This is a genomic window from Leeuwenhoekiella sp. CH_XMU1409-2 (assembly GCF_037029365.1).
Lineage (GTDB): Bacteria > Bacteroidota > Bacteroidia > Flavobacteriales > Flavobacteriaceae > Leeuwenhoekiella > Leeuwenhoekiella blandensis.
Window position 1 is genome coordinate 1 of the sequence record NZ_JAYMEI010000007.1, and the last position, 230,686, is coordinate 230,686.

Genomic DNA, 230,686 nt, shown 5'->3' on the forward strand with positions numbered 1-230,686 from the left:
AGTGCGTTTCTTCTCAGCTCCTTCTGAGTCTTTCATAAATAAGTCGAATTTGTGTCAACTTATTTCAGGACGGGACACTCAAAGAATACTAAAAGCCACCCATTTGGGTGGCTTTTTTTGTTGGCACCGCCAAAGGGTCAAATACTTTGAGGCAAGCCTCGAAATTAAACGTTCGTTTCCAAACCAGGGGCTTGCCTTGAGGTGGTTTACTTCAAATAGGGAGAAGTCTTTTGGCTCAATTGATTAAATATGTTTGTAGGCTTTTTCCTTTCGTTTTATGCTATTTAAAATTTAATAAACGCTTTTTATCGATTAAAATGTGTTTTTAATCTTGTTTATTCTTACTTTTGTTAAAATAGTCTAAAATTTGAAGGCAGCCCATACATACGTTTTTCGTTTTAGTATAGTTTGTTTTTTCTCCATGATATCGCCTGTTCTGTTTGCGCAAACGGCAAGGGTAGGAATCGGTACAAGTAATCCTCAAGCTACACTTCACGTTGTAGGTGATTTGGTTTTTGAACCAGATGCTACCATAGTGCCTACACGTCTGGTAGGTGTAAGTGTTGCGGGTGATTTAACACATTTACAGCTTTCTGCAGACTTGAATATTGTTGATGGCGAACTTCAGGTTATCGAAGACAGTACAGATGATAATATTTTATTTGTAGGTGAAGTTGATCAGAGCGCTGATGCTGCAACCACGGTGATCTATAATAATTATGATATAGGTATCGATTCTTATAATAATGAAAATGCTGTATTACGCATTACAGGCGAATCTAACGGTTACAATATGACGGGATTTGCCAACGGTTATGACGGGCGTATATTTTACCTCTACAATGCACAGGGTAACAATGTGACTTTCTTCAATCTTAATGCAAACAGCAGTCCCGAGAATCAAATAATTACAGGTTCTGGTTCTAATGAAGGTATTAACGGGGAAGGTGTAGCCGAGTTTATTTATGATGGTGTTCAGGAAAAATGGATTTTAGTCAACATTCGAAGCTAGGAAAATGCGATACTTTTTGAACTTACTTCTTTTTTTGAGTACGCTGGGTTCTTATGCGCAGGTAGGAATTGGTACGACCAATCCTCAGGAAACTTTGCACGTGGTGGGTTCTGTACGCGTCGAAAGCAGTCCTTCAATTACAGCGCCTTTGGGACTTATAGGAGCCGATGATGAGGGAACTTTAACTACGATCAACATTCAGAATACGCTAACGCTCACAAACGGAAAAGTAAATGTGCAAGGCAATGTTCTTTATGGTATTGGCAGTCAGGATCTGGGTGGCATTACTTACGATGGTAATTTTATTCATGATTTAGAATTAGGCCTGGGGCCGGGCGAACCTAATGAGGGGATGTCTGTCGTTAAGGTTTATAATTTACCGGCTAATGGCAAGCTTACAGGAATACAAGATGGAGTAGACGGTTTGCACTTGTTTTTTTATAATGTAGATACGGGTAACATTCAATTTATGGATGAATCAGACACGGATTCTGCAGGATCTCAAGCCGAGAACCGCATCAAAGTACTCGCAGGTTCAGAAACGATTTCAGGTAAAGGATGTGTAGAACTGCTATATGATGGTACTGCGCAACGCTGGTTATTCCTTTCAATACACGATTAACTCAAGGCCTTATATGATAAGAAAACTACTCGTATTATTTTTACTTTTTCAAGCCACAGGCTTTGCTCAGATTGGTATCAATACCAATACTCCAGATGCAACACTTGATGTAAATGGTACAGTGCGTGTTGAAAATTTAATTGACGCATCGGGTGTAGCGGTTTCCCTTACCGGAATTTCATCAGCAAATAGATTGAGTAGGACAACTACCGGAGCCGGACTTATCGTTAACGAAAACACTCTCGAGTTAGCACCGGTAACGCGTAATATTGGTGAACTAGATCTAAGTCCTTTAATAGCTGTTGAAGGAACAACATTAAATAATGTCAGTGCTTTGCTTGGTGTAGGAGAATCTAATGAGGCAAGCACCTTCATTCGTGTATATGGCTACTCCAGTACCATAAATTTGACAGGAATCTCTGGAGGCTTCCACGGAAGACGAATCACATTGTATTTTTCAGAAGAACAAAACTTAAGACTTAAGGAAGAGGATGGGGCAGCAGCACCCGAAAATCGTTTTGTAACCCTAGCAACTTCTCAAATTACAGTAAGCGGAACGGGCTTTGTTGAGTTGGTCTACGACGCAACAGCTGGGGTAGATGGCCTAGGCAGGTGGCTTGTTCTTAAGTTTAGACCCTAAGGTTTCAATTTGAGAGGCTTTTAACATTATCTTTTTCAAGGAGCCCTTGAATAAATGTTAAGTTTGTGAGAATAAATTTCACAAACACTATGTTGACTCCATTTCAAGAATTATCAGATACATCAAGACTTTGGATCTACCAAAGCGACCGCAAATTTACCGAAGAGGAACTTCCTAAACTTGAGCAATATCTAAGTGCATTTCTAGAGAAATGGACCGCTCACGGAGCTGCACTCAATGCGGGATTTGAAATAAAATATGACCGCTTCATCATCATTGCTCTTGACCAAACCCAAAGCGCAGCCAGTGGTTGCTCGATAGATACGCAGGTACGTTTTATTCAGGATCTTGAAAAAGAATTTGAGGTTTCGCTTCTAGACAAAATGAATGTAACCTACATCCAAAACGACCGTCTGCATTTTAAACCGCTTACCGATTTTAAAAAGATGGCAAAAGATGGTGCTGTAGGGAAAAAGACGATCGTTTTTAATAACCTCGTGAATACCAAAGAAGAATATTTAGAACATTGGGAAGTGCCTGCAATAGAAAGCTGGCACAGTCGTTTCTTTAAATAAAAGAACATATGCTTAAAGAACGTTTTGTACTGGTAGTCGTTCTACTGCTCACATTTACAGGTTTTGCACAAACCAGAAATCCGTTAATTGCTAAAGAATTGACCGAGCAACAAGCTTGGGTCGACAGCATTTATGATGGGATGACGCTCAAGGAAAAAATTGGTCAGCTTTTTATGGTTGATGTTTTTTCGAGGGATCCCAAATCGGTAACCGATGCGGTAAAGCCACTGATCGAGAAACATCACATAGGTGGACTTATTTTTTCTAAAGGTGGTCCCGTGCGCCAGGCAAGACTTACAAACGAGTATCAAGCTTTGAGTAAAGTGCCTTTAATGGTAGCGATGGATGCCGAGTGGGGACTTGCTATGCGTTTAGATTCAACCTATGCGTTCCCGTGGAATATGACGCTAGGAGCGATAAGCGATAATAAGCTTGTAGAACAGGTAGGTAAGCAAATCGGTTTACATAATAAACGCCTCGGGGTGCATATCAATTTTGCCCCGGATGTCGACATCAATGTAAATCCAGAGAATCCTATTATCGGCAATCGTTCCTTTGGCGAAGATCGGGATAATGTAACCGATAAAAGTGTAGCCTTCATTCGTGGTATGCAAGGTGCAGGAGTTTTAGGAAGTGCAAAGCATTTTCCGGGACACGGCGATACCAATCAGGATTCGCATAAAACCCTTCCTACGATTCCATTTTCGCGTAAGCGTTTAGATTCCATAGAAATGTATCCGTACAAGAAAGTGATCGATGCGGGTATTGCAAGTATTATGGTGGCACATCTTAACGTGCCGGCGCTAGACAATCGACCGGGATATCCAACCTCCTTGTCTAAAAAGGTAGTAACCGATATTCTCAAAGACAGTTTAGGTTATCAAGGACTTATTTTTACTGATGCGCTCAATATGAAAGGAGCTTCAAATTACGATGCTCCCGGGGAGATCGATTTGGCGGCTTTTAACGCCGGGAATGATATTTTGCTGATGAGCGAAAATGTGCCTAAAGCGATTGCCAAAATTGAAGAAGCTTATAATAAAGGCGAAATTACCGAAAAGCGCTTATCCCGATCGGTGAAGAAAATACTCTTTGCCAAATTCAAAGCCGGACTTAATAATTATAAGCCTATTGAGCTACAAAATCTTTATGAGGATCTCAACAAGCCTGAAGATGAGGTGGTGTACCGCAAAGCGATGGCGAGCGCGCTCACCGTATTAAAGAATGATCAGGCAATTTTACCTGTAAAGAATATTGAAGATAAAAAGATCGCCTATATCGAACTGGGCGATGACAGCGGGACGCCGTTTTATAATGCGCTTAAAAAATATGCTGAGATCACAAAAATTGAAGCGGCTTCGGCTTCAGAATATAGTACAAAGCTAGAGGCGTTTAATTATGTGATAATTGGTTTTCACAGGTCGAATGACAACCCCTGGAAGTCCTACAAGTTTACCTCCCGTGAAATTGAAATTATAGAAACGATAGCAGCAGCCAAACCAACGGTGCTGGATGTTTTTGTACGACCATATGCGCTTTTTGATCTGGAAAATACCAGCAACCTTGAAGGGGTTGTGATGTCTTATCAAAACAGCAGCATTGCGCAGGAGTTGAGTGCACAGCTTATTTTTGGAGCGATTGAGGCTAAAGGTAAACTGCCGGTTTCGGTGGGTGAAGAGTTTAAGATCAATACCAGCTACGAGATAGGAACCTTGCGTCGTTTGAAATATGGGATTCCTGAGGAGGAAGGAATGGATTCTGAACAATTGAAAGGTATTGATAACCTGATGAAAGAAGGTCTTACCGATGTGATGTTTCCCGGCGGTCAGGTGTTGGTTGCACGTCACGGGAGGGTGATCTACGAGAAGGCTTTTGGCTATCATACCTATACCAAAAAGCAACCGGTACAACTGGATGATGTTTATGATCTGGCTTCGATGACCAAAATTTTGGCAACCTTGCCCATGCTGATGAAACGTTATGATGAGGGTAAATTCAAATTGGATGATAAGCTGGGAACTCTGCTTCCTGTGCTACAAGGTTCAAACAAACAAAACATCACGGTTAAAGAAGTATTGTCGCACTACGGTAGACTCAAACCTTGGATTCCTTTTTATACGGCAACTTTTGATGACTCCGGAAAGCTTTCAAAAAAATATTATCGTACGCGACCCGAAGAGAATTTCAGTCTTAAGGTAGCAGAAGATCTGTATTTGCGTAACGATTATCCCGATTCTATCGTGAAAATTATTGCCGACTCAGACCTGCTCAGCAGAAGGGTTTATAAATACAGTGACCTTTCTTATTTCTTATTCAAAGAGTATTTGGAGAATACCGGAGGAAAAGATTTAGATCATTTAACGCAGGAAAATTATTATCAATCCCTTGGGGCACATACCATGGGATATAAACCGCTCAGTCGCTTTGCAAAAAGCAAGATCGTTCCCAGTGAGAATGACACCTACTGGCGTATGCAACAAGTACACGGTTATGTGCACGACATGGGTGCAGCTATGGAGGATAACATTGGTGGACACGCCGGTCTTTTTAGTAATGCCAATGACGTGGCAAAAATGATGCAGATGTATCTTCAAAACGGCTACTACGGTGGGAAGCGCTATTTCTCAAAAGAAACGATGAACGCGTTCAATACCTGTTATTATTGTAAAGACGATGTGCGCAGAGGTGTTGGCTTTGATAAACCTCAATTAGGAACAGTAGGACCTACCTGTGGTTGTGTGAGTATGGAAAGTTTTGGGCATTCAGGATTTACAGGAACTTTGACCTGGGCAGATCCTGAGTCGGGTATTATTTATGTGTTTCTATCCAACCGCACGTTCCCTACAGCCGATAACAGAAAATTGATTTCTTCAGATTTGCGCACACGTATTCAGGAAGTGATTGAGAATGCGGTGATTCCTTAATGTTGTCATCCATCGCTAATATTGCGCACTTTTTCTGGTACGTAGTGCACGAATAAATTGGTATTTTTACATCATGAAAATAGCTATTGTTTGTTATCCTACCTTTGGCGGAAGTGGCGTTGTTGCAACCGAACTGGGGATCGCGCTTTCTAAACGCGGCCACGAGGTGCATTTTATTACCTACAAGCAGCCGGTACGCCTCGATTTATTAAATGAAAAGATTTTCTTTCACGAGGTAAATGTGCCGGAGTATCCTTTATTTCATTTTCAACCCTACGAGTTAGCACTTTCAAGCAAACTGGTAACCATTATCAAAGCCTACCATATAGACGTGTTACACGTGCATTATGCGATTCCGCACGCGTACGCGGGATATATGGCAAAGAAAATGCTTCAGCAAGAGGGAATCACCATCCCGATGGTAACTACACTTCACGGGACAGATATTACCTTAGTAGGAAATCACCCGTTTTACAAACCCGCGGTAACCTTCAGTATAAACAAAAGTGATGTGGTGACTTCGGTTTCTCAAAGCCTGAAAGAAGACACAAACCGACTTTTCGACATCAAACGCAAGATCAAAGTAATCCCCAATTTTATTGATCTGAGTACGGTAAAAGATACCTTTACCGATTGTCAACGCGGTTTGATGGCACACGAAGATGAACGTATTGTTACACACATCAGTAACATGCGCGAGGTAAAATGCATTCCCGATGTGATTAAGACCTTTTATCACATTCAGAAGGAAATTCCATCTAAACTGATTATGGTAGGAGAAGGTCCTGAACGCGCTCCTGCCGAAGCTTTAGCCGAAGAATTGGGCATCGCTTCTAAGGTGATCTTTTTAGGAAATAGCAATGAGATCGATAAAGTATTGTGCTTTTCAGATCTGTTTTTACTTCCTTCTAAAGCTGAAAGTTTTGGCCTTGCAGCATTAGAAGCAATGTCGCACGGCGTTCCTGTGATTTCCTCTAATGCCGGTGGATTATCAGAAGTGAATACCCACGGAGTTTCCGGTTTCTTAAGCGAGGTAGGCGCAGTAGAAGAAATGGCTAAGAATGCACTCGTAATCTTGAAGTCAGATGCAGAATTGGCACAGTTCAAAAAACAGGCAAGAACACAAGCACAACATTTTGCGATCGAAAATATCGTACCGATGTATGAAGAAGTTTATGAAAAAGCAATTAGGAAAAATGAACCTAAAAAAGCTTCACTTTCTTAAAGATAAAGCCGTAGTTGTAAACAACGGCAATAAAAAAATCCCGCTTGTAAAAGCGGGATTTTTTATGCTGTTCATTCAGTTCTTAAAACTGGTAACGAATTCCCAATGCGATATCAAAATCTAGGTCGTCATTATCGTAATAGTTATTTCCGTCTCCAAAACCAATTTCCGGTCTAAAGTCTAAAGAAAGAACTAAGGGAATATCAAAGTCATACTCGATACCTATATCACCTGCTGCAAACACAAAGGTATCATCGTCATAATCGTTGCGATCATAATCGTAAGATGCAAGACCACCACCTACACCGGCATACCAGTTAAAACCACCGTCAATATTCCATACCCATTGGTACAAGCCGGCAAGTTTAAAACCGTCATAGTTATTTCCGTCTCTGATACCTAAATCAAGCTCTAATCTGTTGTTGCTTCCTAGGGCTCTTTGGTAAGAGATTTCAGCTCCAAAACCGTCGCTATCTCCTAAACGAAGACCTAACGCGTTAGGGGCTATATCTTGAGCTTGTGAGCTAAAAGAAAATCCGGCGATGCAGACAAATGCTATAAGTAATTTTTTCATAATTATAATTTTTAAAATTTTTGTTTCACAAATGTAATCCTAGTTAAGCTTAGTGTTTACAGGGGTTGCGCCAATCTTTTGTTAAGCTTGTCTAAGGTTTTGTTAACTTCAAAACACTTAATAGTTGTACCTTTAGCTTATGATTACACAGCTCACAGAACCCTTATCTGAACTCAGAGATTCTCTTGACGGAGATCTATTTTTTGATGATTTGCACAAAACCTTGTATGCTACAGATGCTTCGGTTTATCGTCAAATTCCTGTTGCGGTTGCGTTTCCGAAGTGTGAGAAAGATATTCAGCAGCTTATTCTTTTTGCTGAAAAAAATAAGATAGGGATCATTCCGCGAACTGCAGGAACTTCCCTGGCAGGACAATGTGTAGGAGACGGTCTTGTGGTAGATGTGTCTAAATATTTTACTGAAGTCATTGCGCTGGATGTGCACAACAAAACGGTGACTGTACAACCGGGTGTGATACGTGATGAGTTGAATCGCTTTCTTGAACCGCATGGCTTATTTTTTGCACCAAATACGTCAACCTCAAACCGCTGTATGATTGGCGGAATGGTGGGGAATAATTCATCGGGAACTACTTCTATTCAATTTGGCGTAACACGTGATAAGGTGGTAGAAGTAAAAACCATATTAAGCGACGCAAGCAGCGTTACTTTTAGTTCGATTTCAGCTGAAGAGTTTAAACAAAAGTGCAAACTGAACACCCTTGAAGGAAAAGTATACAGCAGCATTTATGAACAATTGAAGGATGAACAGGTGCAGGAGGAGATTCGGTCTAGATTTCCCAAACCGGAAATCCATCGCAGAAATACGGGATATGCGCTAGACGCCTTGCTTGATAATTCAGTTTTCGATAACAAAAGTGAGCAACCGTTCAATATGTGTAAGCTGCTTGCAGGAAGTGAAGGAACGCTCGCGTTTAGCACAGAAATAACGCTACAATTAGATGTACTACCTCCAAAGCACGGAGTGATGGTTGCAGCGCACTTTGAAAGTATTACATCTTGTTTAGAAGCGGTAGTCCCAGCGATGCAACATAAGCTGTATGCTTGTGAAATGATGGATAAAGTAATTCTTGATTGTACGCTTAATAATCGGGAGCAGCAAAAAAATCGCTTTTTTATTGAAGGCGACCCTGCAGCGATTTTAATGTTGGAAGTGCGTGCAAATACGTTGGACGATGCACGCAAACAAGCTTTAGCGTTAATCGCGACTATTGAAAATTCTGGGTTGAGCTATGCTTATCCTACCCTTGAAGGTTCACAGATCAATCAGGCTTTAGAACTGCGTAAAGCAGGCTTGGGCTTATTAGGAAACATTGTGGGCGATCGCAAGGCGGTAGCCTGTATTGAGGATACTGCCGTAGCGTTAGAAGATCTTGCGCCCTACATCAACGAATTTAGCGCATTGATGGCAGACTTTAAACAGGATGCGGTGTATTATGCGCACGCAGGGGCCGGAGAGTTGCATTTGCGACCTATTCTGGATTTAAAGAAAGCAGATGATGTGGTGCTTTTCAGAAAGATCACAACGGCGGTAGCAAACCTGGTCAAAAAATATCAGGGTTCGATGAGTGGTGAACACGGCGACGGACTCGTACGTGGCGAGTTTGTAGAGATGATGATAGGTAGTGCCAACTATGAGCGTTTAAAACGTATTAAAAGCAGCTTTGATCCTCATAATGTCTTCAATCCCGGGAAGCTGGTGAATGCCAACCCGATGGACGAAAACCTGCGCTATACTCCAGATCGTGAAGAACCGCAAATTGATACCTTACTCAATTTTGACGATAGCCAAGGAATTTTACGCGCTGCAGAACAATGCAACGGTACAGGCGATTGCAGAAAGTTACCGGCTGCCGGTGGTACGATGTGTCCCAGCTATCGCGCTACTCGCGATGAGAAAGATTCCACGCGTGGAAGAGCAAATGCATTGCGAGAATTCTTAACCAAATCAGAACGTAAGAACAGTTTTAATCATAAAGAATTAAAAGAAGTTTTTGACCTCTGCCTAAGCTGTAAAGCTTGTGCCAGCGAATGCCCAAGTAATGTGGATGTTGCTGCTTTAAAAGCTGAATTTGAATATCAATATAAAAAGGAAAACGGGAGCTCCCTACGCACACGTGCGTTTGCATTTAATGCCTATTTAAACAAAGTAGGAGCGGTGCTTCCGGGGATTACAAATCGTTTGTACAAAGCTAAACTGAGTGGGAGGTTTATCAGGAAAACCCTCGAAGTTGCTCCTGAACGAAGCCTTCCGCCGCTTTCCAAACGTACCTTAAGAAAGCGTTTTAAAAAGCTGAAAGCCTTCAATCCACAAAACCCGATCAAGACGGTCTATTTATTTGCCGATGAGTTTACCAATTATCTCGATGCACAAATTGGTGAGGATGCCGTGATCTTGTTGCAGCGACTCAACTATGAAGTGCGTATAGTTGCGCACGCCGAGAGTGGACGTTCTTTTATTTCCAAAGGTTTTTTAAAAGAAGCACGTAAGACTGCACAGAAAAACATCAACACGTTTAAAGATCTTATTGATGAGAAGCACCCTTTAATCGGAATTGAACCTTCAGCGATTTTAGGCTTTAGGGATGAATATTTGCGTCTGGCAAAAGACGTTGAGGAGGCAAAAGCTTTAGCTAAAAACACCTTTACTATTGAAGAATTTTTGAGTGCTGAAATCAAAGCAGAACGCATTAAAGCGACTTCATTTACCACCGAAGCCAAGAAGCTGAAGATTCACGGGCATTGCCATCAAAAGTCCTTAAGCGGAATAGAGCATACCTTTAGTATTTTGAACCTTCCGGTGAATTATACGCCTACGATCATTCCGTCTGGGTGTTGTGGGATGGCTGGCTCTTTTGGGTATGAAAAGGAACATTATGCGTTGAGTATGCAAATAGGAGAGCAAACGCTGTTTCCTGCGGTACGCAAAGCTTCAGAAGATACACTCATCGCCGCGCCGGGTACGAGTTGTAGGCATCAAATAAAAGACGGGACACAGCGCCAAGCACAGCATCCCGTTACTATTTTAAAAAATGCTTTGGTTTAGATCTTCAGTAAAACTGTAAAGGTGATTCCTTCCTCTGGTAAGTTTTGGAAACCTTCATTTAGGTTTTCCTGTGCAACAGCGTAGGGATAGAAGCTTACAGGTTCTACACAAACCATATTAGTCACTTCGGTCCACAGCATAAAATTGCCAAAACCTTCAGATTTAAGCGTGATCGAATTTTCGTCGTTGAGCGTAATTTCAGAACAATCAGGAACCTGAAAGGCTCGGCTTCCTACCGCCATAATTTCAGCTAGACTAATTTCTTTTTTAGCATGGGTTACCGTTGGTTTTTCGGTACGCAATTTAAAGGCAGGATGATACCCTAGCATAAACGGCATTTCCGGTTCTCCACTAATGATGAATTCAATTTTTAGTCCATCTTCACTGAGACTGAATTGCTTTTTAAACACAAAATCATACGGCCAGCTCAGCCATTCTTCAGTAGATTTTTTAGGGTATTTCGAATTTTTGATCTTGGTTCCCGCAGTATACTGCTTTTCAAAAACCGCTGTAGTTGCTGTTGAAGAAGTAAGCGCGTAATCAAGTTCGCGCAACAACCCGTGTTGATCCAAGATCGCTTCTCCTTTAGGCGTTTTTACTTTAAAACCGGCTTCATCTGTGGGGCCGATTATAGGAAACATCTCATCGTCAGATTTTCCCCAGCCGGGACTTCCCACTTGATGAATATACTCATAGTCGTCTTTCTTAAAACTTGAAAGTTGACCTTTATCAATGCTAACGTTGAGGTTTTTTAGTTGTAGTTGTGTCATTTTAGTTCAGCTTTTCTAAGGCGTTATAATAATCGAGATGTAAATCTTCGTGTAAGGCTTCAATCTTTTTATGAATGTATTCCAGTTGCCGTAAATACAAATTACGCAGCGTATTGTTATTGCGAATTGCAGGGCGTACGGCTTGCATTTTTTCGCAGAAATAAAGCAAAAGTTGTACTTCGGTCTCTTTATTGCCGGAATAGCGGATGTACTTTTTGGTCTCGCGCAAAATCTTTCTGATCGACTTTTTCATCCAGTAGTAATTGCGCGTGTTGAGCGCTTCAAACTGCTCATCGATGTTTTCTTTGATCAGTGTAACATAACCCGGTTCATAATCTGACTCAAAAAGCAAATACGTGAGCAGTTCTTTGTTCTCTTTTTTGAATTTGGAGAGCCTCAAACAAATGTTGAGAAGTTCGTCTTCATCTTTGTGTTTGAGTTCTTTTTTTAACTGCGTGACCGTAGCTGCTTTCATAACTGCAATTTAACCAAAATGCTGTTAAAGCCCGTTAATACTTGGGTTTTAAACGCTAAAATATCTTTAAAGAACTAGGAATAGGCGCGGTTGATGCCTAATTTTAATTCAAACCAAAAAAAGAAAACTACATATGAAATTTTCAAGAAAAGCATCAGCAAACTGGAAAGGGCAAATCAAAGCAGGAATGGGAACCATTTCTACTGAAAGTAAAGTTCTGGACGCATCAAAATATGGTTTTGCAACCCGTTTTGAAGACGGAAAAGGAACCAATCCTGAAGAATTGATCGGAGCGGCACACGCAGGTTGCTTCACGATGCAATTGACCGCATTTTTAGGCGAAGAAGGTTACACTGCCGAAGATTTAAAAACGGACGCTAACGTAACTTTTGAGGAAGGTGCGATCACCAAAATCGATTTGACCTTAGTAGGTAAAGTGCCGGAATTTGATGCAGAAACCTTTAAAAAGATCGCAACCAAAGCAAAAGAAAATTGCCCGGTTTCAAAATTATTAAATGCCGAAATCAGTCTCGATGCAACTTTAGAAGAATAAAAAATCTTCAATATAAATTTAAAACCTCCCCGACGGGAGGTTTTTTTATGCGCAAGAAGCAAAAGTGTAAAGTGTATCTTTGACGAACAAAACAAGAAGAAGTGTCTCCACTAGTACTTTATATTTTACCGGCAGTTGTAGCCTTTTTAACCAGTTTTATGGTTGGGAGATTGCTATGTACACAAAAGCTAGCGGCGCACTTTATTGACAATATTAGTGGGAAAAAACTACATCAAAACGCCGTACCTGCCTCTGGGGGTATAGCCTTGGTTTTGGGTGTTGTGATTCCTGTTTTGATCTTTGATCGGGAGTTGATTTATGCTACGTACTTCTACTTTTTGATAGGAGCAGCAGGACTGTTTTTGTTGGGTTTATACGATGATTTAAAGCCTTTGGGATGGTTGCTTAAGCTCGTACTTCAGATCGCCATAATTACTGCAGTTGTGGTTTTAGGAGACCTTCGGTTAGAATCGGTTTTGTTGGAACATAGTTTTATCCGGCTGCCGTATGTTTTGAGTGTTATACTAAGTGTAGTGCTGATCACTTTTTTGACGAATGCCTTCAATTTTATTGATGGTGTAGATGGTTTGGCGACGGCAGTAGCACTCGTATTTATTTTGGGGTTGTTGTATTTTCAAACGCCATTTTCCGGAGTTTTCTTAATGTGTATGGCTGCTGCTTTATTTGGTTTCCGGCAATTGAATCGCGAGCCGGCAGCGTTGTTTATGGGAGATAGTGGCTCATTATTCATAGGTTTTTCTTGTGCTTGCTTGGCGATTTTCTTTTTAGAAGCAGATCTGAGCATCAACAATGCACAATTAGACTCATTTCAGCAACGTTTACCAATTTTGCTTGCGCTTTTTTGGTTTCCTATTGCAGATACGATTCGCGTGTTACTATTGCGACTAAGCCGCAAACAAGCGCTTTTCAAAAGAGATAAACTGCACAGTTATTCTTCGCTCATTCGTTTGGGGTATGGGCATTCTAGAATTGTGACTATTGTGGTGGTTTTGACTTTGTTGAATGTATTCGGGGCCTGGTATTTAGAACCTCTATTAGGAGTGTTGTTATTTTTTGTAGTACAGGTTGCATTTAGTGTAGCACTACATTTTTATCTCAATAGTTTGATCAAGAAGTTCACCAACTCAAAAGAAAACAGCAATGGATGAGTCCAAAAAAATAGCGCTTGCGTTGCCATCCATTGATGCGGATGCTACAGATTACCTTACTCAGGTTGTCAATGAAAATTGGGTGACTTCCGGTGGACCGACAGTAACAAAATTTGAAAAGAAACTCCGTGAATTTTTGCAAACGGATCGGGAAGTAGTGGCATTAAATTCAGGGACTGCAGCCTTACACCTTGCCTTAAAGTTAGCCGGCGTGCAACGCGATGATTTTGTACTGTGCCAGACGATGAGTTTTGTAGCTTCTTCAAATCCGATAGCCTATTTAGGAGCGATCCCTGTGTTTATCGATAGTGAAAAGAACACTTATAATCTAGCTCCTGAAAAAGTAAAAGAGGCTATTGAATGGTGCCTGAAGCAAAACAAAAAGCCGGCGGCTCTGGTCGCGGTTCATTCTTTTGGGATTCCCTGTCAAATGGAAGAAATAGTCAAGCTTTGTAAAGATAATGAGATTCCATTGATCGAAGATGCAGCCGAAGCTTTAGGAAGTAGATATAAAGAGCAACCTTGCGGACTTTTTGGCGATTACGGAATTTTATCCTTTAACGGAAATAAGATCATCACGACCGGTGGCGGTGGTGCACTGATTTGTAAAGATGCTCAAAAGGCTGAGGAGGCCAGGCATTTGTCGCGTCAGGCGAAAAGTGCTACAACAGGATTTGAACACGATGCCGTAGGCTTTAATTATGCGATGCCGGGATTGAATGCAGCGCTTGGTTTGAGTCAGTTGCAAACGCTAAAAGAACGCATTCAAAAGAAGCGGGAGCTTCATCAGTTTTATCAGGAGTGCTTTGCCGAAATAGAAGAAGTTGAAGTGCTGAGCGTTCAAAATGAGAAATATTATGCGAATTATTGGCTGACTGTTATTCGATTTACAGGAAGTAATTCAACAAAAAATCCGCAACAATTTCAGGCTTTTTTAACCGAAAAAGGGATTGAATCCCGTTTTCCGTGGAAGCCCTTGCATCTTCAAGAGATCTACAGTGAACAACATTATTTTGGAGCGCAACAAGCGGAAACCTTATGGAAGACCGGATTGTGTCTGCCATCCGGATGTGGTTTGACAAAAGAAGATCTTAACCGAATTCAACAGGCAATAAATGCGTATTTTTCGGCTTAATTATGGAGATTTCTGAGCTTAAAAACCAAACCATTCTCATAACCGGTGCCGCGGGAAGTATCGGTCGCGAATTGGTTTTAGGCCTGGCGCAATACCAACCCAAGCGACTAATTCTGGTAGATATCTCAGAATTGGGAATGCATAGCTTGCTTCAGGAAATGGCGATCCATTTTCCGCAAGTGAAGTTGAACTACTATTTAGAAAGTATTTGTGATACTGCATTTATTTCGGCTTTATTTCAGAAACAGCACATAGATATCGTCTTTCACGCAGCGGCCTACAAACACGTTTCTTTGATGGAGGAAAATGTGTGTGCAGCAGTTAAAACAAACATCAAAGGCGCCAAATTACTTATTGACACTTCTTGTAAACACAACATCGCGCGTTTCCTGTTTATTTCAACAGACAAGGCGGTCGAGCCCATAAGTGTGATGGGAAAGACTAAAAGGGTTGTCGAAGAATATTTGCTTTTCAAACAGACGGAAACTACCACAACACAGCTTAGTATTTTGCGTTTGTGTAATGTATATGATTCTTCGGGATCCGTGGTTCCTGTGTTTAAAGCGCGTATACAACAACAACTTCCACTAGAAATAAAGGGTAAAGAAGTGCGACGCGCTTTCATTCAGAAGGCCTTGATCCTGGAGCTTGTTTTAAAGCTACTGAAGTTTGAAGATTCCGCAGGTCTTTATATTCCCGGTCAGACAAACCTGTTGACGGTGGAGCGTATTGCTGAAAAACTCTTGAAAGAATATGCCGATACGTCTATTGAAAATTATCCAATAACCTATTTGACACTTCCGGAATATGAAAAGCAAGAAGAACTTTTGTATTCTAGCAGAGAGCAAATCGATGCTTCTTCGGAAGACGTACTAGCAAAAGTATTCACTCCTAAACCAAAATTGAATTTGGAGCGTCTAAAGCATTGCATTCTGGCTGCCGAAGCTTTTGACGGTAAAAAAGCACAGCAGTTTTTAGACGAACTTACAGCTTATGTTTAACTGAACGTAGCTGTTGTATTGCTTATGATTCGGTCGAGGTCTTGCTCGTATTTTCCTGCGAACTTCACTTTTTTCAAATTCTCAACGTGACGCATATGATGCGTGTCTGTGCCAATAAAATCATACATGCCTTCGCTGAGTAATTTCAAAGCGATTTTAGCGATTCCAGGTCCGTAGTAACCGCTTATAGACAGGGCATTCAACTGAAATTTACAGATGTTTTTCAGTTCGTTATAGGTGTCATATTTCGCGTGATAAAACGCATAGCGCTCAGGATGTGCCAAGACAGGGATATAGCCCGAATTACCCACTTTAAAAAGGATCTCTCTAAGATTAACCGGTGGCTGCAAATATGACATTTCAACCAAAACATAATTGTCTTTTAGCGGTAGGATCTGCTTGCTCTCTAAGAGATCTACGAGGCCGGAATCCATCATATATTCTGAAGAAGATCTGATACTGATGTCTTCGTGGCCTTTATCCTTCAAAAAAGTTTTCAGTGTAGTTTCAGCATCTAAAATAGTCTCAGGCGTGTTGGGGTAATAATCACTCATCGTATGCGGGGTGCAAATGAGGTTGGTGATACCTATTTCCTTAAACTGCTTCAATAGCTGAAGGGAATCCTCTGGAGTTTTGGCTCCGTCGTCAATTCCCGGAAGAATATGATTATGGATGTCTGTGAATTCGCCCAGCTTAGATGCTAAGAGTTTTTTCGAACTGAAAATAGAGAACATGTTGGTGAAATTTTGGCAAAAGTAAACATTTATAGGTGGAGATAACGCACGTAGAATCTGGATTAATCTGATTTTATCAACATTGAAGAACGGCGTTTTGATACTCCAAAAAACTTATTGAAAATATAAGGAGCGCTATTCATTTTTGACGTTGTAGAAGCGTTAAAAGATTGCTCCTAATTGAGTATCTTGCCCGGTGATGCGATATACTATACCGTTATATATTCTGTTTTTCTTGTGCCAAAATTTTATAAGTGCTGCGCAAGAATTACCTCCTGTACTCAATTTTACTCCAGAGCAGTACAATGCAGAAAATCAAAATTGGGATATTGCTCAAGGAGAGCAAGCCTTTATTTATGTAGCCAATAATTCTGGATTATTGGAGTATGACGGGGCAAAATGGAATTTATACCCGACGTCTAATAAAACTATTATGCGCTCGGTTGCAGCGCAAAACGGACGCATTTATACCGGTGCGTATATGGAGTTTGGCTATTGGGAACGTGGTAACGACGGTTTGCTCGACTATACTTCGCTAAGCGAGAATGTGACAATTCCGCTTATAGAAGATGAGCAATTTTGGAATATCATCTTGGTAGATAATTTGATTCTTTTTCAGTCTTTAGATCGCATATACAGCTATAATACAGATACCAAGCAATTTCAGATCATCGAATCGACCTCGTCGATTGTGAGGTCTTTTCTGGTGGGGAAATCGGTTTATTTTCAACAAGAAGGCCTGGGGTTGTACCAACTTCAGAATGGCAAGCCGGTTTTGGTTTCTGAGGATGCTGCCTTTTCAGAATATTTGCTGGTGGCGCTGTTTAGTAGAGAAAACAGCTTAATGGCAGTCACTCAAAAACACGGTATTTTTCAATTGAATCCAAACGGGGAAACTTCGTCTTGGCAATACCGTGCGCGTGAAACGATCGCTAATGAAACGGTATATTCAGCCATTCAATTATCAGATCAAACCTTGCTTTTAGGTACTATTTCCAACGGTCTGTACCACCTTGACGCATCAGGAAGTATAAAGTATCAAATCGATCAGGTTTCCGGGCTGTCTAACAATACCGTGTTGAGTCTTTGGGAAGATCAGGAAGCGCACGTGTGGCTCGGTCTTGATAATGGGATCAGCGTAGTCAATACCAATTCTGCATTTAAGGTGTACACCGATTACGACGGAAGTTTGGGAGCCGTTTATGCCGCCAAGAAGCATAACGGGTTTTTGTATTTAGGAACCAACCAAGGTCTTTTTTATAGAAAAGAGGAAGATGCGACCGATGCCTATCAACTCATTCCAGATACGAAGGGGCAGGTGTGGAGTTTACAAGTTATAGGAGATGTTCTTTTTTGTGGTCATCATGAAGGAACTTTCCGCGTAGAGGAGGATCGGGTAATTCCTGAGGCAAAAATCGCCGGGACATGGAATTTGCAACAGCTTTCTCCAGATTTGATTATTCAGGGAAATTACAGCGGACTTTATATTCTAGAACGAACGGAAACAGGATGGCATTTGCGTAATAAACTTGAAGGTTTTGATATTTCAAGCAGGTATTTCGCTTTTAGCGACCCACAGCAGCTTTATGTGAGTCACGAGTATAAGGGTGTTTTTAAACTGAATATTGATAAAGATTTTCAGCGAATAACCGAATCTACATTGTTAGAGCAAATTCCAAAAGGAGCCAAGTCGAGCATATTTGAATATAATAATGAAGTGCTTTATGCCTACGAAGAGGGAATTTTTAGACTGAATAATACAACACAAGTATTTGAAAAGGACAGTATACTTTCTAAGACATTTCTAGAATCGGGAGGATATTCCTCGGGCAAGCTCACCTACGATGCGAGTAATAATAGGCTTTGGGCCTTTAACGCACAGGAGGTGCTTTATTTTGAACCCGGAATCTTGGCAGATCAATTGAAGGTGCGCAGGATCGCATTGCCTTCAAAAACCAGAAAGGATATTCCCGGTTTTGAAAATATCACCTATTTGGGAGCAAACACTTATTTGTTTGGGAATGCGACAGGATATATTCTGTTTGACTTAGATAAGTTTAACGAGGAGACCTATACCATTAGGCTGAGAACCATCAAAAACGGAAAGCCGGAAGGTCGACTCCAAGCCATCGATCAAACCGCTACTCAACCTTTTCATTACCGGAAGAATAGTTTTGTGTTTGATTTTAGCGTGCCGGAATATGAGAAGTTTAGAGCAGTCGTATACCAGTATCGCTTAAAAGGGCTTTATGAGGAATGGACCAATTGGTCTTCTTCTGCCACAGCATTCTTTGAGAACTTACCTTCGGGCACTTATACCTTTGAAGCTCGTGCGCGCATAGGAGATCAATTATCAGAAAATACAATTCAGTATCATTTTACGGTGGCGCGTCCTTGGTATCTATCAGTTGTCGCGATCACGATCTATGGATTGGTGCTTGTTTTGATCTTTATAGGAATTCAGGTGTTCAACCGTAAATTCTATCGAAAGCAAAAAGAACGTCTTATAGAGATCAATCAGCGTAAACTGGAGTTGGCTAATTATGAGAATGAACGCCGAATTATGAAGTTGGAGAATGAGAAGTTACAACAAGATGTAGAAAGCAAGAACAGAGAACTTGCCGCTTCAACGATGAGCATTGTCAAAAAAAATGAATTGCTCAATGCGATCAAGAAGGAATTGGATTCTGATGCGCAAGAGAACGAATTGAAATCGGTGATCAAGATTATCGATAAGAACCTTAATCCTAAAAAAGATTGGGAGTTTTTTAAAGAAGCCTTCAATAATGCAGACAAAGATTTTTTAAAGAAAATCAAAGAGCTGCATCCTAAACTTACGCCCAACGATTTAAAACTATGTGCGTATCTAAGACTCAATTTATCCTCAAAGGAAATTGCACCACTTTTGAATATTTCGGTGAGGAGTGTAGAAATAAAAAGATATCGTTTGCGCAAAAAAATGGAATTAGAGCACGAAGACAGTCTTGTTGAGTATATTCTAGCGGTGTAGTACACCTCATCAATTCTTAAAATCACCTATACATTACCTATACGAAAACGATAGTAATTTAGTTTATAGGTAATTACAGCCTTTACAACATAAAGTTTAACATTCTTCTGAAAGCCTTATAACGAAAGCGTTTGCGATAGAATACATCTGTTATTTCGATTAAAACAGCTTTTGTATATTTTTTGTTGAGGTTGTTTTCTCGAATACGATGTAGTTAAGAGGTAGTTTTGAATTCCAAAACACAATTTATGAAATCAATACTATCCTTGATCTTATTCGGGTTGCTCACCTCGGGGCTCTTCAGCCAGACCGGTACCGATGTGCGCGTTACAGGTACTGTGACAGATATGTCAGGAATGCCATTACCGGGAGTTAATGTAATTGTAAAAGGAACTTCAACGGGTACAAGTACCGATTTTGATGGACTGTTCAGTTTAGATGTTCCGTCTTCGAGTACCTTGGTGTTTTCCTTTTTAGGCTTTCAAACTCAGGAAATAGCCGTGAATGGAGCTGCAGATCTCAATGTACAATTGGTCGAAGATACCAGTACACTAGATGAAGTGGTCGTAGTAGGTTACGGAACACAAAAGAAGAAAGAAATTACCGGTGCGGTAAGTGTTGTAGGTTCTGAAACTATTGAGGAGCAAAACCCTGTGCGGGTAGAACAAGCCTTACAAGGTCGTGTGGCCGGGGTTAATATCAGCTCCAATTCGGGATCGCCGGGTAGTGCTTCTACGATCTCCATTCGTGGTATTTCTACTAATGGTGACAACCGCCCTTTAATTTTGGTTGATGGTGCGGTGATCGAAGATTTGAGTGTGATCAACCCTAACGACATAGAGAGCATCAATGTTTTAAAGGATGCAACTGCCGGTATTTACGGGGTGCGTGCTGCTAACGGTGTGATCTTGATCACAACAAAAGGAGGTCGCAAAAACAGTGATCTGCGTGTGGATGTAGATACCTATGTAGGTTTGCAGGAAACTACGCGTAAACTTCCGGTGCTTAATGCAACCGAATATGGTGTGATTATCAATGAGGCCTACGCAGCAGGAAATCAGGCTCCTCCATTTCCTAATCTTGCAGTTCTTGGGCAGGGAACCAACTGGCAAGATGAGGTCTTTAGACAAGCTTTACTTTCAGATATAAACGCTACCGTTTATGGCGGTAGTGAAAAATCGGCCTATTCTGTTGGTGCAGGCTATTTAGATCAGGATGGTATCGTAGGCGGTGGAGCGGTAAACTTCAATCGCTTTACAGGAAGAGGAAGCTATGATCTGGATATTTTAGAGAATTTGAAATTTTCTTCAACAGCGATCTACACGCATTCTAATAGAAAAACCCTTTCTGAAAATGCTTTGGGTTCTGTATTGTTCAATGCGGTTAATATGGCGCCTACGTTCAGTGTGCGTGATGCCAATGGTGATTTTACGATCGCAAACGGATTGGGGAACGAGGTGATCAACCCTATTGCACAAATCGCGAATACTTTCAATACTAATGAGGTAGATAAGATCACGGGAACAGTAGGACTTTCTTATAATTTCTGGGATCATTTTACGGCAGAATCACGCTATCAGTTTAATTATTCTGAAGTACGTGGGCGTAGTTATTTACCGGCAGGATTGAATTTTGGAGATGGAAAAGTCTTCAACAACCTGGGCGTAAATCAATATTTTGTAAACGACAGTTTCTTTAGAGATTATACATTTGATAACTTTTTAACCTATCAAAATACGTTTGCAGACGATCACAACCTTACCGTTTTATTGGGGATGTCTGCATTCAAGACCAGCGGTGAATTTTACAATTTCACAGGACGAGACGTGCCGGGAACTACTTTTGCCGAAGCTACACTTGACGGCGCAGGCGAGGTTATCGATGCACGTGACATCAGCGGTCCTGCTGAGTTTGACCAGCGTTTACTTTCTTATTTTACGCGTGTTCAGTATAACTACAAGGAGCGTTATTTGCTTTCAGCAGTGTTACGCCGCGATGGTTCTTCAAATTTTGGACCGGAGAATAAATTCGGTTATTTCCCTTCGGCTTCTATCGGTTGGGTAGCCAGTGATGAGCCGTTCTTCGGTTCTAGTGATTTGCTGAACTTTTTAAAACTTAGAGCGAGTTATGGTATTCTAGGTAATGACCGTATTGGAGCTTTCGGATATGTTTCTACGCTTAATGCAGAAGGAACTTATGTGTTTGACAACGAACTCGTAAACGGGGTTGCAGCCGGTCAACTTTCTAATCCTGAAATTAAATGGGAGCGTCAGAAGACTTTTGATGTTGGTTTTGATGCACGCTTATTCAATAATCGCATCGATCTTACGATGGATTATTTCAAACGTCGTACCGATGATTTATTGCTAGTACCTCAGGTTTCGGGAATTTTAGGCGTTTATGCGCCGGGTGCGGGAGCACCTATCGTAAATGCCGGAAGTGTTGAGAACCAAGGTTTAGAATTTTCGGTTTCTTACGATCAGCCTATTGGTGACGATGCCGGATTCAATTTGAGCTACAACTTCACCACGCTTCAAAATGAAGTACTTGAAGTAGGGAATGAAAGCGGATTTATTCCGGGTGGAAGTTTTGGTTTTGGTCAGGAGCCGCCTGCACGTATGCAAGCCGGTTTCCCAATCGGGTATTTCTACGGCTTACAAACCAACGGAATTTTTCAATCTCAGGCAGAAGTTGATGCACACGCAACACAAACCGATGCTACCTTGGGAGATTTACGCTACGTAGATCAAAACGGTGACGGAGTCATTAATGGCGATGATCGTGTGAATATTGGAGATCCTATCCCAGACGTTACAATGGGGCTTAATTTAGGATTCAACTATAAGAATTTTGATTTTACAGCTTACGCATTTGCTTCCATAGGCAATGACATTGTGCGCTCGTATGATCGTAATCAAAACCTGACCAATAAGACCAATTATGTCTTAGACCGTTGGACGGGACCGGGATCTACAAACAGCTATCCACGCGTAACCGTTGGGCCAAATTCTAACCTGTTGTTCTCGGACTTTTACGTAGAAGACGGTTCGTATGTAAGATTACAAAACGTGCAGTTAGGCTATAGTTTAGGAAATGAAGTCTTAGATCAATTAGGCATCAGAAAACTACGTTTTTACTTGGCGGTAACCAATGCGTTTACGCTAACAGAGTATAAAGGATATGATCCTTCAGCTTCTTCGGGAGCGCCTATTGGTGGCGGAATCGACCAAGGATTCTACCCGGTGCCACGTACGTATACTGCAGGAATGAACTTCAAATTTTAAAAGAAGAGCGATGAAAAAATATAATATACAACTTACTTTTTTAAGCCTCTTAGCCGCAGTGCTCATGGTGGCTTGCGGGGACGATTTTGTAGAAGTAGACCCCATCAATGAGAATTCAGAAGATTTTTTCAATTCTGAAGAAGACTATCAGGATGCCTTAGTCGGCGCTTACGATCTGTTACAAGCAACCTATTTGAATGTAATGGTCGGTGAGATCGCTTCAGACAATACCCTTGCCGGTGGCGAGAGCGCTACCGATACGCCGGGAATTCAGGAAATTGACAATATGACCCACACGCCGGTCAATCAGCAACTGCGTGACATTTGGGGATGGATGTTTGCCGGAGTGAATCGTGCAAATTACATTCTGGAGTTTCAGGATAAAATCGATTTTTCAGGAAAAGATCAAATCATAGCGCAAGCCCGTTTTTTACGTGCGTACTATTATTTTGAATTGGTAAAGTGGTTTGGTGACGTGCCGCTAGCGGTAGATCAACGTCTATTATTTGGAGATCAGTTTAATGTAGATCGAACTCCAAGAACAGAAGTGTATGCGCAAATTGAGCAAGACCTCATTTTTGCTGCAGAAACGCTTCCGGCAACACAGGCTGAAGAAGGACGTATCACTAGTGGCGCTGCACGCGCATTGCTAGGAAAAGCCTATTTGTATCAGGATAAATTTACCGAAGCAGCAAGTGCTTTAGATCAGGTGATCGCCGGTCCTTACGACTTGGTAGACGATTATTCCACCATTTTTGAATTAGAAGGTGAGAATAATATTGAGTCGGTTTTTGAAGTGCAATACACCGATAAAGAAGGAGCAGGTTTTGGTTGCTTGCAGTGTAGTGAAGGAAATGTAGCGGTTGGTTTCAACGGAATACGTAATTACAGCGGACCTTTATTTGACTCTGGTTTCAGCTTTAATGTTCCTGTACAGGAAGCTTATGATGCCTTTGAACCGGGAGATAGTCGTCGCGATATCGCTATTTTGAATATCGAAGAATTCGCCGCTGCAAACGGCGCTACGTACAATGAAGGTTACGAGCATACCGGCTTTTATAACCGAAAATACATCGCGCGTAAAGGAGATGCCAATTTGGGAGATGCAAATCTTACCAATCCTAACAATTATCGTTCTATTCGCTTTGCAGATGTCTTGCTTATGGCGGCAGAGGCACACAACCGTAAGGCAAATCCTAACGATGCCTTGGCAAGAGAATACTTAAACCGTGTGCGTCGTCGTGCTTTTGGCGATACCGATCACGACATCGCTGCCAGCGGTGCAACCCTTACCGATTTCATTTACGACGAAAGAAGACTAGAACTCGTAGGAGAAGGACATCGGTTCTTCGACTTGGTACGTACAGGCAGAGCAGCACAAAACATTCCGGGCTTTACACCCAATAAAAACGAATTATTCCCAATCCCTACAATTGAAATTCAGCTGGCTGGAAATCGCTGGGAACAAAATCAAGGATACACTAATTAATACACTAGGATACGATGAAAATTTTAAGATTACTAATAGCATTTTTGGCAGTAGCTCAGGTCTTCACCGCTTGTGAAGATGATGTAGTCACAAATTATGCCTTACAAGAAATATCTGCACCTACCGGTGTAGCGGCAAACTTTGCGATCACTCAGGACGATACCGGGATGGTAACCATTACCCCTGTAGGAGAGGGCGCTTCAACCTTTACCATAGATTTTGGTGTTGAAGGAGAAGCACCGCAAACCATAAATGCCGGAGAAAGTGTAACCTATACTTATACAGAAGGGGAGTATCTCGTGCGTATTACAGCAACAGGAGCTACAGGCTTGACCAGTGAGTTTAATCAGATGATCAATGTGTCGTTTACGGCACCAGAAAATCTGGATTTTGAAACTACCGTAAGTGGTCTTACTGCTGTGGTAACACCAACCGCCGACAATGCGATGATGTATGATGTGTATTTTGGTGCGAGTGAAGATGAAGAACCGGTAAGTATAATGGCAGAAAGTTCGGCTGAATTTACCTATGAAGAACCTGGTGATTATGTGGTACGCGTTGTTGCTAAAGGTGCAAGTGTAAACACGATCGAATTATCAAAAACGGTAACCATCACAGGTGCTGTAGATCCTATGGCGTTGCCGATCACCTTTGATGATCCTACGGTAAATTATGCATTCGTAACCTTTAACGGCGCTTCTTATGAAGTGGTAACCAATCCAGATCTTTCTGGAGCGAACACGACCGAATCTAACGTAGGAGCGATTACAAATTCTGGTGCACAGTATGAAGGTGGAGCATTCACCTTGGGTACTCCGGTTGATTTTAGCGGAGCTAATAAAACCATCACCATGAAATTCTGGTCTGATGTTGAAATACCTGTATTATTGAAATTTGAAGGTGGCGTTAACGGAGAGCGTCAAAACGAGATCACCAAAACCCATACGGGTTCAGGATGGGAAACGCTAAGCTTTGATTTTGCTACCGAGGCTGTAAAAAGTTATATCGACGGAAGCCAAGGTGTGGGTGAACCATTTGTACCTACGGGTCAATATGCAACGATGGTGATTTTTGTTGATGGTCCGGGTACCACTGCAGGAACCTTCTATATCGATGATATTGAACAAATCGGTGGTGCGACAGAGCCTATGATGGCTGCGCCAACTCCAGATGCTGCTGAAGCAGATGTACTTTCGATCTTCAGTGATTCGTATACAGATCCGGCTTCAGTGAACTATTTCCCGAATTGGGGGCAATCAACAACCTATGAGCAAGTAGATCTAGATGGAAACGCTGCAATTAAATATGGAAACGCTAACTATCAAGGGATCGATCTTGGCGGTGAGTACGATGCTTCCGGATACGAATTTGTGCATATCGATGTTTGGTCTGCAGATTATGCGAGCATTCCGTTTTTCATCATTGATACTTCAGGAGAGCGTCCGGTAAATTTAGAGGTTACCGCAGGAGAGTGGACAAGTATCGATATTCCGCTTTCGGCATTTATCGATCAGGGAATTTCGGTAACTAATGTATTCCAATTCAAGTTTGATGTACAGCCAGATACCGGAGGAACCTTCTATATCGACAACCTGTATTTCTATAACGAAGCGGCTGCGGCGCCAGAAAGCCCACAAGCGGCAGCACCGGCACCAACCTTTGACGCAGCAAATGTGATCTCATTATTCAGTGATGCGTATACCGATGAGGCGATGGCAACCTGGAGAACAGATTGGTCTGATGCAACACTTGAAGATATCGCAGTAGCAGGAAATGCGGTAAAGAAATATTCAGCATTAAACTTTGTAGGAGCAGAGCCGGTTAATCAAATTGATGCAAGTGCTATGACGCACTTCAGCACCGATATCTGGACAGGAGATGCGACACAAATCCGTATCAAATTGGTTGATTTTGGAGCTAACGGAACCTATCAAGGAGGAGATGACAGCGAGCACGAGATCGTATTGAATTTCGATAACGGTGACTTCACGCGCAATACGTGGGTGACTTTAGATATTCCATTGGCAGATTTCACCGGACTAACCGCGCAATCTAATATTGCTCAGTTGATCTATTCCGGAGGTCCTGCAGGAGCAACAACGGTTTATGTAGACAACGTATACTTCCATAACTAGGAATTAAATAGTAAGATATCATGAAAACGATAATTCAAATAACATCCTATTGCTTACTGCTGTTTTTAGCAGTAGGCTGTCAGGATGATGACAATACCCTTGAGCAAATCTTGGTACCTCAAAATCTTGAGGTCACTATGGATGTGACAGACGACGGCTCAGGAAACGTAACCTTTACCGCAACGGCAGATAATGCGGTGACCTACAGGTTTGCTTTTCCTGATGGAACCACAGCGGTGGCACCTAGTGGCGTGTACACCAAACGCTTTACAAGAACCGGACTCAACACCTACCAAGTGACGGTAATGGCTTACGGTCAGGGTGGAGTGAACAGTTCAAGGTTGGTAGAAGTTACCGTAGAAAGTGATTTCTCAGATCCTGAAGCGATCGAGTTGTTAACCGGTGGCGGAAGCAAAACCTGGTACTGGGCAGCAAGTGAGCCTAACCATTTGGGTGTTGGTCCTAATAACGACGACCCTACGCAAAACTATTTTTGGGCGTATTTTTCGTTTACAGAGCCTTTTGCGTTAGCAGATATTCCTGCTGCGACATGTGCCTATGATGACGAGTTTATCTTCAGTACCACGACTGGTGAAGATTTGACCTATGAATATGATAATAACGGTGCAAGTTTCTTTAACAGAACCTACGCAAGCGTGGTTAACGGGGAATCACCAGATGATAGCTGCTATGAGTTTGACACGACTGGCGAGCGCGCGGTGAGTTTAGCACCATCAGAGTCTGTAGTTGCCGCAGAGCGTAAGCGCGGTACCACGATGACCATAAGCAATGAAGGTTTTATCGGTTATTATATTGGTACTAATGAATATGAAATTCTATCCCTAACCGAAAACCGCATGCTGCTTAGAGCAGTACAGGGTAACGATCAAGGTTTGGCGTGGTATATCATTTTAACTGCTGAAAAGCCGGTACAGGGTAGCGGACCGCAAGCGGAAGAAGATGACTTTCCAAACCTGGTTTGGTCAGACGAATTTGACACCGACGGTGCTCCCGATCCTGCCAACTGGACCTATGATTTAGGTAACGGCCAGGTAGGCTGGGGAAATAATGAATTGCAATATTATACAGACCGAAGCGAAAATGTAGTGGTTGAAGATGGCGTGTTAAAAATAACTGCGCAACGCGAAAGCTATATGGGATTCGACTTCACTTCGGCACGTTTAAAGTCAGAAGGTTTACAGGAATTTACTTTTGGTCGTTATGAGATCAGAGCCAAATTACCCGAAGGTGTTGGTACCTGGCCTGCGATCTGGATGTTGGGAGCAGATTATCAAACCAATGCGTGGCCGGGAGCCGGAGAGATCGATATTATGGAGCACGTGGGACGCAATCAAAATGAGATTTTATCTACGCTGCATTTCCCCGGGAATTCTGGAGCTAATGGTATTTCTGAGATGACTACCGTTGAAACGGCAAGCAGTGAATTCCACGTGTATGCGGCAGAATGGACCGAGACGCAAATTCGTTTTTATGTAGATGATGCGTTGTATCACATTTTTGAAAACGACGATACCAAGCCTTTTGATAAGGACTTCTTTATGATCTTGAACGTAGCTATGGGTGGAAACCTTGGTGGAGACGTAGATCCTGCTTTTTCTGAGAGCGCTATGGAAGTAGATTATGTACGCGTTTACCAGCGCGATTAATTTGAAACAAAAAACGATGAAACAGTTCAAAATTGTATTGATAACAGTTTTTGCACCGTTATTTGCGTCACAAGCCCAAACCAATGGAATCAACGATTTGGATCCTGTGGTAGAGCACAAAATTGATTCGATTTTAGAATTGATGACGGTAAAGGAAAAGGTTGGGCAAATGGTGCAATACAACGGAAGCTTTGATGTAACCGGTGCGCCTTCAGATATCGATTCAAAAACGAAACTTGAAAAACTCAAGAATGGCGAAGTAGGTTCTATGTTGAATGTACTCACTGCCGAAGCTACTCGTGAAGCGCAGCAGGTCGTGATGGAAAATTCAAGACTGAAGATTCCGTTGCTTTTTGGCTATGACGTGATTCACGGCTATAAAACCATGTTTCCGGTGCCTTTAGGAGAAAGCGCAAGCTGGGATCTGGAAGCGATGGAATTAAGTGCGAGTATCGCGGCTAAAGAAACAGCCGCCGCAGGAGTACACTGGACCTTCGCACCGATGATCGATGTGTCTCGTGATGCACGCTGGGGTCGTATTATGGAAGGTGCCGGTGAAGATCCTTATCTCAATGCGGTGATCGGTGTGGCACGCATTAAAGGTTTTCAGGGCAGCGATTTGACAGATATTAATACCATCGCGGCTTGTGCAAAACACTTTGCTGGTTATGGCTTTGCCGAAGCCGGTAGAGATTATAACACCGTGAACGTTGGAACTTCTGAGTTGCAAAACGCCATTTTAATGCCATTTAAAGCTGCTGCCGAAGCCGGTGTAGCGACCTTTATGAATTCGTTCAACGAGATCGACGGCGTGCCTGCAACGGCATCGACCTACTTACAGCGTGATATTTTAAAAGGCGCTTGGGACTATAAAGGTTTTATGGTTTCAGACTGGGGTTCTATAGCTGAGTTGATTCCGCATGGCTATGCTGAAGATAAAATGCAGGCGGGCGAATTGGCCGTAATCGCCGGTAGCGATATGGATATGGAAGGCCGTGTGTATGAAGAAGCGCTGGAGCCTTTAGTGAATGATAATACAATTGATGAAGCCCTTTTAGATGATGCGGTACGACGCATTTTAAGAGTGAAATTTCAGTTGGGGCTTTTTGAAGATCCTTATAAATACAGCGACACACAACGCGAACAAGAAGTATTGCTCGCAAAAGCGCACCTTGAAGCGGCCCGTGATATCGCACGCAAATCAATCGTATTGCTTAAGAATGAAAATTCGGTTTTACCATTAAGTAAAGCACTAGAAAGCATTGCTGTGATCGGTCCGTTGGCAGATGATAAAGATTCCCCATTAGGGAACTGGCGCGCACAAGCCGATAAGAATTCGGCGGTTTCCGTTTTAGAGGGAATAAAAAATATGGTGGGCGATGCGGTTCAAATCAATTATGCTAAAGGTGCTGATTTAGGAATGGGAGAACGCAGTTTTCTGATGCCATTAGAAATCAATGAAACCGATACTTCCGGCTTTGCTGAAGCGATTGAAGCTGCCAAGAAGTCTGAAGTGGTTGTTATGGTTTTAGGTGAAGATGCTTTTCAAAGCGGGGAAGGCCGCAGTCAAACCGGGATTCAATTGCGAGGTGTTCAGCAGGAATTACTCGATGAGGTGGTCAAAGTAAATACTAACGTGGTTTTGGTATTGATGAATGGCCGTCCCTTAGACATTAGTAAACCAAACGAACAAGTTCCGGCGATCGTAGAAACTTGGTTTTTAGGTTCGCAAGCGGGTAATGCGATTGCAGATGTACTTTTTGGAGCCTATAATCCGTCAGGGAAATTACCGGTTTCTTTTCCACGAAATGTAGGTCAAGAACCTTTATACTATAATCAAAAAAATACAGGAAGACCTGCGAGCGATATGGTGACCTATTCAGGCTATCAAGACAGTTCGCGTGAAGCCCTATTTCCTTTCGGTTTCGGGTTGAGCTATACGACTTTTGAATATGGAGCGATCAGCTTAAGCGCAAGCGAATTTTCAGGGGATGAAAATTTAGAGGTAGCCATTGAATTGACCAACACAGGAACTGTTGCCGGTAAAGAAACAGTACAGCTGTATCTTAGAGATTTGGTTGCTAGCCGTACACGCCCGGTCAAAGAATTACGAGACTTTAAGCAGGTAAGCTTAAAGCCCGGAGAAACCAAAAAAGTGACTTTTGAAATTTCAGCAAAAACTTTAGAGTTCTATACTGCTAATAATACCTGGGAAGCGGAGTCGGGAAGCTTCAAAGTGATGTTGGGAAGCAATTCAAGAGATCTAAAAGAAGCAAGCTTTCAATATAAAAAGTAATGAAAAGAGTTCTAATAGTTATAGCACTAATCAGTTTCGGAGTTCACGCACAAGAACGCAAATTGGTATGGTCTGATGAGTTTAACGGCGATGTCCTGGACCTCACCTCGTGGAATTTTGAACTCGGTGACGGTTGCCCTGATCTTTGTGGTTGGGGAAATAATGAGCGGCAGGTGTATACCAAAGAGAATCATCGTCTGGAAGATGGCAAGTTGATCATTACTGCAAAAAAGGAAGGAGATCGTTACACTTCAACCCGCATTACCACACAAGGCAAACACGAGTTTCAGTATGGAAGAATGGAAGCCCGCGCAAAAGTGGCGTTAGGACAGGGAATCTGGCCTGCATTCTGGATGCTGGGAAGCGATATTAAAGAAGTTGGTTGGCCGGCTTGCGGCGAGATCGATATTCTGGAATACGTGGGCAGAGAAGAAGATATGGTGTATACCACTTTACACGTACCTGCGGGGCACGGCGATACTGCCTTCAGTAAAAAAACGAAGTTTGAAGCTATTGAAGAAGGATACCACGTATATGCAGCAGAATGGTCTCCTGAGCAAATTGAGTTTTTTGTAGATGATCAATCGGTTTTTGTGTTCAGTCCCGAAGATAAAACCAAAGCGGTTTGGCCTTTTGATCAACCGTTCTACTTCATTATTAATCTGGCTATCGGAGGGAACTTCGGCGGTCCCGAAGTTGATGATAGCATCTTTCCGCAAGAATACGCCATAGATTATGTACGGGTCTATGAGCTTGAAGAGTAGTTTAATTTTCATATACATTGTTGTTTGTTTTAAGGTCTTGTGTGATGCGCAAGGCCTTTTTTTATGCAACTTTCTAAGATGATTGAAATACCGAGTATATTTGCAGCTTATGAGTACACTTACTGCGATCACCATACGGCCCGAATTGTTGGAGAATCAGGATTATATTCTTCAACAAGCCTTGGCTAAAGCCAAAATCAAACCGGCAGCGGTTAAGGATTGGGGCATACGCAAGCGCTCTATAGACGCACGGAATAAACCCGTAAAATTGCAATTGCAGATTGAAATCTGGCAGCAGGACGAACAGCGCAAACCTTTAAATCGTTTTGAGCCCAAAGAAGTAAGTTCTGCTCCAAAGATTGCGATTATTGGCGCCGGTCCTGCCGGATTGTATGCAGCTTTACGCGCCATTGAAGCCGGCTTAAAACCCATCGTTTTTGAACGCGGTAAAGATGTGCGCGAACGCCGAAGAGATCTGGCAAAGATCAATAAGGAGCAGCTTGTAAATCCGGAGTCGAATTATTGTTTTGGTGAAGGAGGTGCAGGAACCTATTCTGACGGAAAATTATATACCCGTTCAAAAAAGCGTGGTAATGTGCTTAAAGGATTAGAATGGCTGGTGCATTTTGGAGCGGACGAAGATATTTTGGTAGATGCACACCCGCACATTGGGACTAATAAATTGCCAAAAGTGATTTCCGCGATGCGGGAAGCGATCATCGCTGCCGGTGGAGAAGTGCATTTTAATGCAAAACTCACAGATTTGCGTATTGAAAATAAGGTCTTAAAAGGCATCGAGATCAATAAACAACAGCGATATGCTTTTGATGAGGTGGTCTTGGCTACCGGGCACTCGGCACGGGATATTTTCTATTTATTGCATGAGAAAGGAGTGAAGATCGAAGCCAAACCTTTTGCACTTGGTGTACGCGCAGAACATCAGCAGGAAGTGATCAATTACATTCAATATCACGGAGAAACAGACAATCCCTATTTGCCGCCAGCGGCTTACAGCCTGGTGGAGCAGGTAGACGGGATGGGCGTGTATTCGTTCTGTATGTGCCCGGGTGGGATCATCGCTCCTTGTGCTACCCAACAGGAAGAAGTGGTCACAAACGGCTGGAGTCCTAGTAAACGCAATAATCCGTACGCCAATTCGGGAATTGTGGTTAGCGTTGAGCCTAAAGATTTACCCAATTATACTCCAGACGATCCTTTTGTCAGCTTGAATTTTCAGAAGGAAGTAGAACGTGCCTGCTGGATTGCGGGCGGAAAAACACAGCAAGTGCCGGCACAGCGTATGACCGATTTTGTAAACGGAAGAATAAGCAATGATTTCCCGAAAACGTCCTATCAACCGGGAATCGTGAGTGCCGATTTGAATAAAGTGCTACCAAAATTGATAGCAAACCGACTTAAGAAAGCATTTGTGCTGTTTAATAAGAAAATGCCGGGATACCTTTCCAAAGATGCGGTATTGCACGCGCCCGAAAGTCGCACTTCTTCTCCGGTATCTATTCCCAGAAACCCGGAAACTTTAGAACATATTGAAGTTCAAGGATTGTATCCGTGTGGAGAAGGAGCAGGATATGCCGGCGGAATTATGTCTGCTGCCATCGACGGTATTAACTGTGTAGATGCGATCGCCAAGAAATACCAGTTGGTATAAAATGACAAAGCCCTGCATTAGGCAGAGCTTTGTATGTTTTAAAAGCTGAAAAACAGACTTGATTATTCAGCTTCTGGAGTAGCAACAGCAGCGCTGTCAACTACAACTTCAGCAGGAGCTTCAACAGGAGCCTCTTCTAATACAGGAGCTTCAGGAGTTACTTCCTCCATAGAAGTTTCTTGCATAGCCTCATCAGTAGTTGCTTCTGCAGACTCTCTACAAGAAGAAACAGTGATGAATAAACTCAGTGCGAAACCAGCTAAAATATTGCGTTTCATAGAATGTGATTTATTGCGTTAAAAATGCGAGCGAATGTACTTTAAATTCCAATTCGTGCAACAAAAGCAATACTATTTTTTTGAACTTTTAAAAAACTGAAATTCAATATCTTAATTGTTTTTTGTCAGCGCAATAACACCCTTTAGGCATAAACTTTAGCCAATGACGAGATTTTGGACGCCAGATATTCATCACGCTGAGAAAATTCGACCCATTCCGGATGGATTTTTCTAAACTCGATCAAGGTGTAATTGCGTACGATCTGCTCTAAAAGGATACGCCTAGATTTTTTGAGCGTGGCCAGATTGATTTCTAAACATTGGGAACTGTTAGAAAAACTGATTTGCGTGCGTACAAGAGGATTCCAATAGGTTTTGATAAGTAATACCTCTTCCTGAGAATTGTGAATGTGGGAGAAAAGTTCTTGGATTTGTTGAGCTTCTTCTTCGGTTAGGTTCTGAAGCAGTTGGTTTTGAAAAAACGAACTTTTAAGTACTTGTGTGGTCCTTCTAACGGCGCTATCCACTAGAGGGTTTTTTCCTTGATAGATTAAATTCATAATGGGCAGGTTTGAATTTAGATTTAAAAAATAATTCTTTCATTAGGGTGGAGCTATGGTTGGATTGTTCTAAAAGTACTAAAAACTATAGGTTAATTAACTGTTAATCAATGTTTTTAGTGTATTTTCAACATTTCCTCTTTTAAATCTTTATAATTGATTTATACTCTTAAAGAATTGTAAATCTTTCAATAACAAGCGCGCAGGAAAGGACAGGATGAACAGTCTGGATCAAAACCATAACTTACTTTTCTAATCCAAATGTATAGATGAAAAGAATAAGATTGCTGCTAATGTTCTTGCTTACGCTCCATATAGTAGCGTGTAAACAAAAAAAATCTAGGGAGCAAGCGTTCGCATTAACACGAGACACACTTCAGGTAGAAGCTCCTTTTGGTGCCTACACAATTCAATCTCCAAACTTCGAGAATGCTCCTCGTTTGCTGATTACCGATTTTGGAGCAGACCCTAACAATAAAAAGAAAAATACCGAAGCTATTGCGGCTGCTATTGATAGCGCACATGCAATTGCTGGAGGTACAGTAGTAATTCCTAAAGGAGAGTGGCTCACGGGTAAAATCCATTTTAAAAGCAATGTAAACCTGCATTTAGAAGAAGGAGCGACGTTGCTGTTTTCAGAAGATCCTCAGGATTACCTTCCGGCAGTTTTGAGCACTTGGGAAGGGATGGAATGTTATAATTATTCACCGCTTATCTACGCCTATGAATGTGAAAATATAGCGATAACCGGAAAGGGTAAATTGAAAGCCAAAATGGATACTTGGGAGGTTTGGTTCGCCAGACCCTCAGGACATATGCAAAATCTGAAACGGCTTTATGAGATGGCTTCAAAAGACATTCCGGTAGAAGAGCGACAGATGGTAAACGATTCTGCAAACTTTAGACCTCAGTTTATTCAGTTCAATCGATCTAAACATATTTTGCTTGAGGGGATCGCTATTGAAAATAGTCCGTTTTGGGTAATCCATCCGTATTTATCTTCTGATGTTATTATTAGAGAGGTAAATGTGTTTGCGCACGGTCATAATAATGATGGCGTAGACCCCGAAATGAGTCAGAATGTGTTGATCGAGAATTGTGTTTTTGATCAGGGAGATGATGCTATTGCAGTAAAAGCAGGACGTAATCAAGATGCCTGGCGTTTAAATACACCAGTTAAAAATATCGTAATCCGGGATTGCTCCGTAAAGAACGGACATCAGCTGTTGGCGATCGGGAGCGAACTTTCTGGCGGAGTAGAAAATGTGTATATGGGCAATTGTGAGGTAGCGCCTAATGCAAAGCTCAACCATTTACTATTTATAAAGACCAATGAACGCCGCGGGGGCTATGTAAAGAATATTTATATGGAAGATATCAAAGCGGGAAGAATTGATAAGGGCATCTTAGGGATTGAGACCGATGTGCTCTATCAATGGCGGGATTTGGTACCCACGTATGAGCGCAGGTTAACGCAGATAGAACAGGTGAATATGACCAACATCAAAGCGGCGAATGTCGATTTTGTTTCCCGTATTTTAGGAGAAGAAGAGGCACCGGTTCAAAACATAAGCTTGCGTAAGGTCACTGCCGACACGATTAGAACGGAATCAGAAATACATCAGCATGTAAATGGATTTACAAATACACAGTAAAAGAAAGGTCCTAAAGTAGTCCAACTTCAAAAAGCTCCTGTAACCTGCAGGAGCTTTTTTTGTGTTTTTAAGAGGTTAGCGAATTAATAAAATTGAAGATGGAATATTTTCAAACTGATAATAAAAAGGATTCAAATTATCGATTTAGCAGTAGGCTTGAAAAATTGATAATACCGCTTATAGATTCTGTTAAAATTTTAAGTTTTTAAGCTTTTTTTAAGACATTGAGAAAATAATATCGATTAGTTTAGGGCTTGTCTCTCGTTAGCTTTCCAGAAGTTTTCACCTTTTACAGCACTGTTGTTTTAGCAGAATTTTAAGGTTTGATGGTGCTTGCTGCGTTGAGGGATGTAGTTCATTAATCAAAAACATAAACCGTTTTATGAAAAGAAGAAATTTTGTGCAATTAGCAGGATTGGGAGCGGGAGCCTTAATGTTGCCTACTTCCATGATGGGCACCAATATCGCTGCCGAAGCGCTTTTAGAGCCCGGTCTTGACATTGCAACCAAGAAATCACTGGCCGATGTGGCTTTAAATACGGCACGTTCTCTCGGGGCTTCCTATGCAGATGCGCGTATAGGACGTTACCTCAATCAATATGTATTCACGCGCGAGGATAAAGTACAAAACGTGGTGAATACCGAATCTTTCGGGATCGGTGTGCGTGTGATCGCTAACGGAACCTGGGGATTTGCATCAACCAATGATGTAACCGATGCCGGAATCAAAAAAGCCACGCAGCAGGCGGTTGCTATTGCCAAAGCAAATTCAAAAATTCAAACAGAGCCGGTGACGCTTGCTCCTGTAGAAGCTCACGGCGAAGTAAGCTGGAAGACGCCTATCGTCAAAGACTTTAGAGAAGTTCCGGTTTCTGAAAAGGTAGAACTGCTGCTCGACGCAAATTCAGCGGCGATGAATGCAGGAGCCAACTTTGTGAATTCGGCCTTGTTTATGGTAAATGAGCAAAAGTATTTCGCATCGACAGACGGTTCTTATATCGATCAGGATATTCACCGCATCTGGCCCACCTTTGGCGTTACAGCCATAGACCGTGAAGCCGGGAAATTCAAGTCTCGTGATGCACTCAGTGCGCCGATGGGAATGGGATATGAATATATGGATGGACTGGAAAGCGAAAAGCTGAAGAGTCCTGCCGGATTCAACCTGTATCGCAACAGCTATGATATCATTGAAGATGCGACAACAGCAGCAAAGCAAGCCAAAGAAATGCTTACTGCGGAATCTGTAATGCCTGGTAAATATGATTTGGTTTTAGAACCCAATCACTTAGGCTTGACGATTCACGAGTCGGTAGGGCACCCGCTGGAGCTTGACCGTGTATTGGGTTACGAGGCCAATTATGCAGGAACCAGTTTTGCTACCTTAGATAAATGGAAATCAGGAGACTTTAAATACGGTAGTGATATCGTAAATATCGTTGCCGATAAAACACAAACGCATTCTCTTGGCGCCGTAGGTTATGACGATGAAGGCGTGAAGACCAAGAAATGGGATTTGATCCGTAATGGAACGCTGGTAAATTATGAAGCGATTCGCGATCAGGTAAGCATTCTAGGACAGAATGAATCCCACGGATGTTGTTATGCACAAAGCTGGAATGATGTTCAGTTTCAGCGTATGCCTAACGTTTCACTTGAGCCGGGCAAAGAGCCGTATTCAGTAGAAGAAATGATCAAAGACGTAGAAAAAGGAATCTATATCGCAGGACGCGGTAGTTATTCTATAGACCAGCAGCGCTATAACTTCCAGTTTGGCGGTACGGTATTCTACGAGATAAAAGACGGAAAGATTGTAGGCATGTTGAATGACGTGGCTTATCAATCAAACACGCAGGAATTCTGGAATTCATGTGCAAAGATCTGTGACGAGAAGGATTACCGATTATTCGGGTCGTTCTTTGACGGAAAAGGACAACCTTCACAGGTAAGTGCCGTTTCTCACGGTAGTTCAACGGCGCGTTTCAATGGTGCTAATGTCATCAACACGGGCAGATCGGTCTAACTCTTTTATCTAACAACTAATACAAAGTACAATGGCAATATATACAGAACAAGAAGCACGTGAGATCTTAGAGAAGGCGATGAGCTTTTCTAAGGCTGATGCGTGCGTAATGAATCTTGGCGGAAGCGAGAGCGGCAACATTCGCTATGCGCGTAATACCGTTTCTACCGCCGGCCACCAGTCTAATCAAAGCTTGGCTGTGGTTTCTAGTTTCGGAAAGAAATCAGGAACGGCAACCATAGACGAATTTGACGATGAGTCTCTGGAAAAAGTAGTGCGTCGCTCAGAAGAATTGGCACAGCTTTCACCGGAGAACCCCGAATATATGGAACCTCTAGGGCCACAAACCTATGACAAATCGATTACCTATGTAGAAGCTACGGCAAACGTAACTCCAGAATATCGTGCAGAGGTGGCTGCAAACAGCATTAAACCTGCCGCTGAGCAGGATGTAACGGCTGCCGGGTTTTTAGACGATGGCGCTGGCTTTAGCGCGATGCTCAATTCAAACGGACTGTTCGCTTACAACAAATCGACCAATGTTGATTTTACGGTGACGATGCGTACCAATGATGGTACCGGATCGGGTTGGGTGACGCGAGATTATAACGATATTACCAAGTTTGATGCAGAAGAAGCATCGGCGATCGCAATAGATAAAGCGGTGATGTCGCGCGAGGCGAGAGCGATCGAGCCGGGGCGATATACCGTGATCTTAGAACCTGCTGCAGCAAGTGATCTTTTAGGTAGATTCCGTGGCGCGTTCAACGCACGTACTGCTGATGAAGGCCGAAGCTTTATGTCTAAAGAAGGTGGAGGAACAAAATTGGGAGAGAAAATTGTTGACGAGCGCGTGAACATTTGGTCAGATCCATTGCATCCTGACGTACCTGCTTCTACCTGGAGCGGCGATGGTTTACCACGCAAAAAAACACAATGGATAGAAAACGGAGTCGTAAAAAATCTTGCTTACGATCGCTATTGGGCATCACAGCAAGGTGTTGAGCCGGTACCTTTTGCTGCTAATATGATTATGGAAGGTGGCGATACCTCTTTTGACGAAATGATCAAAAGCACAAAACGCGGAATCTTAGTGACGCGTTTTTGGTATATTCGCTCGGTTGACCCGCAAACCCTCTTGTTTACAGGACTAACCCGCGACGGAACTTTTTATATTGAAAACGGACAGATCAAATATCCGGTGAAGAATTTCCGATTTAACGAGAGTCCGATCATTATGCTCAACAACCTTGAGGCCTTGGGCAAACAGGTACGCGTTAATGGAAATCTCCTTCCGTATATGAAGGTCAGAGACTTTACGTTTACCAGTCTTTCAGACGCGGTTTAAACAAAAAAGCAACTAGAAACTGGTTACTTCTTAAGTAGCCAGTTTTTCTTTTCCTTTAAAAAAGATTGAAGTTTGGCTTTCGCCAAAAATGAAAATAGCAAACCCCTTAAACTCCCATTGAATACCGAATTTTTCTTCACACGATTGCAGTACGAGTCGGGCGACTGGGATGTAGACCAGCGTATGCCTTCCAATTTGCTCAACTCGCTTGTGGAATACACTACGCTTAAGATCAGTACCACCGAAAATATCATCTCGCTAAGTAGCGATGCGATTTTTGAATGTCCGTTTTGTTATATCTCGGGACATAAACTGGTGCAGTTTACACCCAAAGAACGCGAGAATTTTGAGAATTATGTGCGCAACGGTGGTTTTGTATTTGCAGACGATTGCAATCACGATATCGACGGACTCTTTGCAAAATCTTTTGAGCGACAAATGGAAGAGATTTTTGGCCCTGACGAACTCAAAAAAATCCCGAACGATCACGAACTCTATTCTTCCTTCTTTGAATTTGAAGACGGTCCGCCGGCAACCTCTCAGGAGCTCAACGGCTGGGGAGATGACTTGGTGCACGAGTACTTAAAAGCTATTGAGATCAATGGCCGCATCGGGGTGTTGTACAGCAATAAGGACTACGGTTGCGAGTGGGATTATGACTTTAGGAACAAGCGATTTTATAGAATAGACAATACACGATTTGGGGTGAACATTGTGATGTATGCCCTGACCTCATAACTTAAACGTATGGATAACAACTTGGTAAAAATCGAGCAGGAGGTAATGAGCCTTACGGCGAAAATCAAACAGCTCAAACAAGAAATAGGTAAGATCATCATCGGTCAGGAAGAAACGGTCGAGCAGTTGCTGATCACTTTTCTTGCTGGAGGTCACGCCTTGCTGGAAGGGGTTCCCGGGCTGGCAAAAACCTTGATGATACGCACATTGGCACAAGCCATAGATCTGAAATTTAAACGCATTCAGTTTACGCCAGATCTGATGCCCAGCGACATCATAGGAACCGAAATTCTCGAAGAAGATCAAACTACCGGAAAGAAATTCTTTGAGTTCAACAAAGGACCTATTTTCTCAAACATCATCCTTGCCGATGAGATCAACCGTACGCCGCCCAAAACACAGGCGGCCTTGCTCGAGGCCATGCAGGAATTTGAGGTGACTTATTCCGGGAAGACATACGCACTGGATAAACCCTTCTTTATTCTCGCAACGCAAAACCCTATCGAACAATCGGGAACTTTCCCTTTACCGGAAGCACAACAAGACCGTTTCTTGCTCTACATCCGCATCGGTTATCCAACCGAAGCAGAGGAAACCACGATTTTAAAAGCCACAACGAGTTCTAAAAAAGCAAAAGTAGAGTCGGTGCTTAGCGGCGAAGAGATCATACGCTTACAGCAACTTGTACGCGAAGTTCCCATCAGTGACGAACTGATAAGCAAAGTGAGCAAGATCATCAGAGCAACCCGCCCTGAAACGACGAGTGACGAATACGTCAAACAATGGGTGAGTTGGGGTGCAGGTCCACGTGCCGGTCAGGCAATGATCTTAACCGCAAAAGCCAGAGCGCTTTCGCAAGGCCGGCTATCGGTGACTCCGGAGGATTTGAAGTTTGTGGCTTTCCCGGTGTTGCGCCATCGCGTGATCGTTAATTTTAAGGCAGAGGCTGCAAACATTACGACAGATACCGTGACTCAAAAACTATTGGAAACCATTTTATAAATCGGGATGCAAACCAACTATCAAGAACTCCTCAAACCGGAAATCTTACACGAAGTGTCAGGGCTCAGCCTGATCGCTCGGGTGGTTGTTGATGGCTATTTGCAAGGTTTAAATCGCAGTAAAAGTTTGGGTAGCGGGATGGAATTTAGTCAGTACCGCGGCTATGAACCGGGAGATGATCTGCGCTTGCTCGACTGGAAAATGCTGGCACGCTCCGGGAGGTATTATATCAAGCAATCGGAGATCGAATCTCAGGTTTCGGTGAAGTTCATTCTCGACGCAAGTAACTCAATGGCACACCAAGAAGGCGAGCTAACCAAAATGGATTATGCACGGGTTCTAATTGCCAGTCTTTCGTACCTCGCGCATCAACAAGGGGATGAGGTGGGGCTTTTTGCGTTAAGCGAAAACCACTTGACCACCATTTACCCCAAAGCCAGCGTACAGCATTTCAACCGCTTACTCCAGGAATTACTCACGGTAGAAACCACCGGAACCTGGCCGATGAGTGCCATAAGTAATGAGCGCTTACACGAGCGTGGTCGTAAGGAACTTATCTTTTTTATTACTGATATGTATGAGCATAGCGACGAACTTTCAGCATTCATAAAAGCGTTGAAAACGTCGCGGAATGAAGTAGCGGTGTTACAAGTTATGGGGAAAGAAGAGATGAATTTTGATTATAAAGGCACAGTGACTTTTGAAGATCTGGAGACCGGGAGCAAATTGAAAGTTTCAGCAAAGGAGGCCAAGAAGCACTATCTGGAAACCTTGCACAATAAATTCAAACAAACGGAAGAACTGTTGCTCAATCAGGGCATCAGCCATCAGGTATTTACGATGGGCGAACCGCTGGGAGAAACCCTGAATCTGTTCCTCAAAAAACGCATAAATCTCGTTTAATATGTTTTTTGCCAATCCGATGTACTTATGGGCATTACTGGGACTCACCGTTCCTGTAGCCATTCATCTATGGAGCAAAGACGAGGGCAGAACCATCAAAATAGGGAGCATTGCCAACCTCAAAGAATCTGAAAACGCGCAAACGAGAACCCTGCAGCTCAATGAATGGCTGTTGCTGCTGTTGCGAATGCTGGCGATCGCTTTGTTAGTGTTTATTTTGGCCGAACCTTTCGCTAAAACGAAAAGCAAAAATCAGGATTTGGTATATCTGGTTGAACCGGAATTATTAAAGATTGACACGTTCAAAAGTTCCATAGACAGTCTGGCGGAAAGCAAAATGGTAAAGTTACTTCAAGAAGATTTTCCGGAATATAATGCAGCCGATTCGGTGAAAACCGCTGCGACCAACTATTGGCAACTGGTACAGGATTTTGAGAAATTAAAAGCCGATAGTCTGGTAGTGTATTCGCAAACGCTTCTCAGCAGATTCAAAGGAAAACGCCCGGAAATTACCGAAAATGTAAATTGGGTAACCATTGATTCCGCTCAAACCACAGCAGGGGTTGTAGCCTTGACCCAATTACAAGATTCGATAGAAGTGCTTGAGGTAAAAAGCACGAAGCAACAGCTACGCTTTAAAAAGTCTGTTCGTGAAGCTGCAGCTGTACAAAACCTGGACACGGATCTCGAGATTCAAGCGGTAGACAGGCTTCAGGTTTACGCATTCGCGGAAGACAGCCTGCAAACCGACCTCAAATTCCTAAAAACCGGTTTTGAAGCTTTATCTACGTATTTAAATCGTCCAATCGCGATCACCGATAGTGCTCCGAATGAAATACCGCAGGAAGGAATTTTGATTTGGCTCAGCCCAAGCGACACGCCTGAGTTTTCAGGGACCCTACTCGATTATCAGCCGGATGCGTTCGCTTCTGATTTGATTGTAAAAAACAGCGCCCATTTTTCAATGACCCAAAACCTTACCCGAAAAAATGTAGTCGAACAACATCTTGCAGAACACTTGCTGCCATTGTTAAACCTACATCCCGAACTGGATGAAATGGTTCAAAAATACGACCGGCGCGTGCTGGCCGATGCATTTGCAACACCCTTGCGTACAGCAAAAGAGCAGGAACTAAATCAAGCTTCAAGCATCCCGCTGACGCACTGGTTTTGGCTAGCCTTGCTCATCACCCTGATTGTTGAACGTTTGTTATCCCGAATTCGAAAACAATGAGCAATACAGGAAAACATAGCGTCCTAAAATTCAAACAGCGTTGGCAAACCCAACTATGGTTGTTGGTGCTTTTATTGGCGTTGCTTCCGGCGGTGTTGTTGTTTATTTTGACCAAAGGCATCGTGGTGAGTATTGTGCTATTTATGGTCTTAGTACTCATCGGATTTTTGCTTTACAAACCTTTGGCGCTGGGGATTTCAAAAGTGCTTGCATATATCGATGCACGCATTCAGTATTCGGAATACAGCGCAGGACTGGTATTTCAACCTGCAGAAGAATTGAGCAGTTTAGGTCAGATTCAGCGGTACCGTACCGAGCAGAAATTGACAAACGAACTCAAAGCCTTAAAACCGCCTATCGATTTTAAAAGATTCGGTTTATTGCTTTTTGGAGTTCTGGTTGCTACTTTGATTTTGAGTTTTGTTTTAAATACAAATGACAGTCTTTTTGAGGAGGAAGCAATCCAACCGGAAAATGAAATGCTCATCCGCGCAGTAGATTCCGCGGAAGCGAAAAGAATTCCGCCTAAAATCATCAAACAAGCGGTCACTGTGCGTTATCCAGGATATACCGGCATTGCTGCACGCACAAGCGAGAAAATGGATATCAAAGCGCTTGAAGGTTCGCAAATCACTTGGATCTTGACGTTTGACCAGCCCGTCGATTCTGTTTTTATGGAAAGCCAATCGGCGCAGTATGCGATGAAAACCAACGCCAAAACCTATCAAAGAACCCAGCAATTAACAACCTCCGGGTTTTACAGTTTCCGCTTTGTCGATACCTTGGGTAATGCTTACGTTTCCGATTTGCACAGCATCGAGACATTGGTTGACGCGCCGCCACAGGTAGATATCTTGAATCTCGATCAGTTCACTTCCTTTGAGCCAGGAGACGAAAAAAACATTGCTTTTGACACTCAGATCATTGACGATTACGGTATTGGTGCTGCTTATATTGTGGCGACGGTGAGCCGCGGTTCGGGAGAATCGGTGAAGTTTCGGGAGGAGCAGATACCTTTTAATTCCGCTATCGCGAAAGGAAGCAAACAGCATTCGCTTTCGCAAAAGCTAAATCTGGATCAGCTCAAAATGGAGCCGGGTGACGAACTATATTTCTACGTGCACGCGCAGGATTTGAAAATACCAAAGCCCAATGTAGCGCGTAGCGAAACCTATTTTGCGGTGATCAAAGACACGACCGAATATGAGTATGTCGAAGCCGGAGGAATGGGCGTCGATCTGCTTCCGGATTATTTTAGAAGTCAGCGCCAACTCATCATCGATACCAAAAAACTGCTTAAAGACAAACCGAATTTAAGTGCCAAGGAATTCAATTCGACCAGCAACGAACTCGCTTTTGACCAGAAAAGTTTGCGTCTAAAATATGGCGAATTTATGGGCGATGAAGCCGAAGGTGGTCTTGCTGCACAAACCGAAGATCCCGGTGTGCTGAGCGAGGAAGAAGGTGACCCGCTTGCAGAATATTCGCATCGGCACGACAGTTCCAATGAGCATAATCTGGTGGACGAGGAGCACGAGCACGAAGGCGAAGAAACAGAGGAGGAAGATCCGCTGGAAAAATACGTACACAACCATAGCGATCCTGAAGAGTCGACGTTGTTTGCAAAATCCTTAAAGCAGAAGTTGCGCGCGGCGCTCAACATAATGTGGGATGCAGAATTGCACCTGAGAATGTTTGAGCCCGAAAAATCCCTGCTGTATCAAAATGAGGCACTTGAACTCATTCAGGAAATCAAGAACAGTTCACGTATTTATGTGCATCGCATTGGTTTTGATCCGCCGCCCATCAAGGAAGATAAACGTCTGACCGGCGAGCTGAAAGAAGTTGCAAGCACCACAAAACAGGAGGATATGGAGCAAGCCGCCCGTTTTGAAGCGATTCAAAAAGCCATTTCAAGAATAGAAGAATTGATTGCGCTTCAAGTGAAATTAACTCCGGAAGATCAGCAATTGTTTAAAGAAGCAGGTAACCAACTCGCAAGCTTAGCCATTGAGCAACCCGGGAATTATCTGGAATCCCTACAGCAACTCAATTGGATCTCGCAAAACCTGGATACCGATATCAAAACCTTCAAGGAATTACAAAATGGATTGCTCAAAGCCTTACCCGCCGAAGAAGTAAAACCCATAACCCAAAATGCCAAATTTTCTAAACTGGATGCCGTGCTGGTAAAAAATCTGGATGCCGATGAGTGAGTTTACCTTTGTACATAGCGCCTATTGGATTCCAGGATTGATTGCTGCGGTAATACTATTGGCTGTTTTTGTAGTGAAAGAATGGCCGCGGAAAAGCGGGAATTTATTGTTGCGTCTGGTAGCAGGATTTGTAGCCGTTTTGGCATTGCTGGCCATTGCTTTAAAACCGGCACGCTTGACCTCAGTGGATGGAAAGCAAGGGGTTTTGCTGACTACAGGATATCAGGAAGTACAACTGGATAGTTTGCGGGAAACAAATCCGGAGTTAAAAGAGTTGGTGTATCAAGACTATATTGATCGCGACGAATTGGATTCGATTTCACAACTTTTTATTCTGGGAAGTGGGGTCAAACCTTATGATTTGTGGCAGTTAGAAGGAAGAACTGTAAAGCTTCTAGAAACGGAATCACTTGATGGAATCGATAAACTCAGCTATTCAAAAAAACTTGCAGAAGTAGAAGAACTAAACATTACGGCCCATTACTCAAAACCAAAACGCGGAAATCAAATCGTATTGCAAGCCCCGGGAAATTTAGGGTTAGATTCGATTAAATTTACGTCTAAAGCAGATACGGTTTTTTCGCTTCAAGCGACAGTAAAAGCCCCGGGAGATTTTGTGTATACTGTAGCGGAGAAGGATTCGCTGGGAACTCTGGTGAACAATCAACCTTTACCAGTACACATAAGCCCGGAAAAGCAATTGAACGTTGTGATGCTTTCGGCATTTCCGTCTTTTGAGTTCAAGTACTTAAAGAATTATCTGGCAGAGTTGAACCATCAGGTTTTGGTGCGCAGTCAGTTGACGCAAGGCCGGTTCAAGTATGAATATTTCAATCAAGAGCGGAAGTCTTTTAATGCGTTGGCTACTTCCGGTTTGAAGGATTTAGATTTACTAATTCTCGATGCGGGAGCCTGGCAATCCCTTTCCCGAAACGAACAAAACAGTATCAAAGAAGCAGTAACGCAGGAAGGACTGGGCGTGTTTGTGATGCCTAGTGAAGACCTGTTTAATGGCAGTCAGCCCTTGATCGATTTTAAGTTCACCCGAACCGCACAGACGGAAGTTGAGCTACAAGACGGCACAGCAGTTTCAACCTTTGGCTACTATTTAAATACTGTAACCAATTTTAATGCGACGCTAAAGTCGGGAAATCAAATTTTGGCCGGACAACGATTCTTAGGATTTGGAAGCGTAAGCACCACCGTATTGTCGAATACCTATGCCTTGCAATTAAAAGGAAATCAGGAGCGGTATAACAGGTTATGGAGTGCACTATTAACCTCGGTACTCAAACCGGAAAGCGATGTGGTCTTCTGGGAAGAACGGGGAGGAATAGGTACACCTAACGAACCCTACACCATAAAATTTCGCACTGCGGTTTCTGAATTCACCCTAACTGATACCGACGGGAATTCCATTCCTGCTGCACAACATCCCAACATCCCAGAGTTGTGGTCTGCTACTTTTTATCCGGAAGAAACAGGTTGGTTTACCCTAAGCTTTACCACAGGAGAAACGGTTTCAGAACACGCGTATTATGTGTTTGCAGAAGAAGATTGGCAAACCATAAAAACCAGCGCACGGGCAAAAGCCAATAGGGATTTTTTCAACAACGCAGATACCGACCTAAAGGAGCTTTTAGTAAAACGCCCAATCAATCCGTTATACTTCTTTGTGATGTTTGTTTTAGCGATGGGCTATTTATGGCTGGAGCCCAAGCTGGGAAGCTAAACCCTACTATTATTTCTTAAAATTTCACCTACTGTGGACCAAATTTTAGAAAGCCTTAGCATATGATGCTAAAGTACTTTTAATCTTTTGCAGATAACCTGCAATGCATTGTACATTAGAAGTATAAAGAAAAACAAATGAAGACTTTAGTAAGCATAATAGGAATAATAACCATGGGATTTAGCGTAGCGATGAACGCTCCAGAAGACTCAAGCCCAAATATAAAAGATACACAAGAACTTATTTTTGACGGATATGAAGGAGAATATTATTTCTTTTCAGATGCATCACATCAAGCCGTGGTTCTTGAAAGTGATTCTGAGCTAACGAAGAATCTAAAAAATAATGATGCGGTAGGGGAGCAATTTGAGGTGGCTTACGAACCCAAAACGCAAACAGAGACATCTTCAAGTCAAGGAACCATAGCGGCTATTAAAAAAATTAAATAAACTATTTTGATTCCCCCCCCAACTAGAAAGTCCGGAATACTATTCCGGACTTTTTTATGGATGACTTCCAACGAGAGCGTGTCCCGTAGCAGTTTACAATGTACTATTTAGGAGGAAATGCTTATTTGATTTCGGTGATGAAATCTTCTTTAGGGGTTCGCACTTTTTTCATATTCACTAACCAATCATTATCAGCATCGCGATAGCCCAATGTAAGCAACAAGGTACTTTTATACCCAGAACCTTCTAAGGCTAATAATTTATCTACTTCTTCAGGAACAAAACCTTCCATAGGCGTTGCATCAACTTTTTGTTCTGCAGCAGCAGCAATGGCCATAGCAAAAGAGATATAACTTTGTTTAGCAGCGTGATCGGCTTGCCAGGCTTTGCCTAATGGTTCGTACAAACTCATAATGTTTTGCTTGTAATCATCCATAGTTTCGTGCGGTAAGCCGCGCTGATCCATCGTATAATTAAATACAGCGCTCACACGCTCATTGGTATACCCATCCCACGCAGCAAAAACCAATAAATGCGAGCAATCGGTAACCTGGCTTTGATTCCAGGCCACATTCTTAATTTTTTCAAGTAATTCCTTATTGGAGATCACAAATACTTTATACGGCTGTAATCCCGAAGAAGAAGGTGCCAGGCGGGCAGCTTCTAAAATATAATCCAGTTTTTCCTGAGGTACTTCAGCACCATTCATACTTTTGGCTGCGTAGCGCCATTTTAGATCATCTAATAAACTCATATGCTAATATAATTTTTAAGCAAAATTAGCCAAGCATGGTTACATAAAGTAACTTTGTAACAAAATAGCTAGTAACATTAGAGTAACCGGGTTATGTGTGAAGCAGATTTAAATTGTAAGGAGAAAATAAGAGCCATTCACGATACTATGGATGTGCTGAGCGGCAAATGGAAAGTTTCGATCATCGCCTGTCTGTGTTTTCAGGGGATGCGATTCTCTGAATTGCTTCGGGAGGTCGAAGGTATTTCAGGCCGTATGCTCAGCAGAGAGCTCAAAGATCTCGAGATGAATAAGTTGATCGAGCGAACGGTGGTAGATACCAAGCCGGTAAGCGTGTTTTATAAGATCACGCCTTATGGTGCTTCGTTAAAAGAATTAACCGATGTTATTGCCGAATGGGGCATCAAGCATCGCGCCGTGATCACCGAAGATTTTAACAAAGTCAGCGTATGAACGAGATCGAAAGCAAACTGAAACAAAAAGACGTGCGGCCTACAGCCATGCGTATGTTGATCTATAAGTTTATGGCCGAAAAGGAGGCGGCTCAAGCTTTGACCGATGTCGAACTGGCGTTTACTAAAGCAGATCGTACCACGGTGTATCGCACCCTAAAGACCTTTGAAGAAAAAGGGATCGTACATCAGATAGACGACGGTACCGGCGTGCTTAAATATGCGCTTTGCGAACCCGGATGCCGTTGCGATATCGATCGGGATTTGCATCTGCATTTCCACTGCAATTCCTGTGACAAAACCATATGCCTTACCGAGCATAAAATACCTCACATCAATTTACCACAAGGCTTTATTGCCGAAGATGCCAATCTGGTGGTTAAAGGCATTTGTGATGCCTGTAGCAGTTATTAAATGCACTTCTGTTGCACGTTGCTTTTATAGAACTTGCAACTATGAAAGAGCATAAACATCCTCATACGCATATAGCTGATGACGCGTGCTGCGCCAAACACAGCAAAGCACCCGCTACAGAACATCAGCATCACCATACGTTGGATTTTAAAACCTACGCGCCCGGATTGTTCAGTTTTTTGATGCTGGCTTCAGGAATGCTGCTAGACCATTTTGAAGCTTCCTTTTTCAAAGAAAGCTTCCGCTTGATTTGGTATATCGTGGCCTATATTCCGGTAGGGATCCCGGTGCTTAAAGACAGTTGGGAAAGCATTAAGAAGGGAGCGGTATTTACAGAATTTCTTTTGATGAGCATCGCAACGCTGGGCGCTTTTATTTTGGGCGAATATCCCGAAGGGGTTACGGTAATGTTGTTTTATGCCGTGGGCGAACTCTTTCAGCATGCTGCGGTGGATAAGGCCAAAAGCAACATCAAGGCACTGTTAGATGTACGGCCCAACGAAGCCCTGGTGTATCGCAATGCAAAGTTCACTCCGGTTGCTCCAGATGCTGTTGAAGTAGGGGAGCGGGTTCAGGTGCGGAAAGGTGAAAAAATACCTTTAGATGGAATCTTATTAAGTGCAAAAGCTTCATTGAATACGGCTGCCTTAACCGGAGAAAGTAAACCCGATACCATTACCCAAGGCGAAGCGGTTTACGCCGGAAGCATCAATAGGGATGAAGTGATCGAGCTGCAAACCACTGCGGTTTTTAAAGAAAGTGCGATCGCACGTATTCTGGAGTTAGTTCAAAATGCCACTTCGCGAAAGTCTAAAACCGAATTATTCATCCGAAAATTCGCTAAAGTTTACACACCTCTGGTGGCTTTTTTGGCCTTAGCCTTGACCTTTTTACCCTACTTCTTTGTTGCCGATTATGTCTTTAAAGAATGGTTATACCGCGCCCTGATCTTCCTCGTGATCTCGTGTCCCTGTGCTTTGGTGATCTCTATTCCTTTGGGATATTTTGGTGGTTTGGGTGCTGCTTCCCGCAACGGGATTCTATTCAAAGGTGCTTCTTTTCTGGATGCTATGACCAAAATAAAGATCCTGGTCACCGATAAAACAGGAACCCTTACCCAAGGGGTGTTCCGTATAAAAACCATCGAAGTGCATAACGGATGGGACGAAACCCGGTTTATGGCTTATGTTAAAGCTATTGAAGCCCAATCGACCCACCCCATCGCCAAAGCGATTCAGGAGTACGATGTCGAGTTAGAAGATCTGGAGGTGAAGAACGTTGAGGAGCACAGCGGACAGGGACTGAAAGCAACCATTAATGGAAAAACGGTGCTTGCCGGAAATGCCGAGTTGCTGAACAACCATAATATCGAGGTTCCGCAAAGCCTCGATGCTATTGCGGAAACCTTGGTGCTCGTCGCCATTGAGGACCAATTTGCCGGTTATATCGTGGTTGCCGATGCGCTGAAGGCAGATGCTAAAACAGCGATTCAAAAACTGAAAGAAGCAGGAGTGCAACAAACCGTGATGCTCTCGGGCGATAAGGACAGCATAACCCAACAAATAGCGCAAAGCCTGGGGATCACGTGGGCAAAAGGCGGACTTTTACCGGAAGAGAAACTGCGTGAGGTGGAGGAATTACAGGCGCAAGGGAGTACCAAAGTAGCCTTTGTAGGCGACGGTATCAATGATGCGCCGGTCCTGGCAACGGCAGATGTCGGCATCGCTATGGGCGGTTTAGGAAGCGACGTGGCCATCGAAACTGCAGATGTGATCATTCAAAACGACGAACCTTCAAAAGTGGCGCAAGCCATGCAGATCGGAAGGTCTACCCGTAAGATCGTTTGGCAGAATATAGCTCTGGCATTTGGTGTAAAAGCAGCGGTTTTAATTCTGGGAGCCGGCGGACTTGCCACTATGTGGGAAGCGGTGTTTGCCGATGTGGGCGTAGCATTTCTCGCGATTCTTAATGCGATCCGCCTACAAAATATGAAATGGAACTAGCTTAAGGCTGAAGGTCGATCTTGTAATCGGTGATCTTCAGTTTTAAGATGCCGGTTTTGGTATCCATATTCCGCATGGTTTTGCGGTCTATTTTTGTGTCACTTCCCATAAAATTCAGTGGGATTTTAAGCTTTTCGATAGCAAAGGCAACTTCTACATAACTGGGCAACACCGTCGATGCTCGATCGTATTCCATTTTGAGTTTATAGGTACCGTTCTTTTTGGTAGTGATCTCGGAGGCAGTGATGCGTTGCTGTTCTGTATCCAGAAACAAGGTTGCCAGCGCCATATCTGAGTCTTCACCGGTAGGAATCACATTGAGCACTTTTACTGGGGTTCCGTCAAGTGTTTGCATCCCGCGATCTACGGTGATAAACGGATGTTCAAACAATTCAGAAAGTGTAAAATCAAGACCGCGTTTGGGTAAGATCACAAAGTCATCACTAGAGAATTTGAGGTCTTTCCCACGCTGATATTCCATCGTAGCGCGTTTAGTGGGCATATTGATAAACGGCGCGTCGAGATCTAGTTGAAGCTTTGCCGAAAAGGTATTCACAGCGTCCATCTTTGCTTTTATAGCGAGTAAATCGGCATCAATTTCCTGAGCATTGCAGTTCAAACCGAACAGTAAAAAAGCGATTAAATATAAGGGTTTTATCATCCTACATCTTGTTTAGTAAACAGGTACATTCCGCCAAGGGCGACTAAAAAAGTATACACAGTCAACGCGATATTATCGATTAGAATCTCCTGTAATTGCAATTCGTAATCAAAAAAGCGCTGCCAAGAATTGGTAAGTTTAGCAAAGAAAAAACGTTCCATACTACCTAAACCGAAATCGGCTTTTAAAAGCAGCGAACTCAAAATAAGAAAGAAGGCTGAGGCGATCCAGGTTTTTGCAGGTTCTTTCAACAGTATCCCAAGCGTAACACTAACCGTCGTAAAAAAAAGCATACTCAAAGTTCCCGAAGCGAAGGCCATCAGGATGCGTTTAAATGCTTCTTCCGCAGGAAAAAAATTGAGCGTTCCCAAATACACCACCAGATCACCGCTACCAAAAATACCATAGGCGAGGACAAAGGTACTCGCCATTAGCAAAAGCAACATCAACAATGTGAAAATCGCTGAGGTAAGATATTTGGCCAGCATTAATTTACGCTTGCTTACGGCCTGAAGCATCAGCGTTTTTAATGTGCCGTTTTTATATTCTTCGGTGATGAGGGCCGAGCTGACGATCATTAAGATGAGTGGTAGATTAAACCACAGCGAGTTAAGAATGATGTAGAGCAGCAAGTTTCCGTTTAAAAGTGTTCCTTCAAAATAGAAGGATTGCCGCAGATTGTCGAGTAATAATTCTAAGATCGTTGCCCCTTGAAAGTAGGCGGCGATAAGAATGATAAACTCGATAAGCAAGACCGCAGCGACCGCATACCAGGTTTTACTTTCTCTAAAAAGCTTAAATAATTCAGCTTTTAATAAGGGAATCATCATGCGTTAAGCGGAATTATAAGTTGTTCTAAGGAAATGTTGGGAACACATGAATGTACCTCATATCCTTCTTCTAAAGTGCTTCGGAGTACGGCTGAAATTGGAACGTGTTCACAATTGATGGTCATCGTGTTTGTCTCGGCGTGCAGCACATAGGGTTGAAGACTTTGAGCTTTTTCAATAGCAGTTCCTGTGAGTGTATATACCGATATAAGCGCGTTGAGCAGGGTTTGCGTAGGACCTTCATTAACGATTTTACCTTGATCGATCACATACAGATAATCGCAGGACTTTTGAAGCTCGGCCATGAGATGCGACGAAACCAAGATTGCGATATTTTGTTGCGCAAGTGTTTTGATCAATTGTATAAGCGAAGCCACTCCCGAAGGATCCAGACCTGAAAAAGGTTCGTCAAGAATCAGAATATCCGGTGCATTCAGCAACGCGATCGCAATAGCCAGACGCTGCTTCATCCCCATCGAAAAGTTGCGCACAGGATCTTTACGATCTAGTGGAAGTCCCACTTGAGTTAAATAATTTTCCAGCGAAGTGCGATCTGCCGGAGCAGCTTGAATTTGAGCAAAAAGTTTGAGGTTTTCGTAAGCGTTGAGGTAGGTGTAGAGTCCGGGTTCTTCGATCACCGCCCCAATGGGTTTAGCTTGTTTTGAAGCAATATGCACCTCACCAGAATCTGGCGTAACTAACCCACAGAGTATTTTAAACAGGGTGGTTTTTCCTGCACCGTTGCGACCTAAGAGTCCGCTGATTTTTCCGGGTTCAAGAGCGATCGAAACCGCATCGAGCACCTTTCCTGATTTATAGGATTTGCTCAGCTTGATCGCATTTAGCATTCCGTTGTGATTTTTTGTGCGTTTCTAAATTCAAATTTTGGTTCGTAATATTTCTCTAAAAAGGTACGGGACCAAAAGTATTTTTTAAAAGGAAACAACGGATCCTGAATCATAAACTGCGGGATAAAGTGATACCATTTTATACCCGCTTGCGCATAATGCTGTTTGATCTCCGTTTCCATTCCTAATTCTTTAGCAGCAGCGTATAACGCCATGCGCTGGCATTTACTGCCTTTGTAATGTTCTGCGATTTTAGGCGTAAACCCGTGCTGAAACAAGTGATCTTTGATGCGTTTGTAGTTTTGAAAACGCGACCAGACATCCATCGTCACCAGAAAAATATGAATGAAAGAAAACATCAGGCACCACAACCAGAACGCGATGATAAGTATTGTTTTTTCGGTGTAGGCTTCTACAAATTTAGTGTAGTAAAAAACCGTTTCCAGAATAAACAAAAACAACGCGCCATATAAGAGTTTGCTTACATTCCAATAGGAAACAAAGGTGCTGGGTTGTTTAGGTAAATCACTAAAGTGCATGAATAAACGGGCTGAGTGCTACAAGTATACGCATTTACAGGTTTTGATAACAAGAAAGGCTTAGGATTAACGGTATTTTTTAGGGATTAGTAGTGCACAGCGCAATTTTAGAGTATTCTTAAAAATATGGTCAGCGTGCGTACAATTTGATATAAATACTATAAAAGTAGTTTCAAAACTATTTTTGTAGTTTTAAATGAGTATCTTGTAGCCTCATCAATCAAAATATCTATGCGAACCTTTATTGTAAACTTCATTATGTTCATGTTCTGTTTTAATCTTTTTCCGCAAGCAGATACCAATTATAAGATCACGTATCAGCTTACTTACAAGCCGGATAGTACCGATCTGGCTCAATTGAAAACTGAAAATTTTCAGCTCTTTACAAATGCTAAAACCTCATATTTTCTTAGTAATGCTGTGGTCTCAAAAGATTCTACTCGAAGAAATTTTGGGATAGGAGATATAGGCAGTGATGCCTATAAACGTGCTGCAGCATCCTGGGAAACCAACTTTTCTTATAGGATTTATAAAAAGCCGCTAGAAGAGCTGGTTTATCACTGTGAAAAAATCGCAACTGATAATTTTTATTATGCTGAAGACGTACATTTTGATTGGCAGATAGGGCAGGAGACTAAAACTATTGAAGGCTTTAGCACGCAAAAGGCCACAACAAGCTTTGCAGGACGAGACTACACAGCTTGGTTTGCCGCAGCAATCCCGATCTCAGACGGACCGTATAAGTTTTACGGACTACCGGGATTGATCCTCGAAATTGAAAGTACAGACGGCGATTATAGGTTTACGATGATCGGAATTGAAAAGACATCCTTTTATCCGGTTGTAAACACACCTCCAAAATCGCTGCAAAAAGCCACTAAAAAGGAACTCTTAAGGCTGCAACAGGAGTATTATGATGACCCAATAGGCTTTTTAAATAATTGGGTAGGGAGCAACGGTGCTTCGGTACATATAGGTCTTGAAGGTAAAGCTAAACAAGACCACTATGCCAAATATGGGAAACAGTTAGCGCCCAAGATGAATAATTTTATAGAGATCTACTAGCTATGAAGTATAGCTACCTTTTAATATCCCTTTTGCTAAGTTTCAATGGGATCAGAGCTCAGCAACAAGCTGAGGTTGAATATGACTATAAAGCGGTCTATAGGCTTACGTTTCAGCAGGATTCAACCGATATTTCTTCGATAGCGGAGGAAACCGTTTTGTTATACCTCAACCCAAACCAATCCCGGTATTTGAGCTTGGGACAACAGACCAAAGATTCCCTTTTTGCCACGCTCGATCGAAATACTAAAAGTATGGCGCAGTTTAGTCGAATACGAGCGATGATCCCAAAAACGGCATTCAATTACATCATCTTTAAGTCTACCAAAAAACAGCAACTGCTGTATGCTGAAAAAATTGTAAAAGATAAATTTAAATATGTCGAAAATCTACCCTTACAATCTTGGGAGATTCAAACAGAGACTAAAGCGTATTTAGGGTATACGGTGCAACGTGCAACAACTACTTTTGCAGGTAGGAAATATACCGCTTGGTTTACTGCAGCGCTTCCCTTTAGTGACGGACCGTATAAGTTTGGCGGGCTACCCGGCCTCATCCTTGAAATTTATGACGCGCAAAAAAACTATCATTTCAGCCTTAAAGGTTTTGAAAAGCTTAAAGAACCGGTGCAGCCTAATATACGTTTGAACACCTATAAGCGTGTTACAAAAGCCGACTTTCTACAGATTAAGGAGCATTATGAACAAGACCCTTTGGACGCAATGGAGTCGGCTGGAATCAAACTCGATTTTTCTAATAGCAGCTTAAGCCGCGCACAGGCAAAACAGGATTTAAGAGCTTCTCATCAAAAAAAGAACAATGCTATTGAGCTTTTAAATAACTAATTCGTTAGTTTTAACTAAATATGTAGTAGATATGATTGATTTTAAACTTCTAGTTACCATATTAATAACTATGTTTTCTCTGAATACCTTCAGTCAAAACAAACTCAAAGGAAAACTGGAATATAAAGTCACGTATAACTTGAGCTTTCAGCTGGATTCTACAGATGCCAACTCCCGCAAGGCAGAATTGATGATTTTGTATCTGGGGGAGGATTTTTCCAAATACTTAAGTCGGGCAAAAACCATCGCCAACCCAATCGTGGTAGAAGGGAACTCTGCTCATACCTCTCGTAATGCACTGACCAATTTTCATTATGAGATCATCAAAGAACGAGATAAGGACAGTTTATTGTATCTGCTCAAGATTGATAAATCAGATGATCGTTTAGTTTATGCAGAATCTAAGCATCAATTTGATTGGCAAATAGAACAAGAGACCAAGACCATTGAAGGCTTCACTGTACAAAAAGCGATAACAAGCTTTACGGGTAGGGCGTATACTGCTTGGTTTACTACAGAAATCCCGATCTCAGACGGGCCGTATAAATTTAACGGTTTGCCGGGTTTGATCCTTGAGATCACCGATACGCAAGGCTATTGGGATTTTAAATTTGTGGGGCTTGAAAAACTCTCGCCAAAGATCACCTACCGACTCAACCTCAAACAATACGAGAAAACCACAAGACCGGCGCTAGAGAAGCTGTGGCATCGGTATAGACAAGATCCATTTACATTTGGAGGAGGCATACCTGATAATATTACCATAAGTCCGGAGGTTCATAAAAAGTATGTTGAAAGTTTTGCTAAAATGTTAGAGAAAGAAAATAATCCATTAGAACTAAAGCAATAAAGGATTTCCTATGTCAAATTTTAAATTCTTCTCGATTCTAACTTTTATACTGTTTGCTTTGAATAGTAGCTTCAGTCAAAACAAACTCAAAGGAAAACTGGAATATAAAGTTACCTATAAGCTGAGCTTTCAGCTGGATTCTACCGATGCCAATTCCCGCAAGGCGGAACTGATGATTCTTTACTTAGGTGAAGACTTTTCAAAATACCTAAGTCGGGCAAAAACCCTCGCCAACCCGATCGTGGTACAAGGGAATTCTGCACATACCTCGCGCAATGCGTTGCCCCATTTTCATTATGAGATCATTAAAGAACGAGAAAAGGACAGTTTGTTGTATCTGCTTAAAATCCCTAAAATGGAAGATCGCTTTGTCTATGCAGAATCCAAGCATCAATTTGATTGGCAAATAGCGCAAGAGACCAAGACAATTGAAGGCTTCTCCGCACAAAAGGCGACAACCACGTTTGCCGGTCGGGAGTATACTGCTTGGTTTACTACAGAAATCCCCATCTCAGACGGGCCATATAAGTTTAACGGATTACCCGGATTGATCCTTGAGATCACCGATACACAAGGCTATTGGGATTTTAAGTTTGTAGGGCTGGAAAAACTTTCGCCTAAGATCACCTACCGACTCAACCTCAAACAATATGAGAAAACCACCAGGCCGGCACTTGAAAAGCTTTGGCATCGCTACCGAAGCGATCCTATGGGCTATGCTAATAATCCTAATGTTGTTGGAACTCCTGAAGTAGATCAATTTTATCGAGACGCGTTTGCCGAGATGTTACGTAAAGAAAATAATCCTTTAGAACTAAAATAGGTTGAAGCATAGGTTTGGATTGATAGTGCTTATTTGGTGTTGGGTTTCGGTCCTTAATGCGCAAATGATCCTTACGGGCACCGTTAAAGACGAAGCGAATAAAAACCTAAGCGGGGCGACCCTTACCATCAGCAAAGATTCGGTTTCCTCGATTCTGGCCTATGCGATCTCTAAAAGCGATGGAAGCTTTAAAATACGTATCGATAATGCTCCGGAAAAACTCTTTATCAAAGCTTCGTATATAGGCCTTACCACCTTCAAAAAAATACTGGAGCGCAAATCTCAGGAGCTCGAGATCCAACTGCGTCCTTCTTCAGAAGAACTGAAAGAAGTGGTGGTCAAATCAGAAATCATTCAGCGGCGTGGCGATACGCTTAGTTTTTCAGTAGAAGCCTTTAAGGATAAAAACGATCGGGTCATTGCAGATGTTTTACGGAAGATGCCGGGGATTACGATCAAGCCGGGCGGACAAATCTATTATCAGGGTAAACCCATTCAAAAATATTATATCGAAGGGCTAGACCTATTGGAAGGGCGTTACAGCCTCGCCAATGAAAATCTTGCGGCAGACGATGTTTCTAAAGTAGAAATTTTGGAGAACCACCAACCTATAAGAGTATTAGACAGTCTGGAATTTTCTGAACGCGCCTCGCTCAATATCAAACTAAAAAACGACGTCACCCTAAGCGGAACCGCAAAGCTTGGTTTGGGCGCAACTCCGCTATTGTGGGAAGCCAATGTAACCCCGATGCTCTTTAATAAAAAACGCCAGTTTATTGCGAGTTATCAAAGCAACAACACCGGGAAAAATGTAGCCAATCAGGTACGGGATTTCAGCTTCAATCCAGGAGGTTCTACCTACGACATTGCCAAAACAGATTGGGTTTCCTTGCTCAATCCTGCAACGCCACCATTTTCTCAAGACCGCTGGCTCGACAATAATGTGCATTTGGCTTCGGCTAACGGAATTCAGCGATTGAAAAGTGATCTGGACCTCAAACTGAATCTTTCCTATCTCAACGATTACCAGCAACAACAAGGGAGCACACAGACTACCTTGTATACGCCGCAGGATACGGTTTCGATTTCCGAAGTACTAGACAACCGCCTGTTTATAAAGAATGTTCAAGGCAAGGCTACGCTGGAACAAAACACCAAAAAGAATTACCTCAAAAACCAATTGGAGTTTAATACCTATCGAAATACTGAGCGGGGAATGTTGCAACGCACGGATGCAGCGATTGCACAACACTTAAGCACTCCATTTTACGGATTTAAGAATAATTTTGACCTCTACAAAACCTTTGGAAAGCAATTGGTACGCTTCAGTTCGAATACCGGTTTTTCAGAATCTGATCAATTTTTACGGGTGCGGCCTGGGCAGTTTGAAGACTTTTTAAATGCAGGGAATCCGTATGCGGAAAGTCTGCAGAACATCACATCCAAAAAATTATATACCGACAATTCAGCAGGAATGACCAAAATGCTGGGCAAATTTACCACCACTTTAAAACTGGGCGTAGCGCTTCAGAAGGAGTCGTTAACAAGTGATTTGGTTCTGGATGATAGTGATACCCCATTAGGAAATGCTTTTCAAAATGATACCGATTTTAAAACTTCAGAAGTTTACCTCAAGCAAAGTTGGCGCTTTAAGAATACTTCAGAAACCTGGAACATCAGACTAGGCGTGCCGGTGGCTTTTAAAGCATTTGACTTAGAAGGAAGCAACGCGCAAGCGCTTGATGCCTTTGTGTTTGAACCTTCGGTATATATTCAGCACAAACTGGCGGCCAAATGGGAGCTTTCGATCTCAGGAAATCTGGATTATAACTTTGGCGGACTCGAGCGCTTGTACCCTGGATTTATTCTCACCAATTACCGAAACTTGCAACGCTATAACGCGCCTATTTTGGAGCAAGTGACACAGAATTATTCGACGTCTTTAAATTATAGAAACCCGATCAAACGACTCTTTGCCAAGGCTTCCTACAGCTATGGAAAAACTAAAAATAATTTGCTCTTTGGCAGTCAAATAGATCCTAACGGTACCAGCATTCTCGAAGCGGTGGTGCGGGATAATTATGCCAATAGCCACCGATTTAATGTTGAAGCTAGTAAATATTTGAGCCGACTTAATACTTCCCTCAAGCTGAATGCTTCGTATAGCATTTCAGAACGGGAGCAGTTGCTCAATGCAACTTTAGTCAAAAATGAGAATACCAATTTTAACCTGAATGGAAGTTTAGAATCTGAATTGAGTGCCTGGTTAAGTTTGACGTATTCCGGAAGCCTAATGTTTTACAATTCGAAGCTGAACAACTCAGAATTGCAGCAACTCAACACGCAGCAGCATAATGCTGAAGTGTTCTTTTATCCTTGGGAAAATCAATACTTCAGTTTGGGTGGCGAATACTTTAAAAACTCGCTTACCGAAGCCAATCGTAATTACTTTTTAAACCTGAGTTATCAATACACCTTTACCAAAAGGAAGATCGACTTGAAGCTCAGCTGGAATAATATGCTGAATACTGAAAATTTCATCAATGCGTCGAGCAGCGAATTTTACATCATCCAAACCCGTTATGTATTGCGGCCTTCTCAGGTTTTGGCAAGTGTTTCATTTAACTTTTAATCCACTTTGATCACTTGCGTTTGTGGGGAGATCCCATTTTCATTAAAGGCTTCGATCGAAAAGTAATAGGTCTGATCCCTGTCTAAACAACGCATAAAGAGTTCGTGCTCGTCATAAACCAACCACGACTGATATAGTTTATCAGGTGCAATACCCCAACGGATGTTATAGCCTTGTGCATTTTTGACAGTGTCCCAAGTAAGTTGCGCATCCCTGCGGTCGGTTTGTCGGTCTACTTCAAAGCCGTTTACCTTAGCCGGCTTTTTACCATAGCCTGTACCAAAAACGCGAATTTCAGAAAGCGCGAGATTGTTTCCGGGAACTTCAATATTCCTATAGCGCACATACTTAGCTTTTACCGGTTGATTGAGTACCAAATAGGCATTGGGCGTGTCTTTATAACTTTTAGAACGATCGATAACCGTTTGCCAGTTTGCACCATCTTCTGATGTTTCAATGATGAATCTATGTTTTAAGCCTTCCACACGCGTATAGATCCCGCTTTCGTGATCGTGAAAATTCAGCTGTAGTGCATATACGTTTCCGGGTTGAATCATTTTAATCGTTACCCATTGTTTAGCATCATTGGCTTCAGCAACCCAAAACGACTTCGGGTTTTCATCGGTCAATACTTCAGAAAGAATACTTCCGTCAGCATTGGTTTTTTGAGGCAATTCGGTGACTTCAAAAGCTCCATCAGTGATCGTGCTTTTGGTGATTTGCAATTGCGAGGACGAAACGGTCACCTTCCCTTTATACGATAATAACATCCAGCCGTTGTGTTCACCGGCTTTGGTAGGATGGCTCGGTGCAAAACGCGGATAATCCCCATAGCTGGTGTTGGAATACATGAGTCCGTCTTCATCAAAATACGTTGGAAACATACACAGGCGGCGCTCCCAATGCGAGTTAGAAGCCAACGCCATCGTCGCAAAATGCCAGTACTGCCCGTTGGTTTGCTTTACTGTGATCCCGTGGCCCGCTCCGTTGGTAAAGCCTCCGGGTTTAAAACTCATCGGGTTGTTGGGCATATATTCAAACGGACCTAGCGGCGTTTCGCCCACATAGACCCCGTCTCCATAGACATTGAATTGCGTTCCCGGTGCTGCGTATTGCAAATAATACTTACCCTCGTGTTTGGTCATGGAAGCGCCTTCCATATAGCCTTCTTTAAGTGTAGGGTGAAAGTTGTTTTCGCCAAAACGCTCCCAGCCGTGGGCTTCCTCATCCAGATTGATGAGGTCCTTTTTAACGCCGGTTTCCAGCATACGATCGTCTTTATCCAGCATTTTTACGCGAATAGGATGCACATTAGAAGAACCCCAGTACAAATAGGTCTTCCCGTCATCGTCGATAAACAATTCAGAATCCTGAATATTATTGCTTATAGAAGCTACCGGATTCCATAGGCCTTCCTTGGGATTATCGGTGTATAGAATGCTTCCATAGCCAGCAGGATCTCCGGCAAAATAAACCAGCGAATCCTTATAATTAAATGCGGTAGGGGCGTTGCTTCCCTCAAAAAACCACTGCTTGGGTTTAATGAATTCCCAATTAACCAGATCGGTAGAATGCCAATAGCCAAATGAGCGGGTGACAAACAGATAGTATTCCCCGCGGAATTGGATCACCGCAGGATCTGCACCCGAGCGGTACGAAATATTCTTACTCGAATTGTAAACCATATAGGTATAATCAAGATCTAAGGGATTGATATAGCTTTCAGGAATCACGGCTTGCGCCCAACTCGACGAAGTAAGGAGCGAGAGGAGTAGGATAGGAAGTAGCTGTAGTTTTTTCATAGGAGTGTTGATCTTGGTAAAAAGAACAGGGCTTAGGGAGCATAAGACCCATAGCGAAACAAGCCCGGGCTGCAACCCAAGTTTTAAGGTAAAGATAGCGTATATTCTTTGGAAGACGGGCGGAGAAGGGGAGTATGCAGGCTCCATACACCTATCAAACCCAAAGCAACACACCAAAAGTTGAGCTAACCTGCTTGCTGTTAAAGACCTAGGCTGTATTTTAGCTGAGCATAAAACAATAGCCTAGTTAAAAAGCATGGCCCTTTCAGCAAAAACCAACTATCATCTGAAACGGATTCTACCCATTGGGCTCATTTGGCTCTTTATTGGATGGGCTTTTTTATGGAGTGAATATGCCGTGCTGGGAGACGGAGCAAATACGCCCGAATCTGCCATACGCATCACCCCGCGCATTATCGTTTTTGCGAGCATCAGTGTGTTTGCCGTTGGCTGCCTGGTAGGATTTATCGAAGTGCGTTTGATCAATAAACTTTTCGCTAAAAAAAGCTTTCCGCAAAAGTTAGTCGGTAAGTTTCTGCTTTACGCCATCCTGATGTTTTGCATTATGTTGGTCTTCTTTATATTGGCTGCCGCAATTGAGCTACAGGAATCGATCTTCAGCAAAAACGTATTGGACCGCTATGTGCTGTTCTTTTTCAGCATCACCCATATCAGTACAGCAGTGCAGTTGCTCTTCTCTTTGATCGTATCCCTGCTGTATGCCGAGATCAGTGAAAATATAGGCCAACACGTATTGCTCAATTTTTTTACGGGGCATTATCATAAACCGAGGGTGGAGCACCGCATGTTTATGTTTGTCGATATGAAAGACTCTACCAGTATTGCAGAAAAGATCGGGCACAAGACCTACTTTAAATTGCTTAAGGACTATTACCAGAGTTTTTCGGAGGCCATCATCAGGAATTATGGCGAGGTCTACCAATATGTGGGAGACGAGATCGTGATCACCTGGAAGCTGCAGCGCGGACTCCAAAACAACAACGCGCTCCAATGTTTTTTTGAGATGAAAGCCGCATTGCAAAAACGACAACACCGCTTTAAGAAGGAATACGGCCTGCTTCCCGATTTTAAGGCCGCTTTGCATATCGGCCAGGTGACTACCGGGGAAATAGGAGCGTTAAAAAAGGATATCTTTTTTACCGGAGATGTACTCAATACCACAGCACGTATATTGAGTTTGTCTACCGAATTACAACAGGATTTTTTGATTTCCGAATGCCTTGCTAACCAACTTAAAGTCCCGGAAAATCTATGCTTAACCGACCTTGGCATTCAAAGCTTAAAAGGGAAAACCTTGCCGATTCGCATTTTTGCGATTAACAATAAAGAGCCGCTAACTTAGGCCTTAAAGCCACCCAACGCCCAGGCATCCCCCAGGCAAAGCCTAGGATGGTGTATGAAGAGTGTATGAAAACAGCTTTTTTTAGGCTGGAATTTCACATTTTGTTAACACACAGTAAAGTGCTGAATTTTTGAGGGGTAAAGGAGTCTTTCTTTCAAACGGGTTCTTCTCTTTGGAAAATGCTCAAGAAAAGTTTAATATCTTGAATGTAAATTATAACAGAGTATAGCAGAGTCATTTAATGATAGATATACGACGTATATTTATGTTTCGGAGGATAGTCTGAACACTCTTACTAAGACTACCAATTAAAAATTGCAGGAGGTCAAAATATCTATTCCTTTGGCGAGTATTTATCAGATAATAATAATGAGAAGACAATTGAAAATGTACTTGAACATTAAAATCATGAAGACCTTGATTCATTTATTCATGTTCTTAATAGGCACTGCCTGTTTCTCACAAGTTAAAGAACATCAGCCCGGCGTAATACTAAAGGATGTTCACTATGCTCCTGTAAGTGATGTAGTGGTTTTGGAGCAGAGAGATGAGGTGTATTCTGCAGATACCTCAGGTAAAATTATAGTACATGATCAGCAGTCGGGTAAATACTTATCAACCTTTAAAGAAGCAGATAATTATCCCATAGCTCAATTACTAAAGCTAAATGACAAGCAATTGACCGTTATTAAAAAGTTTTCTATAACGCCTAACCAACCGGTTGATTCTGTATATTCTTATGATCTTGATACTAAAAAGATAGTATCAAGATTTGCTTTTAAAGGAACTTTAAATGGAAAAAGTAATGAAAATTATATTGCTGCGGTAGTCGACGCTGATAGTCAAAATGGGATGGTTCTTTTTCAAAAAGACCCTTTTATTCAATTAGATCCTATAAAAACGAGTAAAACAGTACGAGACATTTCGTTTGCACCCAAGGATTCTATATATGCATTCACGCAGAATATCGGGTTTGATTATAAGAACGAATTGGTGGTTCAAAGATTTAATGGTGAGGTTTTACATAAGGAAGAACTTAAAGAAAGTGGCACAACGTATAGGGTGCTTTTTGAAAGTCAGGAGTCATTTTTACTTTTTCAATACGATCAAAATTTAAAGTCTCTGAGCATTTTTAGATACCAAATAGATGGTTTTGTAAAAAATACAGTTTTAGAGACATCATTTTTTACCACTGATTTACGCTTAGAACTATCAGCTGATGGGGATCAATGGGTTGTGTTCTCAGACACAAATACCTTGGAGACTCCCCTAGTGTATGGCCGTCGCATTAAGGACTATTATACCCTTTCAGAATTAAAAATAGAGAAACCCTTAAGTTACCTTTACATAGCCAAACCAAATTTGATTAGAGGCTTTATCACCTCTGATCCGGGGCGTGATGAGCCTCATACAAGTATTGAATTTAATACGCTTACCAACCAATCTCTTGCAACGGGTAGGTCTTTGGCATATGGTGATAACCGTGCTTTTTTTCTATCCAATGGGGATTACATTCTGCAAGAATACCTTTCAAATTTTGAAACTAATATTAGATATTACAAGGCGTCTACCTTTCAAAATAAATATAAGCGATTAAAATTTGGAGACTGGCTCAAACTCAATCAAGGTATTGATCTTTATGACAGGTATTTTGATAAAGGCCAACAAGAGTTTCATCATAATAGTATAGCATTTTTAGGGGAATATAAGGACCAACTTAGACTTATTGACTATAATTTAGATAAGGATACGTTCTCTTACCTGTCACCGGTTTTAAATAAGAGGAAGAGCATAGTTGATTATAGTAGTATAAAAAAACTGGCTATTGTTGTAGACCAACCTTTTTCAATTACTGAATATCCTAGTTTAAGAACTTTGGAGGTATGTACCGAGAAGAGATGCGTTCCTATGGAAGGCTTGTTTCAAAAAGCGGCATTGAGTGAAAACGGGGAGCTTCTTGCTACTATTGATCAAAATTTCTTATTTGAGATACGCAGTGTGCAGTCAATGCAAAGTATCTATAAAGAGCAGCTGATTGAAAAACATCAGTATAAGCTTCTTTCTGTGGATACGACGTCTTTTGCTCTAGCAGTACAACCCCCTTTTAGATTTGACCAATGCGTGAAGTATACGGTGTTCTATGACGTAGATGAACATCAAGATGTAAAGTCTCAAAGAAATGAATGTTTTGAGATCGATGCTTTTACTTTTCAGAACAGCAAGCTTGCCATAGCCGTCGATAACCTCGGAATTTTTATTGACGATCGGTTAATCCCAATAGATCAGGCTAATCCCACGGTTGAACTCTCTTTTAATAAAGATGCCAGTCTGTGTTTCGTGAGCCATGCAAAAGGGAATATTGATATATACGATACTACGAACTACGTTAGGAAAGCACAGTGGATTCTCGAGAATGATGAACGCCAAATGCTGGTAAGTGATTCGGGATATTATTTCGCCAATTTTGAGGCAAGTGATTTGTTGACTCTTGATCAAGAGGCCAATGGCAAGATCAGCGATTATCTAAAGCCTGACGAGGTACTCAAAGTGCTGGGCGAAATTGATCAAGAATACCTCGCAGCAATCGGAAAAGCAGAAGAACTAAGAGCAAGGGCCATAGCAACTCAACAGGCTTCCGTTGATGTTGATATCAACGCTATTCAACTTAATGGTAGTGCCAGTTTAACAACAACAAAACTTGAAAATACGATAAGTTTTGACTTCAATGGAACTCCCGAAGAATTAATTTTTAAACACAACGGAGTGAAGTTGAACAGTGAGCAATGGCACGTAGCCGGAGAGCAAATCAACCTTGATTTTGAAGTAGTAGATACACTTAATTATATAGAGATACTAGACCAGAAAACCAATAATCGAATACTAAGAGCTACAATAAATTACGAGGGTCCTACATTGGAGCCTACGCTTCATGTTTTGGCAGTGGGTGTGTCGCAGTACCGGCAAGCTAATAATAACCTGACCTTTGCAGATAAGGACGCTCTTGATATAGCGAGGTTTTATGGGGATATCCCTAAAGAGGATATTCAAGCCTATTATGACAAATTTTATGCAGAACCCTTGAGTATTCATAATGTTAATGGTGATCTTCAAATGGAAGTCATTAACAGGTTTAGAGAATCCCGTCCATATTTAGAGTATCTAGGGGCAGGTGGCCGTTACTGGTATACCTATGACGCCATTGAAGAGCGCTTTCTATTATATGATTTTAAAAATGCTAAGGTTTCTACTATGCACTTACCGCCTAAGGAGAAGATTGCACCATTATTCTCCGGGAAAGATAATTTTATTAGAACTGTTGATGGCGATGCATTCTATTTTTTGAGTAACGGTAAATGGAACCGGTATGATTTGATAAATAATTCTTTCAAACCAATCGATTTTAGTTTTGATGTTGACCTGCAATATAACAGTACGAATCTCTACCCGCTTAGCGACGAGAGGTGGTTGTTTTACGAGCCTAACTATGATGGCTTAAAGACCAATGTGACCATTACGATATATGATGGTAAGAATAAACAAACGATCAACAGCGCGATAGAAAATGACCAAGGACTCACCTTATTAAAGGTCTCATCAGATGGCTCTCATTTTTTATATAAGGATTTTTTTGAAGGACTTTATCTCTATCGTTTAGAGAATAAATCCTTTAGCTTAATTTCTGCCAGTAAAGAAATTTCAACGGCAACATTAGATAAATACTACATCAATGTAAAAGAAGGTACGATCTCCCGATCTAACGATTCTTATGAGAAGGATCAAAGGCGACTGATTTGGGAAAAATATGATTTTGATTTTCAACTTCTAAAGCAAAAGAGGCTCTTGATCGACATGAATAATGTGTTGGATGCTGTTGTCGACGCTGGTGAGTTATTTGAACTTAGACAAAGGAAAAGTTTAGCTAATAAAGATCAAGTGCTTTTATTGAATAAAGAAGATGTTTACGCGAAAGCGGGGAAGCCAGCTTCTTTCAAAAAAACAAGAGTTACGTATTTATTGAACGAACAGGCCACAAAAAAGGCAATAAAGCAAGCGCTCCAAAGCTTAAAATCTAAAGTGGGGCCCCAAGACCAAGTGATCGTATTTTTCGCAGGTCATGGAGTATTGGATCAAGAATTGAACTACTATTATGCACCACATGATATGGATTTTAATAAGGTAAAAGATTATGGGGTTTCTTTTGACGCTATCATTGCTTCTTTAGGGGAAACGCAGTCTACCAAAATGCTTTTATTGATGGATACCTGTCACTCAGGAAATACGCTGGATATGGATGCTTATGAGATTACTCAGACCAAGGGAAAAGATGGTGAGCGTGGTCGTATTGCCAAGAAGATAGGGAAAACGAAAAACCCTATTAAAGTAAGCGATGTGGTAACCACGTTATTTGATAATTTGAATACGGTTAATGGAGTGACGGTATTAGCTGCATCTTCAGGTCAGGATGTAGCTTTTGAAGCTAGAGATTTGAGTAATGGCGCTTTTACAACCGCGTATTTGCAAGAGGTAAAGTCTAGATCGAATAATAGCATGCAATTACAAGCTGAAGATGTGCCGGCAGTAAGCCTTTCGCCAAAGTTTATCAGTGACCTACGCGTCAAGATCTTAGAACTTACTCACAATAAACAAGAAATGGACATAAGAGAAAGAAACGAGCTTACCACAATACGCTTGTGGTAAGGATGCTTGTTGATACGCGCTAATAGTGTTCTTTAAGACTTTAAAAGCGCCCCATTAAAGAGAATACATAGAAAGCGGTAGGAGACTATGAGATGTATATGAATTTTTATCTAAAGCAAAATCTTCGGTTGATTTAGTGCATTTCTGACCATCAGGATAGGTTGAATGCTGTTCAACAGCACCTGAGTTCCCTAAGGCTTGAATATTGTCTAATGCGTTAATCTTGCAAAGATAAGGGGGAGTTTATAGGCTTTAGGTAATTTATATAAAAGTGCAACTATTTTCCGATACAAAATATTTGAATTGGTTTTAACTTGCTGTATTTCAGTGTGTTGCTAAAGTAATAGAAACGAATTAGCAACAAAAACAGCTGAGTATTAGCAAAATAAGGGATAAGAAAGGAAAATTAGAGCGGAGCGGACATAAAAAAACCGCTCCACAAAGGAAGCGGTTTTTATCGAAAACACCAATCGCTTTACGCAACTGTTACAGAGCCTAAATAAACGCTGTTAGCGACTTTAGTTCCGTCCTCTGACACAAACCCTAAGAAGACTTCAACGTCTTCTCCTGAGTACTCAGGAGGCACTGGAATGGTCGCTGATCCGGCAGACCTTGCTGGTCCCGCAGTGGTGAACACTGCTTCTCCTCTGGTAGTATTCAAAAGAGCAATCAGAGCTTTGTCTGTTGCCAATGCACTACCACTTCCTGAATTGTCTGTCCAGGTTGCTTCCACGTTTCCAGCACTTGGAGAACTGGCAGCACCGTTTGACGCTCCGGTTAGATTACCGCGAGTAACTAATGCATTTGCATAGTCAATCATGAAGTTTGGATAAGCTCCGGTAATCGCATTGTTCAGGTTGTAAGACATAGCCGCATTGAACTGGGTCATTTTGTTAGCATACAACTTGAAACCGACTCTCAGGAAGTCTGTCATAGGTTGCAAGAACTGCAAGACGGTTGAGAACTTAGAACGCTGGTCAACTTGACCTTCAGTTCTTGGGTTCGCTACACTGGAAGGTTTGATGCGCAGGTAATCGATGCCCTTCCAAGTTCCACCGATTACATTCCCTACCTGGCCTGATACACCACCGAGAATACCCTGATTAATTTTTCCCATCTCTTTACGATTTTTTAGGGGTTAAACATTTGCTTGGACTTGACACGGACTTACCATGGATTTGCCCTTCGCCAACTAAATTACTTCAAGAATTAGGCGGTAGTTCTCTCTTTGGTGTTGTTGCGTTTATGTGCTTTATTTTGCTTTTGTTGCCCTGTTCTTTTGGCAGGTCAAGGATTTATCCTGCGCCTGAATCTTTCATCAAGTCATAAAATATGGCTTGTCGGGCAGTATCAATCGTCTTTAAAGCAACCTTGATTTTTTGCTCATTGGTGTCGAGTAGTCGTAGGGCATGAATAGCCTTTTGAAATGCCTGGGCTTTACAGCTTGCCTTAGTTGAACTTTCCCGGATCAGCTTTCGGGTTTCATCAATTGTCACGAATGGAATTACGGAACCTTTCAGAAAATGATGGAAGGATTTTGACTTCCACAATCCGAAGCAGAGCCAGTAGAGAAATTCCATGTCCTCTTTGTTCTCGATAAGGCAGACAAAGCAATTCGGGCAAGGTTGGTTGAGCGGTTTTCCGCTGTTCAGTCCTCTGTTCAGGATGAAGAAGTGCGGCTGATTGTAGCTGCCATCTGGTCGGTGGGTTTTGATGCGAAACGATTTCATACAGTGAGCCATTAAAGTTTTGCTCGCTGCGCTTCGCACACATTTTTTCAAAAGAGAAAAGAAAAAAGGGAAAAAAAGAAAAGAGAAAGCTGTCTTTCAGGCGGGTGAGGGTCGGCTGTCAAGGTTTTTGGAAAAAATACTACCTGAAGGGTGGAGATTTTTTTCAAAACCCGGAGGGCTTGACCTTGACTGTCCGAAAGTGCGGTGGGCATGTGCGAACCCGCCTATCTTTGCTTTCATCTTTTTAAAATTTTCCCTGTACGAGTAAAAAAAAGAGCCCCCTAAAAAGGGAGCTCTGAAAGGCACAACTCGAACCAAAAGACACGTAGCGTATAATCTGTGATGCCACAACGCTGAATGCCTGCATGGAACGGAAGACCTGAGGTGCGAACGCCCGCCAGCAACCACCGGCTGCCGCAACGGACTCTAAATAATAACTTAAACATAATGCCCTCGCACTACAGGACGGTGCGATTGCAGCAAGGGCTGTGGGAAAAAAATACTACCCGCAGGGTGGAGATTTTTTTTCCAAACAGGCGTAGCGAACCCTTGCAGCTCTCGCATCCGCATGCCTGTAACTTTGCTATATGTTTGAGTTATTTATTATTCCGGAATCAGGGCATTAAGAGGGATAGGAAAATTGAAGTATTATTAGATCAGGAGGCAATAGTTACCATCAGTTCCATTAATCCGATGAATGCCACAATCAGAATTTTAACACATAAAGGACTATCGGTATCTGACTTTTAAACTTTCTCTTCATCCCTGGGGAAAATCAAACAATAGAAGTAATCAAACAACTGCTTCATAGTTGAGGAATATACTTCAATCGGAGTGGGAATCCGAGCGGGAAACGCAGGTAAACCAAGGCGAAGCCATTTCTGCGAGCCGCCTGCGAGCGGAGCAAGGGTGGTGGCTGCAAAAGCCCGAAGAATGAGGGCGGCAGACGCCTACCGTTTACGGCAGGGCTGGCGTGTTTTTTTGCTTTCGGGTCGGCAAAGGCAAGGGTAGCGACTGAACGGAACGAAACGATTTAGGGGAAGGAATGGAGCAATAACTGACTGCAATGGTGTTGGCTGTATTTGTTATCTTTTATCGCACAACAAATACATTGAGGAAGGATTGCAGGCAGATTGCGGAATGACGGTGGGTTGGTTCGTGGAGTGAAGAGAAGGAGCTACTCTTGTGTGCGGTGCTGAAAGTGGCTGAGTTGAAGGAGTGAGGAACGAATGACTGAAACGAAGCGACTGTAGGCACAGGGGAAATTGCAAAAAACATGACAGCCCGATCAGCCCGCAGCGACCCGCAGGCGAGCAAAAACAATAAGCAGCGACAGACCCCCAATAAAAAATATTGTGAGTGTAGCGAACACCTTAGATGGGGTTTGGGGGGATGAAGTAGCTGCGAGTGAGGAAGGAGAGAGTGTGTGAAGCAAAACAAGTGAACGGCAGGTGGCGAGCACCCACTGGAGCGCAAGACACCTGGCAAGTGAACGGTATATGCAAGGGCGACCGAAGGGAGTTCATTTTACCCTTGCAGATATGTTTTTGCGGAACAAAACGGAACGACTGACGAACACCGCTTTACCTGCGTTGGGGAGTGCGTTGGAAAAGCAAGTGTGGCACGGTATGGAATGTAGCGTAGCGGAATGGAATAACGGGCTACTCTTGCTATGCGGTGCTGGAAGTGGGCGAATGAAGAGAGTGAGGTACGAACGAACGGAATGAACCTACTGGAGGCACATGGGGGAAGAGATGGCCCAACTGGAACTAAACTAAACTACCCTTATAAGATTATTTTCTATTGTTGGTTGATTAAAAATCTCCATTTTAGTGTACCTAATTGCCGGGATTGGAAAATCCCGGCTGCTTCTTATCAAATTAAGATCATTTCCTTTTTTGTGTATGGTCAAGTGCAGCTCTGAGCCCTCTCGCAAGTTTTTCCACCTGGCCTGTACCCCAATAGTGCAAGAAGAAGATTCGTGGTTCCTCATGCACCATGTGGTTGTGAACCGCAACTACTTCAATGCCGTTTTCTACCAAAGCTTTGATAACAGGGGCTACTTCATCGGCAAGCATCGTGAAATCCCCTGCCACAGCTGCTTTTTCAGGAGTTCCCTGCCAGCTTGCCCAGGTATTGAAGCCCATGAATGTACTCACCGGAGCGCCATGCTCGGTCAAATTGACATCCGGTCGGCCGATCACTACCTTGTACACACCCCTGTTCATGCTTCCATTATAGCCTAATATATCTGCAATCATTGCAGTGTCCAGGGTATTCTCCACATCCGTCTTGGGACCATCAGCCGGGTTGTTTCCGCGTACTTCCTGCACCTTATCAAATACCGCTTTTACACTGGCAGCCAGATCTGCTTCATCACCCATACCTCCGATGTGCATATACATCACATTGGGATGGTTTCTGACAAAATGGTTATGGATAGCGGTAATAGTGAGGCCCTGCCGGATCACCTCCTGCTGAACGGGCCAGAGGTCAGTTTCCGTAGCCACGACATCGCCCATCAGCATGGCTCCCTGTGCTGCCGGGGCAAAGGCCGCCCAGCTTCCCAGGCCCATAGGAGGGATGATCTGAAAGCCATCTACAATGATCTTAAGATCATTTTGCGGGATGGTGACTTTGTATTCGCCATTGTTTTCGGTGCCTTTCAAACCTCCCAGAGCGTTCTCAATTGCCTGAATATCCAGAGACTCCAGTTCTATTTTCTCTGCATTGTGAGCAGCGGAGGGAGTGTGCATTTCCTTGTCATTCTCACGCTCTTGCTTTGGAGCACAAGAAAACAGCAATAAGCAAACTGTGATGGCAACCAGGGTGCTTCTTTGAATTTTGGTGATCAATATCATAATATTATGTTTTTTATAATGTTAAAAATTAGTAGTCTATTTAAATTTCTGTATTTCAAAATCATCAAAGTAGGTCACGGCATCTGCTTTTGTCCAGAAACCCACTTTACCGGCTTTTGTGAAGGTTTTGTCCTGCACTTTGAAAAGTTCTTTATCCTCAAGAAGTACCGTGAACACATCGTCTTTTACAATTAATTTGAGCGTATGCCACCGGTTTCCCATTGGCGGAACATCAACTCCATACGTTCTTCCTTTGCCCACCAGCTGCAAGTCTGTGCGTTTACCGTTTTCCACCTTGTATAATACCACATTATCTTCGAGCGGATTGGCCCGCACTACATAATAGTTGTTCTTATCCGTAAACCGCCAGACAAAACCGCCTCCCTGATCATGGTTGCCGGTAACGCCTTTCAGCCGGACGGTAAGTACCATGTCTTTTGCCGTAATCCGGTTATTGACCACTACATTAAAATGATTGTTGGGATTGTCGCTGTAAAATTGTGCCAGCACTTTATTTCCATTATCCTCTGTCACTTTCCATTCCGTGCCGCCCGATCCGGTATAGTATTCCGACCAGTCGTCCGGCAGGTGACCGGCAGTGTAATTCTCAAAATCAAACCGGGTTGTTTCAGTGGGTTTTACGGAATCAGGAAATTGCGCCTGTTCATTGATTTCCTGGATTTGTTCTTCCGAGTGCCTTGATGTCGAATTACCACATGCAACCGTTATCAAAACGGATGCGATTATGGGCATTAAATAATTTACTGTTGTTTTCATAATTCCTCTCTTCAAGTTTTTAGAAATGATTTTACAAATTCAGATGACGAACGGCTGACTTCTTCCTTTGATCCGGCAGCCGCTATTTTTCCGGCATTCATGACCACTATGTAATCACCTGTGTTCATGGCTTCTTTCTGGTCATGTGTAACATACAGCATAGTGAACTGTTGCTGTCGCTGAATGTCTTTCAAATGCCCAAGTATGCGCTCTTTTAAATGAGCATCAATATTGGCTAGTGGCTCATCCATCAGGAGTATCTTGGGTTGCAGTACCAGCGAGCGGGCAATGGCCACCATTTGTTTTTGTCCACCCGAAAGCTGATGCGGGTATTTCCTGGCTTTATCGCTTATCCCGAATAATTCGAGCCATTCAAATATTTTTTCTTTGATGTTTGCTTCTTTGCTTTCCTTCAAGGCAAAAGCAATGTTTTTGTACACCGAAAAATGCGGCCAAAGCGCCAGATCCTGAAAGACAAAACCAACCTGACGTTGATGAGGTGGGATAAGGATGACACCCTTTTCGCTTACTTTAACTCCGTCTATTTTTATCACCCCGCTGGAAGGCCTCTCCAAACCGGCAATTAATCGCAGCACAGTGGTTTTACCACAACCGGAAGGACCCAGCAGACAGGTTGTTCCCCCTTGCTCAAAAGAATAGGAGAAATTGTTCAACACTTCTTTATCTCCATAGCAATGGGTGATATGTTGCAGGATGATCTCAGGCATATTGATATCTTTTGAACAACCATTTTCCAGCCACAAAAAACAGCGCGATTAATGCTATGGTCACGCCAAGATTGATCAGGGTCATGCTGCTGGTAAGGGCTTCCGGTGCATTGGCGCTGATGGTGAATGTTTTGACCGGCATCAGCTCCATACCGGGAGGATAAACCAGCATGGTAACCCCCAGCTCTCCCAGGCTTAAAATGAAGGATAGAACAAATGCGGCAAATAATGATGGTACCAATAAAGGCAGATTGATCTTCACAAATATTTTCCAGGAAGGTATGCCCATCACAAGGGCTGATTCCTCCAAAGAAACCGGTATTTGCCTGATACCATTGCCGATGATCCGGGAAGCGATAAAACCAAACTTGCCGAGATAGGCAAGCAGCAGAATTGCGGTAGTGCCATATATAAAATTCATGGCAGGCAGATTATAATACCTTATCAGGGCGATGCCCAGCACGGTAGAAGGAACAATAAAAGTCAGTAAAAGCAATACATTGGGCAGCCGGTTTCCCATACGGTCTTTAGCGTAGGCCGTCCAGAGGCCAACAGATGTCAGCAATAAGGTGCCCGACAGGGCAAGTTTTACCGATTGCAGGGCAGCCGGACGCATCAGTATCCATGCTTCCCTGAAGAATAAGGTTCTTCCGCTCAAAGACTGGATTCCCAGCATAAAGACAGGCATCAGCAAAACCATTATCAACAATAACCAAAGCAAAGCGTGAAACAAGGCTTGCCGCTTCTGGATATTGTATTTTTTGGACACGCCTCCCTTTACCGACACGGAAAAGAATGGAGCATCTGAAAGGTAGCGGGCTTCTGCCAGCATAAGCAACAGGCATATAAACAGCAATAAAACAGATTGCCCGATAGCCAAGGGGAAATTATACAGGGCAGAAAACTGGGTAAATATCTCAGTGGTAAAGGTGCGCACGCCAAAGAAAGCAGGAACTGAAAAGTCACTGAGACTGAATATCAGGATGAGCAGGAACGAGATTGTTAAGGCAGGACGGATCAAGGGGAGGACAATTTTCACCACCATTTTCCTGAAAGGCATCAGCATTAATCCGGCTTCTTCATAACCGGCATCAACTTGGGATAGTGCGCTACCGGTAATGAGCATCGCCAAGGGGAAAAAGACTATGGTATGTACCAGGATCACACCTGCATCTGAATAGATGGCAGCATTATTTCCAAATAGCCAGAAAAAACCATCTTTCCAGGCCACCGCAAAAATATAAGGGGAAATGAGTAAAGGCAGTAGCAGCGCCACCTTGTAAATGCCGATGAAAGCAAACCGCAGTTTGTAGAGAATAAATCCACAGACCGTTCCTGTGAAGGTGGCAAGCAAAGCCACTATACCAGATATCAGCAGGCTTTTGCCAACAAGAACCAATGTCTCCCTGCTAATGGAAGACAAAAGCGCTGACTTATCTTCACCACTAAGCCATTGCAGAAGCAGTAATACCAGTGGCAACCCCAGCAGCAGAAACAGCAGCAGTGAAGGAACCATCCGTATAATATGCCTGACTATTGCTCTGTCCATGCTTTTAGCCAAGATTGTATTGCTTCCAGTTTATCAGAAGTCTCTTTGTAATCGATTTTCATCGGTTGAATGTTATCCAATGAAGGAACATTTTGCGGCACTTCCGTTCCTTTGATCAGCGGCATCTGTGCACAGGATTTGGCCAGTTTCGTTTCTGTTTCCCGTGTCAGCAGGTAGTTAATCAGCTTTTTCCCGTTTTCATTTTGAGGCGAACCTTTAATAAGACTAAGGGCATTGGGCATGATGAGTGTCCCTATGCCATTTTCCTGTTGATCCAGAAAAATGTAATCTACCTTATCACTTTCTTTTTTGGCTTCAAAAGCATCATCCGTATCGGTAAGGCCAAAGGCGAGTTCCCCGTTCATTACTCGCTTTTTAACGTCCCCATTGCTGGCAGCTATCACCACTCCATTGGCTTTCAGATCATTCATCCACTGTTTGGCTTTTTCATCGCCCAATTTCACAAACAGAGCAGCCATGTGGAAAGTGGTGGTGCCGAACAAGGGGTTGGCAATGGCAAACTGGCCTTTGAAGCGGGGTTTTGTGAAGTCGAGAACAGACCGGGGTAATGAATCAGGAGAGATAAGCGTCTTGTTGTAGATCAGCACCCTGGCCCTGGCAGAAAAACCAATCCAATGGTTATCCTTTTCTTTGAACTGGGTAGGGATGAGCCGGGTTTGCTCCGATTGATAAGGTTCAGTTATGCCTCTTGACTGCAACACTCCATTACGTACCGGGTCACCGCTCCAAAATACATCGCACCGGGGATTGTCCCTTTCGGCTATTAGCCGGTTCATCACTCCGGTGGATTTGGTTTCTTCGGTATCGTACACCGCTTTTACTTTAATGCCGGTTTCTCGTTCAAAATCCTTCAACACCGGTTCCGAAAAGACCTGGTCAACGGTACAGTAAACGGTTACTTCATTACTGGGTGGGCTACATGCGGTAAGCATTAGCATGAATAGTATGATCGAATTAAACAGGTGTCTCATAGCTTTTCTTTTTGAATTACAAATCTCCAAATCAATTTCCCCAGGATGGTTGTCCTTTCAAGTTTCCAATCATTCCCTGATGTATCATAGGCCTGGTTGACAATGAAAAAGAAATCAGCCCCGATAATCGGTATCCATTGCAAACGAAAATTGAGGATGGCCTCCTCATCTTCGCTGTTCCACTGTGAAAACAATGATCCAAACAAATTCGGGTTGACTGCATATTCCATCCGGCTTCCGATCAGGTCGGTATCAAAGCTTCCTTCCGGTAAGTCAATCCAGTTTTTCTCATAGTTAGCGCCTATTTTAAGATAGCGGCTGGCTCGCCAGGAAAGTTCGTATGTACTTTCGGTACTTTTGCCTGTAAAGAAATCTCCCCAGTTTATTCTGGAATACACCGACCAGGTGCGACCACTGAATGTAGCGGCTTGTATTTCCATCCGGTTGTACCAGTAATCGCCTTCAGGTATGGTAATGCCTTCTTTGATCTCAAAAGGTTCACGCAAACCTTCTGCCTTCCTTTGCAGGTTAAACTCAAAAAATTCCCCGCTGCGTGTTTCAAAGCCTAATGGCCGGATTTCATAAGAGAACGATTGCAGTTCCCCTGTATCATCAAAGACAAAGTAGTTCATATCAAGCCCCTTAAAGCTGAACTGCCGTATCCATTTCAGAAAGTTTTTAGGCCGGGGCTTCCATTCGAGTTCTGCATAAAACTCCTGGAAATTGTCCCTGCGCAGGAAACCCACCTCCGGGTTGAAAGCGGGAGCGCTTCGTTGCCAGGCCATATCAAATTCCACTTTGTCGTTGGGATAGCTCAGATAGATGCGGTGAGCATTGGCTTTAGAATCATAATTATCAGAATTAATATTTTGAGTAAAAGAAGCTCCAATATTCAAATTTTTATCACCGAATAGCTTGGATGTACTGTAAAGCCCGTAGCCACCGGTAGTGCTGTGCCAGCGTCCATTTTCGTATTTATTGGCAGACAGAATGCCTATGGAGGATTGTTTCATCACATCCTGACGCCAGCTTACCACTGAGTAGTTGGTGGACGGAATGCTGTCCCGGCTTGCTGTCTGCATAGACAATGCTCCCAGGGTGGAATTTTTTACTTTACCCAGAATCCTTGCCCCGGCAATAATGGGTACGGTGGAACGGTCTTCGGCCAACCCAATCCTCCTGCTATAAAATGGGATAATGCTATTTCCCATTCCCATATCAAAATAGTCCTGTCCTTCCAGGAAAAACTCCCTGCGCTCCGGGAAGAACAGGGGAAATCGGGTCAGGTTGATCTGTTGCCGGTCGGCTTCCACCTGCGCAAAGTCAGTGTTTAGGGTAAGGTTCATTCGGAGGGTGGGTGTAATGAGGTAGTTAATATCGCCTCCGGCATTCCATTGCCCTTCTTCCTGACCCGGTGTAAATTCACCCCCGCCAATGGTATAAGGTTTTATCTCAATAAAATCCTTGCTGACGATACTATCCAGGCCAGCCAGGGTACCTGCCCTGTTCAACAGTTCCAGTTCGGAATCCCGTGACCAGCCCTGCCAAAGCAGTTGCTCACGCTTTCTGCGAATATTCCGCTCAAAGTTGATGCCCCATATCTGCTCCTGTGCATCAGTGGGGAATTTTAAAGTGGAAAAAGGGATGGCTATTTCTGCAAACCAGCCTTCATCGGTAATAGTGGTTTTGGCATCCCAAACGCCATTCCAGAATTTATTAAAAGATTCACCGTTATTGAGAACCTGCGCATCCGCTCTTGCCGCATTGGGATTGATAGCAAACAGGAATCCGTTGCGGTCGTCATTGTAGGTATCAATGATCACCTCAAAATTGTCTTCTCCTCCCCAGTCAAAGTCTCTTTTCATCTCGCGGGCTATTATCTTTTGAGGATTCCTGTCATATCCCCAAAACCCGATGTACAGGGTTTTGGCAGTATATAGAATCGCAACTTCTGTTCTTTCGGTAGCCGGTTCACCAATGTTCAATTCCCGCTGTGTGAAATTGTTGATATGTACGGCTCGCTTCCATACTGCTTCATCCGGCTTGCCATCAAGCTGAATTTCTTCCTGAACGTACTCTGCGTAAATCGTATCCGGTTTACTTGTTTGGGCTTTGCAAGTAGCATAGCAAATGGCCCAAACCAGAAACGTGATAAAGAAACGGCCCATACAAACGGAAGTTAGTTGATAGGCATTCCCTCTGTCATTTCTTCATTGGGCTGCAAGAGGATGTGATCCCCGGCATCAAGCGCGCCAAACACCTCAACCGTACTTTCGTTTTTCATGCCTGTTTTTACTTCTACCCATTTCAGCTTACCCTCTACCACCTTTCCCACAGCTTTTCTACGGAGGGTGGTCAATACAGCACTTTGAGGTACCCACATACTTCCACCGGTTCGCTGAATATGTAATTGTATTTCTGCAAAAAGCCCTGCATTCAACTCACCTTTTTGATTGTGCACGATAAATTCCCACATCTCTGTGTGGGTGTCCGGATCGATGCTTCTGGCTCTCCGGTAAAAATCTGCATTGAACAATGTCGCGGGAAATGGCTCTACTTTAAATGTCACAGCGTTCTCCGCCACAGAACTTCCGGTCAAGGCTTCCGGCACCGGTACCTTTAACCGCAATTTTTGATTGTTTTCGATCACCAACAAAGGGACACCATTATTTCCTCCGACAAGATTTCCCGGATCGGTATTCCTTTGGGTGATCACTCCGTTGAAAGGTGCCCGGATGGTAAGATAATCCAGCAATTGTTGCTTTGCCCTGGCGGTATAATCTGCTGCCACCAGCCGGGTGCTGTCAGCCATAGCTTTGTTCTTTGCTTTGATCAGGTCGGATTCTGAAACCGTACCAGGCTTTCCGGAGGCTTTCACCAACCGCTCAAAGACATCTTTGCTGCTCAAATAATCTGCTCTGGCAGACTCTACCTCGCTACGGGCTTCAGCATAAGCTGCCTTTACTTCCGGTGCTTCTATTTTTATCAGGACTGCTCCTTTTTTTACTTTATCACCAATATCCACCAGCACCTCGCTTACATATCCCTGCACCCTGGCATTCAGCCCGGCCTTTTCAAAAGCATGCAACTCTGCCGGGAGTGTCAGGGCCTGTGGGGCATTTTCGTAACTCACTGTTATTATTTCCGCTTTTTTTGCCGGCCCACCTTTGCTTTCCATGTTGCTGTTTTCAGCTTTATTCGAACAGCCAGAAACAATGGCCATATATAAAATTGGTAGGATGTATTTTCTCATTATGTTTAAACTTTACTGTTTTTTCTGGTTTCATGTAAATTTTACTACTGTCCAAAATAGGCGCTCTGCTCATCGTCCGGATCGAGTGATATGCTCTTATAGTGTTTTCTTCCCGTAAGTTGCCAGTAAACGGAAGGCAGGATGAACACGGTGGCAAACACGGAAAACAGCAACCCGCCAATCACGGCTATCCCCAGTGGGGCGGTTTGCTCGCCTCCCTCGCCCAGTCCAAGCGCCATAGGAGTCATACCAGCTATCATGGCAATGCTGGTCATGAGTATGGGTCTCAACCGATCCTTTATTCCTTCCAGGTGTGGGTTTTGTCTTTGATCTTTCCGATATTGCTCGGCTATGGTGACAAATAAAATGGCATTGGCCACCGCCACCCCTATGGCCATGATACTGCCCATGAAAGATTGAATATTGAGCGTGTTCCCACTTATCCAGATAAGAAGGAAGGATCCGGCTATGACGGCAGGAACAGTAGATAGCACTGCGAAGGAAAGCCGGAACGACTGAAAGCTGGCTGCCAGTAGCAGAAATATTACAGCTACTGCCAGCAAAAGGCCGGTGCTCAGTTCATCAAAGGTTTGGGTGAGAGGTTCTGCGAGTCCTCTGAATTTAACACTCATCCCGGCAGGTGGTTCACCCATTGCATTCACCTCATTACGTAGGGTTTTAATGGCGCTTCCCAGGTCTTTGTTATGCAGGTTTCCTGTGATGGTGATGAACCGTTGCTGGTTAAGGCGGTCGTATTCCCCAATCACGGTAGCCGGTTTCCATTTGCTCACGTCACCCACATAGACGGTTTTTCCATTTTCCGATTTAAGCGGCACCTTTTCGATATCACCGGGTTGATCTACCATATATTGTGGAAACTCTACCTGTACTTGATAAGCATTACCCGATCCGGCATCCAGCCAGTAATTGGGCTGGGTGAAACGGCTGGAAGAAGTGGAGGCCGTTACCGACCGGCTGATGTCTTCAATGGTAAGGCCCAACTGGCCGGCACGTACACGGTCGTACTCCAGGTCAATGGAAGGATAGTTCAACGGAATGCCAAACTGTACATCCCGCATAAAAGATAACCCTTCTATTCTGTTCTTTATTTCTTCAGCAAATTTTCGTGATTCAACAAGGTTTTTACCCTGCACGGCAATTTCCACCGATGTATTGGCCCCCTGGCTCATCACCTGGTCTACCAGGTCAGCAGGTTCGAAAGAGAGGCGCATTTCAGGTATGGTTTCCGCTATGCTTTTCCTGAGGGTTTCTTTGAGGACGTCCAAGTCTTGTCCTGTTTCTTTCAGCTTGATCTTGACAACTGCCTCATGCGGACCACTTGTCCATAGAAAAATAGTATTGACCGGGTAGCTCGGAGGCTGGATGCCGACAAATGCTGAAGTGATCTCTACATTTTCTCTACCCACCACCTCGTCTACTACCTCCAGGAATTTTTTTGTTTTCTCTTCAGTGTTTTCGATACGGGTGCCATCGGGCATCCTTAACCGGACTTGCAACTGTCCGGAGTTTACTTTTGGAAATATCTCTGTGCCGGTAGACTGCCAAACGGACGCAAGCATAGCAATAATGACTACCAGGTAAATACCGATGGCCCATCCGCCCATGTTTGTGATACCTTTTGTATATCCTGTTACCCGGTTTCTAAACCGTTGAAACTTTCCATCTTCGTTTTTAGGAACATGATCTTTCAAAAACCAATTGGAAAGAATGGGTACCATTGTTTGAGAAAGCAGAAAAGAGGCGATCATGGCAAAACCTACCGCCAGCGTAAGCGGTAAGAACATGGCCCTGGGCGTGCCGCTCATAAAAAAGGACGGGACAAATACGGCAAGGATGCTGATCAGGATGAGGAGTTTGGGCAAGGCAATTTCTTTGCAGGCATCCAGAATGGCCCGGGCCTTCGTCTTGCCCATTTCCTGATGCCGGTGGATATTTTCAATCGTCACAGTCGATTCATCTACGAGAATACCTATCGCCAGTGCCAGTCCGCCTAACGTCATGATATTGATTGTCTGTCCGGTCAGATAGAGGCACACTACTGCCGATAATATGGCAAGCGGTATGGTGAGAACCACAATGAGTGCACTGCGCCTGTCACCCAGGAACAGCAATACCATTAAGCCGGTAAGCACTGCTCCCAATACCCCTTCAAAGGACAGGGTTTTCAGGGAGTTGATCACGTAACCCGACTGATCAAATTCATAACTTACTTTGATGTCATCCGGCACAGCCGCCTGCATTTCCGGCAGGCTTGCCTTTATGCGCTTGACGACATCCCAAGTGGAGGCGCTCGCCCGTTTGGTTACAGGAATATACACCGAACGGCTGCCATTGATCAGAGCATAGCCTGATGCTACATCAGATCCATTTTGTACTTCGGCCACATCCCTTACATATACTGCTGGACCGGACCCTTTCTTCAAGGGAATATTGGCCAGTTCCTGAATATCACTAACCACCGTATTCTGATTTGCGATCAAGAGTTTGTCCGCTGTCCGGATGTTGCCGGAGGGAGATATGGTGTTGCCTTTGGCAATGGCCATAACCAGTTCATCCGGGCTGATGTTGTAACTACGCAGCTTGGAAGGGTCTGCCTTGATGAGCACCGTACGCTGGTTTCCGCCAAAGGGAGGAGGAGCTGACACGCCCGGGATAGAAGCAAATTTGGGGCGTACTTTAAAAAGCGCCAGATCTTGTATTTCACCCAAGGACCGGGTTTCACTGCTAAAAACCAATTGGCCTACCGGTGCGCCTCCTCCGTCAAACCGGGTAATAAAAGGGGGTACGGTACCCGGAGGCATAAATGCCCTGGACCGGTTGACCTGGGCCACTACTTCCGCCAGGGCCTGAGACATATCGGTTCCTTCATGAAAGGTGAGCTTCATCAGGGATACACCCTGGATTGTTTTGCTTTCCACCTCCTTAATCCCATTAATGTAAAGGAAATGATATTCGTAGTAGGAGGTCATAAAACCCTCTATTTGGTTGGGAGCCAAACCTCCATACGTTTGAGCCACATATATAGTGGGTGTACCCAGCTTCGGGAATATATCGACCGACATGTTCCGGATAGCCAGCACAGCAAAAAACACGATAGCCAAAAGAGCTACCATAACCGTTAAAGGTTTCCTTAAAGCAGATATTATTAGTTTGATCATCTCTACAATTGGTTTAAAAAGATTTCCAGGTTACCATTTATGGCGGCTACATACAGTAATGCTTTCCAGGCTTCCCAATAGGATCTTCGAAGTTCGATTTCTGCTGTTACCAGCTCATTCCGGGCTTCAATCAGCTCCGTAAAGGTTATCAGCCCTGCCTGGTACTGGGATTGTATGGCTTCATACGCATAACGGGCATCCTGGAATTGTACAGGTGTTTCCCCGGCAATGGCCAGTGCAGTGATTAATGTGTTATCAGCAACGGACTTTTGCTTGTTGAGGGCCAGGCGAACTTCTTCCAGTTTCTGTTTATCGGCTTCAGCTTCCAGTTCCTTTGCTTTCCACTGGGTTTGATAGCGGCTGATCTGGGTCAGCGGTATGGCAAGTTGTACACCAATGCCATAATTGAACCGGTTGATATTAAATCCGTCAGACGGGTTATCGACAAAGGTGGTGCCGTTGTTGCTGAGCTGCACACCGGAACCACGACCATAAGCAGTACCCAATACACTTAGGGTGGGCAGCCAGCTTAGTTTCTCCGCTTTATATTGGAATTGTGATGTTTTCCACTCGGCTATAGCCAACTGTTCTCTCGGATGGATCATTTCTGTATCTCCTAATAACTGTGGCAATATTCTAAAAAAGGTCGAATCCACCAGGTTTTCAGGTAAATCAGCCGCAACCAATTCCGACAGTGTTGCTTTATATTCATGAAGGATATTTTGTTGTTGCAGGATCTTAATATTCGTCTTGGATAGTTCGGTATGAAAACGTGCCGTATCCACCCCCGAAACCAATCCGGAAGTAGCCAGGCTTACGGCTTGTTCGTAATTTGCTTCGGCTCTTTTCCGATCGCTTTCCAGTACATCCAGGATTTGAAGGGCGAGGAGGTAATCCAGGTAGGTGCTAGATAATTGCACGTTATGTTCCAATAGCGTAAGGCTTTTCATGGCCACCCCGGCCTCATAGGTGCTTTCGGCTGCTTTTATCTCATTGCCTCTGCGTCCGAAGGTGTAAGGCTCCCATTTCATGAGCAAACCGGCAGCCGAACCCCAGACCATATTGTTGAGATTCTCAGTAGATGGGGGACCGCTCACCGGTAAAATGTATTCAGGATAGAACATCCCGGTGAGGTTGTTATAAGTCGAATAGTTGGCCTGGGCAGAAGCATTAATATCGGGTATAATTGTACGCCTGGTGGATTTGACCCTTTCTCCGGATGCCTCCTTTTGTGCCTCTGCGGCAAGAATTGCGGGGTAGTTTTTTGTGGCTGTTTCCAGTAGCTGTTTTATAGGAACCTGGGTCTGGGAATGTACATTCGTCCAGGCAAAGGTAATGATGGCTACTAGCAGGGGGATCTTGAATATTCGAACCATTTTTCAATTTTGTCATTAATTATCACAAACCTATAATGCGATTCTGTAGAAATATGGGAATGGAGTTGGAAGCGGGGAAATGGGGAGAAGGAAGTGGGGAGGGACTTATATTATGAAAAGGTGAAATAATACAGGATGCCGCATATTATACTGACCAGGATTGTTTTCAGCATGTCCCATTTCAGGATGAAATAAACAAATGCAGCAATAAGTCCAATCACCAATGAAGGAATGTTAATTGTAGCCCACTCAGGTATCATCCACCTAATCCCCAGGGAATGGCTTTCGTTTACTTCTCCAAAAAGTGTATGGATAGCGAACCACACGCCAAGGTTGAGCACGACTCCTACAACAGCAGCCGTAATTCCGGACAAGGCAGTAGTGACGTTTTTATTGCCTCTTAAATACTCAATATAGGGAGCTCCGGTAAATATAAACAGGAAGCAAGGCACAAAAGTAGTCCAGGTTACCAGTAAGGAAGCTAAGATTCCGGCCAGAAGTGGATCCATCGTACCAGATAAACGATAAGCTCCCATAAACCCGACAAATTGCACAACCTGAATGAGCGGCCCGGGGGTGGATTCTGCCATGCCCAATCCGTCAAGCATTTCCCCACTTTTGAGCCAGCCGTAATCCTCCACAGCTTTCTGGGCTATATAAGCCAACACTGCATAGGCACCACCAAAGGTGACCACAGCCGTTTTGCTGAAAAACAGGCCTTCCGAAAAGAAAATATTTTCTGTTCCTATCCACAGGGCGATCAGTACTAACGGCAGTGCCCATAAGGTTATGAACAGCAAAACTGTTTTGACTGTTTTCTTTATTGAAGGCTTAACGGGCTGAATATAACTGTCAATGAAATAATTATTATCCTGATCCGATTTGGCCTCATGTCCTTTTATTACATGAAATTTTTCTTCCCAAATTCTGCCACCAATAAAACCGGTCAGCCCTGCCACAATAATGATGTAAGGAAAATCCACCTCGAAGAAAAATATGGCCACAAATGCCAGTGCAGCCATTATTATCATCACTTCATTTTTTAGCGCCCTTTTACCTATTTTGATGACCGCACCAATAACGATGGCCAGCACTGCTGGCTTTATACCAAAAAATATGGCTTCAACGATTCCTACGTCCCTGTAGGCTGCATAAAGAATACTCAGGATCAGAATGGAGATGAATCCCGGCAGGATAAACAGTACTCCGGCAACCAATCCTCCTTTGGTCTTGTGCAATAGCCAACCGATGTAAGTGGCCAGTTGTTGTGCTTCAGGGCCCGGCAACAACATGCAATAATTCAATGCATGTAAGAAACGGTTCTCGCTGATCCATTTTTTTTCTTCTACCAATATTTTGTGCATCACGGCAATTTGACCGGCCGGGCCTCCAAAACTGTAGATGGCAACTTTAACCCACACTTTTAGGGCTTCTTTATAGGAGACCTGTTTATCGATCATATATTATCTATATATGCTGAATATACTGGTGGTAACAGAGGAGAGGTCATGTGGTCTTAGTTCTATATTCCAACAAAAGTTATCCGTGTAATTTTTTAGCTGTTACAAACCGTTCTGCCACATTGTCCCAATTGATAATTTCCAATACAGTGTCGACAAATTCTGCCCTCTTGTTTTTGTATTTCAGGTAATAAGCATGTTCCCATACATCAATGACCAACAGGGGAACCACACCCCACTGCGTGAGCTTCTGGTGGTTTTCGCATTGCAGTAAAGTGAGGGATTGTGAGTAGGGCTGATAGCCCAATATTCCCCAGCCACTCCCTTCTACAGATTTGGAAATTTTGGAGATGTATGCTTTCAGGTTATCAAAAGAGCCAAAGTCTTTCTCTATCTGTTTCAGTAATTCCGCTTTGGGCTGTGTTTTTTTATTGGTCAGGTTAGACCAGAATATGGAATGCAGGACATGACTTGAAAAATGATAGGCCAGCTTACGAGTCCACATATCTACTTGATCCATCTCGCCTGATTGAAGGTGTTTTTTGATGTTTTCCAAGTCTTTATTCGCCCCTTTTACTGCTCCTCCATGATGAAATTCATAATGCAGGTGCAGGGTTTCTTCATCCATGTGTGGTTCTAAGAATGTCTTGTTATATGGAAGCGATTTTTGGATGAAATTACCATTGCTGTCCACCAGTTTATCCATGCCATTTTCTGTTACATTCTGTGAAAAAACGTTGTTGATGGGAAGGATGCTCGCTCCACCCAATATTGCCGAATTCCTGAGAAAATCCTTTCTGTTCATCATTGAAGTCATTTTATTTTAGATAATACACGTATTTATAAAGGTAAAGTAAATCATCAAATCTGTAGAAATTTGGGAAGATCGTCTGGTTACCCGAAATCCACCTCAAAAATGTGCAACCCTTTTTCTTCACGGTAATGAAGCTCCCAGCCGCTTGTTTCGGCAATCTTCCGGGCAATGGCCAACCCTAGTCCCCAGGTATCGGGATTACCGGATTGCTTGTAGAAACGGCTGAATAATTTGTCTTTCTCTAATACTCTCCCTTTTCCTTGCTTTTCATCCCCTGTGTTGGCAATCACGAGCTTTCTCTCTTTTGTTTGAATGTTCACCGTGCCATTTTCCCTGTTATGCAGAAATGCATTTTTAAGCAGGTTCTGTACCAGTATCTCGGCAAGCATCGTATTACCTTGCACAATCAAGTTATCTTGTGGTTCCGTTTTCACCGATATATTCAGGGCAGCTTTCTGTTCTTCATAATATTCCATTGATCGGCTGATTATTGTGTTTATATCAACCTGTTCTGAAAGGAGAAACTGCCGGTTTTCAATTTTAGATAAGAGCAGCAGGGTTTTGTTCAATTTTTTTAAGCGCTGTGTGGAGCCGATAATGCCTTCCACAATTTCCGCCTGCTCTTGTGTGAGTTCTGCCTGTCCGATAAGCCCTTCCAACCTTGACTGGATAACAGACAGGGGTGTTTGCATTTCATGGGAAGCATTTTCGATAAATTGCTTCTGGCTTTCAAATACTTCCTTGTTTTTTCGGGTCAGCTCATTCACAGCTTCATTCAGCATCCGGAACTCATCAATATGTGTAGGTGGCAGTGCAGGAAATTCTTGTTTATCAAATCGAAAGAGCCGGAGTTTTTCGAGTATTTCGAAAAACGGGCCCCATATTTTCCGGGAGATAACGCGCTGGGATACATAAAAAGAAAGCAACAGGCCCAGGAACAAAGATCCCAGCGTGATAGCAATGGTTCCGATCATTTCAGCCGCTTCCAGGTGAGGTTTTATGATTTCCAGCCGGTAATGTTTGCCATGTAGCTTCACAAAAGTGTTTAGCATGCGGTATTCATCGAACTCGTCATCAACAGGCTCATAAATGAGGGTATCGGTATAACTTTCGTATCTTTCCTGAAAAGCAGCTTCTTCAACAAGATAAAAAGTGAAATCGTCCAGCGGATTGTCCTCTTTAAACGGTGCTTCAGGGTTTTGTTCAAGGTAAGCCAGCAGGTTGGCTTTGCGGTTGTACAACACTTCATCTACATTTTGAAGTACGTTCCAGCTTAGCACCAGGTAAAACAATATGGAAAAAATCCCAAACAGGATCAGGAAATAAAGCGATTGAATGCGGGAGGTGTAGGTAAGCAGCTTCATAATGCCTGGATTTGATAACCTACCCCATAGATGTTGTTGATTTCTACCTGCGCCCCGGCATCTTTCAGCTTTCTTTTGAGGTTCCTGATCTGAGAAAACAGAAAATCAAAACTTTGGGCCTCATCCACATAATCGCCCCAAATATATTCCGCCAGCGATACTTTGGAGATCACCCGCTTATGGTTATTTATCAGGTGTGTAAGAATAGCATACTCTTTTTTTGTAAATGAAATAAGATTTTCAAGGTCGTTTACCCCGACCAGGTACTGGTCAGGTTCAATAACCAGGTTAGCAAAGCGGACAAGTTTGTTGGTTTTAAATTGTTTTCTGCGGATGATGGCTTTTATCCGGGCATTGAGTTCGGAAAAGTAAAACGGCTTGGTGAGGTAGTCATCAGCCCCAAGTCCCAGGCCCTTTAATTTGTCATCCAGCGAATTGCGTGCTGAAAGAATGATCACCCCGTCAGTTTTGCCTTCTTTATAAAGTCTTTCCAAAAGGTCAAATCCGCTGCCATCAGGAAGATTAATGTCCAGGACGATGCAGTCATAATTATAGAGACCGATGCGTTCCATACCTTCCCGGAAATTGCTTGCGGTATCGTAAAGAAAACCTTCATCATCAGCAAATTCCTCAAGGCTTTTCAGCAATTGCGGCTCGTCTTCTACGATGAGTAATTTCATAAATACAAAATACGGGGTTAATTCTGTAGAAACGTTGGCTTAACTATATCCTTGACAAATTATGGAAATGCGGCATTGGAGGGTCGCATAATGCTTACAGTAATCATCCACGATATTTCCTCTAGGATCGACAATACCATGAAAGCCAATACCTCATTCAAAATCCCGGTCTTTTATGTATTGCATTCATAAAAACCAAAGGTTGTCTTTTCCATAAGGTGGAATATCATCTCCCTTAAAGTGAGGAGCTATTTGAGCTACCATTTCAGGATATTTTATAGTGACCGGAAGATTTTGTTGCCTTATAGACTTCCAATACATTCTACTGAACTGATACACCTGATCTATCAACTCATTGACTGTTTTCATGTCTTTGGTAAGTTCGGGAATGGAGCATTGGATTTTTAGCTTAATGGGGAAGGGAAAGCCATCTGACTTACCCACCGGACTTCCATTGTATCTGGTATTGTTGAATAGCAGGTATCTATCCTTGCCTATTCCAATGAAGGTGCCACTATTTGGCATCAAACCTTTCCACTTTCTATCAAAAGCAACAATGTCTTCCGATTCCGTTTTGTTGATGGTGATAATGAAAACCGGAATTGATAGTCCCAGATCCTCCAATTGTTGCAGGATGGGTTGCATTTCATCTTCATTCATGGTTTTGTAGAAGTGAATAACCAATTTATCCGGGGCAGCATTGACAGTGGCATATTGCTTAACCGCAGCTCCAATTGATCCTGCGAGGATGTCGATTTCATCTTTTAAAAAATACTCAAAGCGATTGAAACGCCCATTATTGGTAAAACTAAAGGCACTTCCAATATATTGAACACCTATATCTACTTGCTTGAATGCTCCAACGCCAACGACTAATTCATTCTTTACCGGTGTATTTAGACGCCAGGGAATACCATCTAATTTAGCCAACATAGCTACAGCAATGTTGGGTAGGCTGTATCTCCAATTGATACCCTGTTCAACCATTTTTTGAGGATCAATGGCTTGAGAAGTGATTCTTCTTTTTAGAAGTACTTCCTTTAACTGATAGTATATTTCTCGTTTAGGCTTTTCTTTTTCGAATTTGCCATAAGGAGTGACATAGATTGCGATGTACTTGATTTCCGGGTCAAAATTTCTTGTGTTCAGAGCCTTTTCAATCTCAGAGATTGGATCTTCCTTGTCTTTAAAGACAACACTAAATCCTTCTGCAGTGTGAAAATACAACCCTACATAGCTCTGCATGCCATTGAATGAATCGAATCCCTTCTCAAAGTGCTCTTTAATTGTGAAGGTGTGCTCCGCATCATCAGCGTGGACTATAAAGAATAAATGAATATTGGGATAGGGACTTTTCTTAAATGGTTTTAATCTTTTGAGCGCATATTTTGGTGTGGTATCTGGCTGATTGTTGCCGAAAAGCAACTGGTTGCTCTCTTCTGACGTGGAGTCAATTCTTGAAGGAACAACGGAAAGAAAACCTGATTTATGTAATGGAATGAGCTTTTTGAATTTGGGCTGGTTCAGATATTTGCAATAGAATCCCTTGATATAGCTTAGATATACCGGATACCGGTTGTCTCTGAGAGGGAGCCCGAACGGAATGCCCAATGCTGCTTCAAGGTCTTTGTTAATAACCGGATAGCAGTTCTCCGGATCAATAAATTCATTTTCCTGACACTTTTCCCATTTGTATAAACTCTTACCGTGTAGGACTCTGTTGAAGCATTTTGGGCTGATTGTCTGAATCAATTCAGCTACACTCTGTTTTGAGATTTTGGATTGACCATCATAGGATAACACCAACTCCGGATAGTCACTAATCAATGAAATTTGAACCTTTAAAGAGAATTTCTCATATACATCATACAAGTCTGTTCCTCCTACACTTGTTTTTAACCATACCTGGTTTTCATTCACAAATCCCGTCCTAACAATTTTCTTGGCAATCTTTCGGAAATAGTAATTGATCTGATGGTTGTAGTATCTCTTAACAAAATCCTGATTCTCATTTTTGAGATCAATGGATAAAGGTTGAAATCCTTCTGCTGGATAACCAAAGGTGGTATGGAGCGTATTTGTGCTATTGCGGACTAATCCGGGGAACAATGACTCGGCTTCATTAGGGAAAAGGCTGAAATAGAGATCCTGGCACCTGTCATTACTTTCGTTTGAAAAATAGAGTGTTACGGGCTCCTTTGGCCAGTCGAATGTGAGTACATTGAAGAATAAGTCCTGATCCATAGCTCTTCGATAGGTTAAAACACCTGAGATAATTTTTTAGCCTTCAACACTTTGTCAATTGAAGTATATCGAGGGGCTTGCGGAGCAAGTCCTTTCTTGTCTTTATCCAGGGGAATAGGGGTTATGGTTTGATCACAAAAAGTCCAACATACCCGGTTTTCGGGAAGCAATTGCACTATTTTAATAATATAGAGCGCAAATGTTTTTGTCCTTTTTTGTAGGTCTGTTTTATTCATCATTTACAAATTATCATTCATAGATTTGAATGGAGTTGGCGTTCTACAAATTTCAATGCTTCTAATGCCTGTGGTTCGTCTTGGATATCGTCCATGATCTTGTCCGCCAGCCATAAGAAAAGCAGTTCATCTTCCTTTACTTTCAAAAAGTCGGCAATCCTGGAAATTTGGTCCCTTTGGGCTTTTCTCTCTCCACGCTCCAACTTACTCACCAGTGCGGTATCCACTTCGATATGGGCCGCCACTTGCCGGAGCAGTAAACCCTTTGTTTCCCGAAGCTCCCTGATCTTATTGCCCAGATAATTCATTGCCGTATTATTGACTTGTCAGAATTTGTCAAATATAAGAAAAGAAAGCGATAGTAAAAGCAAAAAGAAGTGATAAACTGATTTCAGGAATTTGAGGAAATAGAGGAAACTAAGGATTATTTGTCCTTAGGTTGACCAGTGGTGTAAATTTTTAATGGTCTGGTCGAACCTTCGGAAGGAAAGCCCAACGGGCTTATCCTTCCTTGATTTCCTTAGAATCCTGAGATTCCTCAAGTGAGGTGTTTATATAATTGTCGTGTGCCTCACGGTGAATAAGACCTGATTTCACAAAGTGGGCAATGTAGCCTTCTGCTGTCTTTGCCGGAATACTCATTGTGTTGGCTACTTCAAGGTATTTCTGGCGATTGAAGTTGCGGGGTAGGGCATACAGGAACTTCTCTTTCTTATTCATTCGTGTGGGCTTGGGTTCTTCCTGCGGAAGCTCTACAAACACTTTGCTTGAATGCTTGACCAATACCTTCACCATTGAAAGCGCAGCTTGAAAATCCCTTTCCTCACAAATTAGCTTTCGAGAAGTATCGCCCGTTTCCATGATCCGCAAAGCGGAGCATATCATGCAGATGCGGTAGGCAATTAAACCCAATCTCCTAATAGTGGCCATGTAGTCCAAGCCCTGAAGGTTCATGTACTTTTCCTGAATCTGTCCGAAAAACTGATTGAACTGTTCTTGCTGGTCTGCCGTGAGGTAGAACTGCCGGGGCTCATCCTGCATAATGACTTTGTAGAGTTCATAGAACTCATTGCCCAGGGCTTCAAAGTAATCGTCCAGTCCGTTGTCTGTTTGGCTGGCAAATACATTTTTCCATACCGGCCGCACATTCATGAAATAGAAGATGAAACGGCTGAATAGGCCGTTTTCAGCGTTGGGTATCAATGCCGAAACTTGTTTTGGCGTTCCTGAAAGGACAGTAGAAAGACAAGGGCTTTCAATGTCTACAAACTCACGGTCGGTTCTGCGATAGTAGGAAATGGTTTCATGGTGAAAAGCTTTTCTAAAGCCGTCACTGTAGTTTCCGTAATCACTCTTGAAGGCATGTGCTAAGGTATCACCTTCGGTCTCGAAAATCAGCCCTCTGCCATCACTATCACCCAAAAGCTGGTAAGCTCCCGTTGAACTGTTGTTTGCAGGAATGAACAGCATCTTCTCCGGTGGTTTGGCTGGCTTCTCGATACCTTCTTCCTTTCCTTTTTTGGCATTGTATTCGGCCATTTCCAATTCATAGTGTTGCTTATGGAGTTTAGCCTGTTCTCTCAATTCTTTGTGAACCGGATTCACCAACTGGCGGCAATGCACCAAGCGGCCTTTTCCTGCGGATGCTTGGGCTGTAATGAATAGGAACAGATTGGGGAAAACCCGTTTGCCATCATAAATGCCCGATACTTTGGGTAAACATGCACTGATAGCTCCGAGGGAACCGAGGAGTAGAATATCCCTTTCCTCTTTGGAAGTGGCAATCTCCACAACCTTTTGAAGAAATTCAGGAAGTTCAGGAAACATAGAATCGGAAAATGTCGGCATTTCTTCCGGTTCCTGATTTTCCCTCTGCTGTGGATGCTCTTGACTGCCGGTCAGTTTCTCCCTCTTGAAAGTACGCTGATCCTGCCGTTCTGCCCGTGGAGGCGTAATATCAATTCCTGCATCTTTGGTCAGGAAGAAAAAGGTTTTTAGTGAAACGCCATGACCTTTTGATTTCAAGCAATTGTCAAATTGCTTGTCGCACTCCGGAGCGGAATAGTCGGGGTAGAACTGGCTAACTCTATGAAATAGCGGCCGGCCATTCTCTCCAAATTCATCCGCAAAGGTGAAGCCGATATTAACCCAATCGCTGTAAGTGGAGGTAATATCAACCCGGTTAGCTTCAATGCTCTGGATGATGCGTTCTACTTCGTCTATTTGAGAATCTGAATTGAAAGTTGGTTGCTCAGTAACTTTTGGTTGCGGGGTTGGCTGATTAAGCCAATCCTGCGGATTGAATGTCTTTCTTTCCATGTCCTACAAGTATTTAGGATTGATGAATATTTCTGAATCATGCGGAAGGAAACATGCCCTTGAAATGTCCTTTCCGGATTGGTCTATTTCGAGTTGATAGGTGTGGGAAACGTAGTTTGCCACTGCCTTGAAATAGTCCTGGTGTTTTGCTTGCGTCAAGTGGATTGGAATTACCCATTTGAGGCCATCACCTGAAGGGGATATAAACAGTAGCTCTGTTTCAAAGTAATGGTCGTTGAGCAATGCCGCCTTGAGTGAAGGAATGTCTTCAATGTGGTCAAAATCGATTGTGAGCAAACCTGAATGTTTTTGAAGGTTTGCGTCATTGCGTTTGGAGAACGTGCCTGAGAAGGTCACATAATCAAAATTTTGAGCCTTGTACTTTCGGGCTTCCTTCGGGTCGGGAATGTTGCGTAGTGTACTGGTACACGAAGCAAATTCATTCCCTTTGATAAGGCGGTACACCTCAACTAAGGAGGCTTTCCGACTTGGTGTTACGTTGGTAACAGGCTTGGTGAAATAGCTGAAAACTGGCGGAGCCGGTTTGATTATTTCAGGAAGAGCAACCGCAGGTTGCGATTCTGCCTGTCTGTAAAAACCTTGCTGCTTACCGATACGCAAATGCAGTTCCTCATTCAGCTTGTCGAGAAGGGCTTGCCCTTCGAGGCTGAAATGCAATGCTGCAAAATCAAAGACATTGCCTTGTGCAATGACTTCTTCGGAATCGGTGTGCGTAGCGCAACCGTCAACCACTTTTACCAACAATGTAGGCTTGTCCGCATTGAAAGGGTTTTTCGCAGGTTTACAGTCCCTTCCCGAAAGGGAAAGGACTGTTTCACCCGGATAGTACTGTCGCAACACATGGGCATAGATATTCAGGCCGTAGTGCGTTTTGTCGAGAATGGCTTTTCTACTTACCTCCATAGTGCTTTGATTTTGAAGGTGAGTAATTGGATTCCAGCAAGGCTTCTATATCGGAAACCTTGTAGTAGAATTTACCATTGATTCGGCTGTAAGGAAGAACCCCACTATCCCGAAGGGATTGGAGGGTTCTTTTACTGATGTGAAGCGTTTGCATCACTACCTGTCCATCAATCCATTCTTCGCTGAACTGCTCCAAACGTGATTTATGGAAATTGAGGAGATAGGCTTTGACTGTTTTAATGTCTTGAGCGAGGGTCAAGATCATATCCATTAGCTCGTTCATAGCTTCACCCTCCCTTTCTTGATTAGGTAATCCGCTGCCCGTTGGTCTATTTCTTCCTGAGTGGAATTGCGGTTGCGAAGCAACCAGCTTTCCAACTCGCTTCTTTTGAAATAGAGCTTCTTTCCATTGGGCTTGTAGTGCGGAATGCTCCCTGCACTTGTCAACTTGTACAAGTGGGATTGGGAAAGCTCCAGATACTGACAAGCTTCATTGAAGTTTAAAACTTCCTTTGTGTAAATCCCCTGGCTCTCAATTAGGCGTTGGAGATTGTCAAGACGTTCTATTATTTCGTCCATTGTCTTACTTATTGAAGAGTTAGAAATGGACACTTGGCCAAATGTCATCCTTGATTGTCAAGGACATAGCAAAGGTCAGAAGGGGTCTCTGGTAGTCTTGAAAATGGAAATTTCAACCTGTGTAACAGGCTGAAATTCAGATACTTTAGGAGATGAGTGGAAATTTGAAATGGTAAATTGACAGAAAATTACCGCAATTTAACCGAGGGGTAAACTGGTGAGCCAGTACTGAGAGTCTATGTATTCCGCTAATGCTTCTGCATTTTGGCGGTAGTTTCTGAATTGTTTGTCGAGGTTGGTCTGATAGCGGTGGTCAAGGAATTTCCGAATATCAACGTCTTTAATCGCCTTCATTGGTTGAAAAGTGCGTGCATTGAAATATCCCTTCTTTATTAATTGGTGGTAGATGGCCGCAAATTCATTTTTCATTCCGTGCTTATCGGTGAAGTTGTAGTTCTCATCAATGTACCCATTTTGGAAAAGAGATTCTTCGAAGCTTGCAAAGCGAGTAGGCGTTTTAATGATGGTTTCATAGGGAAGAATACCCTTCGCATCATTTCTTACATCACCTGATATTGCCTTGAATAGTTTAGATGGTTGTGGTGCGGGTCGGGGGGCAGAAGGACTGGCAACCTGTATTTGTACCGCTTCGGCAATGTGTGAAGGATTTGGTGCCGTATGGTTGAAGTATGTCAGGTAAATATCATCTTCAGTAAGTGGTTCTTCTTTTAACTGATCAGGAAAGCACTCCTGAACTTCCATGTACAGGCGCACAAGCTGGTGTTTGAGGTAGCAGATAATGAAAGCTTCATCATTGGTGGAGGTGTTGGTTTGCAAGGTGCCAAACTTTGGATCGTATTGTTCAGGGCTGTAGTTCTGTTCCTGGATCACCTGGGCAATCTCCCGAAGCTTTTCATTGAGTGTTCTGGTCAATGCCATGTGAACGTGATACTTCTTGGCGTTGGCATTGATACTTTCATTCACCTGCTTGTGGAGGTGGTTCAGGTATTCAGTAGCTTCTGAATCTATCAGGGCTTGGAAGTATTTCCGCTTGTTGTTGAGTGCCTTGGGAAATGAAACTTCAAACTGGGGCTGTACCTGATAGAATGCTTTTTTAAGGTCGTTTAAATCCTGTTTAAACTTCAATTCCGAAACGCCCGACAATAACCACGGGCGAAGATCGAGAAACAGAATCCTGTTGTATGTTTCTAATGATGCGCTCATAGATTCAGTTTGATTTTGTTGGCGGCTTCCTTCTTCTTATCATCAATGATTTTGGCATAGACCTGGGTTGTTTTCAATTCCCTATGGCCTAAGAGCTTTGAAACCGTATAAATGTCTGTTCCTGCTGTAAGCTGTAATGTGGCGTAAGTATGCCGGGCGCAATGGAAAGTAATTGTTTTGGATATTCCGGCTTTCATCATCCATTGCTGCAATTTCAGGTTATGCCAGGCTGAATATTTCAGCCCTTTGAAAACCCTCTCGTCTTTGTCCTGACGTTCTCCAAGTAATCCAAAGGCTTGTTCTGAAATGGGCAAGGTTTCGGCTCCCTTAGTTTTCTTTTGTCTGAAACGGATATAGTACCCCATATCATTGGAGTGCTGCACTTCAGACCAAAGGAGTTTGTTTATGTCTGACCAGCGAAGCCCGGTAAGGCATGAAAAGATGAAAGCTGTTTTCATCTGCGGAATTTCACATTCTGCGTTTACTGCAGCTTGCAGCTCTTCCAGTGTCAAAAATTCTCTTTCCGGTTCACCTTGCTTGAATGCTTCAACTCCTTCACTCGGATTGGTTGGAATGATACCATCCTTTACGGCTTGCTTGAGTGCTGCCCTGAGTTTATTGAAATAGGAGTACTTGGAGTTTTGGGATAGTTTCTGTTCTCCGTGGGCTATGGCCTTTTTATCAAGGAAGTGTTTGAAGTCCTGGACAAATTGCCTATCCACTTCTGAGAAAGCAATGTCATAAGCGCAAAAGGCTTTCAAATGCTTGAGCATACTTGTCCAGTTCCCATGATTTCCGGGGCTGTCCTGCCTTTGGTTGGCCAGCAATTCAACATAAGCAAGGAAGCTGCCTTTTAGCTTCTCCTGATCCCGAAAGCCATAAACTCCGTTTTGGATTTCAATCTGTCGCTGTGCTCGAATGGTTTCGGCTAATTGCATAGTCTTTTTATTGACCTCTTTTTCCTCCTTTGTTCTGGCTTTCGGGTTGAGGTATAGTTTTAGATACTCTGTCTTTCTCTTGCCCTTATGGTAGTAGTCAAGATATAGGCTGGTTTGTCCGCCCTGGTTGCGTTCTCTTAGTGTTACCTTCATGCTTGAAAAAGTTTTTCGATTGCTGCTCTTTTGATGATAGTACGCCTGCCGATCTTGGCAGCCTGGATATTCCCGTTCTTAATTTGACGGTACAGGGTCATTCTGCTTGCTCCAAGGAGTTTGCAGGTTTCCGCAATGCTGAGGAAATCCTTTTCATTGACTTGCTCTTGGATGAACTCTTGTTTTTGGATTGCAGTAGGGGCTACCTCCTGGAGCTTGGCATCCCTTTGACGTTTTTTGTATGCACGTTTGGCGCAGTTGTCTCCGCAATATTGGGTCACCGTAGTTTTGGCAATAAACTCAGTTCCGCAGTGCTGACAGATTTTGGGTACTCGAATGTTGCTGCTCATGGTGTTTCCTTTTGGTGCTTGTTTCTGTATCAGAGTGTATCCCTTTGTATCGGGATGTATCTCTATGTAACATCAATTCGCCAGTGTTTAAAATATCTGTTGCTAACAACAAGTTTGTTGCTATCAGCAACAGATTAGAAACAAATATAAGTAAAAAATGGAAACTTAGCAACAAATAAAGGAAGTAAAAACCGCCCAAAAGCAAGTAAAAGAAGGGTTTAGTGTATCAATGGAAATGTAATTACTTTCCGATACAAAAATTAGCAAAGATATTCCCTAGCAATTCATCATTGGTGACCTGCCCGGTAATCTCTCCAAAATGGTAAAGCGCTTCGCGAATGTCTATGGCGAGCAGATCCCCGCTAAGACCTGCATCAATACCCATTTGTACTTTCTCGATCTCTTCTAAAGCTTTCAGTAGAGCGTCGTAATGACGGGAGTTGGTTACCAAGGTTTCGTTGTTGCGCAGCGCACCGGTATTTACAAATTGCAGTAATTGTTCCTTAAGCGCTTCAACACCGGTTCCTGTTTTTGCAGAAATAAGCAATACGGCCGATTTGTTGCCTTCGGAAAGAAGTGCGGCAAGTTGCTTATTGATCGATTCTTGCTCAGTTTCCGAAAGGTGATCGATCTTGTTGGCTACCAAGACCAATGGTTTGTCGGGGAAGCGATTGCGTATCTTTTGAATTTCTACCGTAAATAATTCGGCTTGATCTTTAAACTTCTCCGAATTGATGAGGTAAAGTACCACCTGTGCTTGTGCGATCTTTTCAAAGGTTTTTTTGATACCAAGCCCTTCAATAACATCTACGGTCTCTCTGATTCCCGCGGTATCTATAAACCGAAAACCAATACCACCTATCGAGATCTCGTCTTCGATAGTGTCGCGTGTCGTACCGGCAATGTCGCTTACAATTGCACGCTCTTCATTGAGCAAAGCATTCAGCAAAGTAGATTTTCCTACATTGGGTTCGCCCACGATGGCAACTGGAATTCCGTTTTTGATCACATTTCCGGTAGCAAAAGAATCGATAAGCCGTTTGAGAACACGAGTGATCTTAGTGATCAGGTTTTGAAATTCTTCCCGATTGGCAAACTCCACATCTTCTTCGGCAAAGTCGAGTTCGAGCTCGATAAGTGAAGCAAAATTGAGCAATTCCTGACGCAGCTGGGCGATCTCATTAGAAAAGCCGCCACGCATTTGTTGCATTGCGATCTGATGTGCGCCGGCGTTATCGCTGGCGATGAGGTCTGCTACAGCTTCCGCCTGACTCAAATCCATTTTCCCGTTGATGAAGGCGCGTAAAGTGAATTCACCGGCTTTAGCGGCGCGACATCCATTTCTGAATAAAAGCTGAAGAATTTCTTGCTGAATATAAGAACTTCCATGACACGAGATTTCAACCGTAGGTTCGCCGGTATATGAGCGCTTTCCTTTAAAAATGGAAACCAACGCTTCATCAATGATCCGGGAACCGTCCACAATGTTTCCTAAATGAAGCGTGTGTGAGTCTTGGTCGATAAGCTTTTTTCCGCTTTTAGCTTTAAAAAGATCAGAAACGATAGCAAGTGCTTCGGTTCCCGAAACTCTAATTACAGCAATAGCACCTGCTCCCGGAGCAGTAGCCAATGCAGCGATGGTGTCTTGAATTTGCATGCTGCAAAACTACAAAATAAGCCGCTGGCAACCGACCATAAAAAATCCCCGATAAACGAATTCATCGAGGATTTTCAACTAACTAACCAACCAAAAAAATCAAACTATGTCCCACAGTTGTGGGGTTTATTGTTACGACCTGCGGCTATGGTTTCCATAAACCGTAATGCGGTGCTTGTCTTTTGTAGTATTTCCTTTATAAATAGTTCCGGTCTGCTTATAGATGCGACCGCTTCTATCGTAGTGCATTTTTAAGTTTCCGATCCTATCCAAACGCCCTTTTTTATAGGTGACCGCTATGTCGCCAATGCGACCTACACGACCATTGCGATGATAATCAATACCCAGTCGACCTATTTGTGCAACCTGACCGTTACCATGGTATTGCACATAGCCCCTGCGGTAGTTGCGACCGGAATCATATACCGAATTGGGGTTGTAATACACCTGATTTACACGTCTACCATTAAGGCTGACCGATGCAGGTGGAAGGTTATAATCTAAAGTCCCGTCAGGGTAAATCAAAAACTCAACACCTTGTGTTATAAAAACGACAGGTTGCAAATAGAAAGCAGGAGATTCTGCTTTTGTGTGTAAACCAATGCTGTTTACTTCTGAAGCCTGTGCAGTAGTCGTGATCACAAAGCTTGCTGCTAAAAAGAATAACGTGCGTTTCATAACATTCATTTTAATAGACCGAACTTGAAGTTCTAATCTGTGTTCGTTAGGTATAATCCAAACTGCGTGCCAAAATCAAAAAAGACGTATTGATAGTATCTGAATAGTATTGAATTATGCTTTCAATGTGTTGTATATCAATAGTTTTTGATGAGTTTGTTTTAAATGAAAAAAGCGCGAAGAATATCCTCGCGCTTTAAATTTTTCATAAGTTTAATCAACTTTAGAGCTTGTCTTTAAGGTATTGTGCAGTATACGATTGTTTGTTTTTTACTATTTCTTCAGGAGTTCCGGCGGCGATAAGATGTCCCCCGTTTTCTCCACCTTCTAAACCAAGATCGATCACGTGATCTGCGCATTTGATCAGATCGAGATTATGCTCTACCACCAAAATAGAATGCCCCTTCTTGATCAATGCCTGAAAGGATGCCAATAACTTTTGAATATCGTGAAAGTGCAAGCCTGTGGTAGGTTCGTCAAAAATGAACAGGTTTTTCTCCTTAGTTGTTCCTTTTACTAAAAACGAAGCTAGTTTGATACGCTGTGCCTCACCGCCGGAAAGCGTAGAAGAACTCTGCCCAAGTGTGACATAGCCTAATCCTACGTCTTGTAAAGGTTTAAGCTTGCGGGTGATTTTATCCTGCTTGTGTTCTTTAAAAAAGGCGATGGCATCATCGATGGTCATATTAAGAATGTCATCGATATTTTTGTCTTCAAAAGTAACCTCGAGGACTTCTTTCTTAAAACGCTTGCCCTTACACACCTCGCATTCCAGATGCACATCGGCCATGAATTGCATTTCAATAGTGACTTCACCTTCTCCCTTACAGTGCTCACAGCGCCCACCGTCTACATTAAAAGAGAAATGCTTGGTCTTAAAGTTCCTGATCTTGCTCAGTTTTTGATCGGCATACAACGACCGGATGTCGTCATAGGCTTTGATATAGGTTACCGGGTTAGAACGTGAGGAACGACCAATAGGATTTTGATCAACAAACTCGATATGGTTGATGTTGTCAAAATTTCCTTCGATACCAGTCATTTGTCCCACTTTCTCTCCATAGCCGCCGGTTTCTTTCAGTAGGGCAGGATAGAGGAGCTTTTTCACTAAGGTACTTTTTCCACTTCCCGAGACACCGGTTACTGCGACAAAAACGCCTAGCGGAAAACGTACATCTATATTTTTTAAGTTGTTTTCCCGGGCTCCTTTTACGTCAATATAATACTTAGAGGTACGACGCTTTTCAGGGACCTTGATTTCTAATTCACCGTTCAGGTATTTTGCCGTGAGCGAATCACTTTTAAGAATTTCATCGTAGGTTCCCACAGCGACTACATCACCGCCAAAGGTTCCGGCTTCCGGACCAATATCGATGATCTCATCAGCGGCTTTCATGATGTCTTCGTCATGCTCCACGACAATTACCGTGTTGCCTAAATCCCGAAGATTTTGCAGTACTTCTATCAGTCGCTCGGTATCTTTGGGGTGTAAGCCAATACTGGGTTCGTCTAAAATATACATCGAACCTACCAGACTGCTTCCTAATGAGGTGGCAAGGTTGATGCGTTGCGATTCTCCACCAGAAAGTGTATTGGACTTTCGGTTTAAGGTGAGGTAATTCAAACCAACCTTAGCGAGGAATTCCAATCGACTTTCGATCTCAGTAAGTAAACGCTTCGCGATTTTGGTATCGTGTTCGCTCAGTTCTAGATCTTTAAAGAAGTCGGCAACTTTATTTAATGGAAGTTCCACAAGGTCGGTTAGCGTAGTGCCGCCGATCTTGACATAATTAGCTTCTTTACGCAGACGCTTACCACCACAGGTTTTACAACGCGTTTTTCCGCGGTAGCGTGAAAGCATCACCCGATTTTGGATCTTATAGGCTTTAGATTCTAAAAATTCAAAGAATTGATTAATGCCTTCAAAATATTGGTTTCCATTCCAAAGCAAATCCTTTTGTGCAGCACTTAATTCGAAATAAGGTTTGTGTATTGGAAAATCGAATTTATAGGCGTTGTTGACCAGTTGATCCCGATAGTAACTCATACTTTCCCCGCGCCAAGGAAATACAGCATTCTCATAAACGGAAAGCGCTGTGTTTGGAATAACCAGATCTTCGTCAATACCAATAACATCCCCATAACCTTCACACGTAGGACACGCCCCATACGGATTATTAAAGCTGAACAAATGCACGTTGGGTTCTAGAAAGCTCATCCCGTCTAACTCAAAACTGTTGCTGAAATGACGTTGTTTACCGGTGGTTAGATCTTCAATAAAAGCTTCACCTTTGCCTTCAAAAAAGGCGGTTTGCACAGCATCGGCAAGACGGTTGTAAAAGTCCTCGTCGTCTTTTTTAATGATGCGATCTACAACCAGAAAGAGCTTGTCTGTTTTTTTGATCGCATCAGCTTCATCAATACGTACCACCGTATCGTTTACCTTTATACGCGCATAACCTTGCTGCTGAAGAATATTGAGTTTTTCTTCGATCTTTCTTCCTTCTTCAACCAAAAAAGGCGCGAGCAGTAGGAGTTTGCTGCGATCTTCAAACGCCTTTACATAATTTACCACGTCGGTAACCGTATCCTTTTTTACTTCGTCTCCAGAAATAGGAGAGTAGGTCTTACCAATACGGGCATAAAGCAATTTGAGGTAATCGTAGATTTCGGTGGAAGTTCCTACCGTAGAACGCGGATTGGTACTGTTTACCTTTTGCTCGATCGCTATTGCAGGAGCAATACCTTTTATATAATCTACTTTGGGTTTGTTGAGCCTCCCTAAAAACTGCCGGGCATACGACGATAAGCTTTCTACATAACGTCGTTGTCCTTCAGCATAAAGGGTGTCAAAAGCCAGGCTTGATTTTCCCGAACCCGATAAACCGGTAATGACTACCAGTTTATTGCGCGGAATGATAGTATTAATATTCTTCAGATTGTGCAGTTTGGCCCCTTTGATGATGATATTTTCCTTAGGGTCTGCTTTAGCAACGTCGATGATCATAGCAATAAGTATAGGTGTGCAAAGATAATTTATAGGATTGATACGCGCTCAAAGATTTGCCCAACGTCCTGTTAATGTTAAAATTGTACAGGGGTATTTGTTTATTTGGAATGAAAGTTGTTATATTTGATTTGTATTAACATTAACATAACGCCTATATCCTAAAATTACTTTTTTAAAATTTCGACCGGTCCCCGGGGATCAACTTTAACCTACAAAAGTAATTTTATGGATGAAATCTTAACAACTGACGCTACTCTGGTAAGCAGCTACATTAAAGGCGACGAGGCTGCTCTTTCTATACTCATCTCGAGACATCAACAACGCATTTATAGCTTTATTTATTCTAAAGTCTATGACCGCGATGTAACCGAAGATATTTTTCAGGATACCTTTATTAAAGTAATTCGCACCTTAAAGCGTGGTGGCTACAACGAAGAAGGTAAGTTTTTACCTTGGGTGATGCGGATTTCGCACAACTTGGTAATCGATCATTTCCGAAAAAATAAACGTATGCCCAAATTTGACAATACGGGGGACTTCAATATTTTTTCGGTTTTAGGTGATCCTGATTTGAATGCTGAAAAGCGCATCATTAAAGATCAGGTAGAGGAGGATGTACGTAAACTTATTGAAGAATTACCCGAAGATCAGCGCGACGTATTGGTGATGCGGGTGTATAAGGATATGAGTTTTAAAGAAATAGCAGAGCGTACCGATGTGAGCATCAATACTGCTTTAGGCCGTATGCGCTATGCATTGATCAATCTGCGTAAGGTGATCGAAAAAAACAATATAGTTTTAACAAATTGAGATAGACTAAATCCAAAAAGTGTGCGTTATAAAGGGACTATTAACCAAACGACATTTAATGGAAAACATTTACTCAAAAAAAGCGAATACGCTTGACAACGATCTAAAACCATCTAAAGAGACGGTAGACCGTATCTTAAATTATTCTAAGGCTTTAAGTGTTATGAATACTAAATCGGGGAAGTTTGATAACATCCTCAATTAAACTGGAAAGACCCGCTCAACAGCGGGTCTTTTTTTAATTTAGTATTTAGAACTTACTACCAACGAGTAAGTATTTCTTTTACTTCTGGAGTCTCTGCTCTTAATTCAAATTGCGTTCTTAGATTATTTTCTAGGAGAGCAAATCGTTCAGATTTTTCAGGTATTTCTATCTGTTTAAAAGAATCGGAAAAGGCTTGAATACTCAATTTTCCTACTCTTAAATTCTGAAAAATATTGGAAATGAAGGTGTTCATTTCGGCTTCGCCAATTTCATTTTCCAGAATATTAAATTGTTCAGGAGAGATCAATAGCGCATTAAGCTCATTGTGGTTGCTGGCAAGCCTGTTTTCGGTATTGGCGGTTTTACTCTCAATAAACGAATTGAGGGTATTATATTGATTGGTACTGTACTTTTTGAGATAGCGCAATTTTACATATTTGGCTAGCGATTGCAGCAACATACGATCAAGCTGGGTTTCTGGTTTAAAAGCACCAGAAAGATAGTAGTAAGCTTCACCCTCACCAATCGCATCATCGATTTTTGCTACATCTACATTTTGAGAGGTATTGATGATGGTATTATATGAAGCTTCATTGCCATAAACCGGCGAACTTACCTGTGCATATACTACTTTGCTATCAGAAGTTACCCGAGTGATGTCTTGAAGAAAACCTCTAGTTTTTTCAAAAGTAGCTTCAAGCGCCGGGATTTTGTCTTGCGGCACATTGATATAATTGGCATATTTTCCTGGAGTATACTTTAGATTACCTGCCAATAAAATCATGTCGCCTTCAACCTGATCATTTATAAATGTCGTTCCGCTGGGTTGTGGTTTCCCCTTACCTAAATAGATGCTTTCACAATCGGTACAGTTTGCAGTGATAGCATAGGTATAATTAAACGGATTCATATAATCTGAAACATTACTCGACTTGTTTACGATTTCAGGATACCACTTGTCTGCATTGGTCGCTCGTAACACTCCGTTGGAATAAACCAACTGACCTTTGTAGCGTCTCGCACTTTTAGGCTTGTCAAAGTTTTTGAACTTGCCTTCAGTTTCTATAGTGAGCGTAGATTCAGGTGTAATAACGACCTCACAACCTACAAGTACCGTATAGATCAAACAGTCGTTGCAGTTTTGCGGTACTTTGCTTGATGCGATGCGGTTTCCGTTAAGTTCGATAGATTTTACCTTGATATATTCGTTTAACCGAAACGATAAGGTCTGTGTATCTACGGGCAAGTTGCTCAGCGTATACGTGGCATCTATAGTTTCATCCTCGAGTGAGATATTCACCGTTCCATCGAGGTGGCTCAGCTTTTGAGCAAAACTCAAATTCACAAGTAAAAGACAAAGTATAAGGGCCTTAATATTCATAGCTAACGTATTCTTTAGATCAAATATAGGTAGCCTGAATTAATCCGTTGAGAAATAACCGATTCTGTGTTTTTAAACGAGCTGAACGGTCGTTGGTCTAAATTGTAAGATTAGGTTTGGTTTTGAGGGAGCTTTTTAAAGACAAACGCAACAGAAGTGCCAGAAATTTAGAACTTAGTACAAGGATATTGTAGGAAGAACATAAGGGAAATGAGCCTTTTAAGCAGCTTTACTAAAAAGCGTTGGTTAATTTTAATAAAACTTTAACATTTCTTATAATTAAGCTTTGATGTAGACAAGACAGGCTCTTCCTGAGTTTAAGCGTACGCTTTTGCGCGTGTAGGCTGCACCTTCATAGGCATCGGTGATCAAAAGTTCCGCTGAAGTTATTTCGTAGCAAAATCCACCAATGCTATCGTTTGGATTCCCCGTATATTCGGCAATAAAATAGGTGTTTTGTTCCAGACTGTTTTCAGGCAGGTTGATAGTACTCAAAATATAACTGCTCAGGCTGTCTTGATGTCCGCTTAAGGTTCTGCCATACAATTCCTGCTGGATCTGCCGGTCCTGTAGCGTTCCGTAGGAAAAAATAAATACTGAAGTTTCTGCTGAAGAACCCATAAGCTTTAGCGTTTCAGTGTAAAATGTCCGGAATGTGTTGAAATACTCCCGTCGTTGCGTGTGAGTTTTACTTTGTACCAGTATTCATCTGATGGCAATGGTTGATCTCGCGTGCTTCCATCCCAGCTTGCATCGAACGTGTGAAGCGTTTTCAACAATTTCCCAAATCGGTTAAAAATCTCAATGCGCACCTGTGTATACAACGAAGCATCCAATCCTAGACTTCCCCAGCGATCGTGATATCCGTCATTATTAGGGGTGAAGTATTCAGGGAATCCTAATACTGCAACCTCTATACTGCTTATACCACAACCGTTTTTATCACGGATAAATAAAGTATGAAAACCGGGGCGCACGTCATCAAAAACCGGAGCATCCTGATAAAAGCCTATCGCATCGCCCAAAGCATATTCATAAGCACCTACGCCTAATAATGAAGGGTCGAGAACCCGAATTTGGTTTCTTCCGTTCTCTTGTATAACTTCAATATTGTCACCGGTGATGGTCGCAGCTTCTGAAGCGATAACTTCAATAGTTTTTACTGCAGATGCACAACCATACGAAGTAAACGCCTGTACGCTATACATCCCGGGTTGGTTGACGGTAATTTGAGGTGTGATGCCAACAACAGTGCCTGCCGCATCCTGCCACACATAATCATAAACATCTTGAGCGTTGCTCGTTTCTAAGGTAAACGATGATGCATTACTGCAAAACTTTCCTTCATTTAATACGTCAAATTGAGGAACGGGTTCAACCACAAGGCGCAAATGCGGACCAACACCAAAACAAGATCCGGAATCGGCATCATCTACACGAACAAACAGGATTTGCTCGTCGGCAGTTTCGTTACGGTAGCTGTTTTGTGACAGGATTTCATTTTGTTGTAAAAGTGCATCAGTCTCATTACGAAAATAAGACACTGATAAATTTTGTCCTGCCGGAAATTGATTCAGCATAGCAGAAGATGCCTGTGTGAGATCAAAAGTGGCCATTCCATCCGCTACTTCATCTGCATCACACGTAGTAAGTGTATAACTGAAGCTGTCTGGGAACGAGGTTGTAGATACTTGCAGGTTCACTTCGGTTACGTGAAAACAGCCGGAAGCATTAGAAGCGTAGGCATAAATCGTATTTCCGGAGGCATTGTTATAAACACCAGCTAAAACATTGGATCCAGAATTGGTGTCGGCATCAAAACGGGTACTGTAAAACACAACATCTACGGCGGTATTGGTTGTAAGTTGTGGGATGATGCTATTCAAATTAAAATCGGTAAAGCCGTCTGGAGTGCCGTCTTCATCACAGTTTGAAAAAGTGATCTGGCCCGGTGTATTCACTTCAGGGAGTACTTCGGCAACTACAGTTCTGCGTATTCCCGTACTACACCCGGGAGCTTCTCCTGCCAGATAGAAATTAGTTGTAGTACTAATCGAAGGATTGAAGTTGGCTCCGGTATGCACAAGATTTCCGCCGGTAGGCGCATCATACCAGTTTAAGATTCCCGTGGTTGTAGTGGCAGTTAGGTTTACCGTACCAGCCCCACATCGGGAATCACCAGTGGCGGTCGTCACCGGAATACGAACAGTGGTTGAGGCTGCAATTTGTAATTCGGGATCGCCCGGCATACCACCATATTCTACAATATACCCTTTCGCCTGAAAGGCTGGACTTGTTTCTCCGGTGGTTCGTAAATCATTCCAGGAGCCTTCAATACCGATTCCCGGAGCGGTGATGTGCGCATAGTCTTCACCGCCATTTGTATTATTCGGTTCGCCAGAATTCCAATAGGCAAAAGTAGTGGTGGTACCACCCGGTCCGCCACGCCAGAATTCTACACCGCCAGCCAATCCTTCGGGACCGGTGACCCATTTCCAGACGCCTTCCTCAGCTTCATCTGTACCGCCTATCCAACCCGCACCCTGCGTTTGTTCTCCACAAAGCACAGCTTCGTCTAGCGAAGTGATTGTCGCCAAATAGCCTTGCAGACCATAATAGGTACGTGCCTGAGCATCGGCGCGCGCATCCTGCCAGGTGATGAGATTATCGGCTACATATTCATAATAATGACCGGAAGAAGGGAGGTAGTTGGCCTCGCCAATCGTAATAGAAAATTCTCGGGCGCCACTTACATTTGCTTGGCTGTTGCTATAGGTGACCGCTTTTACGGCATTGATAATTTCGCTGGTAGTAATTCCAGAAGAAAAGCTCATAGTGAGTTTTCCTGCGGAAGCATCAAATGCTGAAGTAATATTGGGAAAGCTGGCGTTGAGCTCAAGAAGATCGGTCCCTTGCTCGTAGCCTGAAGAGATCTGAACGTATAAAGCATTTATTACGGTGCCACCGTTGTTCACTAGATCAAAATCGGTAACAATAGGAATACGAGATTGCGGACAATAAATCTGATCACCCGAGGCGGTTAATTCTGGATTTTGGGCGAAAAGCGTCCAAGTGAAAAATGCAAAGCAGCATAAAATTTTCAAATGCTTAGGGAGCTGGATCATAGTTTAATTCTCAAATTGTATTGCTTGGTAGGATCCGGCATCACTGCGCTCTGGGCGCGCTACACCTAAAAGGTCAACAGGGACCTGAGTGCTTCCGGTGGTATTACCTAAAGTTTGTGCGGCAGAACCTTCACCGATTCGGTAGTCGTTGCGCGCGATGTTTCTGAAATCAGGGATGGAATTCAATAGAACATCCTGATAAAGACTTTCATTTTCAAAAGCATAGTTAGGCCTTCCTTCAAAATCTCCAAAAGTATCTTCAAAACGGATCAAGGTATTCTGAAATTGAAACTGGAAGGCGGCCGAAGCTACCGAAGTAAGCCCGAGTTCCCTGGAGGCGCTTCCATAGATGATGCAATTGATAAACGTTGCGGTTTCAAGATCTGCGACAAAAAGTTCGTCTTCGGTCTCTAAAAAGTTATCGATCTGAACTGCTGGCGTATTGCGAAAACTTTGATCCCAATAATTGGCAAAGGTACTATGCGTAAAGGAATAATTTCCACCTTGCCGAAGCCAAAGGTTGGAAATCCCCGAATTACCAACCACAAGATTTTCACCCGCGACTGCTGCATTTACAGCATACAAACCCACAGCCGAGCTGTTGTAGATCTGAACATTTTTAAGCTCCAGATTGCGATCGGTATTTCCTGAATGACCATCGGCCAGAATGCCGATTTGACTGTTCTTTATTGTGGTATGTTGAAGCAATCCTGTACTTCCCGGCGTAAACCAAATCGTATTCCATTGCCCGGGAACGTTGCCGTATTCCGGCTCCAGGCGATCGCCTTCAAAGATGATTTCTTGTTCAAGTGCTTGCTGATCTTCACTTAAAAGGCCGTGGGCTTGCAGATGGGCTTCATTGGCTACGATAATCCCGCTGTTTTCATGAAAATGTAAGCGGGCTCCGGCCTCAATTTGCATGGTTTTTCCTGAAGGCACACCGGCATAACCGTAGATCACATAAGGTTTTTCATTAGTAAATCGCAGTTGCTCCTCTTTGAGTAAAAAGCCCTCCACGCTGATGGGATTGCCGGAAGCATCTGTACCGATTTCTAGAGTTTCTTTTATGCCCGAAGCATTCCTTGAAGGAAATAGAAAAATAGCATCTTGAACCAAAGTAACCAAAGCTACTTCTTGGGTATTTCCGGAGGATTCAAACTGCAATTGATCGGTGTAGAGTAGTGCATTTTGATCTTGGTCGAGATCTATTGTAGCTTCAATAAAGATAAAAATGCTATCCTTTGCGCGAATTTCAACGTTTTCAAAAGTTTTTCCGGCGAGACCGTCAACATTAAGCCGATATTTGGAGTTTTCGCCTTGCGCAAGTCCTACACGCGGAATGGAGATCAAATCATTAGACCTATTGAACACTTTAAGACTGTAGGTGCTGCTGCCAATAGTAGAAAAAACAGTGTCTAAATAAACGGTGTCCCTAGAGAATTCAAGGTTTCCGGAGCTTAGTCGCGGCTCAAAATCTTCTCTGCACGAACTTAGCAAAACGATGCTAAGAAGAGCAGGAATCAAGCGCAGACTAAGGAGGAACGTGTTTTTCAAGGATTATTTCTTAACGAGTTGTATTTCAAAAAGCTTATCCCAATGCTTGCCGGTAACATAGAGTTTATTGGTTTCCGGATTGAAAGCAATACCGTTAAGCACTTCGTTATCTTTATCTTGAATCGAGTTGATTTCTTTTTTAAGCGGTCTTAGATCTACAACGCCTTCGATCGCACCGGTTTCAGGGTTGATGATAGAAATGCTGTCAAACTGATAACTGTTGGCATAGATCTTTCCGTTAACCCATTCAAGTTCATTATATTTTGAGCGTAATTTTTTAGAGTCTACTACTTGAATGTAATCTTGTTCTGCGAGCGTTTCCGGGTCGAGAAGCCAAATTTTTTCAGTACCGTCAGACTTATAGACCACACTGCCGTCGTTACACAAACCCCAACCTTCTTTGCTTCTTCCATAATTGAAGGTTTTGGTTTTTTCTAAGCTGTTTACATCATAAATAAAGCCCACATTTTCACGCCAGGTCAATTGAATGATCTTATCATTTACGACGGTAAGCCCTTCTGCAAAGTATTTTTTATCGAGATCGATACGTTCTAAAATGGCTCCGGTTTCTAATTCGGTTTTGAGTAGGCCAGATTCGCCATACTCGCCAACACTTTCATATAAAATCCCGTCGTGAAATTCTAATCCCTGCGTGTAGGAAGTCGTATTGTGCGGGTACGTGTTGATGATCTCATAGGAGTAAAGCGTGGGTGTGTTGGCAGCAACAAAGAGGAGTTGGGTGTCAATGATTGCCTGTTTTCCTTCAGCAAAAATAGCGGCGCTAAGTTTTTTCTCTCCAAGTTTCTCGACTTCAAAGTCGGTGGTTAAAGCCGTAAGATCTGTTTTAGAACCTAAAATCTTTCCGTCCAGTTTATAAATGACCGAATCGATAGCAACATCGCCTTTAGGTTGTAGGGTGACGGTAACTGTTTCACCATTTTTGAGGCTCTTTTCAGGTTTGTCAAGGGTTAATTTGAAGCTTTTGCTTAAATCTTTTCCGTTGCCGCATGACAAGACAGTAAGACTTAAAATTAAGACTACGAGAAGGTTATAGCTGCGCATGAAGTTTTAAATTTTGAGGTCAAGTTAAATCAATAAATTCAGTTAAAAAAACGTTTGGTTTAGTGTTCTATTGCTGTATATTTGCACCCGGCAAGTCCTACACAACCAGCTCCTGTCGAATTCCCCCAGGGCGGGAACGCAGCAAGGGTAGATGGTCGTAGCGGTGTGATGTAGGTAGCTTGCCTTTTTTTATGCCCTAATATTGCGTATTTTCCCCGCTCTAAATTTTAAGTATGTCTCAAGTAGTCTTGATCACAGGAGCCTCTTCAGGAATAGGAAAATCAATCGCCGAATTTTTAGTAACCAAAGGTTTTACCGTTTACGGAACAAGTCGCAACCCCAAACAGCCGGAAGTAAATGGCGTGCATTTTCTTGCGCTCGACGTGACTAAACCAGAAACCATCGCTACAGCGATGGAGCAAATTCTAGAAAAAGAAGCGCGTGTAGATGTCTTGATCAATAATGCCGGAAAAGGAATAACAGGACCTTTAGAGGAAATTCCCGAGGAAGAACTCAAGTCAATTTTTGAGACTAACTATTTTGGTCCTTTACGCGTGATCAAGGCAGTTTTGCCAAGCATGCGGAAGCAGGGCAGCGGCCTCATTATCAACGTGACTTCTATTGCGGGTTACATGGGCTTGCCGTACCGAAGTGCATACTCTGCAACCAAAGGAGCTTTAGGCTTGACCACCGAAGCTTTGCGCATGGAACTCAAAGAATTTAATATCAAACTAACCAATGTCGCACCCGGTGATTTTGCTACCAATATTGCAGCAGGACGTTACCATGCGCCATTAAAACAAGATTCGCCCTACGCAGCAAACTACGGGAAATCTTTAGCCTTGATGGATGAACACGTTGATCACGGTGAAGATCCTCAAAAAATGGGGGAAGCGGTTCTTGCCATCATCAATGAAAAAGAACCAGCTGTACATTATAAAGTGGGCGCCTACATGCAAAAGATCTCTGTATTCTTAAAAGGTGTATTGCCGAGTAAAGTATATGAGCGCCTGTTGCTTAATCATTACAAGCTTTAGACTTAAGGTTAAATTAGTGTGAAATAAACACTTATATTGGTTTTAAATCCGTAGTTCTTAAAAATTAACGATTTTATTGCGTAATTTTGAACTACAAATATTAGATAATCTAAATTCTTCACATGAAATTTTTTATTGATACAGCAAATCTAGACCAGATTAAAGAAGCACAGGAACTAGGAGTTCTTGACGGTGTAACTACAAACCCATCATTGATGGCAAAAGAAGGAATCACCGGTAGAGAAAATATATTAAAGCACTATGTAGATATCTGTAACCTTGTTGATGGAGATGTAAGTGCCGAGGTGATCGCTACAGACATCGACGGAATGATCAAAGAAGGTGAGGAGTTGGCTGCACTTCACGAGCAAATCGTCGTGAAAATACCAATGATCAAAGATGGTATTAAAGCCTTAAAATATTTTAGCGATAAAGGAATCAAAACAAACTGTACCCTTGTATTTTCAGTAGGACAGGCATTATTAGCGGCTAAGGCAGGAGCAACGTATGTGTCTCCATTCTTAGGACGTCTTGATGATATTTCGACTGATGGACTTCAGTTAATTTCAGATATTCGTTTGGTTTATGATAACTATGCGTTTGAAACACAAATTTTGGCAGCTTCTGTACGTCACACAATGCACGTAATTGACTGCGCAAAATTAGGATCTGATGTAATGACAGGACCTTTAAGCTCTATCGAAGGCTTATTGAAGCACCCACTTACAGATATCGGGCTAGAAAAGTTCTTAGCAGATTACAAAAAAGGAAACAGTTAATAGTTTTTCTTAAAAGTATAAAACTTAAAAAGCCTGCTCACAAGAGCAGGCTTTTTTATTGGTAGTGTTCCGATCCTGAAATAAGTTGTTGCAAATTCTACTTAATCAGAAACTATTTTTTTCTGTAAAGTAATTATCTGTTCAAGCCTTGCAGGAGTTCGTTTTCAAAATTAGAACTGAAAATATTGGCGTGTGCGTTGATGATGATTCCGTTACGATCTACAATAAAGGTTTTTAAAAGGGAATTTAGTGCGAGATCTTTAGAGAGTTCATCAAATTTATCTGTGAAATAATACTGTTTGGAGACATCAAAATTATAACGCGCAATAGTCTTTTGCCAATGTTCAAAGGTGTCGTTCACATTAATCGCAATATAGGTGTACTCCGGATATTTTTTCTGCAGGGAGCGTGCAAGTTTTTGAGCTCTGATGGCGTGTGATTTTCGGGACGAAGACCAAAAGAAAATAAAAGAGGGTTTGTTGATAATCGCATCAAAATTAAGCGTGTCGCTGTCTATATTGATGAGTTTCTCGTTAGGGATACGCTTACCGGTTTCAATATTCTTGTTGGCTTCATAAAGTGATTTGATGATAAACTTGTCGTCTTTAGAAGCAATACGTTCCATATACATATCATACAGCGTTTGACCTCCTTTTTTATCGTTGCTGTTTGCCAAGTAATCGCGTATGGTTCGGGTGAGTAAAAAGCTTTCAACCGAATCATTATCAACTTCGGTCTCTATAAGGCGCAGCTTATGTAAATTGTGGGTGAAAGAAAGCGGATCGTAAGCTTCCTGCTTGTAGTAGTCTTTAAAAGCGGCCTGGTTGAAATAGTTGATGAGGAAACGTTGATAACTGTAGAGCTCCAATAAACTCGCATCGTTAAAATCAACTTCCTCACGATAATCGTAAAAGGATTTAGGCAGACTTTCTAAAAACGTAACGCGATCAACGCCAAAGTGTGACATTGGGTATACCTCTTTACGTGCATAGAAGTCGTAATTGACGATGGTATTGGCAATTTTTTCAAAGTAATTGTCAGAAGTATTCTTTTTAAAAAAATCATCAACCAGCGCCTGACGTTCTTGTTTTAAACTCGCAATACTTCTGTTAAAGGTTTCGGGGTCTTGTTGATAGATCTCCTCTTGCAGCATCAGCTCATTCTCGTGCTCATTTTTTAGGAATAGTTCTACCATCAAGTTGTTTTGAGGCGCTCCGTATCCAGAAAAGGTGAGTGTCTCATCAAACTCGTAAGTATTCACCCGTAACATAATACTGTCGTTAGGTTCGAGGTAGATGATCTGACCTTCGTTGTGAAAGATTTGATACAGTCCTTTTTCAGGATCTTGAATTTCGTAGAGAAAGCGGTTGTTTTGGTCTAATCGGATCGTATCAACAAGCATATCATTCTTGCGCAACACTACAAAATTAGACGTAGGATTAACGATCTCACCTCCTAAGTAAGTCCCGTAATCGGTTTTGTGTGCTTTTTCAGAACAACCTATTAAGAATAGGGATAGACAGGTGGCTAGAAACAGCTTAATGCTCATAAAAGGTTGAGATAGAGGTAATGCAATAGGTTAAAAATTAAAAATTGCTTCAAATGTATAAGTGACACTTGATGTGGGCTGTTAATTACGCGTTAAAACATACAATTAAAAAGTTAATGTTTCTTCTTTTAGTTGAATAGCTGTACTTTTGCAAATCACTATAAAATCAGGCTTTAAGCATATGTTATCAGTATCAAATTTATCTGTACAGTTTGGAAAACGCGTTCTGTTTGACGAGGTTAACGTATCGTTTACTCAGGGCAATTGCTACGGAATTATTGGGGCAAACGGTGCAGGAAAATCTACATTTTTAAAAATAATCTCAGGAAAGGAAGAACCTACCAGCGGTCACGTACATCTGGAACCGGGAAAACGCATGTCTGTATTAGAACAGGATCACTATGCATACGATGAGCACACGGTACTTGAGACGGTGCTTATGGGTAATAAGCCGTTGTTTAAGATCAAGAGCGAAATTGATGCCTTGTATGCCGATTATTCTGATGAGAATGCAGAGCGCATAGGTGAACTTCAGGTAGAGTTTGAAGAAATGAACGGTTGGAACGCAGATAGTGACGCCGCAGCATTACTTTCTAATCTAGGTATCGCAGAAGATTTGCATTACAGCCTGGTTAAAGACCTAGATGGTAAGCAAAAAGTACGCGTCTTACTTGCTCAGGCTTTATTCGGTAATCCCGATGTGTTGATTATGGATGAGCCTACAAACGACCTGGATTATGAAACCATCAATTGGTTAGAGAATTTCTTAGCCAATTATGAAAACTGCGTCATCGTGGTTTCTCACGACCGTCACTTCTTAGATGCGGTTTGTACCCATATTTCAGATATTGACTTTGGAAAAATTTCTCATTTCAGCGGAAACTATACGTTTTGGTATGAGTCTTCTCAGTTAGCTGCACGTCAGCGTGCACAGCAAAACAAAAAGGCCGAAGAAAAGAAGAAAGAGCTTGAAGAGTTCATCCGTCGTTTCAGTGCAAACGTGGCAAAAAGTAAACAGGCAACTTCGCGTAAGAAGATGATCGACAAGCTTAATGTAAATGAGATCAAGCCGTCGAGCCGTAGATATCCTGCCATTATATTTGAACGCGAGCGTGAAGCCGGAGATCAGATTTTAAATATTGAAAAATTAGCGTCTTCAATAGATGGTGAGATATTGTTTAAAAACGTAAACCTTAACCTTGCTAAAGGCGATAAGGTGGTGGTGTATTCTAAAGACAGTAGAGCAACCTCAGCGTTTTATGAGATCCTAAACGGAAAGCAAAACGCGCTAGAAGGAAAATTTGAGTGGGGAGTAACAACCAATCAGTCGTATCTTCCGGTAGACAATCAAGAGTATTTTGATAATGAATTAACCTTGGTAGATTGGTTGCGTCAATATGCAAAAACCGAACAAGAGCGTGAAGAGGTGTATTTGAGAGGCTTTTTAGGGAAGATGATTTTCTCTGGTGAAGAAGCTTTGAAAACATCAAATGTACTTTCCGGAGGAGAAAAAGTACGTTGTATGCTAAGTAGAATGATGATGCAGCGCGCAAATGTGTTGATGTTTGATGAACCTACAAACCACTTGGATCTGGAATCGATCACGGCGATAAACAACAGTCTGAAGAATTTTAAAGGAACCATTTTATTGACCACCAGTGACCACGAGTTTGCACAAACCGTAGGGAATCGTATTGTGGAGTTGACTCCAGGAGGAGCTATAGATCGTTATTTAACTTTTGATGATTATATGAACGATCCTAAAATAAAAGAACAACGCGAGCAAATGTATGCTGTAGAAGCATAAGTTGAGCGAATGTATAAAGCAAAAAAAATCCGTGGTGTGAGCCACGGATTTTTTTGTTTTATACTGATTGTATTTACTTTCTCATAAAATGTCTAGCCAGCGTAAATGCACAAAAAACAGCGATAAAACTGCTTAGAGCAATGCGATAGGCAGGCAGTTCTTCTCCTTGTGTAAGCGGGTAGAGTCGCCATAACGAGTAAATGAGTAATCCTGCGTTAAGAGCAAGATTAAAAAAAGAACGTTTGGGTTTTTCTTCTTTTTGAATAAGTGGCCGTTCTCCTGTACGCTCTGTGTTTTGACGGTCTGTAAGTCTGCGGGTTTGTGTTGCTTGTTCCTCAAGTTCAGCATCGGTGAACTTGGGTTCTGAAGTTGTTTTTTCGATAATATGTTTGGCTCTTAATAAGTTATCTTTTTCTACAAATAATAAAACACCACGATCATAATTACTGCCAAAACCGGCGCGTATCGCACTCTCGTGATCATTACGAATTACACTATTGATACCGGCTTCATCCAGTTTGTTTTTGAGATGATTGACGTTTATTTCAGAGCCGGTATACACGCGCTCGTACTTAGAATCTTTAATCATTGAGCTTTATCGTATTGACACTTCCATATGGCGGTGTTGAAGTTTTTACCCAGTGCAAAACCATAGTAAATTACGATGGCCGCAATAGATTTGAACATAAAAAAGAAGACCATCACGTCCTGGCTAAAACTTTGCTCGGGAGCAAATAGCCCATCCGGAACTAAAAGTGTTGCCAAAATACTTGAAAGCATAATGGTAAAAACTAAGGTTTCAAAAGTTTTAAACGGCCACATCATCAATTTGCGCAAGGGATGTAAATCCTTACCCCATTTGTGAATGAGATAATAATAACCATTTCCCATCGGAGCAAAAAGTAAGGGGTCGTCGGTTCTACTTAGCACAAACATTTTTGAAGGCGCCATAATTTTAAAATTAGAAAGCGCGGTCTCATGCTCTTCCTCTAGGTGTTTAATTTCATCAAGGGCTTCCTGTGGATAGGTTCCTTTAAAAAAATGCGTATCTAAAAACCGAAGTCTGTAATCTACACAGATTTTTTTGATGCTCTTTTCATGAAATATACGAGCTGAGTCAAGTTTGGCAAAATCCAATACATTTGGAAGTTGCTCACTTGAATTTTGCTTCAGCTGATCTAAAATACGCGCATTGCTAGAAGGCGTTTTATTTAGAAATTGATTAACCCAGTTTATGACTTTAGAATCTCCGGCATTGGTATTGTGAAGTTGTTCACGAAGTAATTTTTCGTGAATATTAGTTCTTTTTAACAGCATCATTCCTCTTTTTGAGTTTTAAAGGTAACTATTTGAAGACTAACGCACAATACGGCAAATGCTAAAAATCTAGCGCAGTTCAGCATTCAGGCTTTTCTCAAAGCGCTGCTGCAGCTTGTTCATGATTTTGTCAATTTCTTTATCGGTCAGGGTTTTGTGTTCGTCCTGAAGTGTAAAACTCACCGCATAACTCTTTTTGCCTTCCGGAAGATTTTTACCTTCATACACATCAAACAGCGCTACGTTTTTAAGCAGTTTTTTCTCCACCATATAGGCTTCTTGATAGATCTGATCAAAAGTAACCTCTTGATCGAGAAGCAGCGCAAAATCGCGACGCACAGCCGGATTTTTAGGAATTGGAGCAAATTTGATTTTGTTCTGCTGAACCAAATCTAAAATAGTATCCCAATTAAAATCTGCATACAACACTTCTTGTTCGATATCAAAGTGATTACGAATGGCTTTAGAGACCAGGCCAAAAGAAACCACTTGTTTTTTCTGAACGCTGTATTCTAAACCTTCAGAAAATTGAGCGTCTTTGAGTGGCTTAACCTTCCATTGAGCAATGCCTAAACGAGAAAGTACAGCTTCAACATTTCCTTTTAAATTGAAAAAAGTGGTGTTCTGTTGTTGCTGAAACCAGTTTTCAGCATTTTGTTTTCCGCTTAAAAGCAGGGTTAAATGCTTATGCTCTTCACGACCACCCGGGAAGTTGTGATAGCTTTTTCCGAATTCAAACAGCTTTAGATCAGGCTGGCGACGGTTACTATTAAACGCAACAACTTCAAGTCCTGAAAATAACAACGACTGACGCATCACCGAAAGGTCAGTACTCAGCGGATTGAGCATCGTTACATTATAATCTTCTTTGAACGCGTCATTAAGCGATGCATAAACCGGTGTGGTAAGCGAGTTATTCAGGATTTCATTGAAGCCTAAAGACGCCAATAAATTCCCGGTAACCTGCTGAATTTTATGATCTGCAAAGCGGCTGCTTTTAGAAACTGAAGCATTAAGCTTTGACTTAAACTGAATTTTATTGTATCCATAAACGCGTAAGATCTCTTCGATAACATCTACTTCACGAGTTACATCATTACGATAAGCGGGAATCGTCATCCCAATGCCAGACTCGGTGATGTTATTGATCTTGATATCCAGAGAAGACAAGATCGATTTAATCGTCTCTTTGGGGATAGCTTCACCAATAAGTTTTTCTGCACGATCAAAATTGAGAACTACCTGATGATCTTCGATCTTTTTAGGATAAAAATCAACAACATCACTGGTAACTTCGCCTCCTGCACATTCTTGAATTAGGAGTACCGCGCGTATTAAAGCATACTCGGTGATATTAGGATCGATCCCACGCTCAAATCTAAAAGACGCATCTGTATTCAAGCCGTGGCGCTTAGCTGTTTTTCTAACGCTTACAGGATCAAAGTATGCACTTTCTAAGAAGATCGAAGTAGTACCTTCGGTCACGCCGCTGTTTTCTCCGCCAAAAACTCCTGCGATACAAAGTGGTTTTTCAGCATCGCAAATCATCAAGTCTTCTTCGTGCAGTTCGCGTTCAATACCATCAAGAGTAGTGAATTTGGTTCCTGCTGCAACGGTTTTAACATTGATTTCTTTACCAGCGATCTTGGCCATATCAAAGGCGTGAAGCGGCTGACCCAATTCGTGCAAAACATAATTGGTAATATCTACCACATTATTTTTTGGCGTAAGCCCGATGGCCTTAAGTCTGTTTTGAATCCACGCCGGAGATTCTTTTATAGTAAGACCACTTAGCGTGATCCCGCAATAGCGTGGCGCTTTTTCATTATTTAGTACCTGAACGCTGATTTTTTGCATTCGGTTGTCAATTCTAAACGAACTGGTTGACGGGGTGATGAATTCAGGATGTACACCAGATTGAATGAGACCTGCACGTAGATCTCGCGCAGTACCCATATGGCTCATCGCATCAGAGCGGTTAGGCGTCAGACCAATTTCAAAAACAATATCGTCTTCGATCTCAAAAATTTCAGCAAGCGGAGTACCCGGTTTTAGATCTTCCTCGAGAATCATAATGCCATCATGACTTTCGCCAAGACCGAGTTCATCTTCGGCACAGATCATTCCGTTGCTTACCTCACCGCGTATTTTACCTTTTTTGATTTTCCAAGGTTCTCCCTTATCATCATAAAGCGTGGTGCCTACGGTTGCTACAGGAACCTTTTGACCGGCATCAACATTAGGAGCTCCGCAAACAATTTGTACAGGTTCTCCATCTCCCAGATCAACAGTGGTAAGTTTTAGACGGTCTGCATTAGGGTGTTTTACACAAGTCAATACGTGACCTACCACAATGCCTTTAAGACCTCCTTTTACGCTTTGAAAAGGTTCTATACCTTCAACTTCAAGACCAAGATCTGTCAATAAATTGCCGGTTTTTTCGGCATCCCAATCAATATTTATAAACTGTTTTAACCAGTTGTAGCTAATCTGCATGCTTCTATTTTTGAAAGCGCAAATATACTATTTACGCTGCTTTTTTAATCAAATACTTGAGGTTAATCACGACTTAAAACCATTAGTTTTTAACATTGAAATCAGGATATATAATTCCAAATATTTTTAAATTTCATTACCTGAGCATAGGTCTTACGTACGGGTAAGTTTTCAGGTTGCGCCAGTTGCGGATCTTCTTTCAATAGGGCTGATGCATAATTCCGCGCAATTTTCATGACTTCGTTATCCTTTACAATATCAGCGATTTTTAGATTGAGCACGCCACTTTGTTGAGTTCCCATAATGTCTCCGGGACCGCGAAGCTTTAAGTCAACCTCTGCGATTTCAAAACCGTCGTTGGTTTGCGTCATGGTTTGCAGGCGGGTTTTTGAATCTTCAGAAAGTTTATGGCCGGTCATTAATATACAGTAACTCTGGTCTGCACCGCGCCCCACACGCCCACGTAGCTGATGCAATTGAGATAAGCCAAACCGCTCGGCACTTTCAATGATCATCACCGAGGCATTAGGCACATTCACGCCTACCTCGATCACGGTAGTCGCGACCATAATTTGTGTTTCACCATTCACAAAGCGATTCATCTCATAGTCTTTATCAGCAGGTTTCATTTGTCCGTGTACGATCGAGATTTGATAATCGGGCATCGGGAATTCTCTCGCGATACTTTCATAGCCATCCATCAGGTCTTTGTAATCCAGCGCCTCGCTTTCTTGAATAAGTGGGTAGACCACATAGATCTGTCGGCCTTTTTTGATCTCATCACGTATAAAACCGAAAACCTTTAAACGGTTGTTGTCGTAGCGATGCACGGTTTTAATGGCTTTTCTTCCCGGAGGTAACTCGTCTATCACCGAAACATCCAGATCACCATAAACACTCATCGCCAGCGTACGCGGTATAGGCGTTGCAGTCATAATCAATATATGCGGCGGCAGCTCATTTTTATGCCAAAGTTTGCTGCGCTGCGCCACTCCAAAGCGGTGTTGCTCATCAATAACGGCAAGTCCCAGATTTTTGAACTTTACTTTGTCTTCCAGCAACGCGTGCGTCCCTATTAAAATATGCAGGCTACCATCTTCCAGACTCTGATGAATTTCCCGGCGTTCTTTGGTTTTTGACGAACCGGTAAGCAGCGCGATTTTAATATTTAATTTTTCACATAATTCACTGATTCCCTGAAAATGCTGAATGGCCAAAATTTCAGTAGGCGCCATAAGACAGGCTTGAAAGTTATTGTCAAGCGCGATCAGCATAGTCATCAACGCGACGATGGTCTTACCGCTTCCCACATCTCCCTGAAGCAGGCGATTCATCTGTGCGGGTTTGCCCAGATCATTACGTATTTCCTTTACCACGCGCTTTTGAGCCCCGGTAAGTTCAAAAGGTAGGTGCTCGTTGTAAAAGGTGGTAAAATAGTCACCGATGGCTTCAAAAGCATAGCCTTTAATCTTTTGCTTGTGCAATTGGTTTTTAACCAAAAGCTGCAATTGAATAAAAAAGAGTTCTTCAAATTTGAGTCTAAACTGTGCTTTTGCCAGTTTTTCTTGCTGCTGCGGAAAGTGAATGTTAAGATAAGCTTCCCGACGCGGAATCAATTTCAGCGCATTCCGTATAGCTTCAGAAAGCGATTCTTCAATACTTTTATGTACTTCCTGAAAGAGGGTTTGCATCAGACCATTCATCACACGGTTGGTAATGCCTCTATTGCTCAGCTTTTCAGTAGAAGGATAAACCGGTTGCATTGCGATACGCAAGCCTTTTTTGTGTTCTTCTAGCAATTCCAGATCGGGATGTGCGATCGAGTAGGAGCTGCCAAAACGCTGCACTTTTCCAAAGGCGACATAAGGCACATTTATTTTCAGGCTTTCTCGTATCCATTTCAGTCCTTTAAACCATACCAGTTCCATCGCGCCGGTTTGATCGATAAAAGTGGCAACAAGTCGTTTAGATCTTCCTTCTCCTGCGGTTTTGATATGCGTGATTTTGCCTATGATCTGAACATCTGCACTGGTAGGTTGCAATTGATTTACCGTATAATATTGCGTTTTGTCAATATACCGGTTGGGAAAGAGGTTAAGCAGATCTTGATAGGTGTGAATGCCCAATTCTGAACGCAGCAAATTGGCCCGGTTGGGGCCTACACCTTTGAGGTAATCGATAGGAGTTTGAAGTTTACTGCTCATAAAAAACGAAGATATAAAACCCAATTATTTTATTCTCGTATTCGATACACTTAAAACGAGCAGTTTTAAATTCAAATCCTTAATTTGGCAGCCTATTCATTAGATTGATTTTATGAGATTGATTTTTTCGCTTATCGCAGCATTTTTGATAAGTACCACATACGCCCAACAAACCGAAACGGTTGACTTTGAACGCATATACGCATTGCTTGATTTTAATTTTGCCGAAGGAACCGTAAGCGGTGACATGGAGGTGAAATTTACAATGAAAGACCATGCCGACTTTATTTATCTCGATGCCAAAAACATCACAAAGTATGAAGCGTTTTTAGACGGTAAGATCGTAGCCACCCATACCGATGATAACCGCATTATTTTTACTCAGAATTTTGTAAAGGGAAAGACCTACAACTTAATGCTGGAGTATACCGCAAAACCTAACAAAGCCTTGTACTTTGTAAATAATGGCGGATTTCAGCAGATCTGGACGCAAGGGCAGGGGAAGTACACTTCAAACTGGTTGCCAAGCATTGACGATATGAACGATAAGATCGAGTTTGATCTTTCTATCGTTGCTTATCCCGGGCAAGAGGTGGTCGCTAACGGGGTTTTAAAGGAGAAAGAAGAAGTTGAAGATAAATTCATCTGGCATTATGAGATGTCAGAACCTATGTCAAGTTATCTTGTAGCGGTCGTTCTTGGCGATTATCGTAAGCAGAGACGCTTGTCAGAATCGGGAGTGCCTATTGACTTGTATTATTATCCTGAAGATTCCTTAAAGGTGATGACCACCTATAAATATTCTGATGATATTTTTGACTTTTTAGAAGAAGAAATTGGCGTTCATTATCCGTGGCCTGTGTATAAGCAAATTCCGGTAAAGGATTTTCTCTATGCCGGTATGGAAAATACCACCGCAACCATTTTTAGTGATGCTTACATGGTAGACCGTACTGGTTTTACAGATCGCAATTATGTGAATGTAAATGCGCACGAACTCGCGCACCAATGGTTTGGCGATTATGTAACCGAAACCTCCGGAACGCATCACTGGTTGCAAGAAGGTTTTGCAACCTATTACGCGTTACTGGCAGAAGCTGAAGTTTTAGGCGAAGAAGTATATGCCTGGAAGCTGTTTCAGTCGGCGATGCAATTGAAGGAAATGAGCGATAAGGGAAATGGGGAAAGTCTTTTGAATCCAAAGGCCAGCTCTCTTACCTTTTATCAAAAAGGTGCTTGGGCGTTGCATATGTTGCGTAAAGAAATTGGAGACGAAGCTTTTAAAACTGCGGTGAAAAGTTATTTGCAAAAGCATAAATTCAGTAATGTAGATACTGAAGATTTCCTGGCAGAAGCCCGTGCAGCAAGCGGATCTGATTTACAGGAATTTGAATGGAAATGGTTAAGAGCGGTCGCGTTCAACTATGAGGATGCCATTGCTACGCTAGAGGATTATCCGGTGATTCAACGGTATAAAAGAACGGTAGAATTACGCAAACTGTCTTTTGGTCAAAAATCTCAGAAACTCTTCAATCTTTTGGCTTTGCCCGATAAATATTCGGGGCCTGAAGCGATTTATCAGCTTGCAGATGTGTCTCCAGCGGCGGCAGGTCGTATTTATGAGCGTGCTTTTTACACCAATAATCCTTGGGTGCGACAGGCTATTGCGCAAACAGTGAGCAAAGTGCCGGCTGCGATGAAAGTAAATTATGAGCGTTTGCTTAACGATGATTCCTACATCACGAGGGAATTGGCTTTGATGAATTTATGGACGTCCTTTCCTAAAGACCGTCATAAATATTTAGATAAGATGAAAGGCGTGCAGGGCTTTTCAAATCATAATGTCGAGATCCTTTGGCTGGCCTTGGCGATTTCAACTTTAGATTATGAAGAAGCTTATGTGCGAGATCATTTTTTTAGACTTACGCGCTTTACAGGAAACCGCTATTCTTTCGAGACCCGCGAACAGGCCTTTACAAAATTGTATCAATTGCAGCTCTTTGAACCCAAAAGTTTAAAAAATCTCATAGAAGCTTGTTTTCATCACAACTGGCGTTTTGCACAGACTTGCCGTCAAATATTAGACGAGGTCGTAAAAATTGAACATTACAGAAAAGAGTTGAAAAAACTCGATATTTCTGAGGAAAAAGAAAAGCAACTTTTAGCTGAAAAATTAGGCTGATGCGTGCACTAGTTATTTCAGGAGGAGGAAGTAAAGGAGCTTATGCAGGCGGTGTGGCCCAGCATTTGATCGAAGAGCAAGGGCATAAGTATGACTTGTTTTTAGGGACATCTACCGGAAGTCTCTTAATCTCCCAACTGGCAAATAACAACATTAAACGTGCCTACGAGGTATACACGCAGGTCAATCAAAACACGATTTTTAATGTGAATCCTTTCAATATTAAAAAACGTGGAGATCGGGAATACGTTTCTATAAATTACTGGAATACGGTTTGGCAATTTATAAGACGTAAGCGCACCTTTGGTGAAAGCAAAAATCTGCTTAAAAACATCAAAAAAAATCTTTCCAGAGCCGAGTTTGAGGAGATCAAGCAACAAACTACAGATGTGGTGGTAACCGTGTCCAACCTTACCAAGAACACTGTAGAATACAAGTCGATACGCAATTGGGAATATGATGATTTTTGCGAATGGATCTGGATCAGTTGTAATTACATTCCGTTTATGAGTCTGGTGAAGAAAAACGGTTTTGAGTATGCAGATGGTGGTTTTGGATGCATCGTTCCCATACGTGAAGCCATACGTCGTGGAGCCACCGAAGTAGATGCTATTATTCTCGAGTCTGAGAATATGGAGTACAACAAAGTGCTGGGGAATAACCCGTTCTCATTGATGGTGAACCTCTTCGGGTTTTTGATGGATCAGGTAGAATACCACGATGTGATTGTAGGCAAACTGGCAGCCATTAATAGAGATGTACCGCTCAATTTGTATTATACCCCGTCAAAACTTACCGAAAACAGCCTGATCTTTAATAAAAAATTGATGAGTAATTGGTGGCAACAAGGCTGGGATTATGCTGCCGCGAAAGCCAAACACGCACAGGAAAATAAACTACGTGAACTTCCGGAAACCGAATAGCTTAGTTTACCGTTATTTCTTTGGTGATAAATTCAGTTGCTGAAGTTTTAAATTTTAGAATATAACTACCTTCTTCTTTCGGGCGAAAGATGTAATCAGCGTTTCGGGTTGGGATATCCATCGTACACATACTACAGGTGTCGTAAATCGCTTCGACTTCAATGCTGATTTCATTTCCATTTATAGATTCGATAAACTGATTAAACTGTCCACAACCGTTGTTCACAGGAAATGAAACTACGAGTTTGAGTTCGTCATCCAATGCTACAGTCGACCCTCCTGAAACTTCAGAAACCCAGGCAGTTTTGGTTTCGGTACAGTTTTTTTCTTCAGCAGAAGTCGAGGTGGCATCACAACCGGAAATGAAAAGTAGACCTGCAAAAAGTAGGGTGCAAAGGAGTTTCATAAGCTTCGTTTCTTTTTAGATACCGAAGCTAAAAAAGGGTTGCGTGCTGCACGAGAGGATTGGCAATTAATTAACGCATTTGATCACATCATCAAGCCCTTCTTCATCTTCACTCAAAACCACCAGCGTGTCACCGGCATTGATCACGGTAGAACCTTTGGGAGTTAAAAACTTATCATTGCGCTTGATCATCGCGATAATGGCATTTTTAGGAAATCCCAGGTCAATGATTTTAGTATCAGCAGCTTTACAGTTTTGACTGATCTTAATCTCGCGCATCGCAGTTTTCGGGATTTCTGAAATCAGGTGATTCATATTGCGCTGCGTACTGCTTTCTTCCGGTAAACCAACTTTAAGCCATTTGGCAACCACCGAAAGGGTAGTGCCTTGAATCAACACCGAAGTCAATGAAATAAAGAACACGATATTAAAGATCATATTGGCTTTATCGATGCCGGCAAGTAATGGATACGTCGCAAAAACAATTGGTACTGCACCGCGTAAACCCACCCAAGAGATGTAAAACCTACGGCGCATTTTCATTTTAAAAAATGCGAGACTTATAAAAACGCCAACAGGTCGCGCGATAAAAATGAGGAATAAAGAGATCATTAAACCAATCCCGATATAAGGAATTACTTGCGTGGGAAATACGAGTAAGCCCAGCGTAAGGAACAAAACGATTTGCATCAACCACGCCAGCCCGTCAAACATTTTTAAGATCGTTTGCTTATGGATCAGGTCTTGATTTCCGAGGTAGACGGCGCAAATATAGATCGCGAGAAAACCGTTTCCGCCGATGAATTCGGTGGCAGAAAAGGTGATGAACATCAACGAGATGACCAAGACAGGGTATAAACCTTCAAAACCCAACTGAATTTTATTGATGGTGATTTTACTAAGTTTCCCAAAGAGGAAACCGGCAATTCCACCTACGATCATTTGCGTTAAAAGCATCGGGATCACCGAAGTCAAACCTTGATCTTGATTGATGACTAAGGTTAAAAAAGCGATGGTAAGTACGTAGGCCATCGGGTCATTACTACCACTTTCCAGTTCAAGTGTGGGGCGTAAATTGGTTTTGAGCGCTAAACTTTTGGAACGTAATATCGAAAATACCGCTGCAGCATCGGTAGAAGAGACTATCGAACCGAGAAGCATGCTTTCGTAAATGGTAAAATCGGTGACATAAAATACAAAGCAACCTAGTGATACAGCGGTGAGCAAAACACCAACTGTAGACAGCGCGAGTCCTTCGCGCAGAATTGGTTTTACAGAAGACCAATGCGTGTCTAAGCCACCGGAAAAGAGTATGAAATTGAGTGATACAATTCCTATAAATTGTGCGATTTCCGGATTGTCAAATTGAATACCGCCAATACCATCAGAACCCGCGATCATCCCAATTCCTAGGAATAGAATAAGCGTGGGTACACCAAATTTATAGGAAGTTTTACCTACGATAATACTTATCAAAAGTAAGACAGAGCCAACGAAGACAATATTCTCGATGGTTAAATTCATATAGGGGGAGTTTTAGAAAAGGCTTTATTGAATTTTTTTATAGAATAGCTATTCTATGCGCTTTCCTTGTGTGATAAACGAAAGTCCTTGAGTTCCTCGGGTTGAAATCATGATACTTTCAAAAATAGGATCGGTAACGTTGGGATCATCGAGCCAGTTAAAAATAAAGTTCCCGCCGGTGCCTCCTGTTTTATCACCTTCTTCAATTATGATCTCTACGGTCTCTAAAGGTTTTAAAGCAATAGGGAAATCAAAATAGGTATGAATAAGCTTGCCGGTAGTGTCATAATACGAACCGCTAGTGAGTACGAGTTCTTGGGTTTCACTGGTGTTACGGAGGCTTACGGTTACCGTTAAATCATGAGTGAGATGTTCTGAAGTACTGTAGATTTCAGAATAGATTCCTAAATAGGTTTTTGCTTTTTGCAGGCTATCTTGTTCAGGAAGTGTTGCGCGACGTTTTTCCCAATTGATCGGGTTTATAGAGCTGCTTTCTTTTTGCTCGCTTTCGCAGGCACTAAAAAGAAAAACCGAAGCTAGTATAAAAAGTAGATTGCGCATAACATCGTTTTTTAGCCAATTAGTTCTTGAACTTCAGCCTTAAGATACTCTAAAGCTAGAGAAGTAGGGTTTTGCGACTCGTCAAAATTTGTTAAAATATACTCCCGAATATCTTGAGCGGTTTCTAGCTGCGTATCGGCAAGGGTTTTTCGCAGGTGTTGAATCAAGGTATTTTTTGAGGATTTTACGGTGGCCCAACATTCGTTAGATACATAGACCTGCTGCGTAAGATTGTGCTCAAATTCCTGCTCGATGGTAGCCGCTAATAAATCAACATACGCTTTTTTGTCTTCGGTAGTTGGCTTTACACGTATAAGCAACTGTAGCGGAGAGATACGTTCTAAAAACAAGGTGAGGCGCTCGTAGGCTTGTAAACGTATGGGTAACGATTCTGCTTGAGCTTCTTTATGCATCAAAAAACGCCTTCTGTTTTCCTCGTTTTTTAAAAAGCCGTCAAAAAAGTAATAGGCGAGAAGTCCAACTACCACTGCTGGAGCTACCGGAATTAAGATTTCTAAAATATCATTCATAATTAATAACGTACATCTTCAAATTGTTTTACCTGACTGTGCTCGCGCTTTACGGTTTCTTTGTCGTATTCTCCGCCTAAATAATTACAATTCAAGAGCGAAGACATTCCTTCAAAAGGAACTTCTACTTTGTGGTAACTAAAACACGCCGCGAGGGTTTGACTCAGGTTTTTATCGCCTAAAGTTAAGTCAACATCTTCAGTTGTCAACTGGCAAGGATGTTCATAGCCACAAGCATGGGTGATCTCAAGCAATTCTTTTCTGAAATTCTTAAAGTAAAAGTTAGTTCGTACCGCTTTATCTTCAACATTAATACCGGCTTGCAGCCATTTGTTTTGAGTGGCTACACCACTTGGGCAGGTATTGTTATGACAGGCTTTGGCTTGAATACAGCCAATAGAAAGCATGGCCTCACGAGCAACATTCACTACATCTGCTCCCATAGCAAAGGCCATGGCGCCTTTTGCAGGAAGACCTAGTTTTCCACTTCCTATAAAAACAATGCGGTCTGTAAGATGATGCTTCTTGAAAATTTTATAAAGATCGCTAAAGGCATATACCCAAGGTAGCGAAACGTGATCGGCAAAACTCGGTGGTGCGGCTCCGGTACCTCCTTCGCCACCATCAACCTGAATAAAATCGGGGCCTTTGTTGGTTTTTACCATCAACTGCGCAAGCTTTTCCCAATCTTGCAGTTTTCCTATAGCAGCTTTAATTCCTACTGGAAGTCCGGTCGCTTCGGCGATTTGCTCCACAAATTCAATCAGCCCTTCAACCCCGTCAAAAGCGGTATGTGTTGCAGGCGAAATCACATCTTTGCCCATAGGCACGTGACGTATTTCAGAAATTTCTTTGGTGATCTTTGACGCCGGAAGTACGCCACCTTTTCCTGGTTTTGCACCCTGAGAGAGTTTGATCTCGATCGCTTTTATCTCGGGATTGGCCTCAACTAAAGCGATCATTTTTTCCATAGAAAAATTTCCGTGGTCGTCGCGAACGCCAAAGTAACCCGTTCCAACCTGATAAATCACGTCAGCTCCTTTTTTGTGATAAGGCGAAAGACCTCCTTCACCACAATTATGATACGCGTGTGCAAGTTTACAGCCGCGATTAAGCGACTCGATTGCTCTGGCGGAAAGCGATCCAAAACTCATCGCAGAGACGTTTATTGCTGAAGCTGGTCGGTACGGTTTGCGTCTTTTGTTATAGGCTCCCATAACTTTTGCGCAAGGCAAAAAATAGGGGTTTTTGGCGTTGGGATGTTCCGGCGGAACCTTGAAGCCCATCATCGCATTGTTGATGAAAATGTAATTGGCTTCATAGATATTTTGATCGGTACCAAAACCTTCATAGTTGTTTTGATTCTTGGCAGATGCATAGATCCAGCCGCGCTCGATACGGTTAAACGGAAGTTCTTCGCGGTTATTGGCAACAATATATTGTCTCAGTTCTGGTCCTATACTTTCAAGCATATAGCGAATATGCCCAACGATGGGAAAGTTGTGGGTGATGATGTGTTTTTTGTTGAAAAATACATCCCGAATACCAATCACTAGTAAAATGATCAAGACCCAAGCCCACCAGGGAATCTGACTTAAAAAGGTAAAAAACGCACTCATATCTGGTATAAAAATTCAGGCTTCAAACTTACTATTTCCAAAGGGTTTAACGTGATGTAGATGTAAATTTTAGAACTTCTTTAGGTTATTGACACCGTTAAAGGCTTGAATATCCTAAAGCTTGCCCCGAGGTAGTCTAATTCGATAAAAAAATGCTTCAACATAGAATGTTGAAGCATTTTAAAAAGGCTGTATTTAGAAATTGGAAAGTCTTATCTATACTTACTGCGCATTAAGATAATCAACCACCAATTGAGACATGGTTTTTACCCCAAGTAACATTCCGTCGTCATCGATTTGAAAATCTGGTGTATGATGCGGATAGGCTTCAGTATTTCCCGGGGTCATTCCACCAAGGAAAAAGAAAAATCCGGGTACTTCTTCTTGAAAATAACTGAAGTCTTCACCACCGGTCGTTGCTTTTACCAATTTCACGTGCTCTTCTCCCGCAACTTCTTGTAGCGTAGGCAGCATTTGCGCGGTAAGTTCGAGGTCATTATAGGTGATCGCTGTATTGCTCTGAAACTCGATCGTTGCGCTTCCGCCGTAGGCTTTTGCGAGACCTTCGCTCATTTCGGTCATACGTTTGATGATCAATTCGCGCATATCAGGATCAAGCGTTCTTACGGTACCTATAAGTTCTGCACTTTCGGGAATAATATTAAATCGAACCCCGGAAGTGATTTTTCCAACGGTGATCACTGCCGGTTCTACAAGCAAATTAGATTCTCTACTGATGATCGACTGAAATCCGTCAACGATCTTTGATGCGATATAAATAGGGTCAACACCGCCCCAAGGTTGTGAACCATGAGTTTGTTTTCCTTTGATGTTTACCACAAAACGTTCAACCGCAGCCATCGTTCCACCGGGTTTATATGCGATGGTTCCTACTGGCGTCGCGCTGTTGATGTGCAATCCAAAAATCGCATCAACATCCGGACTTTTTAAAACTCCTTCTTTGATCATAAGTGCAGCTCCGCCTTCTTCTCCCGGAGGTGCTCCTTCTTCAGCAGGTTGAAAAATGAATTTGACCGTACCGTGAATTTTGTCTTTATTTTGGGCTAAAACTTCTGCAGTTCCCATAAGAATGGCAACATGTGTGTCGTGACCACAGGCGTGCATCACTCCGGTTTCTGAGCCTAAAAAGGTAGTAGTAACTTCACTTTTAAAAGGAAGGTCATTTCTTTCGGTAACGGGAAGAGCATCCATATCTGCGCGAAGGGCAACCACTTTTCCCGGGTGATCACCTTTTAAAACACCAACCACTCCGGTTTTAGCAACTTCGGTTTGCACCTCGATACCTAATGACTTGAGGTGTTTGGTGATTTTAGCAGCGGTTTCAAATTCACGATTACTCAATTCAGGATGCTCGTGAATGTCGTGACGCCAGCCGATGACTTTAGATTCAACAGCCTCTGCAGCTGCAATAAGTTCGGGGTCTGCGGTCTGCGCAAAGGCAGTAGCGCCTAGAGACAGCAAAAGAAGTGTGTGTAGTTTATTCATAGTTAGTATTTAAAATTTAAAAGGAAATTAGCGCGTAATCGAGATTTTGATAGTGAATAAGTGCCGTCATTGCTGAAAGCGCAACTTGCGTTTTTGCCCAACGCTTTTCAACCGAAATATCCCGTGCTCCGGCGGTTTGACCACAAAGGATCACCGGAATATCAAGTGCATGGAGTTTGTTCAGTAAGTCGAGATTAGGATTATCTACGCCAAATTTTTCTTTGTAGAATTTATTTTTCAGCAAACCGTAAGCTGCGCTGCCGTGAACGACCAGCACTGGTTTGAGTTGTGCTTTATCCACTTTAGCATAAGCATGCATATTCAAAAAGCGTGCGACGGTGTTGAAATACGGATTCAATGCAGCAGGATCTTCAGGAGCTTGAGCGATGTCAAAAACAACCTTATATTCGGCCTCAGTGTTTACTTCAAGATCAGGTTGAGGTACGGTAAAGGTCTCTCCATATTCGTGAATCAAAGGCCCGGATATTTTCTTTTGAGCTTGCAATTGCAGTGCTGAAAGCAAAATAATAGAGGTGAAAACGAGACGCTTTAGGTTCATGAAAAAATCTTAACGAAGATTAAATATATTGAAAAGAGCCTGAAGCTAAAACGAAATGGAGGCGAATTGTAATTATTACGATTAAAAGCTTAATCGATGCAAAATTGATAATGAAAAGGGTGAAACTTTTGATTTTAAGAACATTTTCTTCAGTACGCCGGTCTGACAACGAAGATAACCTTCGAAAATTTCGTTTGTAAAACATGTTTAATCGAGGTTAGTTCGGAAGGATTCAATCTCGATTATCGAGTTCATTTGAAATAAAAAAGGTGTGTCTTCTACTTAAAGAAAAACACACCCTTTCATCCCCTAACTTAAAAAATTATTCAGAATACTTTTTGATCAATCGCACCATTAGATCTTTTAAATATTCAACTTCATATTCACCAACAGTAGGTTCAAGATGGTCATTACCCACACCGCTGTCATTGGTGATAAAAACATAAGTTCCATTGGTTGCAATACTGAAATTACGCATTAAGAATTCGGTTTCTTTATTGATCCCACTTGCAACTATAGGTATGATTTTAATTCCTTTTTTAGCAGCAGTTTTTATAGTGTTATGTAGCTCGTCTATAATTTGATTCTCTTGGTGCGGTGGTGCGTCAAGCAATAGAAATGCAATTCTGCTACGCGCTTCTGTTGACCATTGCAATTCTGAAATTCCTGTTTTTAATGCGGTATGTACCGCTTCTGGAAAATCGCCACCACCTTCAGCTTTTTGTTCGTTTATAAAGCCTAAGGTGCTTTCTAAGCTCGAAGTAAAGTCAGATTTTTTAACGACATAGTCATCGCCAACATCCCGATAAAAAACGGTTCCTGTAGTGATTTGTAAATTCCCATTGGTGTTTTTTACATTTTGAATCACCTGCTTGAGATCATCCTTTAGAAATTCCATTTCATCTCCCATAGACCCGGTTGCATCTACGATAAAAGCCAAATCTACTTTGGTAAACACCGGCGCGCTGGTATTCAGTTTTATAGTGTTGACTCCTTCAGAAAAGGGTTTGATCGATGTAAACAGCTGCTCATTACCAATATAAAATTTATACGTAGCGACATCAGTTGCCTTTTGACTGCTATTTTTAAGATCAACCCAAAGTTCTGCAGTTCCGTGATTGTCGGTTTTTGCTTCCCAAATGATTGTTGCGCCTTGCCGCACACTTACCGAAATATCTACCGCAGGAAGATTGTTTGCGTCAGTAAGCTGAAATGAAAACCGATTTGCAGTGTTGAATTTCCAGTTTGTTGTGAAGGTATCTGCTTCTTCTTGATTGAGCAGGTTTTGCCAGAAACTCCAATTGGTAAGATCATTCCATTCACCTGCAGTAACGATTCCTGAGTTGTCTTGTGAGCCGTCACCACTACTTCCGCCAGACGAACCGCCTCCTGTATCTGAAGATGCAAAACCATCATCAGCAGAAGCTTCTTCTGTACCGGAGAGCGCACCATCTTCGGTACAAGAGCTCAAGGAAATACTTAAGAGGAGAAGTAGAAAAAAGTAAGTTTTTTTCATAATGTTCATTTTTGATTGATTGTTGTTAATTAGATACAGCATTTTTAAAACGTTGCGTGTAACTGTGTTAAAAATTCAATTTGATAACAGAAATTATTAGGACAGAATAAATGGAAGCCTGGCAGCCGAAAAATTCTTGATAACTAAACGGTTTCGTATTCTGATAAAAAATTAAGTTTCCTTAATTTTCGCCTTTTAGTACCACAGTTGCGTTTTGGCGCTGTTTCAATCGTTGATGTGGTACATATTTACTTAAAAAATCAATTGTTTTGGAGGCACTTTTAGAAGGATTAAATGAAGCACAACGCGCACCGGTTTTACAAAAAGAGGGTGCGATGATGGTGATTGCCGGAGCGGGTTCAGGAAAGACCAGAGTACTTACAATGCGTATTGCACACTTGATGCAACAAGGGGTTGACGCATTTAATATTTTATCGCTTACGTTTACAAACAAAGCGGCGCGGGAGATGAAATCCCGTATCGGAACTATTGTAGGAAATAGCGAAGCCAAAAACTTGTGGATGGGTACTTTTCACTCGGTTTTTGCAAAGATTTTGCGTATTGAAGGACATCACCTTGGATTTCCACCCAATTTTACGATTTATGATTCTCAGGATTCGCAGCGTCTTATTTCTGCGATTATCAAAGAAATGGGGCTGGATAAAGACGTTTATAAATATAAACAGGTTCATAGTCGTATTTCTTCTTTCAAAAATAGCTTGATCACCGTAAAGGCTTATTTTCAAAATCCTGAATTGATGGAAGCCGATGCCATGGCAAAAAAACCACGTCTGGGAGAAATCTATAAAGAATATGTGGATCGCTGCTTTAAAGCCGGAGCGATGGATTTTGATGATTTATTGCTGCGTACCAATGAATTGTTGGCGCGTTTTCCTGAAGTTTTAGCTAAGTATCAAAAGCGTTTCCAATACATTTTGGTAGATGAGTACCAAGATACGAACCATTCACAATATCTTATTGTAAAAGCACTTGCAGATCGTTATCAAAATATTTGTGTGGTAGGAGATGATTCACAGAGTATTTACGCCTTCCGCGGAGCGAATATCAATAATATTCTCAATTTTCAACGGGATTATGATGATGTACAGGTATATCGTCTGGAACAAAATTACCGCTCTACAAAGAATATCGTAGAAGCGGCAAACTCAGTGATTGAGCACAACCAGACCAAACTCGATAAGGTGGTTTGGACTGCAAATGATCCCGGACCTAAAATTGTGGTGCATCGCTCTTTGACCGATGGGGAAGAAGGTCGCTATGTGGCAAGTAACATCTTTGAGACCAAGATGAATCAGCAACTCAAGCATAGTGATTTTGCGATCTTGTACAGAACTAACGCGCAGTCGCGTGCGATGGAAGATGCCTTGCGTAAGCGTGAAATTCCCTATCGTATTTTTGGTGGTTTATCATTCTATCAGCGTAAAGAAATTAAAGATGTGCTGGCGTATCTGCGCATTTTGATTAATCCTAATGATGAGGAAGCATTAAAGCGGGTTATCAACTATCCGGCTCGGGGAATTGGGGCGACCACACTTGATCGTCTGACGATCGCCTCTAAACAATACAACCGCTCTATTTTTGAGGTGATGGAGAATATTCAGCATCTGGATATCAACATCAACAACAGCACAAAAAACAAGCTCTATAATTTTGTGAATATGATTCACAGCTTTAAAATTATGAGCGAAAATCAAGATGCTTTTGCAGTTGCAGAAACCGTTGCGCGTAAAACCGGATTATTACAAGAACTCAAAAAAGACGGTACACCGGAAGGGATCGCGCGAATTGAGAATATTGAAGAATTACTCAACGGGATGCGTGATTTTGTCGAAGGGCAAAAGGAAATCGCAGACGCTACCGGAAGCTTAACCGAATTCTTAGAAGATGTTGCTTTGGCAACAGATATGGATAAGGAAGTTGATGATATTGACCGTGTTTCGCTAATGACGATTCACTTGGCGAAAGGACTAGAATTCCCATACGTATATATCGTGGGGATGGAAGAAGATCTGTTCCCTAGCGGAATGAGTATGAACACGCGTAGCGAACTCGAAGAAGAGCGTCGCCTGTTTTATGTGGCCCTAACCCGTGCAGAAAAACAAGCCTATCTTACGTATACCGAATCGAGATACCGATGGGGAAAACTTATAGATGCAGAACCTAGCCGTTTTATTGAAGAGATCGATGAGCAATTTTTAGATATCCAAACGCCGATGGATACCTATCGCTACAAACCGATGATTGATAGCGATATTTTTGGCGAACCTGATAAGAGTAAATTACGCTTAAAAAAACCGGTGAGCGGGACACCGCCTATAATGGGTAAACCTTCTGAAGAGCAGCTGCGTAAATTAAGAAAGTTACGCCCTCAAGCTGCTTCGGCGCCACAAACTGATGAACTCAACGGAAAACTTCAGAAAGGAATGCACGTAGAACACAGCCGCTTTGGTCGTGGGCAGGTGCTGAATCTAGAAGGAGCAGGGCAGGATCAAAAAGCAGAAATTCAATTTCAAACCGGCGGAATTAAAAAACTCTTGTTGCGTTTTGCAAAGCTGAAGATTTTGGATTAAAAAGTTTTAATAGAGGCCAATAGCGCAACAGGATCGATCTCGGTATTTACCGATTCATCCTCTTGCGTTTCCGGTAGGTTTTGCTTTTCATATTCCATTAAAGACCAGATGCCTTTATCATATTCTAATGCGGTTAGATTTTCGATCCAATCCCCGCTATTGAGGTACAGGCAATCACCTTGTGGTGTTTCAACCTTGCGCATTTGCGGTTGGTGTATGTGTCCGCAGATCACATAGTCAAAATGGTTCTCGATAGCGAGCTCGGCAGCGGTTTCTTCAAAATCGGTGATAAAGCTTACGGCTTTTTTGACGCTGTTTTTGATTTTTTTAGATAGCGAATATTTCGGTCTTCCTAAGCTTACCAGACACCAATTGATAAAGCTGTTGAGAATGATAAGAAAATCATAGCCCCAACCGCCCAGTTTGGCGATCCACTTGGTGTGCTGTATCGAAGCGTCAAACACATCACCGTGAAAAATCCAAGCCTTTTTTCCGTCTAAATTCAAAACCAACTTGTCAAGAATAGAAATATTTCCAAATTCCACCGGACTGAATTTACGCAGTTTCTCGTCGTGATTTCCTGTGATGTAATAAACTTTGGTTCCCTTGGCAGCCAACGAAATGATCTTTTTGATCACTTGCAAATGGGATTTTGGGAAATACCGTTTTCTAAACTGCCAGATGTCGATAATATCTCCGTTTAAAACCAGTGTTTTAGGTTTTATACTTTGTAGATAACTTACCAGTTCTTTTGCGTGCGCGCCGTAAGTACCTAGATGCACATCAGAAAGAATAACGAGTTCAACTTTTCGTTTCAAAGAATATGATTTTTAACAAATTACAAGCATAGTTGTTACGCTAGCTTTATGTGATTATTAAATAATTTTAGTCTTTTAAGATTTTTAGTTTCAATTAGCGCATTCTAGGTAAGGCTTTTAGGCAAAAACACATTATTTTCGCCACTCAACAATTTGTTATGGCAGGTAATACTTTTGGAAAATTATTTACGCTTACCACTTTTGGAGAATCTCACGGGGAAGCTATAGGTGGTATCATAGACGGCTGTCCGGCCGGGATCGAGATTGATCTGGATCTGGTGTATCGCGATATGGAACGCCGCAAACCGGGGCAATCTAAAATTGTAACCCAGCGTAAAGAGCCAGATTCGGTGAATTTCTTTTCAGGGATTTTTGAAGGGAAAACTACAGGAACTCCTATTGGATTCAATATTGTGAATACCAATCAAAAGTCACACGATTACAGCCATATTAAAGATACCTATCGTCCTTCGCATGCAGATTATACCTACGACCAGAAATATGGTGTACGTGATTATCGCGGCGGCGGAAGATCTTCAGCGCGGGAGACTGCGAGTAGAGTAGCGGCAGGAGCTATCGCTAAGCAGTTTTTAAAAGACATTAAGATCAATGCGTTTGTTGATTCGGTAGGAGAAATTCACATGACCACGCCGTATCAGCAATTGGATTTTGACAAGATCGAATCAAATATTGTGCGTTGCCCCGATGAGTCTTTCGCAGAAAAAATGATCGATAAGATCAAAGAAATTAGAAAAGCAGGAGATACCATTGGCGGGACCGTGATGTGCGTGATTCAAAATGTGCCTGTTGGTCTTGGTGAACCGGTTTTTGACAAACTGCATGCTGAGCTGGGCAAAGCGATGCTTTCGATCAACGCGGTTAAAGGTTTTGAATACGGAAGCGGTTTTCACGGAGCTTCTATGCGCGGAAGCGAACACAACGATCTTTTTAATGCCGACGGAAGCACAAAGACTAACCTGAGCGGTGGTATTCAAGGCGGAATCAGTAACGGGATGGATATTTATTTTCGAGTAGCGTTTAAACCGGTTGCGACCATTATGCAAAACCAACCAACTATTGATAAAGAAGGAAATGCTACCGAAATGCAAGGTAAAGGACGTCACGATCCTTGTGTCGTGCCGCGTGCAGTGCCTATTGTTGAAGCAATGGCAGCATTGGTTTTGGCAGATTATATGTTATTAAACAAAGGCTCGAAGATTTAGGATTTGTATAACTACTTACAAAAAGCTTCAGTATACCACTGAAGCTTTTTTTTTGCGCCGCCAAAGATTAAATGCTTTTTGATTAAAACAGGATTTCAGTAAAAACTTATGCGTTTTCCTGAGGTAGTCTACTTATAATCTTCTTATTTATTTTTCTACAAAATCGAGGATTTACTAACAATTCCGCATCAAAAGCGCGCGGAGGCTTACACTAGATAGGGATTTTGTTTATCTTTCAGCTCAAAGTAATAAAGCACCTATTTATGAAGAAAATCGCACTACATTGGAAGATAATTATTGGTCTCGTTCTGGGTATCGTTTGGGCCTTAATTTCTAGCCAATTAGGATGGAGTCAATTTACGATAGACTGGATCGCTCCTTTTGGAAAGATCTTTATCAATCTTTTAAAACTTATTGCAGTTCCGCTGGTGCTTTTTTCTATAATAAGTGGTGTTGCCAATCTTGGTGATCCCGCAAGTTTAGGTAGAATGGGAGGAAAGACCCTTCTGGCTTATTTGCTTACGACCGTGCTTGCAGTAGGGATGGGACTTACCATGGTCAATCTTATAAAACCCGGGAAACTTATTGATGAGCAAAGTCGAATTGACAACCGTATCAGTTATGAGATTTGGGCTGCAGAAGAGGGCTATGTGATCAAAGACGGTATCAATTACCTGCAAGATCCTGAATTTATGGATCGCGCTCGGGAGATTTCAGATTTGACGAAGAGCGACTTGCAAGACGCTTCGATGAACGATAAAATGAAAGCGGCAGATGCTACTAAAGATGCCGGGCCTTTACAGCCTTTAGTTGATATAGTACCCGACAACTTTTTTAGTTCGCTTGCAGATAATGGCTTGATGCTACAGGTCATTTTCTTCGGTTTGTTTTTTGGGATCAGTATGCTCTTTATAGATCAAAAGAAAGTGGTGCCGGTAACCAAAGCAGTTGATGGTATAATGGAGGTGTTCTTGAAAATGGTAGACTTTACCATGCAAGCGGCTCCATTTTTTGTATTTGCTTTACTTGCAGGTGTGGTAAGCCAAATGGCCGGCAATGATATCGGGAAAGTCGTGGAGATATTTAAAGGCTTGAGTTGGTATTCGCTTACTGTTTTTGGTGGTTTGGCGCTTATGATCTTTGTGATCTATCCGTTGGTGTTTAAGATCTTTGTAAGAAAGGTGTCTTACTTTGGCTTTTTCAGAGCGATGGGACCTGCACAAACTTTAGCATTCTCAACCTCAAGTAGTGCGGCGACACTTCCTGTAACGATGGAATGTGTTGAGGATAATCTGGGCGTTGATAAAAAGGTAACCAGTTTTGTACTGCCTATAGGGGCAACAGTAAATATGGACGGTACTTGTCTGTATCAGGCTGTGGCTGTTGTTTTTCTTGCACAGTTGCATATGATCGACCTCACTTTAGGTCAGCAGCTTACCATTGTGTTAACCGCTACTTTAGCCTCTATAGGTTCTGCTGCGGTTCCTAGTGCGGGTCTTGTAATGCTTATTATTGTACTAGAATCTGTAGGTCTAAATCCGGCTTGGATTGGTATCATTTTCCCTGTAGACCGTATTCTTGATATGTGTAGAACGGTGGTAAACGTTACGGGAGATGCCACGGTTTCTTCAGTAATCGCAAAAGGAGAGGGCTTATTTAATTATAATCCTAATAAAGCGCCGGATGAAACATTCGATATTGAATAAAACTCATAAGTGGTTGATTTTCAGATATTAATTTGTTTTACTGTAGATTTTTTCTAATTTAGTTTAGCTCAAATCTACCATAAGCTGTTCCCTATCAGCGGCTTGACTTACCATTTAATTTTAAATGTGTAAGTATGAAAAAATGTGTACTCTTCTTTTTTGTCGGAAATTTTTATTTCTATGCCCAAGTGGGAATAGGAACTACCAATCCCAGCACATCTGCTATGCTTGAAGTGAGCAGTGAATCATCGAGCGGCTCTTATAAAGGTTTTATGCCGCCACGAGTTACGGTGGCGCAGCGCGACCAAATAAACCCAACAAGCGAAGATATTGGTTTGATGGTCTTTGTGAACGATCCTGATGTTTCGGTATATGGTTGGCAAGTTTATAATGGAACCTTTTGGGAAAATGTATACTTACTGCAAAATTCCGTTCAGCCAACCGAAGTGTCTTTTACCCTTACTGAAAAATCTCAATTAGAAAGTGATACCGGACTTGATCTGGAATTCAATATCGCCAATCCGTCAGCGACCAGTGGTCTTTCAGTTACTATAGCTGCCTCTTCTTACAGTGACTTGAATGAAAGCAATGCTCAAGTGATCACGATTCCCGCAGGAACCGCTGTTTATAATGCGGTTGATGTCTTTAGTATTACTGATGATGTTGAGGTAGAAGGGAATGAGCAAATGCTGTTTTCTATCACAAATGTGAGCGGAGGTCTTGGAGCACCAACAATTGGCGTGAACTCCTTTTTTGAGTTGACTATTGTAGATAATGATGTTAATGTATGGATTAATGAGATTCATTATGATAATATAGGAGGAGATGTTAATGAGCGTGTTGAGATTGCAGGATCTGCCGGAATTGATCTAACAGGATATACAATTTATCATTACAATGGAGCTAGTGGAACAATTCTCTCCAGTGAATCAATTACCGGAATCATAGTAGAAATAGCTGAAGGCTTAGGGGTTAAAAATATTGAATTTAACACTTTACAAAACGATGATGAGGCAATCGCTCTTGTAGATCCTTCCGGTAATGTAATTCAGTTTTTAAGTTATGAGGGTGAAGTTACAGCAACCAATGGTCCTGCAGCGGGAATGACTTCAACAGAGTTGCCTGTGTCTCAACAGCCGGCGGTTACCATAGGTTTTTCTATGCAACTTACCGGGGCGGGAAGTGCATATAATGATTTTACCTGGACTTTAGCTCCAGATACTATTAATACGATAAACTCAGGTCAGTCCTTCAATTGATGATTTAGAGATTAATATTTCGCCCTTTCGGATAACGCACTTCAAAAGAAAAGTTTTTAGTGACCGAAGCTTTTGGAGCAAGTTCTAATTTCCATTTTAGAATACCGGTTTCTTCGGTATACTCGGCATCAGCGGTTTCTTGATCAGAAACTTTAATCTCTTTGTTTTGCGATACCGGAATTCGATCTTCTAAAATCAGGTTAACAGTTGAATTTTTGTTATTTCGAACCGAAATCTCAAAAGCCTTTGCAACAACGCGCGTTCCGCCAAGGAAAGATTTACTTTTAAAATTATCCTTCTTCTCGCGTTTTACAATGATATTGGGATCGATGCCCAGAGAGATCTCCAGACTGTCTGTAGTAGCCAGCGGACTGATAGCCGTCTTACCAGCATAGCTTCCTTCAAAATAAATATTGGCCTCGCCCTGCAACAAATCATAGCGTTCCCAATCGGTTACTGTAGCGGTAAGAAATACATTTTCATTGAGTTCTGGTGCCGCATAATGTTGATAGCTTGCCTGTAAGTCAAAGGCGTCGATCTCAATTGTCGTAATATCTGAATTGGAAGCGATCGAGTAGCGCTTTTTGATTTCGAAACGCGTGTTAGTCAAACTTTCTTCTTTGGCCTGAACATTTTCATTATAGGAAGCAGGTTGAATTGCAACTCCCGATACTTTACCTGCCAAAGCTCCAACAGCAGCATTTCTTTTTTGATCACCGTAACCCACGACTACAACTTCATCTAAAGCTTCTTCATTAGCTTCTAATTGTACATTCATCATCGATGCATAAACCGGGATCGACTGGGTTTCAAATCCAATGTAAGTATATCTTAATTCATTACCTCCAGAACTGTTTACAGCAATCCTGTATTTGCCATCAAAATCGGTAGTTGTGCCATTAGATGAACCGGTTTGACCAATATTAACTCCAGGAAGTGGCGCTCCAGAATCATCTGTTACGATACCAGAAACACTTCTCACAGTGGGATTGTATTTGTAATTGCTTCGGCTTACCGCGCTTGAACGCTTGTAGTTTCTGCTTACGAAATTGAGGTATTTTGGCTGTAAGTTCGGCTTGAAATTGTTGGTATTCGGGTCTCCTGTAGAGAGTACCAATTTTACATCGTCCCAATCAATGCCGCTTTGCTGATAGACACTCGCCTTGTAGTTTAATTGAATGGGTTCAGAAGTACTTTCAGCTCGAATATCGTAAAATGGAAACCAGCCCGCATTCTCAATGTTATAAGATAGTTCCATATTCAAATAAGCTGCGCTTGCAGCTTGAAGTTTTACAGTGATCTCGCCGCGCATTTCTTTACGAGAATCTTCAAGGTTGTTCATTTGTTGGCGGTGGTCATTGATGCTTCGATCTAAATCCTGTAAGGCTCTTTTCTGTTTGTAAATCGTATTTTGAATTTCGGTACTGCGCTCGCGGTAATAGGTGCTTATTTGTTTGATCTTTTCAAGGGATAAATCGGTGTTATCGCTATTGATGCGTTGATTTTCTGAAAGTAACTTTAGTTCGCGCTCATATCCTTCAATCGTACTTTGAATCGCATTCTTTTCGTAGAGCAGTTGGTCTAAATTTGTTTTTAAAGCTTCATATTCTGCAGAAACACTTTTTTTATCCAGATAATCCAGGTTAAAAGCAATAGACAAAATACTGGCGTCTTTAAGACCTCTAAGCTGAATACTGTTTTCAATAACATCTGGCGATAGGTTGTCAAAAACGATTTCATTTACACCGCTTTTTAATTGTACCGAAGCACTGCGTTCAATCGTTGCTCCTTGTAAAAACACGGTTACTTTATCAATTTTAGAACTTTGAGCAGGCAGCGGTTTATCTGAAGCACTAAGAATATTTGAGCAAAAAATAGAAAGAAAGGCAAGCGTGTAGCAAAGTTTCATAAAGAACCGTTTTACTTGATTAGCAAGATTGAATTTTAGAGAAAAGTCTCCTTAATTAAATATAGGGGAAATGTTTAGTTTTTCGCTATTGATTTATTATTGATAGCAATTTTTTAATCTAAAAATCTGGATTTAAGTTCTGGAGTAGGAAGCATACAACTTTCCTTTTTTCCAAACCACTTGTAGCGATGCGAAGCGATAAAGTCATAGACGGCATTTCTAATAAAATTAGGAATGATCATAAATCCATAAAGCAGCGGATAAGCTTTATTCAAATCTTTAGCGATGCGCAAAGCCGCTGAAGATTTCACCGAAACTTTATCCGTATCGATTAGAACTATCGAGTCGGTTTCTTTTGGATTTATGTTGTGTTTAGCTAAGAGTCGCTTTCCGGTTTCCCCTTGAAGAGCTGCAAACTTGAATTTAGCTTTAGGATCGTGCTTGATAATAAAATTGATAGCACCGTTGCATAAGTTACAAACCCCGTCAAATAGAATGATCTTTTCTTGCATAACTAGGGCTGTTTATTAAAGTAAAGCACTTGAAGCATCGCTAGAATCAAAAGCACGTTGGCTGAAATACGTAGCCAAAAACCTATAGCTGTAAAGCTCGTGGTAAAAAGAATATTGAGAACCAAAAGTAAGATCCCTACAAACACTAGTGATATGACCAGCCCACTATGCATTATTTAGTCTTAGGTCTTTTTACAAATTCAAGTGTGTCAACATCTACCTGCGTGGTAAACATACCATAATCTACGGTGGCTTTTCCCTTTTCTATTTTGTCAATGCTTCCTACAGCTCTTCCGTCAGGCAGGCGTACTTGATCACCAACTTGTAAAGTAATCTTTGGTTTTTCTTTTTCAACCTGAATTTCTTTCTGCTTTTCTTCTTTTTTCTTTTGACGAATTACTTCAACCTTCTTTTCTGCTTCTTGTTTTACGCGACGCTCTTTTGCTTTTTGAGCCCGCTTTTGCTTTGCATTCTGTTTACGTCTCTTAGAATTTTCGATTTGAACGACTTTATACAGCTCATCTAGAAGCAGCTTTTTGTTCTTATTGGTAAAGAATTTATCGCTAAGGTCGTCAAGTTTTTGACCCAGATAGATCAAACGTTGATTGCTGTCGTAAAGCTCTTGATAGCTTTCTAATTTCTCCTGAATGCGCGCATTAGTTTTATTCAACTCCTGCTGTTGCTTGGCTGCTTCTTGCTCTTTAGTTTTTAAAGAAGTAGTGGTTTTGGCCAGCTTACTGCGCTCTTTTTGCAGGTTGGCGATACTCTTATCAAAACGTATTTTACCGCGTTCTACTTTCTTTTTAGAACGGTTAATCAGCGAATATGGAATCCCATTTTTCTGTGCGACTTCAAAAGTAAAGGAGCTCCCTGCTTCACCTACATATAATTTATAGAGTGGCTCAAGCGTGCGCGAATCAAAAAGCATATTGGCATTGGTGATCGCTTCAGTCTCATTGGCCATCATCTTCAAATTGGCATAATGCGTGGTGATGATTCCGTAGCTGTTGCGCTCGTAAAATACTTCAAGAAAAGTTTCAGCTAAAGCACCTCCCAATTCCGGATCACTACCGGTACCAAATTCATCGATGAGAAATAAGGTTTTGTCGTCACATTTCCGCAAGAAATAATTCATATTCTTGAGGCGGTAACTATACGTACTCAAGTGATTTTCTATACTTTGATTGTCGCCAATATCGGTAAGAATTTTATCAAAAAGACAAAAGCGCGAGTATTCGTGCACAGGAACCAGAAGTCCACTTTGCAGCATTACTTGAAGTAATCCCACGGTCTTAAGCGTGATACTTTTTCCACCGGCATTTGGACCACTTATGACAATGATGCGATTGTTCTCGTCAAGTTTTATATCCTGCGGATAGGTTTTCTCACCGCGTTTTCTATTGTTGAGTAAAAGTAGCGGGTGATAAGCTTCTTTGATCTCGAGTTCACGATTCTTAGTGATCTTAGGCAAAACAGCATCCAGTTTCTTGGCGTATTTCGCCTTCGCAGCGATGACATCAATGGTGCTTAGTAGTTTTTGATAGTCTTTTAATAACGGACCAAAAGGGCGCACAAAATTGGTGAGTGCTTTGAGAATGCGTTTGACCTCTTCTTGCTCGTCATACAAGAGATTGTTGAGTTCGCGTTGATGCGTCTGTGTAGCTTCAGGCTGAATGTAAACGATACTTCCGGTTTTTGAATTCCCAAGAATCGAACCTTTTACTTTACGCCTGTGCATCGCCGACACTGCCAAAACCCGAACATTGTCTACTATAGATTCCCGTATTTCATCTAAATACCCAAAAGAAGCATAACGCGATAGCGCCGAAGCAAAGCTGCTGTTGATCTTTGCTTTTACTTCATTAATGGCTCTTCTGGTTTGAAGCAGTACAGGAGAAGCATCGTCTTTAATTTCACCAAAACGATCTACAATGGTGTTGATCTCGTCGGTAAGTTCGGTTGTATATTCAGTATCCCGTACCGTTTGATGCAATACCGGGAAGGTCTCTTGAAATTTTCTAAAATAGCGTAAATGCGTATTAACCGTTTCCGAAAGGCTTCCTATTTTTCTAAAACTACCTACTTCAAGCACCGTATCTTCGATCCCCAACATTTTGAGTTCGTGATCAAGCGCATCAAAACCGTGATTAGGAATAGGCGTTTCGTGCGTATCAGAATTGATGTATTCTTGTGTTTGATCAAGCACAAAAAGCGTCTTTCTATAATTGCGCTGCGGTGCCAGCTTTAAGGCTTTGACCTTTCCCATATCGGTGATGCACAGTTCACTCAATTGTGCACATACGGTATGGAACTCTAAATCTGAAAGTGTTTTAGGATGAATTTTTATCATAGCATGCCAGTACGGCTGTATCCCTTTATTTAATTGCTTAATTTATTTGGAACTCAATCTTAAAAGTTGCCAAGACCAAAGATGTCACTAGCTTTTTTTGAAGAATCAAATTATATAATAAGAATTCTATTTTGGTCCTAGTAATGCTTTACCGATTTTTACCTAAGCAAATTTAAGATATTCATGAACGTTGACATACATCCCAGCTGGAAAGCTGTTTTAGCCGAAGAATTTGAAAAAGCCTATTTTAAAGATTTGGTGCGTTTCGTAAAAACGGAATACACGCAGCACACCTGTTACCCTAAAGGCGCCGATATTTTTAAGGCATTTGATCTTTGCAGTTTTGATGAGGTTAAGGTCGTTATTTTAGGACAAGATCCCTATCACGGACCGGGACAAGCCCACGGTCTTTGTTTTTCGGTACCGCAAGGGGTTGCAGCACCACCTTCATTGATTAATATTTTTAAAGAAATAGAAAGCGATCTCAATATAGCCGCACCAAATAATGGAAATTTAGAACGCTGGGCTTCTCAAGGTGTGCTTTTGCTTAATGCAACGCTAACGGTTAGAGCAGGTCAAGCGGGATCACATCAAGGAAAAGGCTGGGAACAATTTACTGATCGTGTGATTGAATTGATTTCGCAACATAAAGAAAATGTGGTGTTTTTACTTTGGGGCGGCTTTGCAAAAAAGAAAGCATCTAAAGTAGACGGTACAAAGCATCATATATTAACCAGCGGTCATCCTTCTCCGCTAAGTGCCAATCGCGGCTATTGGTTTGGCAACAGGCATTTTAGTAAAACCAACGCTTTGATCGAAAAATCAAATCAGAGACCAATAATATGGTAAGCGTTTAAAATAAATAAAGCAGCTCTCGCGAGCTGCTTTATTTATCTGTTGGATTTGAGGTCAAATCTAAGAAGCTTTATTCAATGCTAAAGGCTCGCTTAAATTCTTGTGTTTAGGGGTTACACGTTTTTGTGGTTTTTTAGCCACAGGTCCTCCTGCTACACTAAATTTGAATAACAAAACATTAATGATAAGCAAGGCACCCAAAATAATAGAAAATGTAACCATAGTTCAAAAATTTTGATTGCTTAATTAATTCAGGGGTAAAATTGTACATTTTTTTCTAGTTAACACTAAAAAAAATGGTAAAACTTTCTTTAAATCTGAGTTAAGTATAGCTGATTATCAGACTTTTTGTCGATCATATTCAACTTTTCGAGATAATTTAGAGCCAATTCTAATTCCTTTTTATCGAGACTTTTTTGAGACCAAGAAGTGATCGAAAGCCATTTTTTGATGTCCTCCAAATTTTGCTCGTACCGTTCAGAAAGTGCGTGTTCAATATGCTCAAGCGTTTTGAAGATTTTAGTTTTGGCATTGAGTACACTAAGGAATAGCTCCAATGATTTTTGATCATTTTCAATAGCCTTATCTGATGCTGCGATGACAAAACTTGACCATGGAGTAGGGAAATCTCCTACGCGTCTAAAGATTCCTTTATCGACTAAAGGTTTTGTAGTGAAGTGTTCCCACATAAAATAATCGGCATCACCTTCGGTTAAAGCTTCAATAGCAGTAGTGATATTATTGACGACTACGCATTCAATTTTTGAAGTATCCCAGCCTAATTCGTTGGCCTGAACATAAGCCATAACGTGACTTCCTGAACCATATCTACTTATAGCCGGTCGCTTGTCTTCTAGATCTGCTATGCTGTGAAAATCACTTTTGGCAGCTACGTGAATTCCCCAACGTAGCGGACTCGATACATAATTCTGAATGATTTTAGACGGGTTGCCGTTCGCGATATCTTTAATAATTCCTTCGGTGAGAATGATCGCAACATCAATTTCATCATTGCGCAGAGCCGAATTCATAGCACCTGTGCCTCCCGGAAATTCAACCCATTCTACATGGATTCCTTTTTCGGCAAAAAGACCTTCTTCAATACATAAATGAATAGGCAGATTAAAATGTTCTGGTACACCGCCAACGCGTAATGTGGTCATGTTAATTGTTTTTTAGTTTGAGGTAATCGTAAATTTCGTATTGCGAGCGAATGCGCTTATCGCCGGTTTTTTGCTTGACGTAGGCATTGGTCTCTTCTGCATCTTGTATCCGCGCTTTAACATTATCAGCTAACTGTAAAACAAGAATGTCTTTGAGTTCTGCAAAGAGATCAGGATCATAGATTGGAGTAAGTACTTCAATTCTTCGATCAAGATTACGGGTCATCCAGTCTGCAGAGCCTATATACATTTGTTCGTCACCCCCGTTATGGAAAAGATAAATACGTCCATGTTCCAGATAGCGGTCTACAATTGAGGTCATATAAATATTCTCACTCAATCCTTCAACCCCCGGAATTAAGCACGTAAAGCCGCGTACGATCATTCGGATCTTTACACCGGCTTGACTTGCTTTGTACAACAACTGAATCATATCTGGATCTTCTAGACTATTCATTTTTGCTGTGATCTGTGCTTTTTTCCCTGCCTGAGCAGCTTCAATCTCGTTGTGAATGAGTTTTTCAAAAATTCTACGTGTGGTAAATGGCGAAATTAGTAGATGCTTGTTACGAGGAATAATGAGTTCACCTTCAAGCACTCTAAAAACACGTCCCAATTCTTTAGTGATTTTTTTATGTGCTGTGAATATTCCGTGATCACAATAAATTTTTGAAGTTTCGCCATTAAAGTTTCCGGTTCCGATATAAGCATAGCGTACTGCTTTATCTTGTTCTTGGCGAATGATCATCAAAATCTTAGAATGCACCTTTATGCGTGGATAGCTGTAGATGACTCGTGCGCCACGTTCTTCAAATTTTCGTCCCCAGGTAATGTTGTTTTCTTCATCAAAGCGCGCTTTGGCCTCAATAAATATGGTGACTTTTTTTCCGTTATCTATTGCTTTTAAGAGAGCTGTGGTGAGCACCGACTCATCGGCTACGCGATATAACGAAATTTTGATATGAGTAACCGCGGCATCTTCAGAAGCCTGTTCTACAAAACGCTCTACATAGTTAAAGCTCATGAACGGAAAATGAACGAGTTGGTCTTTCTCTGCGATGGCTTTGAAAAAATCTTTGGCTTTATCCAGCGTGCGATGCTTTATAAAAGGTTTTGAGGTGTAATGCAGTTTAGGATTATTGGTAAGGTCTGGGAATTTGAAAAAGTCGTTGAAATTATGATACCTTCCTCCTGGCATCATATCAATTTTACCCAAATTCAATAATTTACGCAGGCGCTTTGCCACCGGTTTAGGCATTGCGGCATCATAGAGCAGTCGCGTGGGTTGTCCTTCCTGACGCTGTTCTAAAGATTTATAAATACGTTCGGCTAAAATTCCACCGAGCTCATCATCGATATAAAGTTCTGCATCGCGTGAAAGCTTTATCTCATAGACGCCATCAACAGTGCTGGAATTAAAAATATTGTCAATCTCGTAACGTATGATGTCATCTAAAAAGGTAATATGATAGGTGTCGCTTACTTTTCCTAGGTCTACAAAGCGATTATTTGAATCTGTAGGGATTTTAACAAATCCTAGTTTTTTTGAATCGGAAAACGTAACGCAAAGATAAAGACTTTGATTTTCAAGAAAAATCTCTTTGTCTTTGGAAGGATCTATCAGTTTTGTCTCTAATTCATTTTTAATATGCGCGACAAACCAAATATTGGCCAGCTGAGCTTGAATATTGGTAAACTTTTCTGAAGGAACAAGCACAATATTATTCTCGGCAAGCTCTGGAAGAATCTCTTCATTATAAATTTTACCAAAGGCTTCCTGTTGTTCTTTAACTAAGGCAAGTATTTGCTTAACCGTTTTGTTAGGCTTGAGTGCAAGTTTTTTTCTAATGCTCTTTTCAACGCGTTTCATTTGCCGCAACTGACTTACGCGCACTCTAAAATATTCATCAAGATTAGAAGAATAAATGGCTAAAAATTTCATACGCTCAAAGAGCGGATTGTTTTCTTTGTCCTGAGCTTCTTGTAAAACACGAGCATTAAAACTAAGCCAGTTTAAATCTCTGTGAATTAAATTATCAGCCAAATCGGTTTCCATATTTTGAAAGATTTTGTTCAAAAATACGAAAGGCTTTAACGGTCTGAATTAAGCTTTTGTTAAAAGAAAATCACAAGCTGGCGATGCGTGCTAGTGCTGTTGTGATCATATGATTTACGGTAGCTGCAGGATCTTTACTAAACACCCCTGTCGCCCGGTTGGCAAGAATGGCGTTTATAGAAAGTGCTCGGTGACCAAGAAGTTTACACAAGCCATAAATTCCTGAAGTTTCCATCTCGAGATTGGTGATACGGGTACCTTTAAAATCAAAGTTTTCAAGCTTATCATTGAGTTGAGCATCTTCGGTTTTCAAACGTAATTGACGCCCTTGTGGACCATAAAAACCAATATTTGTTGCCGTCACTCCAGAGAAGAATTCTTCCGAATCAAAATGATTAAAAAGCGTTTTACTTGCCGAAACACAATATGGAGTACTTTTTTCTGTATTCCACGAAGTATGATTTACGAAGGCCTGCTCAAACGCTTTATCGCGAATGGCATCACTTTGATAAAAATGTAGCAATGCATCAAATCCCAAAGCTCGTTCAGTGAGTAAAATGCGATCAACCGGTATATCTTTTTGAATCGAACCGCTAGTACCTAATCTGATGATATTCAGTTTTTTAAGGTCTTTTTTAAGCGTGCGTGTTTTGAAATCGATATTGGCCAGCGCATCGAGTTCGTTCAACACAATATCGATATTGTCGGTGCCAATTCCTGTAGAAATCACTGTAATACGTTTGCCTTGATATACACCGGTAGTCGTTTTAAACTCTCGTTTCTGTACCGAAAATTCGATGGAATCAAAATGCTTGGTCACTTGTTCAACACGATCGGGATCGCCAACGGTGATGACAGTGTCTGCTAGTTGATGGGGGAGTAGGTGAAGGTGATAAATACTACCATCTTCATTCAAAATTAATTCTGAAGGGGCCAGCGTCATTCTAGCTGTATTTTAAAAGTTCGTGACTCGCAGGATTGTAAAGAAATGCGTATTTGTGCGTTCCGCCGTAGGCTAAATCGTCTTTAAGCGTATCATAAAAATTGGTCTCGCCTTCAAGTACTTTTTTCCCTTTGGTATTGAGAACCAGCTGCCCGTCTTGCATTCTGAAAAAAGGTTTTAAAGCCTTGATCATACGTTCAATTTGCAGGTCTCCATAACCGTAATATCCTTGATGCTTGAGTACAAAACCACAAAGTTGTCGTTTTGAATGAATATCGTGCAGATCTATGAGTTTGAGAATATTGGTTTCTAGGGTGTTCAATCCGGTATTTTTATTAGGGAAGCGTTCTATATGCGCTCTAATGCAACTAGAAAGATATTTGAAGTTTGAACTCTTTTTGATTTCCGCTTTAAGTTCAACCGGTTTTTCATCACAGTACAATTGCCAGATGTGATGAGCAATTTTTAGGTCTTCAGGTGCGAGTTTTATTTTCTTGTCATAATGTGTGAAAAGCTGCTCATCGGTCAATTCAGAAAGGCCTTTTAGCTGCGCTTGTCCTTTTACCCAACCGCTACACACAATATAGATAGGCATTTCATTTTTATGCTGAATCAAATAGCTAATCGCTGCAAGCATATTGATATGGCAAAATAGATCAAACTCAAACCAAAGGATTATTTCATCATAATCATTAATTGCGTTCAATTTGTTTAACTGACTCACAAATTTTTGCTCATAATCTTCTTCGGAAACTTTATAAGTTTCTTTCAAGAATTTTTTACGCGCTTCAATAAATTCCTGAGAACCTACTTCTTCAATAGTTGGACCTTCACAAAGCATTTCACGCCAAATGATGAGATCTCCGGCCAAATCTAATGTGTTTAACCGGTCTGTGAGACTGTCACCATTGGTGATATGCAGTGTGTGTTTTATCATACTATTGAAAATCTAAATTAACCTCCTACACGTTTAACTTTAAAACCTTTATCTTTTAAAAACGACATTATCTTATCGCGGTAATCTCCTTGAATGATTATTTTTTCTTTTTTAAAGCTTCCGCCCACACCCAGCATTTTTTTTAATTCTTTAGACAGAATTTTAAAATCTGAATCTGCACCGGTATAACCTTCGATGATGGTGATGGGTTTTCCTTTACGCTTTTCATATTTACATAAAAGCGGGTCTTCTTGCATCCAGATTCCTAAGTCATTTGCATCTTCTTCGTGCTGCTCTGGCTCTGGCTCGTGATCTGGAAATAAATTTTTGAGCTGGTCTTGTAAGTCCATTTCAATTATTTTTTTATCAAGCCTATTTCAACAAGACGTTGGTGTAAAAATTCTCCTGCAGTGATATCAGGATAGGCTTTAGGATGAGATTCATCAATACATTCTTCTAAGCAGTTAAGCGGCATCTCACTACGCGGATGCATAAAGAACGGAATTGAATAACGCGGGGTGTCCCATTGCTCCTTTGGAGGATTGGCCACGCGGTGAATCGTAGATCTTAATTTATTATTTGTATGGCGTTCAAGCATATCACCTACATTGATCACCAGTTCATCTTCATTGGGGATGGCATCAATCCATTCGCCGTCTTTTCTCAAAACTTGTAATCCGCCGGAAGAAGCACCCATTAAAAGCGTGATCAGATTAATGTCACCGTGTGCTCCGGCACGAACAGCGCCTTTAGGTTCTTCAGTAATGGGAGGATAGTGTATAGGGCGCAAAATACTATTGCCATTTCTTGCCCATTTATCAAAATAAAACTCGTCTAAACCGATATAAAGAGCCAAAGCACGTAATACATAAATTCCGGTTTTTTCAAGCATTTTATACGCTTCCATCCCGGTTTTATTGAAGTTTTCTAGTTCTTTGACTTCAACATTTTCAGGGTATTCTTCGATTAAATTAGCATCAGCATCCGGTTCTTGACCAAAATGCCAAAATTCTTTTAGATCCCCTTCTTTTTTGCCTTTAGCGTGTTCTTTTCCAAAGGAGATATAACCGCGCTGGCCACCAAGACCGTCAATTTCATACTTCTGTTTTGTTGCTTCGGGAAGGTCAAAAAAGGATTTTACTTCACTATATAGAGCATCGACTAAAGCGTCATCAAGAAAATGATTTTTTAAGGAAACAAATCCTATTTCTTCATAAGCTTTACCAATCTCATCAACAAATTTTTGCTTCTTTGCCGGGTCTTCACTTAAAAAGTCTGCGAGGTTAACGCTGGGTATATTATTCATAATTTAGAGGTACATTCAATGTTTGCAATATGTAAAGATATTAAATATTTACGGCTCCAATTTTTAAACAATCCTTAAAATATAAGTCGCTCACTATCATTTATGTATAATTTAAATTTTAGTGGCGAAATATATAAAAGCAGGTGAAGTTTAGGTGAAACATAAGCCTCAGTCAAAAAACAATTATTTTTCAAAGCACAGGCATTGTATAAATTTAAAGTATGAATATAGAAGAAAACCTGCAGCGGGCATTACAGTCTTATGATTTGAACAGCGAGACTTTATTGAAACTGTATGAGCAAGTGTTGCGACCAAGGCGCATTGAAGAAAGGATGTTGATTCTTTTGCGTCAGGGAAAAATTTCAAAATGGTTTAGCGGCATTGGTCAGGAAGCCATTGCGGTTGGAGTAACTATGGCTTTAGAAACCGATGAATACATCTTGCCAATGCACAGAAATTTGGGTGTTTTTACCACAAGAAAAGTGCCTTTGCATCGCCTATTCAGTCAGTGGCAAGGCAAAGCGAATGGATTTACTAAAGGACGCGATCGCAGTTTTCATTTTGGTACGCAAGACTATAAAATTGTGGGAATGATTTCGCACTTGGGTCCACAGCTTGGAGTTGCAGATGGGATAGCGCTGGCGCATAAATTACGTCACGAAAAAAAGATCACGGCAGTTTTTACTGGAGAAGGAGGTACGAGCGAAGGCGATTTTCACGAGGCACTCAACGTGGCTTCGGTTTGGGATCTGCCGGTTTTATTCTGTATTGAAAATAACGGCTACGGACTTTCTACACCCACATCAGAGCAATACCGCTGTGAGCATCTGGCAGATCGGGCCAAAGGTTACGGTATGGAAAGCCATATTATAGATGGCAACAACATTCTTGATGTGTATACAAAGCTCAGTACTATTGCGCAATCAGTAAGAGAGCGATCACGACCGGTTTTGATCGAGTTTAAAACTTTTAGAATGCGTGGGCACGAGGAGGCGAGCGGTGTTAAATATGTGCCGGAAACTTTATTAGACACTTGGGCATTGCGCGATCCTGTGACTAATTTCGAATCGTATTTAATAGAAAAAGGCTTGTTAACCGAAGCTTTAAAGCACGAGATTGAGGATAAGATTCATCAAGAAATTGAACAAGCTTTGCAAAAGGTGGCTGCAGAACCAGCTGTAAATGCTGATCTGCATACCGAACTCAACGATGTTTTTGCTCCAGTTGAATTTACCCAAATAAAACCTGGTGAGGCTACACAAGAGGTTCGGTTTATAGATGCCATTCAATTGGGGCTTCGTCAAAGTTTAGAGCGTTTTGAGAATCTCGTTTTAATGGGGCAAGATGTGGCTGCATATGGCGGTGTGTTTAAAATCACTGAAGGTTTTATGGAGCAATTTGGTGCAGAACGCATTAGAAATACTCCTATTTGTGAGTCGGCAATCGTTGAAACTGCAATGGGCTTGGCCATTAATGGATACAAAGCTATAGTTGAAATGCAATTTGCAGATTTTGTAAGTAGTGGTTTTAATCCTATTGTTAATTATTTGGCCAAAAGTTATTACCGCTGGGGCCAACCGGCAGACGTGGTGATCAGAATGCCGTGCGGTGCAGGAGTAGGAGCAGGACCGTTTCACAGTCAAACTAATGAAGCTTGGTTTACGCATACTGCCGGTCTCAAAGTAGTATATCCTGCTTTTCCTTACGACGCAAAAGGCTTACTCGCAGCGGCGATTGAAGATCAAAACCCGGTATTGTTTTTTGAACATAAAGCCTTGTATCGAACCATTACAGAGGAAATTCCTGCAGCCTATTATACCTTACCTTTAGGAAAAGCTTCGGTGGTACGTGAAGGTTCAAAGGTTACCCTCATCACTTATGGCGCTCCGGTGCATTGGGCGCTAGAGGTTTTGAATGCGAATACAACCTGGTCTGTAGAACTTATCGACTTGCGAAGTTTGATCCCGTTAGATTATGAGACGATCAAAACTTCGGTACAAAAAACAGGCAAGGTTTTATTACTTACTGAAGATGTGAATTTTGGTAGTATTACCGCAGATATTTCAGCCTATATCGCCGAAGAATGTTTTACGTATCTCGACGCACCAATTAAAAGACTTTCAAGCTTAGATACACCGATTCCTTTTGCTCAGGATCTTGAAAATCAGTACTTGGCAAAACAGAAAATAGCACAAGCGCTTCAGGATTTGTTGGCTTATTAATGTTAAAATTTTATCGAAATCTAAACTGGTCGCTTTTTACCTTAACGCATTTTAACAGCGCTGAGTTAAACACTATTAATTCTAAAAATTTCATTTCTACTTCTCAATATTTTTGAAGCATTACTAACCAATAAATCTTACAATTATGTTGAAGTGGACAGTTATATTTATCATTATCGCGATCGTAGCAGCAATCTTTGGGTTCGGTGGAATCGCATCAGGAGCAGAAAGTATTGCTAAAATACTTTTCTTCATCTTTATCGTATTATTCTTGATAAGCTTACTTTCGAGATTATTTAGATAAATAAAAGTTTAATCAATTTTTAATTTATGAAACGGATTATCACAGTACTGCTTTTAAGCGTGTTTATGGTTTCTTGCGGTGGGAGCAACCAAGTTGTAAAACAGTCAAGAAAAACGCTTAAAGGATATTGGAATTTAGATAATATCAATTATAACAATGCACCCGGAGTTTATGATGTGACGCTTTTTGGCGACGCTTCTTCAGAGTGTATGGTAGGAAGCACGTGGAGGTTTATACCTAATAATAATTTTGGTAATTATGAAATTACCGATGGAAGCTGTGCTCTAGGAAAACGCTATTTTGTTTGGAGTATTCCTGCTCAGGAAAGCGCTACCAGTTATGATATTTTGCTAAAACCGACTGATGAGAAGATGAATTCTACTATGAATAATGCCGGTTTTCGACTAAATATTAATTATCTTTCTGATAATGAATTGACCTTCACGCAGACGGTTCAAGTCGATGGGAAGCCTTTTACTATAGTGATGAATTTTTCTAAAATTTCAGAATAATTTTAACCAAATAGATGTGCTTTTGAGTTTGGTTCTTTAACTAAATTCAAGAGCATATTTCAATTTTAATAAAACAAACTATGAAAACTATACTTAGAAATGTTTCAATGTTTGCCATTGCGATCTCGATGCTTACGGGTTGTGAGGCGACAAAAAATGCAAATAACCAGCAAAAAGGTACTGTAATCGGTGCTGCCGGAGGTGCGATTTTAGGTGCCGTGATAGGTAATAATGTAGGTAAGAAAGGAGATGGTGGTGAGCTTGGTGCCGTAATAGGTGGTGTTGTAGGTGGTGCTGCAGGTAATGTGATTGGTAAAAAGATGGACAAGCAAGCACAGCGTATTGAGGAAGAAATTCCTGGAGCTGAAGTTGAGCGTGTAGATGACGGTATTGTAGTAAACTTTGATGAAAACAGTGGTGTGTATTTCGCTACAAATAAATACAATATTAATAGCGCTTCTCAAGAAACATTAAATGGTCTTTCTAGAGTGATGCAAGAATATCCACAAACCAATGTGTTGGTCGTAGGTCATACAGACAGCACAGGTTCTGCAGATTATAATATGACGCTTTCTAAAAATCGTGCGCAAGCCGTGACCAATTATTTGGTAAGCCAAGGTATTGCTTCAGGAAGATTTACAACGCAGTGGTATGGTGAAGAACAACCTAAGTATACCAATGAAACTGCAGAAGGTCGTTCTAAAAACCGTCGTGTAACTTTAGCGATCGTTCCTAACCAAGAGATGGTAAATGAAGCTAAGCAAGAGGCTGGCGAAAATTAATAGAACACGTTTAAGACTCCTATTTTAGGATGATTAATTGAGAGAACTCCTTGCATAATTTGTAAGGAGTTTTTTTATGCATATTATGGGTGCCGCTAAAAAGTATAACAGCTTGAGGTTTGACTAAGGATGGTTTATTTAGTAATTTGATCAAGTTTGAAAAGGTCGTTAAACATAGCTATCATCGGAGCAGGACTTGCAGGTCTTACTGCCGCAATTCACCTAAGAAAAGAAGGTTTTCAGGTGATGCTTTTTGAGAAGGGAGAATACCCTAAACACAAAGTATGCGGAGAATATCTCTCTAACGAAATGCTACCCTACTGGAAGTATTTAGGAATTGATCCTTTTAAATGGGGCGCGGTTGCTATCGATCAATTAGAATTGTCTGCGGTAAACGGAAAATCGCTCAACCTTAAACTGCCGTTGGGAGGTTTTGGGATCAGTCGTTTTAAACTTGATCACCATCTTTTAGAATACGCGCTTAGTTTAGGTTGTACCTTGATCTCTCAGACGGTTAGGGAAATTCATTTTGCTGAAAATACCTTTAGCATTTCAACAAAAGAACATCAGGATTTTGAAGCAGATTTGGTGATTGGAGCATTTGGAAAACGTTCTAATATAGACTTTAAGTTAGACCGAAAGTTCACAGCAAGTAAGAACGACTGGTTAGCCGTAAAAGGACATTATACAGCAGATATTCCTTCGGATCAAGTGAGTCTTCATAATTTTAAAGGAGGTTACTGCGGCATTTCAATGGTGGAAGAGCGCAAAGTAAATGTTTGCTATCTAACCCGTACCGAAGCTTTTAAACCCTTCAAGAATATTGAAACGTTTCAGCAACAGGTGCTTTGTGAGAATCCCAATTTGAATGACTTCTTTGCACACGCTCAACCACTTTTTGACCAACCTATCAGTATCAGTCAGATCGCATTTCAATCAAAACCGAGCGTAGAAAATCATATGTTGATGTGTGGCGACAGCGCCGGACTCATTCATCCCTTATGTGGTAATGGGATGGCGATGGCGGTGATTTCGGCTAAATTAGCTTCAGAATGTATTTCTGGAAGTGCGCGTCAGGATTGGTCGCGTACTGAACTTGAGCAACGTTACGATAAACTCTGGAAGCAAACGTTTAGAAACCGCTTGCGTGCCGGAAACCTGTTGCAGCGCGCATTGCAAAATGATGTGCTTACATCAACAGGAATACAGGTTTTAAAATACGTTCCAAAAGTTACACAAAAACTCATTCAAACAACCCACGGAAAACCTTTGAAGATTTGAAATATAGAAAGCTTACTCCGGAGTTGATGGATGACCCCAACGTAGATGAGGTTACTTTGCAAGCTGCATTGGCCGAGGTTACCCGCGTCAATAAATACTTGGGCGGACAGCAAGTGACGCTAGAGGGTTTGCGCTATTTTTTTGATCGGTTTTTACAAAAAAGCTACACCATTCTCGATGTAGGATGCGGTGACGGAGCAATGTTGCGCAGTATCGCCATTTTTGCCAGACAACGCTCTATTTCTGTAACATTGATAGGAATCGATATCAATCCAAAAAGTATTGCTTTAGCACAAGAGCGTTCAAAAGATTTTCCGGAGTTGTCGTTTCAAGTTCAGGATGTTTTTAAGCTAAAAGACACTCATCAGGAGATCGATATAATCACTTCGACTTTAACAATGCATCATTTCACCGATGCTGAAATTATTAAGTTTCTAACACAGTTTTTAAAACTGGCAAACTTAGGAGTGGTGATCAATGATTTGCAGCGCAGCAAGATCGCATATCGATTGTTTCAGGCGTATAGTAGCCTATTTATGAGAAGTGCAATGGCGCGGTACGATGGTTTAATTTCTATTGAACGCGCTTTTACAAAAAACGATTTGTTATCTTTTACATCAAAACTCGGGGTACAGTCGTTTAATATAAAATGGCGCTGGGCGTTCAGATATTTATGGATATTAGAAAATCAAAAGTAGCAATCGCAGGTGTAGCCAAAGCTGTCCCAAAATACAGTCGCGAAACCCAAGAAATTCTTCCGTTGGTGACCCAATGGATGGCAGGGCAGGAAGAGCGTTTTCAACGTAAAGTGAAAAAGATTTTCAGCAATGCCGGGGTAGATAAGCGGTATAGTATTATGGCTCCTGATGAAGTGTTTACTGCAACTTCTTTTGAGCATAAAAACAACATTTACAAACGTGAGGCAATCAAACTTGGAGAAGATGCTCTGCGCTCTGCGCTTGAAAAAAAAGGTTGGGAAGCGCAATCGCTAGATTATATCATCACCGTGAGTTGCACGGGAATAATGATTCCGTCGCTTGACGCCTATCTCATTAACCGCTTAAACCTAAGACAAGACATTACCCGATTACCGGTCACCGAAATGGGTTGCGCCGCAGGAATTTCAGGGATCTTGTATGCCAATGATTTTCTTAAAGCCAATCCCGGTAAACGTGCTGCAGTGATTGCGGTAGAAAGTCCTACGGCGACCTTTCAGCTAGATGATTTTTCGATGGCCAATATTGTGAGCGCGGCAATTTTTGGCGACGGCGCGGCCTGCGTTTTGCTTTCTTCAGAAGAGCAGACGTTAGGACCAAAAATCATCGATACCGAAATGTATCATTTTTACGATACCGAACAGATGATGGGATTTAACTTGACCAACAACGGACTCAAAATGATCCTTGATAAATCGGTTCCGGAAACTATAGCAGCGCACTTTCCGCAGATCATTAATCCGTTTCTCGCAAAGAATAGTATCAGTATTTCAGACGTCAATAATCTGGTGTTTCACCCCGGAGGAAAGAAGATCGTTCAGACGGTTGAAAGCTTGTTTGGCGCTTCAGGAAAAAATATAGACGATACTAAAGAAGTTCTTCGGCTTTATGGCAATATGAGCAGTGTAACGGTGTTGTATGTTTTAGAACGTTTCTTAAATCGAAAAATTCCTGCCGAAGATTATGGATTGATGCTTAGTTTTGGTCCCGGTTTTTCAGCACAACGAATATTAATACAATGGTAACAGCTTTTGAATTTAATACCGAAGACACGGCTAACAGCTGGGCGTTGATCTTGGGTGGAAGTAGCGGTTTAGGTTTTGCTTCGGCAAAAAAACTCGCGGCTAAAGGTTTGCATCTTTGCATCGTGCACCGCACGCGCAGAAGCAAATTAGAGGAATTTAATCATACCATTGAAGCCTTGCGCCAAACAGGAATTGAGATCGGAACTTTTAATCTCGATGCGCTCAACCCGGCAACTATTGATAAGGTGAAAAATTTCTTTATCGAGCGGAATGCTTCAGTAAAAGTGTTATTGCATAGCATCGCTAAAGGAAACCTTAAACCTATTTATGCAAAGGACGCTTCCGTAGCTAAACTTTCAGGAAAAGATTTTATACTTACAACCGAAGCGATGGCGGTGAGTTTATACGACTGGGCGAGTGCATTTGCAAACGCTGGATTATTTGAAGAAAACGGAAAAATCCTAAGCTTTACCAGCGAGGGAAGCACAAAACCTTTACCCAATTACGCTGCAGTTTCCGCAGCTAAAGCCGCTTTAGAAGCCATAATTCGAAGTTTAGCCTTTGAATTGGCACCATTAAAAATAACCGCTAATTGTATTCAAGCAGGAGTAACCAATACTGAAAGTTTACAATTAATACCGGGAAGTGATCAGCTCATTGCGCAAGCATTGGAGCGCAATCCGCAAAGGCGATTGACTACTCCGGAGGATGTTGCTAATGTGGTGTACTTACTAACCAAACCCGAAGCCAATTGGATCAATGGAGCAGTGATTCCTGTGGATGGCGGGGAGCATTTAAGATAATTAAGAAAACAAAATATAAGAATGAAAATAGATTTGCGTAGCGATACGATCACAAAGCCCACTCCGGGAATGTTAGATGCGATGATGCATGCCGAAGTAGGAGATGATGTTTACAAAGAAGATCCCAGCGTTAATAAATTAGAAGTGCATATTGCCGAATTATTTGGGATGGACTCGGCGCTGTATTTCCCAACCGGTTCAATGACCAATCAGGCGGCGATAAAAATTCATACCCAACCCGGCGAGCAACTTATCGCAGATAAATATGCGCACGTGTACAATTATGAAGGAGGCGGAGTATCGTTTAATAGCGGAGTTTCTTGTAAACTGATAGACGGACATCGTGGGATGATCACAGCAGATCAGGTTGAAGAACATATCAATCCGCCAGATTTTTATCACAGCCCGTTAACATCTCTTGTTTGTCTTGAAAATACCACGAATAAAGGCGGTGGAGCTTGCTATGACTTTAGAGAAATCCTAAAGATCAGAAAGGTTTGTGATGATAATGGTTTAGGCTTTCATCTTGACGGTGCACGTCTTTGGAATGCACTTGTGGTGACCGACGAATCTCCTAAAGATTACGGGGCTGCTTTTGATACGATTTCGGTGTGCTTGTCTAAAGGTTTAGGAGCACCAATGGGATCTGTTTTGGTAGGTAAACAAAAGTTTATGGATAAGGCGATGCGTGTACGTAAAGTTTTAGGAGGCGGTATGCGTCAAGTAGGTTTTGCCGCTGCTGCGGGGCTTTACGGTATTGAGCATCATTGGCAACGTATGGCAGATGATCACAAGCGCGCTCAAGAACTTTCGATTGCTTTAAATCAGCATCCTGATGTAGCACACGTGGAGCCGGTAGAAACCAATATTCTGATTTTCAATCTACGCCCAGATGCAGATGAATTGCAATTTATAGAACGTCTAAAAGCCGAAGATATTCACATAAGTGCTTTGGGTAAAGGCAAACTTCGCATCGTTACGCATTATGACTATACCGAAGCAATGCATCAGCATTTTTTGGCATTTTTAAAAAATGCTTAAGACTGGGAGTGTAGTAGGCAGATTTGTAATCTGCTATTTTTCAGTATAAATATGGGATTTTGATTGACGAAATCAGGCTCAAGTACTTTTAAATTATCAATTTTTTAAAAATAGGCTGTATTGAACTAGTTTTTTAAGCTTCTCGCTTGATTTACTTTGGTGAATGCTATCTTAGTAAGAAGTTAACCCAATTTGCGCGTTGAGCGCCAAGCATAATAAAACCAGTTCTTTATGGCCTTAAAAGTAGCGATCTCTCATAAGACGAAATACAAATATGACAAACGTATTTCCCTGTCGCCACACATTTTTAGACTACGTCCTGCGCCACACAGTAGAACGCCTATTGAGGCATATTCGCTCAAAATAAAGCCGGAAAATCATTTTTTCAACTGGCAGCAAGATCCTTTTGGGAATTACCTTGCGCGCGTGGTTTTTCCTGAAAAAACAGACGAACTATCAATTGATGTTGAAATTATAGCCGACCTTAAAACGATCAATCCGTTTGATTTTTTTGTAGAAGATTCGGTGGAAGAATTTCCGTTTAAATATAAAGATTCCCTTAAAAAAGAATTACTTCCTTACCTAGAAATAACAGACGACGGCCCGCTACTCAAGAAGTTTTTAAAAACTATTGATGTTTCAGAGCAGCTCACGATTTACTTTTTAATCGGTCTTAATCGCCACATCAATGAGTACCTCAATTATACCGTGCGTATGGAACCCGGCGTACAATCTTGTGAAGAAACGCTGGAGAAAAAATTAGGTTCTTGTCGTGATTTTGCCTGGTTATTGGTACAAAGTTTACGGCATTTAGGATTGGCAGCACGCTTTGTTTCGGGCTATTTGGTGCAGTTAAAATCTGATGAAAAATCTCTAGATGGTCCATCTGGTCCTGAAGAAGATTTCACCGATTTACACGCTTGGGCAGAAGTCTATATTCCCGGAGCCGGCTGGATTGGTTTGGATTCCACTTCAGGTTTATTGGCTGGGGAAGGACATATTCCGTTAGCCTGTACGCCTTCTTTTGAAAGCGCTGCGCCTGTTGTTGGTTTTTCTGATCCTGCGGAAACGGAGTTTGAATTTGATAATTCGGTTACCCGAATATTCGAATCTCCGCGAGTTACCAAGCCCTATACAGAAGCACAATGGAACGCAATTTATGAGCTAGGGTTTGAGGTTGAAAAAGAATTGCAAGCAGGCGATGTGCGCCTTACGATGGGAGGGGAGCCGACTTTCGTTTCTATAGATGATATGGAATCAGACCAGTGGAATACTGCTGCAGACGGTCCTGAAAAGCGAAAACTTTCTGAAGGACTTTCTAAACGCTTGCTGCATAAATTTGGTCAGGGTGGAATGTTTCACCACGCACAAGGAAAATGGTATCCCGGCGAGCCTATTCCACGTTGGTCTATAGGTTTACATTGGCGTAAAGACGGCATTCCTATCTGGAAAGACGAGTCGCTTATGGCTTCTTTCAATGAGGAATATGATTTGCCGGAAGGAGTCACAAAGACTTTTCTGCAAGAATTGGCGCTTAATCTTGGGATCCGTTTAGAGTACATTACTCCCGCCTATGAAGATGTATTTTATTTTATGTGGGAAGAGGGGAGACTTCCAGTAGATGTTGATCCCTTAAAAGGCGATGATGTAGCGACTTCTGTGCGCAATCGCCTCAATAAAGTTTTAGAACAAGGATTGGATAAGAAAATCGGTCACGTGATGCCGTTGGCCAATATTCAAGGAAAATGGGTTACGAGTCCGTGGCGTTTCCGTAGAAATCATCTTTTTCTCATTCCGGGGAATTCACCGGTAGGTTTGCGTTTACCGCTTAATTCGTTGATCGAAGAACCCGATGTACCCACACAGCCCATTGCAGATCCTGATCTTTTTGACAAACGGAAGCCTTTTGGCCCATACGGTGAAGCTTTAGAAAAACGTAAAGCCGCTGAAAAACCTAAAAAGAAAAACGGGAAAGTTGATCATAATGCAGATAAGAAAGAAAAGAATCCGTTTGCACGCACCGCGATTTGTGCTGAAGTTCGGGATAAAAAACTTTATTTATTTCTTCCGCCTTTAGACAATGCCGAAACTTTTATTGACTTAATGGCTTCTGTGGAAGCTGCAGCAAAAAAGCTCAATGTTCCTGTATTGATCGAAGGTTATGAGCCGCCACGAGATAATCGTCTTGAGGTGTTGAAGGTAACGCCAGATCCCGGAGTTATTGAAGTGAATGTACATCCGGCGAAGAACTGGGACGAACTTACTAAAAATACGCTCACGTTGTATGAAGAGGCTAAAAAGAGCCGTTTGGGTACCGAAAAATTTATGCTCGACGGAAAACACACCGGCACCGGTGGTGGAAACCACGTGACCTTAGGCGGTGTCACTCCGGCTGATAGTCCGTTGTTGCGCCGACCAGATTTGTTGCGCAGCTTGCTTACGTTTTGGCAACATCACCCCGGACTTTCCTATTTATTTTCCGGGGGATTTATCGGTTCAACGAGTCAGGCGCCACGAGTTGATGAAGGTCGTCAGGAAAATTTATACGAACTGGAAATCGCATTCAATCAAATTCCGGAGGATGAAGATGTACCGTTTTGGTTGACCGATCGATTATTCAGGCATTTACTTACTGATATTACCGGAAACACGCATCGCGCAGAGTTCTGTATCGATAAATTATATTCGCCAGATTCGTCTTCCGGAAGATTAGGAATTCTTGAATTACGCGCGTTTGATATGCCACCACACGCACAAATGAGTTTAATGCAAATGTTGCTCGTGCGCACACTGGTTTCCTGGTTTTGGAATGAACCTTACAAACATAAACTTACCCGTTGGGGCACACAGTTGCACGATAAATTCCTGATGGAGCATTATGTGCGAGAAGATATTAAGGACATTGTTGAGCAGCTTAATGCGGCAGGATATCCATTCAAATTAGATTGGTTTGATCCGTTTTTTGAATTCCGTTTTCCTCTGTATGGTTTAGTTGATATCAAAGATATGCAGGTAGAATTGCGTGCCGCGATAGAACCTTGGAATGTACTGGGAGAAGAAATGACCGGTGGCGGGACTTCGCGCTACGTAGACTCATCTCTAGAACGTGTTCAGATCAAAGTTTCAAACTTTAATGATGAGCGCTATGTGTTGACCTGCAACGGCGTGAAAGTACAATTAAGCAATACCGGTGTCAAAGGAGAATATGTTGCCGGTGTACGTTATAAAGCTTGGCAACCGTGGTCTGCTTTGCACCCTACAATTCCTGTAGATACACCATTGGTTTTTGATATTGTTGATTTGTGGAATCAGCGCTCTATTGGAGGTTGTACGTATTTTGTATCACACCCGGGTGGACGCAATTATGAGACATATCCTATAAACAGCTTAGAAGCAGAATCTAGAAGAATCAATCGTTTTTGGGATATTGGTCATACGCAAGGCAATTTGGTTTATACTGAAAAAGAGCCCGATACCAAGCTTGCAGGCCGAACTTTAAAATCAACTTCTTCAGAAAAAACATTTAATTTTAAAGAAATTCCTGTAAATCCAGAATTCCCACATTTACTAGATTTGCGAAAGAAATAATTATTTACAACCCTGAATATGACTGTGGCTACTAATGCTTGGTTTACCAAGTATTTTACAGATTATACCTACGACGAGATGTTTACCCCAGATCTCAGCGTTAAGGAAGATTGGCAGGAGCTTTTAGAGAACTTTAAGCGCATAGGTATTGACGGCTTAACACAACGTCAAAATGATATCAATTGGCTGCTGGAAGAAAACGGGGTTACGTATAATGTGTATAACGATCCCAACGGGCTTAATCGCCCTTGGAATCTTAATGTTGTTCCTTTTATCCTTAAAGCGAACGAGTGGCAAAAAATTGAAAAAGGCCTTAAACAGCGCGCACACCTGCTAGATCTTGTTCTTAAAGATATTTATGGCGAGCGTAAGTTGATCAAAGAAGGTATTGTACCTCACGAAGTGATCTATGGACATCGCGGATTCCTACGGCAATGTGATAAAATTCAGTATAAAATTGATAAGCATTTATTGCTGTATGCCGCAGATTTAGCTCGAGGTACCGATGGCAGAATGTGGGTGGTGAATGACCGCTCTCAGGCACCATCAGGAATGGGGTATGCTCTTGAAAATCGCTCTACGGCAAACCGCGTTCTTGCCGATATTTTTGGCGAAATGAACATCAAGCGACTTTCAGAATTTTTTAAAGAATTCAACGAGCTGTTGCTTGAGGCTTCTCCCGATAAAGTTGAAAATCCCAACATTGTTATTCTTACTCCGGGCTCGCATAACGAGACTTATTTTGAACACGCCTATTTAGCTTCATTTCTAGGATATCCTTTGGTTCAGGGGAATGACTTGGTCGTTCGCGACGGATTTCTGTTTATGAAATCGCTTAAAGGATTGAAGAAAGTACACGTGGTTTTGAGACGAGTGGATGATATTTTTACAGATCCACTTGAGTTACGTGAAGACTCTCATCTTGGTGTTGCGGGATTACTGGATGTAGTGCGTAGACAGAATGTAGCGGTGGTGAATCCCATAGGAAGTGGCGTTTTAGAAAACCCGGGGCTTATTCCTTTTATGCCGGCTATTTGCAAATATTTTTTAAAGGAAGATTTACAGTTGCCTCAAATTGCGAGTTGGTGGTGTGGTCAGGAGAAAGAGAAAGACTATGTGCTGAAGAATTTAGCAAACCTCGTCATTAAGCCGATTGATCGAACCAATCGCGAACACATACATTTTGGATCTCAGATGTCTACCGAAGAGCTTGAAGCACTTCGGAAAGAAATTTTAAAGAAGCCTTATCATTTTGTTGCTCAGGAACGCATCAGTTTTTCTACAGCGCCCAACTATTCAAAAGGAACTTTTGAACCGCGTAATATGGTCGCTCGTACGTTTACCATTGCAGGAAAAAGTGGCTACAATGTGATGCCGGGCGGATTGGTGCGTGTCGCTCCGGAACGTGGAAAACTAAGGGTTTCTAATCAACGTGGGGGAACCAGTAAAGATTTTTGGATCATTGGAGATCTTAAAAGTGAAGAGACGGCAAATTATAGTTGGAATCGCAGATCTGCCGTTTCGGTAAGCGGTCTTGATGATCTACCGAGTTTGACTGCGGAAAATTTATATTGGGCTGGTCGTTATGTGGGACGCACTTTAGTAAATGCACGTTTTTTACGAATGGTCTTAAAACAGATGAATGCTCCTGAAGCCGAATCTAATCAACAAACCTGCTCGGTTAAAATGAATATCCTCTATAAGGCTGTTACCCAAATGACCGGTACCTATCCCGGCTTTATGGAGAAAAGTAAGAACGGCACCTACGCGATGGACAATCCGCTGAAAGAAATGATGGCGGTAGTTCTTGACCGAAATAAAATAGGAAGTCTAGCTAACTCAATGATGATGTTCAGCAATTCCTATTATTCCATAAGGAATTTGTGGAGTAGTGATATGTGGCGGGTTTTTGAAAATATTCAAAAATTGTGGCGCAATCTGGAAAATGAAAAGCAGATCACCGTCAATAAAATGATCAAAACCCTTAATCAATTGATTACGCGTTTGATTGCTTTTATGGGACTTATTGAAGAAAGCATTATGGTAGACCAGGGATTATTGCTTTATTTTATTGGTCTTCAGTTAGAGCAAAGTATGCTTACAATAACCAAATGTCGCTCACTTTTGGTGATCAAGCAGTCTGGGCAAACTGAATATGAAGTGCTTGAGTCGTTATTGAGCAGTCATGAAAGTTTAAATATTTATCGTTACAGCTATAGATCTTACATACGCGTAGAACCAGTGATCAGCTTGTTGCTTATGGATTTGAAATACCCGAGATCATTGGCTTTTCAGCTGGGAAGATTACAAAAAGATATAGCTCGTTTGCCACATTCTCAAAAGTCAGACGCCCTTATGGATTATGAGAAAAAAGTTTTTGAAGCGTTTTCAAAATTACGTTTGGCAAGCTCTGAAGCACTCGCACAAACACAAGACGATCAAGGCAACATACGAGAGCATCTTGACATGCTTTTAGAAAGCCTAAGTGACTTATTATTTTCAGCCTCACAATCAATTTCAAACACCTATTTCAACCATACGTATAAGCAGAGTCAATTGGTTGATCAAAACTTTCCGCTCTAATGCTATATTCGGTAACGCATACCACAAAGTACGATTATGATGCTCCCGTGAGCTATTGTCATAATATCGCCGTTTTAAAACCGCGACGCTCACTAGGGCAGGAGTTGCTAGAGTACAATATGACGATTGCACCCGAAGCCGATGAAGTCTCTGAGCGCGTGGATTTCTTCGGAAATTACATCACTCGTTTTTCTATTCAGAAAGAACATAGGCAGTTGAAAGTGACGACAACCAGCAAATTGCGCAGGGAGTATGAGCAGTTTAAAACAGACTTTAGGTCAGATAAATGTACACGTGTTACGCTAGATCAAGCCAAAGAAAATCTTTTAAAAACTGAAATTGAAATACTAGAGGCAAAGCAGTTTGTCTTAGATTCTATTTTTATCAATAAAACCGGTGAAGCGGTTGAAAAATATGCTCGCGAAAGTTTTAAACCCAATCGTTCGGTTTTTGAAGCTGCCGAAGAATTGATGCAGCGTATTTATACCGATTTTGATTTTGTTTCAGGGTTTACCAGTGTTTCTACGCCAATACATGAAGTGATGGAAGAACGCAAGGGTGTTTGTCAGGATTTTGCGCAAATCGCTATTGCGTGTATTCGATCTATAGGGCTTCCCGCACGTTACATCAGTGGATACATAGAAACCTTACCACCTCCGGGCCAGGAAAAATTAATAGGAGCCGACGCATCTCACGCCTGGTTCTCTATTTTTATCCCGGGTTTTGGCTGGGTAGATTTTGATCCTACCAATAATCAAATCCCCGGCGACCAACATCTGGTCGTAGGTTGGGGAAGAGATTATTATGATGTTCCTCCTTTAAAAGGAGTGGTTTATGGTAGTGGAAAAAGCCAACTTTCAGTCGAAGTTGATATAGCACGCGTGGTTTAAACGGCAGCAAGATATTTTAGGAAACACATACTGCCGCCTACGCCGCTGTATTGCCCATAATTAGGAATAACATCGTATTCCCGTTTTTTGTAAAGTGCAATTGCCGGGGGTTGAAAAATTCCGGTTTCAAGTACACACTTTGTGTAACCTATTTCACTTGCCCAGTTTTCTAATGCTTCAAGAATAGCACTGGCATAGCCGCGTTTGCGGTACAAAGGTTTGGTGTACATTCTTTTGATCTCTACGCTTTTAGGACCGTATTCTCTAAAGGAACCACAAGCTACAGGAATTCCACTGTCATAAGCGACAATGACATTTTTTATTCGGTCTAATGCATTAAATTGATTGTAAAATGCGTGATCATCTCCGTCTGTAACTTTGAGAGTTTGATCAAGTTCTTTTACCATTTTTAAGAAATCAGCATTTTTTGAGTCGGTACGTACAAGATTTAGCATATTTCGTAAATGTGTTTGGTTGGTAGTTGAACTTGAAAGATACACTTCTCTTGTACTTTTTAAAACTTTTGGAGGAAGTATTTGTTAAAGATTTTTTAACTAAAGCTGTCGAACTGCCTAGAATCTACGTTACAAACGATACTGCAAAAAAAAAAGTCTGCCTTGTAAGACAGACTTTTTTATACTAAAAATATATTGACACCGCCAAAAGCTTTGACACTTCGGGGGAGTTTACTTTAGAGGTTCGAGCTCGCCAACGGCCAAACCCAAACTGTTGAGTTCATTTTTGATGCGCTCATAAACGCTTGGTTTTGCGTAGTCAACCGCAATGATCTGTTTTTTGAGATTGATCTCCAAAACACGTACTTCCATAATCCTATTGAGACATCTGTTGATGACTTCTTGTGAACCTTTAAAGTTTTGATTTGCGATTTGGAGTGTAGCTTTCATGAGATTGTTGTGGTTTAGATCAGACTTGGGCTTTTAAAATTACAACAAGAATTTGTAGGAATTACTAAACAAAAGCTCAAAATCTACTGATTAACAATATTTTAGTGTTAAATTTTTTAACTAAACCGGTTTAGGGAATTTGAAAATGTATGTGTTTATTTTACACTAAAGGATTTTTCCTGCTAAGTAGCGCTGTATAGCATAGACATCAATTTGCTTATTAAACTTCTTACTTACGCTAGGAACATTTTCGCTAGAGATCCAGATTTTCAATTCAGCATCTAAATCAAAAGTTCCGGCGGTTTCTAAAGAAAAGCGAGAAATATTCTTGTAAGGCAAACTTTTATATTCGGTTTTTCTTCCTGTAAGTCCTTGTTTATCTACAAGGATTAGCCGTTTAGAAGTAAAAATGAAGACGTCTCTAAGCAGCTGAAATCCAACTTCAATATGTTCTCTTTCTGTGAGCAAGCGATCATATTTCTTGGTAAGGTCTTCTAAAGACATTTCGCTGGCATTCCCTAATATTCTATCAATGATACTCATAGCTGGTTTAAATTATGTTATCAAGAGTATAAGAAAGGCAATCTGCAATCTCCTAGAGAATAGCTTGTTTAACAAGCATTTAATAAAGCTTACTTAGTTTATACTAGTAACAAGTATTTACGCATAAAAAAAGCCCCCAAGAGGGAGCTTTTTGAAGATTATTATGAAACAATAATTAGAAGGCGTTAGCCACTAACTGCTCGTAAAGTTCTTGTCTTCCGCTCAATGGGGTAGGCTCACCGGTTTTTCTTCCTATTTCACTAAGTTGCTCAAGGCTTAAAGTACCATTTTCAAACTTGGCACCATTTCCGCCATCAAAAGACGCGTACCGTTCTTTACGTAAGGTGCTATATGATGTGTTTTGCAATAGATGATCTGCAGCGATCAGGCCACGTGCAAAGGTGTCCATCCCTGCGATGTGTGCTATAAATTTATCTTCAAGGTCAATCGAATTGCGACGAACTTTGGCATCAAAATTTATTCCGCCGCCTTGAATACCACCGCCTTCAAGAATGACTAGCATGGCTTGTGTAACTTCAAAAACATCTATTGGGAACTGGTCTGTATCCCATCCATTTTGATAATCTCCGCGATTGGCATCGATACTTCCTAACATGCCTGCATCTACAGCAACTTGTAATTCGTGCTCAAACGTATGACTTGCCAGCGTTGCATGATTCACTTCAATATTCAGTTTAAAGTCATCTTGCAAACCATATTTGTTGATGAAGCCAAGACTTGTTGCAGCATCAAAATCATATTGATGCTTGGTTGGTTCCATAGGTTTTGGCTCGATAAGGAAATTTCCTTTAAAACCTTGTTTGCGGGCATAATCTCTAGCCATGGTAAGAAATTGTGCCAGGTGATCTTGCTCGCGTTTCATATCGGTATTCAAAAGACTCATATAGCCTTCACGACCACCCCAGAACACGTAGTTCTCACCACCCAATTCAAGTGTAGCGTCTATAGCTATTTTCAATTGAGCGCCGGCATAAGCCACCACGTCAAAATTGGGATTGGTTGCTGCGCCATTCATATAACGCGGATTACTAAAGAGGTTTGATGTTCCCCAAAGCAGTTTAATACCGCTTTCTTGCTGCTTTGTTTTTGCATAGTCAACAACCGCAGCAATGCGTTTTTCAAATTCGGCGAGATCAGGCGTTTCATCTACAAGATCTACATCGTGAAAACAATAATACGGCAAGCCCAGCTTGGTCATAAATTCAAAAGCAGCATCCATTTTATCCTTAGCACGAGCCACAGGATCAGGATTGGCATCCCAGGCAAAAGTTTCGGTAGGAGCACCAAACGGATCTCCGCCTTTATTGTTGAGCGTATGCCAATAAGCCATCGCAAAGCGCATATGCTCTTTAAGTGTTTTTCCTGCGACTACTTTATTTTCATCGTAGTATTTAAAAGCAAGTGGATTATCGCTTTCTTTTCCCTCAAATTTGATCGGGTCTATGTTTTTAAAATAGGTGCTCATTAATCTAGTATTTGAATATTCTTTTTCCAGGTTTGATATAAATTAGTGTAGTGTTCTTTCAATGCTGATTGAGGTTCTTGAGCGCTTAACAATTCTAGTCCTTGTGCAGCTTCATCCAGACTTTTATAAAATCCGTAGCCATAGGCAGCACCGCGAGCAGCACCTTCAGCACCATTGGTTTCATACAGTTCTAAGGAAGTCTGCGTAGTATTCACAAAAATCTCTCTAAATACCGGACTTAAAAATAAATTGGCTTTTGTCGCTTTTACTGAAGTACCACCGGCACCAATTTGCTGCATCACCTCAAAGCCATAATTCATTGCATAAACAATACCTTCACAAGCCGCACGAACCATATGGGTGGCCCCGTGCCTGTTGAAATCTAAATTCTGCAATCCGCTGAAGGATTTCTTGTTATTAAAAATACGTTCCACTCCATTGCCAAAAGGATAAAAGTTAAGTCCGGCACTACCCGGACCAGCTTGCGCTGCTTGAGCATTAAGGAAATCGTAAGACAACAACTCATCTTTTCCGGTGGAAAGTATTTTACGCAACCATTGGTACAAGATCCCAGAACCATTAATGCATAATAAAACACCGTTGCGTTTTTGAGCTTCCGTGTTGTTTACGTGCAAAAAGGTATTGATACGGTTTTCTGCATCAAAAGCATCTTGATCGGTCACCGAATAGATCACTGCCGAAGTTCCTGCAGTAGTAGCGATTTCTCCGGGTTTGTTGACGTTAAGCGCAAGGGCATTGTTGGGCTGATCTCCAGCTCTGTAAGTGATTTCTACATTTTTTGAAAGTCCTAAAGTCTCAGCGATTTTAGGAGCAATAGTCGCTTGATGACTAAAATTAGCAACGATCTCCGGAATTACCGCATGCGGAAGGTCTAAAGCCTCGAGTACTTCTTCGGCTAAAGCATTCTTTTTAAAGTCCCAGAGTGCAGCTTCAGAAAGGCCAGATTTACTGGTTTGTGCTACTCCAGAAAATTTAGCTGCCAGATAATCTCCGGGCAACATCATATGTGCAATTTGATCAAAAAGTTGAGGTTCGTTTTCTTGAACCCATTTCAACTTGGAAGCGGTAAAATTCCCCGGACTTTGTAAAACCCGGTCTTGAAAAAAGCTTGCTCCTTTTTCCTGATAGTATTTTTCACCTATAGAAGCAGCACGACTATCACACCAGATAATAGACGGGCGCAGCACATTTAAATCTTTATCGGTGAGCACGAGGCCGTGCATTTGATAAGAAATACCAATGGCTTTGATCTGTTTAAGATCGATACCTTGATCGCCTAGTTTTTTGATACCGTTACACGTGTACTCCCACCATTTTTCGGGATGCTGTTCTGCCCAGCCACTTTGAGGTGCATCAATGCGCATCTCTTGATCAGGAACCGAAGAACTGGCTACCGATTTGCCGGTATTGGCATCAAGAACGGCTAGCTTGATTGATGAACTGCCCAGATCGATTCCTAAAAAATACATAAGCGTTTAAATTAAATCTCTTATTTTAGTCCAATGGATAACTTATAGTTTTTATGACTACAAGTATACATATAAAAATATAATTATCACAATACCCATTAAAATTATCTCGTCTTTAGCGATTGAGAACCAGAATTATGACAAAACAAAATGAAGCGACCATACTCGATAGTTTAACCATTGATTGCGTGATTTTTGGTTTTAATCAAGGAAACTTAGAAGTGCTTTTGGTCAAGCACGCCGACGGAATAAGCAAGGATAAATGGGGCCTTCCGGGAGGATGGATCTTTACCGATGAAAGCACAGACGCTGCTGCAAATAGGTTGCTGTTGGAGCTTACCGGGATAAAAGATGTTTATCTAGAACAGCTGCGTGCCTTTAGTGAACCCGATCGTTTTCCTTTGTCGCGAGTGATCACAGTTGGGTATTATGCCTTGATCAAAAAAGAAGATTGGACGGGTTTAAAGCCTGGAGCAACCGCGTCAGAAGTGGGCTGGTTTAAGGTTTCTGAAGTGGAGACGCTTATTTATGATCACTTGCATATTCTGGGAGTCGGATTGCGCAGGTTACGTCGCCGAATTAAACAGGAACCTATAGGTTTTAACCTTTTGCCTGAAAAATTCACACTGCTTCAGTTGATGCATTTGTATGAAGAAATTTTAGGCTACGAGATGGATAAACCCAACTTTAGAAGAAAAATTTTAAGAATGAATTTACTCACTGCACTTGACGAAAAGCAAAAAGATGTATCGCATCGTGCAGCAAAACTGTATAAATTCAACCCGGATACCTATCAAAAGTTGATAGAAAAGGGATTCAATTTTGAATTTTAAACCTAAAAAAAGCCGCAATTATTTAATTACGGCTTTAATTTTTATAAGCATTTATTTTTATTGCCATCCACCACCAAGACTGCGGTAGAGCTCAATGTTTGCAATTAGAATTTGCTTTTTGGTATTGATTTCATTCAGTTCACTTTCTAAAGCGTCGCTTTGAGCCGTGATCACCTCTAGGTAGTTTGCGAATCCACCTTTAAACAGGAGCGCGGCATCTTTAAGTCCTTTTTGCGTAACTTCAATACGCTCTTGTGCGATTTTATATTCTTCGGTGAGTTTGTTGATTCGGGTTAGCGAATTAGAAACATCTTCTACCGCACCGATCAGGTTATCCTTAAACTCCAATTGTGCGATCTCACGTTCTGAAAGCGCCACGCGATAATTGGTTTTAAGCTTTCTATTATTAAAAATAGGCTGAAAGATAGAACCGTTAAGCAATGCAAAAGCTGAACTTACGGGATCAAAGAAATTCTCTAACTGAAACGAATTCAATCCCAATCCTGCACCGATGGACAGCGAAGGATATTTTAAAGCTTCGGCAACACCGGTACGTGCGTTTTGAGCGATGAGTTCATATTCTGCCATCGCCACATCTGGACGATTTTTAATCAATTCTAGCGGAACACCGGTCTTGTATTTTTTCTGAAATTGTATAGCATCAAGATCTGCATTAAGCTCGATGGGACGCGGTGATCTTCCTAAAAGTTGGTTTAATTTATTTTCTTGTACCGTGTACGCGCGTTCTAATTGCGGAATAAGAGACTGCGCTTTTAACTGCTGTGATTTGGTTTGCTGAAGCGCCAGGGAAGTGGTTTCGCCTGCATCGTATTGCAGTTTTACTATATTGTACGTACTATCATTAAGCGCATAGTTTTTCTGTGCTACTTCAACCTGAGACTTCAACATTATTAAATTATAATAGGTCGAAGCAACTTCTGCGATCAATTCGGTTTGTACAACTTTTTTAAACTCTTGAGACTTCATAAAGTCGGCACGCGCTGCTTCCTTTTGCCATCTCAATTTTCCCCAGATATCCAGCTCCCAATCGGCTTGCAATGCAGTGGTGTACTCTAAGCGTTCTGTATATAAACTTCCCGGTACATTTTCTCCGTGATTGCGTCTCGCACGGTTAGAACCGTAATTGTTATAATTCTCTGAGTAATACTCTCTTCTAAAACCTGCCGGAGTCGCATTGACCGAAGGTAAAAAGTTGGCCTTAGATTGGGATAGATATTCCATTCCAATATCCATATTGCGCATCGCTTTTTGCAAATCGATATTATTCACAAGAGCTGTGTCTATAAGCGCAATCAACGTGCTGTCTTCAATAAATTCTCTCCACGGAATATGCGACATCATCAAGCTGTCTCGACTGATTGCCGCTTCGGCTAATGAATCGTTCAGGACAGAATCTTTCACATAGAATTCTTCAGAAACATCATCAAATTGAGGGCGCTCATATTTTTGCCCCACCTTACAACTGCCGAGTATTAAAAGTATCAGCAATATCAAGCTTGCGCCGAGATATCGGTTTATATTCGGTTTTCTTTTTATGGGGTTTATATTAATCGTTTTCATAGAAGTTAGGTTAGTTTTTTTCTTCAATTTCTTTATCTCCGTAGCGCTCTAAGTTGTACTTATCGTGCAACATCTGGAAGATGTATGCCATCACAGGAATTACAAAAATTCCTAAAACAATACCACCTACCATTCCGCCGGCAGTACCAATACTCACCGAGTGATTACCTTGCGCCGAAGAACCTTCAGCAAACATAAGGGGTACAAGTCCTACAGTAAATGCAAGCGAGGTCATAATAATAGGTCTAATACGCAAGGCACTGGCTTCAAGTACGGCGTCAAAGGCATTGAGCCCAGAACGTCTTTTTTGAGCAACAAACTCTACAATAAGAATGGCATTTTTAGCCAAAAGACCAATTAACATGATGATCCCAATTTGTACATAAATGTTGTTGTCAAGTCCGGCTAAATTGATCGCGGCAAACACACCAAATATCCCAACAGGCAGTGATAACATTACCGCTAGCGGAAGTAAGAAACTTTCATACTGCGAGGCCAGAATAAAGTATACTAGAAGAATGATGATGATAAATACAATAATGGTGTCGCCACCCGAGTTTTTCTCTTCCAGACTCATACTGGTCCACTCATAGCTCAAACTCGCAGGCAGTTTTTCGCTGGTTAATTCTTCGATCTTTTTCATCACGTCACCAGTACTGTATCCTTTTGCCGGGGTTACGTTTATTTTTGCCGCGTTATACAGATTGTAACGGTTAACAACTTCAGGACCATAAGTTTGCTCTAATCGAACGATCGTGTTTACAGGCACCATTTCACCTTTATTATTCTTCACAAAAATGCTGTTGAAAGACTCCGGCGATTCTCTATAAGGAATATCGGCCTGCATATACACACCATATTGTCTGCTAAAGCGGTTGAAATCACCCGGCTGCACACGACCAAAATAGGACTGCACCGTAAACATCATGTCCTTCACGCTAACACCTAAAGCCTTTGCTTTTTCATAGTCGATCTTAAGACGATACTGCGGAAAATTTGGATTAAAAGAGGTAAACGCATTGTCAACTTCTTTCTGATTACTCAGCGTATTGATAAACTCATTTACGATCTGACCGAACTCTCCCAAGTCACCGTCTGAACGGTCTTGCAACATAAACTGAACACCATCAAAGTTTCCAAACCCTTGTATCGTAGGTCTTGGGTACATATTGAAATCAGTTTCCGGTATTTGCTCTAGTTTTTTCAGTAGGTTTTTAATAACCTCTTGAATGTCTTCAATTTCTCCACGCTCTGCAGCGTGTTTTAGCTGAACATATCCTAAACCAGAAGACGGACTATTAGCATTATCTACAACATTAAAACCAGAAACAGTATTCACACCTTTAACAGCAGGATCTAATTGAAGAATAGAATCTGCTTTTCTTAGCGCAGCATTTGTTCTGTGTAGTGAAGAACCTTCAGGCATTTTCATAGAGAAAATCAAGAAGTTATCGTCTTCAGTCGGGATAAAGGCACTTGGCGTAATTCTAGAAAGAAAAATGGTAGCGACAATAATTGCTGCCAGAGCACCTACACCTATCCATTTATGGTTCAAGAACCAGCGTACAACATTGAGGTATTTGTCTGTAAACTTATCAAAACCACTGTCAAACTTACGCAGTCCTTTACGCTTTGCTACTTTGGCTTTTCGCACTTGACGCAGTTCTGAAACTGTTTTGGTCATTCCGCGTTTTTTCTTTTCACGCTTTTTCTTTCCGAAGAAAATCTTGGTCAGTACCGGAGTAAGCGTCAATGCATTAATTGCAGAAATTAAAACCGCAAAAATGATCGTGTACGCAAACTCTTGATAAAATACTCCCACAGGACCACTCAAGAAAGCAACCGGTAAAAATACGGCAGCAATTACCACTGTAATAGAAATAATCGCACCTGTAATTTCGTCCATCGCGGCAGAAACTGCTTTGCGGGCAGAAAGGCCGTGATGCGTCATTTTCTCGTGAATAGCCTCCATTACTACAATCGCGTCATCTACCACAATACCAATGGCAAGTACCAACGACAACATACTGAGTACGTTCATCGAAGCGCCAATAATATTTAGGAAGAAAAACGTTCCTAAAAGGGAAACCGGAATTGAAATAGCTGTAATAATGGTCGCTCTAAAGTCCTGCAGGAATATAAATACCACAATAAAAACCAGAATAAATGCCTCTACAAGCGTGTGCATCACCTGGCTCATCGATTCATCGATCTGATCTCTTACACTGTAAGTAATCTCATAATCGATGCCTTCGGGGAATAATTTCTTCTGTTCTTCAAGTATCTCTCTAATACGTTCATCAATGGTTTTGGCATTTGCACCATTCATTTGCACAATATCGATCGTTACTGAAGGTTTTCCGTCTAGACGGTTTTCACTGGTGTAGTTCGACGCACCAAACTCGATACGCGCAACATCTTTAAGACGCAGTTGGGCACCATCTTCATTGGTTTTAATGACAAGATTTTCATACTCTTCAATCTCGCTGAAACGCCCGTCATACTTCATTACAATTTCAAAAAGCTCATCTGAATTTTCACCGAATTTACCCGGTGCGGCTTCAAAGTTTTGATCTTTTACCTGATTGTAAACTTCTCTTGGAGTAAGGTTATACGAGGCCATTTTTTGTGGATTCAACCAAATACGCATCGCGTAATCCCGCTGGCGTAAGATTGAAGCTTCGGCTAAACCTTCGACACGTTTAAGCTCACGTCGAATGTTGATTCTTGTATAAGCATTAAGGAAGGTCTCATCATAGGTAGAATCTTTACTGAATATATTGATCGTCATGATACTACCTTTCATTCTCTTGGTAACCGAAATACCAGCTTCAGTTACCTCTGGTGGAATTTTTTCAGTAATCACTGAAATCCGGTTTTGAATGTCTACCGCTGCCTGATTGGGATTGGTTCCCGGTTTGAAGTAAATGGTAACTCGACCACGACCAGAGTTGGTCGCTGTTGAGTTGGCGTAGGTCATATTTTCTGTACCATTAAGCGCTTCCTCGATAGGTAGTAAAACAGATTTTGCTACTGTTTCGGCGTTACCTCCCGGGTAATATACCGCCACACTTACACTGGGAGGTGCAATTTCAGGAAAACGTTCAACGGGTAAGGAAGTGATACTAGCGGCTCCCGCAAGTACCAATACTATTGTGATCACCAGTGTAAAAACCGGCTTTTTTATAATCTTTTTAAACATAGGTTAGCTGTTTCGCTATTAGACTTAATACGAAATAAGAACTCTTAAAATGTGTCTAGGATGTTATAGACTGCTGGTAAGCTGGCCTCTCTGTATAGGTTTAACCTTGATGCCAGAAGCCAATTTATCTAATCCCGAAACCACGATGCGATCTTTAGGAGATAAACTTTTGGAGTCTACGATATAGTTATCACCAGAACGTCCTTTTGTGATGATCTCACGACGTTGTGCAACATTGTTTTCGTCTAGGATAAAAACGAATTTCTTATCCTGAATAAAGGTTGTAGCACTTTGTGGAACGAGAATCGCAGATGGGTAAATCTCTTCCATCAAGATTTTACCGGTGTTACCGGAGCGTAATAAGGTATCTGGATTGTTGAATTTTGCTCTTAAAGTAATAGAACCTGTAGAACGATCAATTTGACCAGAGTTGGCATCAATCTTACCACCGTGCTCATAGATAGAACCGTCAGCAAGAACTAATTTTACTTGATCATTTACCTTGTTTTTCTTTGAAGTCTTGTCATTTTTAGCACGCTCAAAATAGAGGTAGTCAGACTCACTCATAGAAAAATACACATAGATATCATTTACGTTAGAAAGATTGGTCAAGGGCTCTGAATCTGTTTTCTTAACCACATTACCTATGGACTTAGGGATACGTCCCATAAATCCATTTACAGGAGCTTTAATAGTTGTGAAATCTAAGTTGATACGCATATTGGCAGCTTGCGCCTGCGCTTGTTGCAATGATGAAAGGGCTACTTGATAATCTGCCTTAACAGACTTCATACGCACTTCAGAAATCACTTCATTATCAATAAGTGGCTGTAAACGCTCAACGTCGCTTTTTGCTTTTTCTAATTTAGCCTTTTCAAGATTTACGTTAGCCATTGCATTTTTATAGTCTTCCATATACGGTTGACTATTTATTTTGAATAGAGGCTGTCCTTTTTCAACAAACTCACCTTCATCAACATATATTTCTTCTAGAATTCCATCAACTTGAGGTCTGATCTCAACAGATTCAACACCTTCTATAGAGCCGATGTATTCAAAATTCTTAGCAGCGCTGGTTTCTTGTAAACTGATTACCGGTAACGGCAATCCTTCATCCTCTACCTCTTCCTCTCGGCAAGATGTAAAAGCAGCAAAACAAAGCGCGAGAATGAATGCAAACTTTGTATTGGGGTTATTTAAATAATTCATATTTCAATTTTTTAGGTTTCCACATAATAGTATTCAATAATGAGACCTAAACGACAACAGGAATCTGGATGAATCATTTTGTCTTGTTTTATAGGGGTTTAGCGCTTTTTTGAGAAAAAGGAAGTATGGAAACAGCTGTAGAAAAGTGTAGAAATAATCTACACTTTTGTGGAAATTGATCAGGTTGTGAGGCATAGCTCTTGACTAAGATGCTAGGATTACTGATTGAGGAACATCGATAGGAATGAGACTGATTTTTTTGATCTCAGCTTTTTTTTAGGATTGTGCCAATTCCCAAACCCAAAATCATTAATAATTCCTTAACGTTTATCTGATTCTTGCCCTAAGAGTGACGTTTTGAGATAAGATAGTATAGAGGGACAACCTAAATTTTAAACGCTGTTAAAGATTTCGTAAAACTTAAAAGTTTACATATAGTCAAAATATGACAAAATTTGTGATTAATTATTTACTAATATTAATAATTGATCCAAGCAATGAAAAAACTAATTTATGTAACACAAATTACGCTGTTCTTTTTGGCTACTGTGCTGTTCGCTCAGGATAGGTCGCTTCAAGGTACGGTGACAGACACTAACGGAATGCCACTTCCCGGGGCAAGCGTTGTGGTTAAAAACACTACTGTAGGTGTGGTAACTGACTTTGACGGAAACTTTACTATAGCTATTCCTGAAAATGAAAATCTACTTGAAGTAACCTTTATGGGATTCAAATCTCAGGAAGTAGATATAACCGGAAAATCAGAAATTACGATCGTATTGGAAGAGGATGCTCAAAGTCTTGATGAGGTTGTAGTAACAGCCTTAGGGATTAAGCGATCTACCAAAAAACTAGCATACGCTGTACAAAAAGTAGAAGGAGATGATCTCGCTGAGGCTAAGGAAACCAATGTTGTAAACTCATTATCTGGTAAAATGGCCGGTGTACGGGTTACCGGCGGTAACAGCGGAGTAGGTTCAAGTTCGCAGATCATCATTCGTGGTGAAAACTCTTTAAACCCAAGTCCTAACGCTAATTCCCCACTTTTTGTTGTAGATGGAATTCCTATTAATAACAACGTTAATAATGCCGGTGGAGACGGTAATATGGAAGTAGATTTTGGTAACGGCGCAATGGATATCAACCCTGATGATGTTGAAGAAATGACCGTACTTAAAGGCCCTAACGCAACAGCACTTTACGGTTCGCGTGGTGCAAATGGTGTTGTTTTGATCACTACAAAGTCGGGTAAAGGAACTAAAGGAATTGGCGTTTCTTTTAATCACAATTCTACTTTTGAGACCTTACTTACTTTACCAGAATATCAAAATGAATACGGTCAAGGTTCAAACGGGCAGTTTGCTTTTAATGATGGTGGTCAAAATCGCTCGATAACAGGTGGTGTAAACGATCACGTTGATGAGAGCTGGGGACCTGCACTTAACGGCCAGTTGATTCCGCAGCACGATAGTCCGACGACAAGCGGATTTAGAGCAGGTGATGTCAATTTGAGACCGCGTAATGCTGATGGAACTTTTGCAGATGAGATCATCGCAACGCCATTTGTTGCGCATCCTGATAATATTAGAGACTTTTTTGAAACCGGTTTTACGATGAGTAACAACATCGCGTTAACGGGCGCTAATAAAGACGGAAACTTTAGAGTTTCGTTTACAGATTTAGATAGTGAAAGTATCGTTCCGAATTCAAATTTTAAAAGACGCACTTACGCGATCAATGGTTCGTATAATTTAACCGATTGGTTAAAAGTCACTGCTTCGATGAATTACATCAATTCTAATTCAGACAACCGTCCTAACAATTCCTATGGTACAGAAAACGTGATGTATTTATGGATTTGGTTTGGGCGTCATATCAATATGAATGGTCTTAGAGACTACTGGCAGCCGGGCTTAGAAAACGTGCAACAGTTTAATTATAACTATAACTATCACGACAATCCATTCTTCACGGTATATGAAAATACCAATGCCTTTAACCGTGACCGTGTGATCACTAATATGCGCGCCGATCTTAAACTGGCAGATGGTTTAGATCTTATGTTTCGTACAGGGCTAGACTATTCAAATGAGCTTGATATGCGCAAACGAGCATACTCAACACAGCGTTTTCCTAATGGACAATATCGTGAGGATTATATTTTTGCTCAAGAACAAAATACCGACTTCCTTTTGTCTTACAACAAGGTGCTTACCGAAGATTTAGACTTTGGTATTTCTGTTGGAGCAAACCATCGTGTGGCGAAAAATCGTTATCAGCGTATAAGTGCTAATTCTCTTTCGATTCCTGCAATTTATAACTTCGGAAACGCAGCAGAGCCACTTACGACAAATGATTATGACAGCGAATTTAGAGTAAACAGTGCTTATGCCTTTGGAAATTTAGCCTATAAAAATTATTTGTTTTTAGACCTCACCGCCAGAAATGATTGGTCTTCTACACTTCCTGAAGATAATAACAGTTATTTCTATCCATCTGCAGGTGTAAGTGCTATTCTTTCTGATATGTTTGAAATGCCAGAAGCGATCAGTTTTGCAAAAATTAGAGGAGGTTATGCGGTTGTAGGTAACGATACCAGCCCATACAACCTTGCTGCAACCTATGGTTTTGGTGATACCTTTAACGGATTCTCGAGAGTGTATTCGCCTTCAGAATTAAGAAATTCTGATTTAAAGCCTGAAAAAACCAATTCAATAGAATTGGGTGCAGATGTGCGTTTTTTCAAAAATCGTTTAGGTCTGGATGTAGCCGTATATCAGTCCACGACAAAGAACCAAATTATATCGCTTCCGGTATCTAATACTTCGGGATATAGTTCGCGTGTGATCAATGCGGGTGAAGTTCAAAACCGCGGTTTAGAAATTACCTTAAATGCCACTCCGGTACGTACCGATAATTTCCGATGGAATTCTTCGATCAACTTTACCACAAACAGAGGTGAGGTTAAAGAACTTACAGACGGGCTAGATTTTTACACGATCAAGAGTAACTATTTGACTGTAGGAGCACGAGTAGGCGAGCGCATAGGCGATTTATACGGTACCGGTTTCCGTAAGGTTGAAGATCCTAACAGTCAATATTTTGGTCAGTGGATTATCAATCCAGATTCCGGTCTTCCTATAGTAGATAACGAGTTGAGAAAATTGGGTAATTACAGTCCGGACTTTATGGTTGGTTTCCAGAATAGCTTTCAGTATAAAAATTTCAACTTCAGTTTTCTTTTTGATTGGAGACAAGGAGGAGAATTTCATTCACGCACTGTGGCCATTGGAGGAACTACAGGAATGCTCGATTTTACAGTGCCGGGTAGAGAAACAGGTATTGTAGCGGCAGGTGTTGTAGAAAATGGCGACGGGTCTTACTCACCCAATACACAAAACGTATCTGCTTCAAACTACTATTCGCACGTGTATAACCGTAGTAATGAAGAGAGCTCTATGTTTGACGCAACTTATGTAAAACTAAGAGAGGTAAAACTAGGCTATAACTTGCCTAAGAAATGGTTTAACACTGTGCCGTTTACTTCTGCAACTATTTCGCTTGTAGGTAGAAACCTGGCGTTATGGACAGAAAATGACCACGTAGATCCAGAAAGTATTTCATTCTCAGGAGGCACCATTGTTCCCGGAGTTGAAGATATGGCACTGCCTAGTACGCGCAGTTATGGTGTAAATCTAAATCTAGAATTTTAAGAAAACACACGATGAAAAAACTAACTATCATACAAATTCTTGTACTCGCTTGTCTTTTGATAACTGGCTGTACAGACAATTTTGAAGAAATCAATACCAATCCAAATGCTCCAGAAGCAGTAAGTGCAAACTTGCTTACTTCTACGGTAACTTCAGAAATTACCAGAACGCTTACTCAAGAGGGCTATAGTGACGGTAACACGATCACCCAATTGATGGCAAAAAATAACTTTCCGGGTTTTGCGCAGTTTGATTGGGGAGATCAGGGAATGTGGAATTTTTTCTACGGAATTCTTCCGGAAATCGACGATATTCTAGAGATTTCTCGTGCCGAAGGAACACAGAACAGCACTTATGAAGGTATCGCACTTACGTTGCGTGCATTGTGTTTTGCAAATCTTACTGATCTCTACGGAAATGTACCTTACGCTGAAGCTTTAGCCGGTCAATCTGAAGGGATTTTTACACCGGTTTACGACAATCAGGAAATGATCTACGACGGCGTTTTAGCAGATCTTGAAGCGGCAGATGCTGCCTTAGCCCAAAATCAAAGCATAAGCGGCGCTTCTGGAGATGTGATTTACGATGGTAATCCTGTACAGTGGAGAAAATTGGCGAACGCCTTACGCTTACGTTACTTATTACGTATTTCAAAGCAGCGCGATGTGTCTTCGGCAATGCAAGCCATTGTAAATGCAGGAAACTACATCAACTCTAATTCAGATAATGCAACCTTAACCTATAGCGGAACTTCAAATACAGATTCTTGGCCAGAAAGCACCGGTCGTATTGGTGGCTTTGATGAGAAGAGTTTATGCGATACAGCCTTAGAGTATTTCAACAGATTTAATGATCCTCGATTAGATATTTGGTTTGATCGTAACAGTGATGGAAACTGGGTAGGAATGCCTATCGGTCTAAATCAAGATAATGCACGTGCTTTTGATGATGCAAATAGTCCGAGTCGTTTAGATGTTGACTTGTTTTATTATTCAGCAACAGATGCAGAAGCTTTTATTATGAAAAACTCTGAAGTACAATTCATTTTAGCCGAAGCCGTAGCGCGTGGAATTATAAGCGGTAATGCTGAAGCATTTTATAATGCGGGAGTACGAGCGAGTATGAATTACTGGGGGGTAAGCGATGCTGATGTAACTGCGTATTTAGCGCAACCGGCGGTAGCTTATGACGGTTCTTTAGAATTACTATTGACCCAGAAAACCATCGCCCTTTGGAATGTAGATTATCAAGGTTGGTTCAATTACAGAAGAACCGGTTTGCCGGCATTAGAACCTGGACCAGACAGCCTCAATGGAGATCTGTATCCTGTGCGTTTCTTGTATCCTTCATCAGAGCAGACGTTAAATCGCACCAATTATCAAGCAGCTGTAGGTGCAATGGGTGGAGATAATATCAATGTAAAAGGCTGGTGGGAAACCGGTACCCGTTACTAACTGTCAACTTCAAAACTCAGGTCGGGTTGCTCAAGTTTTTTGAGTAACCCTTACCTGTTTTTAATTTAGATATGAAACAGCTAATTATGAATAAGCTCTTAAAGTTAAGCACTGCGCTTGCTTTGTTGATTTTAGTGGCCTGCAATTCCAGTGACGAACCTGAACTTGGTATTAAACACATTGTGGTTATTGGTATAGACGGGATGAGTCCCAACGGAATTCAAAATGCCAAGACGCCGGTGCTGGATAGTCTCATTAAAAATGGAGCATCCACGCTTCAAGCGCGGTCGGTTTTGCCTTCAAGCTCGAGTTCTAATTGGGCGAGTATGCTCATGGGCGCAGCTACCGAACAACACGGGATCACTTCCAACGGCTGGGAAGTAAACGATTATACGCTTCCCGCGGTTGTTTCAGGAGAGGATAGTCGTTTTCCTAGTATTTTCACATTATTCCACGATCAAAAGCCGGAAGCACATGTCGGCGCCATTTACGATTGGGATGGTTTTGGAAGATTGTACAATCCGGCAGATGTTGATTTTGATATTGATGCAGAGCATGAAGATAAAACTACCCAAGAAGCCATCAACTATATCAAAGCGCATAAACCAGACTTTACTTTTATTCATTTAGACCACGTGGACCACGCAGGACATAGTGAAGGTCACGGCAGCGCCAGTTATTATGAAGCGGTAGAGAAGGCCGATCTGCTCATAGGCGATATTATCAAATCGACTCAGGATGCAGGGATTTTTGAAGAAACGGTTTTTATCGTGTCTTCAGATCACGGCGGTCTCGGAAAAGGGCACGGTGGTGAATCGCTCGATGAGGTACTTATTCCGTTTATTCTTTATGGAAAAAGTGTAAAAAAAGGATATGCCATCGAAGAGACGGTATATCAATACGACAATGCGGCAACAGTGGCTTTCATTGCCGGTTTAAAAACTCCGCAAGCATGGATAGGTCGACCGGTAAAAAGTGCTTTTGTGGGTTATGAGAAACCGGTTTTGAAGTATAAAAAGTTAGAAGCTTTACAAGCACCTCAATTTAAACCACAAAACGGACCCTATGCACCGGCCGGAGGATTGTTCCAAGAGGAGCAGGTTTCGGTGGTTATTAACAATCCTAATGCTTCAGGGAGCATTTATTATACGCTAGATGGAAGTGATCCTAGTGCTAAACATGCGTTAAAATATGACGCGCCGTTTTCCGTAGATCAAACTACGCTCGTACGTGCAATAGTTGTAGAAGAAGGCAAAACCCAAAGCAAAATTGCAGAAGGAAATTATCGTTTTGTTTCCGCATCAAAAAAGCCCGGGGTGACCTATGCGATCTTTCAGGAAGAACGTTTAAGTGCGCTTCCAGATTTTACAAATAAGAAACCTAAGCAATCTGGAGTTACGATGGAGTTTTCAACCGAAGTTCTTGATGAAATTTCTGAAGTAGCAAATACCGCAGTGGTCTTTACTGCGCAACTTGAGGTTTTGACACCAGGCGAGTATACGTTTTACACGACAAGTGATGACGGAAGCAAGCTTTATGTTGATAACCAACTTGTGGTAAATAATGATGGCGACCACGGTGTGCAGGAGCGAAGTGGCAGCGTATCTTTATCAAAAGGAAAGCATACGCTTAAAATTGAGTATTTTAATGGCGGTGGCGGATATTATTTGGATGCCAAATACAAGGGACCGGGAATTGGTAAACAAATCATTCCTGCAGATAAATTGAGTCAAGAGTAAAACATCAGGATGAAAGAAAAGCTTTCAAAAAATGAGATGACCGTAGAAGGCGATATCAACCTTTCGGAAGCCAGAAAAACGTGGCTTAAAGATCAAGTTTCTACCGAAGCTAAAACCTTGCTGGAGAAAGATGCCTGGTATTTTATGCATCAGGCCTTATCAACGCCTTGTCTTGATGTTCTGGCAAATGCTCAAGGTGCGTTGATCACCAATACTTCTGGTAAGAATTATTTTGATTTCCACGGAAACAACGTACATCAGTTAGGATTTTCACATCCTAAACTTGTAGCAGCCTTAAAAAAACAGCTAGATGCACTCACCTTTTCGACACGACGCTACACCAACGAAACAGCAATAAATTTTGCTGAAAAATTGACCAGTCTTACACCGGGTCTAGACAAAATTTTAATGACTCCAAACGGAAGTTCGGCTGTGGGGATCGCTTTGAAATTGGCCCGAGCGGTAACCGGAAAATACAAGGTCCTTTCCTTTTGGGATTCGTTTCACGGCGCTTCTCTTGATGTAGTAAGCGTGAGTGGAGAATCGGTTTTTAGGGAGCAAATGGGACCTATGATGCCGGGCGTAGAGCGTATTCCACCGCCTATCACATATCGTGGGATTTATAAGAATAATGAAGAAAAAGCTTTAGAATATCTCGAATATGTTCTTGCCAAAGACAATCAGATCGGGGCTTTTCTAGCAGAAACAGTACGCAATACCGATGCGCAAATTCCGTCAAAACACTTTTGGAAAGCAGCCCGCAAGCTTTGTGATCAGTATGGCGTATTACTCATTTTAGACGAGATTCCCATTGCCCTTGGTCGCACAGGAAAATTGTTTGCTTATGAACATTATGATATTATTCCTGATATTTTGTGCTTAGGAAAAGGCCTTGGTGGCGGTATCATTCCGCAGGCGGCGATAGTTACTAAAAAGGAGTTTGATCAATTTAATCAAATCTCTTTAGGGCATTACACTTTTGAAAAAAGTCCGATGGGCGCAGCGGCAGCACATACCACATTAGAAATAATCGAAGGAGAACACCTGCTCGAACACGTGGTTTATCTAGAAGGAATGATGCAAGCCGAACTGAATCAGCTGCAAGCCGATTTTGAATTGATTGGCGATGTGCGCGGCATCGGACTTTTATGGGGAATCGAACTGGTTACCAGTCGGGTGACTAAAGAAAAAGCTTCGGCACAGGCTGAAGCTATAATGTATGAATGTCTCAAAAATGGGTTGAGCTTTAAAGTTTCTAAAGGAAATGTATTGCAGCTTTGTCCCGCACTTACCATAACTGAAACTCAACTCGCTGAAGCTCTAAACATTCTAAGAACAGCTTTCTACAAAATAACACAAGCATAACTATGAAATTACAAACCTATTTGTTGCTTTTAATGTGCTCTTTTTATGGCATTATACAAGCACAGGAAAATTCATTTATTGTAAAACCTTATTTACAAGACGCCGAACCAAATTCGATCATCATCAAATGGGAAACCGCCATAGATGGTGAAAGTAGGGTCGAGTATGGTACTTCAGAAAAACTGGGGAAATCGGCAGAGGGAAGTTCGTATAAAGTGACTTTTGGAGCCTCGCGATTGCATGAGGTGCAGCTTACCGGCTTACAACGTTTTACAACCTATTATTACCGTGTAAAAACCGATAAACTCACGTCTGACATCTTTCAGTTTAAAACCCCTCCGTTTTCTGGAGAAGCAGAAGCTTTTAACCTGATCGCGATGAGTGATATGCAAATAGACCGCAGTCAACCCGATAAGTTTAATGAAGTGGTCAATGAAGGAATTATGAAGTATCTACAGGAGCAGTTTGGGGGTGAAGTGCCCGATAATTTGGCTTTGGTGATGATTCCCGGTGATTTGGTCGCTCAGGGAAGTAATTACGAGCAGTGGAACACCGATTTCTTTAAACCTTCAGAAAAACTATTTTCTGAGGTGCCTGTTTATCCGGTTCCCGGAAATCACGAACAGAATTCTCAGTTTTTCTTCAAATACTTCAGCCTGCCAGAAAATGGTGATCCCGCTTTTGCAGAGCACTGGTGGTATAAAGACTACGGAAATGTGCGTATCATTGGTTTAGATTCTAATGATGAATATCGCGATCTGCGACAGCAGTATACTTGGCTTGAAAATGTACTTAAAGAAACCGAGAATGCTGATGATATTGATTTTGTATTTGCGCAGTTGCATCATCCGTATAAATCAGAATTATGGATTCCGGGAGAGGAAGAATCGACCGGAAAAGTGGTCAAAATGCTCGAGGCATTTTCAGACAAAACAGGAAAACCTAGTGTACATTTCTTTGGGCATACCCACGGCTATTCCCGCGGGCAGTCTAGAGACCACAATCATCTTTGGGTAAATGTAGCTTCGGCCGGTGGGGCAATTGACAATTGGGGCGAATTTGAAGGTCGGGATTATGACGAGTTTACCGTAACGCAGGATGAGTATGGTTTTGTGATGGTCAATGTAGACCCTAATCCTGCAGATCCAAAAATTAGCCTGAAACGCATCAGTCGCGGGAATACCATAAACCCCAAAGACAATGAAGTTACAGATGAGATCACAGTTTATAAACTGAATCAAAAACCAAAAGCTCCGGAAGCGCTTTCGCCTAAAGAGGAAGAAATAGCTACTACAAAAATTACCTTAAAAGCTTCAGGCTTTGAAGGAGGACGAGCAACGAGTACCCATACCGCTTCGCATTGGCAATTGGCTACTTCTGCTGATTTCGAAAACCCGGAGGTAGACCGTTGGAAACAATCAGAAAACTGGTATTATGAAGAAAATAGGCAAAAGGATGATGATCTTACAGACGAAATGTTAGCGCGTTTAAAACCACAAACAACCTATTTCTGGCGTGTGCGTTATCGCGATCAGTATTTGAGTTGGAGTGATTGGTCTGAAGTAGCAACCTTCAAAACAAATTAGAAGCCTTATGAGAATTAAACTAATCGCTGCGATCCTCTGTATTGCGATTGCAGGAATCAACAAGGCAGTCGCACAAGAGGCGACCGAGCAAAAAGTAGTTTTAGTAACACTCGACGGTTTTCGCTGGCAAGAATTGTTTACCGGAGCAGATCCTGCGTTGATTGCCAATAAAAATTATGTACAAGACACCACTGGTTTAAAGGCTGAATTTTGGCGACCTACATCCGAAGCACGACGCAAAGCGCTGTTGCCTTTCATCTGGAATGAAGTGGTAAACCTTGGAGAAATACACGGGAACAGAACATTAGGCAGTAAAGTGAATTTGACGAATGCGATGTGGTTTTCGTATCCCGGATACAATGAAATTCTTACCGGTAAAGCTGATGATGAGCGCATAAAAAGTAACGCTAAAATTCAGAATCCTAACCGTACCATTTTAGAAAAAATAAATAAAACAGAAGCATACAAGGGTAAGGTAGCCGCTTTTAGCAGTTGGGATGTTTTTCCATTTATCATCAATGAAGAACGCAGTGGTGTTCCGGTGAATGCAGCTTTTGATTCGGCAGAAACACTACCACTCACAGATCGCGAAGACTTTTTAAATCAGTTGCAAAAGGAGATTCCGAGTCCTTGGGGAAGTGTGCGTCTCGATGCTTTTACTCATCACTACGCTTTAGAGTATCTCAAAAAGAAACATCCAAGTTTAGTCTACATCGCATATGGAGAAACCGATGATTTTGCACACGACGGCGAATATGATGCTTATCTACATTCGGCACATACTACCGATGCGATGCTCAAAGAATTATGGGGTTTTATTCAATCAGATCCGTTTTATAAGGATCAAACTACGTTCATCATAACCACAGATCACGGTAGAGGAACGCAGCCTTTAGATACTTGGAGGAGTCACGGCAGTGACATCAAAGGCGCAGACGAGACGTGGTTGATTATTTTAGGAAAGGGCGGAGCCGCACTTGGCGAAGTGCAATCTGTAGAGCAATTATATCCTACGCGTATTGTTCCCCTCATCGAGGAAATACTTAACTAGTTTATTTGCACCGCCAAAGGGATTAATCTCTGTCCCGATAGCTATCGGGATGCCTCGAAATTGAAAATTAGTTTCCAACCAATGCCTTATTGGGATGCTTTAAATATGTTTATTATTTGTAAAATAATATCAATTAAAAAGACTTTAATTTTATTATAAGTAAACTTTTGTTTATGTTTGAGGTGCTTGTTTGTATTTAAATTTTAAAATACCGGTCGATGGGGTTTAAAGCTCTCGGCCGGTTTATTCGAGAAGTACTATGGGTATTAAAAAACAAGATTTGGCTTTTGTGAGCAAGGCTTCCATAGCCGCTTTTGGTGCATATTTCTGTATGTATGCGTTTAGAAAGCCATTTGCTGTTGCCACTTTTGAAGATCTAAGTGTTTTGGGTATCGACTATAAAATAGTCCTGATCATCACTCAGGTTTTAGGATATATGCTTTCTAAGTTTATTGGTATAAAAGTAATTTCAGAATTAGAACCGCGGCAACGTTTAGCATATCTCCTGGGATTGATAGGGATTTCTGAAGTTGCGTTAATTCTTTTTGGGTGGGTATCCCAACCCTACAATTTCATTTTTTTATTTTTTAATGGACTGCCGCTGGGAATGATTTGGGGGATTGTTTTCTCTTACCTTGAGGGAAGAAAATATACCGAAATTCTCGGCGTGATTTTATGCACCAGTTTTATCGTTTCGAGTGGTGTTGTAAAATCTATAGGTTTATGGGTAATGGCAAGTTGGGGTGTTACACAGTTTTGGATGCCGGCCGTTACCGGAGCATTGTTTATAATTCCACTAGTGTTTTTTGCCCGTTTGTTAGAAACCGTGCCACAACCTACACAAGAAGAAAAAGCTTTACGCGTAGAGCGTGTTCCCATGCGCCCCAAAGACCGAAGCAACGTTATCAAGCAATTTGCTTTACCCTTGTTTATTCTTATTCTGTTTTATATCGTACTTACCGCGTTTAGGGACTTGCGAGATAATTATGCGCGCGAACTATGGGACGGCTTGGGCTATGCAGGAGATATTTCGGTGTACAGTACTTCAGAACTGGTGGTGGCTTTTTTGGTTTTGATCATTTTGGCTTCAGTGTACGCGATCAAAGATAATTTGAAAGCCTTACTTACCTATCACGGTATATTACTTTTTGGTACATTTTCAGTAGGTATTGCCACCTTTCTGTTGCAAGCGCAACTGCTTAACCCCTTTTTATGGATGGTGATCTCAGGATTTGGTTTATACATCTGCTACGTTCCCTTTAATGCATTGTTCTTTGATAGGTTTATTGCTGCCTTTCGAATTAAAGGCAACGCCGGTTTTCTAATTTATCTGGCAGATGCTTTTGGGTATTTAGGGAGTATGGCGGTCTTGCTCTACAAGAATTTTGGGATGAGTACAATCTCCTGGTTGAAGTTTTTTATCAATGGCGCCTACTGGCTTTCGATCATTGGGAGTATAAGTGTGGTTGTTTCATTCTTTTATCTGCGAAAAAAACATCGCAAAGCGAAATTTAATGTTGTGGCTTATGAAAATTAAATATGATCTGCTCGTTGTAGGCGGTGGAGTGTTGGGAACCTTTCACGCGTATCATGCTTTAAATAAAGGATTACGTGTTGCGGTTTTGGAGCAAAGTAGCAGACCTCAGGGAGCTACAACCCGTAATTTTGGTCAGGTTGTTCCGTCTGGGATGAACACCAAGTGGCAAAATTTTGGAAGAGAAAGCTTAGCTATTTATAAAGCGATTCAGAAAGAGTTTGATATTACCATTCGTCAAAACGGATCAGTGTATCTCGCTTCTAATGCTGAAGAAGTACAACTTATCGAAGAACTTTCCGATATAAATAAGCAAAATGAGTATTCTTCAACCTTACTTACCAAAGCCCAATGTCTTGAAAAATATCCCGGTTTACGGGCAGATTATGTAAAGGCCGGCCTGTTTTTTCCAGATGAGGTGACGGTAGAACCACGAACGATGATTCACCGCTTGCAGCAGTATCTTGTAGAACAAAAACGCCTAGATTTATTTACAAATACAAAAGCCGTTCACTTAGAAACGCTGGGTGATCAAGTAGAAGTGACCACTGCTGCCGGCACAGCATTTTATGCAGCGCAAGTGCTTATCTGTAACGGCAGTGATTTTAAAACCTTATACCCAAGGCTGTTTGCCGAAAGTGATTTGCAGCTTTCTAAATTGCAAATGATGCAGACCAAGCCGCAGCACAATTTTGAATTGCCAGGTTCAATTTTGACAGGATTGTCTATCAGGCGTTATGAGGCATTTTACGAGTGTCCTTCCTTCCAAGCGATAAAAGCCCAAGAAGATCCTAAAGGTCTAGAGAAAAAATGGGGTGTTCATATGCTATTTAAACAGGCGGCAGACGGCTCAGTGATTCTGGGAGATTCACACGAATATGCCGATGCAGACAAAATTGAAGATTTGGGCTATGATTTGAATATGGACATTGACAACTTTATGATCGCTGAAGCCAAAAAGATCTTCGATTTACCCACTTATGAAATCCAAGACCGCTGGTATGGAATTTACTCGCAGTGTAAAACTCAGGATATTTTCTTAAAAGATATCGACGCTCGCATTCATGTTGCAACAGGCATCGGCGGAAAAGGAATGACCGGAAGCGCCGGTTTTGCAAAACATCACCTAGAAATTATACTTAATTAAATACGTATGCATACTATAAAACTTGCCGTTTTTGATATGGCAGGAACTACTGTTAATGAGAATAATATCGTTTATAAGACGGTTCAAAAAGTAATCAATGATCTGGGATACACTGTTAGCCTTGATCAGGTTTTGGAGTATGGTGCAGGAAAAGAAAAGCATCAAGCCATAACCGATGTATTAACCCACTGCACCGCTTCTAATGATGTCAAAAAAGAGGCAGCTGTAGCTTTTGCAGCCTTTAAACCAGCTTTAGAATTGGCATACGATACGTTGGAGATCAATACGTTTGACGGGATGTTAGCCTTTTTTAAAGCCTTACGGAAGCAGGATATTCACGTGGTACTCAATACGGGATATGATGCAAAAACTGCGACAAAACTTTTAGCTAAATTAGAATGGAATGTAGGAGAAGACATCGATATGCTTATTACAGCAGATGATGTAGCAAATGGAAGGCCCGCACCTGATATGATTCAAAAAGCGATGGACGCGTTTGGAGTTACAGATTCGGCTGAAGTACTTAAAGCAGGGGATTCTGAAATCGATATTATCGAAGGTAAAAATGCCAATTGTGGTTTGACCGTAGGTGTCTTAAGCGGCGCACAAACGCGTGAACAATTAGAAAAGTCACAACCTGATTATATTTTAAATACGCTAACAGAACTTGAAGCACTATTGATCAAGTCCTAGTTTTCAGCATCTTTTAAATAGAAATATAGCACCAGCATCGATGTTGGTGCAGTCGTGCGATTGATAGGTACGTGGGGAATTCTACCGTCAAAGAATATAGAATCTCCTTGGTGTAAGGTGACTTCTTCATCTCCTATGTTATAGACGCAGCTTCCGCTAAGCATATATTTAAATTCGTAAGCGTCGGTTTCTACTTTGCCACGCTCAGATCCCGGCTGTATTTCGAGTAGCACTGCTTCAAAAGCGATCGATGAAAGCGATTTTCCAAATATAGATTTGTATTGAAAACCTTTAGCATCGTCTTCCTTTTCAATAATAGCATGTTCTTCTTTGCGTGAAACAATAAATGCTGTTTTTCCGCCTTGAGGTAAACTATTGAAGAAGGAGGCAACTTCAGTATCTAGTGCAGCAATAATATTCAGAAGAACAGGTAGTGAGGGAATCGTACGCCCGTTTTCAACGCGTGAGATAAGTCCGTTGCTCACTTCGGCGCTAGAAGCTACGGTATTGATGGTAAGTCCTTTTTCTTTTCTGATTTCGCGAATGCGTTTCCCAATGCCAATGATATAATCTTCCAATTCTGACTAAATTTTACTCAATAATCGAAGTTAAGTACTTCGAGATTTGCCTCGAGGATTTTTACTATTTGTAAATATCTTAAAACTTTGGTGTATTTCCACGGCAGCACATTATTTTGATAGAAGCTGAATAAAATGCTGATTTTTAAAACTTAAATGTGCTTAAAGTACGGGAATAAAAAAAGGCAATTGCTTTTGCAACTGCCTTTAAATTGTGTAGCGAGAGGGGGGCACGATCCCCCGACCTCCGGGTTATGAATCCGACGCTCTAACCAACTGAGCTACCTCGCCAAATTTTAAACTTAAAAAGAAAGCCCAAGCCTTTTTCCTAAGCGGGTGCAAATATAATAACATTTATCAAGTTGGCAAGCATCTTAATATTAAAATAAAAAAATAGGGCGAATCTTTTTTACTCTGTAATTAATATTTATATTGGCAATCCAACCGAATAAAGAATCAATGGAAGAAAAAGTAAAATTTGAAATAGAGTTTCCTATACAGGCATCGCCTTCATTATTATATCAATATATGTCTTCACCTTCAGGAATGTCTGAGTGGTTTGCAGATAACGTAAACTCACGTGGTGAGTATTATACTTTCATCTGGAATGGGAGTGAAGAGAAAGCAAAATTGCTGGGTAAGAAAAGTGATGAGCGTATCAAGTTTAGATGGATGGATGATGTAGAAGATGAAAATCTGTACTTCTTTGAGTTGCGTATTGTCGTTGATGAGATCACAAAAGATGTTTCTTTAATCGTTACCGATTTTGCCGAAGAAGATGAGATCGACGAAGGAAAAATGTTTTGGGAAAATCAAATCGCAGAGTTAAAACATATCATAGGTTCTAACTAAGAAACCTATTCTTAAATCTTATATTTGTCCCTTTGAAAAAAGGGACTTTTTTTATGATCAATTTTAACGGAACACTTACCGAAACGCCACAATTTTCAGCACACAACAGAGGGATGTTGTATGGCGATGCCGTTTTTGAAACCATCAGATATTCTGGAGGGAAACTGTTTTTTTGGGAAGATCATTACTTCAGATTAATGGCTTCCATGCGTATCCTACGTATGGAAATCCCTATGCATTTTACCTTAGAAGATTTGCAAGACGAACTTCTTAAACTCATTGATGCTGAAGGGTTAAAAGATAAGGCAGCTAGTGTACGACTTACGGTTATTCGTAATGAAGGCGGTAAATACCTTCCGGAAGACAACAATGTGTCTTATTACGCATTTGCTAAAGCATTGAAGGATCCTTTTTTTACGCTGAATGAAGAGGACTACGAAGTAGAACTCTACAAAGACCATTATGTGAATGCAGACCTGCTTTCTACGTTAAAGACTGCTAATAAAATCATTCACGTCACCGGAAGCATTTATGCAAAAGAGAATAACTATGCCAACTGTCTTTTGCTTAATACCAATAAATCTGTGGTAGAAGCCCTGAATGGAAATTTATTTTTAGTTAAAGGAAACACCATTAAAACGCCACCTTTAGAAGAAGGATGCCTTCGTGGAATCGTGCGTAAGCAACTTAAAGATATCATAGGTAAGTTAGAAGAATATACGCTTGAAGAAGCAGCGATTTCGCCATTTGAATTGCAAAAGGCAGACGAACTTTTTATAACCAATGCCATTGCAGGGATTCAACCCATTACGAAGTACCGTAAGAAAACCTATACTAACGAAGTGGCTAAAAATATTTTAGGTAAGCTTAATGCGAAAGCCCGTCTAGGAAAGTAAAGAGCTTTTAATTATTGCTTGGATTTTCAGGAGCATTAGACCATAATAAGTATTCGCCTCCCAGTTCAAGCATTTTTTCTTTCCAAAGTTCAGGAAAGCATTTATTGATTATTTCTTTATCGTAGGTGTTGTCTGTAACGATCCAGGCGTTTGCGTCTAATTCACTATCAAGCTGGTTGCAATCCCATCCCGAATAGCCCAAAAAGAAACGTATTTCGTCAGTAGAAATTTTATTTGCAGTTATAAGCTCTACCACGGTATCAAAATCACCGCCCCAATAAATGCCGTTAGAGATCTCAATACTTTCAGGAATAAGATCTGGTACTTTATGCAAAAAGTATAGATTGTCCTGTTCTACAGGGCCACCATTGTAAATTTGCATTTCGTCTCCTTTAATTTCAGGAATCAGCTCATTTAAAGTGAAAGTAAGCGGTTTGTTGAGAATAAAACCTACAGAGCCGTCCTCGTTATGGTTTGCCAATAAGACAACAGAGCGATTGAAGGAAACATCCCCAATAATAGCAGGTTCTGCGATTAGAAGTTTACCTTTCTGAGGCTTTTTGGTCGTCATAGACTTGTTTTGTTCTAAACTACTTCATTTTTTTTAATTAACAAAAAAATAACATGCATAAAAAAGCCCCGATAATCGGGGCTTTTGATATTGTATATCTAAAAAGACTTAGTTTACAGCGTCAGATAAATCTGAACCTGCTTTAAACTTCACTACGTTTTTAGCAGCGATTTGGATAGTTTTTCCAGTTTGTGGGTTTCTTCCTTCACGAGCTGCACGCTTAGATACAGACCAAGAACCGAATCCTACTAATGAAACGCGGTCTCCACCTTTTAATGATTTCTCGATATTTCCTAAAAATGATTCTAATGCTTTTTTAGCTGCTGCTTTAGTAATTCCAGCATCTTCTGCCATTGCATCAATTAAATCTGATTTGTTCATAATTTTAAATTTTAAAAAAATTAAATGTCGGTTAAACTTTTGTTTATTGTCCTAACAAATTTAGACGGATATTTTGTTCACGCAAGCAATAGCGCAGGAAATCGGGGTTTATGTTGATAACTTTAACGATTTGTTGATAACGGAAACCAATTTTAACAAAATATAACGAAAATCGCGGTATGTCTAGTATTACAACGTTTTAGCTTCATCTTGGAAGGTAAAACCATTTAGGAGATCTTTTACTGGCATTCTCTTTTTACCAGAAAGCTGAATTTCATCCAAACGCAACCAATTATTTTCAGTAGCAACAAACAGTTGGTCGTTAAAAACTTTGAGTTTACCGATAGGTTCTTTACCTAATTCCTGACTTTGCTCAGCACTAGTGATAGTAGCCTTATACACCTTTAATTGTTGTTCTTTAGCATCACCATTGGTAAAATGCGTCCAAGCCACCGGATACGGACTCAAACCTCTAATGTGATTATAAATCGCTTCAACGGGTTTTGACCAATCGATTTTAGTATTCTCGCGGGTAAGTTTGTATGCCGTATGCAGCTGCTCTTGTTTAGGTTGTACTGTAGTCGCAACCTCACCTTGCTCAATGGCTTTTACGGTTTTAAGAATGAGATCACTTCCTAAATGCATGAGGCGATCGTGTAACGATCCCGCATTTTCGTCTGGCGCAATCTTCAGTTTTTCTTGAAATATGATCGCTCCCGTATCTATTTTTTCATCAATAAAAAAGGTGGTAACCCCGGTTTCTTGTGCTCCTTTAATGATCGCCCAGTTGATAGGCGCTGCTCCGCGATAATCGGGGAGAAGTGAAGCATGTAAATTAAAGGTGCCAAATTCTGGCATTTGCCAGACCTGTTGCGGTAACATTCTAAAAGCAACGACGATTTGCAAATTGGCGTTTAACGCTTTTAATTCTGAGAGAAATTCTTCCGCTTTTAAATTGGTGGGTTGTAAGACGGGCAGATCGTGAGCTAAAGCAAACTTTTTTACCGCACTTTGTTGAATTTTTTGACCACGACCGGCAGGGCGATCCGGAGCGGTTATCACTCCTACAACATTCAGTTTATTTTCGACTAATTTTTGTAAACCGGCAACAGCAAAATCTGGTGTGCCCATAAAAACAATGCGTAAATCTCTCATAGAAGTTTATATAAATTTGAAGGGGTTAGGCTTATTTTTTTATTCATCAATAGTCTTTTGAGCATTTTAAGAAGTGCTGCTTCGTCTTCAATACTAAGCGTTTCAATAAGTGTTCTTGAAGAAGCGGGACCTTCAGCTAAAGTTTTAATTATTAAAGTTTGTAAATCCTGATAATTTCTGGAATTTCCGCTCTTGAGCTTTTCTCGACAAATATCGCAGATTCCGCAGGGTTCTTCTTGCTTTTCTTCAAAATATGCAAGCAGCTGTTTACTTCGGCATACAGGCGTTTCAATATAATTAAGCATACTTTTTACCTGTTCTACTTTGCGGGTGTTCTGCGCGTTTATCGCTTTTGCAATGCGATTGATGCTAAGATCATCTTCACGTTGTACCAAAAAGGTCACTTTGGTATCTGCGTTGGTATGATCGTATAGCGCGACGTCATCTTTGTGAAGCTGCAATAAAGTCTTGTGAATTTTAACCAGAGGCACACCTGCTTTTTTTGCTATGAGCGCGTGGTCTATAAGTATCGGCTGATCGTAAATGCCGCTATAGGTGCGCAGCATACTTTTTACAATGGAGTCAATTCCCGGATTTTTAATAAGGTAATAGGTCAAATTAATGGGTGATACTGTAAACTGTAAACTCGCTCTCCGGTAAAACTCCTGACTCAGGATAATTACACTGTTTCGGTCAAGAAGGGTGAGTGCATTGTAAGTTAGCAGCGTATTGAGACTATAGGTTTTGCAGAAATCCATAAAGTCAAAACGGTGTGTTTCCTGTTCGCCTTCGCCATAAGAGATACGGAAAAAGCTATTCAGTTTTTTATAAATCTTCTTCACAAAAGATACTGAAGGCAGTACGCGCAGAAACTGATTATTGAGCCGCTCTTTATCTGAAGCATTATAAAAAATTATGCTACTGGCAGAAGCTGCATTTCTTCCGGCTCTTCCTGCTTCCTGAAAGTAGCTTTCTAAGCTCTCAGGAAGTTCTACGTGTACAACGGTTTGTACATCGGCCTTATCGATTCCCATCCCAAAGGCGCTGGTGGCTACCATAATTTGGGTTTTGTTTTGTGACCAACTTAAAAAGCGCGCTTGACGTTCGACATTGTCTAAGCCACCGTGATAAAACTGAGCTGTAAAACCGCGTTCGGTTAAAAACTGAGTGTATACTTGAGCGGTTTTTCTACTACGCACATAAACAATTGCACTGCCTGTAAACTTTTTAAACAGTTGAATCAATCTGTGATGTTTATCTTCTTCAAAAAGTACTTTGTAGGCAAGGTTTCTCCGCAGAAAAGAATCCTGAATTAAGCTTACTTCTTTCAGCTCAAGTTGTGCTATAATATCTTCTTGTACTTTTTTTGTAGCAGTAGCGGTAAGTGCAATGCAATTGACCTCCGGAAATTGCGCTCTAAAGTCTTGAATGTTGCGATATGCAGGTCTAAAATCGTGCCCCCATTGGGAGATGCAGTGCGCTTCATCTATAGCAATGAGGTTGATGTTCATTTGTTTGAGGCGCGCAAGAACCAGTTCGTTTTGCAAGCGCTCAGGGGATAGATATAAGAGTTTATAATTTCCGTAAATACAATTATCTAGTAAGATGTCCAGGTCTTGATACCTGATTCCGCCGGGGATATGTAATGCTTTAATGTTGCGCTTTTCTAACTGTAAAACCTGATCCTTCATTAAGGAAAGTAGGGGCGAAATGACCACAGTTATCCCTTCGGTAACTACTGCAGGAATTTGATAACATAGTGATTTACCGCCACCGGTAGGCAAGAGCGCAAAAGTGTCTTTGCCCTCAAGCACCGATGTTATGATTTCAAGTTGTTTAGGTCTAAAAGACGCATAACCCCAAAACTTTTGTAAAGCTTCTTGCGGAGTCATACTCATAGACTTAGATTTTTACGAATGAATGCCACGCGCTCTTCAACCCCAACTTTAGGAACTTCGATAGGATTGTAGTCGTAAGCTTGGTAGGTTTTAACCAATTCATCTTGAATTTTTTTCGCCTCATCAAAACTTTCATAGCGCTCTTTATCGGTAACGTGAATGTCTTGCCATAAGGGTAGTAGAAAAATATGATCGTACCTGTAGTTCTCACTTGCTTTAGTAAAACGCTCCGGGTAGTCTTGACCAATAAAATCCATATACGCCGTAACGTCTGGGATCCCACGATCAATAAAAACATGGTTAGCCTCCAGCGCTCCTGCATCCAGATATTGCTGGATGCGACGTTCTAGAAGCTTATCGCTAAAAAGCAGCGGTTCGGTAAGAAAAAGTTGTTCTATACCTTCTTGTTGTGCAGCTTTTATAACCTCGCGAGACACTTCATCAAGGCAAGGAAACCCGTGTGCCTTAAGCGCATTGAGCAATGTTGTTTTTCCTGTACTTGGCCCTCCAATTAAGACGATGCGTTTTGCTGTCAAATCAATCTAATTTATGCTGAAAATTACCACGAGCAGGATTCGTGCTTTGGTGGTATGTTTCTTGATTAAGATGGTAAAAATACTCAAATAGCGCCCGATTAAAAAATTAGCTTGAGAATGGTATCTTTGCATCCTAAAAACAGGCAATGAGCACAGATAAAAATACCGAAGCATTTTATAAAAAACTCAAGGGCAGATTAATAGAAACCACATTGTGGCCTTCACAGTATTTATACAAATTTATTGTTCCTTCAGACAATCAAAAAATTGCAGAGATAGAAAATATCTTTGACAATATGGGAGCGGTGATCAATACTAAAGCGTCAAGCAAAGGCACATACACCAGCGTTTCTATTCACGTAAAGATGAAAAATCCTGACGCGGTTATTGCCAAATACAAAGAAGTAGCCAAGGTAGAAGGGGTTATTTCATTATAATCGCATTAAAACAGCGTATAAATCGTATTAAATTAAATTTGGGCTGTGGGCTTTTCTACATTTTTTAGTACTTTGCCTTATCGTTTCTTTTAAGAGACAACTTCACTTAAATTTTTACAGTTGATAGATCAATTAGAATATAACACAGAGCGTGAAAAGCTCATAATACCAGAATATGGACGCCATTTGCAAAAAATGGTGAATCAGGCAGTTGAAGAAGAGGATGAGAAAAAACGCAATATCATTGCGCGCAGTATTATTGCGGTGATGGGTAATTTGCAACCACATTTGCGTGATGTGCCCGACTTTCAACATAAACTTTGGGATCAACTGTTTATCATGAGTGATTTTAAACTGGATGTTGTTTCGCCATATGATAAGCCTTCTAAAGAAAAATTAGAAGAACATCCTGATCCTTTAGACTACCCACAAAATCATCCTAAATATCGTTTCTACGGAAACAATATCAAGCGTATGATCGATGTTGCGGTTAAATGGGAGAAAGGTCAGAAGCGTGAAGCACTTGAGTTTACTATCGCTAATCACATGAAAAAATGCTTCCTAAACTGGAATAAAGATACCGTTGATGACGAAGTGATCTTTAAGCATTTGTTTGAATTGAGTGATGGGCAGATCAATCTTGCCAAAAAAGATGAAGATCTAAAAGAAGCGCAAAAACTTATGCGCTCAAAAAAATCAGGTAAATCTAACTACCGAAAAAAATCTGGACGCGGTAAAAAGCGTTACTAATTTTTAGCAACACATTTAATGGGAACATTTCAGATAGAAGGAGGGCATCAGCTTAAAGGGTCCATCCAACCTCAGGGTGCAAAAAATGAAGCACTTCAAATTCTTTGTGCCGTTTTATTAACGCCAGAAAAAGTGGTGATTGACAACATACCCGATATCGTTGATGTCAATAAGTTGATCAATATCTTGAGCAATCTGGGCGTTAAAATCCAAAAGCTGGGTAAAGGAAAATATTCTTTTAAAAGTGATGCACTGCAATTAGAATATCTGGAAAGTGAACAATTTAAGAAAGAAGGTGGCGGTCTGCGAGGTTCTATTATGATCGTAGGTCCTTTATTAGCACGTTTTGGCAAAGGATATATTCCACGTCCGGGAGGTGATAAAATTGGCCGTAGACGTCTGGATACGCATTTTGAGGGAATGATCAAACTGGGCGCAAAGTTCAGATATAATAAAGAAGAGCGTTTTTATGGGGTAGAAGCCCCAGAAGGTTTAAAAGGAACTTTTATGTTGCTTGATGAAGCTTCGGTAACCGGTACTGCAAACATTGTGATGGCTGCGGTTATGGCTGAAGGCGAAACCACGATCTACAACGCAGCTTGCGAACCGTACTTGCAGCAGCTTTGTAAAATGCTCAACAAAATGGGTGCAAAGATCTCAGGAATTGGATCTAATATGCTCAAAATTGAAGGTGTAAAAGCCTTGAATGGATGCGAGCACAGCGTACTTCCTGATATGATCGAGATCGGTTCTTGGATCGGTTTGGCAGCAATGACCAAAAGTGAAATTACCATTAAGAATGTAAGTTGGGAAGATTTAGGTCTTATTCCGGCTACGTTTAGAAAATTAGGAATCACGGTCGAAAAACGCGGGGATGATATTTTTATCCCGGCACATACTGAAGGATACGAAATTGAAACTTTTATCGACGGATCTTTTATGACCATCAGTGATGCGCCTTGGCCTGGATTTACACCTGATCTTTTGAGTATCGTGCTCGTAGTTGCTACACAAGCAAAGGGAGAAGTGTTGATTCACCAAAAAATGTTTGAAAGCCGTCTCTTCTTCGTTGATAAATTGATCGATATGGGGGCTAAAATCATTCTTTGTGATCCACACCGTGCTACCGTAATTGGTCATAATTTTAAATCAACACTCAAGGCCACAACGATGACTTCGCCAGATATTAGAGCGGGAATTTCCTTATTGATCGCAGCATTGAGCGCCAAAGGAACTTCAACCATTCATAACATTGAGCAAATTGATCGCGGTTATGAGAATATCGATGAGCGTCTTAGAGCTATTGGTGCCAAAATTATTCGTACAGCTTAAACAAGTTTTACCGAATTTACTTCGGCGTGAGCATCGATTAACGCATAGATCAAGCGTGAAGCAAGTCTTGCTGTTGCATTGTCCAGATCGTATTCAGGGTTAAGCTCAACTACGTCTACGCTTACCAACTTTTGAGACTGAACCAAATACTTTATGGTTTTTAGCGCGACGTCTGGTGCAAATCCCAGCGGGGAAGGAGCGCTCACTCCTGGAGCATATGCTGAACTGAATCCGTCTAAATCTATGCTGAGATAGATCAGCTCTACTTCTTCAATGAATTGATCCAATTCCTTTTGAATGTGATACCAGTTTTGAAGATTAAATGCAGAATTTAATAAATAGCGAACTCCATAATCTGAAGCCGTTTGGAATAATTGCCGACTATTGCTTTCTTTTTGAATACCGAAGCAGTAGTAGGTGAAATTTTCTTTTTCTTCCTGAGCGATTTGCCAAAACGGTGTTCCCGAGGTTGCCTCCGTCGATCCATCACGTAAATCAAAATGCGCATCCAGATTTACGATTCCTATTTTTTTCTTCGGAAAGGCTTTACGAATACCTTTAAAATGCGCGTAGGCCAGATCGTGTCCGCCGCCCATAATTATTGGGAAGTGACCGTTTTTTAATAAATCAGATGCAGCTTGTGCTGTGTCATTTTGATGCGATTCAAGATTTTGATCGGTACAAATTAGATCACCAAAATCACAAAGATTTAAAGGAGTTTCGTGCCAATGATTAGAAAGCGAACTCAACGTTTTTCTAATTGCATTTGGTCCTTCAATTGCTCCTGGACGGCCAAGATTACGCGACACGCCTTCATCACAAGCGTAGCCCAAAAGTGCAACTGAAGCATTTTGTGCTCTTTCAATTTGGGTAAGATCCTTCAGTTGAATCAACTCATGCAGGTACAACGCATCTTCAGAGATTCTTCCTTGCCAAAATTTAGCTTCTGCTTGCTTATAGTTTTTCATCAATTTAAGGTATTTAGCAGTTCATCATCGACCAAATAAGGAAGCGTGACTTTTAAATTCGGAGTACGTTTCATCTCACGTTCTATTGCAAATCGCGCTTCGGGATTGCGTGCCCAATTGCGTCGTGCGATACCATTATTCACATCAAAAAACAGCATATTCTTGATCTGAGCATTTGCATTTTCAGAACCATCAAGCAGCATTCCGAAGCCTCCATTGATCACTTCGCCCCAGCCAACACCACCGCCATTGTGAATCGAAACCCAAGTAGCACCTCTAAAGCTATCACCAATCACGTTGTGAATCGCCATATCTGCGGTAAAGCGGCTGCCATCATAAATATTGCTGGTTTCGCGATAGGGCGAATCGGTACCACTCACATCGTGATGATCCCGACCTAAAACTACCGGAGCACAGAGTTTCCCTTGTTTAATTGCTTCATTGAATGCCAAAGCAATTTTTTGACGTCCTTCGGCATCTGCGTAAAGAATTCGCGCTTGTGAACCTACAACCAGACGGTTGCTTTCGGCTTCTTCAATCCAGGTAATATTATCTTGCATTTGCTGCTGAATCTCCTCAGGAGCTTCAGCCTTTATTTCTTTTAGTACCGAAGCTGCGATCGCATCGGTCAGGCGTAAATCTTCAGATTTTCCTGACGTACAGACCCATCTAAAAGGCCCAAAACCATAATCAAAACACATAGGTCCCAGAATATCTTGGACATACGAAGGATACTTGAATCCGTTTTGATCTTCAGCAAGTACATCAGCACCGGCACGTGAGGCTTCGAGTAAAAAAGCATTTCCGTAGTCAAAAAAGTAGGTTCCTTTTGCTGTATGCGTATTGATCGCAGCGGCGTGTCTTCGCAGAGATTCCTGTACTTTTTCTTTGAACTGTTCGGGACTATCGCGCATCATTTTATTGGCTTCTTCAAAGGAAAGACCCACCGGGTAGTAACCACCCGCCCAAGGATTATGCAACGAAGTTTGATCTGACCCCAAATGAATCTTGATATTTTCTGAAGCAAAACGCTCCCAGACTTCAACCACATTACCAATGTATGCTAGCGAAACTACTTCGTTATTTTGCTGAGCATCGCGCGTTCGTTTGATCAATGCTTCAATATCTTCAAACAGTTCATCTACCCAACCCTGATCTTTACGTTTGTGAGCAGCATTTGGGTTTACTTCAGCGCAGATAGTGATGCATCCGGCAATGTTACCGGCTTTAGGCTGTGCGCCGCTCATCCCGCCAAGTCCAGCGGTTAGAAAGATTTTCCCTGCCGGAGTTTCGCTTTGCGGAAGTAATTTTCTAAAGGCATTCATTACCGTGATCGTCGTGCCGTGCACAATACCTTGCGGACCGATATACATAAACGAGCCTGCGGTCATCTGGCCATATTGTGTTACGCCTAACGCATTGTAGCGTTCCCAATCATCAGCCTTTGAATAGTTAGGGATCATCATCCCGTTTGTAACTACAACGCGAGGAGCATCTGCACTTGAAGGAAACAGCCCCATCGGATGCCCGGAGTACATGTGTAAGGTTTGGTCTTCAGTCATTTGAGCCAGATATTGCATTGTCAATAAGTATTGCGCCCAATTCTGAAATACTGCTCCGTTGCCACCGTAGGTGATAAGTTCGTCAGGATGTTGTGCCACCTGTGGATCCAGATTGTTTTGAATCATCAACATAAGTCCGGCAGCCTGCGAGCACTGCGCAGGATATTCATCGATTGGGCGTGCATACATGGCATATTCCGGTTTAAAGCGGTACATATAAATGCGACCAAATTGCTGCAGCTCTTCATAAAACTCGGCAGCGAGTTCTTGATGCCAAGCTTTGGGAAAATAGCGCAGCGCATTGCGTACGGCGAGTTTTTTTTCTTCAGAAGAAAGAAGGTCTTTGCGCTTAGGCGCGTGATTTGCTTTAGGATCTAGTACTCTTTTTGGAGGAAGATCACTAGGAATTCCGGCTAAAATGGCTTCTTTAAATGTCATACTACGAGGCTTTAAAAACTAATTTTCCATTTTTGAAAACACGTGCCGGCTGCAATTGTCCTTGATGATAAAGTACATCCTGGTAAGAAGCCGTTTTAAAAAGAATCAAATCGGCAGCATTACCTGCTTTGATTGAAGCATCCTGCTCGAGGTTCAAGGCTTTTGCTGCTCTTACAGTAATTCCTGCAAGAACTTCAGCATTGCTCAATTTTTGAAAAGTTCCTAAAATCGCTGCTTGGGTAAGAAGATCTCCCATAGGAGCAGATCCCGGATTCCAGTCACTGGCGATGGCGAGCGTTCCATTGTGATCCAATAGTTCACGCGCCGGTGTAAATGCGCAACCCAGACCGATGCTCGCTCCAGGTAGGGCGGTAGCCACCGTATTTGATTTGGCAAGTATTTGTATTTCTGCAGCGGTACTTGCTTCTAAATGGTCGGCACTTACTGCTTGATATTCGAGGGCAACAGCGCTTCCACCTGTGGTAAATTGATCTGCGTGCACGGTAATATCAAAGCCCAATTCTTGAGCCTTGTCAAAATAAGGTTTTATCGTTTTTGCGGTAAACGAACCTTTTTCAATAAAAGCATCTACGCGATTGGCGAGTTTTTCTTCTTTAACGACAGGAAGTAATTCTTCAGTTATTAATTGAATATAGCCTTCCGGATTTCCTTTATATTCTCGGGGTATGGTATGTGCTGCGAGACAGGTAGCTATTAAAGTTGCTTCAGTTTTTGTGTTGGCAGTTTTTATAGCGTGCAGCATTTTTAATTCTTCGTCAATGCTCAGACCATAACCGCTTTTCACTTCAATGGTTGTAATCCCCTTTTGTAAAAGCAAGTTGGCCCGTTTTACAATATCTTCAACAAGTTGCTCTTGGGTGGCTTTACGTGTTTCGGTTACCGTATCCCATATTCCACCGCCGGCTTCAGCAATTTCTAAATAGGTTTTTCCGGCATTACGCATGGCATAATCTCGTGCTCTTGAACCACCAAAACAAATATGCGTATGGCTGTCGATAAAACCAGGAAGTGCACAAAAATCTTCTTCTAAAATTTCAAGATGCGCATTCAAATTTTGAGCTTTTTCATACAGTTTTTCATGTACATCGATCTGCTCAATAGTTCCATCCTTTATGAGTATTCCGTAGTTTTTTAAAGGATGAAGTTGGTCATCACTTAAAGCTCCGCGAACGGGCAATTCTGCTAGCGTGATCAACTCTTTTATAGGTCCTATATAGGTATACATATATGTTTTTTAAAGGGTTTGGAATTCATCTTCGTACACAGTCGTTTGTTCAAGACTGTTGTTTGCGATACAAGCAGTATAAACTTCTTGTAGTTTTTGATCCTGAATGATTTTATGCGCAATGTTAATATCCTCTGCAAAAATGCGATCGGCCTCAGCAAAAGGTATTTCCTCACGTATCATCGTGTGCACATTTTCAAGAAAAGCACTGGATTTCAAGATGTCTCTAAAGTCGAAGGCCTGTGCAGCAGTGAGCATTTCTATAGCGAGAATATGCTCTACATTCTTGAGTACTTGTAAGGCTTTACGACCACTGATAGACCCCATACTCACGTGATCTTCCTGCCCCATAGAAGTAGGAATACTGTCTGCACTTGCAGGATGACACAAGCTTTTATTTTCGCTGGCGAGCGCAGCCGTGGTATACTGCAAGATCATATAGCCGCTATTGATTCCGGTTTCTTTAAGCAGGAGTTTGGGCACTCCGGCATATTTTCCTTCTAAGGCCAGATAGATGCGACGGTCTGAAATATTGCCTAGTTCACTAGCCGCCACCGTGGCATAATCAAGCGCCATTGCCAGCGGTTGCCCGTGAAAATTACCACCACTAATGGTAAGGTTTTCGTCTATTAGAATAGGATTATCTGTGACCGAATTCAGTTCGATCTCTAATAATTCTTTAAGGTGTAACCACGCATTGCGCGAAGCACCGTGCACTTGTGGCATACAGCGTAAGGAATACGGATCTTGAACACGATCACAATCTTTATGGGAGTCTAAAATGGTAGAACCTTCTACAAAAGATTTGATTCGGGCTGCAACGTGTTGGTTTCCTTTAAAAGGGCGCAATTGATGCAATTCGCTATAAAAGGGTTTCACCGATCCTTGCAGTGCTTCAAGCATGAGCGCGCCAATAATATCTGCCTGATCGAGACAGCTTTTGAGTTTTTCGACTGTTTTGACGGCGTGTGCTGCAATAAATTGCGTACCATTAATAAGCGCCAGGCCTTCTTTGGGACGAAGTGTGATCGGTTCTATATTAATGGCTTTGAGCACTTCAATAGTAGGTTTACGCTCGCCTTGGTAAACTACTTCTCCTAAACCTAGAAGCGGTAAAAATAAGTGAGAAAGCGGCGCCAAATCACCACTTGCGCCAACTGACCCTTGCTCAGGAACAATGGGAGCGATCCTGTGATCTATAAACCATAAAATACGCTCTAGGGTATTTGTTGAGATACCAGAATATCCTTGCGCCAGCGCATGTGCTTTAAGAACCAGCATCAACAATGAAAGTTCTGAATCAATAGGATTACCAACTCCCACGCTATGACTTTTTATGATGTTTTCTTGTAGAGCGAGTGTTTCTTCCTTAGAGATTCGAGTAGTGCATAACGGTCCAAAACCGGTATTTATGCCGTAAACAGGTTCGCTCTTTTCAACAATATCGTCAACCAGTTTACTACTAGCCTTAATGTTTTCGAGTGTTTTTGGAGAGAGTTTTCCTTTTTTATTACCTCTGGCGAGGGCTAGAGCAATGCCTGCAGTTAGGTGATCTTCTCCAAAATGAAATATAGATTGAGATGCTGTCATAGCCGTATTTAAATTTTGTTGCTGACAAGTTAACGGCTATATTTAATAATCGGAAATACCAATTTTATCATTAATTAATAACTATGAGTTATCAGTTTGAATTGAGACATCTTACGTATTTTTTGGCGGTGGCTGAAGAATTACACTTTAGAAAGGCTGCAGAACGTCTATTTATTTCACAACCCGGCTTAAGCAGACAAATAAAGCAAATGGAAGAAATGCTCGGGGTTACGTTGTTTGTTCGTGATAAGCGTAATGTGAAGCTTACACCGGCAGGGATGTATTTAAAGAAAGAGGTCGCGTATATCTTTAATCATCTTGATTTTACGCTGAAGCAAACCAAATTGGTTGATGAAGGGATTTCCGGAGAAGTGCGTATTGGTTTTTTGGGCTCTGCAATGCAGTCTGTTTTACCCGATTTGCTGATCAAGGCTGATGAGGTTTTGCCTAAGATTCAGTTTAGTTTAGAAGAATTGTCAAATAGTGCCCAGGTAGAAGCTTTAGAAAAAGATCAGTTAGATCTGGGGTTTGTACGTCTAGCGCGAGTGCCTGAAACGCTTCAGTTAAAACCGGTTTTTACAGATCGTTTCTCGTTAGTAATTCCAAGTGGGCATAAATTGAATGAAGATTCTTTTACGAGTATCGCGCAAGTTTCCGAAGAGCATTTTATCCTGTTCTCTTCAGATTATAGTTCGCTGTATTACGATCAGATTATGAGTATTTGTGAAGATAAAGGATTTACACCAAAAGTGAGTTATAAATCGGTTCACGCACTCACCATATTTAAATTGGTAGAAAGCGGGTTAGGCGTTGCGATCGTACCTTCTTCTTTACAGTTGGGCTTTGATATGCGTGTGAAATTTTTAGAAATTCCAAACATACCCCAAGAAGCCACGCTTTATGCCTGCTGGAAAAAAGACAACCGCAACCCTGCTTTACAACCTATTCTTAACTCACTCAATGAGCTTTGATTATTTGCTGCCGATTACAAAAGTAAGCCGGCTACATCTTGCCATGTGTCGGCGCGGTCAAAACCTTTAGTATGTACATTATGCGGAGAAGTAAATTGAATACCGCGGCCATCAAACGCATCTAAATTGTAGGAGCGATCGTCGATTAAAATGTCTCCGCGCAAGACGTGCTTGTGTCCGCATAAAATACGGTTTTGCCAAGGGATAAACGGGAAATGCTTATCTAACCAATCTGCTTTTTCTTCAAGGCTGGTTTTAAACTGCATTGCTGCAGAGGCGATATACAAATCATATTTGTCGTGAAGTTCGCGCATCACTTCCTGGCTGTCTTTCAGCACTTTTAAATCAATAAAAAAGCCGCGCTCATTGGCGTGATTTCTTACATAATCTTGATGCGGCTCAGGAACCATTTGCCACACTTCGTGACCCAGGCAGTCTTCTTTTTTAAGGTTTGCGTTGTACTTGTGGTTATAGAGGTCAATGTGCGCCTGGTATGTATCGGCGATCACCTCGTCCATATCTACGAATAATGTCATTGTGTAAGGGTTTTGATAAACAGCCAAAATACGGCTTAGGGTTTAAAACTATTTTAAATTCAACTTAAAAAAACGACACTAAACTTTAACGCAAAGGTTATAAATAGCTATTTTTAAAAAGACAGCTTTTTTATGTGGAAATTTTACAGAGACCTTACGCGTTTTGCAGTCTTATTTGCCCTTGTTTGTATTCCACTGGGGAGTCTTTTGAGTGCAGTCATTCTTTTTGGAGTGCTGGGAACTCCCATTGGATTATTGATGTTTAACTATTTTCAGAAGGATGAATTTTACGGGTATTACAATCTGGGATATACAAAATTGAGATTGATAGGCACCACGTGGTTAATCAATCTCGCCGTCACCCCAATACTTTTGCTCATCGCATTTTTAATTTTAAAATTGATTAGTCTTGGCGCTCTTACAAGTTAAACAGATCGAAAAAAGTTTTGGAAAGAAAAGGTTGCTCAAAGCGGTTGATTTTGAACTGAAAACGGGAGAGATCTTAGGCGTTTTCGGAAGAAATGGAAGTGGTAAAAGCACCTTGCTCAAAATTCTATTCGGTACGCAAACAGCCAAAACCGGAAGCATCAAGATCAACGAATCAAAATACGCTGTGCGAAAGCATTTTTGGAACAGAAATCCTGTTGTAGCCGATGAAGTCATTGGGTATCTGCCGCAATTCAGTTTTTTGTCACAGTCTTCAAAGGTTTGGGATTTGATTCCTAAGTATTTTGAGGGTGAAGAACAGGATTTAATCTTCAGAGCACCGCGTATGACTAAGATCGCAAAGCGGAAAGTAAACGAACTTTCTCTGGGCGAGCGTCGCTATCTTGAAGTGTTGATAGTAGGTAACTTGAAGCATCCGTTTCTTTTGCTCGACGAGCCTTTCTCTATGGTAGAACTACTGTTTAAAGAATTGATTCACGAGTTTTTGAGTTCGTTAAAAGCTAAAAAGGGAATTTTATTGACCGATCATTATTATCACGATGTCTGGCAACTTGCCGATCGCAATCTTGTGTTGAAAGAGGGCAATTTACAGGAAGTTAATACGCTTGAAGATCTGGTTCAAGCCGGGTATTTGAGAAGTAAATAACAAAATTAAGGGTATGAAAGATAACTTTTCAAACCACGCAGCAGATTACGCTAAGTTTCGCCCGACGTATCCTCAAGAGGTTTTTGACTTCTTGTATGATTTGATTGAAGAAAAAAACGATGCTTGGGACGTGGCTACAGGCAACGGACAAGTAGCAGTAGAACTGACAAAACATTTTAAACAGGTTTTAGCAACCGATTTAAGCGCGCAACAGCTCGAAGAAGCACCAAAAAATGATAACATTACCTATCGCGTTCAAACCGCGGAAGCTTCATTTGAAAACGCAACAAAATTCGATTTGATAACGGTAGCACAAGCAATGCATTGGTTTGATTTTGAAGCCTTTTATAAAAATGTTCAGGATCATCTAAAACCCGACGGCATTTTTGCTATGATAGGCTATTCGGTATTTGAAACCTCAGGAAAATTGAACGAAGTGATTCAGCATTTTTACAAAAACATTACCGACCCTTATTGGGATCCTGAACGCAAGTATCTGGACGCGCATTATAAAACGATTCCTTTTCCATTTAAAGAAATTCAAACTCCCAAACTTGAAATGGACGTGATATGGACTAAAAACCAGTTCTTGAGTTACCTTAATACATGGTCTGCAGTTAAACACTATGAAAAGGCAAACGGTCAAAATCCGCTTGAACTAATTCAAGATGCTGTGGACAGATCTTGGGGAAATGCAGTAACACGCAAGTTTAGTTTTCCGTTACTCTTAAGGGTAGGAAAAAAGAATATCTAATTCTTGTTTCTCTTGTTCTTCTTTTTCTTTTGTTGTCCGGGAGCAAATGCTTTTGCATTTTTAGCTCCGTAGGCTTTTTTGACTTGACCGGGAGCATTAGTATTGGCGTTTCTCGAAGTGCGATAGCTAGAGCAAGAAGCTGAAAATAATAGCATTCCGCCTAGTGCAAATAATAAAACAAGCTTTTTCATAGTATTCTCTTTTTTTGTAAAGATAAAAGTGCAAAAGCTTAGTTTTTTGTGATTTAAGTATTGCTTAGTAAAGGTTTATAACTTTTTAGCATTAAGAGACTGCTGCTTTATAAGTTTTAAGACAGCGTTCTCGAGCCTCTTTATGATCTACCATCTTTTCCGGATAGTCATCGGTGTCAAATTCCGGAACAAATTCTTTAATGTATTTTTTATCCTTATCAAACTTATCAACCTGAGTCATTGGGTTAAAAATTCTAAAATAAGGAGCCGCATCTACACCGCTTCCGGCTGCCCATTGCCAGTTGCCTACGTTGCTGGATTGCTCATAATCCAAGAGCTTTTCGGCAAAATAAGCTTCGCCCCAGCGCCAGTCGATCAATAAGTGTTTACATAAAAAGCTTGCAACCAACATGCGTACGCGATTGTGCATATAACCCGTTTTATTAAGTTGACGCATTCCTGCATCCACTAGCAAATAACCGGTTTCTCCTTTTTTCCATTTTTCAAACTCCTCTTTATTGTTGCGCCATTCGATTCGGTCGTATTTTGATCTAAACGCATTATTTACCGTTTCAGGATAGTGATACAGAATCTGCATAAAAAACTCACGCCAAATGAGTTCGCTCCAAAAAACAGTGTTTTTTTCAGCAATGGCTTTTTTAACCATTTTTCGCACGCTTACTGTACCAAATCGTAAATGCGGACCTAAATGTGATGTGCCGTCCTGTGCGGGAAAGTTGCGTGTATCCTCATAGTTTTGAATGAGCGTTGGAGTAACCTCATAATCTGGAATTTCTATTGAAGATTTTTTGAATCCCATATCACTAAGGGAAATATTAGGTAGTCGGCTATGCTCAATAAGATTTTCTAAATACTGACTGGTGTAATGAATTTTCAGATGTTTATCAGCATCAAAAACTTCTTGCCACTTGTTTTTATAAGGCGTGTAAACCACATAAGGATCGCCGTCGCCTTTTACCACTTCATCTTTCTCAAAAATGACTTGATCTTTAAACGTTTCAAAAGATACTTCTTGATCTTCTAAAAGTTTTTTAATTTTTTTGTCACGCTCAAGCGCATAGGGTTCATAATCGTGATTGGTAAAAACGGTATCCACTTTATAATCCTCAAGAAGTTGTTTCCAGATGGTTTCAGACTTGCCGTGATATAAAGCAATCGAGCTCCCGTGTTTTTCCTGTAATTCATCGCGCATTTTTTGCAAAGTCTCAAAGATGAAAGTTACACGCGCATCATCTTCTGGCAACTCATTTAGAATTTCCTTATCAAAGATAAAAATAGGCAGTACAGGATGTTCTCCTTTTAAGGCTTCAAGAAAACCTACGTTGTCGTCCAGACGTAAATCTCTACGAAACCAAAAAATGTTAACAGTGCTCATAAATAAAAAAGGTTGGTTAGATTGAATCGCTGATCGGGTTTAGGAACGCGATTAGTTTACGTTTAAGGTAGACATTCCACCGTCAATACCCAAAATTTGTCCGGTTACCCAGCTGCTGTCTTCGCTGAGTAAAAATGCGGCAATTTTTGAAATATCCTGTGGAGTTCCCACACGCTTTAAGGGATGACGTGCATCCATCTTTTCTTTTTTCTTATCATTTCCTAAGAGGCGAGAGGCTAGTGGCGTATCAGTGAGACTTGGTGCTATAACATTCACTCTAAACTGTGGTGCATATTCTGCAGCCAGCGCTTTTGCAAAACCTTCAATAGCTCCTTTAGCTGCCGCAACACTCGTGTGGAAGGGCATTCCCATCTTAACGGCAACCGTGCTGAAAAAGACAAGACTTGCTTGATCTGCCTTTTTGAGTCGGTCTTCAACGGCCTTCAACGATTTGATGAGTCCCATAAAATTAAGCTGAAGATCTTCATTAAAGGTTTCTTCAGAAAGCATTTTGAACGGCTTGAGATTGATAGAACCGGGACAATACACAAAGCCATCCAACACTTCAGGAAGCTCTTCAGTATTTAAAATATCTGCGGTCACATCATATTCAATATGTGTAATTTCTTCGGGAAGTTCTTCTTTTGTCCTTGATGCAACATAAATCTCATAGTCACCGCTTAGGTTATCGATAAGACTTTTTCCGATTCCGTGAGAACCTCCAATAAGTAGTATATTCTTTTTCATAGCAATTTTTTAGTTGAGGATATCTTCGCGAGATACGCCTTGCAATTCTTTTTCGGGTTTGGTGTAGGTGCCGAATAACTCGGTTAATTTTTTCTCCCGATATTCGAAAATCTCTTGAAGTTTTGGTTTTACGAGAAAGGGATGCACCATTTGACCTATAATACCTGCCGGAACTTTATAATCCACAATATCTTCCATTTCAACTCCGCCCGGAATCTCTTTAAGAAAATGTTTGTGATGCCATAGTGAATAAGGCCCATAGCGCTGCTCATCAACAAAATATTCAAGATGTTTTACGTGTGTGATTTCGGTAACCCATTTGGTGTTGATTCCGGCAACAGGCGTCACATTGTACTGAATGATTTGCCCGGGAAACATTGGTCTATCTGCTCCTGAGAGAATCTCAAAGCCCATATAGTCGGGAGTGATGACTTTTAAATTTTTGGGATCAGAGAGAAAACTCCACGCTTTTTCAATAGAAATGGGGAGGTTTTGTTTGGTATACAGCGTATAAATTTTCATAATCAAAAAGATGAGGTTCAAGGTTGAAACCAATTTGAAGTAAATATACCGGCTATATTGTTTAACAAAAAATGATTTAAGTTAAACAAAAATTAAAGTTGAACAGGTTAACTATGCAAACAGCTTTAATTTTTCAGTTAAAAAAAGAATGATACTGAAGCGAAAAACCGACTTAAATCGTAATTTGGTAGACCAGTTTATAACGTTGTAATTCAAGAGCTTTTTTGCTTAAATTACCTCGTAGATAACTGTAATTAAACACACTAATAATTAAATGATTTTCAGATGAAAAAAATAATCCTTTCTTGTTTTCTGGCTTTGGGAGCTTTAGCCCAGGCACAAATTCAAACTCCAGCTGCCAGTCCGCACGCAACGTTGACCCAAACGGTAGGTTTAACTGAAGTAAGCGTAGATTATTCTAGACCCAATATGCGCGGTCGGGAGATCTTTGGTGAGCTTATTCCTTATGGTAGATTGTGGAGAACCGGAGCAAACGCAACAACAAAATTTACTGTAAATAAAGGTGTGAGCATTTCTGGTAAAGATTTACCGGCGGGAACGTATAGTATTTATACGATTCCGGGTGAAGATACTTGGGAAGTGATTTTTTATACAGATCATTCCAACCCGCTAATTCCTGAACTTGATGAGAGTAAAGTAGCTTTACGCACCATGGTTGAACCCGTTGAGATGCCAATGCAGATGGAGACTTTTACCATTGTGATTGATGAGGTTATGGCAGACAGTGCTGTGTTAAACTTCTTATGGGCAGATACGGTAGTACCGGTAAAATTTATGGTAAATACAGATGCTGAAGTAATGGCAAACATCAAACAAACACTTGATGGCCCGAGTGCCGGAGATTATTACAACGCTGCTGTATATTACTTGAACAGTGGGAAAGATATTCAACAAGCTAAATCGTGGATGGACGAAGCCATGGTCAAGACCGAAACTCCACGTTTCTGGCAGTTGCGTCAGCAGTCTTTAATATTGGCAAAAGCAGGCGATAAAAAAGGCGCTATTGAAGCTGCAAAAGCTTCATTGGCTGGAGCTAAAGAAGCAGGAAATGCTGATTATATAAAAATGAATACCGATTCTCTTAAAGAATGGGGAGCGCTATAATCGCGAATAACATCACAAAAAAAGCCGGGAATTCCCGGCTTTTTTATTGGTACCGCCAAATGGTTTTATACTCCGAGGCTTGCCTCGAAATTGAAAATTAGTTTCTTAGAATTGCCTCATGGGCTTGCCCTGAGTTAGTTTACTTGCGCCGTCAAAGGATTGAAAAACCCTAAACTTTGCCAGAATCTTATTTACACCTCGTAGTGTAAATCAATGCGTGTTCTTACTTCATCTAACATACTAATGAGTTGCCTGCTAAACTCAAAACTCATCAACGGACTTTCTTTTTGATTTTCACGTAGGAGATTGGCAAAATGTTCTATTTCAAAATAATAGCCTTTACCTGTGTAGGCAAAGTCATGCTCAATCTTGTTACCTTCTAAAATACTTGTGATTTTATCTGTTTGATGAAAGCGACTGTTTAAAACCAAAATTCCATTATCGCAGACCAACGTGGCTGTTGATGGAGTTTGCTTGACAATGCTTGAATTCAAAAACGCTGTAGTTCCCGAGTTATATTTAAAGGTCATTTCGATCTCTTCGTCAACTCCGGTTTTGCCGATTTTGGCCTTTGCTTCAAATGAATCTGGTTTTCCCAATAGTGCCAATGCACAAAATATAGGATAAATACCAATATCAAGTAAAGAACCACCTCCAAGGGCTTTGTTGAAAAGACGACCTTCAGGATTAAAGTCGGCTTCAAAACAAAAATCTGCGGTTAAGGTTTTTACAGCACCATAGCGTCCACTTGCTAATTCCTCTTTTACAAATTTAAAATGAGGCATAAAGCGCGTCCATAATGCTTCCATCAAAAGCGTGTCGTTTGCCTGAGCGGTTGTGATCATTTCTTCCACTTGGGAACGGTTCATTGCAAACGGTTTTTCGCATAAAACCGCTTTTTTATGTTTCAAGCAAAGCAAGGTGTCTTGATGATGTCTTACGTGAGGCGTGGCGATATATACCGCATCTACGTTAGGATCTTTGGCAAGTTGCTCATAGCTGTTGTAACATTTGGAGGCACTATATGTTGCACCAAAACGATCTGCTTTTTCCTGAGAACGTGAAGCAACTGCATATACCTCAGAACCTTCAACAAGGGCTACATCACTAGCAAAGCTGTGCGCAATTTTTCCTAAGCCTAAAATTCCCCATCTAATTGTTTTCATGCTGTTTCGGTTTTATCAGATCCCATAGTGCTCTGGATAGTTAGACTTATAAGAATCACTAAAGCACATCCTACCACATTAAGCCATAGGTAAGGCAAGCTGATGTATTCAAATTTATCTAAAGCAAATAAGGCGAAGACGATAAGTTGCGTTAGGATCGCTCCTATGAAAACGGCACGGGCTTTTATGGTTTTGATAAAGAAAGCAGACATAAAAATGCCTAGAATGCTTCCATAGAAAAGGGAGCCGATGATGTTGACCAGTTGAATCAAATTATCAAACAGGTTTGCCGTACAGGCAATAAGAATGGCTAAAATTCCCCAACTCAGAGTGAACCATTTAGCTGCATCTACAAAATGCGATTCCTCCCGATCTTCTTTAAGGTTACGTCTGTAAAAATCGACTGTAGTCGTGGTTGCGAGTGCATTGAGTTCTGAGGCAGTAGAAGACATTGCGGCAGATAAGATCACCGCCAGCAAAAGCCCAATGAGTCCGCTGGGTAGGTTATTCAGAATAAAATGAATAAACACATAATCTTTATCGTTGGTCTCTACGTTTTTATCAGCCAAGCCTATGAGCATGCGCCCTTGATCACGTAACTTATTTTCTTCGGCATTGATATTTTTAAGCGCTTCTTTAGCAGTGATTTGAACTCCGGAAGCATCAGCAACTGAAGCTTGCGGATCAAGAGCCACACGGTGACTCAATTCGGTTTTATCAGAACGCAGGTCATTGAGTTTATTTTGAACCTCGTTGTATTCTTTTTCAAAAGGGGTACCGTGCACTGCAGAAGCCGCGGCAGGATTAAAATTAAGCGGCGTAGGATTGAATTGGTAAAAGACAAAAACCATAACACCTACTAAAAGAATAAAGAACTGCATAGGAACTTTTAGAAGACCGTTGAAGATCATACCCAGCTGCATTTCTCTCAAAGATTTACCGCTCAAATAGCGCTGAACCTGACTTTGATCGGTCCCAAAATAGGAAAGCATGAGAAACGTACCACCTAAAATACCGCTCCATACGGTGTAGCGGTTTTCAAAATCAAAAGAGAAATCGAGTACATCAAGTTTACCACTAGCACCCGCTATTTGAAGCGCATTATCAAAGTTGATATCTTCTGGCAGGTAGCTCACAATAAGGAAAAAAGCGACAAACATTCCCAGAAAGATAATTCCCATTTGTTGCTTTTGAGTTACAGTAACGGCTTTGGTTCCTCCAGAAATGGTGTACACTACAACGAGCAATCCAATGATGATGTTAAGCGTGTTGAGATCCCAACCCAACACAGCCGAAAGAATAATCGAAGGCGCAAAGATGGTGATACCGGCAGCAAGACCGCGAGAAAGTAAAAACAAGCCCGAAGCTAATGAACGTACACGTATGTCGAATCTATTCTCCAGATATTCATAAGCGGTATACACGTTAAGCCGATAATAAATAGGAATAAAAAAGACGCAAATAATGACGATAGCTATGGGCAGACCAAAATAAAACTGAACAAAACCCAAACCATCATTATAAGCTTGACCCGGTGTAGAGAGAAAAGTGATCGCACTGGCTTGTGTCGCCATTACAGAAAGTCCTACAGACCACCATTTTGATTCATTACCACCACGTATGTAATCTTGAACATTTTTTCTACCACGTGTTTTATAAACACCATACAGCACTATAAATGCTAAAGTAACTACCAGTACAATCCAGTCTCTTGTTTGCATATTAAGCGTTGTAGTAATTCATTAATATAAAGAACAAGATGATGTATATGGCGTTCATCACCAAAACCAAAGTATAATATTTTGACCAACCTTCTTTTTTGGGATGCATCAGTTTTTGATCTTTTGATTGTTCTTACCTACCGAAAGCATATTGGCAAAAAGTCTATACGCTCCCGAAACTCCAGCGGGCAGTTCTCTAAAGAAACTTAATCCTGTATAAATATAGTTACCTTTTCCATATTTAGCGAGTAGCAGGCTGCCTTCACTTGGTGCTTCATTCTCGTCGTGTATAGAAAGTACCGGCGTGTATGCTTTGTCATAGTTGTTTGGGAAATACAGTCCACGTTCTTGAACCCATCCTTCAAAATCTCGCTGAGTGATTTTGTTAGGGTAATTAAGGATTTCGGCATCAGGATCGAGAATGGTAACTTCTGCAAACTCATCGGTAACCCGATCGCTGCTCAACTCCAGCGGGTAGGGACCAATGTTAGGAAAACTAAATCCACGCGCCGTATTGTATTGCACTACCATCGTACCGCCGTTTTCGACATAATCCAAAAGAATAGGCTGTTTGTAGCGCAATTCTTCAACCACGTTATACGCACGAACTCCCATAACTACAGCGTCAAAATTTTTAAGGTTGGTTGCTGTAATTTCTTCCGGAGTAATTTCTGCAACTTGATATCCGATCTGTCTTAAGCTTTCAGGAATTACATCTCCCGCACCGGCAATATAACCTATATAATTCCCTTTCTTTTGAATATCAAGCCGTACCAATTTATTGGTTGAAGGTAAGACTAATGTTTGCAAAGGAATATGTTCATAGTCGATACGAACGATCTTGGTATTGATGGTTTTTCCGTCTACCAAAAGCTGAGGCTGTAATTCTACCTCGCTCGCGTTATCTGGTGGTGTAACGGTAAAAGCTACAGTTTTTGTTTCACCTTTTTGCGCGATATTAATTTCTTGCGGGGCGCTGATCTGCCAACCTTTGGGAGCATTTAAAGAAACTTTGGCTGAAAGATTAGAAACGTATGCCGTTACTTGTGCAGTAATGGTTTTGGGCTGCGCATCTGCAAAAATGATCACAGGATCTGCAACAGCCACCGAAGCTTTAGGCACAATTTCAAAAGGCTCATAGACTTCGCCGGCAACACGATCATTGTATTTGTAGACCCAATCTGTCGTGATGGGGATTTCAACTTCATCTATCTTTAGATGGAAGGTAGCCTTAAAGGTTTTAGGAGTTTCCGGCAATCCTATAAGCTCTTGATCGGTTACTTTATACATTCCCACGCTGCCTTCTTCGGTCAACCAGTAAGCTGTAGTAAAATCTGCATCACCGGTATTGACCTCCACTTGAGTTTTAAAATCTTCATTGAAGTCAAGGGAGCGTTCCATTTTAATTTCTTTTTTAGAAGGTAATACTGTAACGCGCTCTAGAATTATGGGGAAATCACTTCGGTTTATCGCTTCTAGTGAAAGTTTTACGTTTTCCTCTGCAATAGCAGTTTGTTCGTCAGTATAGGCTTCAAGATATAAACCCGCACAAGCCTTTATGATTTGTGTGATTTGTTTGGTTTTTAAATCACGCCAGTAAGTATCTTCTAACTGAACGATCAATTGGTAAGCTTCAAGTAAGTGCGGAAGACTCGCCGCCGGATCATTAAAGTTGTAATCTGCTTCAACTTGATTTAAGATGTTACCAATAGCAGCACCACCTTCAACACGGTTCCAGCTGGTATCAATTCCTTTAAAAAGATTTCCGTCTGCCGGAAGATCCCCTTTTAAAAGTTCGAGATATTCTACTTGCGCTCCGCGAGAACCGGTATTTCCAAAACCTTGAGATTTATGCTGACTGCGGCTAAGGGCAGAGATTTCGGTATTGCTAAGTCCGTAAGCGGGATAGTAACTTCCCACATCAACCGAAACCAGATTTGATTTATCTGCTTCTTCAAACTTTTCACGGCTACCGTAAAACCACCAAGAGGTGTTAAAGAATAGTCGTTTGGGTTGCCAGGTCTGCGTGCGTTTCAATTGCTCGGGGAACACTTGAGGATCACCCACTTTATCAAAAGCTTCTACACTTAGCATTGCCGACAGCGTATGATGCCCATGTGTGGTACCCGGCGAACGATGATCAAACCGATTGATAATAATGTCTGGTCTAAAATTACGAATGGCCCAAACTACGTCTTTCATAATCTCATCCTCTTCCCAAAAACTCAACGTTTCTTCAGGGTTTTTAGAATAGCCAAAATCGTTAGCACGTGTAAAACGCTGCTCACCACCATCTGTGCGGCGTGCTGCAAGCAATTCTTGAGTACGAATAACACCAAGGAGCTCTCTAATTTCGGGACCTATCAAATTTTGACCGCCGTCACCACGCGTAAGCGCAAGATAACCTGTTCTTGCGTGTACCTCATTGGCGAGATAAGAGATCATTGCTGTGTTTTCATCATCGGGATGCGCTGCGAGATAAAGCGCCGTGCCTAAAAAGTTGAGCCCTTGTATTTGCTCGTATATTTCTGAAGAAGTTGGCTTTTTTGGCTTTTGAGCTTGTAATTGCAATGAAATGCAACATATAAAAACGAATAAAAAGCGCATATTTTAGGATGTTTTTTAGTTGAATGCCTTGCGATCAAAGATAGCTAAAACGCTAGCTACACGCTTTGGTTTTCGGTTTGTTTAACAAAATACAAAACTTATACTTTAGCATAAAATTGCAACGACAAAGGCAAAAATTAAAGCTACTCAAGTTGTTGTAATAAATCATACAATTTTTGTGTAGGCAGACCCATAACCGTATTGTAAGAACCTTCTAATTTCTGAAGCGCTACGTGGCCTATCCATTCTTGAATACCGTAAGCTCCGGCTTTGTCAAAAGGCTGATAGGTGTTGATATAGTGTGTGATCTCTTCGGAAGTAAAGGTTCTGAAGTACACTTTAGCCAAATCGTGATCCACCAGTTGTTGGGTTGAAGTAGTCACGCATATCGAAGAGATCACCTCGTGCGAAGTGCCACTTAATAGCTGAAGCATTTCTTGTGCTTCCTGCGCATCATTGGGTTTGCCTAATGCGATATCGCCTTTAAAAACTAAGGTGTCTCCGGTAATCAAAATCTCATCAGGTTGAAGCATGTCGCTAAAAGCCTCAGCTTTCTTTTTTGCAATATACTCTGCGATTGCTCCCGGTTGCATTCCCGGTGGATAGCTTTCATCAATAGGTTTTAGCCTGATTTCAAAATCAACCTCAAGAGCTTTGAGTAATTCTTGCCGGCGCGGCGATTGCGAGGCAAGAATGAGTTTTTTGTTATTTAGGAGTTCAGAGAGCATATTAATACTTTAAAGTCAGTGTCAAAACGCCTAAAGAGAGCATACCAAAAAGCATAATCAGCTTTAATAATTTAGACAGAAATGCATAATGTTTTTGTTTTTCGGCATAGCGTGCTTTCATACAGAAAAATACCAGAGGAACTACCACTGCGGCGACTAGATATATCGAAGTCCAAACGTTAGTTTGTAAATACACGTAGATGTATCCTAAAATACTAAAAATGTATAGCACGCCAAGGTACGCCGAAAGTTTAGCCGTGCGCTCAAGACCTAAAACTATGGGTAAAGTTTGAATCCCTGCTGCATAATCTCCATTGGCATCTTCAATATCTTTAACAAGTTCCCTGAGGAAATTCAGCATAAAAGCAAAAATGGTATAATCGCGCAATACCGCAAGTGGAGTGACTAGTTGTTCTTGAAATTGATTTAAAATAGGGGTAACATCAAAAACTAAAACGATAAAAATAGACGAAGCCACTACAAGGCTTACGACTAGATTTCCGACCAAAATAATTCCTTTTAAAAAGCTGGAATAAATATAAAGCAGTGCCGAAATAAGAACAAATAGGGAGGTGAAGTTGCCCAAACCGGTTTTGTAGCTGAGAAAAAATCCCAATCCCACGCCCAGAATATTAAAAAGCAGATAATAATTGAAGGCTTGTTTTTCTGAAAAAGGTTCAGGGAGATACGTTTGAAGCGGTTTATTGATCTGATCGCTTTGCACATCATTAATGTCGTTAATAATGTAGCCTGCGGCAGCAATACATAAACTGGCTAAGGCTAAAATCCCAAAATCAAAAGAAGAGAGGGCAACCGGCAGTCCTAAGGCTTTTAAAAAGCCAAAATGAATCAAAACCTGTGTAAGAAGTATTAGGATTAGATTTTTATAACGGATTAAGTTTAAGAAAGCCAACAGCGTGTTTTTTTGAAAAGTCTCAAATATAGCAAAAACCCCGATGCGACTGCATCGGGGTTTTGAAAAGGAGTGTATTTAAACGATTACTTTTTGCTGATGCTGCCACCAGAACTTTCGGCTACGGCAACTTCCTGAGGATCTCCCCAATAATCAATATCGCCGCCGCTAGAAGCTTTAGAATTCATTTCTTTAGATACATAAGTACGTATACTTCCTGCACTTGAAGCTTCGGCTTCGCAATATTCTGCTTTTAGATCTTTTGCATTAATGGTTGCCGCTGAGCTTGCGTCAAAGTTGAGTTTTTGCGCAGAACCATTAAGACTTAAGGTAGCCGCGCTGCTTGCATCGGCTGTGATCTCTCGTATTTCAACATCTAATTTTACCGTCGCTGCACTTGAAACATCAAAATTGATTTTGTCCCCGGTTAGCATTTCGGTTGCAGTGATGTTTGATGCGCTACTGGCTTTAATGGCCTGTAAAGGTTGTGTATAGATCACGTGAATAACCCGAGAAGTTGCATTACCAATGTTTGAATTGTCTGTAGATTCAATACGTAAAGTACTTCCTTCATAATGAACATCAAGATATTCTAGTAAGTTTTCATCTACCTCTGCGATAACTTTTGGGCTTGTTCCTTTTTCTAGAATCACGTCCCAGCCGTTACTGCTATGTACTCTTGAGAATTCTTGATCAAGATTTAAATCTTGGGTAACAACATTGCCGTTACCTTCAATTTGCCCCATTTGTATGTTGAAATTACATGAGGTGAGCATAAGTGCGGCAAAACCGCTGACGAAAAGTTTAATTAATGTAGTCATAAGTGTTGATTTTTTGATTGATGTTTTTCTGGCATTGCCAGAAGATTAAATACTCCTGGGCTTGCCTTTAAATTAAAAATTTGTTTCTAATAATAACCTCAGGGACCTGTCGCTGTCAGAAGACAGGTTTGCCCTGAGTTAGTTTATTTAGTTTATCGTGTCTACCACTTTTGCAATGGTATCATTTTTAAGTTCGGGTCTAACGTTTAACCCGTCTTTTTTAGGTGCGGCTACCGCTTTATATTCATATACGGTTCCTGTAGCTGTAGAATCTTGGGGTGTCTCATCTGCCTTCCAGTCTTCGGCTTCCTCAAGTTCTTCGATAACTTCTTCAGGGCAATTTAGACATACAAGTTCTGAATTTTCCATTAGAGAATAATACCCTACAAACTTGTGATCCAGAACATCAGAATAACGGTTTCTGTGGTAACTGTTGATGTTCTTATCAGTTAACAGAATGGTTCCTTCAGGAATCGCAAGAATAAGATCTACTTCCTGACTGCGGTATTTGTTTTCAATACTGCTTACAAAGTAATTGTCAAGAAGAAGCGTGTTTTCATCCATTTCAAAATTATAAACGATGTTACTTGCACGAACCTGAGCGGCATCATAAGAGCTTCCTTGTGAGGTTTTCTTAATGATAAGCTTAGCCTCTGGAGAGTCACTTTTTTGTACACTAAGATTTACATCACGGTTGTACAATACTTTGTTACCCGCTGCATCGGTGCGAATCTTCCAATTGTCATTATGGTATTTGTAGGCGCCATATTGATTTTGGGTGATCATTTTTACACTTAAGGTATCTCCGGCTCTTATAGGTAAGGTTTCAGAAATAAGAGCTTCGCCTTCTACTGCAGTCGCCATGCCTTGACGTACTCCCAATACCGCGAGTACCATTACCGCGATAAACCAAACGCCCAGCATCGTTAATTTGGCAACAACAGGAATACGTTTTAGGGTTGTAACCAGAATGCGCAAACCAAGATAGAATAACATAAAGAACGGAATCCCTATCGCTACAAACGTGAGCAAACTTATAAGCCACAATGGAGCGCCAGAAGTATTGACCATCTCTACATAATCTGCGATGCTACCATCAACAAAATCTAAAGTTCCTGCTGAAAAGAGTCCTACAAAGAGACCAATAAGGGTCGAGCCACCGGTTATAACGAGTAGAATACCTATGAATTTCACAAATACTTTTAAGATAAACATGATGATCTTGCCCAGCGTATCGGCAACCGAATTTGCTCCTTTACGAGCTTTGTTTCCGTACTTAACATAGTCAACATTTTTAACAGAATCTGCAACAGTGTCAAATCCTTCTTTTACTTTACGCTGAATATTGTCTATGTTGACGGGCTTTCCCCGCATTTCCAGTTTTTCTGCAGTGGTACGCGCTTCTGGAACAAAGATCCAGAAAGCGATATAGATCAAAATAAAACCACCCCAAGAGAAAATGGTAAGTAGTACTAAAGCTATGCGCAACCACACCGCATCTATTTGTAAATAATGTCCCAGACCGGTACATACACCACCTATCCAAGAAGTGTCGGTATCTCGGTATAGTTTTTTTGAAGATGATGTAGTGCTGCTATAGGTTTTTTGCGCTGGTTCGTCCTCAAAAAGCTCTTCGTCTATGCGGTAATCTTCGGGTTGCCCCATTATGTTGATTACTTCTTCCACTTCAGAAATCCCAATGACTTGACGTTCGTTTTTTACACGCTCGCTAAAAAGTTCTGCAATACGCGCTTCAATATCTTGAATGATCTCCTCACGACCTTGCGCATCTGTAAAAGAGCGTTTTATCGCGTCGAGGTATCGTTGCAACTTTGCATAGGCGTTCTCATCTATATGAAAGAAAAGGCCTGCAAGATTTATATTAACTGTCTTATTCATTGTTTTTTGATTTTTGAGTGGTTACCAGTCGAACGGCTTTTTGAAGGTCGTCCCAAGTTGATGATAGTTCATTTAAGAAGAGCTTTCCGGTTTCTGTGAGACCATAGTATTTACGTGGTGGTCCGCTGGTTGATTCTTCCCAGCGATAGCTCAATAAACCGGCGTTTTTAAGTCTGGTAAGCAGGGGATAAATAGTACCCTCAACTACCAGTAACTTGGCGTCTTTGAGCGTGTCGAGTATTTCGGCTACATAGGCATCTTCGTCTTTTAAAATAGATAGAATGCAATACTCCAGAACACCCTTACGCATTTGCGCCTTTGTGTTTTCAATCTTCATAGATTCTCATTGTTAAGCGATTAATAACTGTTCGTTTTTTGTCCACAAAGTGGAATTAAATAATTGATTGCTCTAAATGTTGCCATTCAGAAGTAAAGTAAAACCTAGCTATACTTCAGTTGATGAGTCTGAAGCGTTCTCGGGTTGAGAAACAGCAAGCGGTTTTAAAAAGTTTATACTTAATGGATATTTATATTCTTCACCATTACTCGCACTTACAGCTGCAGAGATCACCGAAAAAAGGGTCACTACAAATAAGGCTAAAAGCAGTAAGCCAAATGCCAATGCGGTTATGATAAGACCGCTGGCATCATTAGGAAGAACAAAATGATCAAAATGATTTTCTAGATCAAAGTGTCCCTGCTTACTTACAATTTGTAAAACCTGATAAGCCACAAAAGGAATTGCAATAATTACAAGACCTATAGTATAGAGTAGTGTGCTCATTTGAAAGTTGAGCGCACGTCTACCGTGGTTATCTACAAATACCGAATTCCTTTTTAAGGAAGCCCAGATCAATAGCGGAGCGATAAAATTGCCCAGTGGAAACAAAAATTGAGCAAACACAGATAAGTGAATAAAAGTGGCTGTATTTTTTTGTCCGGTTGTAATAGTATTTTCCATTGCTTATTATTTTCTTATGCAAATATATATATAAAAGAAGGTATTTTGTATTGCATAGTACTTAAATTTAACTATTTATTAACAAAAAGGGAATTCTGTAAAGTCAATTCTTAAGCCTATTTTTGAGAGAATCAAAACTTTATATATGTCACTCAGCCCTAGTAAATTCAATAGTTTTATAATGTTTAAGCTTCCCTCTGCTTGGTTGTGTGGAGTGCGGGTAAAAGAAATTTCAGAAAAAACCTGTACGACTACTGTTAAGCATAAATGGATCAATCAGAATCCATTCAATTCTATGTTTTGGGCAGTGCAGGGGATGGCTGCAGAGTTGAGTACAGGAGCGATGGTGATCAATCAAATTAGAGAAAGCGGCAAGAAAATTTCGATGCTTGTGGCAAATAATAAAGCTTCTTTTACTAAAAAAGCCACCGGTAAAATCACATTTACCTGTAAAGACGGTCACAAAATCGCTGATGCCATTGAAAAAACGATTGCCACAGGCGAGGGGCAAACCTTCTGGATGCAAAGTGTGGGAGTTAATGAAGATGACGTGGTGGTAAGTACGTTTGATTTTGAATGGACGGTAAGGGTGAAATCCTAGTTTTATTTAAAGATATTATCGTCTTAGATTTATATACGTCTTGTAACAATTTTATAAAAACGCTTACGTATTAAGTAGTATCAATCAAATCAAAAACGAAATAAAAACATGAGAGCACACGAGATAGATTACCAGATTTATGGGGAAGAAATGCAATATGTGGAGATTGAATTAGATCCACAAGAAGGCGTTATCGCTGAAGCAGGAACCTTTATGATGATGGAAGACGGTATACGCATGGAAACCATTTTTGGTGATGGTTCTAAAAATGATTCTGGTCTATTAAATAAGGTATTTGGTGCTGGTAAACGTTTACTTACCGGTGAAAGTCTTTTTATGACAGTTTTCTACAATGACATAGTAGGGAAGAAGAAGGTGAGTTTTGCTTCCCCATACCCGGGAAAAATTATTCCGATTGACTTGACCAAAAATGGCGGAAGATTCATTTGTCAAAAAGATGCATTTTTATGCGCTGCCAAAGGGGTTTCTATAGGTATTGAATTTTCAAGAAAGCTAGGCCGCGGACTTTTTGGAGGAGAAGGTTTTATTATGCAGAAGCTAGAAGGTGACGGGATGGCCTTTGTGCATTCTGGCGGAACCACGTTTAAAAAGGAATTAGGATTAGGAGAAAAGTTGAAGGTAGACACAGGGTGTATCATAGGTTTTGATCATACGGTAAATTATGATATCGAATTTGTAGGCGGAATAAAAAATACCATTTTTGGAGGTGAAGGAGTATTCTTTGCGACACTTACCGGTCCGGGTACAGTTTATATTCAGTCGTTACCATTTAGCAGACTTGCCAAGCGTGTTTTGGCATCTGCACCACAATTGGGAGGGAAGGATAAAGGCGAAGGAAGTATTCTGGGAGGCTTAGGAGATTTGCTTGACGGTGACAACAGATTTTAAACTCTAGGTAAAGCCTAGGATTTTAAATTTTTAACATTGTTTTTGGAATTAAAAGCCTATTTTTAACGGAATTCCTATCAAAATCAGTTTATAGCCCAAAATTACCTAACAAAAATTCTAATTTTAAACTATTCAAATATGGCAAGAGCAATGTTTGAGTACACTAAAACAATACTGAAAAAAGTAAGTTTTGATAGTGTACTTTTTTGCAAAGAATTACAAAAAGCTGCAAAGCGTTTACTACCGTATGAAATTGAGGAATTAAGAGAGTGGATTAAGGAACTAACCAAAACAAATCCCGAATTAAATCAATGTATGATTTACCTCAATGCTTAACTTTAAATATCATAAAAAAAAAGCGACTCAAATGAGTCGCTTTTTTAGTATCTGATACAAGCCTGGTTACTTTTTAAATGCTCCTTGAGTTTGAGGTAGCGGACTAATGATTTCTACATTTTGAAATGTGATAGCTCCTTTTATTACTCCGGCAATTGTGGTGCGCAACGCTTCAATAATTTGCATCTTTAATTCACTCTTGTGATATAAAAGACTTACTTCTCTTGCCGGTGCCGGCTCTTTAAAGTAATGAAGAAATTTCTTTTCTTCTTCCTTAATATCCATTGTATGTAAATAAGGTAAAAGAGTCATTCCTAAACCTTCATTGGCAAGACGTACCAAAGTTTCAAAACTACCACTCTCAAGAGAAAAGGTTTCTTCAGAATAGTTTCGGTTTGTTTTGCATAAGTTAACTACGCCGTCTCTAAAGCAATGTCCATCTTCAAGAAGTAGCATATCGTTGAGGTCTAGATCTGCTGTGGTAATTTTCTCTACACTATTTAAAGGGTGATTTGCGGGAACATATGCTACAAATGGCTCATAATATAAAGGACGCTCCTTTATATTCTCAAGATGTAGTGGTGTTGCTGCAATCGCGGCGTCTAAATGTCCTTCTTCAAGACGTTCTATAATGGTTTCTGTGGGAAGCTCTTCGATCTTCAGTTTGACCTTAGGATACCTGTTGATGAAGTTGCGTAAAAACATAGGTAATAATGTAGGCATAACTGTTGGGATCACACCCAATTTAAATTCACCACCTATAAACCCTTTTTGCTGATCGACAATATCTGCAATACGGTTGGCTTCATTTACAATGTTGCGCGCCTGTGTTACAATCTTGCTTCCAATATCGGTAAGTTCGATCGGTTTCTTGCTTCGGTCAAAAATTAGAATGTCTAATTCATCTTCCAATTTTTGAATCTGCATACTCAGTGTAGGCTGTGTGACAAAAGTTTTTTCAGCAGCCTTAGTGAAGTTTTGATTTTCGGCAACAGCCAAAACGTATTTCAATTGCGTAATCGTCATGGTTCTAATTTAGACTTCAAAAATAGGGCGACATATTGATTTTGTCTATACAATTACAACTATAATTTAATAGAAACACATCACGACCTATATAGTATAGTCAAAAATTAAAATCGAATTTCAAGCTCCAGAGGTTCTTCGCTAAGTTCAAACTTGCAATCTTCCCATTGCGGAGGTCCCATAGACATCACATTATTAGATCCGCCATAAGCTTCTTTAGGCATTCCGTTTGCTTCAAAATCCATTTGTCCATTATTGTTCTTATCGTGATAACAGAGGATAGCGTAATTTCCTAGCGGAATATCTTTAAAGGTTACCGAAGTCTTACCGTCT

189 protein-coding genes, 1 tRNA gene and 1 other RNA gene (1 of these 191 cut by a window edge) are annotated in these 230,686 nt (G+C 41.4%); 88 read left to right on the plus strand and 103 right to left on the minus strand.

All coding sequences use genetic code 11. The features are described 5' to 3' along the window. From WA338_RS09020 to bshA, 7 genes are all read left to right on the plus strand, one after another. Nucleotides 1–247 (plus strand): hypothetical protein (locus tag WA338_RS09020; protein WP_336093107.1); only part of this gene is annotated, 247 nt, incomplete at its 5' end. A gap of 174 nt (nt 248–421) precedes the next feature. Continuing rightward, nucleotides 422–1,012, plus strand: coding sequence for a hypothetical protein (locus tag WA338_RS09025; RefSeq protein WP_009779421.1), 591 nt, complete (start codon nt 422–424; stop codon nt 1,010–1,012). A gap of 16 nt (nt 1,013–1,028) precedes the next feature. Beyond that, nucleotides 1,029–1,634, plus strand: coding sequence for a hypothetical protein (locus tag WA338_RS09030; RefSeq protein ID WP_154648911.1), 606 nt, complete (start codon nt 1,029–1,031; stop codon nt 1,632–1,634). Nucleotides 1,635–1,647: 13 nt separating this feature from the next. After that, nucleotides 1,648–2,274 (plus strand): hypothetical protein, encoded by a 627-nt coding sequence (locus WA338_RS09035; protein WP_009779423.1) that lies wholly within the window; start codon nt 1,648–1,650, stop codon nt 2,272–2,274. 89 nt (nt 2,275–2,363) lie between these two features. Beyond that, a complete protein-coding gene (locus tag WA338_RS09040) occupies nt 2,364–2,849 on the plus strand; it encodes a hypothetical protein (protein WP_009779424.1) in 486 nt (161 codons plus the stop codon). Between the two features lie 8 nt (nt 2,850–2,857). Beyond that, nucleotides 2,858–5,773, plus strand: a complete 2,916-nt coding sequence (locus WA338_RS09045) for a glycoside hydrolase family 3 N-terminal domain-containing protein (RefSeq protein WP_009779425.1) — start codon at nt 2,858–2,860, stop codon at nt 5,771–5,773. Between the two features lie 73 nt (nt 5,774–5,846). Further along, entirely contained in the window at nt 5,847–6,998 is a 1,152-nt protein-coding gene (gene bshA / locus WA338_RS09050) for an N-acetyl-alpha-D-glucosaminyl L-malate synthase BshA (protein ID WP_009779426.1), read from the plus strand. Between the two features lie 82 nt (nt 6,999–7,080). Here bshA and WA338_RS09055 read toward each other — a convergent pair whose 3' ends face one another. Next, nucleotides 7,081–7,572, minus strand: coding sequence for a hypothetical protein (locus WA338_RS09055; protein ID WP_009779427.1), 492 nt, complete (start codon nt 7,570–7,572; stop codon nt 7,081–7,083). Nucleotides 7,573–7,711: 139 nt separating this feature from the next. Between WA338_RS09055 and WA338_RS09060 the strand changes: the two genes are divergently transcribed. Next, on the plus strand, nt 7,712–10,639 hold the full coding sequence (locus WA338_RS09060; RefSeq protein WP_272987459.1) for an FAD-binding and (Fe-S)-binding domain-containing protein: 2,928 nt from the start codon (nt 7,712–7,714) through the stop codon (nt 10,637–10,639). Here the strand turns inward: WA338_RS09060 and WA338_RS09065 are convergent. Further along, nucleotides 10,636–11,409 (minus strand): aldose 1-epimerase, encoded by a 774-nt coding sequence (locus WA338_RS09065; RefSeq protein WP_272987461.1) that lies wholly within the window; start codon nt 11,407–11,409, stop codon nt 10,636–10,638. The two genes, WA338_RS09060 and WA338_RS09065, sit on opposite strands and share 4 nt — an antisense overlap. 1 nt (nt 11,410) lies before the next feature. Beyond that, nucleotides 11,411–11,884: a hypothetical protein gene (locus WA338_RS09070; RefSeq protein ID WP_272987462.1), complete on the minus strand. Its 474-nt coding sequence runs from the start codon at nt 11,882–11,884 to the stop codon at nt 11,411–11,413. A 133-nt stretch (nt 11,885–12,017) separates the two neighbouring features. Between WA338_RS09070 and WA338_RS09075 the strand changes: the two genes are divergently transcribed. From WA338_RS09075 to WA338_RS09090, 4 genes are all read left to right on the plus strand, one after another. After that, nucleotides 12,018–12,437: an OsmC family protein gene (locus WA338_RS09075; RefSeq protein WP_272987465.1), complete on the plus strand. Its 420-nt coding sequence runs from the start codon at nt 12,018–12,020 to the stop codon at nt 12,435–12,437. A gap of 101 nt (nt 12,438–12,538) precedes the next feature. Beyond that, the gene (locus WA338_RS09080) at nt 12,539–13,606 is read left to right on the plus strand and encodes a glycosyltransferase family 4 protein (RefSeq protein ID WP_272987467.1); all 1,068 of its coding nucleotides are present in this window, start codon (nt 12,539–12,541) and stop codon (nt 13,604–13,606) included. Further along, nucleotides 13,599–14,741 (plus strand): aminotransferase class V-fold PLP-dependent enzyme, encoded by a 1,143-nt coding sequence (locus WA338_RS09085; RefSeq protein ID WP_272987468.1) that lies wholly within the window; start codon nt 13,599–13,601, stop codon nt 14,739–14,741. The genes WA338_RS09080 and WA338_RS09085 overlap by 8 nt, the downstream gene beginning before the upstream one ends. Nucleotides 14,742–14,743: 2 nt before the next feature. Further along, the gene (locus WA338_RS09090; RefSeq protein WP_272987470.1) at nt 14,744–15,742 is read left to right on the plus strand and encodes a UDP-N-acetylglucosamine 4,6-dehydratase; all 999 of its coding nucleotides are present in this window, start codon (nt 14,744–14,746) and stop codon (nt 15,740–15,742) included. On the opposite strand, the gene WA338_RS09095 is transcribed toward WA338_RS09090, so the two are convergent. Then, the gene (locus WA338_RS09095; protein ID WP_272987471.1) at nt 15,739–16,476 is read right to left on the minus strand and encodes a tyrosine-protein phosphatase; all 738 of its coding nucleotides are present in this window, start codon (nt 16,474–16,476) and stop codon (nt 15,739–15,741) included. The two genes, WA338_RS09090 and WA338_RS09095, sit on opposite strands and share 4 nt — an antisense overlap. A 199-nt stretch (nt 16,477–16,675) precedes the next feature. Here WA338_RS09095 and WA338_RS09100 point away from each other — a divergent pair, with 199 nt between their 5' ends. From WA338_RS09100 to WA338_RS09135, 8 genes are all read left to right on the plus strand, one after another. Next, nucleotides 16,676–19,486, plus strand: a complete 2,811-nt coding sequence (locus WA338_RS09100) for a triple tyrosine motif-containing protein (RefSeq protein ID WP_272987472.1) — start codon at nt 16,676–16,678, stop codon at nt 19,484–19,486. Between the two features lie 248 nt (nt 19,487–19,734). Then, nucleotides 19,735–22,770, plus strand: a complete 3,036-nt coding sequence (locus WA338_RS09105) for a SusC/RagA family TonB-linked outer membrane protein (RefSeq protein WP_336093115.1) — start codon at nt 19,735–19,737, stop codon at nt 22,768–22,770. A gap of 10 nt (nt 22,771–22,780) precedes the next feature. Beyond that, nucleotides 22,781–24,259: a RagB/SusD family nutrient uptake outer membrane protein gene (locus tag WA338_RS09110; RefSeq protein WP_009779438.1), complete on the plus strand. Its 1,479-nt coding sequence runs from the start codon at nt 22,781–22,783 to the stop codon at nt 24,257–24,259. A 14-nt stretch (nt 24,260–24,273) separates the two neighbouring features. After that, complete coding sequence (locus WA338_RS09115) at nt 24,274–26,394, plus strand: hypothetical protein (RefSeq protein WP_009779439.1); 2,121 nt, start codon at nt 24,274–24,276, stop codon at nt 26,392–26,394. Nucleotides 26,395–26,414: 20 nt separating this feature from the next. Beyond that, nucleotides 26,415–28,061, plus strand: coding sequence for a family 16 glycosylhydrolase (locus WA338_RS09120; RefSeq protein WP_272987476.1), 1,647 nt, complete (start codon nt 26,415–26,417; stop codon nt 28,059–28,061). A gap of 16 nt (nt 28,062–28,077) precedes the next feature. After that, nucleotides 28,078–30,357, plus strand: a complete 2,280-nt coding sequence (gene bglX, locus WA338_RS09125; protein ID WP_272987478.1) for a beta-glucosidase BglX — start codon at nt 28,078–28,080, stop codon at nt 30,355–30,357. Then, nucleotides 30,357–31,121 (plus strand): glycoside hydrolase family 16 protein, encoded by a 765-nt coding sequence (locus tag WA338_RS09130; protein ID WP_009779443.1) that lies wholly within the window; start codon nt 30,357–30,359, stop codon nt 31,119–31,121. Before bglX ends, WA338_RS09130 begins: the two co-directional genes overlap by 1 nt. Before the next feature lie 109 nt (nt 31,122–31,230). Next, a complete protein-coding gene (locus tag WA338_RS09135) occupies nt 31,231–32,790 on the plus strand; it encodes an NAD(P)/FAD-dependent oxidoreductase (RefSeq protein ID WP_336093120.1) in 1,560 nt (519 codons plus the stop codon). 62 nt (nt 32,791–32,852) lie between these two features. Here the strand turns inward: WA338_RS09135 and WA338_RS09140 are convergent, their stop codons facing one another. Then, nucleotides 32,853–33,068 carry a hypothetical protein gene (locus WA338_RS09140; RefSeq protein WP_336093122.1) on the minus strand — a complete coding sequence of 72 codons (216 nt, stop codon included), beginning with the start codon at nt 33,066–33,068 and terminating at the stop codon, nt 32,853–32,855. Between the two features lie 143 nt (nt 33,069–33,211). Then, nucleotides 33,212–33,628 carry a hypothetical protein gene (locus WA338_RS09145; RefSeq protein ID WP_272987482.1) on the minus strand — a complete coding sequence of 139 codons (417 nt, stop codon included), beginning with the start codon at nt 33,626–33,628 and terminating at the stop codon, nt 33,212–33,214. 269 nt (nt 33,629–33,897) lie between these two features. Between WA338_RS09145 and WA338_RS09150 the strand changes: the two genes are divergently transcribed. From WA338_RS09150 to WA338_RS09195, 10 genes are all read left to right on the plus strand, one after another. After that, nucleotides 33,898–35,283 carry a glycoside hydrolase family 28 protein gene (locus WA338_RS09150; protein ID WP_040532599.1) on the plus strand — a complete coding sequence of 462 codons (1,386 nt, stop codon included), beginning with the start codon at nt 33,898–33,900 and terminating at the stop codon, nt 35,281–35,283. Nucleotides 35,284–35,665: 382 nt separating this feature from the next. Then, complete coding sequence (locus WA338_RS09155; RefSeq protein WP_336093125.1) at nt 35,666–37,306, plus strand: TldD/PmbA family protein; 1,641 nt, start codon at nt 35,666–35,668, stop codon at nt 37,304–37,306. A gap of 31 nt (nt 37,307–37,337) precedes the next feature. Then, a complete protein-coding gene (locus tag WA338_RS09160; protein ID WP_336093127.1) occupies nt 37,338–38,654 on the plus strand; it encodes a TldD/PmbA family protein in 1,317 nt (438 codons plus the stop codon). 117 nt (nt 38,655–38,771) lie between these two features. Then, nucleotides 38,772–39,392 carry a DUF4159 domain-containing protein gene (locus tag WA338_RS09165; protein ID WP_225599975.1) on the plus strand — a complete coding sequence of 207 codons (621 nt, stop codon included), beginning with the start codon at nt 38,772–38,774 and terminating at the stop codon, nt 39,390–39,392. 9 nt (nt 39,393–39,401) lie between these two features. After that, nucleotides 39,402–40,394 carry an AAA family ATPase gene (locus WA338_RS09170; RefSeq protein ID WP_336093131.1) on the plus strand — a complete coding sequence of 331 codons (993 nt, stop codon included), beginning with the start codon at nt 39,402–39,404 and terminating at the stop codon, nt 40,392–40,394. A gap of 6 nt (nt 40,395–40,400) precedes the next feature. After that, entirely contained in the window at nt 40,401–41,297 is an 897-nt protein-coding gene (locus tag WA338_RS09175; RefSeq protein WP_336093133.1) for a DUF58 domain-containing protein, read from the plus strand. A gap of 1 nt (nt 41,298) precedes the next feature. Continuing rightward, nucleotides 41,299–42,531 (plus strand): BatA domain-containing protein, encoded by a 1,233-nt coding sequence (locus WA338_RS09180; RefSeq protein WP_336093135.1) that lies wholly within the window; start codon nt 41,299–41,301, stop codon nt 42,529–42,531. Continuing rightward, nucleotides 42,528–44,747, plus strand: a complete 2,220-nt coding sequence (locus tag WA338_RS09185) for a tryptophan-rich sensory protein (RefSeq protein ID WP_336093137.1) — start codon at nt 42,528–42,530, stop codon at nt 44,745–44,747. The genes WA338_RS09180 and WA338_RS09185 overlap by 4 nt, the downstream gene beginning before the upstream one ends. Beyond that, nucleotides 44,740–46,479: a hypothetical protein gene (locus WA338_RS09190; protein ID WP_336093139.1), complete on the plus strand. Its 1,740-nt coding sequence runs from the start codon at nt 44,740–44,742 to the stop codon at nt 46,477–46,479. Before WA338_RS09185 ends, WA338_RS09190 begins: the two co-directional genes overlap by 8 nt. A gap of 137 nt (nt 46,480–46,616) precedes the next feature. Then, nucleotides 46,617–46,928, plus strand: coding sequence for a hypothetical protein (locus WA338_RS09195; RefSeq protein WP_272987497.1), 312 nt, complete (start codon nt 46,617–46,619; stop codon nt 46,926–46,928). A 121-nt stretch (nt 46,929–47,049) separates the two neighbouring features. Here WA338_RS09195 and WA338_RS09200 read toward each other — a convergent pair whose 3' ends face one another. Next, the gene (locus WA338_RS09200; protein ID WP_272987498.1) at nt 47,050–47,682 is read right to left on the minus strand and encodes a nitroreductase family protein; all 633 of its coding nucleotides are present in this window, start codon (nt 47,680–47,682) and stop codon (nt 47,050–47,052) included. A 93-nt stretch (nt 47,683–47,775) separates the two neighbouring features. On the opposite strand from WA338_RS09200, the gene WA338_RS09205 reads away from it, so the two are divergent. Genes WA338_RS09205 through WA338_RS09215 form a run of 3 tightly spaced genes read left to right on the plus strand, consistent with a single transcriptional unit; the run spans nt 47,776 to nt 50,551 of the window. Beyond that, nucleotides 47,776–48,135 carry a winged helix-turn-helix transcriptional regulator gene (locus WA338_RS09205; protein WP_009779458.1) on the plus strand — a complete coding sequence of 120 codons (360 nt, stop codon included), beginning with the start codon at nt 47,776–47,778 and terminating at the stop codon, nt 48,133–48,135. After that, nucleotides 48,132–48,548 carry a Fur family transcriptional regulator gene (locus tag WA338_RS09210; protein ID WP_009779459.1) on the plus strand — a complete coding sequence of 139 codons (417 nt, stop codon included), beginning with the start codon at nt 48,132–48,134 and terminating at the stop codon, nt 48,546–48,548. The genes WA338_RS09205 and WA338_RS09210 overlap by 4 nt, the downstream gene beginning before the upstream one ends. 41 nt (nt 48,549–48,589) lie before the next feature. Continuing rightward, on the plus strand, nt 48,590–50,551 hold the full coding sequence (locus tag WA338_RS09215) for a heavy metal translocating P-type ATPase (RefSeq protein WP_009779460.1): 1,962 nt from the start codon (nt 48,590–48,592) through the stop codon (nt 50,549–50,551). A gap of 1 nt (nt 50,552) precedes the next feature. Here WA338_RS09215 and WA338_RS09220 read toward each other — a convergent pair whose 3' ends face one another. Genes WA338_RS09220 through WA338_RS09235 form a run of 4 tightly spaced genes read right to left on the minus strand, consistent with a single transcriptional unit; the run spans nt 50,553 to nt 53,429 of the window. Beyond that, nucleotides 50,553–51,212: a hypothetical protein gene (locus WA338_RS09220; RefSeq protein ID WP_009779461.1), complete on the minus strand. Its 660-nt coding sequence runs from the start codon at nt 51,210–51,212 to the stop codon at nt 50,553–50,555. Then, nucleotides 51,209–52,042 (minus strand): ABC transporter permease, encoded by an 834-nt coding sequence (locus WA338_RS09225; RefSeq protein WP_009779462.1) that lies wholly within the window; start codon nt 52,040–52,042, stop codon nt 51,209–51,211. Before WA338_RS09225 ends, WA338_RS09220 begins: the two co-directional genes overlap by 4 nt. Continuing rightward, nucleotides 52,039–52,890 carry an ABC transporter ATP-binding protein gene (locus WA338_RS09230; protein WP_336093146.1) on the minus strand — a complete coding sequence of 284 codons (852 nt, stop codon included), beginning with the start codon at nt 52,888–52,890 and terminating at the stop codon, nt 52,039–52,041. The genes WA338_RS09225 and WA338_RS09230 overlap by 4 nt, the downstream gene beginning before the upstream one ends. Beyond that, nucleotides 52,884–53,429 carry a hypothetical protein gene (locus WA338_RS09235; protein WP_009779464.1) on the minus strand — a complete coding sequence of 182 codons (546 nt, stop codon included), beginning with the start codon at nt 53,427–53,429 and terminating at the stop codon, nt 52,884–52,886. The genes WA338_RS09230 and WA338_RS09235 overlap by 7 nt, the downstream gene beginning before the upstream one ends. 231 nt (nt 53,430–53,660) lie before the next feature. On the opposite strand from WA338_RS09235, the gene WA338_RS09240 reads away from it, so the two are divergent. The 5 genes from WA338_RS09240 to WA338_RS09260 all read left to right on the plus strand — a co-directional run bounded on the left by WA338_RS09240 (nt 53,661) and on the right by WA338_RS09260 (nt 59,644). After that, nucleotides 53,661–54,494 carry a GLPGLI family protein gene (locus WA338_RS09240; protein ID WP_083777981.1) on the plus strand — a complete coding sequence of 278 codons (834 nt, stop codon included), beginning with the start codon at nt 53,661–53,663 and terminating at the stop codon, nt 54,492–54,494. 2 nt (nt 54,495–54,496) lie between these two features. Next, nucleotides 54,497–55,339, plus strand: coding sequence for a GLPGLI family protein (locus WA338_RS09245; RefSeq protein WP_009779466.1), 843 nt, complete (start codon nt 54,497–54,499; stop codon nt 55,337–55,339). Between the two features lie 31 nt (nt 55,340–55,370). After that, a complete protein-coding gene (locus WA338_RS09250; RefSeq protein WP_083777982.1) occupies nt 55,371–56,189 on the plus strand; it encodes a GLPGLI family protein in 819 nt (272 codons plus the stop codon). A 10-nt stretch (nt 56,190–56,199) separates the two neighbouring features. Further along, nucleotides 56,200–57,012 (plus strand): GLPGLI family protein, encoded by an 813-nt coding sequence (locus tag WA338_RS09255; protein WP_009779468.1) that lies wholly within the window; start codon nt 56,200–56,202, stop codon nt 57,010–57,012. Between the two features lie 64 nt (nt 57,013–57,076). Next, nucleotides 57,077–59,644: a hypothetical protein gene (locus WA338_RS09260; RefSeq protein WP_154648912.1), complete on the plus strand. Its 2,568-nt coding sequence runs from the start codon at nt 57,077–57,079 to the stop codon at nt 59,642–59,644. On the opposite strand, the gene WA338_RS09265 is transcribed toward WA338_RS09260, so the two are convergent. Then, nucleotides 59,641–61,446, minus strand: a complete 1,806-nt coding sequence (locus tag WA338_RS09265) for a family 43 glycosylhydrolase (RefSeq protein WP_009779470.1) — start codon at nt 61,444–61,446, stop codon at nt 59,641–59,643. The genes WA338_RS09260 and WA338_RS09265 overlap by 4 nt on opposite strands. 256 nt (nt 61,447–61,702) lie before the next feature. On the opposite strand from WA338_RS09265, the gene WA338_RS09270 reads away from it, so the two are divergent. Then, nucleotides 61,703–62,809, plus strand: coding sequence for an adenylate/guanylate cyclase domain-containing protein (locus WA338_RS09270; RefSeq protein WP_272987506.1), 1,107 nt, complete (start codon nt 61,703–61,705; stop codon nt 62,807–62,809). A 408-nt stretch (nt 62,810–63,217) separates the two neighbouring features. Beyond that, the gene (locus tag WA338_RS09275; RefSeq protein ID WP_272987507.1) at nt 63,218–67,507 is read left to right on the plus strand and encodes a caspase family protein; all 4,290 of its coding nucleotides are present in this window, start codon (nt 63,218–63,220) and stop codon (nt 67,505–67,507) included. 475 nt (nt 67,508–67,982) lie between these two features. On the opposite strand, the gene WA338_RS09280 is transcribed toward WA338_RS09275, so the two are convergent. The 27 genes from WA338_RS09280 to uvrA form a co-directional block, all read right to left on the minus strand. Then, entirely contained in the window at nt 67,983–68,624 is a 642-nt protein-coding gene (locus tag WA338_RS09280; RefSeq protein WP_272987509.1) for a DUF6266 family protein, read from the minus strand. A gap of 178 nt (nt 68,625–68,802) precedes the next feature. Further along, nucleotides 68,803–69,237, minus strand: a complete 435-nt coding sequence (locus WA338_RS09285; protein WP_149393321.1) for a DUF6943 family protein — start codon at nt 69,235–69,237, stop codon at nt 68,803–68,805. Nucleotides 69,238–71,123: 1,886 nt separating this feature from the next. Further along, nucleotides 71,124–72,098, minus strand: coding sequence for a DUF1259 domain-containing protein (locus WA338_RS09290; RefSeq protein ID WP_272987512.1), 975 nt, complete (start codon nt 72,096–72,098; stop codon nt 71,124–71,126). 36 nt (nt 72,099–72,134) lie between these two features. Next, nucleotides 72,135–72,875: a hypothetical protein gene (locus tag WA338_RS09295; RefSeq protein WP_272987514.1), complete on the minus strand. Its 741-nt coding sequence runs from the start codon at nt 72,873–72,875 to the stop codon at nt 72,135–72,137. A gap of 11 nt (nt 72,876–72,886) precedes the next feature. Continuing rightward, nucleotides 72,887–73,603: an ABC transporter ATP-binding protein gene (locus WA338_RS09300; protein WP_272987516.1), complete on the minus strand. Its 717-nt coding sequence runs from the start codon at nt 73,601–73,603 to the stop codon at nt 72,887–72,889. Further along, nucleotides 73,596–75,152: an ABC transporter permease gene (locus tag WA338_RS09305; protein WP_272987518.1), complete on the minus strand. Its 1,557-nt coding sequence runs from the start codon at nt 75,150–75,152 to the stop codon at nt 73,596–73,598. The genes WA338_RS09300 and WA338_RS09305 overlap by 8 nt, the downstream gene beginning before the upstream one ends. Next, nucleotides 75,137–76,144: an extracellular solute-binding protein gene (locus WA338_RS09310; RefSeq protein ID WP_272987520.1), complete on the minus strand. Its 1,008-nt coding sequence runs from the start codon at nt 76,142–76,144 to the stop codon at nt 75,137–75,139. The genes WA338_RS09305 and WA338_RS09310 overlap by 16 nt, the downstream gene beginning before the upstream one ends. After that, the gene (locus WA338_RS09315) at nt 76,141–78,312 is read right to left on the minus strand and encodes a DUF5916 domain-containing protein (RefSeq protein WP_272987522.1); all 2,172 of its coding nucleotides are present in this window, start codon (nt 78,310–78,312) and stop codon (nt 76,141–76,143) included. Before WA338_RS09315 ends, WA338_RS09310 begins: the two co-directional genes overlap by 4 nt. Nucleotides 78,313–78,323: 11 nt before the next feature. After that, entirely contained in the window at nt 78,324–79,397 is a 1,074-nt protein-coding gene (locus tag WA338_RS09320; RefSeq protein WP_336093162.1) for an efflux RND transporter periplasmic adaptor subunit, read from the minus strand. Between the two features lie 44 nt (nt 79,398–79,441). After that, the gene (locus WA338_RS09325) at nt 79,442–82,576 is read right to left on the minus strand and encodes an efflux RND transporter permease subunit (protein ID WP_166144310.1); all 3,135 of its coding nucleotides are present in this window, start codon (nt 82,574–82,576) and stop codon (nt 79,442–79,444) included. A gap of 2 nt (nt 82,577–82,578) precedes the next feature. Then, entirely contained in the window at nt 82,579–83,952 is a 1,374-nt protein-coding gene (locus WA338_RS09330) for a TolC family protein (protein WP_272987526.1), read from the minus strand. A 110-nt stretch (nt 83,953–84,062) separates the two neighbouring features. Next, a complete protein-coding gene (gene chrA / locus WA338_RS09335) occupies nt 84,063–85,412 on the minus strand; it encodes a chromate efflux transporter (protein WP_272987528.1) in 1,350 nt (449 codons plus the stop codon). A 79-nt stretch (nt 85,413–85,491) separates the two neighbouring features. Then, nucleotides 85,492–86,220 (minus strand): superoxide dismutase, encoded by a 729-nt coding sequence (locus WA338_RS09340; protein ID WP_226334942.1) that lies wholly within the window; start codon nt 86,218–86,220, stop codon nt 85,492–85,494. 86 nt (nt 86,221–86,306) lie between these two features. Next, nucleotides 86,307–87,590: a sensor histidine kinase gene (porY, locus tag WA338_RS09345; RefSeq protein ID WP_272987532.1), complete on the minus strand. Its 1,284-nt coding sequence runs from the start codon at nt 87,588–87,590 to the stop codon at nt 86,307–86,309. Further along, complete coding sequence (locus WA338_RS09350) at nt 87,587–88,270, minus strand: response regulator transcription factor (RefSeq protein ID WP_149393309.1); 684 nt, start codon at nt 88,268–88,270, stop codon at nt 87,587–87,589. The genes porY and WA338_RS09350 overlap by 4 nt, the downstream gene beginning before the upstream one ends. Nucleotides 88,271–88,456: 186 nt before the next feature. Then, nucleotides 88,457–90,514, minus strand: a complete 2,058-nt coding sequence (locus tag WA338_RS09355; RefSeq protein ID WP_149393308.1) for a Piwi domain-containing protein — start codon at nt 90,512–90,514, stop codon at nt 88,457–88,459. A 253-nt stretch (nt 90,515–90,767) separates the two neighbouring features. Further along, entirely contained in the window at nt 90,768–91,058 is a 291-nt protein-coding gene (locus WA338_RS09360; RefSeq protein WP_149393306.1) for a helix-turn-helix domain-containing protein, read from the minus strand. A 193-nt stretch (nt 91,059–91,251) separates the two neighbouring features. Next, entirely contained in the window at nt 91,252–93,069 is a 1,818-nt protein-coding gene (locus tag WA338_RS09365; RefSeq protein WP_149393305.1) for a DUF3987 domain-containing protein, read from the minus strand. Nucleotides 93,070–93,072: 3 nt separating this feature from the next. Next, on the minus strand, nt 93,073–93,993 hold the full coding sequence (locus tag WA338_RS09370) for a BT4734/BF3469 family protein (RefSeq protein ID WP_149393304.1): 921 nt from the start codon (nt 93,991–93,993) through the stop codon (nt 93,073–93,075). After that, complete coding sequence (locus WA338_RS09375) at nt 93,980–94,276, minus strand: helix-turn-helix domain-containing protein (RefSeq protein WP_149393303.1); 297 nt, start codon at nt 94,274–94,276, stop codon at nt 93,980–93,982. The genes WA338_RS09370 and WA338_RS09375 overlap by 14 nt, the downstream gene beginning before the upstream one ends. Next, on the minus strand, nt 94,273–94,620 hold the full coding sequence (locus tag WA338_RS09380) for a helix-turn-helix domain-containing protein (RefSeq protein WP_336093176.1): 348 nt from the start codon (nt 94,618–94,620) through the stop codon (nt 94,273–94,275). The genes WA338_RS09375 and WA338_RS09380 overlap by 4 nt, the downstream gene beginning before the upstream one ends. A 150-nt stretch (nt 94,621–94,770) precedes the next feature. Then, entirely contained in the window at nt 94,771–95,796 is a 1,026-nt protein-coding gene (locus WA338_RS09385) for a DUF6617 family protein (RefSeq protein ID WP_272987538.1), read from the minus strand. Continuing rightward, the gene (locus WA338_RS09390) at nt 95,793–96,887 is read right to left on the minus strand and encodes a site-specific integrase (protein ID WP_149393300.1); all 1,095 of its coding nucleotides are present in this window, start codon (nt 96,885–96,887) and stop codon (nt 95,793–95,795) included. The genes WA338_RS09385 and WA338_RS09390 overlap by 4 nt, the downstream gene beginning before the upstream one ends. Next, nucleotides 96,884–97,237 (minus strand): helix-turn-helix domain-containing protein, encoded by a 354-nt coding sequence (locus WA338_RS09395; RefSeq protein WP_149393299.1) that lies wholly within the window; start codon nt 97,235–97,237, stop codon nt 96,884–96,886. The genes WA338_RS09390 and WA338_RS09395 overlap by 4 nt, the downstream gene beginning before the upstream one ends. Nucleotides 97,238–97,478: 241 nt before the next feature. Next, a complete protein-coding gene (gene mnmE, locus WA338_RS09400; RefSeq protein ID WP_336093181.1) occupies nt 97,479–98,894 on the minus strand; it encodes a tRNA uridine-5-carboxymethylaminomethyl(34) synthesis GTPase MnmE in 1,416 nt (471 codons plus the stop codon). A 132-nt stretch (nt 98,895–99,026) separates the two neighbouring features. Continuing rightward, nucleotides 99,027–99,572, minus strand: coding sequence for a hypothetical protein (locus WA338_RS09405; protein ID WP_336093183.1), 546 nt, complete (start codon nt 99,570–99,572; stop codon nt 99,027–99,029). Between the two features lie 223 nt (nt 99,573–99,795). Next, a complete protein-coding gene (uvrA, locus tag WA338_RS09410) occupies nt 99,796–102,579 on the minus strand; it encodes an excinuclease ABC subunit UvrA (RefSeq protein ID WP_336093185.1) in 2,784 nt (927 codons plus the stop codon). A 228-nt stretch (nt 102,580–102,807) separates the two neighbouring features. On the opposite strand from uvrA, the gene WA338_RS09415 reads away from it, so the two are divergent. After that, the gene (locus tag WA338_RS09415; protein ID WP_272987547.1) at nt 102,808–103,392 is read left to right on the plus strand and encodes an RNA polymerase sigma factor; all 585 of its coding nucleotides are present in this window, start codon (nt 102,808–102,810) and stop codon (nt 103,390–103,392) included. A gap of 58 nt (nt 103,393–103,450) precedes the next feature. After that, nucleotides 103,451–103,597 (plus strand): hypothetical protein, encoded by a 147-nt coding sequence (locus WA338_RS09420; protein WP_009779585.1) that lies wholly within the window; start codon nt 103,451–103,453, stop codon nt 103,595–103,597. A 55-nt stretch (nt 103,598–103,652) separates the two neighbouring features. On the opposite strand, the gene WA338_RS09425 is transcribed toward WA338_RS09420, so the two are convergent. The 5 genes from WA338_RS09425 to WA338_RS09445 all read right to left on the minus strand — a co-directional run bounded on the left by WA338_RS09425 (nt 103,653) and on the right by WA338_RS09445 (nt 110,719). Next, nucleotides 103,653–104,978: a hypothetical protein gene (locus WA338_RS09425; protein WP_336093189.1), complete on the minus strand. Its 1,326-nt coding sequence runs from the start codon at nt 104,976–104,978 to the stop codon at nt 103,653–103,655. 279 nt (nt 104,979–105,257) lie between these two features. Next, nucleotides 105,258–105,599: a gamma-glutamylcyclotransferase family protein gene (locus WA338_RS09430; protein ID WP_009779587.1), complete on the minus strand. Its 342-nt coding sequence runs from the start codon at nt 105,597–105,599 to the stop codon at nt 105,258–105,260. 5 nt (nt 105,600–105,604) lie between these two features. After that, nucleotides 105,605–108,103 (minus strand): T9SS type B sorting domain-containing protein, encoded by a 2,499-nt coding sequence (locus tag WA338_RS09435; protein ID WP_336093192.1) that lies wholly within the window; start codon nt 108,101–108,103, stop codon nt 105,605–105,607. Between the two features lie 3 nt (nt 108,104–108,106). Next, nucleotides 108,107–109,657, minus strand: coding sequence for a hypothetical protein (locus tag WA338_RS09440; RefSeq protein ID WP_336093194.1), 1,551 nt, complete (start codon nt 109,655–109,657; stop codon nt 108,107–108,109). A 3-nt stretch (nt 109,658–109,660) separates the two neighbouring features. Beyond that, nucleotides 109,661–110,719 carry a glutaminyl-peptide cyclotransferase gene (locus WA338_RS09445; RefSeq protein ID WP_336093196.1) on the minus strand — a complete coding sequence of 353 codons (1,059 nt, stop codon included), beginning with the start codon at nt 110,717–110,719 and terminating at the stop codon, nt 109,661–109,663. 88 nt (nt 110,720–110,807) lie between these two features. Here WA338_RS09445 and ffs point away from each other — a divergent pair. The 3 genes from ffs to fsa all read left to right on the plus strand — a co-directional run bounded on the left by ffs (nt 110,808) and on the right by fsa (nt 112,535). Next, nucleotides 110,808–110,907: signal recognition particle sRNA small type (ffs, locus tag WA338_RS09450), an RNA gene on the plus strand. A gap of 45 nt (nt 110,908–110,952) precedes the next feature. Further along, nucleotides 110,953–111,756 carry an SDR family oxidoreductase gene (locus WA338_RS09455; protein ID WP_336093198.1) on the plus strand — a complete coding sequence of 268 codons (804 nt, stop codon included), beginning with the start codon at nt 110,953–110,955 and terminating at the stop codon, nt 111,754–111,756. Nucleotides 111,757–111,878: 122 nt separating this feature from the next. After that, nucleotides 111,879–112,535 (plus strand): fructose-6-phosphate aldolase, encoded by a 657-nt coding sequence (gene fsa / locus WA338_RS09460; RefSeq protein ID WP_009779592.1) that lies wholly within the window; start codon nt 111,879–111,881, stop codon nt 112,533–112,535. A 133-nt stretch (nt 112,536–112,668) separates the two neighbouring features. Here fsa and WA338_RS09465 read toward each other — a convergent pair whose 3' ends face one another. Further along, complete coding sequence (locus WA338_RS09465) at nt 112,669–114,084, minus strand: TlpA family protein disulfide reductase (protein ID WP_336093200.1); 1,416 nt, start codon at nt 114,082–114,084, stop codon at nt 112,669–112,671. Between the two features lie 181 nt (nt 114,085–114,265). On the opposite strand from WA338_RS09465, the gene WA338_RS09470 reads away from it, so the two are divergent. Continuing rightward, on the plus strand, nt 114,266–115,891 hold the full coding sequence (locus WA338_RS09470; protein ID WP_336093201.1) for an ABC-F family ATP-binding cassette domain-containing protein: 1,626 nt from the start codon (nt 114,266–114,268) through the stop codon (nt 115,889–115,891). 73 nt (nt 115,892–115,964) lie between these two features. On the opposite strand, the gene WA338_RS09475 is transcribed toward WA338_RS09470, so the two are convergent. The 4 genes from WA338_RS09475 to recG form a co-directional block, all read right to left on the minus strand. Next, nucleotides 115,965–116,480, minus strand: coding sequence for a putative signal transducing protein (locus WA338_RS09475; RefSeq protein WP_272987563.1), 516 nt, complete (start codon nt 116,478–116,480; stop codon nt 115,965–115,967). Then, nucleotides 116,477–117,211: a hypothetical protein gene (locus tag WA338_RS09480; protein WP_272987565.1), complete on the minus strand. Its 735-nt coding sequence runs from the start codon at nt 117,209–117,211 to the stop codon at nt 116,477–116,479. Before WA338_RS09480 ends, WA338_RS09475 begins: the two co-directional genes overlap by 4 nt. 66 nt (nt 117,212–117,277) lie before the next feature. Next, the gene (pheT, locus tag WA338_RS09485; protein WP_272987566.1) at nt 117,278–119,704 is read right to left on the minus strand and encodes a phenylalanine--tRNA ligase subunit beta; all 2,427 of its coding nucleotides are present in this window, start codon (nt 119,702–119,704) and stop codon (nt 117,278–117,280) included. A 101-nt stretch (nt 119,705–119,805) separates the two neighbouring features. Continuing rightward, the gene (recG, locus tag WA338_RS09490) at nt 119,806–121,908 is read right to left on the minus strand and encodes an ATP-dependent DNA helicase RecG (RefSeq protein WP_336093202.1); all 2,103 of its coding nucleotides are present in this window, start codon (nt 121,906–121,908) and stop codon (nt 119,806–119,808) included. A 112-nt stretch (nt 121,909–122,020) separates the two neighbouring features. Here recG and WA338_RS09495 point away from each other — a divergent pair, with 112 nt between their 5' ends. Then, entirely contained in the window at nt 122,021–124,090 is a 2,070-nt protein-coding gene (locus WA338_RS09495) for a M1 family metallopeptidase (protein WP_272987569.1), read from the plus strand. After that, nucleotides 124,090–125,013, plus strand: a complete 924-nt coding sequence (locus WA338_RS09500) for a patatin-like phospholipase family protein (protein ID WP_009779600.1) — start codon at nt 124,090–124,092, stop codon at nt 125,011–125,013. Before WA338_RS09495 ends, WA338_RS09500 begins: the two co-directional genes overlap by 1 nt. A 1-nt stretch (nt 125,014) precedes the next feature. Here the strand turns inward: WA338_RS09500 and WA338_RS09505 are convergent, their stop codons facing one another. From WA338_RS09505 to WA338_RS09540, 8 genes are all read right to left on the minus strand, one after another. Beyond that, complete coding sequence (locus tag WA338_RS09505; RefSeq protein WP_336093204.1) at nt 125,015–125,419, minus strand: hypothetical protein; 405 nt, start codon at nt 125,417–125,419, stop codon at nt 125,015–125,017. 66 nt (nt 125,420–125,485) lie between these two features. Continuing rightward, nucleotides 125,486–126,943 (minus strand): potassium/proton antiporter, encoded by a 1,458-nt coding sequence (locus WA338_RS09510; protein ID WP_336093205.1) that lies wholly within the window; start codon nt 126,941–126,943, stop codon nt 125,486–125,488. Nucleotides 126,944–126,991: 48 nt separating this feature from the next. Then, the gene (locus WA338_RS09515; protein ID WP_009779603.1) at nt 126,992–127,504 is read right to left on the minus strand and encodes a DUF3124 domain-containing protein; all 513 of its coding nucleotides are present in this window, start codon (nt 127,502–127,504) and stop codon (nt 126,992–126,994) included. An 11-nt stretch (nt 127,505–127,515) separates the two neighbouring features. Continuing rightward, nucleotides 127,516–128,034 carry a DUF7935 family protein gene (locus WA338_RS09520; protein WP_336093206.1) on the minus strand — a complete coding sequence of 173 codons (519 nt, stop codon included), beginning with the start codon at nt 128,032–128,034 and terminating at the stop codon, nt 127,516–127,518. 2 nt (nt 128,035–128,036) lie between these two features. Beyond that, a complete protein-coding gene (locus WA338_RS09525; RefSeq protein WP_336093208.1) occupies nt 128,037–129,653 on the minus strand; it encodes an FMN-binding glutamate synthase family protein in 1,617 nt (538 codons plus the stop codon). Nucleotides 129,654–129,875: 222 nt separating this feature from the next. Continuing rightward, a complete protein-coding gene (locus WA338_RS09530; protein ID WP_336093209.1) occupies nt 129,876–131,159 on the minus strand; it encodes an amidohydrolase in 1,284 nt (427 codons plus the stop codon). Nucleotides 131,160–131,175: 16 nt separating this feature from the next. Then, on the minus strand, nt 131,176–131,718 hold the full coding sequence (locus tag WA338_RS09535; protein WP_336093210.1) for a DsrE family protein: 543 nt from the start codon (nt 131,716–131,718) through the stop codon (nt 131,176–131,178). A gap of 322 nt (nt 131,719–132,040) precedes the next feature. Beyond that, nucleotides 132,041–133,234 carry a vWA domain-containing protein gene (locus tag WA338_RS09540; RefSeq protein ID WP_336093211.1) on the minus strand — a complete coding sequence of 398 codons (1,194 nt, stop codon included), beginning with the start codon at nt 133,232–133,234 and terminating at the stop codon, nt 132,041–132,043. 269 nt (nt 133,235–133,503) lie between these two features. On the opposite strand from WA338_RS09540, the gene WA338_RS09545 reads away from it, so the two are divergent. Beyond that, entirely contained in the window at nt 133,504–135,825 is a 2,322-nt protein-coding gene (locus tag WA338_RS09545) for an ATP-dependent helicase (protein WP_009779609.1), read from the plus strand. Here WA338_RS09545 and WA338_RS09550 read toward each other — a convergent pair. Then, nucleotides 135,822–136,643 (minus strand): UDP-2,3-diacylglucosamine diphosphatase, encoded by an 822-nt coding sequence (locus WA338_RS09550; protein WP_009779610.1) that lies wholly within the window; start codon nt 136,641–136,643, stop codon nt 135,822–135,824. The genes WA338_RS09545 and WA338_RS09550 overlap by 4 nt on opposite strands. Before the next feature lie 158 nt (nt 136,644–136,801). Here WA338_RS09550 and aroC point away from each other — a divergent pair, with 158 nt between their 5' ends. From aroC to WA338_RS09565, 3 genes are all read left to right on the plus strand, one after another. Beyond that, complete coding sequence (gene aroC / locus WA338_RS09555) at nt 136,802–137,866, plus strand: chorismate synthase (protein ID WP_009779611.1); 1,065 nt, start codon at nt 136,802–136,804, stop codon at nt 137,864–137,866. Between the two features lie 263 nt (nt 137,867–138,129). After that, complete coding sequence (locus WA338_RS09560; protein WP_336093212.1) at nt 138,130–139,572, plus strand: dicarboxylate/amino acid:cation symporter; 1,443 nt, start codon at nt 138,130–138,132, stop codon at nt 139,570–139,572. 134 nt (nt 139,573–139,706) lie between these two features. Then, nucleotides 139,707–140,831 (plus strand): lamin tail domain-containing protein, encoded by a 1,125-nt coding sequence (locus WA338_RS09565; RefSeq protein ID WP_272987586.1) that lies wholly within the window; start codon nt 139,707–139,709, stop codon nt 140,829–140,831. A gap of 4 nt (nt 140,832–140,835) precedes the next feature. On the opposite strand, the gene WA338_RS09570 is transcribed toward WA338_RS09565, so the two are convergent. The 3 genes from WA338_RS09570 to WA338_RS09580 all read right to left on the minus strand — a co-directional run bounded on the left by WA338_RS09570 (nt 140,836) and on the right by WA338_RS09580 (nt 145,602). Continuing rightward, nucleotides 140,836–142,740, minus strand: coding sequence for a mucoidy inhibitor MuiA family protein (locus WA338_RS09570; RefSeq protein WP_272987588.1), 1,905 nt, complete (start codon nt 142,738–142,740; stop codon nt 140,836–140,838). A gap of 113 nt (nt 142,741–142,853) precedes the next feature. Continuing rightward, on the minus strand, nt 142,854–143,252 hold the full coding sequence (locus WA338_RS09575) for a thiol-disulfide oxidoreductase DCC family protein (RefSeq protein WP_272987589.1): 399 nt from the start codon (nt 143,250–143,252) through the stop codon (nt 142,854–142,856). Nucleotides 143,253–143,424: 172 nt separating this feature from the next. After that, entirely contained in the window at nt 143,425–145,602 is a 2,178-nt protein-coding gene (locus WA338_RS09580) for an endonuclease MutS2 (protein WP_272987591.1), read from the minus strand. 183 nt (nt 145,603–145,785) lie between these two features. Here WA338_RS09580 and WA338_RS09585 point away from each other — a divergent pair, with 183 nt between their 5' ends. Beyond that, on the plus strand, nt 145,786–146,451 hold the full coding sequence (locus WA338_RS09585) for a uracil-DNA glycosylase (RefSeq protein WP_009779617.1): 666 nt from the start codon (nt 145,786–145,788) through the stop codon (nt 146,449–146,451). A 66-nt stretch (nt 146,452–146,517) separates the two neighbouring features. Here WA338_RS09585 and WA338_RS09590 read toward each other — a convergent pair whose 3' ends face one another. The 7 genes from WA338_RS09590 to WA338_RS09620 all read right to left on the minus strand — a co-directional run bounded on the left by WA338_RS09590 (nt 146,518) and on the right by WA338_RS09620 (nt 152,862). Next, a complete protein-coding gene (locus tag WA338_RS09590) occupies nt 146,518–146,679 on the minus strand; it encodes a hypothetical protein (protein WP_009779618.1) in 162 nt (53 codons plus the stop codon). An 89-nt stretch (nt 146,680–146,768) separates the two neighbouring features. Further along, nucleotides 146,769–147,620 (minus strand): substrate-binding domain-containing protein, encoded by an 852-nt coding sequence (locus WA338_RS09595; protein WP_272987592.1) that lies wholly within the window; start codon nt 147,618–147,620, stop codon nt 146,769–146,771. A gap of 1 nt (nt 147,621) precedes the next feature. Continuing rightward, the gene (ppk1, locus tag WA338_RS09600; RefSeq protein WP_273016417.1) at nt 147,622–149,676 is read right to left on the minus strand and encodes a polyphosphate kinase 1; all 2,055 of its coding nucleotides are present in this window, start codon (nt 149,674–149,676) and stop codon (nt 147,622–147,624) included. Nucleotides 149,677–149,746: 70 nt separating this feature from the next. Further along, nucleotides 149,747–150,619 (minus strand): nucleoside phosphorylase, encoded by an 873-nt coding sequence (locus WA338_RS09605; RefSeq protein ID WP_336093214.1) that lies wholly within the window; start codon nt 150,617–150,619, stop codon nt 149,747–149,749. Between the two features lies 1 nt (nt 150,620). Beyond that, a complete protein-coding gene (locus tag WA338_RS09610) occupies nt 150,621–151,556 on the minus strand; it encodes a DUF1835 domain-containing protein (RefSeq protein WP_272987597.1) in 936 nt (311 codons plus the stop codon). Nucleotides 151,557–151,573: 17 nt separating this feature from the next. Continuing rightward, complete coding sequence (locus WA338_RS09615; RefSeq protein WP_336093215.1) at nt 151,574–151,906, minus strand: translation initiation factor; 333 nt, start codon at nt 151,904–151,906, stop codon at nt 151,574–151,576. A gap of 5 nt (nt 151,907–151,911) precedes the next feature. Next, complete coding sequence (locus WA338_RS09620; protein WP_272987600.1) at nt 151,912–152,862, minus strand: isopenicillin N synthase family dioxygenase; 951 nt, start codon at nt 152,860–152,862, stop codon at nt 151,912–151,914. A gap of 221 nt (nt 152,863–153,083) precedes the next feature. On the opposite strand from WA338_RS09620, the gene WA338_RS09625 reads away from it, so the two are divergent. From WA338_RS09625 to WA338_RS09680, 12 genes are all read left to right on the plus strand, one after another. Beyond that, nucleotides 153,084–155,084, plus strand: a complete 2,001-nt coding sequence (locus tag WA338_RS09625) for an alpha-ketoacid dehydrogenase subunit alpha/beta (RefSeq protein WP_272987601.1) — start codon at nt 153,084–153,086, stop codon at nt 155,082–155,084. A 145-nt stretch (nt 155,085–155,229) separates the two neighbouring features. Next, nucleotides 155,230–155,388, plus strand: a complete 159-nt coding sequence (locus WA338_RS09630; RefSeq protein WP_072984756.1) for a DUF1328 domain-containing protein — start codon at nt 155,230–155,232, stop codon at nt 155,386–155,388. Between the two features lie 26 nt (nt 155,389–155,414). After that, nucleotides 155,415–155,900 carry a lipocalin family protein gene (locus WA338_RS09635; RefSeq protein WP_272987603.1) on the plus strand — a complete coding sequence of 162 codons (486 nt, stop codon included), beginning with the start codon at nt 155,415–155,417 and terminating at the stop codon, nt 155,898–155,900. Nucleotides 155,901–155,980: 80 nt separating this feature from the next. Continuing rightward, complete coding sequence (locus WA338_RS09640) at nt 155,981–156,682, plus strand: OmpA family protein (protein ID WP_040532624.1); 702 nt, start codon at nt 155,981–155,983, stop codon at nt 156,680–156,682. Nucleotides 156,683–156,838: 156 nt separating this feature from the next. Further along, a complete protein-coding gene (locus WA338_RS09645) occupies nt 156,839–157,963 on the plus strand; it encodes an NAD(P)/FAD-dependent oxidoreductase (protein ID WP_336093216.1) in 1,125 nt (374 codons plus the stop codon). Beyond that, nucleotides 157,960–158,661 (plus strand): methyltransferase domain-containing protein, encoded by a 702-nt coding sequence (locus WA338_RS09650; RefSeq protein ID WP_009779631.1) that lies wholly within the window; start codon nt 157,960–157,962, stop codon nt 158,659–158,661. The genes WA338_RS09645 and WA338_RS09650 overlap by 4 nt, the downstream gene beginning before the upstream one ends. Next, a complete protein-coding gene (locus WA338_RS09655; protein WP_336093217.1) occupies nt 158,637–159,704 on the plus strand; it encodes a type III polyketide synthase in 1,068 nt (355 codons plus the stop codon). Before WA338_RS09650 ends, WA338_RS09655 begins: the two co-directional genes overlap by 25 nt. Beyond that, nucleotides 159,698–160,507 carry an SDR family oxidoreductase gene (locus WA338_RS09660; RefSeq protein WP_336093218.1) on the plus strand — a complete coding sequence of 270 codons (810 nt, stop codon included), beginning with the start codon at nt 159,698–159,700 and terminating at the stop codon, nt 160,505–160,507. The genes WA338_RS09655 and WA338_RS09660 overlap by 7 nt, the downstream gene beginning before the upstream one ends. Nucleotides 160,508–160,528: 21 nt before the next feature. Next, nucleotides 160,529–161,548: a threonine aldolase family protein gene (locus tag WA338_RS09665; protein ID WP_009779634.1), complete on the plus strand. Its 1,020-nt coding sequence runs from the start codon at nt 160,529–160,531 to the stop codon at nt 161,546–161,548. Between the two features lie 231 nt (nt 161,549–161,779). Then, nucleotides 161,780–165,136 (plus strand): transglutaminase family protein, encoded by a 3,357-nt coding sequence (locus WA338_RS09670; RefSeq protein WP_009779635.1) that lies wholly within the window; start codon nt 161,780–161,782, stop codon nt 165,134–165,136. Between the two features lie 18 nt (nt 165,137–165,154). Next, the gene (locus WA338_RS09675; RefSeq protein WP_336093220.1) at nt 165,155–167,719 is read left to right on the plus strand and encodes a circularly permuted type 2 ATP-grasp protein; all 2,565 of its coding nucleotides are present in this window, start codon (nt 165,155–165,157) and stop codon (nt 167,717–167,719) included. After that, nucleotides 167,719–168,609, plus strand: coding sequence for a transglutaminase family protein (locus tag WA338_RS09680; protein WP_336093221.1), 891 nt, complete (start codon nt 167,719–167,721; stop codon nt 168,607–168,609). Before WA338_RS09675 ends, WA338_RS09680 begins: the two co-directional genes overlap by 1 nt. On the opposite strand, the gene WA338_RS09685 is transcribed toward WA338_RS09680, so the two are convergent. The 5 genes from WA338_RS09685 to WA338_RS09705 form a co-directional block, all read right to left on the minus strand. Continuing rightward, the gene (locus WA338_RS09685) at nt 168,606–169,064 is read right to left on the minus strand and encodes a GNAT family N-acetyltransferase (RefSeq protein ID WP_225598901.1); all 459 of its coding nucleotides are present in this window, start codon (nt 169,062–169,064) and stop codon (nt 168,606–168,608) included. The genes WA338_RS09680 and WA338_RS09685 overlap by 4 nt on opposite strands. 231 nt (nt 169,065–169,295) lie before the next feature. Next, nucleotides 169,296–169,514, minus strand: coding sequence for a hypothetical protein (locus WA338_RS09690; RefSeq protein ID WP_225598900.1), 219 nt, complete (start codon nt 169,512–169,514; stop codon nt 169,296–169,298). Between the two features lie 165 nt (nt 169,515–169,679). Continuing rightward, complete coding sequence (locus WA338_RS09695; protein WP_009779640.1) at nt 169,680–170,057, minus strand: PH domain-containing protein; 378 nt, start codon at nt 170,055–170,057, stop codon at nt 169,680–169,682. Nucleotides 170,058–170,232: 175 nt separating this feature from the next. Next, on the minus strand, nt 170,233–171,543 hold the full coding sequence (gene xylA, locus WA338_RS09700; RefSeq protein ID WP_336093222.1) for a xylose isomerase: 1,311 nt from the start codon (nt 171,541–171,543) through the stop codon (nt 170,233–170,235). Continuing rightward, nucleotides 171,543–173,033, minus strand: coding sequence for a xylulokinase (locus WA338_RS09705; RefSeq protein ID WP_336093223.1), 1,491 nt, complete (start codon nt 173,031–173,033; stop codon nt 171,543–171,545). The genes xylA and WA338_RS09705 overlap by 1 nt, the downstream gene beginning before the upstream one ends. 137 nt (nt 173,034–173,170) lie before the next feature. Between WA338_RS09705 and WA338_RS09710 the strand changes: the two genes are divergently transcribed. Beyond that, nucleotides 173,171–173,866 carry an NUDIX hydrolase gene (locus WA338_RS09710; protein ID WP_225598897.1) on the plus strand — a complete coding sequence of 232 codons (696 nt, stop codon included), beginning with the start codon at nt 173,171–173,173 and terminating at the stop codon, nt 173,864–173,866. A 57-nt stretch (nt 173,867–173,923) separates the two neighbouring features. On the opposite strand, the gene WA338_RS09715 is transcribed toward WA338_RS09710, so the two are convergent. The 3 genes from WA338_RS09715 to WA338_RS09725 all read right to left on the minus strand — a co-directional run bounded on the left by WA338_RS09715 (nt 173,924) and on the right by WA338_RS09725 (nt 179,858). Continuing rightward, complete coding sequence (locus WA338_RS09715) at nt 173,924–175,447, minus strand: TolC family protein (RefSeq protein WP_336093224.1); 1,524 nt, start codon at nt 175,445–175,447, stop codon at nt 173,924–173,926. 10 nt (nt 175,448–175,457) lie between these two features. Next, nucleotides 175,458–178,649, minus strand: a complete 3,192-nt coding sequence (locus WA338_RS09720) for an efflux RND transporter permease subunit (RefSeq protein ID WP_336093225.1) — start codon at nt 178,647–178,649, stop codon at nt 175,458–175,460. Between the two features lie 63 nt (nt 178,650–178,712). Beyond that, the gene (locus tag WA338_RS09725; protein ID WP_336093226.1) at nt 178,713–179,858 is read right to left on the minus strand and encodes an efflux RND transporter periplasmic adaptor subunit; all 1,146 of its coding nucleotides are present in this window, start codon (nt 179,856–179,858) and stop codon (nt 178,713–178,715) included. 497 nt (nt 179,859–180,355) lie between these two features. Here WA338_RS09725 and WA338_RS09730 point away from each other — a divergent pair, with 497 nt between their 5' ends. The 9 genes from WA338_RS09730 to WA338_RS09770 all read left to right on the plus strand — a co-directional run bounded on the left by WA338_RS09730 (nt 180,356) and on the right by WA338_RS09770 (nt 194,140). Further along, nucleotides 180,356–183,571 (plus strand): SusC/RagA family TonB-linked outer membrane protein, encoded by a 3,216-nt coding sequence (locus WA338_RS09730; RefSeq protein WP_009779647.1) that lies wholly within the window; start codon nt 180,356–180,358, stop codon nt 183,569–183,571. A gap of 11 nt (nt 183,572–183,582) precedes the next feature. Beyond that, complete coding sequence (locus WA338_RS09735; protein ID WP_272987623.1) at nt 183,583–185,025, plus strand: SusD/RagB family nutrient-binding outer membrane lipoprotein; 1,443 nt, start codon at nt 183,583–183,585, stop codon at nt 185,023–185,025. Between the two features lie 86 nt (nt 185,026–185,111). Next, nucleotides 185,112–186,764, plus strand: coding sequence for an alkaline phosphatase family protein (locus WA338_RS09740; RefSeq protein WP_336093227.1), 1,653 nt, complete (start codon nt 185,112–185,114; stop codon nt 186,762–186,764). A gap of 9 nt (nt 186,765–186,773) precedes the next feature. Continuing rightward, on the plus strand, nt 186,774–188,129 hold the full coding sequence (gene pbfA / locus WA338_RS09745; protein ID WP_272987626.1) for a (R)-1-hydroxy-2-aminoethylphosphonate ammonia-lyase: 1,356 nt from the start codon (nt 186,774–186,776) through the stop codon (nt 188,127–188,129). A gap of 2 nt (nt 188,130–188,131) precedes the next feature. Next, nucleotides 188,132–189,715, plus strand: a complete 1,584-nt coding sequence (locus tag WA338_RS09750) for a fibronectin type III domain-containing protein (protein WP_009779651.1) — start codon at nt 188,132–188,134, stop codon at nt 189,713–189,715. Between the two features lie 7 nt (nt 189,716–189,722). Next, entirely contained in the window at nt 189,723–190,766 is a 1,044-nt protein-coding gene (locus WA338_RS09755) for a phosphoglyceromutase (protein ID WP_009779652.1), read from the plus strand. Nucleotides 190,767–191,025: 259 nt separating this feature from the next. Then, complete coding sequence (locus WA338_RS09760; RefSeq protein WP_009779653.1) at nt 191,026–192,303, plus strand: DUF5690 family protein; 1,278 nt, start codon at nt 191,026–191,028, stop codon at nt 192,301–192,303. Beyond that, the gene (locus WA338_RS09765; protein ID WP_009779654.1) at nt 192,293–193,447 is read left to right on the plus strand and encodes a TIGR03364 family FAD-dependent oxidoreductase; all 1,155 of its coding nucleotides are present in this window, start codon (nt 192,293–192,295) and stop codon (nt 193,445–193,447) included. Before WA338_RS09760 ends, WA338_RS09765 begins: the two co-directional genes overlap by 11 nt. Nucleotides 193,448–193,453: 6 nt before the next feature. After that, nucleotides 193,454–194,140: a phosphonatase-like hydrolase gene (locus WA338_RS09770; protein WP_009779655.1), complete on the plus strand. Its 687-nt coding sequence runs from the start codon at nt 193,454–193,456 to the stop codon at nt 194,138–194,140. Here WA338_RS09770 and WA338_RS09775 read toward each other — a convergent pair. Both WA338_RS09775 and WA338_RS09780 read right to left on the minus strand, forming a co-directional pair. Continuing rightward, on the minus strand, nt 194,137–194,718 hold the full coding sequence (locus tag WA338_RS09775; protein ID WP_009779656.1) for a helix-turn-helix domain-containing protein: 582 nt from the start codon (nt 194,716–194,718) through the stop codon (nt 194,137–194,139). The genes WA338_RS09770 and WA338_RS09775 overlap by 4 nt on opposite strands. 217 nt (nt 194,719–194,935) lie before the next feature. Further along, nucleotides 194,936–195,009, minus strand: a tRNA-Met gene (locus tag WA338_RS09780). A gap of 168 nt (nt 195,010–195,177) precedes the next feature. Between WA338_RS09780 and WA338_RS09785 the strand changes: the two genes are divergently transcribed. Together WA338_RS09785 and WA338_RS09790 are read left to right on the plus strand one after the other, a co-directional pair. Further along, nucleotides 195,178–195,570 (plus strand): START-like domain-containing protein, encoded by a 393-nt coding sequence (locus WA338_RS09785; protein WP_009779657.1) that lies wholly within the window; start codon nt 195,178–195,180, stop codon nt 195,568–195,570. 53 nt (nt 195,571–195,623) lie between these two features. Continuing rightward, nucleotides 195,624–196,466 (plus strand): aminotransferase class IV, encoded by an 843-nt coding sequence (locus tag WA338_RS09790; protein WP_009779658.1) that lies wholly within the window; start codon nt 195,624–195,626, stop codon nt 196,464–196,466. A 7-nt stretch (nt 196,467–196,473) separates the two neighbouring features. Here the strand turns inward: WA338_RS09790 and WA338_RS09795 are convergent, their stop codons facing one another. The 5 genes from WA338_RS09795 to WA338_RS09815 all read right to left on the minus strand — a co-directional run bounded on the left by WA338_RS09795 (nt 196,474) and on the right by WA338_RS09815 (nt 201,007). After that, a complete protein-coding gene (locus tag WA338_RS09795; RefSeq protein WP_009779659.1) occupies nt 196,474–197,037 on the minus strand; it encodes a YqgE/AlgH family protein in 564 nt (187 codons plus the stop codon). Nucleotides 197,038–197,145: 108 nt separating this feature from the next. After that, nucleotides 197,146–197,418 (minus strand): HU family DNA-binding protein, encoded by a 273-nt coding sequence (locus WA338_RS09800; protein WP_009779660.1) that lies wholly within the window; start codon nt 197,416–197,418, stop codon nt 197,146–197,148. Between the two features lie 189 nt (nt 197,419–197,607). Then, nucleotides 197,608–198,573, minus strand: coding sequence for a methionyl-tRNA formyltransferase (gene fmt, locus WA338_RS09805; RefSeq protein WP_009779661.1), 966 nt, complete (start codon nt 198,571–198,573; stop codon nt 197,608–197,610). Continuing rightward, entirely contained in the window at nt 198,570–200,471 is a 1,902-nt protein-coding gene (locus WA338_RS09810) for a RecQ family ATP-dependent DNA helicase (protein ID WP_009779662.1), read from the minus strand. The genes fmt and WA338_RS09810 overlap by 4 nt, the downstream gene beginning before the upstream one ends. After that, nucleotides 200,468–201,007 carry an AAA family ATPase gene (locus WA338_RS09815; protein ID WP_040532626.1) on the minus strand — a complete coding sequence of 180 codons (540 nt, stop codon included), beginning with the start codon at nt 201,005–201,007 and terminating at the stop codon, nt 200,468–200,470. Before WA338_RS09815 ends, WA338_RS09810 begins: the two co-directional genes overlap by 4 nt. Before the next feature lie 146 nt (nt 201,008–201,153). On the opposite strand from WA338_RS09815, the gene WA338_RS09820 reads away from it, so the two are divergent. The 3 genes from WA338_RS09820 (at nt 201,154) to murA (ending at nt 203,526) form a co-directional block, all read left to right on the plus strand. Beyond that, nucleotides 201,154–201,444, plus strand: coding sequence for a DUF493 family protein (locus WA338_RS09820; RefSeq protein WP_009779664.1), 291 nt, complete (start codon nt 201,154–201,156; stop codon nt 201,442–201,444). A gap of 120 nt (nt 201,445–201,564) precedes the next feature. After that, complete coding sequence (locus tag WA338_RS09825; RefSeq protein WP_009779665.1) at nt 201,565–202,194, plus strand: DUF4290 domain-containing protein; 630 nt, start codon at nt 201,565–201,567, stop codon at nt 202,192–202,194. Between the two features lie 18 nt (nt 202,195–202,212). Next, nucleotides 202,213–203,526, plus strand: a complete 1,314-nt coding sequence (gene murA / locus WA338_RS09830) for a UDP-N-acetylglucosamine 1-carboxyvinyltransferase (RefSeq protein ID WP_009779666.1) — start codon at nt 202,213–202,215, stop codon at nt 203,524–203,526. On the opposite strand, the gene hutG is transcribed toward murA, so the two are convergent. From hutG to hutH, 4 genes are read right to left on the minus strand one after another with little or no spacing between them, the layout of a single operon-like run. After that, nucleotides 203,523–204,494 carry a formimidoylglutamase gene (gene hutG / locus WA338_RS09835; RefSeq protein WP_336093230.1) on the minus strand — a complete coding sequence of 324 codons (972 nt, stop codon included), beginning with the start codon at nt 204,492–204,494 and terminating at the stop codon, nt 203,523–203,525. The genes murA and hutG overlap by 4 nt on opposite strands. Then, nucleotides 204,494–206,494, minus strand: a complete 2,001-nt coding sequence (locus WA338_RS09840; protein ID WP_009779668.1) for a urocanate hydratase — start codon at nt 206,492–206,494, stop codon at nt 204,494–204,496. The genes hutG and WA338_RS09840 overlap by 1 nt, the downstream gene beginning before the upstream one ends. Nucleotide 206,495: 1 nt before the next feature. Next, the gene (gene hutI / locus WA338_RS09845; protein ID WP_009779669.1) at nt 206,496–207,740 is read right to left on the minus strand and encodes an imidazolonepropionase; all 1,245 of its coding nucleotides are present in this window, start codon (nt 207,738–207,740) and stop codon (nt 206,496–206,498) included. Between the two features lie 9 nt (nt 207,741–207,749). Further along, complete coding sequence (gene hutH, locus WA338_RS09850; protein WP_009779670.1) at nt 207,750–209,330, minus strand: histidine ammonia-lyase; 1,581 nt, start codon at nt 209,328–209,330, stop codon at nt 207,750–207,752. A gap of 83 nt (nt 209,331–209,413) precedes the next feature. Between hutH and WA338_RS09855 the strand changes: the two genes are divergently transcribed. Then, nucleotides 209,414–210,301, plus strand: a complete 888-nt coding sequence (locus tag WA338_RS09855) for a LysR family transcriptional regulator (protein WP_272987634.1) — start codon at nt 209,414–209,416, stop codon at nt 210,299–210,301. Nucleotides 210,302–210,315: 14 nt separating this feature from the next. Here the strand turns inward: WA338_RS09855 and WA338_RS09860 are convergent, their stop codons facing one another. Further along, on the minus strand, nt 210,316–210,837 hold the full coding sequence (locus WA338_RS09860) for a 5' nucleotidase, NT5C type (protein WP_272987635.1): 522 nt from the start codon (nt 210,835–210,837) through the stop codon (nt 210,316–210,318). Nucleotides 210,838–210,969: 132 nt separating this feature from the next. Between WA338_RS09860 and WA338_RS09865 the strand changes: the two genes are divergently transcribed. The 3 genes from WA338_RS09865 to WA338_RS09875 are packed head-to-tail and all read left to right on the plus strand — an operon-like array spanning nt 210,970 to nt 212,684. Further along, nucleotides 210,970–211,266, plus strand: a complete 297-nt coding sequence (locus WA338_RS09865) for a hypothetical protein (protein ID WP_009779673.1) — start codon at nt 210,970–210,972, stop codon at nt 211,264–211,266. Continuing rightward, nucleotides 211,247–211,930: an ATP-binding cassette domain-containing protein gene (locus tag WA338_RS09870; protein ID WP_336093232.1), complete on the plus strand. Its 684-nt coding sequence runs from the start codon at nt 211,247–211,249 to the stop codon at nt 211,928–211,930. Before WA338_RS09865 ends, WA338_RS09870 begins: the two co-directional genes overlap by 20 nt. Before the next feature lie 13 nt (nt 211,931–211,943). Beyond that, the gene (locus WA338_RS09875; protein WP_272987637.1) at nt 211,944–212,684 is read left to right on the plus strand and encodes a class I SAM-dependent methyltransferase; all 741 of its coding nucleotides are present in this window, start codon (nt 211,944–211,946) and stop codon (nt 212,682–212,684) included. On the opposite strand, the gene WA338_RS09880 is transcribed toward WA338_RS09875, so the two are convergent. From WA338_RS09880 to WA338_RS09895, 4 genes are all read right to left on the minus strand, one after another. Then, nucleotides 212,681–212,875 (minus strand): hypothetical protein, encoded by a 195-nt coding sequence (locus WA338_RS09880; RefSeq protein ID WP_272987639.1) that lies wholly within the window; start codon nt 212,873–212,875, stop codon nt 212,681–212,683. The two genes, WA338_RS09875 and WA338_RS09880, sit on opposite strands and share 4 nt — an antisense overlap. Nucleotides 212,876–212,966: 91 nt before the next feature. Further along, the gene (locus tag WA338_RS09885) at nt 212,967–214,271 is read right to left on the minus strand and encodes a cryptochrome/photolyase family protein (RefSeq protein WP_272987641.1); all 1,305 of its coding nucleotides are present in this window, start codon (nt 214,269–214,271) and stop codon (nt 212,967–212,969) included. Between the two features lie 51 nt (nt 214,272–214,322). Continuing rightward, a complete protein-coding gene (locus WA338_RS09890; RefSeq protein ID WP_009779678.1) occupies nt 214,323–215,018 on the minus strand; it encodes an SDR family NAD(P)-dependent oxidoreductase in 696 nt (231 codons plus the stop codon). Nucleotides 215,019–215,027: 9 nt separating this feature from the next. Continuing rightward, nucleotides 215,028–215,540, minus strand: coding sequence for an SRPBCC family protein (locus WA338_RS09895; RefSeq protein ID WP_040532628.1), 513 nt, complete (start codon nt 215,538–215,540; stop codon nt 215,028–215,030). Nucleotides 215,541–215,825: 285 nt separating this feature from the next. Between WA338_RS09895 and WA338_RS09900 the strand changes: the two genes are divergently transcribed. Further along, the gene (locus tag WA338_RS09900; protein WP_009779680.1) at nt 215,826–216,665 is read left to right on the plus strand and encodes a DUF2911 domain-containing protein; all 840 of its coding nucleotides are present in this window, start codon (nt 215,826–215,828) and stop codon (nt 216,663–216,665) included. A 191-nt stretch (nt 216,666–216,856) separates the two neighbouring features. Here the strand turns inward: WA338_RS09900 and WA338_RS09905 are convergent, their stop codons facing one another. The 9 genes from WA338_RS09905 to WA338_RS09945 all read right to left on the minus strand — a co-directional run bounded on the left by WA338_RS09905 (nt 216,857) and on the right by WA338_RS09945 (nt 227,481). Beyond that, entirely contained in the window at nt 216,857–217,831 is a 975-nt protein-coding gene (locus WA338_RS09905) for a Gfo/Idh/MocA family protein (protein WP_009779681.1), read from the minus strand. Then, the gene (locus tag WA338_RS09910) at nt 217,828–219,552 is read right to left on the minus strand and encodes a sodium:solute symporter (RefSeq protein WP_009779682.1); all 1,725 of its coding nucleotides are present in this window, start codon (nt 219,550–219,552) and stop codon (nt 217,828–217,830) included. Before WA338_RS09910 ends, WA338_RS09905 begins: the two co-directional genes overlap by 4 nt. Before the next feature lie 108 nt (nt 219,553–219,660). Beyond that, nucleotides 219,661–222,159: a PIG-L family deacetylase gene (locus WA338_RS09915; protein WP_009779684.1), complete on the minus strand. Its 2,499-nt coding sequence runs from the start codon at nt 222,157–222,159 to the stop codon at nt 219,661–219,663. Nucleotides 222,160–222,302: 143 nt separating this feature from the next. Then, a complete protein-coding gene (locus tag WA338_RS09920) occupies nt 222,303–222,887 on the minus strand; it encodes a Maf family nucleotide pyrophosphatase (protein ID WP_009779685.1) in 585 nt (194 codons plus the stop codon). A 1-nt stretch (nt 222,888) separates the two neighbouring features. Next, a complete protein-coding gene (locus tag WA338_RS09925; RefSeq protein ID WP_009779686.1) occupies nt 222,889–223,800 on the minus strand; it encodes a geranylgeranylglycerol-phosphate geranylgeranyltransferase in 912 nt (303 codons plus the stop codon). An 86-nt stretch (nt 223,801–223,886) separates the two neighbouring features. Beyond that, nucleotides 223,887–224,621 carry a head GIN domain-containing protein gene (locus WA338_RS09930; protein WP_009779687.1) on the minus strand — a complete coding sequence of 245 codons (735 nt, stop codon included), beginning with the start codon at nt 224,619–224,621 and terminating at the stop codon, nt 223,887–223,889. A 147-nt stretch (nt 224,622–224,768) separates the two neighbouring features. Further along, nucleotides 224,769–226,520, minus strand: coding sequence for a PspC domain-containing protein (locus WA338_RS09935; RefSeq protein ID WP_272987644.1), 1,752 nt, complete (start codon nt 226,518–226,520; stop codon nt 224,769–224,771). Next, a complete protein-coding gene (locus WA338_RS09940) occupies nt 226,513–226,857 on the minus strand; it encodes a PadR family transcriptional regulator (protein ID WP_272987645.1) in 345 nt (114 codons plus the stop codon). The genes WA338_RS09935 and WA338_RS09940 overlap by 8 nt, the downstream gene beginning before the upstream one ends. 108 nt (nt 226,858–226,965) lie before the next feature. Further along, nucleotides 226,966–227,481 (minus strand): DUF4870 domain-containing protein, encoded by a 516-nt coding sequence (locus WA338_RS09945; protein WP_272987646.1) that lies wholly within the window; start codon nt 227,479–227,481, stop codon nt 226,966–226,968. Between the two features lie 145 nt (nt 227,482–227,626). Between WA338_RS09945 and WA338_RS09950 the strand changes: the two genes are divergently transcribed. The 3 genes from WA338_RS09950 (at nt 227,627) to WA338_RS09960 (ending at nt 229,327) form a co-directional block, all read left to right on the plus strand. Next, entirely contained in the window at nt 227,627–228,082 is a 456-nt protein-coding gene (locus WA338_RS09950) for a DUF4442 domain-containing protein (protein ID WP_272987648.1), read from the plus strand. A 108-nt stretch (nt 228,083–228,190) separates the two neighbouring features. Continuing rightward, nucleotides 228,191–228,991: a TIGR00266 family protein gene (locus tag WA338_RS09955; RefSeq protein ID WP_009779691.1), complete on the plus strand. Its 801-nt coding sequence runs from the start codon at nt 228,191–228,193 to the stop codon at nt 228,989–228,991. A gap of 138 nt (nt 228,992–229,129) precedes the next feature. Next, nucleotides 229,130–229,327 (plus strand): hypothetical protein, encoded by a 198-nt coding sequence (locus tag WA338_RS09960; RefSeq protein WP_009779692.1) that lies wholly within the window; start codon nt 229,130–229,132, stop codon nt 229,325–229,327. Between the two features lie 66 nt (nt 229,328–229,393). Here WA338_RS09960 and WA338_RS09965 read toward each other — a convergent pair whose 3' ends face one another. Together WA338_RS09965 and WA338_RS09970 are read right to left on the minus strand one after the other, a co-directional pair. Next, complete coding sequence (locus WA338_RS09965) at nt 229,394–230,353, minus strand: LysR family transcriptional regulator (RefSeq protein ID WP_009779693.1); 960 nt, start codon at nt 230,351–230,353, stop codon at nt 229,394–229,396. A gap of 107 nt (nt 230,354–230,460) precedes the next feature. Further along, nucleotides 230,461–230,686, minus strand: partial view of a DUF2141 domain-containing protein gene (locus WA338_RS09970; RefSeq protein WP_009779694.1) — the 3' portion only. It continues 185 nt past the right edge of the window; the window shows 226 of its 411 coding nt (coding positions 186–411); its start codon lies off the right edge, out of view — the gene reads right to left on this strand; it ends in the stop codon at nt 230,461–230,463.

Excerpts from the sequence above, each read along its gene's own strand:
- WA338_RS09025 (WP_009779421.1), top strand. The coding sequence starts at position 422 with ATGATATCGCCTGTTCTGTTTGCGCAAACGGCAAGGGTAGGAATCGGT.
- WA338_RS09035 (WP_009779423.1), top strand. The coding sequence starts at position 1,648 with ATGATAAGAAAACTACTCGTATTATTTTTACTTTTTCAAGCCACAGGC.
- WA338_RS09040 (WP_009779424.1), top strand. The coding sequence starts at position 2,364 with ATGTTGACTCCATTTCAAGAATTATCAGATACATCAAGACTTTGGATC.
- WA338_RS09045 (WP_009779425.1), top strand. The coding sequence starts at position 2,858 with ATGCTTAAAGAACGTTTTGTACTGGTAGTCGTTCTACTGCTCACATTT.
- bshA (WP_009779426.1), top strand. The coding sequence starts at position 5,847 with ATGAAAATAGCTATTGTTTGTTATCCTACCTTTGGCGGAAGTGGCGTT.
- WA338_RS09055 (WP_009779427.1), bottom strand. The coding sequence starts at position 7,572 with ATGAAAAAATTACTTATAGCATTTGTCTGCATCGCCGGATTTTCTTTT.
- WA338_RS09060 (WP_272987459.1), top strand. The coding sequence starts at position 7,712 with ATGATTACACAGCTCACAGAACCCTTATCTGAACTCAGAGATTCTCTT.
- WA338_RS09065 (WP_272987461.1), bottom strand. The coding sequence starts at position 11,409 with ATGACACAACTACAACTAAAAAACCTCAACGTTAGCATTGATAAAGGT.
- WA338_RS09070 (WP_272987462.1), bottom strand. The coding sequence starts at position 11,884 with ATGAAAGCAGCTACGGTCACGCAGTTAAAAAAAGAACTCAAACACAAA.
- WA338_RS09075 (WP_272987465.1), top strand. The coding sequence starts at position 12,018 with ATGAAATTTTCAAGAAAAGCATCAGCAAACTGGAAAGGGCAAATCAAA.
- WA338_RS09085 (WP_272987468.1), top strand. The coding sequence starts at position 13,599 with ATGGATGAGTCCAAAAAAATAGCGCTTGCGTTGCCATCCATTGATGCG.
- WA338_RS09090 (WP_272987470.1), top strand. The coding sequence starts at position 14,744 with ATGGAGATTTCTGAGCTTAAAAACCAAACCATTCTCATAACCGGTGCC.
- WA338_RS09095 (WP_272987471.1), bottom strand. The coding sequence starts at position 16,476 with ATGTTCTCTATTTTCAGTTCGAAAAAACTCTTAGCATCTAAGCTGGGC.
- WA338_RS09100 (WP_272987472.1), top strand. The coding sequence starts at position 16,676 with ATGCGATATACTATACCGTTATATATTCTGTTTTTCTTGTGCCAAAAT.
- WA338_RS09105 (WP_336093115.1), top strand. The coding sequence starts at position 19,735 with ATGAAATCAATACTATCCTTGATCTTATTCGGGTTGCTCACCTCGGGG.
- WA338_RS09110 (WP_009779438.1), top strand. The coding sequence starts at position 22,781 with ATGAAAAAATATAATATACAACTTACTTTTTTAAGCCTCTTAGCCGCA.
- WA338_RS09115 (WP_009779439.1), top strand. The coding sequence starts at position 24,274 with ATGAAAATTTTAAGATTACTAATAGCATTTTTGGCAGTAGCTCAGGTC.
- WA338_RS09120 (WP_272987476.1), top strand. The coding sequence starts at position 26,415 with ATGAAAACGATAATTCAAATAACATCCTATTGCTTACTGCTGTTTTTA.
- bglX (WP_272987478.1), top strand. The coding sequence starts at position 28,078 with ATGAAACAGTTCAAAATTGTATTGATAACAGTTTTTGCACCGTTATTT.
- WA338_RS09130 (WP_009779443.1), top strand. The coding sequence starts at position 30,357 with ATGAAAAGAGTTCTAATAGTTATAGCACTAATCAGTTTCGGAGTTCAC.
- WA338_RS09135 (WP_336093120.1), top strand. The coding sequence starts at position 31,231 with ATGAGTACACTTACTGCGATCACCATACGGCCCGAATTGTTGGAGAAT.
- WA338_RS09140 (WP_336093122.1), bottom strand. The coding sequence starts at position 33,068 with ATGAAACGCAATATTTTAGCTGGTTTCGCACTGAGTTTATTCATCACT.
- WA338_RS09145 (WP_272987482.1), bottom strand. The coding sequence starts at position 33,628 with ATGAATTTAATCTATCAAGGAAAAAACCCTCTAGTGGATAGCGCCGTT.
- WA338_RS09150 (WP_040532599.1), top strand. The coding sequence starts at position 33,898 with ATGAAAAGAATAAGATTGCTGCTAATGTTCTTGCTTACGCTCCATATA.
- WA338_RS09155 (WP_336093125.1), top strand. The coding sequence starts at position 35,666 with ATGAAAAGAAGAAATTTTGTGCAATTAGCAGGATTGGGAGCGGGAGCC.
- WA338_RS09160 (WP_336093127.1), top strand. The coding sequence starts at position 37,338 with ATGGCAATATATACAGAACAAGAAGCACGTGAGATCTTAGAGAAGGCG.
- WA338_RS09170 (WP_336093131.1), top strand. The coding sequence starts at position 39,402 with ATGGATAACAACTTGGTAAAAATCGAGCAGGAGGTAATGAGCCTTACG.
- WA338_RS09175 (WP_336093133.1), top strand. The coding sequence starts at position 40,401 with ATGCAAACCAACTATCAAGAACTCCTCAAACCGGAAATCTTACACGAA.
- WA338_RS09180 (WP_336093135.1), top strand. The coding sequence starts at position 41,299 with ATGTTTTTTGCCAATCCGATGTACTTATGGGCATTACTGGGACTCACC.
- WA338_RS09185 (WP_336093137.1), top strand. The coding sequence starts at position 42,528 with ATGAGCAATACAGGAAAACATAGCGTCCTAAAATTCAAACAGCGTTGG.
- WA338_RS09190 (WP_336093139.1), top strand. The coding sequence starts at position 44,740 with ATGAGTGAGTTTACCTTTGTACATAGCGCCTATTGGATTCCAGGATTG.
- WA338_RS09195 (WP_272987497.1), top strand. The coding sequence starts at position 46,617 with ATGAAGACTTTAGTAAGCATAATAGGAATAATAACCATGGGATTTAGC.
- WA338_RS09200 (WP_272987498.1), bottom strand. The coding sequence starts at position 47,682 with ATGAGTTTATTAGATGATCTAAAATGGCGCTACGCAGCCAAAAGTATG.
- WA338_RS09205 (WP_009779458.1), top strand. The coding sequence starts at position 47,776 with ATGTGTGAAGCAGATTTAAATTGTAAGGAGAAAATAAGAGCCATTCAC.
- WA338_RS09210 (WP_009779459.1), top strand. The coding sequence starts at position 48,132 with ATGAACGAGATCGAAAGCAAACTGAAACAAAAAGACGTGCGGCCTACA.
- WA338_RS09215 (WP_009779460.1), top strand. The coding sequence starts at position 48,590 with ATGAAAGAGCATAAACATCCTCATACGCATATAGCTGATGACGCGTGC.
- WA338_RS09220 (WP_009779461.1), bottom strand. The coding sequence starts at position 51,212 with ATGATAAAACCCTTATATTTAATCGCTTTTTTACTGTTCGGTTTGAAC.
- WA338_RS09225 (WP_009779462.1), bottom strand. The coding sequence starts at position 52,042 with ATGATGATTCCCTTATTAAAAGCTGAATTATTTAAGCTTTTTAGAGAA.
- WA338_RS09230 (WP_336093146.1), bottom strand. The coding sequence starts at position 52,890 with ATGCTAAATGCGATCAAGCTGAGCAAATCCTATAAATCAGGAAAGGTG.
- WA338_RS09235 (WP_009779464.1), bottom strand. The coding sequence starts at position 53,429 with ATGCACTTTAGTGATTTACCTAAACAACCCAGCACCTTTGTTTCCTAT.
- WA338_RS09240 (WP_083777981.1), top strand. The coding sequence starts at position 53,661 with ATGCGAACCTTTATTGTAAACTTCATTATGTTCATGTTCTGTTTTAAT.
- WA338_RS09245 (WP_009779466.1), top strand. The coding sequence starts at position 54,497 with ATGAAGTATAGCTACCTTTTAATATCCCTTTTGCTAAGTTTCAATGGG.
- WA338_RS09250 (WP_083777982.1), top strand. The coding sequence starts at position 55,371 with ATGATTGATTTTAAACTTCTAGTTACCATATTAATAACTATGTTTTCT.
- WA338_RS09255 (WP_009779468.1), top strand. The coding sequence starts at position 56,200 with ATGTCAAATTTTAAATTCTTCTCGATTCTAACTTTTATACTGTTTGCT.
- WA338_RS09260 (WP_154648912.1), top strand. The coding sequence starts at position 57,077 with ATGATCCTTACGGGCACCGTTAAAGACGAAGCGAATAAAAACCTAAGC.
- WA338_RS09265 (WP_009779470.1), bottom strand. The coding sequence starts at position 61,446 with ATGAAAAAACTACAGCTACTTCCTATCCTACTCCTCTCGCTCCTTACT.
- WA338_RS09270 (WP_272987506.1), top strand. The coding sequence starts at position 61,703 with ATGGCCCTTTCAGCAAAAACCAACTATCATCTGAAACGGATTCTACCC.
- WA338_RS09275 (WP_272987507.1), top strand. The coding sequence starts at position 63,218 with ATGAAGACCTTGATTCATTTATTCATGTTCTTAATAGGCACTGCCTGT.
- WA338_RS09280 (WP_272987509.1), bottom strand. The coding sequence starts at position 68,624 with ATGGGAAAAATTAATCAGGGTATTCTCGGTGGTGTATCAGGCCAGGTA.
- WA338_RS09285 (WP_149393321.1), bottom strand. The coding sequence starts at position 69,237 with ATGAAATCGTTTCGCATCAAAACCCACCGACCAGATGGCAGCTACAAT.
- WA338_RS09290 (WP_272987512.1), bottom strand. The coding sequence starts at position 72,098 with ATGATATTGATCACCAAAATTCAAAGAAGCACCCTGGTTGCCATCACA.
- WA338_RS09295 (WP_272987514.1), bottom strand. The coding sequence starts at position 72,875 with ATGAAAACAACAGTAAATTATTTAATGCCCATAATCGCATCCGTTTTG.
- WA338_RS09300 (WP_272987516.1), bottom strand. The coding sequence starts at position 73,603 with ATGCCTGAGATCATCCTGCAACATATCACCCATTGCTATGGAGATAAA.
- WA338_RS09305 (WP_272987518.1), bottom strand. The coding sequence starts at position 75,152 with ATGGACAGAGCAATAGTCAGGCATATTATACGGATGGTTCCTTCACTG.
- WA338_RS09310 (WP_272987520.1), bottom strand. The coding sequence starts at position 76,144 with ATGAGACACCTGTTTAATTCGATCATACTATTCATGCTAATGCTTACC.
- WA338_RS09315 (WP_272987522.1), bottom strand. The coding sequence starts at position 78,312 with ATGGGCCGTTTCTTTATCACGTTTCTGGTTTGGGCCATTTGCTATGCT.
- WA338_RS09320 (WP_336093162.1), bottom strand. The coding sequence starts at position 79,397 with ATGAGAAAATACATCCTACCAATTTTATATATGGCCATTGTTTCTGGC.
- WA338_RS09325 (WP_166144310.1), bottom strand. The coding sequence starts at position 82,576 with ATGATCAAACTAATAATATCTGCTTTAAGGAAACCTTTAACGGTTATG.
- WA338_RS09330 (WP_272987526.1), bottom strand. The coding sequence starts at position 83,952 with ATGGTTCGAATATTCAAGATCCCCCTGCTAGTAGCCATCATTACCTTT.
- chrA (WP_272987528.1), bottom strand. The coding sequence starts at position 85,412 with ATGATCGATAAACAGGTCTCCTATAAAGAAGCCCTAAAAGTGTGGGTT.
- WA338_RS09340 (WP_226334942.1), bottom strand. The coding sequence starts at position 86,220 with ATGATGAACAGAAAGGATTTTCTCAGGAATTCGGCAATATTGGGTGGA.
- porY (WP_272987532.1), bottom strand. The coding sequence starts at position 87,590 with ATGAAGCTGCTTACCTACACCTCCCGCATTCAATCGCTTTATTTCCTG.
- WA338_RS09350 (WP_149393309.1), bottom strand. The coding sequence starts at position 88,270 with ATGAAATTACTCATCGTAGAAGACGAGCCGCAATTGCTGAAAAGCCTT.
- WA338_RS09355 (WP_149393308.1), bottom strand. The coding sequence starts at position 90,514 with ATGGATCAGGACTTATTCTTCAATGTACTCACATTCGACTGGCCAAAG.
- WA338_RS09360 (WP_149393306.1), bottom strand. The coding sequence starts at position 91,058 with ATGAATTATCTGGGCAATAAGATCAGGGAGCTTCGGGAAACAAAGGGT.
- WA338_RS09365 (WP_149393305.1), bottom strand. The coding sequence starts at position 93,069 with ATGGAAAGAAAGACATTCAATCCGCAGGATTGGCTTAATCAGCCAACC.
- WA338_RS09370 (WP_149393304.1), bottom strand. The coding sequence starts at position 93,993 with ATGGAGGTAAGTAGAAAAGCCATTCTCGACAAAACGCACTACGGCCTG.
- WA338_RS09375 (WP_149393303.1), bottom strand. The coding sequence starts at position 94,276 with ATGAACGAGCTAATGGATATGATCTTGACCCTCGCTCAAGACATTAAA.
- WA338_RS09380 (WP_336093176.1), bottom strand. The coding sequence starts at position 94,620 with ATGACATTTGGCCAAGTGTCCATTTCTAACTCTTCAATAAGTAAGACA.
- WA338_RS09385 (WP_272987538.1), bottom strand. The coding sequence starts at position 95,796 with ATGAGCGCATCATTAGAAACATACAACAGGATTCTGTTTCTCGATCTT.
- WA338_RS09390 (WP_149393300.1), bottom strand. The coding sequence starts at position 96,887 with ATGAAGGTAACACTAAGAGAACGCAACCAGGGCGGACAAACCAGCCTA.
- WA338_RS09395 (WP_149393299.1), bottom strand. The coding sequence starts at position 97,237 with ATGAGCAGCAACATTCGAGTACCCAAAATCTGTCAGCACTGCGGAACT.
- mnmE (WP_336093181.1), bottom strand. The coding sequence starts at position 98,894 with ATGCAAATTCAAGACACCATCGCTGCATTGGCTACTGCTCCGGGAGCA.
- WA338_RS09405 (WP_336093183.1), bottom strand. The coding sequence starts at position 99,572 with ATGAAACGCACGTTATTCTTTTTAGCAGCAAGCTTTGTGATCACGACT.
- uvrA (WP_336093185.1), bottom strand. The coding sequence starts at position 102,579 with ATGATCATCGACGTTGCTAAAGCAGACCCTAAGGAAAATATCATCATC.
- WA338_RS09415 (WP_272987547.1), top strand. The coding sequence starts at position 102,808 with ATGGATGAAATCTTAACAACTGACGCTACTCTGGTAAGCAGCTACATT.
- WA338_RS09420 (WP_009779585.1), top strand. The coding sequence starts at position 103,451 with ATGGAAAACATTTACTCAAAAAAAGCGAATACGCTTGACAACGATCTA.
- WA338_RS09425 (WP_336093189.1), bottom strand. The coding sequence starts at position 104,978 with ATGAATATTAAGGCCCTTATACTTTGTCTTTTACTTGTGAATTTGAGT.
- WA338_RS09430 (WP_009779587.1), bottom strand. The coding sequence starts at position 105,599 with ATGGGTTCTTCAGCAGAAACTTCAGTATTTATTTTTTCCTACGGAACG.
- WA338_RS09435 (WP_336093192.1), bottom strand. The coding sequence starts at position 108,103 with ATGATCCAGCTCCCTAAGCATTTGAAAATTTTATGCTGCTTTGCATTT.
- WA338_RS09445 (WP_336093196.1), bottom strand. The coding sequence starts at position 110,719 with ATGCGCAGCTATAACCTTCTCGTAGTCTTAATTTTAAGTCTTACTGTC.
- WA338_RS09455 (WP_336093198.1), top strand. The coding sequence starts at position 110,953 with ATGTCTCAAGTAGTCTTGATCACAGGAGCCTCTTCAGGAATAGGAAAA.
- fsa (WP_009779592.1), top strand. The coding sequence starts at position 111,879 with ATGAAATTTTTTATTGATACAGCAAATCTAGACCAGATTAAAGAAGCA.
- WA338_RS09465 (WP_336093200.1), bottom strand. The coding sequence starts at position 114,084 with ATGAGCATTAAGCTGTTTCTAGCCACCTGTCTATCCCTATTCTTAATA.
- WA338_RS09470 (WP_336093201.1), top strand. The coding sequence starts at position 114,266 with ATGTTATCAGTATCAAATTTATCTGTACAGTTTGGAAAACGCGTTCTG.
- WA338_RS09475 (WP_272987563.1), bottom strand. The coding sequence starts at position 116,480 with ATGATTAAAGATTCTAAGTACGAGCGCGTGTATACCGGCTCTGAAATA.
- WA338_RS09480 (WP_272987565.1), bottom strand. The coding sequence starts at position 117,211 with ATGATGCTGTTAAAAAGAACTAATATTCACGAAAAATTACTTCGTGAA.
- pheT (WP_272987566.1), bottom strand. The coding sequence starts at position 119,704 with ATGCAGATTAGCTACAACTGGTTAAAACAGTTTATAAATATTGATTGG.
- recG (WP_336093202.1), bottom strand. The coding sequence starts at position 121,908 with ATGAGCAGTAAACTTCAAACTCCTATCGATTACCTCAAAGGTGTAGGC.
- WA338_RS09495 (WP_272987569.1), top strand. The coding sequence starts at position 122,021 with ATGAGATTGATTTTTTCGCTTATCGCAGCATTTTTGATAAGTACCACA.
- WA338_RS09500 (WP_009779600.1), top strand. The coding sequence starts at position 124,090 with ATGCGTGCACTAGTTATTTCAGGAGGAGGAAGTAAAGGAGCTTATGCA.
- WA338_RS09505 (WP_336093204.1), bottom strand. The coding sequence starts at position 125,419 with ATGAAACTCCTTTGCACCCTACTTTTTGCAGGTCTACTTTTCATTTCC.
- WA338_RS09510 (WP_336093205.1), bottom strand. The coding sequence starts at position 126,943 with ATGAATTTAACCATCGAGAATATTGTCTTCGTTGGCTCTGTCTTACTT.
- WA338_RS09515 (WP_009779603.1), bottom strand. The coding sequence starts at position 127,504 with ATGCGCAATCTACTTTTTATACTAGCTTCGGTTTTTCTTTTTAGTGCC.
- WA338_RS09520 (WP_336093206.1), bottom strand. The coding sequence starts at position 128,034 with ATGAATGATATTTTAGAAATCTTAATTCCGGTAGCTCCAGCAGTGGTA.
- WA338_RS09525 (WP_336093208.1), bottom strand. The coding sequence starts at position 129,653 with ATGAGTGCGTTTTTTACCTTTTTAAGTCAGATTCCCTGGTGGGCTTGG.
- WA338_RS09530 (WP_336093209.1), bottom strand. The coding sequence starts at position 131,159 with ATGAATAAACTACACACACTTCTTTTGCTGTCTCTAGGCGCTACTGCC.
- WA338_RS09535 (WP_336093210.1), bottom strand. The coding sequence starts at position 131,718 with ATGAACCTAAAGCGTCTCGTTTTCACCTCTATTATTTTGCTTTCAGCA.
- WA338_RS09540 (WP_336093211.1), bottom strand. The coding sequence starts at position 133,234 with ATGAAAAAAACTTACTTTTTTCTACTTCTCCTCTTAAGTATTTCCTTG.
- aroC (WP_009779611.1), top strand. The coding sequence starts at position 136,802 with ATGGCAGGTAATACTTTTGGAAAATTATTTACGCTTACCACTTTTGGA.
- WA338_RS09560 (WP_336093212.1), top strand. The coding sequence starts at position 138,130 with ATGAAGAAAATCGCACTACATTGGAAGATAATTATTGGTCTCGTTCTG.
- WA338_RS09565 (WP_272987586.1), top strand. The coding sequence starts at position 139,707 with ATGAAAAAATGTGTACTCTTCTTTTTTGTCGGAAATTTTTATTTCTAT.
- WA338_RS09570 (WP_272987588.1), bottom strand. The coding sequence starts at position 142,740 with ATGAAACTTTGCTACACGCTTGCCTTTCTTTCTATTTTTTGCTCAAAT.
- WA338_RS09575 (WP_272987589.1), bottom strand. The coding sequence starts at position 143,252 with ATGCAAGAAAAGATCATTCTATTTGACGGGGTTTGTAACTTATGCAAC.
- WA338_RS09580 (WP_272987591.1), bottom strand. The coding sequence starts at position 145,602 with ATGATAAAAATTCATCCTAAAACACTTTCAGATTTAGAGTTCCATACC.
- WA338_RS09585 (WP_009779617.1), top strand. The coding sequence starts at position 145,786 with ATGAACGTTGACATACATCCCAGCTGGAAAGCTGTTTTAGCCGAAGAA.
- WA338_RS09590 (WP_009779618.1), bottom strand. The coding sequence starts at position 146,679 with ATGGTTACATTTTCTATTATTTTGGGTGCCTTGCTTATCATTAATGTT.
- WA338_RS09595 (WP_272987592.1), bottom strand. The coding sequence starts at position 147,620 with ATGACCACATTACGCGTTGGCGGTGTACCAGAACATTTTAATCTGCCT.
- ppk1 (WP_273016417.1), bottom strand. The coding sequence starts at position 149,676 with ATGGAAACCGATTTGGCTGATAATTTAATTCACAGAGATTTAAACTGG.
- WA338_RS09605 (WP_336093214.1), bottom strand. The coding sequence starts at position 150,619 with ATGACGCTGGCCCCTTCAGAATTAATTTTGAATGAAGATGGTAGTATT.
- WA338_RS09610 (WP_272987597.1), bottom strand. The coding sequence starts at position 151,556 with ATGATAAAACACACACTGCATATCACCAATGGTGACAGTCTCACAGAC.
- WA338_RS09615 (WP_336093215.1), bottom strand. The coding sequence starts at position 151,906 with ATGGACTTACAAGACCAGCTCAAAAATTTATTTCCAGATCACGAGCCA.
- WA338_RS09620 (WP_272987600.1), bottom strand. The coding sequence starts at position 152,862 with ATGAATAATATACCCAGCGTTAACCTCGCAGACTTTTTAAGTGAAGAC.
- WA338_RS09625 (WP_272987601.1), top strand. The coding sequence starts at position 153,084 with ATGAATATAGAAGAAAACCTGCAGCGGGCATTACAGTCTTATGATTTG.
- WA338_RS09630 (WP_072984756.1), top strand. The coding sequence starts at position 155,230 with ATGTTGAAGTGGACAGTTATATTTATCATTATCGCGATCGTAGCAGCA.
- WA338_RS09635 (WP_272987603.1), top strand. The coding sequence starts at position 155,415 with ATGAAACGGATTATCACAGTACTGCTTTTAAGCGTGTTTATGGTTTCT.
- WA338_RS09640 (WP_040532624.1), top strand. The coding sequence starts at position 155,981 with ATGAAAACTATACTTAGAAATGTTTCAATGTTTGCCATTGCGATCTCG.
- WA338_RS09655 (WP_336093217.1), top strand. The coding sequence starts at position 158,637 with ATGGATATTAGAAAATCAAAAGTAGCAATCGCAGGTGTAGCCAAAGCT.
- WA338_RS09660 (WP_336093218.1), top strand. The coding sequence starts at position 159,698 with ATGGTAACAGCTTTTGAATTTAATACCGAAGACACGGCTAACAGCTGG.
- WA338_RS09665 (WP_009779634.1), top strand. The coding sequence starts at position 160,529 with ATGAAAATAGATTTGCGTAGCGATACGATCACAAAGCCCACTCCGGGA.
- WA338_RS09670 (WP_009779635.1), top strand. The coding sequence starts at position 161,780 with ATGGCCTTAAAAGTAGCGATCTCTCATAAGACGAAATACAAATATGAC.
- WA338_RS09675 (WP_336093220.1), top strand. The coding sequence starts at position 165,155 with ATGACTGTGGCTACTAATGCTTGGTTTACCAAGTATTTTACAGATTAT.
- WA338_RS09680 (WP_336093221.1), top strand. The coding sequence starts at position 167,719 with ATGCTATATTCGGTAACGCATACCACAAAGTACGATTATGATGCTCCC.
- WA338_RS09685 (WP_225598901.1), bottom strand. The coding sequence starts at position 169,064 with ATGCTAAATCTTGTACGTACCGACTCAAAAAATGCTGATTTCTTAAAA.
- WA338_RS09690 (WP_225598900.1), bottom strand. The coding sequence starts at position 169,514 with ATGAAAGCTACACTCCAAATCGCAAATCAAAACTTTAAAGGTTCACAA.
- WA338_RS09695 (WP_009779640.1), bottom strand. The coding sequence starts at position 170,057 with ATGAGTATCATTGATAGAATATTAGGGAATGCCAGCGAAATGTCTTTA.
- xylA (WP_336093222.1), bottom strand. The coding sequence starts at position 171,543 with ATGAGCACCTATTTTAAAAACATAGACCCGATCAAATTTGAGGGAAAA.
- WA338_RS09705 (WP_336093223.1), bottom strand. The coding sequence starts at position 173,033 with ATGTATTTTTTAGGAATCGATCTGGGCAGTTCATCAATCAAGCTAGCC.
- WA338_RS09710 (WP_225598897.1), top strand. The coding sequence starts at position 173,171 with ATGACAAAACAAAATGAAGCGACCATACTCGATAGTTTAACCATTGAT.
- WA338_RS09715 (WP_336093224.1), bottom strand. The coding sequence starts at position 175,447 with ATGAAAACGATTAATATAAACCCCATAAAAAGAAAACCGAATATAAAC.
- WA338_RS09720 (WP_336093225.1), bottom strand. The coding sequence starts at position 178,649 with ATGTTTAAAAAGATTATAAAAAAGCCGGTTTTTACACTGGTGATCACA.
- WA338_RS09725 (WP_336093226.1), bottom strand. The coding sequence starts at position 179,858 with ATGAATTATTTAAATAACCCCAATACAAAGTTTGCATTCATTCTCGCG.
- WA338_RS09730 (WP_009779647.1), top strand. The coding sequence starts at position 180,356 with ATGAAAAAACTAATTTATGTAACACAAATTACGCTGTTCTTTTTGGCT.
- WA338_RS09735 (WP_272987623.1), top strand. The coding sequence starts at position 183,583 with ATGAAAAAACTAACTATCATACAAATTCTTGTACTCGCTTGTCTTTTG.
- WA338_RS09740 (WP_336093227.1), top strand. The coding sequence starts at position 185,112 with ATGAATAAGCTCTTAAAGTTAAGCACTGCGCTTGCTTTGTTGATTTTA.
- pbfA (WP_272987626.1), top strand. The coding sequence starts at position 186,774 with ATGAAAGAAAAGCTTTCAAAAAATGAGATGACCGTAGAAGGCGATATC.
- WA338_RS09750 (WP_009779651.1), top strand. The coding sequence starts at position 188,132 with ATGAAATTACAAACCTATTTGTTGCTTTTAATGTGCTCTTTTTATGGC.
- WA338_RS09755 (WP_009779652.1), top strand. The coding sequence starts at position 189,723 with ATGAGAATTAAACTAATCGCTGCGATCCTCTGTATTGCGATTGCAGGA.
- WA338_RS09760 (WP_009779653.1), top strand. The coding sequence starts at position 191,026 with ATGGGTATTAAAAAACAAGATTTGGCTTTTGTGAGCAAGGCTTCCATA.
- WA338_RS09765 (WP_009779654.1), top strand. The coding sequence starts at position 192,293 with ATGAAAATTAAATATGATCTGCTCGTTGTAGGCGGTGGAGTGTTGGGA.
- WA338_RS09770 (WP_009779655.1), top strand. The coding sequence starts at position 193,454 with ATGCATACTATAAAACTTGCCGTTTTTGATATGGCAGGAACTACTGTT.
- WA338_RS09785 (WP_009779657.1), top strand. The coding sequence starts at position 195,178 with ATGGAAGAAAAAGTAAAATTTGAAATAGAGTTTCCTATACAGGCATCG.
- WA338_RS09790 (WP_009779658.1), top strand. The coding sequence starts at position 195,624 with ATGATCAATTTTAACGGAACACTTACCGAAACGCCACAATTTTCAGCA.
- WA338_RS09795 (WP_009779659.1), bottom strand. The coding sequence starts at position 197,037 with ATGACGACCAAAAAGCCTCAGAAAGGTAAACTTCTAATCGCAGAACCT.
- WA338_RS09800 (WP_009779660.1), bottom strand. The coding sequence starts at position 197,418 with ATGAACAAATCAGATTTAATTGATGCAATGGCAGAAGATGCTGGAATT.
- fmt (WP_009779661.1), bottom strand. The coding sequence starts at position 198,573 with ATGAGAGATTTACGCATTGTTTTTATGGGCACACCAGATTTTGCTGTT.
- WA338_RS09810 (WP_009779662.1), bottom strand. The coding sequence starts at position 200,471 with ATGAGTATGACTCCGCAAGAAGCTTTACAAAAGTTTTGGGGTTATGCG.
- WA338_RS09820 (WP_009779664.1), top strand. The coding sequence starts at position 201,154 with ATGAGCACAGATAAAAATACCGAAGCATTTTATAAAAAACTCAAGGGC.
- murA (WP_009779666.1), top strand. The coding sequence starts at position 202,213 with ATGGGAACATTTCAGATAGAAGGAGGGCATCAGCTTAAAGGGTCCATC.
- hutG (WP_336093230.1), bottom strand. The coding sequence starts at position 204,494 with ATGAAAAACTATAAGCAAGCAGAAGCTAAATTTTGGCAAGGAAGAATC.
- WA338_RS09840 (WP_009779668.1), bottom strand. The coding sequence starts at position 206,494 with ATGACATTTAAAGAAGCCATTTTAGCCGGAATTCCTAGTGATCTTCCT.
- hutI (WP_009779669.1), bottom strand. The coding sequence starts at position 207,740 with ATGTATACCTATATAGGACCTATAAAAGAGTTGATCACGCTAGCAGAA.
- hutH (WP_009779670.1), bottom strand. The coding sequence starts at position 209,330 with ATGACAGCATCTCAATCTATATTTCATTTTGGAGAAGATCACCTAACT.
- WA338_RS09855 (WP_272987634.1), top strand. The coding sequence starts at position 209,414 with ATGAGTTATCAGTTTGAATTGAGACATCTTACGTATTTTTTGGCGGTG.
- WA338_RS09860 (WP_272987635.1), bottom strand. The coding sequence starts at position 210,837 with ATGACATTATTCGTAGATATGGACGAGGTGATCGCCGATACATACCAG.
- WA338_RS09865 (WP_009779673.1), top strand. The coding sequence starts at position 210,970 with ATGTGGAAATTTTACAGAGACCTTACGCGTTTTGCAGTCTTATTTGCC.
- WA338_RS09875 (WP_272987637.1), top strand. The coding sequence starts at position 211,944 with ATGAAAGATAACTTTTCAAACCACGCAGCAGATTACGCTAAGTTTCGC.
- WA338_RS09880 (WP_272987639.1), bottom strand. The coding sequence starts at position 212,875 with ATGAAAAAGCTTGTTTTATTATTTGCACTAGGCGGAATGCTATTATTT.
- WA338_RS09885 (WP_272987641.1), bottom strand. The coding sequence starts at position 214,271 with ATGAGCACTGTTAACATTTTTTGGTTTCGTAGAGATTTACGTCTGGAC.
- WA338_RS09890 (WP_009779678.1), bottom strand. The coding sequence starts at position 215,018 with ATGAAAAAGAATATACTACTTATTGGAGGTTCTCACGGAATCGGAAAA.
- WA338_RS09895 (WP_040532628.1), bottom strand. The coding sequence starts at position 215,540 with ATGAAAATTTATACGCTGTATACCAAACAAAACCTCCCCATTTCTATT.
- WA338_RS09900 (WP_009779680.1), top strand. The coding sequence starts at position 215,826 with ATGAAAAAAATAATCCTTTCTTGTTTTCTGGCTTTGGGAGCTTTAGCC.
- WA338_RS09905 (WP_009779681.1), bottom strand. The coding sequence starts at position 217,831 with ATGAAAACAATTAGATGGGGAATTTTAGGCTTAGGAAAAATTGCGCAC.
- WA338_RS09910 (WP_009779682.1), bottom strand. The coding sequence starts at position 219,552 with ATGCAAACAAGAGACTGGATTGTACTGGTAGTTACTTTAGCATTTATA.
- WA338_RS09915 (WP_009779684.1), bottom strand. The coding sequence starts at position 222,159 with ATGCGCTTTTTATTCGTTTTTATATGTTGCATTTCATTGCAATTACAA.
- WA338_RS09920 (WP_009779685.1), bottom strand. The coding sequence starts at position 222,887 with ATGCTCTCTGAACTCCTAAATAACAAAAAACTCATTCTTGCCTCGCAA.
- WA338_RS09930 (WP_009779687.1), bottom strand. The coding sequence starts at position 224,621 with ATGACTACATTAATTAAACTTTTCGTCAGCGGTTTTGCCGCACTTATG.
- WA338_RS09935 (WP_272987644.1), bottom strand. The coding sequence starts at position 226,520 with ATGAATAAGACAGTTAATATAAATCTTGCAGGCCTTTTCTTTCATATA.
- WA338_RS09940 (WP_272987645.1), bottom strand. The coding sequence starts at position 226,857 with ATGAAGATTGAAAACACAAAGGCGCAAATGCGTAAGGGTGTTCTGGAG.
- WA338_RS09945 (WP_272987646.1), bottom strand. The coding sequence starts at position 227,481 with ATGGAAAATACTATTACAACCGGACAAAAAAATACAGCCACTTTTATT.
- WA338_RS09950 (WP_272987648.1), top strand. The coding sequence starts at position 227,627 with ATGTCACTCAGCCCTAGTAAATTCAATAGTTTTATAATGTTTAAGCTT.
- WA338_RS09955 (WP_009779691.1), top strand. The coding sequence starts at position 228,191 with ATGAGAGCACACGAGATAGATTACCAGATTTATGGGGAAGAAATGCAA.
- WA338_RS09960 (WP_009779692.1), top strand. The coding sequence starts at position 229,130 with ATGGCAAGAGCAATGTTTGAGTACACTAAAACAATACTGAAAAAAGTA.
- WA338_RS09965 (WP_009779693.1), bottom strand. The coding sequence starts at position 230,353 with ATGACGATTACGCAATTGAAATACGTTTTGGCTGTTGCCGAAAATCAA.